Origin of the sequence: Chromohalobacter sp. 48-RD10 (assembly GCF_029889785.1) — a bacterium.
Classification (GTDB): Bacteria; Pseudomonadota; Gammaproteobacteria; order Pseudomonadales; family Halomonadaceae; genus Chromohalobacter.
The window spans coordinates 112,874-343,559 of record NZ_JARANX010000002.1; the positions used below are offsets into that span (position 1 = coordinate 112,874).

The window sequence follows — 230,686 nt, forward strand, 5'->3', positions numbered from 1 at the left end:
TGGGAAATGGCCGGTGCACTCATGACTTTTCTCCGCTGATCAAACAGCTTTGGAATACGTTGATGAACCTTATCAGTAACCTGGCCTGCGCCATATCTGCAATTGGGACTTAAAACATCGGCTTTTCCACCCTTTAGGGTTTTCTTGACTCCACATAATGGCCGTCATCACACATACGCTTCGTAACGGTATCGATCGCACCGTCATGAGGCGTCAAACGATGCGCCGAATTCTGGAGTTGGACACCCCCATGCTTGCCGCTGAACCTTTTCAGTGCCTACCCCGGCGTTGCCGGAGGATGACATGAGCACCGCAGCATCCTCTTCGACCGAGGCCAACCAAGGTACATCAGGACAACGTCAAGGCAACGCCGCCTCGGGCGGTGCTCAATCGTTTGTCGCCCGACTGCGTAGTAACCCGCGCGTACCGCTGATTATCGCCGCCGCCGCGAGCGTCGCAGTTATCGCCGCGCTTTTGATGTGGGCAAGCTCCCCCGATTACCGCGTGTTGTATTCGACGCTCACTCAGGAAGATGGCGGAAAGATCGTCTCGGAGCTCGACAGCATGGGCGTGCCCTACGAGTTCAGCGAGAACGGTCAGGCACTGCTGGTACCCGCCGACCGGGTTAACAAGCTACGCATGCAGCTCGCCGAACAAGGCTTGCCGGAAGCCTCCGGCGTGGGCTATGAACTGATGGACGAACAGTCGTTCGGCATCAGCCAGTTCACCGAGCATGTCAATTATCAACGCGCGCTCGAGGGCGAACTGTCGCGCACCATCGAAGACCTTGGGCCGGTCTCTCATGCCCGCGTTCACCTCGCCATGGCCAAGCCGTCAGTCTTCGTCCGCGAGAGCGAGCCCGCCAGCGCTTCCGTCATGCTCGACCTCCAGCGCGGGCGTGTTCTCGGCGAAGGCCAGGTGCAGGCGATCATGCATCTGGTGTCGAGTAGCGTTTCCGAGCTCGCGACCGATGATATTTCCATCGTCGACCAGACAGGCAGCCTGCTCTCTCCTGCCAGTGATGGCAACGACGCGCTCAGCGGCACGCAGCTGGATTACGTTGCCCGCGTCGAGCGCAGCTATGCCGAGCGTATCGAATCGATTCTGGCGCCCATCCTCGGCGCGCGTAACGTCAAGGCCGAAGTCTCCGCCCAGCTCGATTTTTCCAAGCGCGAAGGCACCAGCGAAACCTATTCCCCCAACCAGCCACCCAATGAAGCCGCCGTACGTAGCGAGCAATCGAGCATCACCTACAGCGGTGATTCTGACCTGGCCATGGGGATTCCTGGAGCGTTGAGCAATCAACCTCCCGGTACCGCAGCGTCGCCCATCAATGCACCACAGGAAAACAATGATGGCGAAGGCGACGACACACAAGACGATGACGCTCAGGCTGAGGATGGCGACAACGCTGCGACCCAGGAAAACGCCGCCCTGGGACGCACCAGCCGCGACAACACCATCAATTACGAGGTCGATCACCAGGTCGAGCACGTTCAGCACCAGACCGGTGCCATCGAACGCCTCAATGCCGCCATCGTAGTCAATTACCGCGACGGCGTCGATGAAGATGGCAACCCGGCGCGAGTGCCCCTGAGCGACGACGAGATCGCCAACATCCGCAGCCTCGTACAGCAGGCCATGGGCTTCTCGGCAGCACGTGGCGACCAGCTCAAGGTCGTCAACTCGCCCTTTGACGACACCAACGAAAAGGCCCCCGAACCACCCTGGTGGGAATCTACCTTGTTGTGGTCGCTGGCCGCCACGCTGGGCAAATACCTGCTGATCGGCCTAGTCGCCCTGTTCCTGTGGTTCAAGGTATTGCGCCCGCTGGTTCAACGCCAGACCGAACGCCCTGCCTTTACACCGGCCACGCCAAGTCCTGCCGGTGCGACTGCCGGTGCCGGTGGAGACGGTGGTGCCGAGGCCTATGCAACTACTCAAGCCGAGACAGCTGGCGCCGAGGAAGAACCGCCGGTGCCGCCACAGAAGCGGCGTGAACGGCGCTCAGCCAGCTATGAGCAAAACCTCCGTGACGTACGTGAGATCGCTCAGGAAGACCCGCGTCTCGTCGCCATGATCGTCAGAGGGTGGATGGGTTCCCATGAGTAAGATGAGTGGCGCTCGCCGAAGCGCAATTCTGCTGCTTTCGTTGGACGAGGACAGTGCCGCCGAGGTCTTCAAGTACCTCGGCAATAAGGAGGTCCAGGAAATCAGCCTGGAGATGGCCTCCTTGAATCAAATCTCGCACCAGGAAATGGAGGAGGCTCTCAAAGAGTTCCACGATGAAGTGGAGCAGTTCTCTGCCGTCAACCTGCACAGCAGCGAGCACATTCGAACCGTGCTCACCAAAGCGCTGGGAAGCGAGCGAGCCAACAGCGTGATCGAGGACATTCTCGAGACGACCGGCTCCGCCTCGGGCATCGACGCGCTGAACCTGATGGAGAGTACCACCGTGGCCGAGATGATCCGCGACGAGCATCCGCAGATCATCGCCACCATCGTCATCCACCTGGACCGCAACTTGGCCGCCGATGTGCTCGAACAACTCGATGAGAAGCTGCGCAACGATATCGTGCTGCGTATCGCGACGTTCAGCGGCGTGCAACCAGCGGCATTGCAGGAGCTAACCGAAGTACTCGGCAGCATGCTCGACGGCCAGAACGTCAAGCGCAGCAAGATGGGGGGCGTGAGAACCGCCGCCGAGATCCTCAATCTGATGAACTCGTCCCAAGAAGAAGTCGTCATCGATGCCGTACGGGCGCACAACGACGACCTCGCACAGCGGATCATCGACGAAATGTTCTTGTTCGAGAACATTCTCGACATCGACGATCGTGGTATTCAGCTCATTCTCAAGGAAGTCGATACCAACTCGCTGGTCGTGGCTCTCAAGGGGGCTCAAGAAGCCCTCATCGACAAGATCACTCAAAACATGTCGCAACGTGCGGCCACGCTGATGCGCGAAGACCTCGAAGCACGCGGCCCGGTGCGGGTTTCCCAGGTCGAGACCGAGCAGAAAGCGATCCTGCAGGTGGTGCGCCGCCTGGCCGACAACGGCGAAATCGTATTGAGCGGAGGTGACGACAGCTATGTCTGACAAGCCGCTATCCGACGACGTCATTCATACACCGGACGACCAACGCTGGCGCCCCTGGCGCATGGACGAGCTGCCGCGTGACAGTCACGACGGCAACGATCAACTCGACCGTGCACAACGCTTCGAACAACGCCGGCGCGAGCAGCGTCAGCGTCTCATCGAAGAACGCGAAGCACTGCACCACAAGACCCGCGAAAGCGCCTATCGCGAAGGTTATGACGCCGGCTTCGAAGAAAGCCGCCAGGCCGGTTACGAAAAAGGGCTCCAGGAGGGGCGCGAGGCAGGCGATCAAGAAGCCAAGCGCCAGCTCGACGACGCCCTCGCCCCTCTTGGCCAACTCGCTAGCGAGTTCCGCGCTGCGCTGGATACGATGGACACCCAACTCGCCGACCAGCTCGTCGAGTTGGCCATGCTCACCGGCAAGCACCTGGCCGACGAAGCGTTGATCGCCACACCCGAGCACGTCGTGACGCTGGTTCGCCAGCTACTCCACGAGGAGCCCGTGCTCGACGGCCCCACTCAGTTGTGGCTACACCCCGACGACCTGGCGCTGGTCAACGATCATGTCGGCAACGAGCTCGAAGTCGCTCACTGGACGCTGCACGAAGACGCCTCGCTGCAACGCGGCGGGTGTCGTGCCGAAAGCGCCACCGGCGGACTCGACGCCACGCTCGAGACACGCTGGCAAACCGCGTTGAATCAGCGTCGACAGCGCCATGTCGCACCTTCCCCGGCAACGGGGCCGGAGGCCGGTGATGACTGAGACGCACCTTGCCGACACGCACAACGAGACCTCTCACGGCGCCCATTGGCAGCGCGCCCTAGGTAAGGTCACACAGCGTATCGAGGAGCTGGATACACGTCGCCCCCACGGCAAGATCGTGCGTGCCACCGGCCTGGTGCTCGAAGCGACCGGCTTGCGTCTGCCTCTGGGCAGCGCGTGCCTGGTGGAACTCGCCCAGCATGGGCATACCGAGTATGCCGAAGCCGAAGTGGTTGGTTTTGCCGGAGATCGACTGTTTCTCATGCCGCTAGGCGATACCCAGGGCTTGGTGCCGGGTGCACGCGTGCTGATGCTGGGCAACAATCAGCGCGATGCCGCCAGCGCACGCCGTTTCCCCCTCGGCGACGCACTCCTCGGACGCGTGCTGGACGGCAACGGTCGTGCCCTCGACGGCAAGGGCTCACTGGAGAACGCCCCGCATGCCCCATTGAACACGCGGCCCATCAATCCGCTGGATCGCGCCCCCATCGAGTCCGTGATCGATGTCGGCATTCGTGCCATCAACGGCTTGTTGAGCGTCGGACGTGGGCAGCGCATGGGACTTTTCGCAGGCTCAGGGGTAGGAAAGAGTGTGTTGCTCGGCATGATGTCGCGTTACACCCAGGCCGATGTCATCGTCGTCGGCCTGATCGGCGAGCGTGGTCGCGAGGTCAAGGAGTTCATCGAGAACATCCTGGGCACCGAGGGGCGCGAGCGCGCCGTGGTCGTCGCTGCGCCTGCCGACGTTTCGCCGCTGCAACGCTTGCAAGGTGCCGCCTACGCCACGCGTATCGCCGAAGGCTTCCGTGACGAAGGACGTAACGTCCTGTTGATCATGGACTCCTTGACACGCTACGCCATGGCCATGCGCGAGATCGCCCTCGCAGTGGGCGAACCGCCCGCCACCAAAGGCTATCCGCCGTCCGTCTTCGCGCGCCTGCCCGGACTAGTCGAGCGTGCCGGCAACGGCAAACCCGGCGGGGGGTCAATCACTGCTTTCTATACCGTGCTGACCGAAGGCGACGACCAACAGGACCCCATCGCCGATGCCGCGCGCGCCATTCTCGATGGCCACGTCGTGCTCTCACGAGACCTGTCGGAGAGCGGGCACTACCCCGCCATCGATATCGAAGCCTCGATCAGCCGTGCGATGACCGAGATCACCGAAGGCGCCCACCAGCGTCGGGCGAAACGCTTCAAACAGCTTTTCTCGAGTTATCAACGCAATCGCGACCTGATCAGCGTCGGCGCTTACGCCGCGGGTCACGACCCGCAGCTCGACCGCGCCGTCTCTCTTTATCCGCGTCTCGAAGGTTTTCTCCAGCAGGGAATCTACGAACAAGCCGATGTCACCGCGACGCTGGACGCTCTAGCATCGCTATTTCCGGAGACGCGCTGATGTCATTCACTCTGCATCGCGGTAAGGAGCTCTCATGAACGCACGCTCACCGCTCTCCACACTCAAGGAACTGGCGCAGGAAACCTGCGATCAGGCGGCGCAGTCGGTGGGACACTCCCGTCGCAGTCTGCAGGAAACGCAGCAGCGCCTGGACCAGCTCTTGAACTATCGGCACGAATACCGTCAGCGTCTCGACAAGAGCATGGAGCAGGGCATCGAGCCTGCCAACTGGCACAATTACCAACAGTTTCTGGCCTCCCTCGATCAGGCCATCGCCAGCCAGCGCAAAGTGTTTCACGACCAGCAACGCCAACTCGACCGCCAGCAACAAGCGTGGCAAGGCGAGCGGCGCAAGCTCAACACGTACGATACGCTGGTGTCACGCCGCGAACAGGTCGAACAGAAACGCGCCACGCGGCGTGAGCAGCAGTTCTTCGATGAGATGTCGGCGCGCATGTCGCGCCAGCAGGAAAACGACCGCGGTCTCGACGTCACCTCGACGCATACCACGCATTCCAATAACCGCTTTTGACGAGGCATGCTCATGGATATTGCCCTGCTCACCAACCTTCAAGGCAGTAATCAAGCCTCCGCGTCCAACCTCGGCAACGCGGGCGAGACACGTGGCGGCAGAAATGTCGACGACAGCGCCTCACCGTTTGCAAGCCTCCTCGGCAAGGCCCGTAGCGGCTCGGATGCCAAGGGCGATGCCGGCACCGAATTGCTGTCAAAGGACACCGCAAGTCAGGACGGTAACGATCTCGTCACAGCGCTTAACGAGCTGATGCAAGACGGCGATGATGCCAAGCTGCTCAGCGACTGGCTCGAAAGCGGTGATGCCAGCCAGCTCGAAGCCCTCACTGATCGCCTGGGGGAAATACAGCAAGCGTTGGGCGACGATGCGCAACAGGACGGTTCGGAACTCTCTACCGATGCTCTGGCGGCGCTACTCGTCGCGCAACTGCCGACGAATGCCGCAGCCAATGCTAATGGCACCGCGCAAGCTCAGGGGGGAGCCGGCGGTGCAGTTGCCAGCCAAGGTGGCGAGCTTTCGCTCAACGACATTCAGCAACGCATGCTGCTCATTCAGCAATCCTCCAGCGGCATGCGGGACGGCGCGGGCGATGCCCTCTCGCGCCAGGACCTCATGGCACAGCTGACCAACGCCGCGTCGAACACAGGTAAAGGCCAAGACACTCAGTCTCTCGCCCAACTGATGCAGAACGCACAAAGCGCTTCGGGGCAGTCGTCACAAGGCAATGCCCAAATCTCCCCGGCGGCGGCCTTCGGTGCCACCCTGGTACAACAGGGGCAAGCCGTCGCCGATGCACAACGTGGCGACACACTGACCAGACAGCAGGGCCTGGAACGACAAGGCAACGACTCATCGCTATTCACCAACCTGGGCCACAATGCCACCTCAGGTAATGCCACCAACGCCACCGCTGGTGCCGCTGCCAATGCCAGTGCTGCAGCCGGCGCATCCGCCACCGCGACACTGACGCCCCAAGTCGGCATGGCCGAATGGGGACAATCGCTCGGCCAGCAGGTCGTGCGCATGGCACAGCGCGGTGACCAACAGGCCGAATTGCGGCTGCACCCTCCTGAACTAGGCCCATTGAGCGTTTCGCTCAAGATGGGCGATCAGCAGCAGGCCAACCTGCAGTTCTTCTCCGCTCACGGTACCGTACGTCACGCCCTGGAAGCAGCAATCCCACAATTGCGCGAAGCCCTCGCCGATAGCGGTATCTCCCTGGGCGAGACCTCCGTCGGTGAGCAGGATCAGTTCCAGCAGCAAACCGGTGAGCAACAGGGGCAACCCGGCTCTCGAGGTGACGCCCAAAGTGGGCTATTCGCTGCCGGTGACGCAAACGCTGACATGCAGAGCCTGACCGAAACGCCACTGCAATATATCGCGTCTTCGGGCATTAGCCTTTATGCGTGAGCCTAGCTGCCGATAACACGTGAGGGATGTCCACAGTAGCCGTCTCGACAAAGCCCGAAGTGGCGTGCGTGAAGCTTTCTATTCGAGCAATCGAATAGCCCTTCCTATCGCCATAATCGGCCCACTCATCTACGTCGAAGTGAATGACATAAACGATGGCCAAAACCAACAAGCGCGCCAAGTCCCTATGGCTAATAGGGCTCCTGATCGTCCTGTTCTCGGTCGGCAGCTCCATTGGTGTCTACCTGCTCATGGACTCGCGCCAGGAAGCATCGGCCAACGAAGAGCCGAGCGAGCCCAAAGAGGCACCGGCGCCGATTTTCGTCAAGATCGAACCGTTCACGGTCAACTTGCAGGACGATGAATACAGTGAGCGTCTTCTCTATGTCGGGCTCTCCTTGAAAGTGGGTGACGACAAGACGAAAGAGGTCCTCGAGCAATACATGCCGGAGGTACGCAGTCGCTTGCTGATGCTGCTTTCCAGTCAAAAAGCCGGGGCTCTCGTCAAGCCCGAGGGCAAGCAACGCCTTGCCAATCAGATTCTGACGCTGTTCGACGAACCATTGGCCGAGCCGCAGCCGCCCCTGGACGTCACCGGCGTGCTATTTTCCGAATTCATTGTGCAATAAGACGACATGTCCCAAGACGATCTGCTCTCGCAGGAAGAGATCGACGCGCTCCTAAAGGGCGTGAGCGGTGACGAGGATAGCGCGAAGGAAGACGATACTTCGCGCCAGGGGAAGGTGCGTCCGTTCGATCCCGCCAAGCAGCATCGCATCATACGCGAGCGGCTCCATGCGCTGGATATTATCAACGAACGCTTCGCCCGCCAGTTCCGCGTAGCGCTTTTCAACCTGATGCGGCGTAGCGCCGACATCACGGTTGAAAGCGTTCGCTATCAAAGCTATAGCGAGTTCTCGCGTAACCTCCCGGTGCCCACCAACCTCAATCTGATCACCATGAAACCATTGCGTGGCTCGGCACTGGTGGTATTTCCACCCAGCCTGGTCTTCATGGTGGTCGACAACTTGTTCGGCGGGGACGGACGCTTCCTCACCAAATCCGAGGGACGTGAGTTCACGCGCACCGAACAGCGCATCATCCACCGCATGCTAAAGCTGGCGCTGGAGGGCTACAGCGAATCGTGGAAATCGGTCTATCCCCTGGATATCGAATACATACGATCGGAACTGCAGGTGAAGTTCGCCAATATCACCAACTCGCCCAACGAGATCGTCGTCAACACCACCTTCCACGTCGAGGTCGGCAATCTCTCCAGCGAGTTCAACATCTGCATTCCCTACTCGATGATCGAGCCGATCCGCGACACGCTTGCCAGTCCTCTGCATGACACGCATCCCGACGAGGAGCAGCAGTGGGAAGCGCGCATGGCCCAAGAGATCCGCCACTCGGACGTGGAGCTGACCGCCGATTTCGTCGACATCCCCTTGCGTCTGCGGGATGTCACCCAGCTGTCGGTGGGCGACATCATCCCCATCGAATTACCCGAGGCGGTGAATGTCAGCGTCGACGGTATTCCAGTGATGACGTGCGATTACGGCAGCCAAAAATCCCAACGCGCATTGCGCGTTCGGCACCTCATCGAACACGGCTCGAGCCAAGTTGCAGCGAAGGATCCGAAAGATGACTGATTCCAAGAACCCCGATCAGAAAGGCACCGAGGACGAGTGGGCCGACGCCATGGCAGAGCAAGATGCGTCCAAGGATAGCGATGCATCCAAAGACAGCGATGCGTCCAAAGACAACGACGAAAGCGCTGCCGATGCGGAAGAAGACCTGTGGGCGGCAGCAATGGCCGAGCAACAGTCGACCGAAGAAGAAAGCGCCGACATCACGTCGAGCGAAAACGCATCACGGGCGCAAAATGCCGACCATGAAGTGTTCAAGCAGCTCGACGAGGGAGCAGCCGGCACGACGCCGCGCGACCTCGAGATGATCATGGATATCCCGGTCAAGCTCAGCGTGGAGCTGGGACGTACGCGTATCACCATCAAGCAATTGCTTGAGCTCGCCCAAGGCTCGGTGATCGAACTGGATGGCCTGGCCGGCGAACCCATGGATATTCTCATCAACGGCTATTTGATCGCGCAGGGCGAAGTCGTGGTCGTGGATGACAAGTACGGTATCCGCATCACCGAGATCATCACTCCTTCGGAACGCGTCAAAAAGCTGAACAAATGAGTGTCGCCGACAGTGCACGCGAGGCGGCCGTATCGCTCGACAGTGGCGGTGACGCTGCAATGGGAATGGCCTGGGTCGGCAAGACCGCCCTCTCTCTGGCGCTTATCGTCGCCATTATATTGCTATGTGCCTGGCTGCTGCGCCGCCTGACACCGGGACGTCTGCGCGCGTCCCAACACGTCAAGGTGGTATCCAACACTGCCATCGGCCAACGCGAGCGCGTCACTGTCGTCGAGATCGACGGACGCTGGCTGGTACTCGGCGTCGGTGGCAATCAGGTCACTCTGCTCAAGGATATGCCAGCCGCCGAGGCGAGCGACACACCCATGACGGAGTCTCCGGCTCCGCTTAGCGGCAGCTTCGCCCAACGCTTTCGCCAAGCACTGGCGCAGAATATGGGACGCAAATCGCCGGATTCACCTTCCTCGCAATCTCAGGATGGTGCGACTGCGGACAAGGAATTAGATCGATGAACGTCGCCGCCATCCCCGCTCGGATAGACGTCGCCACCATGCTGCGTCGTGGCCTGGCAATGCTATTGCTAGCCTGGCCCGCGCTGGGCTGGGGGCAGGAACTCCCGGGCATTGTCACCGAACCCACGGGGGACGGCGGTCAGCAATGGTCGTTGAGCCTGCAGACGCTGCTGTTTCTCAGCTCGCTGGCCTTCTTGCCCGCACTGCTCCTGGGCATGACCTGCTTTACCCGCATCATCATCGTGTTGAGCCTGCTGCGCACGGCTATCGGCACCCAGTCGACGCCGCCCAACCAGGTTTTGCTGGGCCTGGCGTTGTTCATGACGTTTTTCATCATGTCACCGGTCATCGACCGTGTGCATGAACAAGCATGGGTACCTTTCTCCGAGGATCAGATCAGCCTCGAACAAGCCATGCAACAAGGCAGTCAGCCTTTTCGTGAGTTCATGTTCGCCCAGACGCGCGAAACCGACCTGGCGCTCTTTGCGCGCATGGCCGACGCCGATGAAATGCAGGGCCCCGAGGATGTCCCGATGCGCCTGCTGATACCGGCCTTCATGACCAGCGAGCTGAAGACCGCGTTCCAGATCGGTTTCAGTATCTTCATTCCGTTTCTGATCATCGACCTGGTGGTCGCCAGTGTGCTGATGGCACTGGGGATGATGATGGTGCCACCGGCGACGATTTCACTGCCCTTCAAGCTCATGCTATTCGTGCTCGTCGACGGTTGGAATTTGCTCATCGGCTCGCTGGCCGACAGCTTCTATATGTAGGCAGAGATAGAGAGACGCTACCATGACACCTGAAATGGTCATGGGGCTGGCATATCAGGGCATGAAAGTTACGCTGATGCTCGCCGGCCCCCTGTTGATGACAGCCTTGCTGATCGGCCTGCTGGTCAGCTTGTTTCAAGCGGCGACGCAAATCAATGAGATGACGTTGACCTTCATCCCCAAGATACTGGGCGTCTTCGGCGCTTTGGTCGTGGCAGGCCCGTGGTTGATTCAAACCATGATCGACTTTACCCGCAATTTGTTTCAGAACCTGCCTACGATGGTCAGCTAGACGTCTATGGTTCAGGTAACGTTCGACCAATTGCATGAATGGCTGACGCTATTCTTTTGGCCGTTCGTGCGCATCCTGGCCTTCCTCACGGCCACGCCGATATGGAACCAGCATGGCGTACCGCGCCAGGTTTCGATCGTACTGGGCGCACTGTTGGCGGTGGTCATCGCACCGACGCTGCCCCCCATGCCCGACACGCCGATCTTCTCGGTCGCAGCACTTGGCATCTTCATGCAGGAAATGCTGATCGGGGTCGCCATGGGTATGGTACTCCGCGTGACCATCGCGGTGGTGCAAGCCGCCGGCGAATTCATCGGTCTGCAAATGGGGCTGGCGTTTGCCACCTTCTTCACGCCGGGCGTGGGTAACAGCATGGTGCTGTCGCGCATCTTTCAGATGATCACCCTGCTCATGTTCCTGGCGCTCAACGGCCATTTGATGACGCTGGAGATACTCGCCAACTCATTCCAGACTCTGCCCATCGGCGGCCCTAGAGTGGATGGCAGCGCCGGCGAGCTCATCGCCTACTGGGGAGATGAACTATTCAAGTCCGGCGTGCTGATGGCATTGCCCTTGATCGTCTCGCTACTGATCATCAACCTGACGCTTGGAGTCCTCAACCGCGCCTCGCCGCAGTTGTCGATCTTCTCGATAGGCTTTCCCATGACCCTGACCACTGGCGTCGTGTTGCTGATGGCACTGATGCCGGACCTGCTGCGCTTTCTGGAAATCATCTTCAGCGACAGCCTGAATACCATGCAGGAAGTGGTGCAGCGTCTAGCGGGCGGCTAGGCTGCCTATCCAACTGAACGCAAAACGCCACGTCCTTGCGGACGTGGCGTTTTGCGTTCGGGCACGATCTACGAGGTTCGACCGGTATCTAGTTGAGATACTGGAACAGGGACATCTGCTGGATATCGGCAAACGATTTCTGTGATGCCTGGAGCCCGACTTTACTCAGCATGTAATCCGAGATTGCCGAGTTGTAATCCAGATCGACCAGATCGGATCGCGTCTGCTCGTAAGCAATCTCGCGGTTACCGCCGACATCGTCCAGGGCGTCAAGCTCATTCATGCGTGCGCCGACAGAGGCCCGGGTGGTCAGCACGTTATCCAGCGAGGCATCCAACTTGCGGCTCGCGGTAGACAGGGTGTTGTCCAGCGCGGCCTGATCGGCATCGGTCTCGACGGGCTGACGCAGGGCATTGATGGTATCGCCGAGGGTCTTGAACAGGCTGGCCTGCTCTTGGCTCATATCAGCACCCGGCGTGACGCTCAACGAATCGCCGTCTGCCGGCTCACCTTCCATCGTAAGTGCCAGGCCACCGAATTCGATGGTCTCGCCATCAGTGTAATCAGCCGTTGTCACTTCATCAGTGTTGGCGTTGGTAACGGTATATTCGAGGTCACCGTCATTCTCAGCGAACGAGACCTCATAAGAATCACCGTAGCCTTCGGCATCGGCATCACGGACATCAGGCCCCGAGAACGTCATACTCCCCGTATTCCCCTCGCCGGCTTCGGCGATATACTCGCTACCCGACGAGAATTTCGTGAACACATCGGCGCCCGTGTCGCTGGTGGCCATCGACCGCTCGGCATCGATTTTCTGATGCTTGACGTTATCGTCACCCTTGTAACTAACGGTATCGACACTGCCGTCGTGACTGGTGCGCGAGAAAGCCTTGGCGTTGTCCTCGTAACCGCTGAACAGATAGGTACCGTTGCCATCAGTGGTATTGGCCTGCCCCACCAGGGTTTCGAACGTGCCCTCGAGGTCAGACGCCAGCGACTCACGGTCGGCATCGCTCAAGGTACCGTTACCGGCTTGCACGACCATGGACTTGGCCGAGCCGATGGCATCGCTGACGCTGTCGAGGACGCTTTCTTCCTGACTCAGAGAATTCCGCGCGGTCGTTCGGCTACTTTCCTGCTGCGCGTTGACAGCCAAAGACTGCGACACGCCTACCGCGCGCGAGGCGGCACGCGGATCATCGGAAGGATTCACCACACGCTTACCGGAAGCGATCTGCTGACCGACCTCCGTGAAATCGGCCTGCTGGCGGTTCATCGCCGAAACGCCCTGCTCGTACATCGTCACGGTGCTGATACGCATGTTTGCTTACCTCGTCACCACGCTGAGTTCACCCAGCGCCGTATTGTATTCGGGAACGAAACCCACAAAATCACTGCGTCGCTCGATCAGCGACATCAACGCAACTGCAGAACCGAATCGAGGACGCTCGACCCCACATCGATGACCCGTGCATTGGCCTGGTAATACTGCTGATAACGGACCAGATTGGCGTACTCTTCATCCAGGTTCACGCCCGACTCAGACTGCTGATACTCGCGCAGTTGCTCGGTGAGTCCCGATTGCGCGTCCAGGTTGACCTGCGTGATGTTGGTGGTATTACCCACGTCATTGACCAGGGAGGCGTAAGCGTCGCTGACCGACGATGTTCCGCCGACGATTTTCTCGCTCTGCAAGTCGAGCAGCGACAGAGCGTTTTCATTGTTACCGCTACCGCCTTCACTACTCGCAGCGGCAATCTCCGAGCCCTCGCTGATCGCCACTTCGAAGTCCTGCGACGCGGTGCGCGTGGGCTGCAGCATAAAGCTATCGCCTTCTTGGACGTCACCTGAGAACGTCAAGGAAACGCCATCCACCGTCATTTCACCAGTATCCGGATCCGGCAGCGTGGTCGTTTTGCCATCGGAAAGCCGCTCGGCCTCGTAAACGCCGTCATCTTCGGTGGCGGTAATACGATAATCGCTCGATGTCAGCTCGCTGACATCGCTGTATTCGGCAGTGACCTCACCGTTGCCGTCATTCTCGCTATTGCTCATCACGCGCGGCGAGCCAATATTGAAGAAGGCCTCGCCATCGTCACCGTTGAGATCCTTGCCATTTTCGTGGATGGCATTGAACTCCGAGCCGAGCACCGCTGTCATGCGACCGAGCTGGTTCTGTACGCTGTCCAGCGTTTCACTGCGGAACGACAGCAAGCCACCCAGCTCGCCGTTCTCGAAAGCGCTCTCATCGATCTGATTGACGTTGCCCCCCGCGTCTCGATAACCGATCACCGTACGCGATGGATCTTCGCTGGAGGACACCGCTTCGAGGTCATGGCTTTTCGTGCCCGAGACCAGCGGCTGGCCATTTTCCAGATTGATGTTGTAAGTATCGCCATCCTGGACGTTCAGGTCCGCGCCCACCAATTCATTGAGATCGGACACCAGCTTGTCGCGCTTGTCGAGCAGCGTATTAGGCTCTTCGCCGGACTTGGCACGCGCCTGGGTGATCTGGTCATTGAGCGAGGCAATCTGCGTGGCGGTGTTGTTGATGTCCGTCACTGCCCCTTCGAGCTGCCCATTGAGGCTGCTGCGCATGTCGCCCAGGTAGGAGTCGAACGACCGAAACTGCGCCGCCATGGACGACGCCGAACCCAGCACTCCTTCGCGAGCGGCGGGATCGGATGCTGCGCCGGAGAGATCGTCCAGGCTGGAGAAGAAGTCCTGCATCAGGGGCGCTAGCCCCGCTTCACTATCGGCCAGCAGGTTATCAATCTGCGAAACCTGACTCTGATAGCTTTCCAGAGCACTTGTCTGGCTATTGGCGTCGTTGTACTGCTCGGTGACGTAGCTGTTGAACTGGCGCTGCACCTCGTCGACCGAGACCCCTGTGCCCGTCGAGCCATTGCTGTAACTTTCCCCGAGAATCGGCAACTGGCGGTTATAGCCTTCGGTGTTGACATTGCTCAGGTTGTTACTGGTGGTCGACAACGCTGCCTGGGCCGCATTGAGGCCACTCTGGCCAATCGAGAAAATGCTCATGACACGTTTTCCTGGCTAGGGGCACCGGACGCTATAGGAAAGGTGGCCGGTACGACGAATAAGGGTTACTTGTTATATCGGCAAGTCCGCGCAGGGCTTGAGGAAAAATCCATGCGACCGCTCAGAAAATACCCGTGGGCATACGCGACATACCATAGGGGTCGGCATCGTCAGCCGCTTCACCCGTCCCGGAGCGCTCGCTGGCACTGGCCAGCGCCGGACCGCTTTCGAGGCCATCATCGATCTGATCCATGACCTCGATCACCTTATCGGCATAATTCGGGTCGGTAGCATAACCGCCGGATTGCAAGGCACGCGCCGCATTCTGCGCTGTCGATGCCGTGACCACATCGGCATAACGCGGATCATCACCGATCAAGTGTGCGTAGTCCTTGAAGGCGGCCTCAAAGGAGTCGTAAACACGGAAGTCATCGCTTTGCTGGCGGGCACGTCCATCGACATACTCCGTGGTCATGATGCTCGTGGCGTCACCGTCCCAGCCATCGCTGGCCTTGATACCGAAGAGGTTATGGCTATTGCCGCCATCGCGGGTGGGGATCTCGCGCTCGCCCCAACCGGTTTCCAATGCCGCTTGCGCCAGAATCAATGACGCGGGTACACCGCTATCCTGGGCAGCCGCCTCGGCAGGCTCACGCAAGCGCGACAAGAATTCTTCGACATGCGGCGCCGCACGTGTCTCACCCGTATCGGCCTCCGCCACCGATGGTCGTGTCGCGCGATTTTCCGCCGCATCCGGCGTCGCCGACCCTGCAGACGAGGCACCGGATGCCTGCATCGCAGCGTCATCCTTGGTGACTGTATCCTCGGGAACTGTATCTTTGGGAGCTGTATCTTTGGGAACTACAGGATCGCTCAACACACGTGGCGTACCACGCGGGATACCGGCAATCAGATCGCTGCGCGTCACGGCGTCATCGCGGCCGACAATGCCTCTACCCTGCAACTGCTCGACCAGCATGTCCGAGAGCCCGATATCACCCGAGAGCTTTTGTGCCCATTGCTTGTCGAGCATCGACGTATAGGTATCGGTCGCATTGCTGTTGAGCAGATCGGACTGTGGAATCGCATCTCGCATGCTCTTGAGCATCATCTGCAGGAACACGGCCTCAAACTGATCCGCCGCTTGGGAGAGCCCCTTCTCGGGCGATTGACTCGCCGTATGCTTGAGCCGCGACAAGGACTGAACATCGAGTGCGAACTGATTGCTGAGCCCATCGACACTCATCAAATGATCTCCAGTTCCGCATTGAGCGCGCCTGCGGACTTCAGCGCCTGCAGAATCGACATCAAGTCCTGGGGTGAAGCGCCCAGCGCATTGAGCGCGTTAACGACATCCATGAGATCGGCGCTGGTATTGACCATTTGCAGCGCCCCGCCTTCCTGTTGGATGGAAATATCTGCATCCGGCACCACCGCGGTATCGCCCTCGCTCAGAGGATTGGGCTGACTGACCTGAGGAGTGGAATCGATGGTCACCGAGAGATTGCCGTGCGCCACCGCCGCGCGATCCAGAGTCACCTCACGATTGAGGACCACCGAACCGGTACGCGAATTGACGATGACCTTGGCCGGGCCTTGGTTGGGCGTGACATCCAGGTTCTGGATACGTGCCATGAAATTGACCCGCGAGTTGCTGTCACTGGGCGATTTCAAGCGAATCAAGCGACCGTCCATCGCCGCTGCCACGGGCGTACCGAACTCCTGATTGATGGCCTCGACCACACGCTGCGCCGTGGTGAAGTCGGACTCATTGAGGTAAAGATCCAGCGTGCCGTCACCGTGCCCCAGGCGCAGGGCCACTTCCTGCTCGACCGTGGCCCCACCGGGGATCCGCCCGGCCGCCGTGTGATTGACCTGAACACTGTTGCCGGCCTGCTGGGCACCCACACCACCGACTAGCAAATTGCCCTGTGCCATCGCGTATACGTTGCCATCCACCCCGCGCAGCGGCGTCATCAGTAGCGTGCCGCCACGCAGGCTGTCGGCGTTCCCCATCGAGGAAACGGTGATATCCATGTCCTGGCCCTGACGCGCGAAGGGAGGCATCTGCGCCGTCACCATGACGGCGGCTACGTTGCGCAGCTGCATATTGGTACCTTCGGGAACGCTCACGCCCAACTGCGAGAGCATGTTGATCAACGTCTGACCCGTAAACGGCGTCTGCGTCGTCTGATCGCCCGTGCCATCCAAGCCCACGACCAAGCCGTAGCCCACTAGCTGGTTCTCGCGGACCCCGGCAAAGCTCGCCAGGTCACGAATGCGTTCGGCCTGCGCGGGAGCGGCGCAGACCCCGCACAACAGCAGCACGCCCATCCAGCGCAGCAAACTTCTCATGGCGTATCTCATCCTCATCAGAAAGGCGCACTCATCAGAAAGGCGCAATATTCAGCCAGAGACGCTGGAGCCAACCCATGTGCTGCGCCTCGTTGATATAACCATCACCCACGTATTCGATACGTGCATCGGCTACCTGCCCAGAAGGCACGGTGTTCTGCGTCGTCACCGAACGTGGATCGACGACTCCGGAGAAACGGATGTACTCGGTGCCCTGATTGATGGCGATACGCTTTTCCCCACGAATGCTTAGATTGCCGTTGGGCCGAATATCCACCACCGTCGCCGTCAAGGTGCCGGTGAACGTATTACTGGCACTCGCGCCACCGCTGCCTTCGAAATCGTTCTCGCCAGAGACATCCAGGCCGTTGTCCTCGAGAAAGCTCATCAGGTCAGGGATCGTCTCCAGATCCAGTCCCATGCTGCCCTCACGGTTGGCATTGGCCGAGGAATCCTTGCTGGCACTGACATCTTCGTTGATCGTGATCGTGATGATGTCGCCGAGCTGACGCGGACGCCGATCCTGAAAGAGCGGCTGATATCCGTAGCGCGCCTGATAAATCGCCCCATTGGGCTGCGACATTGGCGCCTCGGGATAGCTCACCGGCCCGGTATCCGGCACCACCGACTCATGCGGCAACTGTGCGCAGCCACTCATCATCAATAGCACGAGCAGACATAGCCCCCGCGCCAAGATGCCAAGCCCGTCGCGGCCAGCCATGAATCCGCCCATCACCGAGCGCGGCCTATCGTCGTCGGTTACGCTCATCCCTCTTTCCACGTCCACCCTTTTCACGACGCGACTCCTCACAGCTGCGTCAGGCGCGACAGCATCTGATCGGACGTTTCCACCGCCTTGCTGTTGATTTCATAGGCACGCTGGGTCTCGATCATGCTGACCATCTCCTCCACCACGTTGACGTTGGAGGTCTCGACGTAGCCTTGATACAACCGCCCAGCACCTTCCATGCCCGGAATCAACTCATTGCGGGGACCGGAGGCATCGGTTTCCTGATAGAGGTTCTCGCCCATGCTCTCCAAGCCGGCAGGGTTGATGAACTTGGACACCATGAGCTGGCCGACTTCCTGCGTGCCAGTGTCGCCGGGCTGCGTCACGGACACCACGCCATCCTGGGAAACCGACACCGACAGCGCGTTTTCCGGGATCACGATGGGCGGCTCCAGCGGATAGCCCCCCGCAGTGACCATCTGACCGTTCTCATCGATCTGGAAGCTGCCGTCACGGGTATACGCCGAGCTACCGTCAGGCATCTGCACCGCAAAGAAGCCATCGCCATTGATAGCCATATCCTTGGAGTTATCGGTGTTCTGCAAGCCGCCCTGAGTATGCAAACGCTCGGTGGCAACCGGGCGCACCCCGGTACCTACCTGCAAGCCGGAAGGCAGCGTATCCACCGCTGAGGCCTGCGCACCGGGCTGACGCACGTTCTGATAGAGCAGGTCCTCGAACACGGGCCGCGAGCGCTTGAAGCCATTGGTCGAAACGTTAGCCAGATTGTTGGAAATGACATCGAGCTTGACCTGTTGGGATTCAAGCCCCGTCTTGGCCGTCCACAGCGATCTAATCATGACTCTTACCTGTTAGAGGGCACCGCGGAGCGGTGCCGGAAATTCGTGGGCGCGATTAGGCTTGAATCGACAACAAGCTATTGGCGCGTTGCGCGTTCTGGTCGGCGCTTTCGATCACCTTCATCAGCATATCGTAGCGACGCGCGCCATCGATCATGGAAACCATGGCATCGGTGGCGCTGACGTTACTGCCTTCCAGTACGCCGGATTGCAGACGCGCATCCTCGTCCTGGGGTTGCGGTGCTGCTATCTCGGCATCCTCACCCGGCGGCAGGCGAAACCAGCCATCGTCGCCACGCGTCAATGCCTGCTGATCCGGCGTGACCAGCTTCAAACGCTCCACCTGCGCGATTTCATCGGGATTGGCCCCGGCCTCGATGACACTGATCGAACCATCCGAGCCAATCGAGAAATCCGCATCCGGCGGCACCACGACCGGGGCGTTGTTATCGCCCATGACGGGCTCGCCCTTGACGGTCAACATGCCATCCGCATTGACCTGCAGATCGCCACGCTTGGTATAGGCCTCGCCACCTTGCGGATCCTGAATCGCAAGGAAGGCATCGTCTTGCATCGCGACATCCAGGCGCCGCCCTGTCGCGTTCATGGTACCCGGCGAGAAGTCGGTACCCGGGGTCGTCGCCGCCACCGTGGAACGTGTTGCCAGGCGGCCGTCACCTTCCACCGGCACCGCGCGCATCGCATCGAGTTCAGCGCGAAACCCCGGTGTCGAGACGTTGGACAGATTGTGACTGACCACTGCCTGCTGATTCATCGATTGGCTGGCGCCGCTACCGGCGGTATAGATAATCCGATCCATGCTGATCGTCCTGCTCGACTCACAACGAATGAAGCCGACCAAAACGGCCGGCCGGCTTAGGCGTTAACGCAAGTTGGTAACCGCTTCCATGACGTCGGATTGCGTCTGAATGGCATTGTTGTTGGCCTGGAAGTTGCGCTGGGCGATGATCATGTCCACCAGCTCCTGCGTCAGGTCGACGTTGGAGGCTTCCACGGTGCCCGATTCCAGACTCCCGAGCTGACCGGTGCCCGCCTGCCCCGTCAATGCCGCGCCAGACGCATCGGTCGCCGTCCACAGGTTGTCGCCCTGTGGTGACAAACCCTCGGGATTGCGGAAGTCGGCCATCCCGATGGTGCCCACTTCGCCGCTATTGCCGTTGGAATAGTTGGCCATGATTTCACCGTTCTCGGTGATGTCCACGCCCACGAAAGTACCCGAGCTACGTCCGTCCTGAGCAAAGTTTCTCAGCTCAAAATCGGCGCCATACTGGGTGGTATTAGCGAGGTCGATATCGAACTCAGGATTATCGGCACCGACGTTGACCGTCCCACCTTGGGTTAAATCAAAGCCCATGTTTTCAAGCTGTGCGCCGCTCTCGATTGCCCCATTGGAATCGAAAGTGATCTGATTACCACCCGACGCAGAGAAGTCATTGTCGCTGAAAACAGCAGCACCATCCGGGTCATAAGGATTAGAAATTGACGCCCGAGTTTCCCATTGATTAGCCCCTGTCTTCGTATAATAGAGCGTCATGTCATGCCCGACACCTTGTGAGTCATAGACGCTCCCAGCGTTGGTTGCATAGGAATATGTGTCTGCGTTCTCGGGATCAAAATCGACGGGATCACCCGTATCACCCCCACGATCAATCGTTTCGGCCTCGGCATCCAAGTTGAACTCGGCTTGAACGCCAGTTTGAGTGCCCGTTGCCTGAGACCCCTGACTAAACTCGGTGATCTGGAGCTCTTCACCCTGCTGGTCGGTCAGACGTGCGCCCTGGGCGTTCTCGAAATAGCCGTCGGCGCTCATCGTCAACTGACCGTTGCGCGAATACGCCATTTGCTCGTTCTGTGAAAACTGGAAGAAGCCATCGCCGGCGATGGCCAGGTCGAGACTACGTCCGGTGGTTTCGAGACTGCCGGTACCGAAGTCCTGCACCGTGTCCGAGACGCGCGTGCCCAGCCCCTGGCCGTTAGCGAAGATATCCGCAAACTGCGTCGTGCCACTCTTGAACCCCACGGTCTGCGAGTTGGAGATATTGTTGCCGATGGTGTCCAACTGCGACGAGGCTGCGTTAACCCCGCTCAATGATTGTGAAAAGCCCATTTTCCCTTCCCCGCGTTATAGAAGTCGTAAAAACATCAAAGAGTAAGTCGTGATCAAAGAATCTGGCGCACGTCGTCGAGGGCGACGCTATCGGATGTTCCCAAGTCGAGGGTCGGCCCGCTCTCACCAGAGGTCACCCCCTGCACCATGGCGTAGTTGAGCGGCGTGGCGGAGACGTCTTCACCACCGACCTTGGCCGTCATCTCAACGTTATAGGCGCCTTCAGCCACGGGATTACCATCCATCCCCGTACCCGACCAATCGAAAGCCTGCACGCCCGCCGGCACGTTTTCCTCGACACTCTGGTGGACCACCTGGCCGGAGCCATTGGTGATGGTGATCTCGAGCTCGTCGGCACCCGTTTCCAGCTCGGCGCCCAGCGGTGTGGCCACGGTGCCGCCATCTTCACCTTCACCCACGCGCACGGTACTGCCCGGCACCATCACGCCCTGGCCGATCAACGACGAAGCCTGCATTGTCTTGCCGGCATCGATCTGATTGTTGATCTCGCCCAGCGAATCGTTGAGGTCCTGAATGCCGCTGACGGTGTTGATCTGTGCCAGCTGCGCCGTCATATCCGAGTTGTCCATCGGCTTCGTCGGATCTTGGTTCTGCATCTGGGTGATCAACAACGTCATGAAGCGGTCGTTGAGATCCTGCGAGGACTTCGTACCCGTGGTACGGGTCTCGTTCGCGTCATTGGCATTGGGCGTGCCGTTGATCGTGGCAAGCGTATTGCTGCCGATTACCGAGCTAGCCATCTCTCTCTCCGTTAACCTTGTCCGATGGTGAGCGTCTGACTCATCAGTGACTTACTGGTGTTCATGACCTCGACATTGGCCTGGTAGGAACGTGATGCCGCGATCATGTCGACCATTTCGTCGGCCGGATCGACATTGGGCATGGCCACGTAGCCATCTTCATTTACCAGGGGATGCTCGGGGCGGTACTCCATACGCGGTGGTGAATCGTCCTCGACCACCTCGGTCGCACGCACACCGCCCAGCTCACTGCCACCTTGGGACTGAGCCTGAAACATGACGTGCTTGGCGCGATACGGCTCGCCATCGGGGCCAGCCACGCTATCGGCATTGGCCATATTGCTGGCGGTGGTATTCATGCGCTGCGACTGCGCACTCATCGCCGAGGAGGAAATATCGAAAATGCTGAACATGGACATAGCGATTCCTTACCTTTCAGGCTGCATGGCACCTTTGATGCCCTGAATCTTGCTCGTCAAAATCGTCGTATTGGCCTGATAGCGCAGTGCGTTGTCGGCGAACGCGGTACGCTCGCGATCCATATCAACGGTATTGCCATCCAGGCTCGGCTGCTCAGGCACGCGGTACAGCAGATCATGGACACCGCCGTCACCCGCTGCCTGAGCAGGAATGTGGCGCGCGGACGTCGTGGTCAGCGACAAGCCGCCTTCACGGCCGCTCCCGCCAGACTCCATGGCGCGATCCAGCTCCGCCGAAAAGTCGAAATCGCGCGCCTTGTAATTCGGCGTATCGGCATTGGCAATATTGTTGGCCAATACCTTCTGGCGCTCGTGGCGAAGGCTAAGTGCCTCCTGATGGTGATCCAGGTAGCCTGAAAGCTTGTCGATCATGCCCTGTGTCCCTGTCATCGCGTTCGTGTCGCGGTTCGTTCCCCTTCATGAGATATGGGGAAATGTGCACGGTGCAGAATAGACGCGCCGCCGTCACAGCAAACGACTAAACAGGCCGACATTTGAGCGCCATTTCCACCTTTGCTTGTTGCAGTCTCGCACTAGAATCGTGCCATCGGCTTTCGATCTAGCACTCTTTCAGGTTCACTCAATGCAGCGCATCGTTGGCAAGGCAATTCGAGCACTTAACCACACGTGCCTGTTCAGCGGGTTCGTTGGCTTGTTGATGCTCGCGATAACGCCCGCAGCGCTAGCGACGCCGGATGACGACATCGCCCATGCCGCCCGACATTTCTTGATGAGTCAGGCCGCATCCCTGGGAGACGATGTTGGGGTCGAGCTTAAAAGCGATACCTCGCGGCTTCCCGAATGCCACTCGCCGCAGCCGTTTCTACCTCGCGAAGGTGTCCCACAGGGGCGGGTCATGGTCGGCATACGTTGCAGCAACGATGAGCAGGTACGCTATGTGCAGGCCACCGTCTCCGCCAGCGTGCGCTTTTTGGTAGCGTCCACAGCCATCAAGCGTGGTGATCGCCTTAGTGCCGACATGCTCGACTGGGAACGCGCCGATGTCTCGCGCCGCCCTCGCAATGCCCTTGATGACCCCAGCCAGGCCATCGGCAAGGTCGTCACTCAGCGCCTTGCCCAAGGCATGGCATTGCGCGGTGACAGGCTTCGCCAGCCTTATCTCGTCCATCGCGGCGAATCCGTGACGCTCATTGCTGGCGGCGAGGGCTTTTCGGTGACGCGCGAAGGCGAGGCATTGAACAATGGTGGCAAAGGCGACTCGATCCGCGCCCGCATGCCGGATGGAAACGTACTTCGAGGCCAGGTCGATGCACGAGGAAGACTCGCAGTCCGTTACTGATAGACACGTCGACAGACGCTACAATGCAGGCAGCGTGGCAGTGGCTCACCTCATGCAAAAAGGTGCGGTCAATGCCCTACAGTTTTTGTCACCGTGGCCGATACAGGGTACAAGCCCGCGCTGCAAGAGAGCTCAATTGTGAAAATTTCCAACCTGCATCCGCCCACTCAGGCCTCACAGAGCGAACAGAGTGACGCCACCCAGCGCACGCCGCCGCGTGGTGGTGACACCGCGCAAGCCGGTTCGCCGGCAAGCATCACCACGCTGAGTCAGAGCAATGAAGCCGACACCAGCCAGGACATCGATACCGCGCGTATCGACGAAATCCGCCAGGCTATCAGCGATGGCCAGTTGGAGCTTGATACCGGCAAAATCGCCGATGGCCTGATCGACAGTGTCCGCGACTTGCTCGGCGACACGTCCGAGAGCTGATACCTAGCCCGAAGACTCGCTAAAAAGGAACGAGGAACCATGTCGCTCGCCGAAACACTGGATCGCCAACTCGACACCATGCAGCGCTTCGTCACCTTGCTGCGCGAGGAGCGGCAATCCTTGTCCCAGGGCGAGGTCGATGGCCCCGAGCTGGAACGCCTCGCCGAGGCGAAGTCCCAGGTCGCCGCCGAACTGGAAACGCTCGACACCGAACGCCGCCGACTGCTGCAAGAACAAGGCCACGGCGAAAGCCGCCAAGGCGCCGAACGTGCCGCCACCGAGGTGCAGCGACAAGATAGCTGGCACCAACTGCGCACTACCGGCGAAGAAGCGCGTCAGCTCAACCGCATCAATGGCCTGCTGGCCATGAACCGCATGGAACAGAACCAGCGTATGCTCAACTTCCTGAAGGAAGCCGCCGGCAGCACGATGTATGAAGCCGACGGACGCTCACGTCACAAAGGACTCAATCGCATCAGCTCGCGGGTATAGCACGCGCATCAACTCCCGCCCCTTGCCAAGCACTGTGACAGCTTCTTCCCTCATCTTTACGCTGCCTGCACCGGAACAGCCTGCACAAACGCGAAGATTAACGTAGGTTAATACCCCCATTTCATCGCTAAGATCGCTAACTAAGCAGGGTACAATGTGTCTTGAGATGACGCTGCATCCCAAGTCGAGTCTCTACTCTGCGTACTAAGCTTCGCCCCCTCCTCCTGGACGGGGCTTTTTTCGTTTAAGTGGGCACGAGCCAAGCATCAGATAAGTTGCTTTTTGGGTTGTATAGCAACGCATAGGTTTCTTTATTGTTCTTAAAGAAACTGGCAAGAATGCCCTTTACCGTGGCGCCGCCATACCCCGCAGCTTTTCCAGCAACATCTCACGCCTTTCCTCAGCCATGAAGGCGGCCTGCAGGGCATTACGGGTCATATCGATGAAGTCGTCGCGGGTCCAGTCGAAGGCGGTGTGGCAGGCGGCATAGTTATCCAGCATGCCGCCGCCGAAATAGGCGGGATCGTCCGAATTGAGGGTCACGTTGAGCCCCGCCTCGCGCAGGGCGGGCAGTGGATGCTCAGCCAGCGTGTCGGTCACCTTGAGCTTGACGTTGGATAGCGGACACACCGTCAGCGGTACCTGCGCGTCGCGCAACCGCGCGACTAGATCGGGGTCTTCCAGGCAGCGCACACCGTGATCGATCCGGCACACCTTGAGTGCTTCCCAGGCTTCGCGGATATAAGCGGCGGGCCCTTCTTCCCCAGCATGCGCCACACCGGGAATGCCGGCCGCACGCGCCCGCGCGAACACCTCGGCGAAACGCCCCGGCGGATGATCGCGCTCGGCGCTATCCAACCCCACCGCGTCGATCATCGAGTGCCAAGGCGTCGCCTGCTCGAATACCTCCAGCGCCTCAGAAGAATCGCGATCACGCAGAAAGCTCATGATCAGCGCCGAGGAAATATCGTAACGCGAACGCGCTTCTCGACACGCGGCCAGAAGCCCCTCGAACGGCGCCTCGAGCGGCACGCCACGCACCACATGCGCCTGCGGATCGAAAGACAGCTCGACATGCGCCACTCCGTCTTCTCGGGCGCGGGCGAAATACGCCATCGCCAGATCAAAAAAATCGTCCTGCGTGTGCAGCACGCCCATGCCCTGGTAATACAACCCGAGAAACGACGGCAGATCTTCGAAATCGTACGCCGCGCGCACCGCGTCCACGGAATCGTACGGCAGCGTCACGCCATTACGCTCCGCCAGAGCAAACATCAGCTCTGGTTCCAGCGCCCCCTCGATATGCAGATGCAGCTCCGCCTTGGGAAGCGCCCGCAGCCAATCTTTCATCGCCGTCTCGCTCGTCGTCATCGCGTCTTGCACCTCATGCTGTCCAGTCGGTCAAGGATGCATCAAGGGATGGATTGATGCCAATGATGACAGTCGTTGCTACGGCCTCTTCTTCCCTGCATGAAAAACCGAGGCCATGCCTCGGTTTAACTAGGTACTGCTGATGATCGTTCGCTCATTCAGCACGGGTCCATCGGCAGGCATACGCTCTCACGCGTGCCACGCTGGGCCGCGCGCTGCGACTCCCTTGCCTCTTTTCCGGTGGCGGTGCGACGCAGTACCTGGCCGTCGCCTTCGACCTGGCCCTTGATGACGCGCGCATGCGCGATCTTGTCCGTGACACGGGTAATCTCGACATCCGCCGTCCAGTTCTCGCGCGGGCCCAGGCTTTCGCCGTGGTAGGGATCGGTGTAACGCTTGCCGATATCGTATACCCCGAAGCGTTGCCCCACCTTGACGATGGCGCCGCCCTGATTGAGCACAATCTCATCGCCCGTGCTTTCCACGACCCGCAGCGGGTAGATGACATTCAGCGCACGGAACGTCAGCTCGTTTCCCAGAGCATCGAACACCTGCTGCGTGAAATCCCCCGAACTCGACGCGATATCCAGATCATCCAGCGAGACATTGAGCGTCTCGCTCCACATGACTCGCCCCGTCGCCGGCACGACGACACGCGCTTCCAGCGTTGCGGCGCCGGTGGCTTCTTGGGAACGCTCCCCGGAGACGGGATTGGTCACAGACTCGAGCGCCATGTCCATGCCTGTCAGGCGGCTCGTGACCAGATAATCTGCCCCCAGATTGCGCCCCAGCATAGCCTTCTGCGCCAGCGGCACTTTTCCCGACGCCACGAAGCGCTGCTCGGCGTCGATGGCATTGCGCATGTCGCGATCGAGCACGGAAAAACGCCGCGAGCCGACGAATGCCCGCACCAGGGACTGCGTCAGTCGTCGCGAGGCGTCTCCCGGTGCCAGACGCTCGCCGGCCACTTGCAGCCGAGGCGCGTCCACTTCTACCGGATAGACCGCCAGGCGCTGGCGATTGGATTGCGCTGCCGAACCGGGCGCGCGATAAACCGGCACCTTCACACGCAGATGGGCCATTTGCCCGCCGCCCGTCGCCGGTGACACGCCCAGCACCTCATAGCCGCTGATCAGCCCCTGGCTTTCCACCCGGGTGCCACTGTCATAGCGCGACGACTGCTCAACGGTCGTGGAATGCCCCTGCTCGTCACGCACCGAAGTACGCTGCATGGAGCGCCGAATCTCGCGGCTGGCGTCGACTTTGGCACCATGTACCTGACGCACGGCCTCGCCCAGGGCATTGAAAATCGCCTCGTCACGCGTGGCGCCCGTCGCCTTGGCCTCGACCTGGCGCATCTCGACGCCGCCCCAGGCCGGCGCGGCGAGCATGGTCCACATCAGCGCACCGCCGATCAGCAGCAACAACAGTCGCCACATGACTCCCCGACCTTGCGCCATTACCATTCCCCGAACGAACCAGTGGAGCGCGAACTTTCCGGTGTCGCCTGACTATCGGACGCCCCCGGAGACGTGGACGCAGCACCGCCTTCATCCGGATTGGCGCGCGCGTCCATGCGAGCCTCAGCGTTGGCGGCCGTGCCCGGTGACCAATACTTGACGTACCCCAGATACGGGTGTCCGGTGACCGGATCGGTCGCGTTCCATTGGCCGATGGTCTGCACGCCCTTCAGGTTGGCCTGCGACTCGGAGCGCATCACGTTGCGCACCATGCGGCCGATGCCCTCTTGGGTCAGCACGCGCGAAGTGCCGTCGCCACGCGTCTCACGCACCTGCTCGCGCAGCTTGCGCTTGCTGCTTTCCTTCTGGCCCTGCACCGTCATCGTCGCGAACTGCGCCAGCCAGCCATCCGCCATCAGGTTGGCGCTCTGACGTGCCGCTTCCATCTCGGCACTGATCTCGTATTCCTCCATGCTGCCGCGCACCAGCGCCGGGGCACTCATACCGAACGACAGCAGCCCGAAACGCCCCTCTTTAACAACCGGCTGCACGCCGAACATCCCCAGCATCGGCGTTCCCTCATCCAAGTCGGGACGCAAGTCTTCCATCACCGCGGACACCGGCAACGCCCGCGCCGGCGCGCCGCTGCCATTACGCAACTGACGACCGAGCTCACTGAAACGCGGCGACTGCACCACGACGATGCTCACCGAGCCGTTATTCACCGGGCCGTCACCGCCGGTCTCTTCCACCAGCCCGAACACGCCGACGCCCGACAACTGGCCCATCGCCTGCCAGGTCGTGGAGGTCACGAATTCGTCATACAGCAGTTGCTTGCGCTCGGCGATATTGAGCTGAGGCAACTGGCTAGGGTCGCCGCCCAATTCTTCGATGACCTTGTTGAGCGCCTGAACCGAGCTCTCTGCCAGGCGGCTGGCCACGGCCTCGCCCAACGCCCCCAGGCCGGTGGTGTCCTTGACGTCCTCGGGCAAACCATCTTGCATGAAACGGTCCGCCATGGTCTTGCCGACGCTCACTGCATCCTGAGAGACCAGCTTGCCCATCGCCTTGAGGAAGGCCTCTTCCGTGGCGATCAAGCGCGCCTGACTGAAATCGATGGTCGATGGATCCGCTGCGATGCTTTCCGTTGCCACCACCAGATTGCCACCGTCGGGATTACCGGCATGCGGCCCCTGCTGCCAGCCCCGCTGCTCAAGAAAACGCTGGATCAATTGATCGCTTTTCGACACCTCATCGACCGCTATGAACGGCGGTGGCGCGTCTGACGGTTGCGTGGTCGCAGGCTCTGCCGACGCGGCGGTCTCTTGCGTTGGCGCCTCGGGCGCGCCTGTCGATGTGGCGGCAGAAGCGGCCGTGTCACCACTCGACCCGCCAGACTGCGCAAGTGCATTCAACGGGCTCAAGGCCATGCAGACCAAGCCCATGGCGGCGACAAGCGGTTTATATGACAGCTTATACGACGGTTTAGACAACGACGTATGCAACGATTTAAACAAAAATATGCTCATAAAGGGCTCCCGGTTACCATGCCACCGAGGCATCGGAGCCCCGCTTGATGACTTGCGTTTCGTTTTCCCACAGCGCCAGACCGCTGCTCAGGTCGGTCAAGGTCAGTTGCACGTAGTACTCCACCTGCTGCTCATCCGCCACGCGGCGATTGCGCTGGAGAATCTTGCCGGAAAGACTCAGATCCGGCGCCTGCAAGGTGCCCTTCTTTTCCACGCCGCGCTGATCGAATTCATCGGAGTCCCGCAATGTCCGCGTGAGCTGGTTCATCTCATCCTCGGGCCCGTCGATGCCCACCGCCGTGGTCGTCACCACACGTCCGGAGCGCAGCAGTTGCACGCGGATCTTCTTGACCAGTTGATCGGTATCCAGGCGCTGCATAGTGTCATTGACGATACGGCTCACCACCAGCACATAACGTCCGCCGGCGGGGTTATCGACCGCGCCGCTGGCCAGCATCGACGCCACCGCCTTGTCGGAGGCCTTGGCAAAATCCCGGTAATCGAGCTGCATCGAGACCGCACCCTGATCGTTATCGGGATCGACATAACGCGTCGGCGCCGCGCACCCCGCCAACACCAAGGCCAGCAAACTCACAAGACATAACAACGTTTTCATCACGCATTCCTTCAAAGGTTATATAACGCTAGAAAGCGCCCCACTGAGGGGCGCTTTCATCGGATCTCGGCCATTAAATATCGGTGGTATCGGCCACCAGCCGAGTCGTTTTCGTTCCATCCATACGGTACTGCGTGCCTGCGTGCTCGCCTTGCAGATCGATCACGGACACGTCGGCCGGGCCCTGGGCGCTGGGGCGTTTGATATACACCAGGGTGTAAGGCCAATCGGGCAGATCCAGATCGCCCAGCGACCCTGACGGTGTCTCGAGTGTCATGGCCCCCGAGGCGGGACGTGCGAAACGCGCCACTTCCCAGTGATCCGGGGTCGCCTGCCAGCTACGCAGATCGGCTTGCGTGGTCATCGCCGTAACGACCGCCGAGCCCAACTGGCCGGCCACGCCCAGGCGTTCCGTCGCCTCGTTCTGCATCAGCGCTTTCACCACCGCCGAGGCCACCGAGCGCCCCAGAATCGCGGGAAAGCGTGACTGCATTTCGGTATGCACGACCTTGCCCATCGAGGCGAACGTCTCGGGCTCGTAACGCTGGCCCTGGGTATCGACCAGCGATAGCGCATCGCCGACCGCGTGACGATCGGCATACGCGGGCAAGGCAATGCCCGTGTAGGCAGGTGCTTGGGTATTGCCATGGAAGAGAATCAAGGGCACATCGAGGCGCTTTTCCTCGGCGACCGGGCCCAGGCCATTTTCATAGACCACCCAGACTCGGTTCTTAAGGCGCTCGCGGCTTGCCTCGCCACTGGCAATGGCGTTCGCCAGTGCGGCGTCGGCGGCGAGGGGCTCACTGCCGGGGGCCATCGCCGCCACGCGCGAGAGCGAGGTCGCGGCACGCTCGATATCGCCACTCTCGTCACTGGCGAGAAAATACAGGCCATGCAGGTAGGTGGCCGACGGCACGATGAATTCGGGGTAAACGGACCACTGCGAGGGGGCGCCATATTGCTGGGCGACGCTCTCGTGCAACGCCTTGCTATCGAGGCTTTCTTGAATGGCCTGCTGCTCGCGGTTGGCGTCTTCCGCCGCTTGCTCATCGAGCGCCGCCTTCTGCTCGTCGATCTCCTCGGCGAACGCCGCTACCGCACGTCGGGTACGGTCATCGGCACGGTTGAACTCAACGCGCGCATTTGCACCGTTGCCCATCTGCAAAAACGCCAGGCCTTTATAGGTATTGACCAGCACCGCCTCGGAAAGCATCGGCTGGTAATCCCGCTGGGCGTCGTTGACCAGTACCGCCAGGGCGTTCTCCGCCCCCTTCTCGGCCAGGTTGTCGGTATCGTTGAGCTTCATACCCGCCTCGGCCTGATCGTAAAGATCGATGGCCGTTTGCGGCTCCCCCGCCAGGCGATAGGCCTCCGCCTGGTGCAGAAGCTCCAGCACCGTCTCGTCCTCGCCGGGTTTTCCGGGCATCAAGGAAGACGGCGCCATCGCTTTGGCCGCCGCCGCATAATCGCCCGCTACATACGATGTATTGAACGCTTCCATCTGGTTGCGATGCTTGTACGAGGCGCACCCCGTCACGCTCGCCGCCAGAAGCGCCAATACGACCCCTCGCGTTATATGGTTCATGGAGTTCCCTTGCCGACCGCCTGTTGGAACAGACCGTTCATTCGTCATTTATGTGCTGTGCCACACTATTGAATGTCGGCAAGAGCTAATAAAACTTTAACTTGGATTAAGAAGGGCACGGCCGGCACCGCTCGCGGCTCACTCCCCCTCCCAGCGCCGTACCGCGACCATCGACATGAACTTTCCTTCCTCGCTGAACGTCAGCCTGAACACGCCGTGTGCCCCATCCGGCGTCACGATGCGCCGTAACGCCGTGGCGGGAAAGCTCACCCGGCGCCCGTCGACGCTGGTGGCAATTACGGTTTGCATGGCGCCTTCATAGTGGTAATGGCAGGTCTCAAGGGACAGGTCGAGCATGATATCCAGCGACGGCATGGCGAGCGCAAGCTCCGGATGAATGACTGGGTGAGTGACTGGGCGAATGAAGAGGCGTCAAGTGTACCCAGCCACAGCGCCTGAAAAAATTTGTAATTCATCCCTAAAGCAAATTTCCCCTGCGCCGATAAATGAGGTAACGGCCAACGGCGCCGTTATGGCCAGCCCCCGGTTTTACCGACGGCGGGCCAATGGAGCCCAAACAGAGAGGAAGGAACATCACGGCCATGATCGGCCAGCAAAACCTGAGCCAGTCACAGAATGACCTGTCCACTTCCATGGAGCGTCTCTCCTCGGGGTTGAAGATCAACAGCGCCGCCGACGACGCCGCCGGCCAGGCCATCGCCAACCGCATGAGCAGCCAGATCAACGGTCTCAGCCAGGCGCAGAGCAACGCCAACGACGGTATTTCCGTCGCGCAGACCACTGAGGGCGCTCTCAACCAGGTCAACGACAACCTACAGCGCGTTCGTGAACTGACCGTTCAGGCCGAAAACGGCACCAACAGCCAAGAAGACCTGGATTCCATCCAAGACGAAATCAATCAGCGCCTGGGCGAAATCGACCGCATCTCCGAAGAAACCAGCTTCAACGGTGTCGACGTTCTCGCTAAAGATCAGGAAATGTCCATTCAGGTCGGTTCTGAAGATGGCCAGACCATCACCATGAACCTGCAAGAAGTCAATTCCGAATCGCTGCAACTCGGTGATTTCAATGTCAATGGCCCGAAACTTGCCGAAGCAGTTGAATCGGGCTCTACCATGACAGTTAGCGGCACGGAATACGACATCGAAGATAACGGCACAACAGGTGCTAATGGTACAGGTGCCTATGCAGTTTCAGAAGGGACTACCGCTAACACACCAATTGACTCAGGTAATAATACGCTTGTACAGGACAGTGAAGGCAACGCATTCGTCAAAAATGACGCTGGTGGCGACGTAAGCTACTATAAAGCTGATCTGGATGTAACAGAAAGCACAGGAAGTCAAGCCGGGGAAATCAGCTACACCGTGGCCGAAGACGCTGAGGCAGCAAACGTTAACCTCACAACAGACGAAGCTGAAGCCGCTACAGGCAATCCTCTTAGCTCTCTGGATGATGCCATCGGCCAGGTCGATAGCCAGCGTTCCGAACTGGGTGCCCTGCAGAACCGCTTCGACTCGGCGATTACCAATCTGAACACCACCGAAACGAACCTTACCTCCGCTCGTTCGCGCATCGAAGATGCCGACTATGCGGACGAAGTCTCCAACATGACCAAGAACCAGATCCTGCAACAGGCCGGTACCTCCGTTCTGTCCCAGGCTAACCAGCTGCCGCAGAACGCCCTGTCACTGCTGGGGTAACCACCAGCCTTCAGCAACAAGTTCCGCAGTAAAAACGAAGCGGGCCCATTCGGGCCCGCTTTTTCAATTCTCCTTTCAGCCTATCCACCGCAAAAGCCGTAAAAGTCTACTCCCTAGCGGGCTTTTCCGCCCTTTGACATCGTCACAGCCCTTTATAGTGGTGGTATCGATCACCATCATTATGCGGCTTCTATGTCCAAAAAACGCAATCGCCGTCACGCAAGCACAAACGACACGCTCACTCTGGCTCAGGCTCGCAAGCAGACGCAGCGTGCCCCCTCGGATCCTGATGCCTGGCTAGCACTAGGGCGCCTATTGGTCGAGCAGAAAGACTGGCAGAAGGCCAGAGAAGCCCTCGAACAGTCGCAAAGTTTACGACCAGACAACGTCGATCAAAAAGCATGGCTCGGGCATGTCGCCTATCACCAGAACCGGCCACAAGACGCATTTACCTATTTGCACAATGCGTTGTCACAAAACCCGACACTCACCCTCGGGCTTGTGACACTCGCCAGGCTGCATATTGATCGCAGCGAATTTCAGCAAGGCCTGGAATATGCACAAAAGGCCTATGCAGCATCGCCCCAGCACATTCCCGCCATTGACACACTCGCCAGTGCCCTTAGCGGACTATACCGCTACGAAGAAGCCTTTGACCTTTACCGTCATCTTACGAAGCTGGTACCAAAAGATTTCTCATCCTGGAATAATGCCGGCAATATGCTCCGGGACCTGGGGCGTCTCAATGAGTCTTACACCTATTATGAGCAGGCGAGCAAGGTAGGCCACCATCCTGCTCCCTACTCCAATCACCTGACGGCTCTTCACTATGACCCAAGAGTGTCTCGGGAAGAGCTCATGGCATTTGCCAAATCTTGGGAAGAACGCTTCGCGCCCGCCAGTCATCTTGTGCCACCACGGCCAGAGCACCCTAATGCAGCGGCCGAGCAAAAATTACGCCTAGGACTGCTATCGGATGGCTTTCGCAAGCACCCCGTAGGCAAGATGATCACCCGATGTCTGGAGCAACTTTCCAAGGGCCAATTCGAGCTTTATTGCTATACCACAAGTGATGCAGTGGATGCTGTCACAAAGCGGATTCAGCGTTGTGCGCAGCATTGGCAACCGATTCGCCACCTTGGCGATGAGGAATTTGCACAGCAGATTCGTGACGACGAAATCGATATTCTCATCGACCTTTCAGGCCATAACACGGGCTCGAGAATGCGCGCGGTTGCCATGCAGCCGGCGCCGTTGATCGTCAAATGGGTCGGCGGTTTGATCAACACCACGGGTGTGCAAGCCATCGACTACCTGATCAGCGATCACGTCGAGACGCCGGAAGGTGAAGACGAGTACTACACCGAGAAGCTCATTCGCATGCCGGATGACTATATCGTTTTCAACCCACCCGAAAAGCTGCCTGCATTGAGTGCGCCACCGGCGCAGCATAATGGTTACATCACCCTAGCGTGCTTCAACAATCCCACCAAACTCAATGATGTCGCGCTCAAGCAGTGGGCAAGCATTATGCATGAGTTGCCTAATTCTCGGTTGTTGCTCAAGGGGCGTCCCTACACGAGCGAGAGCTTCTGCGAACGCCTGTATGCCACACTTGAAGCTGAGGGCATCGACCGTGAGCGGTTAGTTATCGAAGGCCCCGGTAACAACCATGAGATGCTGGAGGCCTACAATCGCGCGGATATCGCACTTGATCCCTGGCCCTATTCGGGCGGCTTGACGACGTGCGAATCGTTCATCATGGGCGTTCCCGTGGTGACGCTCCCCGGCCCAACCTTCGCCGGGCGGCATAGCGCCACCCACCTCGTTCACGCCGGCATGCCGGAGCTGGTCGTCAACAGTTGGGAAGAATACCGCGCCCGCGTGATCGAACTCGCCAGTGACCTGGAAAGCCTCGGCACCATTCGCCAGCACCTGCGCGACATATTGCTGCAATCTCCGGTATGCGACGGCCCACGCTTCGCTCGGCATTTCACGAATGCCATGCGCGCCATCTGGAAGCGTTACTGCGACGACAAGACCCCTGCCGCCCTCACTTTCAATAAAGATGGCGAGGCTCGGTTCGAAGATGAAGACACCCCGGTGGAGATCCACTACGCAGAAGCGTCAGAAGAAGATGCCGAATTTCAATGGCAATTCGAAGGTAAGCTCATCGCCGTCGACAACGGCGGGCAACTGCTTACTAACGAGGTCATCCGCCAATTACTACAGCGTGACGCCCTCGAACTTATCGCCTTCGACCCCAGCAGCCAAGCGCTGGACACCTCGCTCAAGCAGCACAAGGGCGTGCATTACTACCCCAGCGCCACACTCGGTGACGGCCAGCCGGGTCAACTGCATGCATGCCTCGACCCCAAGCTGAGCGCCAGCCTGGCACCACTGGGTGACGAGTACCAGCCCGAGGCCATCCGCACCGGCAGCCAAGTACTCACCCGGCTACCGCTGAACACCATCAAACTCGACAGCATCGACGGCCTCCCAGCCATCGACTGGCTGGTATTGGACGACCTCAACGACGCCATCGCGATTCTCGACAACGGCACCCAAGCGCTGAAAGACACCCTTTTGCTCCAGGTAAAGGTCGCGTTTCAACCCACGCACGAACGCCAACCCAACCTCGCGGAACTGCAACACTGGGCCAGCCGCAACGGCTTTCGCTTCTACCGGCTACACGAACCGCAACACCGCAGCCACCTGCCTGAAGACGTACCGGAAGCCCAGCGCCAAGCTACCGAGCTGGCAAGTGCCGACGCTCTGTTACTGCCCAGCCATGAGCGGATGGAAGCGCTTTCTGATAACCAACGGACGCGGCTCGCGTTTCTGCTGCATACGGCTTTTGGGGTGAAGGATGTAGTTTACTCCTTGCTGACCGATATTGATGTGTCATTGTCCCAAAGTTATCTCAAGGAAGAGCGGCTTACTTCTTATATAGAAAGCAGTTCGTCCTCACTCCTACCTAGCGAAAAAGATACTAGCGTAAAGCGAAAAGTGTTTGTTGTTGGATTCCCAAAATCTGGCACTTCCACAATACAAAAAGCTCTCCAAAGCAGCGGCTATAATTCTGCTCACTGGCAAGTCAAAGAAGGCTTTGTAGGCGAACTCATGTATCGCGGCCTTGAGGAGCATGATGACCCATGGCATTATTTAGGACAATATGACGCCATCACGCAAGGGGATGTCTGCATCCCTTCAAAAGGGCTCAACTTCTGGCCTCAGCTAGACCCTACGATAATTGAAAAAATACAGGAAAAGCACCCCAACTGTTTATTTATATTAAATTATAGAAACCCTGAAAAAACAGTGTCAAGCATTAAGCGCTGGGGTGATATGTCTCAACGTTTCTTGCACAGCAATATCCCTGGGCTACCGGCTGGCAAGGGTAATGACCAACAACTATTAGATTGGATACACAACCACTTTACAACGATAAGAAAGAATCTATCACAGAACAAAAACTTTTTAGAAGTTGATATCGAGAACGACGAGACCCCTAACATGATAGCAAAAGAGTTAAACATCTCTATTGATTGGTGGGGAGTGGCTAACAAAAATACGGCGCAATATTCTCAAGCTATATCTGTAGACTTTATTTGCGGCTGTGGCCATAGCGGCACAACTCTCTTGCTCAATATTCTCAGGCAGCACAGGGACATATACACCCCAAACACAGAAACTTACATGATGTTCCCAGACAATAATACAAACTCAATCGCTTCAAATCTAATAAAAGAAGCAAAAAAAGAAGGATGCAGTAGAATAATAGAAAAAACCCCTAGGCACCTGTATTTCATGGATGATATAAGAAAGAAATTCCCCAATGCAAAATTTTTAATACCGGTTCGCGACGGGCGAGATGTGGCAACATCAATAAAAAGAAGAATAGGGTCTTTGAAGACTGGCGCCGAGCGTTGGATACGGGACAACTCCATAGTGCTTAAAGAGATTGAAAAAGCAGACTGCTACTGGTACCGACACGAAGATCTTGTTAAAAATCCTGAAGAAACCCTAAAAGGGATATGTTCTTTCCTTGGGATACAATTTTCAGAAGAACTTCTAAATTTCCATGAAAACAAATTCCATTGGAATAACATACTTCCCCAGACCGAAAGCTCAGGAAAAGAGGGTATTGAGCATAAAAAATTGAGAAGCTATCAGGTCAACCAGCCCATATTTGATAACACAGGAAATTGGAAAAAAGAGCTATCTCCTGAAGACAGGAAATATATAAAAGAAAAGCTAGAGTCTTATGAGGGGAATAGAATCATGACTTTTTTTGGATACAACGAATCCGATGATAAAAAAACAACACCGACCAATAGATAGCAAGCGAAGACATTGCATGACCAATACGACAAACGCAAAATGGCATAGCCATAAAATCAAGCGCTCGCACCGCGAACACCTCAACGGGCACCGGACGTGCCTATTGTGGTTCACGGGGCTCAGCGGTTCTGGAAAATCCACCATCGCCGGTCTGGTGGAGGAAAAGCTGCATGCCATGGGCAAGCGCACCTACCTGCTCGATGGTGACAATGTGCGCCATGGCTTGAATGTGGATCTGGGATTCTCCGACGTAGACAGAGTCGAGAACATCCGTCGCATTGGCGAACTATCACGGTTGTTTGTCGATGCGGGGATTATCACGCTGGCCGCGTTCATTTCTCCTTTTCGTGCCGACCGGAATAACGTGCGTGAGCTGATGGGAGAAGGCGACTTCATTGAAGTCTTCATCGACACGCCGCTCACCACCTGTGAACAGCGCGATCCCAAGGGACTGTATCATCGAGCGCGCAACGGTGAGATCAAGCACTTCACCGGCATCGACTCGCCCTACGAGCCGCCTGAAACGCCTGAGCTACGTATCGTGAATGACGGCCGCCAACCACACGAAGCAGCAGACCAGGTCATCCGCTATCTACAAGCTAACGGCTACCTTGACCAGTAAAACGCCCAGGCTTGCTATGAGACGAGCCCCACAAGCCGGCGCCAAGCCACCGTGTTTCACGGCTCGTTTCAATATCCAAAAATCTATCGCTACTCCCTAAAGTTCCTTTCGTTCATGCCGATCTCGCAGGAGATACAACCAATGCTTTCTCCATGCCCAGGGACTCGACATGGCCGTTATCAACTCTAACCTGCTCTCTCTCACTGCCCGCCAGCACCAGGGGCGCGCCAATAGCGAGTTGGGCACGACGCTTGAGCGACTGTCCTCGGGGTTGAAGGTCAATAGCGCAGCGGATGATGCGGCCGGCCAGGCCATCGGTAACCGCATGGCGGCGCAGGAAGCAGGCCAACACCAGGCGGCGCGCAACGCCAACGACGGCATTTCCATGATCCAGACGGCCGAGGGAGCGTTGGATGAAGTCAATGATCGGCTGCAGCGTATCCGTGAGCTATCCGTCCAGGGGCTGAATGGCACGATCACAGCCGATGACGCCGATGCCATCCAGGCGGAGATCAACCAGAACCTGAAAGAAATCGACCGCTTGAACGAGCAGACCGAATTCAATGGGATGTCACTACTCAATGGCGATGCCGGCGCGGTCGATCTACAGGTAGGTGCCGATGACGGCCAAGAGCTTTCGGTCGATTTGGGCTCGCCAGGATTTAGCGTTGATGAGCTGGGCTTGGAAGATTTTACTATCTATGGTCTTGAGGGTGAGATAACGCCCCGCAAGACACTCCAAGGTTCCGCTCACGATATAGTACTCAAACCAGATACAGACGCCGAAGTATCGACAGACTTGTCCATGTACGTCAATGGCGAGAAGCAAGATAACAACACTACGGACTATGTTTCTGGCTCTGGCGGCCTTTCAGGTAGCTATATAAAAACCGAGAAAGGCGGCAACTTTCAGTATTATAGTGACCCCGACGAGGCGGCAACACACTATACGAAAACCAATAACAACGAAGTAACCATTGAATCTAATACGCCTATTTTCTCCGAGATTGATACTGTCGAAGTGCCTAATACCTCGCAGCAGGCATTTGAATTAAGTGATGGCACCACCATTTCGAGTGGTAACGACCCAGTGCTTGTCTCATCTGACGAAAAGTATTACATACAGACCCAAGAAAATAATTTAAGAACCTACCGGGAGGCATCCGTCACCCTAGAGGATTCAGGCAGCACATCACAGCTTACAGCATCAGCAAAAGAAACTACCTCATACACCACGACTGAGTTCGAAGATATATCCGGAAGCGATAACATCACCGTCAATGAGGGTGGGACAAACAAAAACACAGCCTATGATGATTATTCAAGCGTTGAGTTCACAGACACTTCGGATACTGCGTTTCCTAATGGCTCGCAGTCGTTGGTCGAGCACGATGGAAGCTACTTTATAAAACAAGAAGATAGTGGTACAACGACTTATTACAAGGCCGAACTTAGCTCCTCTGATAGTACGACACTTTCCGTTCAAGCCACGGAAAGCACAGGCGTCAGAAAAGAGGGCTTTACTGCACCTACACAAGTCAATGACATATCTGTCGACAGCTCGAGCGTGGATTTTAGCTCTATGGGGCTGGCAAGTGGCGATGCTCGGCTTCTTAAGTATCAAGAGGGGAACGACGGTTATTATGTAGAAGATACTTCTGGCGCTGACCCCACCTACACTAAAGCCCAAGTATCGCTCACTGCGAGCGATACATCAGCATCAACCGCCAGTGCCGCCCTAGAAACCGGGGCAACGCCTGAAGCGTTCTCAACAATAGACAAAATAAACGGCAATTCGGTTATCACACTTGACGAATCGAACGTAGAAGTCAATTACACTGCTCGTGATGAGGATGGCAATCCACGTACATATAATGACGTACTACGTCAGGACGAAGATGGCCGCTATTATATGCGACTCTCGGACGACGTTGATTCCGATGAAAGCTTCGTCAAAGGCACGCTAGTAGATAACCTGAAGAGTGCGAATACACTCGTTCAAACCTCCGAGGGAAGTAGCGAGGTGCTGGTTTATTTCGACTTCGATTTTTCCGCCTCCACGGATGCTGACCTGATTCAAGCCGATACAGGCGATAAACGCACCGTCGTCAACATCAATGCGGATGATGATGAGATCCGTATCAAGCAACCCAACGACCCACTCGCAACGCTGGATGAAGCGATTGAACGTGTCGACGACAAGCGCGGCATGCTAGGCGCCATGCATAACCGGCTTGATAGCGTCATCGATGGACTCTCCACCGCTGAAATGAATACCGCCGCAGCACGCTCGCGCATTATGGATGCCGACTATGCCGACGAAAGCTCAAAACTGATGAAGCAGCAAGTCATCCAACAAGCATCTCAATCCATGCTAGCGCAGGCCAACCAAGTGCCGCAGACGGTCTTATCGCTATTGCCATCTTGATGCTGCGGGCATCGCGCAAAATTCTATCAGCAATACCGGTTAGATCCTCATTTACGCTTGGGTCAACGACGAATCCACCCAACGCGCCTATGACAGCAAGCACGACGCCTATGCTGTCTTCCGCAAGATGCTCAAGAACGGCAATCCACCGGATAGCCGGGATGACGTGTGGCAAGCGGCCAGTGGTGATGACGAACGCATCCAAGCACTGCTGGATGCGGACGCGACGCGGTGAAGGGTGGCAAGAACCATCGGGAACAAGTTCCCTCCCCCCTGGATTCATAGCATAACCGCATCACCTCAGGCCGCATGGCTGCGCAACAAAGGCCATGCGCCCTGCTTGGATGCGTCCAAAATCACAATTTCCACGATAGAGCCGTCTTCCGCATAGCTAACATGGGTATTCCAATCCTGCGAGACTTCCTTCGCAACGGCCTTCTCAGAAAGATGCACAACTAGGATATCGTCAGTTTCATCGTACGTGGTGCGCATGGTCATTCCTCCCACTGAAAATGATGCATGACGGTTTTGACGACCAGCCTATCTTCAAGTACCACGGCGGCACATACCAAATTATCGTTGCGCCCTTCCATAGCTTTGGCGATCCATAGCCGCGTATCGTCCTTATAACGCATCTGGCCGGTTTCCAGAAGCTCACCGAGCAGCACTTCTGTCATACCGCGCTGAGCCATACGCTCACGTGCATGCCGGGTAACATATACATCCAAACCGAATCGCCGACAGAACATCAAGGTTCACCTCATTGTATGGTGACCATAATTCTACTGACTCTGGTCGAGCATTACGAAGCCAGCAAGCGTCAATAACCTTCCAGAGAGAAGGGGTTCAAAAACTGACGGCCCCACAGGTATTGGCGGTCCACAAAGGGCAGTTGAGCGTCGTCGCAGACTGCGTCCCATTGGCTTTCGAGCGTCTGGATCATCCGGTCGATAAGCTCTCGAGCTTGTCCGGTCTCGAGATGAAAAGCCGGTGCGGCTGCCAGGCAGGTGCGTAGCTGGCTGCTGTTATCATCGCTAACGAGGCGCATGGCTTGTGATGCGATACCTCCAACCCGCGATTGTGGGCAAATGTCGTAGGCCGGGGTCAACGTAAAGGTTTTTCCATCCCAGAATGCAGCGTGGTTCCGAGCGTGGTCGTCGGTGTTACCGCACAGCACGTTGAACACCATGCGCTTGAACAGTTCATGCAGTGTCGCACGGGGTTCGGTGAAGCGAGCGCGTACCTGATGGGCGAGGTCCTCATAGCTGGCATAGCGAGCGGTCATTTCATCCAGCCCTAACAGCGTCAGGGCCGATACCATCGCATAGCGTAACCAACCTTGCCGAGATAGTCGGCGGTCGAACCGCTCGACAAGTAATACGTCGCGCCCCATGACGTAGCGCAACTCGACGTTGGCAACGTCCAGACCGGCTAGATGCGCTAGACGCATGGCGACAAATTCTGTCTTGACCACACTGTAGAGATCGTTTGACGCAGAAAACTTGGCCACCTGCTTGCGCGCGTTGTCGCCAATCAGGGCTTTGGGCCGAGCGCCGCCAATGCTGGTGCCGTGTTGCAGCGCCTGGGCAAGCGCCGTGGGCAATGGCTTGCCACGGTCGACGCTCTCGGCTGCTTCCATCAGGTCTTCCAGACTCGCGCCCAGCTCCCCACGAGACTCGTAATGTTCTGCGCTGGCCTGAAAATCAAGAGCGCCTATTCGGTCGGAGCCGGATTCCAGCATGAAGGTGAGGTCATCGAGCGTCACCAGATCAGCATCGGCGCCGCTCCTGCCGGTCAAGCGGTTGATGATTACTCGTCGGCCCCAGGCATCCGGGGCTGCATCGCGTAATACCGAGGGCAATGTACCGCCTGCCAGCCTTTGGGCACCACGGCGCAAGGGCAACTCATCGGGAAATAGGCTAATCGCATCGTCCCGTTCAAGGTAACGCCGGCCATAGAGGAACCGATAGCCACCTTGCTCGTGTTGCAGTAAACCGGCAGCGACCGGCTCGGTTTGTCCGGGGAGCCACACCCACACGTAGGCTCGATCGTTAGAAGTCGTCATCGGGTAGGTTCTCTTCATTGCGATGAACGGTCTTGCCAGGCAGCAATGTCATACGTTGCTGCTGCTGTTGAGCGAGGTCCGCGAGATTGCCCGAATCGGTGCCAAACAGGGGAACTCCCAGCAGCGTGGCGGCTTCGAAGTAACTGCCGATGGCGACCGATGGGTCGCCTTTCAGCAGGCTTTGCAGCGTTGCCCGGCTGATACCGATGCGTTCAGCCAGTTCACGCTGCGTCCAGCGCCTGTGGCGCCGGGCCTCTTCGATCAAATTGGCGAATAGCTGCAGCGCGTGATATGTGCGGGGCGAAAGTGTTTGGCGTTTCGTCTGCATTTTTGACCAATATTTTAGGCATAAAGTAGTTAAAGTATAAAATATTGGTCATTTTGGCAAGAAACATGGTTCTTCGCAGATTAGCGTGAAACAGACAGGATAGAGAGACGGCGGTAAATCCGGATAAGCTGATGTTCACCACAAACCTCAGCCCCTCACCTGGATACCGCCGCCGCCATGGATGCTAGCGCCTGGAACCTGTTCTGGAAAGGCTTCACCGTCGCCCACCATGAGTTTCTGGATGCCCAAACGCTGTGGCTCCAGTTGGAGCCCGATGACCGAATCCCGCCGGTCTGCAGCAGCTGCGATCACGCCTGCTTCCTCATCCATGATGTGCACCACCGGCGTGTCCAAGAGACCCCGCTACTGATTTGTCGTGCTGGAGATGCCGGTGAGACGCCTGCGCTGCCCTGTCTATGGACCAACACGCGAGCGGATCGACTGGCTGCCGGTTCTCCGTACTCCTTGCATTGCCATCGAGTGGAGGCCCGTCATGAACACGGCCATTGAGGATGATTCCACCCTCACGGATCGCTACCAGACGACCGTGCCGGCATCGGTTCGACGCGCACTGAATCTGAAGCGTCGCGACCGGCTTCACTATACGGTTCGATCCAATGGAGAAGTCGTGCTCTCGCGTGCCGATGATGAGCCCAGCCAAGACCCTGTGGTGGCTAGCTTTCTGGCGTTTCTGGAGCGCGATTTACAGGCGCATCCGGAAAACATTCGTCCCGCCACCACCAGCGCCTTTGCGCAGCAAGCACGACGCTTATGCTGTCTTCCGCAAGATGCACAACTAGGATATCGTCAGTTTCATCGTACGTGGTCCGCATAGTCATTCCGCCCACTGAAAATGATGCATGACGGTTTTGACGACCAGCCTATCTTCAAGTATCACGGCGGCACATACCATATTAGCGTTTCATCCATGGATACAGGCTGTAGCTGGAAACGCCCAACCGGGCGGCGACCTCGGCGACGGGATGGCCCCACTCCGCCACCTGCTTAACATCTTCGATCTTGAATGCTTCGGTGTATCGTTGACGACTCATGGAACCTCCTGGTCCCTTCAGTATAAGGCCAGGAGGTATCTACGAACGATGGCAGCGGCTATTCCCCCGAGACGGAGATTAACTCTGTTGATGTGTGAGGACTTGGTTCATGCGTGAGTCATCCTCTTCGGTATTACTCAATTTGAAAGAACTGATCAGAGCCATGAGGCGTTCCACCTGATGACTCATTTCGTCGGCGGCAGCGCTACTTTGCTCGACCATCGCCGCATTCTGCTGCGTCATGGTATCCAGTTCGGTCACGGCGGTATTGACTTGGCTGATACCGCTGCTCTGCTCCTGAGAGCCTGTGCTGATCTCGCCGATCATTTGCGTGACCCGCTCGATACTGCCGGCAATGTCTTCCATCGTTTGACCGGCTTTGCGCACTTTTTCCGAACCTGACTCGGCGTTGGAGACAGAGGTTTCCACCAATCCGCGGATCTCGCGTGAAGCATCGCTCGAGCGCCCGGCCAGCGTGCGGACTTCTTCGGCAACGACGGCGAAACCTTTGCCATGCTCACCGGCGCGCGCCGCCTCGACGGAGGCATTAAGTGCCAGGATATTGGTCTGAAAGGCAATCGAATCGATCATGCCGATGATCTCGTTAATGCGTGATGCCGACTCGCTGATATCGTTCATGGTCGTTTCGACATCCTGCATCGCCGTCTGACCGCCACGAGTGACATCGACACTACTGCGCGCCAGTTCATCGGCTTGTGTTGCAGTCTCGGCCGTATGGCGAACCGTGGAGGTAATCTCTTCCATGGATGACGATGTTTCCTGCAGGTTGGACGCCGTCTGCTCGGTACGCGACGCCAGGTCCTGGCTGCTCTTGGCTATTTCATTCGAGGCCGAATTGACGCTTTGGGTACTGGAACGCACCGCTTGCAACGTCCTGTCGATCCGGTCGATGAAATCATTGAAGCGTTCCCCCAACTCGCCGATTTCGTCGCTACGGCGTGAGTCGATGCGTTGGGTCAGGTCGCCATCCTCCTCGGTAATCTCACGGATTCGCTCACTGACAGCGCGAATCGATTTCGACATTCTGCGAGGGCCAATCAATGCGAGAGCGATGGCAGCCAGGAAGATGATCGACGAAATGGTAATGACCCAAAGCTGCTGAGTATCGATCCGGTCGAGCATCGATGTTTCCAGATCGGCCACTTTGGCATTCAAGGCCTGACCAACCAGGTCATAAACCTCACGCAACTCATGGAAGCGTGGCATACTCTCTTCATCGAATAAGGCTTGGGCTTTCTCTATTTCGCCATTTCGGTGCAACTCGACGATGTTATCGGACACATTAGCCCACGCCTCGTAGCGCGTTTCGAATTGCTCCAGCTCCGCCACCACACTCGGATAGTTCGACATGTGCTCTTCGAACGTATGCATGCGGTCATAGGCCTGCTCGGCATTTTCCTTGTAATCCGCAATGAATTGCTGGCCTCCGTCGCTATCCGGTTCTTCATCAAGGAGCTCCAGCAACGCCATTTGTCCTTGATACAGGTCCCGATCCGCATTCAGGACATTTGAAATCGCCACATTGAACTCACCACTAAAGTCGGTCATCCGCTCCTTGACGGCATTGACCAATCGCTCATCCACCACCATGATCGCCAACATCGAAAGCGCTACCGTAATAAAAGCGACAGCATACTTGACGCTAATTTTATTGAGATTGCTTTGATGTAAATTACTCAACATACCCCTCCTCTTAATGTTCACGCACCATCTTTTCTTAGGTAGAAAGGGTATCGGCTGGGCATGGATAAACTTGAATAAATCCCTTCTCTCCAACGATCAATGAAGTATGTTTTATTATGGATAAAGACTGTATAAGTAGATATACATACTTTGCATTGCTATTCGCTGACTGTCATACCAAGGTAGCGCACCGGCCGATGACGCAGTAGCAGCGGTACGCCTGAGCCGGCGTCAGTGCTGCGCTTATTAGTTGAATTCAGGGCCAGAAACCCCCGCCAACTTCCACCTATCTGGCCCATGACGCTCAAGTGAGTCGCCTCAAGGCCGATATTCGAAAAACCATGAGCAATCTTGTTGTTGCTCCTTCTCGTTTGAGCGCGTTTTCTCTTATAGGCGATACCATGTCTTCTCCCCGTACCCACATCACCGTTAATGAACTGAATGACGAGATCGTGCCGCGCCTCGATCTGGTCGAGAAGCTGATCAATACGACCCTGGCGTCGCTCATCGAGACGACCGAATCCGACGAGGAACGCACCCGTCGCGAGGATCAAAAACGCCGTTTCGAGCTGATGCTGCTGTCCATCCGCATGAATGTCGCCAGTGTATCGCGCCGCCATGCGGCGGTGATCCGTGCTACCCAGGACGATGATCGCACTGGCGGTTCTCTCCTGCAGCTGGATGAAAACGAAGCTATCGCCCTGGATAACGCAAGATTGCTGTACGATCAGGTCAAGGCGCATGCGCGTCAGTAGTGCGGCTGCGCGTATTAATCGTCTGATTTGTGGGCTCGTAGCGAAACGGGCATTCGTACTTTAGGCGGGGGATACTTGATTTTTTCTTGTAATGGGTTAAATCTGCTGAACTTCTTTGAATATGGCTAGTACACCATGCGGACTTTATTGCGCAGTCAGACCTTTTTAATCGTGCTATGGGGCGTGGTCATGACGACCCTACCCTACACGACGTACAAGATATTGCTCTTCCAACGCCAGGCACCGTCACTACTCGGCGCCCACTTGCCCGCGTTGCTCTTTGCCAATATTGCCATGATCGTACTCCTGGTCGGCACATTGCTGCTAGTCACCTCCGCTCATTCGCAGTTGCGTCAGGACCGTTCGCGCAGCCGGCATGAAGCATCGTCATCACCGCCGTCGCCTGCCCCTCAATCCGGAGCACGCTCGCCACGTCCCAAAAAAGCAGAAGCGCCCGCGGAATCCGCCGCCACCGGTCTTAAGCTCGTCGAAATCGGCGCGGAAAGTCCCTTGCAAAGCCGTTTACCGCTCGGCGCGGTGGTGGTATCGGTCAATGGCACCTCCGCAACATCGCTCGCAGCGGCGGAATCGGTCCTCAAACCGGGAGTCAATGAACTCGACTGGCTAGACGATAACGGTAAACGCAACATGGCCTATGTCATGGTCCGCGATAGCAAGCTGCACGCCGAGTTTCGCCCCGTTTGATGTTATGTCAGTGAAAAAAGCCTTCGGCGTTAAAAAAGCCATTAAAGTCTGATCTGTCATGGCCGATAACGGATAAGCAGGGACGTTACCGGTCTTTATTACGCTAGCCAAAGCAAAGAACTAAAAAAGCGAGGCACCCGATGACTCATATCGGTACATTCATCACCGAATCCGACACCAGTATTCACGAGAAGCTGAACCACGCCCTTGAAATACTTCTCGAGCGCGATGCCTCCTTGCTCAAGGCGTCGGCGACGGAACGTTCTCTCTCCTTCCGCTTGGCCATGTACCTGCAACAGGCGTTTCCCGACTGGGATATCGATTGCGAATACAATCGCTGGCCGGGCCCCTGCAAACGCACCCGCCACATGACGAGCGTGACCAATACCGCCGATACCGATGCGCGTACCGCCTACCCCGACATCATCATTCATCACCGCGGAACCCACGAGAACCTTGCCACTATCGAGGTGCAAAAAAGTACCAATAGCTTCGGTAAGCATCAGGACGTCAAGAAGATCCACGCTTACAAGCGCGATAGCAGCTTTCGGCATGCCTTCTTCGTCGACATCGGCGTCGGCGACGATGCCGGACGCACGCACATCGATATGATGACGTGATCCGGTTGCCACCGGGTGCTCTTAGGCTCTCTGAGAAGAGCCTGCTTCTTGAATGAGGCTGCACTCGATATACAAGATCGATAACAACGCAAGGGGACGTATATGTCGTCGAACATTCCTGAATTTCCCGTCAACAGCGGTCCTGCCACCGCCAACATCACACCCAACCCGCTGAGCGGCCGCCAGCGACTGGATATGGCCCTGGCCCACATCCAGCCTGACAGTGACGCGCAAGGAATATCGGCGCCATCGGCCTTGACCATGAGCGAGCTCGCTAAGCCCATCGACCGCGTCAACGATGTGATGCGCGCCTACAATGTCCAGTTCGAACTGTCGGAATACGAGGGCCGGATCGTGACACGCATCGTCGACCGCGACAGCCAGGAACTGATCCGCCAGATCCCCAGCGAAGAGACGCTGCGCATTGCCGAAACCCTAGAGCAACGCCAGGGCCGACTGGTCGATTGGGAAGCGTGATTCAGAAGGCCGCCTTGCGTCAGCTCCCGCCCCTCGCACTTGCACACACGGTCCTCACGCCGCACCATTAGTGCCTATTAGAAACACTTCTAGCGTTATACCTTTTCGCTCAGACACCTGACTTCCTTGCACATCAACGAGACCCGGATGCTCAAGCGTTACTTTCCCATCGTCGAGTGGCTGCCAGGCTACGATCGCTACACGCTATCCCAGGATCTCTTCGCCGCCGTCATCGTCACTTTGATGGTCATTCCGCAAGCGCTGGCCTATGCCCTGCTCGCTGGGCTTCCGGCGGTGACGGGCCTCTACGCCAGCATACTACCGCTGATCGCATATACCGTCTTCGGTACCAGCCGCACGCTGGCGGTGGGACCAATGGCGATCGTCGCCCTGATGACCGCCGCGGCGTTATCAAACATCGTAGCCACGGGGACCGTCGCCTACAGTGAAGCCGCCGCAACACTAGCGTTCCTCTCCGGCGTCATGCTGATGCTGATGGGGGTCTTCCGGCTGGGCTTCTTCGCCAACTTTCTGAGTCATCCGGTCGTTTCCGGGTTGCTCAGCGCCTCGGGCGTGTTGATCGCCACCAGCCAGCTGGGCAACTTATTGGGCATCTCGATGTCCGGGTTCACGCTGATCGAACAGCTCGCCGGGCTGGTCACACATTGGCAGGATTTCAACGGTCTGACGGCGTTGATCGGCCTCGTCTCGCTGGCGTTTCTGATGGGGATGCGCCGCGCCGGTCCTACGCTGCGCCGCATGGGCATGACCGCCACGCTGAGTGGCTTCATCACCAAGGCTGGGCCGATCATTGCCGTCATGATCTCGACCCTGCTGGTGTGGGCGTTCAACCTGGAGGCGCAGGGCGTGGCCGTGGTCGGCGAAATTCCGCGCCATCTACCACCGCTGGCGCTGCCCTCGCTCGACCCGAGCTTGATCAGTACGCTGCTCATGCCGGCGTTTCTGATCAGCCTGGTCGGCTTCATCGAGTCGGTATCGCTGGCGCAGATGCTGGCCGCCAAACGTCGTCAGCGCATTTCGCCCGACCAGGAGCTTTTCGCGCTGGGCGGCAGCAACATCGCCGCCGCCTTGAGCAGCAGCATGCCGGTAACGGGCAGCCTGTCGCGCACGGTGATCAATTTCGATGCCGGCGCGCGCACGCCGGCCGCAGGCAGCTTCGCCGCGCTGGGCGTGGCGCTGGTGACGCTCTATCTCACGCCGCTGATTCACTTTCTGCCCATCGCCACGCTCGCCGCCAGCATCATCGTCTCGACCTTCACGCTGCTTGATGCACGCGGCCTGAAGCGCACCTGGCGTTATTCGAAGCGCGATTTCGCCGCCATGCTCGCGACCATCGTGCTGACCTTCGTCAGCGGTGTCGAAGTCGGTGTCATCACCGGCGTAGGGCTATCACTGGCATTGTTCTTGTACCGTACCAGTCGCCCCCACAGCGCTCTGGTAGGTCGCGTCCCCGGTACCGAGCATTTCCGCAACGTCGAGCGCCACACCACCGAGCACGACCCCAACGTGGCCCTACTGCGCGTCGACGAAAGCCTCTACTTCGCCAACGCGCGTTACCTGGAAGACACCGTTTACGCCATGGTCGCCGAACGCCCGGCGCTCAAGCATGTGGTGTTGATCAATTCGGCCATCAACTTGATCGACGCCTCGGCACTGGAAAGCCTGGAAGCCATCAATGCCCGCCTCGACGATTCACAGGTCAAGCTGCATCTCGCCGAAGTCAAAGGCCCGGTGATGGACCAGCTCAAGCAAAGCGACTTCCTCGACCATCTTACCGGCGAGGTCTTCCTGAGCACCTATTACGCCTGGGAAGCGCTACACGACGAGAAAACCGCTGTGAAACCTCAGCCTAGCGACTCCCCTCGCTAAGCTGTGTCTCACGATGGCCAAACGATATGAGAATTGGAGAGACCTATATAGCATATTGCTATTTATCACAAACGGAATACGATCAGGGCAAGTGGAAACAGGAGTGACTATGCACACGCTCGTCGAACAAGCCACTCAGCATTGGAGCTATCTGGCACCACTGCTCACCATGCCCACCGACGACATCGAATATGACGCGCGTGTCGAGGCCTTGGATGAACTTCTCGACCTGATTGGCGAGGATGAGTCCCACCTCCTCGCCAGCTTGGCGAGTCGCTTGGGGGATGTCATCGAAGCCTACGATGAAGAACGCCGGCCCATGCCCGACGTTTCGGGTGTCGACGTACTGCGTTATTTGATGCAGGAGCATCAGATTTCACAAAGCGAGTTACCTGAAATAGGCGCTCAATCGGTGGTATCAGCCATTCTCGCCGGACGCCGTAAACTCAACTGGCGCCAAGTCTGCGAGCTATCGGAGCGCTTTGGCATCGCGACTGATACCTTCAAGGAGTCCAGCCCCACCCGCCGTGTTGCCGGTTAAATATCTCTCTTAAGGGAGACGCTTATTCTTCCACCAGCGCCTTCACCTTGTCGACGATATGCGCGCCGATGGGGATTGCCGAGGTAGCGGCGGGCGATGGCGCGTTGCACACGTTAACGCTGCGCCGCGTGTTGACGAACAGGAAGTCGTCGATCATCTTGCCATCCTTGGCCACCGCCTGGGCGCGCACGCCGGCGGGATAGGGGCGCAGGTCATCGCGGGTCAGGTGCGGACAGTACTTGCGCACTTCTTCCAGATAGCCGCCCTTGAAAAACGAGTTCTTCATCTCGTGAAGCCCTGGCTTGAGATTGGCCCGCAGTACCTTGCGAATCCCCGGATCGCCGGCCATGGAAGCCAGATCGCTAAACGACACATCGCGTTTGCGATACCCCTCGCGCTTGAATGCCAGCACGGCATTCGGCCCTACGGTGACGCTGCCATCGATCATGCGCGTCAGATGCACGCCGAGAAACGGCATCGCTGGATCGGGAATCGGATAGATCAGGTGATTGACGATGCGATTGTGCTCGGGCGGCAGTCGATAGTACTCGCCCCGGAACGGGCAGATCGTGAACTCGGGCGTTACGCCCAACATGCGGACTACGCGGTCCGCCATCAGTCCCGAGCATGACACCAGATGGCGCGTGGTAAAAATGCCCTGGTCGGTGGTCACCACGACCTCTTCGCTGCGCTCTTCGAGTGCCGTGACCGGCGCCGCGTAACGCACTTCGCCGCCGGCATTCTGGAACACCTCGGCCATCTTCGCGGTGACCTGCCGATAGTCGACGATGCCACTGGCGGGCACGAAGATACCGCCCTGCCCGGTAATGTTGGGCTCACGCTCACGCAGTTGGTCGGCGTCGAGCCATTCGCGCTCCAGGCCATTGGCGGCGGTGCGTTCCCACAATGCCTGCATACGCTGCATTTCCACCGCGTTGGTGGCGACGAGCAGCTTGCCGCAGCTTTCGTAATTGATGCCGTGAGTATCGCAAAACGCCTTGGTAGCGCGGTTGCCTTCCAGGCAAAAGCGCGCCTTGAGGCTGCCCGGCGTGTAGTAGACCCCGGCGTGGATCACACCACTGTTATGGCCGGTCTGATGATGCGCCGGGCCGCGTTCCTTCTCGACGAGCAGTATGCGCTTGTCGGGATAGGCCTCGATCAGTTGCATGGCGGTGGACATCCCCAGGATGCCGCCGCCGATGATGATGAAATCGTACACCGCGTTCTCGCTTGTCAGAATTGAACCGTTACAGCCTGCGCAACGCCGGGTTGGCGTTCAAGACATCTCTCACTCATCGCGCATCAACTGCCCACTCAAGCGTGCTTGGGATTGGCAAGCGTCTGCTTCTGGGTGAAGTAACCGCGCTGGCGCATCAACTCACGGCGCAAATCGGGATGCGGCGTGAAGCGATCACGCCCATGCAGCCAGAAGTGATTGTTGAGCAGCAGGAAGCTGCCGATGGGGATTGGCACGGACAGTCGCGCTTCGCTACTTTCCAGCGACTCGGAAAGATCGCACAACCAGTTGCCCTCCTCGAAATCGCGCGGCTGCACGAACTGATCGATGTAGGACATCACCGGACGCCCCTGCGCATCGACATCGAACACCGGATGATAGACGTCCTGGCCGACATTCTTGCTGGGCGGCGCCGCCCAGCGCATCTTGCGACGCGCCATGGGGTGCGCGTGGAAACGCTCGAGATCTGCCCAGTCATCGAGATGCAGCAACAGCGAATTACCACCCTGCATGTGCTGCTCGTCGATTTTCATCATCAGCACGTAGTCGGTGTCCTGCTCGACGAAGGTGCCGTCGTTGTGCAGCTCCATGACGCGATGCGGCTGACGCAGGTAGCTGTCGGATTCATCGACATTCTTGACCACGAAGCGCGCGTAGTACTGCCCACTCATGGCATCGAAGTTGGAGCGTCCGATGCAATGCGCCACCGCCGTGGCCACCTTCACCATATCGTCGGCCTGCGCCACTTCATCGAGCCCTTCCGGCGTTACCAACAGGCCACCGGTGGCACGATCCACCAGTGTATCCGCCAGCCACGGTTTGAGGGTATTGGCGCATAGGTCGTCGAGGATTCGAGCGACGCGAAAACGCAGCATCGATTTGTATTCCAGCGCCTGAATCGGCCATTCAGCGGTGGCGTCGAGAAAGGCGCGCACGGTCGCGGCGTCCAGGGTCAGTTGCAACAACCGCGATGATTGAGCGGACGGTGCGACGCTGAAACCTTGAGAGGCACGGTCGGCAGGGGTATCGAGGGCGGTCATGGCTAGCCTCCACGGTGTTCTAGATGTCGGCTTAAAAATATCTATATTTTTATAAAACGTCAAAATTATACTTGCACATCGACGCCAGACCGTTCCCCGCTTCCGGTGGCCTCCGGTATCATGGCGCTCACATATTTGGTGGAATCACCCCATGACCAGCGCCACTCCGCGCCCTAATCTCGCCATCGGTGCCTACCGCCAGCTCAAGCGCGACATCATTCGCGGTGCCTACACGCCGGGCGAAAAGTTGCGCATGAGCGATCTAAAGACACGTTACGATCTGGGCGTGGGGCCCATGCGTGAGGCCCTGTCGCAATTGGTCAGCGAACGCCTGGTGACGGCCGTGAGCCAACGCGGCTATCGCGTCGCAGAGATGTCGATCAAGGAGCTCGAGGACCTCTACGATGCACGCGCGCAACTGGAAGGCTTGGTACTGGAACTGGCCATCGCCCGGGGTGGCGACGACTGGGAAGCGGAGATTCTGGCCAAGGCGCATGCCCTCGCCAAGGTGGCAACGATAAACAGTGCCGACGACATGCTGGATGTCTGGGATGCCCGTCACCAGGCTTTTCATAGCGCGATCGCGGCGGGCTGCGATTCACCGCACCTACTGCAGACACGGACCTGGCTCTTCGACCAGGCCGAGCGCTACCGCCATCTATGGCTTTGCCAAACCGTGTTCTCGGCAGAGGCGCTTGACGCCAAGCGGCGCGAGCATGCAGCGCTGACCGACGCCATCCTCGCCCGTGACGCGGCGACAGCCTGCGCCATGATGCGCGAGCACCTGATGACGCCGGTACCGATCATCAAAGAGGTGTTACGTGAACAGGGGCTCGTATAAATCCTGGAGTCGACCACGATCGGTCAGCGTGCGGTCGTCGTTCGCATCTGGCCGCCATGTTCTGATCCGAATTTTGAATTTTCACATCGACTCGCTTTTTCACTGACGAACCCGCATCCACGCACTGCCCTTCTCCTCCACAAGACCGTCCCCATGGCCCATTCTTCTAACACCGACCATAAGCCGGAATAGCGTCTACTACTTTTTGCCTAATTGAAAATGTTCGATTTCGCGCCACAATGATCCAAACCGAACACCAGTGGGCGAATGCGAACATGCAAAACGAAACCTACGATCTGGTTGTCATCGGCGGCGGCATCAACGGTGCAGGCATCGCGCGTGATGCTGCAGGCCGTGGACTTTCGGTGCTCGTCGTCGAGGCGGACGATCTCGCCAGCCATACGTCATCGGCCTCGACCAAGCTGATCCACGGTGGCTTGCGCTATCTGGAGCAGTACGAATTCAAGCTCGTGGCCAAAGCTCTCTCCGAGCGCGAAATACTCCTCAAGACGGCGCCGCACATCATCTGGCCAATGCGTTTCATCCTGCCCCATCAGAAGCACCTGCGTCCGGCCTGGATGATCCGAGCCGGGCTCTTCATGTACGACCATCTGGGTGGAAAACAGTCGCTAGCGGGCTCGCACGGCATCAAGTTCGCCGGTCATTCGGCCGGAGCACCACTGAAGCCCGAGTTCACCAAGGGCTTCGTCTACTCGGACGCCTGGGTTCAGGATGCCCGGCTGGTGGTGCTCAACTGCATGGATGCAGCCAACCGTGGCGCCTGCATCATGACGCGCACGCGTGCCGAGACCGCCATACGCGATACCAACGGATGGACCGTCACCCTGCGTACCGCCGAAGGCGATACTTGCAAGGTCGCCGCTCGCGGACTGGTCAACGCGGCCGGGCCCTGGGCCGTGCGTTTTCTCGACGAGGTCGCGTCGCTGGATCACAAGTATTCGCTGCGCCTGATCAAGGGTAGCCATATCGTAGTGAACAAGCTGTTCGACCACGACTACTCCTATATCTTCCAGCAACCCGATGGCCGCATCGTATTCGCCATTCCCTACGAGCGCGATTTCACGCTCATCGGTACGACCGATATCGAGCACGAGGGCGCTCCCGGCGATATCGCCATCGAGGAAGACGAGATCGGCTATCTATGCGAGTCGGCCAATCGCTATTTCGAACGACCTATCGAACCCGACGATATCGTCTGGAGCTACTCGGGCGTGCGTCCTCTCCTCGATGACCGTGAGGACAACGCCAGCGAAATCACCCGCGATTACCGTATCCAACTCGATACTTCCGACGGCGCTCCACTGCTCAATGTCTTCGGCGGCAAGCTGACGACCTATCGACGGCTGGCGGAGGACGCTGTCGATCAACTGGCACCCGAACTCGGATGCCAGCAAAAAGCCTGGACCGGCAAAGGCCATCCACTGCCCGGCGGCGAAGAAGCGAAACCACAGCACCTTTTCGAATCGCTACAAGCAAGTCATCCCTTCATTCCACTGGGCATGGCCAATCGTATGGTCTTCAACTACGGCACACGGGTCACGAACATCGTCGGCGATGCAAAAAGTCTGGACGACCTCGGTGAGCATTTTGGCGCCGACCTGTACGCCGCCGAAGTCGATTACCTGCGCGATCACGAATGGGCGCGCACAGCCGAGGACATCCTCTGGCGGCGCTCCAAGCTCGGGCTACGTCTCAGTGATGATGAACGTTTCCGGCTTGCCGATTACCTCACCCGCTCCTTCGCTGAGCCGACCCAAGCCGATTCAGAGGCTTAAAACGAACCTGGAGAACCCAGCCGTCGTGAATAACGACACAAACCCAACTGCCATCGATGCAGGTGGCGCCACAAAGAGGAGGAAAACCATGACTCGCCGACTCATTGCTGACATGCCTGTCGACATTGCTGGACGTGCGCATCCCGGCTTATCCAACCATGACACTCATTACCACAAGGCATACTCATGGGCATTGTAGAAACGATACTGGTCCACGAAATCGCCGGCACGGCGTTCCTGACGCTGCTGGGTTGCGGCGTGGTGGCCAATGTCCTTTTGAACAAGACGAACGGTAACGGCAGCGATGGCATCGTGATCTTCTTCGGCTGGGGGCTTGCCGTGTTCTGCGGTGTTTACGTCGCCTACGATACCGGTGCGCATATCAATCCAGCAGTGACGCTGGCCCTATTGATCGGCCCGGCCAAAGAGTATGCGGAGGGTATCCCGATCAATTTCGTCACCACCCTCACCTATTTTGTGGCCGAACTCATCGGTGGTTTTCTAGGGGCCGTGGTTTGCTATCTGGCCTACAAGAAACAGTACGATGACACCGAAGACAACGCGCTCAGACTCGCCACGTTTTCCACCGCACCGACCATCCGATCCTATGGCTGGAACCTGATCAGCGAAATCATCGGCACCTTCGTGCTGATCTTCGTCATTCTCATGTTCGGCAATACGCCGTCCGGCCTCGGGCCCTTGGCGGTCGCGCTTTTGGTGGTCTCTATCGGGGCTTCGTTGGGTGGCCCTACCGGCTATGCCATCAATCCAGCACGCGATCTCGGCCCGCGCATTGCCCACGCCTTACTGCCTATCAAGAACAAGGGGTCGAATGACTGGCACTATGCCTGGGTGCCGGTCGTCGGCCCTGTCATCGGCAGCACGTTGGCGGCACTTGTTGCTTACATCTACTAACCCATTCAGATTGATCGATTTTTTGTAACGAACACGAGGAGCGACCTTCCATGAGCAATGCAAAGAAATACGTACTCGCGATCGACCAGGGTACGACCAGTTCCCGCGCCATGCTGTTCGACCACGACGGCCAGATCGCCGGCATCGCCCAGCGCGAGTTCGAGCAGATATTCCCGCAGCCGGGCTGGGTGGAACACAATCCACGCGACATCATGACCAGCGTGCTGACGACGCTTACCGAGGTGATCAACAACACGCAGGTCGATGTCTCGGAAATTGCCGGCATCGGCATCACCAATCAGCGCGAAACCACCGTCGTCTGGGACAAGAACACCGGTCAGCCGGTGTATAACGCCATCGTCTGGCAATCACGTCATTCGGCCGAGATCTGTGATGAGCTGCGTGACGCCGGGCATGCGGAGATGGTCCGCGACAAGACCGGGCTGGTCATCGATGCCTATTTCTCGGGCACCAAGCTCAAGTGGATCTTCGATAATGTCGAAGGTGTAAAGGAAAAAGCCGACAACGGCGAGCTCCTGTTTGGCACCATCGATTCCTGGCTGGTGTGGAATCTGACCGGCGGCGAGGTGCATGTCACCGACGTTACCAACGCTTCGCGGACGATGATGTTCAACATTCGCAATCGTCAATGGGACCCGGAACTGCTCGAGTTGTTCGGCGTGCCCGAATCGATGCTGCCCGAGGTCAAGTCCTGCAGTGAAGTCTATGGCAAGGTGCTGCCGAAATATTTCTTCGGCAATGAGCTGCCGATCGCCGGTATGGCCGGTGACCAGCAAGCCGCGCTGTTCGGTCAAGCCTGCTTCAACCCCGGCATGGCCAAGAACACCTATGGCACCGGTTGCTTCACGCTGATGAATACGGGTCCGGAAGCTACGGCTTCTGAAAACGGCCTGCTCACGACCGTCGCCTGGGAGATAGACGGCCAACTCGAATACGCCCTCGAGGGCAGCGTGTTCGTGGCCGGTTCGGTGATCCAGTGGCTGCGCGACGGCCTACGCATGCTGGGCAAGTCTTCCGATTCAGAAGCCTATGCCGAGCGCGCCGGCGATAACGACGGCGTCTACCTCGTACCGGCGTTCACTGGTCTGGGCGCACCTTATTGGGACTCCAACGTCCGCGGCGCGATGTTCGGCCTGTCGCGCGGCACGAGCAAAGAACATTTCATCCGTGCGGCGGTAGAATCCATGGCCTACCAAAGTGCGGACGTTCTCCACGCCATGCAGGCCGATGCCGGCCTCCAGCTCACCGAACTGCGTACCGACGGTGGCGCTATCGCCAACGACTTTCTCGCCCAGTTTCAGGCCGACATCCTGGGCGTGGATGTGCTGCGTTGCGCGGTCAATGAAACCACCGCTCTAGGCGCCGCCTACCTGGCCGGTCTCGCGCTGGGCTTCTGGGAATCGCGCGAGCAAATTGCCAAGCAATGGGCCATGGACCGCCACTTCACACCCCAGATGCGCGTGGAAAAGCGCGACGAGCTCTATGAAGGCTGGAAGTGCGCCGTCCAAGCGACCATGGGCTTTCATGTGGCTTCGTAAGCTTCACTTGCCACGTTTTTAATTATAGTACTAACGCCCTATCGCAGTGCGGTAGGGCGTCGCGGCGATGGGCGAACATCAGCGCGGTGCGCCCGTCGAACCAGGTGTCGAGACGCTCGGCGACCGTCGTTGCCGTGGCGGCGTCCAGCCCCGCCAGCGGTTCGTCGAGCAACACCAGCGGCGCATCGCGCAGGATCACCCGGGCCAGCGCCACGCGGCGTGCCTGCCCACCGGAAAGCTGGCGCCCGGCTTCGCCGACCCAGGTCTCGAGCCCGTGTGGGAGTTCGCGCGCCCAACCGTCCAGATCGACGATCCATAGCGCCTGCCACAGGGCACGTTCGACGGCCGCTTCATCCAGGTCGTGCTCGACCGGCAATCCCAGGCGCAGGTTGTCAGCCAACGGGGCATGAAAAAGCTCGGTGTGCTGGGTCAGGTAGGCGAGTCGTGTGCGCAACGCTTGCGGCGCCAAGCCGCGTAGATCCTGCCCCGCCAGTTGCACGCTGCCCGCCTCGGGATCGAACGCGCGAACGACGAGCTGAGCAAGGCTCGACTTGCCGCTGCCCGAGGGGCCCAGCACGGCGACACGTTCGCCGGCCGCCACGTGTAGATTGACGTCTTCGAGCGCAGGCGTGGTGCCCATGCCCGGATAACGCAGCGTCACTGCCTCGAAGATGAGCGACGGCGCCTCGGCGCTCGCCAGGCAAGCCTCGCCGTCGTCACTCGCAGGTGCCGCCGCCTCGGCATTGAGCCGCGCGGCAGCCGTACATGTCGCCCCAAATTGCACGAAGGCGCCCGGCAGCATGGCGAGGCCTTCATTCAGGGCGAGTACCGCCAGTGGCAACATGCTTGCCACTGGCGCCGACATCTTGCCTGCGGCGAACGCAAGCAGCGCCAGGCAGAGAATCGCCACAGCGGTGCCTTGCACGGTCAAGGTGACCAGCGCATTGCCCAGCGCGGCGCGGCGGGCCAAACGCCGCTGATCGTCGAGCAACATCCGCTGCTCATGCTCCACTCTTTCCCGGTGGGCGCCGAGTACGCCGAAGGTGCGCAACTCGGCCAGGCCCTGCAGATGTTCCAGAGCGCGAACGCGCAGGCGCTCCAGCGTTTCGACGCGTCGCGCGCTTGGGTCCCGTCCTGCCACGGCCATGCCCAGCGTAACGATCCCCCATAACGGCAGCATGATCGCCAGCAGCACACCGCCCAGCGCGGGCATGGCCAGCGCCTGGATGCCGGCGACGACGAGGATCGCCAGCAGCCCCACTAATGGCGGCGCCAGCAAGCGCAGATAGAGATTGTCGAGCGCGTCGATGTCGGCGGTCAGCCGATTGAGCCATTCGCCGGCGCGGTAACGCGCCAGTTCACGGCCCGATAGCCGTGACAAGCCGGCAAAGGTGCGCCCGCGAATATCCGCCAACAGACGCAGCACGGTGTCGTGGTTATAAAGGCGCTCGGCATAACGCGCAGCGGTACGCCCCACGGCGAAGAAGCGGATACCGCTACCTGGGGTGAAGACATCGATCGTCGCCGCGCCACCCGCCGCGAGTGTCATCCCGGTCAGCGCTGTCGCGGTGATGAACCACCCCGACAGCGTCAGAAGCCCAATAGCGAACAGCAGCGTCGCCAGCATCAGCAACGCCCCGATCAGCAAGCGTGTACGCTGCTCGCCCATCAGGCGCAGCCATGGGCCTAGCGCCTTTCTAGTGGGCCCCTGCATGACAGTGGACTCCTTCATGACCAGGCCTCCGACGATACCGGTACGTCCTGTGAAGACAACTGGCCCGCCTCGAGACGCAACACGCGGTCGGCCATGCCCATGACGGCGGGATGATGCGTGGCGATGACCAGAGTACGGCCTTGCGCGACCAGTTGCGTCAGTCCCTCGATCACGCGGCGTTCGCTGTCAGGGTCGAGGCTGGCCGTGGGTTCGTCGAGCAATACCAGGGGCGCGTCACTGAGGAATACCCGCGCCAGCGCCAAACGGCTGGCTTGCCCGCCGGAAAGCCCCAGACCACGCTCGCCGAGGGACGTGTCGAGCCCCTCGGGCAAGGCTTTCAGCAAGTCACCGAGCTGAGCCGCATTAAGTGCCTCGCGCAAGCGGTCGTCACTGGCATTTGGCGCGACCAGGCGTAAATTCTCGGCCAGCGTGCCCTGCATCAAGAACGGGCGCTGATCGAGCCAGGCCAAGCGTGTCTCCGCACGCAACGCGACCTCGCCCGCCTCGGCCTCGACGAAGCCGGCGAGCAGTTGTAGCAGCGTCGACTTGCCGGCGCCCGATGGTCCGACCAGCGCCACCACCTCGCCATCGTCGATATCGAGATCGAGTGGCCCCAACACGCGGCCGCGCCCGGCATGCGCCACACAGACCTCGATCAGGCGCGCCCGTAGCTTCGTCGCGTCGTCGCACTCATCGTCTAGAGCCTCCATGCGTGGACCCTTTGGTGGCGTCTGCGACAGCAATTCGCACAGGCCCTCGGCGGCACCCAGGGCACTGGCGCGGTCGTGATAATGCTGGGCAAGCAAGCGCAGCGGCTGGAAGAAATCCGGAGCCATGAACAACAGGAACAACCCGCTGAACAGCGTCAGTTGGTCGGCCGGACCCAACTGGATGTAGCCCAGCAACCCGAAGCCGATATAGATGGCAATCACCGCAATCGACACCGAGGCGAAGAATTCCAGCACCGCCGAGGAGAGAAACGCCACGCGCAGCGTTTTCATGTTGCGTCGCCGGTAGTCGTCGGCCACCGCCGTGACTTCCTCGGTGGCCTGACGGGTGCGACCGAACAGCTGCAAGGTGGTCAACCCGCGCACGCGATCGAGGAAATGCCCCGCGAGACGCGTCATGGCCTGAAACTGTTGCTCGTTCAAGCGCTGAGCACCCATGCCGATCAACGCCATGAACAGCGGAATCAACGGCGCCGCGATCAGGAAGAACAACGCCGCCAACCAGTCCAGCGAGAACGCCACGCCGAGAAAGATCAGCGGCAATACCACCGCCAGCGTGGCCTGGGGCACATAACGCGCGATATAGCCTTCCAGCGCTTCGACCTGATCGACCAGTTGTGCGGTACTGCCGGCGCTATGCCGCTGGGCGAGATGCACCGGCCCCAGCGCCGCGAGATGATCGAGCACCTGGGCGCGCACATGTGCCTTGACGCGCAGCCCAGCTTCCAGACCGCTGGTCTCCTGCAGCCACTGCGCCAGCCCGCGCACGATCACCGCGCCAGCCAACGCCGCCGCATAGGGCCATAGCGTGGCCAAGGCCGACTCGTGGACCACGACAGCGCTGATCAACCATGCCATCAGGCCCAGTTGCGCGAGTGTCGCGAGCCCGCCGACGACACCGGCGACAATGGCGAGGCTCAGCCAGCCGCGTACCTCACGGGATTGCGCGGCCAGCCATTGGCGCGACGCACGCGCCGGGGTTGGTGCTTGAGATCGGGACACGGCTCAGTGATACCCGTCGCCGACACGCACCTTGCCGCGGAATACCCAGTACGACCAGGCGGTGTAGGTCAGAATGATGGGCACCACGAACAGCACGCCGATCAGCAGGAAGAACTGTGACTCAGGTGCCGAGGCGGCATCCCACAGGGTGTAGTCCGGTGGAATGACATACGGCCAGCGGCTCACCAGCAGCCCCAGATAAGTGAAGACAAACATGCCCAAGGTAAAGAGGAACGCCATCAGCTCACGCCCCTTGCGGTTGGCGGCATAAATGCCAATCACACAGGCCAAGGCCAACGCCGGCAGTAGCCAGATCACCTGCATGTGGTCGAACCAGCGTTCCCAGACGCCCGGGTCGATCCACGGCGTCCACAGGCTGACGACAGCGAAGACAACCACGACCCCGACGAGCAACTTGGGTACCAGAGCACGCGCCCAGTCACGCACATGCCCCTCGGACTTGAGCACCAGCCAGGTCGCGCCGAGCAGTGCATAGCCGGCCACCAGCCCGAGGCCAGTGATCACCGAAAACGGTGTCAGCCAGTCGAGCGCCCCGCCGGTGAACACGCGATCGGCGGTCTCGAAACCTTCGATATAGGCCCCCACCACGGCGCCCTGGGCGAAGGCCGCCACGAAGGAGCCACCGGCAAAGGCCGCGTTCCACCAGTTGCGCGTACGTCCTGACTTGAAGCGGAACTCGAAGGCCACACCACGGAAAATCAGGCCCGCCAACATCAGGAAGATCCCGATGTACATCGCCGGCAACAGGATCGAATAGACCAGCGGGAAGGCCCCGATCAATCCGGCGCCTCCCAGTACCAGCCACGTCTCGTTACCGTCCCATACCGGGGCGACGGAATTCATCATCACGTCACGCGCATCTTCGTCCGGGGCGAAGGGAAACAGGATACCCAGCCCCAGGTCGAACCCATCCATGAGCACGTACATGATCACGCCGAAGGCGATGATGACGGCCCAGATCAACGAGAGATCGAACATTTCCATGGCTTAGCTCCTGTTCGGGGCGCGGTCGTCGCGCGCATCATCGAAGGGCACGTGGGCAGCGGACATGGGCCGCGCCGGACGGTCGTGGCTATCCAGATCCTCCGTATCGTCGTGTTCATCGAGGCCCTGATTGATCACCTTGCACAGGTAATAGACACCGGCGATGAAGATCACGGCATAGACGGCGATATAGCCCAGCAGCGTGAACAGCACCATGCCGCCACTCAGCGAGGGGGTGATGGCATCGGCGTAGTCGAGCACGCCGTAGATCAGCCACGGCGAACGCCCGGTTTCGGTCACGAACCAGCCTGCGACCACCGCCACGAAGGGCGCCAGACTCATGCCTTGTAGCCCGCGCAAGAACCAGCGGCTGCGATAAACACGCCCGCCCTTGCGTAGCACCAGTCCGGCAACGGCAAAGGCAATCATCAGAAGACCCAGTGCCACCATCACGCGGAAGCTATAGAAGGTGATCCACACTGGCGGCTGTTGCGCACGGTCGATTTGATCGAGCCCCGGCACCACACCGTCTGGGTCGTGACGCAGGATAAGACTGGCACCATTGGGAATGCCGATCTCGACGCGGTTGGCCTGCAGATCGCGGTCCGGCAATGCGAACAGCAATAGCGGCACGTTCGACTCGGTTTCCCAGTTACCTTCCATGGCGGCGATTTTCATCGGCTGGTGTTCCAGCGTATTCAGGCCATGCTCATCACCGACGAAGGCTTGCAGCGGCGCCAGAAACAGCAGCAGCCATAGCGTCATCGACAGCGCACGCTTGTGGGCATCGATATCGCGACCGCGCAGCAAGAACCAGGCACTGACCCCGGTCACCACGAAGCCACCGGTCAAGAATGCAGCCAAGGCCATGTGCGTGAAGCGGTACGGGAAGGACGCGTTGAAGATCGCATCGACCCAGGAAGTCACATGGATCACCCCTTCGCGGATCTCATAGCCATCGGGGGTCTGCATCCAACTGTTGGTGGCCAGAATCCAGAACGCCGAGATGAACGTCCCCACGGCGACCATCAGCGCAGCGAAGAAATGCACCGCCGGCGAGACACGATGCCGGCCGAATAGCAATACCCCCAGAAAACCAGCTTCGAGGAAGAACGCCGTGACCACCTCGTAACTCAGCATCGGGCCGATGAAGTTCGCCGCCATCTGCGAGAAGTTGCTCCAGTTGGTCCCGAACTGGAACGCCATCACGATGCCGGACACGACGCCCATGCCGAAGACCACGGCGAACACCTTGGTCCAGAACAGGCCGAGACGATCCCAGACGCGGTTGCCCGTGGACACATAAAGGCCCTGCAGCACGGCGATATAGGAGGCAAGCCCAATCGTGAAGACCGGGAAGATGGCATGAAAGGAAACCACGAATGCAAACTGCAACCGCGACAGGAGAATCGGATCTAGCGCCATGGCTGACTCCTTGAAGCTCGCATGATCAAAAGGTCATCGGAAAGAGGTGGTCATAGCCGAAAACGGCCCGCCGCCTGGGTCTTATTGTTTCGTTTCCAATACCCCTACATCGTAGAGGGTTTATATAGCCTTAAAAAGCGCTGTGGCGGGGTTTCATATGTGTCGCGTTGCCGCACGGCAAATTGCCGCATGCGCGCCGATGTCGCGGTTGGCTTCGTTCTGCGTCATTCGTCTAACGGAGAACACCATCTTCTTTTTGGTAGAGTAGTTATATCAAATTAGTATTTTTTTGGCGTCCGGCGCTACCGCTTTCGACAAGGATCACTCATGAACGCTATCTGGATCGCCATTTTCGGCGCTGTGTGTTTCGTGTTGGGCTATCGCTTCTATTCGAAGTTCATCGCCGAACGCATTTACCGACTCGACCCCGACTTCCAAACGCCCGCTCACGCCTATCAAGATGGCGTCGACTACGTGCCCACCAACAAGTGGATTCTGTGGGGACACCACTTCACCTCAGTGGCTGGCGCAGCGCCCATCGTGGGGCCGGCCATCGCCATCTACTGGGGTTGGCTGCCGGCCATTCTTTGGGTCGTGCTGGGCACCGTGTTTGCCGCCGGCGTGCATGACTTCGGTGCCGTGGTGCTGTCCAACCGCCACAAGGGCCATTCCATCGGCACGCTGGCCAACAAGCTGATCGGCCAGCGTGCCAAGCTGCTGTTCCTGTTCATCATTCTGATCCTAGTTTTGATGATCAACGCAGTCTTCGCGTGGGTCATCGCCAAGCTGTTCATCACCTTCCCCGCCAGCGTGCTCTCGGTGTTCATCCAGATTCCTTTGGCGGTGTGGATCGGCTATCGCGTCTATCGTCACTCGGGGTCGATGCTCCTGCCCTCGGTCATCGCCCTCGCCGTCATGTATAGCGCAGCGCTTTTGGCCAGCGAGGTACCCATTCTACAGATCGATCTGGTCAGTTGGTTCGGCGGCGCCGACGCGGCGGTAGCGGGCGGCTTCGATGCCACCTCGATGGCCTTTTTGGTATGGATCGTGGTGTTGATGGTCTACGTCTATATCGCGTCGACACTGCCGGTCTGGAAGCTGCTTCAGCCGCGTGACTACATCAACTCGCATCAGCTGGTGGTGGGGCTTGCCCTGCTGTATCTGGGGCTTCTATTCGGGGCGCCGGAGATGACTGCCCCCAGCGTCAATGGCGAAGCCGATATCAGCTGGTATCCGCTGCTGTTCATCACCATCGCCTGCGGGGCCATTTCCGGGTTTCATGGCCTGGTCGCCTCGGGCACGACGTCCAAGCAGCTCGACAAGGAAACCGACGCCCGCTTCATCGGCTATGGCGGCGCCTTGGGTGAAGGCATGCTGGCAATGATCGCGATCATCGCCGTAGGCACGCTGTTCGCCTCCAGCGCAGATTTCACCGCTACCTATTCCAGCTTCTCGGCGGCCGGTTCCAGCGGTCTCAGTTCCTTCGTGAAAGGTGCTGGCCAGCTCGCCGGTAACCTCGGTATTCCCGAGCACATGGGCTCGACCCTGGTCGCTGTGATCGTGGTCAGCTTCGCCGCCACCACGCTGGATACCGCCGTACGCCTGATGCGCTACATCATCGCCGAACTGGGAACCGAGTACGGCATGCCGGTCATCGCGCGCAAGCATGTCGCCACCAGCATCGCCGTCATCGCCAGTGCCGCGCTGGTGATTCTGCCGGAAGGACCCAACGGCTTCGGCTCCGGCGGTTACTTGCTGTGGCCACTGTTCGGCACCAGCAACCAGTTGCTGGCCGGCATCACCCTGATGCTGGTCTCGGTGTGGCTCAAGCGTCAGGGCCGCCCGGTCGTCTTCACGCTAGTACCGATGCTGTTCCTGCTGGTGATGACGCTGTGGGCCATGGGCCAACAAGTGATCTTCACCTGGTCGGGCTTCGGCGATGCCGACCGCAACTTGCTGCTGTTCACCTTTGGCAGCTTGATCATGGTATTCACACTGTGGATTCTGCTCGAGGCTTCACGTAGCTTCCGTCAGGGCGGCGTTCCTGCGCAGCAGCAACAGCCGAGTTCCGATGAGTCGCGCTGATGACGAACGGACCGCGTCCGCCGGCTGGCGGACGCGGATCAAACGGCTCATCGAGGGCTACGACGCGGTGCTGAGCCTTCAGCACCGGCGTGAAATCGTCCGCGAACTTCAGGATGAAGAAGATCTCTTCATGCTGCTGTGCTTCTGCGACATGATGGGGATCCCCAATCCCGTCGGCGACATGACCCTGGAGCTCTATCCCTATATGCTGGACCGCTTTCACGAGTGGCACCAGCGTCAGGGCATGCCCCGCTCGCCCCTGGATGGTTTTCGCTGCTGTTGAGCGGCGCCGATGACGCGTGGCACAACCGAGGAGAGACAGCCGATATGGCCAAAAGCCTTTTTTTCGGCGGCAAGGGCGGCGTCGGCAAGACCAGCTGTGCGACCGCTTATGCGCTGAGTTGCGTAGATGCCGGATGGAACACCCTGCTGGTGTCCACCGATCCGGCCCACAATCTGGCCGATCTCTTCGGTCGCCAACCCGGCCCGACACCGACGTGCATGCGCCCTGGCCTGGATGTCGTCGAACTCGATCCCGATCACGAGACGAAGCGTTATCTGGATGAGGTCAAGGCCAACATCAAGCCCATGGTGAGCGGTGAACGTAGTGCGGCGGTATTCCGCCAGCTCGATCTGGCCCGCCATGCCCCCGGCACCGAGGAAGCCGCCTTGTTCGATGCGCTGGTCAGCCTGTTGCTCGACACCGGGCAGCACTACGACCGTTTGATCTTCGATACCGCGCCGGGTGGCCATACCGTGCGTTTGCTCGCGCTGCCGGAGATCATGGGTGCGTGGGTGGACGGCTTGATGCAGCGTCGCCACAAGGTGCGCAGCGACTACAAGGCCTGGCTGGGAGACGGCGAGGTGGTCGATGACCCCATTCAGGAGGCGCTGATGCGCCGACGCGGACGCCTCGCCGCCGCTCGCGAACACTTGACCTGTCCTGCGCACTCGGCAGTGATTCTGGTCGCCAACCCGGAACGCCTGCCGGCGCTGGAAACAGCGCGTACGCGTGATCTGTTGGAAGCCAACGGCCTGCATGTCAGCGCCGTGGTCATCAATAAATGCCTGCCCACTACGGTCGATAGCCAATGGGTCGCCAACTGGCGCGAGGAACAACAGCCCTGGATCGATCAACTCGAAACATCCTTCGCAGATCGCCTATGCATACGCATCGAACATCAGCCCCATGCACCCGCTTCAATCGACGATCTACGGCCTCTCAACGATGCCCTTGACGTGCTCTCGCCGTGGCACACGCACGCCTGATTCGCTCGCTCATTAGCGACCACCGATAACTGATACGACGAGCCATGTCGTATAGGCGATAAACGTCGCCAACAGCCAGACTGCCTCCAGGCGATTGATGCGCCCCTGGCCCTTCCAGCCGATACCGAATACGGTCAGCGCCAGGGTCAAGCCCGCCATGCCCGGCCGATCCCGCATGAATACCTCGCTATTCTAGCGCAATCGGCCGGGCATGCTACTGACAAACATACGCACGTGAATGTACGCTATTCACGCTACTGATCTTCTCAGGCAAGAGTCTGTCGGAATATCCCCGCGCCGAATTGCTATAGTGCATCCATCATTCGGTACCATGAACCTATGAGCGAGAATGAGTTTGGCAGATAACGTTTCGTCACAAGCGCCTCATCACTCGCCATGCGACATGGCAACGTCGGTGGCGACGACGCGCCACTCACGGCGACGTCTGCGCGCCTGTCACGAATGCGATTTGCTCGTGGCGCTGCCGCCCTTGAAGCCGAGAGAAAAGGCCGAATGCCCGCGTTGCGAACATATACTGGCCACACGTCACGACAAACCTGCCGAGCGTAGCCTCGCACTGGCCGTCGCCGCCTTGATCATGCTGACGCTGTCGGTGTCTTTTCCCTTCATTAGTTTCGAGGCCCGTGGCGTCACCAACCGCATCGAGCTGACCGAGACCGCCTCGACACTGGTCGGCTTCCACGAACCACTGGTGGCAATTTGCGTGCTGCTGACCGTGATCATCCTGCCTACGGTCTATCTATGTAGCGTCATCTGGCTCTCGCTGGGGCTTCTCAGGCGCCGCATTCTGCCCTATTCACGTGGCATTGCCCGCGCCCTGAAACACTTGACGCCGTGGATGATGGCCGACGTCTTCGTCATCGCCGCGCTGGTCAGTCTCATCAAGATTGCGGGAATGGCAGATGTCAGCCTGGGGCTCTCGTTCTGGACGTTTTGCGCCTATGCCTTGTTATTGCTGCTCACCACCCAGTCCATCGACACCGACTGGATGTGGTTCGCACTGGCCAGCGAGCCCTTGGCACCGGAAGGCGCCCGCTCGGGTGAACCCGCGACGCCGCAAGGCTTGAGCGGATGCACAACCTGTGGGCTGGTCAATCGTCTCGATGCCCAGGGACACGGGCGCTGTCGACGCTGCGGGGAAACGCTGCACGCACGAACACCCGGCAGCCGCCAACGCACACTGGCCCTGCTGCTGGCTGCGATGGTGATGTACATTCCGGCGAACCTTTACCCGATCATGAGCACGACATCGCTCGGCAACACCTCGCCCTCGACCATCATTGGCGGCGTCATGCTGTTTCTGCAGCACGGTGACATCCCCATCGCGGTGATTATCTTCACCGCCAGCGTGGTGGTGCCCATCGGCAAGATTCTCGCGCTCGGATGGTTATGCTACGCCGTACGCCATCGTGGCGAGCCGCTAAACAATGTCACCCGCGTGCGCCTCTACCGCATCACCGAATTCATCGGACGCTGGTCGATGGTGGATGTGTTCGTGGTCGCCATCCTCGTCGCACTGATCCGCGCGGGCGAACTGATGTCGATCTCGCCGGGACCCGCCGCCCTCTCCTTCGCCAGCGTGGTGATCATCACCATGCTGGCGGCCCACAGTTTCGACCCGCGCATGATCTGGGACGATCTTCCCCAACGTCCTCGACGCACATGGCGGAACCGCCTGCCACGAGATATCGCTACCGTTTCACCACGCAAGGAATCCGACGATGCCTGAAGCTCCACAGCGCGCGACACGCCAATATCGCCGCCGCCTATCGCCGATCTGGATCGTGCCGTTGGTAGCGGTCCTCATCGGCTTATGGATGCTTTACGACAATTTTTCCGGCCTCGGCCCCACGATCACGCTGCAGATGGAAAACGCCGAAGGCATCGAAGCCGGCAAGACGTTGATCAAGACACGCAATGTCGAGGTCGGCCGCGTCGAGGATGTGACGCTCTCCGACGACATGTCGCATACCGTGGTCACCGCGCGCATGCAACCCGACACCGAGCGCATGCTCAATGACGATGCGCGTTTCTGGGTGGTCAAGCCACGCATCGATCGCGAAGGCATCAGCGGCCTGGGAACCGTGCTGTCGGGGGCCTACATTCAGTTGCTGCCCGGTCACGGCGATGAGCCCCAACGCGACTTCGATGTGCTCGATCAGCCCCCGGTCGCGCCCCCCGACGCCCCAGGAATTCGCATCAACCTGGTCAGCCAGGTGGGCAGCTCACTGAGCGCCGGCGACCCGATCACCTATCAAGGCTTTACGGTAGGCCGCGTGGAGAACACCGAATTCGACCCCGACGAGAAGGAAATGCGCCACCGCCTATACATTCAGTCGCCTTATGATGTACTGGTCACCGACACCACACGCTTCTGGGTCTCGTCGGGGGTCGATCTGCGCCTGAACTCGCAGGGCTTCCGCGTCAATGTCGAGTCGATGGAGTCGCTCATCGGCGGCGGCGTAACCTTCGGCGTCCCCGAGGATGTGGAGATGGGACAGCCCGCTGAACCGGAAGCGACCTATCAATTGTTTGGCGACGAAGAAAGCGCCCGTGAAGGGACTTTCGATCGTTATCTCGACTATGTGCTGCTGGTCGACGATACCGTGCGCGGGCTTAGTCACGGCGATCCCGTGGAATATCGCGGCGTACGCGTCGGTACCGTGGAAACCGTGCCGTGGCATTTCGCGGCGCCGCAGCCCAACGCTCTGGACCGCTTTGCGATTCCCGTGCTGATTCGCATCGAGCCGCAGCGCTTCGACGACACCATGCAAGATTTCGATGCCGATGAATGGCGAGATCGTCTCCAGGGCATGTTCGAGCACGGCCTGCGGGCGACGCTCAAACGAGGCAACCTGCTGACCGGGGCACTTTTCGTGGACCTGAACTTCCATGACGATCCTGAGCCTTACGAGCCGCTCACCTTCGAGGGCAAGAAGGTCTTCCCGACGACCACCGGCAGTCTCGCGCAGATCGAGGAGAAAGTCTCGAACCTGCTCGACAAGCTCAACGACGTGCAGATCGAGCCCGTCCTCGACTCACTGGACGAGACGCTGACGACCACGCAGAACACGATGCAGCAAGTCAACGAGATCGCCGACTCGGTGGACGCACTGCTCGACGATCCAGCCACGCGCGAGCTGCCCAGCAATCTCAACAAGACGCTGCGCCAGACCCGCGACACGCTGGATGGCTTCTCCCCAGACTCACAGGGTTACCGGGAACTCAACGATACGCTCTCGCGGCTCGAGTCATTGATGCGCGACCTGCAACCCGTAGCACGCACGCTAAGCGAGAAGCCCAACGCTCTGATCTTCGACAGCGAAGACGCTCCTGATCCGCAACCGAGGGCTCCACGCCAATGACCGAGATGACGATGGCATTCACTCATGCCGAACGCCTGACACGCCCGGTGCGGCTTCTCGCTGCCGCCGGGATGGGACTTTGCATGTCGATTCTGGTCGGCTGTGCCGGACAAGGCATCGACCAGTCCCGCTATACGCTCCCCAGTGAAACGCAAAATATCAATGTCGCCGGCAGCGACTTCAGGGGCAGTATCTCGCTCGCACCACCGCGCATGGCTAACTACCTGAAGGATGACGGCATCGTCATGCAACTCGATGACATCCGCATCCATCAGGCACGCCACCACCTATGGGCCGAACCCCTTGATCGCCAACTGCAGGAACGCATGCGCCAGCATCTCGGTCAGGCACTGCCCAACGCCGACGTGCTGCGTCGCGGCCAGTCCGCCGAAGCGCCCTCGCCGGCGCTGCATGTCCAGCTCGACGTCGACCGCTTCCAGGGTCGCAACGACGGTATGGCCGTGGTCGGCGGCCAGTGGCGTGTCCGTGACGATAACGACCGCACGCTGTCGCGCGAGTCCTTCGAGATCGAGCGTCCGCTGAAAGACGATGGCTATCCTGCGCTGGTGCGAGCACTGGGCTCGGCTTGGGGTACCCTTGGCGATCGTTTGGCCAATACCCTCGTGGAGGTAGCCATCACGGCAGAGAAAGAATGAACCTCGCGGGCCTCAGGCTGCGAGCCGCCCCCTGAGACGTGCCACGGCCTGGCTATGCAATTGGCATACCCGCGATTCGCTGACGCCTAACACGGCACCGATTTCCTTGAGGTTGAGCTCTTCCTGGTAATAAAGCCCCAGCAACAGCTTTTCACGTTCGGGAAGTTGCTCGATGGCCTCGACCAGATGGGTGCGCGCATCACCTTTCAACAAGGCCTCGTGCGGAGTCGCCGGGGCGGTTTCGCCTGCCGGCGGCTCGCCGAGCTCAGACACGACCTCGTCGAAGCCCAGCAGATAACCGTTATTGGCATCCAGCAACAACTGATGATATTCCTCGACGCGCATATCCAGAGCGCTGGCGATTTCGCGCTCGTCCGGGGCACGTCCGAACGATTGCTCGAGCTTGTGTACCGCCTGATCCAACGCCCGTACGCTGCGCCGTACACTGCGCGGCATCCAGTCGCGACTGCGCAGTTCATCGATCATCGCGCCGCGCACACGCTGATTGGCGAAAGTGGAAAAACTCGCCCCTTGGGCGGTATCGAAGCGTTCCAGCGCGTCGAGTAACCCCACCATGCCGGCTTGAATCAAATCATCGAGTTCGACACTGGCCGGTAAGCGTACTTGCAATGCCAGCGCATGACGCCGCACGAGCGGCGTGTATTGCTCCAGCAGTGCACGTTGATCGATTTTGCCCTGTGCCGTATACATCTCTATCGCCTCGGATGTTCGGGTCGACGCTCGACGCGACGCCCGCTGACATTATCGAGCTTCCGACCTGCCAGCCAAGGCCGGAATAACCCCCGCTTGATGGGTCTTTTCCCGAATTCGTCTTCACCGCATCCTCTCAGCGGTAATTCACGATCAGTTGCAAGTCCTCAATGCGCACGCCCGTGTGCGATGCTTTCCCGGAGGTGGCGCGCCGAAAGCACAGTACAAAAGGCCCTCTAGCGGAAAGCCCCTCCAGCGCCTGCGTCCCCCCGCGACGCGTGGCCATTTCGACACAACGACGCGGATGACACAGCCACGCCCGCACATCGCTCGGCTCCTGCGTGGTGTAACGCCAGGACACCCGCGTGATACGGCCATCGCCGACCGTGTGGGACTCGGGCGGGCGCAGAGGTGACGTTCGCTCGTCACGCCCCGGCGTCGTCAGCAGCGGTCCACGTGGCAGTGTCACCGCCCAGCTGCCGGCTTCGACAGCTTGCGCGAATGGCGTCATGCTCAGCGCGGCACCGATCGCGACCAGCAATGCCATGACGCAGCCCAGGGATTTCACGAGCGGCGCTCGCTTGAGGGCAGTGTATGCGCCAGCCAATCGGCGGGGTCGACGTAGAGCTCGACCGCCAGAAAGCGGCGCGCCGTATTCACCAGGTTGCCAAGCGGCATATCGCCAGCGCTGGCTGGATCGCGTATCACCAGCAGATGTGGCAGGCGCTCATACTGCGACCATTGCTTGAGTTCGCGATAGGCACGTTGCAGACCTTCCACGCCAGAGGCCACCCAGATGCCCCAATGCGGCGAGGAGCGCTGGGCGGCGGTCACCTCGCCGACAGCGAGTGGCAGTGTCTCCCAGGCAAAGCCACTGAGAGACGCCAGTCGTTCACAGATCGCTGTCACCGCCTGGGGCGACGGATGGCCGATCGTCACCAGCGCCGACTTGTCGCGCCGCTGACTCGCATAGGCGCGCAACCCCGCCGCTTGATCGCTCATCGTCGTCACCTCACGACGTCTGTGACAGCGCCGCATGCGCCGTCAGCAAGTGCATCAAACCCTGTAGCAGGGTATCGGGGCTGCGTCGTTTGCGTTCACCGGCGAGACGCTTCACCACGGGGCGCGCATCCACCGCCCAGCCGTCCTCGCTCAAGTCCATGCGTAGCGCCAGGGCCGCCAATTGCGCTGCCAGATAGACACGCAGTTCGCAATCCAGAGGAGCCGACCCTCCAAGCTGCTGCCATGCCGTGCGCATCAAACGCGACAGATCATCCTGTTCGAGCTGGCGGTAAACGAAAGCCCGCATATCGATATCCAGCGCGTCGCCCCCATGCCCCAGCCAGTGATAAACGCCCCGCCGACGCCCGCTCTCGGGATCGTGACTCGTCGCAATCCAGAGCTGTAGAGTGCACGCATCGGTCTCGGCCAAGGCCACCGGCAAGCGCGACAGTGTCACGCGTCGTGCGCGACCGCGCAGACGGCAGGTATGCTGACCACAGGGCTCGGCTAGATCGACTAACTCGCCTATCGCCAGACGTTCCCCGGCATGCCAGACGCGCTGCTGCACCCGCGTGCGTGCCAGCCAGGGGCTGTCCGCCTCGCGCAGCTGTTGCCTGACATCGGCATCAGGTACCCGCGCGAACACATGCCAATGACTCCCCAGATGGCGACGCGCCAGGGTCAGGCGTTGCGTATCGGACGGCGGCCAGCGGTGAAGAGGCCAGGCCAGCGGCAGCACATCGCCGTTGGCATCCAGCGGCAGCATCGGCGCCGCCCAGTCCATTCCTCGCGGCTTCCCTCCCGGCCAGAACAGCCCCGTCGCTTCGGCATCATGCCACGCCTTGATCATCGACGGCGGTGCCAGATGCTCTTCAAGCCAGCTTTGTTGTATGGCCCGCGGCGACTCGCGACGACGCCACGCGGCATCGAGCCAGGCCACGCCTGCTACGCCGCGTTGCAGCGTTTCCATCACCCGGGTCAATTGATCGCGCTGTGCCAAGAGATCCCGCGATAGCGCTTGCAGACCTTGTCCGGAGGCAGTGGGCCGCAGCATCTCGGTGAGTACGCCTTCATCGAAGGTAAAGGGCGAGCCCTGCCCCACGGCCAACGCGTCATCCAATAGCGCTGGCGCTTCGGCCAGGCGAATGTCTTCGGGCACGCGCTGGCCATGGGAAACGTAATAGAGGCGTAGTCGATGACGCATCACGACATCCAGCGCGGCGCCTAGACGCGGCGCTTCGTCGACCTTGGTCAACAGGCAACCGTAAAGCGGTGCACCGGCGTCCCGCGAAGCACGCTGATAGGTCTCGACAACTTCTTCAAGCGTATCGCCGTGGCTGGCCGCGTTCAGCAGCAAGAGACGCCGTACCGGACGCCCCGCACCGCCGAGGCGCGCGATCTGCCCGGTCACGCGCTGATCGCGCTGGCTCATACCCACTGTATCGACAATTACCATGCGCTTGCCTTCAAGACATGCCAGCAAGCCTTCGAGATCGTCTTCATGGTGCACGGCATGCACATCGACACCCAGCAATCTGGCATAGATTCGCAACTGTTCATGCGCGCCGATACGATAATCATCGGTGGTCACCAAGGCCACGTCGTCCCCGCCGAAGCGCATCACGTAACGTGCCGCAAACTTGGCGGTGGTCGTGGTCTTGCCTACGCCTGTCGGCCCCACCAGGGCGAACACACCGCCCTCCTCGAGCATCGTCGCCTCGTCATCGAGCACCTCGAGACGGGTCTCCAGTTGACGTCGGCTCCAGGCCAGTAAGCGTGGGTCATCGGCATCGACATCGGCGAGTTCGTCGGGCAACGTCTCGAGCATTTCGCGTACCAGACGGGCACTGAAGCCGGCGGTAATCAAGCGCTGGCGCAAGACGCCGCGCACGCCGGGGCGTGCACTGCGCGGGCGTGGTGTCTCTGCGATATGCGACATCAAAAGTTCGCGCATGGCCTGCATTTCGGCGTACAGGCGATCCTGCCCCGGCGCAGGCGATGCCTCGGCGGAAGGTGAACTGGCCTGCGCAGGCACGGCCACGTCCTCTGCCTGCCCAACCAGTGATGACTGTGCCTCTTCGGCCACGGCCACGACCTCGATGCCCTCATCCACGCGTCGGTTGGAGAGGATCAGGGCATCATCTCCTAGCGCGTCTCGTACCTGTCGCATCGCCTCGCGACTGGTGGCACCGTGAAAACGCATCACGCTCATGAACGGGCTCCGACGGTAGCGGTGACACGCAAGGTGCGGTCATCGGGGATTTCGGCATTGGACATCACCACCAGATGGGTAATGCGGCGGCGCAGGAAGCGGGCCAGCAACGCGCGCAAACCATGCTGGACGACCAGCACTGTCGGCTCGCCACGCGCTTCCTGACGTTCCACGGCGGCCGTCGCCTGCTCCATGAGGGTATCGGCCAGTCCCGGTTCCAGGCCACCGCCATTGCTCAGCGCCTGGGTCAGAACCTGTTCGAGATTGGCTTCCAGGCCGATGACATGCATCTCCTGATCACCGGGGAACCATTGCTGGGTGATCGAGCGTCCCAACGCCACACGCACCATCGCGGTCAGCTCGTGGGGATCGGCCTGCTGTGGCGCATGCTCGGCCAGCGTCTCGAGGATGGTGCGCATGTCGCGAATCGAGACTTCCTCGGCGAGCAGATTCTGCAGGATGCGCTGCATCGCGGTCAGGGTCAGCAGCTTGGGCACCACATCCTCGACCAGCGACTTGTTCTCGGCAGCGATCTTGTCAAGCAATTGCTGTACTTCTTGACGCCCCAGCATGTCATTGGCGTGGCGATGCAGCAGGTGATTGAGATGCGTGGCCACCACCGTACTCGCATCGACCACGGTGTAGCCGTAGACCTGGGCGCGCTCCCGCTGCGCGGCGTCGATCCATACGGCGGGTAGGCCGAAGGCCGGATCCTGAGTCGGCGTGCCTTCCACATTACCCGACACCTGCCCCGGATCGATGGCCAACCATTGTCCCGGATGCGCATCGGCGCGCCCCACTTCGACGCCCTTGAGGGTGATGATATAGGTCGAGGGCCCCAGCTCGAGATTGTCGCGGATGTGCACGACCGGTGGCAGGAAGCCGACATCCTGGGCGAATTTCTTGCGAACGCTCTTGATACGCCCCAGCAACTCGCCCTTCTGGCGATGGTCGACGAGTGGTATCAAACGGTGACCAACTTCGAGGCCCAGGGTATCGACTAGCTGTACATCGTCCCAGCTCGCCTCCGGCACTTCGGGCTGAGGAGGCGGTGTCTGGGGAGATGCCTCTTGGGTGACTTGTTGCTGATCACGACGCCACATCCACCACGCCAATCCCCCGAGCAACGCGGTGAACAGCAAGAAGACCAGGTTAGGCATCCCCGGCACGAGCCCCAGAAGTCCCATGACGCCTGCAGCCAGCATCAAGACCTGCGGATTGTTGAAGAGCTGACTGATCAGTTGCTGGCCGACATCCTGGTCGGTGTTGACGCGCGAGACGGTGACACCTGCCGCCGTCGAGATCACCAGCGCCGGAATCTGTGCCACCAGGCCGTCGCCGATGGTAAGCAAGGTATAGGTATGGCCGGCTTCGGAAAAGCTCAGGCTGTGTTGCGCCATGCCGATCGCCAGACCGCCGATCAAATTGATCATCATGATGATGATGCCGGCGATGGCATCACCGCGCACGAACTTGCTGGCCCCGTCCATGGAACCGTAGAAATCGGCTTCCTGCGAGGTCTCCTGACGCCGTTCCCGCGCGTCTTCCTCACCGATCAAGCCGGCGTTGAGGTCAGCGTCGATGGCCATCTGCTTGCCGGGCATGGCATCCAGCGTAAAGCGCGCGCCGACCTCGGCGATACGACCCGCGCCCTTGGTAATGACCATGAAGTTGATCACCACCAGGATCAGGAACACGACCAGACCGACGGCGAAGTTCCCTCCGATCAGAAAGGCGCCGAAGGCCTCGATCACCTTGCCGGCCGCATCGCCGCCTTCGTGACCCTCCATCAAGACCACACGCGTGGAGGCGACGTTCAACGACAACCGCAATAGGGTCGAAAACAACAAGACCGACGGGAAGGCCGCGAAATCGAGCGGCTTCTCCGTGAACATGCTCACCAGCAGCACCATCACGGCCAGAGTAATATTGAAGGTAAACAGAAGGTCCAGCACAAACGCCGGCAACGGCAGGATCATCATGCTCAAGATCATGATGATCAGCACGGGGCCGGCCAGCACCTTCAAGCGGGTGTCGTTCAGCCACTCACGACGGCCCCATAACTGACTCAACGCATTCATGGTGTGTCCTTGGCGTCGGCGACGTTTTGCCGAGACGGATCTAACTCGTCGGGCACGGGCAGGTCATATGGCGTTTGTGGCCAGCCACCCCCTTCCTCGCGCACACGTTTCAAGCGGTAGGCCCAAGCCAGCACTTCCGCCACGGCGGTATACAGATTCGCGGGGACTTCGTAATCGATGTCCACATGCTGATGCAGCGCACGCGCCAACGGCGGCGCTTCCAGCAAGGGCACGCCATGCGCCTCGCCCAGTTCGCGGATACGCGTGGCGACCATATCCGAGCCCTTGGCCACGACGCGCGGCGCCTCCATCTGACTCCCTTCATACATCAACGCCACGGCATAATGCGTAGGGTTAGTGACGATGACATCCGCATCCGGCACCTGGGCCATCATCCGCCGCCGTGCCATGGACTGCTGCTGAGCGCGCATACGGGCCTTCACCTGGGGATCGCCTTCGGTTTCCTTGTGCTCTTTCTTGACCTCGTCCTTGGTCATGCGCAGCTTCTTGGTAAAACTCCACAACTGGAAAGGCACATCGATCAACACCACGACAATGAGTGTCGCGACGCAAAAGGCCAGGCACAGCACCGCGAGGTTCATACCCCTTGCCAATGCTTCGCTCAACGGCAAGTTCATCAAGCCCAGGAGATCGCCACGATGCCACCACAGGAAGATCACGGCGACACCGCCCACCAGCGTCGATTTGGCGACGGCCTTGCCCAATTCCGCTATCGCTTGCGATGAAAACATGCGCTTCAATCCCTTCAGAGGATTGAGCTTGGACACTTGAGGCTGCAACGACTTTGCCGTCATCAGCCAGCCACCCAGCATGACCGGCGCTGCCAGCGCGACGACCGATACAATGAGGAACAACGGCATCAGGGACATCAGCGTGTTTTTGCCCAACGCCCAAATATGCGACATGAGTACGGAAGTATCGAACACTTCAGCGCGTGAAAATATGAATGACTGCTCCATGACGGCCCCTAAGCTTTCGTAGAGATGACCGCCTAGCGACCATAGCGTCATTACCCCTGCCGCCAACAGCATGAAAGTGGTCAGCTCGCGCGAGCGCGCAACCTCACCGTCTTCCCTCGCCTTGTCGAGTCGTCGAGGTGTCGGGTCTTCGGTCTTTTCCTCGTCGCTGTCACTACCCTCGGCCATGGGTCCTCTGACGTCGTGGCGCTAGAAGCCCTTCGCCAAGGCAAATGCCTAGGCGCCGAACAACCGCATTCATCGAATGCGGGCTATTTTCTCGGGAACGCGGGACAGCCGATCACTGGAATAGCGACTACTTAGCCATGCTATTCAGGAGACGCGAGACTGAAAAGCTGCCGGTAGGCACCGGCAGCGTTGGGAGGGATCAGAAACCCAGGCTATCGAGGAGGTCGTCGACCTGGTCCTGGTCATTGACGACATCGGTGCCTTCGGGCTTGACCTGCGGCCCGTTGAGCAGCTCTTCATCGACCTTCTGAGGCTTACGCGAACGCTCGTCGGCAAGTTGCTGCAGCTCTTCCTTGTCATGGCTCTCAGGAGCGGTGTCGATCAGCACCTGCACCAACTGCTGCTCGATCTCTCGGATGACATCCATCATTTTCTTGATGACCTGACCGGTCAGATCCTGGAAATCCTGGGCCATCATGATTTCGAGCAACTGCGCATTGGTCGCCTTGGTCTGGGACGGCACATCGCGCAGGAAGTCACGCGTATCCTTCACCAGTTCCTTGGCGTCGTCTAATTCGACAGGCGCGGCGAACCATTCTTCCCAGCGTTGGTCGAGCTTTTCGGCCCCCGATTCCATACGCTCTTGCAACGGCTGTGCCTGATCGATGGCGTTCAGCGACCGTTCCGCCGCTTGCTCGGTCATGGTCGCGACATAACTAAGACGATCCCGCGCATCGGGAATCGCTTCGGCTGCCTTTTCGATCTCCTTGTCCAGTCCCAACTCGCGCATGCTTTCATGCAGCATGCGCGTCATATTGCCGATCTTGTGGATTAGATCGTCAGTGGGGGTGCCATCCGCACTGTTCTCCGGCTGCGTTTCACCGCTCATGGCCTGCCCTCCTCGTGCGAACTTACTTGCCCAGTTTCTCGAAAATCTTGTCCAGCTTCTCTTCCAGCGTCGCAGCGGTGAACGGCTTCACGACATAACCATTCGCCCCGGCCTGTGCGGCGGCGATGATATTTTCCTTCTTGGCTTCCGCCGTCACCATCAACACTGGCAGCTCCGACAGCGCATCGTCCTGGCGGATCTCCTGGAGCATCGCGAGACCATCGAGATTGGGCATGTTCCAGTCGGAGACCACGAAGTCGAAACCACCGACACGCAGTTTGTTGAGCGCTTCCTGGCCATCTTCCGCTTCATCGACATTATTGAAGCCCAGTTCCTTGAGCAAACTACGCACGATGCGCCGCATGGTCGGGAAATCATCCACGACCAGAATGCTCATATTCTTGTCTGCCATACATCCTCCGATTCATTCAATCTGGCTGATCATTCGCTTAGCGCTAGCTGGTGCTCTAAAGGGGCATAGTGAATACGCCCCCGGCGGCATGGCTTAGGCTCTTTTCAGAAAGGGCCTAGAATTCTTCCCACTCGTTTTCGTCCTGCTTCGTCGCGGCTCGCTGCGTCGGCGCTTGACGCGTCTGCGATGAAGGCTTGGACGTCGAGGCAGGTGCAGACATCGCCGGCTTGGTCGTTGGCGCACGCGTCCCGGGCAGTGCCTGGTGTGACGTGCCGCCCGGCAGACGGAAGACCGCGACGACGTCTTCCAAGCGCTGTGCCTGCTCTTCGAGCGACGCGGATGCGCTGGAAGCTTCCTGGACGAGCGAAGCATTCTGTTGGGTCACCTGGTCCATCTGCGTGACGGCCTGACTGACCTGCTCGATACCATCGCTCTGTTCCTGCGAAGCCGCGGAGATCTCGTCCATGATGTCACTGACGCGTTTCACCGCCTGGACGACATCGCGCATGGTGGTCTCGGCATTCTCCACCAGCTCGGAACCCTGCTCGATCTGAGTCGTCGAGGTATGAATCAGGCCCTTGATTTCCTTGGCGGCCTCGGCACTGCGGCTGGCCAGGTTACGCACCTCACTGGCGACTACCGCGAAGCCGCGCCCTTGCTCACCGGCACGCGCCGCCTCGACCGAAGCGTTCAACGCCAGAATGTTGGTCTGGAAGGCGATGGAGTCGATCATGCCGATGATGTCGGAGATCTTCTTGGAACTGTCGGTGATACCCTGCATGGTCGTGGAAACTTCCTGCATGACATCGCCGCCACGTTCCGCAGTGGTCGAGGCATCGCCCGCCAGGGAACTCGCCTGGCGCGCATTGTCGGCATTCTGTTTTACGGTGGAGGTCAGCTCTTCCATGCTGGAAGCCGTTTCTTCGAGCGAGGCGGCCTGCTGCTCAGTACGCGACGACAAGTCGGCATTGCCCGAGGCAATCTCGCGCGCCCCGCCATGAATCGAACCGCTGGCGTCACGCACGGACGTGACCGTGCCGACCAAACCGGTTTGCATGTCGCGCATGGCGGAAAACAAACGCCCAATCTCGTTCTTGCCGCGTTCGGCGATGCGATGAGAGAGATCGCCTTTGGCGATGTGCTCGCAATGCTCGACGGCTTCATCCAACGGCTTGACCACGGCCTTGACCAGCACCATGCGCACCAGCACGGCCACGATCACGGCAAGCACCAACAATACGATGGACAAAACTTCCATCAGCTGGCTGTTATCGGCGTCGGTTACGATGGCAGTATCGACACGTGCTTCGGCATACTGAATAAACTCACTCACGCTATCGTTGAGATCGTTCATCAACGGGTTGATGCGCTGATCGTCCTCGGCGCGCACGGCGTCCTCACCAGCTTGCATCTGGCGCTGGACTTCATCGCGGAACGCTGCATAGGTCTCGCCGATACGTGCGGCATACGGCTCACCGGACTCGGTTTTAGGCACATTTTCGAACTGCTGCATGCGATCGTCCGCATTGCTCAATGCCGCTTCAACCGCTGATTCCAACTCTTGCGTACGCTGAGTATCCCCGGCTTCCACGGCGTTGCGGTAACTGGCCAGCAGACCGCGCGCGCGCACCAGGTTCAAGGTGGCCCGATTGACAGTATTGGTCTGCTTGAACCCGATGGTGCCGATGGTGTCCAGCGCCTCGGCGCTTTGTTGATTGGAGTAAAACCCCAATGCGCTGATGACCGTGATCATCACGACCATGACGGTCAGCGCGATCGTCAAACTGGCCCTGACCGAAAGGTCCTGTAGTTTTGTTCCCATGTCGTCTCCTGATGAGTTCCCTGGCAGTGGTTGAGTCGGTGATGAATAGGGGTAGCCCGGTTTGTTGTCTCGTTGGCGGTCACACCCGCTGCGCGCGTCCCGAGGCTTCGGCGCGTTTCATCAAGGCGGCGGGAATCTCAGTAAGCGCGATGGTATCGGAGGCACCGAGGATGGCCGCTTCGCGTGGCATGCCAAAGACCACGCAACTCTCTTCATCTTGGGCAATCGTATAGGCGCCTGCCTGATGCATTTCGAGCAGACCCGCCGCACCGTCCTTGCCCATGCCGGTAAGAATCACGCCGATGGCGTTGCGCCCCGCGCTTTGCGCGGCGGAATGAAACAACACGTCCACCGACGGACGGTGTCGGTTGACCGGCGGCGCATTATCCAGGCGGATGACGTAGTTGGCACCCGAGCGCGCTAGCTTCATGTGCCAGTCTCCCGGCGCGATATAGACATAGCCGGGTAGAATACGCTCACCATCCACCGCCTCCTTGACCGAGATGCGACATGATTTGTCGAGACGCTCAGCGAAGGACTTCGTAAATCCACCCGGCATGTGCTGGGTGACAAGAACTGCCGGGCTATTGACGGGCAGAGGCTCCAGTACATGACGGATGGCTTCTGTGCCTCCCGTCGAGGCACCAATGATAATGACTTTCTCACTCGAGAGGATCGGCGCCTTGAGCGGTTCCTGATCCTTCGCCGACGGCTGCTTGGCCACGGCTTTGGGACGCGAGCGTGCCGCCGCACGGATCATGTCGGCGATCATCTGAGTGTATTCGAGCATGCCTTCGCGGATGCCCATTTCCGGCTTGGCGACGAAATCGACGGCGCCCAGCTCCAGAGCCCGCAGGGTTATTTCGGAACCTTGCTGCGTCAGCGAAGACACCATCAGGACCGGCATGGGACGCAAACGCATCAAACGCTCGAGAAAATCAAGACCATCCATGCGCGGCATTTCGACATCCAGGGTCAACACGTCAGGGTTGGTGCGCTTGATTAGATCCCTGGCCACCAGGGGATCGGGTGCCGTGGCAACGACCTCCATATCAGGCTGACTGTCGATGATCTTGCTCATCAGGTCACGAATCAGCGCCGAATCATCGACACATAGCACCTTGATCTTGTTCGAGGACAACGCCACCACTCCTTACGTATGAGAACCGCCGATCTACTGCCGAGCACGGCCAACCGATATGCATGATTTATCGGCTAGTCGCATGAACACTGAAGGGTCAGCGCGATAATTCGTACACGGTCTGCCCGCGAAGCTTGAAACGCTGCGTTAGGTAGGAAAAATTTTCCGAGTGGCCGGTGAACAATAGACCATTGGATTTCATCAGCGGAGCGAAACGCTCCAAGATGCGTGCCTGTGTTTCCTTGTCGAAATAAATCATCACGTTACGACAGAAGATGGCATCGAATGGCCCCTTCGCTACCCAACTGCCCGAGGTCAGGTTGAGTGATTGAAAGTCGATCATCGAGGCCAGTTCGGGACGAATCTTCGCCATCCCAGCGCGTGCACCACTGCCCCGCAGGAAAAACTGCCGACGGCATGCTTCGGAGACCTTATCCAGCTGATCCAGCGCATAGATCCCCTTGCGTGCCTTATCCAGCGCGTCGGTATCGATGTCGGTAGCTAGAATCTGCGCCTGAGAGGCTCGGCTACCCAGCGCCTCGCTCAGGGTGATCGCCAACGAGTAGGGTTCTTCCCCTGTCGACGCCGCAGCACACCAGATACGCACGGGAGAAGTCGCTTGCTTGACGTGCTCCGCGAGCAACGAGAAGTGGTGCGTCTCACGGAAAAACGACGTCAAGTTCGTCGTCAGCGCGTTGGTGAATGCCTCCCACTCCGGCGAGTCAGGTTGTTGATCCAGACGCGCCAGATACTCGCTGAAGCGACGCATACCGTGCAGTCTCAACCGCTTTGCCAAGCGGCTGTAGGCCATTTCACGCTTGTGCGACGCCAGCACAAGGCCGGCGCGCTGATAAATGAGCGTACGTATCTTGTCGAAATCCGACTCCGTGAATTCCAGATCCCGGTCGGCTGTCCCGAACAAGCCAGGATGTTCTTCCTGCGGCGCAAGAGACTGACGAAATTCGCTCAAAAGGACTCCCACTCCTCTTCATGTGATGCCTGGTGAGAACCTTCTGTCGGCGACCCCTGGCGCTGAGACACCAAAGGGGTCTCTTGACGCTGCGCTGAATATGACGTCGCTTGCTTATCGCCACCGTGACTTGTAGATGCCTGCGACTTGGCAAGACTCGCCGAATGCTGGTTGCGACGCACCGTCTCGACACCACTGCCGGCCAGTCGAAAGACAGCCACGGAGCGCGACAGCTCGGTGACGCTGGACTCAAGGTCCGCGGCGACCGACGCCGTTTCCTGCACACGCCGGGAATTCTGCTGGGTGACATCGTCCATCTGAGTAATGGCTTGATTGATCTGCTCGATCCCGCTGCTCTGCTCGTCGGAGGCCGCAGTGATCTCGTTCATGATGTCGTTGACACGCGTGACCGAATTGACGACCTCCTCGATGCTGCCCTCGGCCTTGCGTACCAGATCGGTGCCGCCTTCGACCTCTTTGGTCGCATTATCGATCAGCCCGCGAATCTCCTTGGAAGCCTCGGCACTGCGACTGGCCAAATTCCGTACCTCGCCGGCGACGACAGCGAAACCACGCCCCTGCTCACCTGCGCGGGCGGCTTCGACGGAAGCGTTCAAGGCCAGAATATTGGTCTGAAAGGCAATCGAGTCGATCATGCCCACGATATCCGCCACCTGATGGGAACTATCACGGATGCGTCCCATGGTGCTGACTACCTGCCCCATGACCTCGCCACTCTGACGCACCGTCTCGCTCGCCGTGCTCGAGAGTTGGCTAGCCTGACGCGCGTTGTCGGCATTCTGCTTCACGGTGGCGGTCATTTCTTCCATGCTGGAAGCCGTCTGGGCAAGCGATGCGGCTTGCTGCTCGGTGCGCGAAGAAAGGTCTTCGTTGCCTTCGGCAATGTTACGGGTCGCCGGGGTTACAACACCCACGTTTTCATTGACCTCCTTGACGATGTTGCCAAGGCTGCGGCGCATGGTATCCAGCGCCCGGGTGAGGCGTCCGATTTCATCTTGCTTGCCGCCCTTGAGCGTGGCGCCTAGGTTGCCGGCCGCGATCTGTAATGAAAAGTCCAGGGCTTCGCGCACCGGACGCAGCGTCGAGCGCACCGTGATGGTCCCCAGTATCACCAGCACGACCAGCCCGAAGATAAAGACGCCAGCCTGCCACAGCAGCATTTCATGCTGCGTCTCGGCGGCCTCGGTGGCCATGTCCATAGCATCGTTACGCTTTTCATCGACCAGGGTGTTGAGCTGATCGCTTACCGTCTCACTCTCGCCTTCAAGCACGTCGTTGTAGGCGACATAGGCCTCGTAGAAATCGCCGGAATTCAGGGTATCCAGCACCACCTGCATGCCATCGTCCAGATAACGCTGTACGGAGGTATCGAAGCTTTCCGCAGCCTCCGTGTGATTGGCGGGACGGTTATCGTAGTACGCCCCCCAGCTCTCGGAGAGCTTGGTCATCAGCGTATTGGCCTCTGCGGTCACGGCTTCCATGTCACCCGACATCGGATTGCTGACGGGCTTGTCGACCAAGTCTCGACCTTTGGACATCAACTGATCGATTTGCTGCAGACGGGCAACGTCTTCCAGACCTTGCTCGGATAATGCCTGCAGCTTGTCGCCGGCACGCTGCAGGCTGACCATGGACAGAACGCTGCTGACCGCCAGCATCAGCACCGCCGCGACGATCATGGTCACTAGACGGCCCTTGAAGGTATTGAACTTGAGACCCTTGAGACGGGCCAAGACACCGGTATGCTGAATCTGGCCACGGTCGAGCTTGACCCCACGACGCTTGCCAGCCGACATGGCGGCATAAGTCCGCTCTGCCTCGGCACGTGCCTTGGCGGAGGGCTTCACGCGTACCGAGGTATAGCCAACGATCTCGCCGCCTTCGAAAATCGGCGTTATGGTGGCATGCACCCAGTAGAAGTCACCGTTCTTGCAACGGTTCTTGACCAGCCCGCCCCAGATTTCGCCCTTCTTCAGGGTCGCCCACAGATTTTCGTAGGCCAATGGCGGCATATCGGGGTGACGCACGATATTGTGCGGAGATCCCACCAACTCATCGTAGGTAAAGCCGCTAACCTCGACGAAAGCCGGATTTGCGTAGGTGACGACGCCTTTCAAATCCGTGCGGGACAACAGGTAATCTTCATCCGCGAGCTCATGCTCACGCTGAGTAACGGGCTGATTATTGCGCATGATACGGTTCCCTGGTGTTCATTTTTATTGCTTTGTGTCGGCGAGCTCTGGTGACGCCTCGCGACAGCGTTATTGTGCTTGTTGCTCGACCAATGCCATTTCCTCGCTGGTCAGCAGTTTCTCGATATCGACGATGACCAGCATGCGATCCTCGAGACTGCCCAGACCACTGAGGTAATCGGCAGACAGCGTCTCACCGAACTCGGGGGCAGGCTTGATCTGGTCAGAGGAGAGCGTCATGACGTCAGACACTCCATCGACTACGATGCCCACGACCCGGTCGGCGACGTTGACCACGATCACCACGGTCTGTCCTTCGTATTCGATCTTGTCGAGATTGAACTTGATGCGCAGGTCGACGATCGGCACGATCACACCGCGCAGATTGGTCACGCCCTTGATGAACTCAGGAGCATTGGCGATGCGGGTCACGTTTTCATAGCCACGGATTTCCTGCACTTTCAGGATATCGACGGCGTATTCCTCGCTACCCAGCGAGAACACCAGGTATTCCTGGCTTTGCGTATCGATAGCCGCCTCGGCGGCCTGGGTCATGTCACTCATGAAACTACGTCCTCCTGGCGTGATGCGGTTAGTTCGGCGTGCTTGTGGGGCGTGGCACGCTGACGGTGCAAGCGGTTGACATCGGCGACGTCGAGAATCAGCGCCACGCTGCCGTCTCCTAGAATCGTCGCGGCGGATATGGCCGGCACCTTGCGGTAGTTGGTTTCGAGGTTCTTGACCACCACTTGTTGCTGCCCGACGAGATCGTCGACCAACAAGGCATAGCGCCGGCCCTCGGCCTGCAGGATGACCGCGATACATTGGGTCGGGTCCTGCTCGGCGCCGTCGATGTGCAGAATGTCGTGCAAGGCGATCAGCGGTAGGTACTCGTCGCGCACCTTGAGCAACTTGTCGTTGCCCGCCATCGAGTAGATATCATTGTTGCTGGGCTGTAGCGACTCGAACACTGCCGAGAGCGGCAGGATGAAAATTTCTGACCCACTCTTGACCGACATGCCATCGAGGATGGCCAGGGTCAACGGCAATACCACGCGGGTCGTGGTGCCCTTCCCAGGCCAGGACTGAATCTCGACGTGGCCGCCCATGGCCTGAATATTGCGCTTGACGACGTCCATACCCACGCCGCGTCCAGAGACGTCACTGACCTGATCGGCGGTCGAGAAACCCGCCGCGAAGATAAGCTGCCAGACCTCGCTGTCGCTCATGCTGTCGGAAACGGTCAACCCGTTATGAGCCGCCTTGGCGAGGATCTTGTCGCGGCTGAGACCGCCCCCATCGTCCTTCACTTCAATGAGGATGTTACCGCCCTGGTGCTGGGCAGAAAGCGTCAGTTGGCCTGTACGTGGCTTTCCTGCAGCCTCGCGAACATCAGGCATCTCGATACCATGATCGAGACTATTGCGCACGAGGTGCGTCAAAGGATCGATGATGCGCTCGGTCAGACTCTTGTCGAGCTCGGTGGACTGGCCCTCGGTGACCAGCTCGATGTCCTTGCCCAGCTTGCCGGTAAGATCGCGCACCAAGCGTGGAAAGCGACTGAACACATAGTCCATCGGCACCATGCGGATCGACATCACCGACTCCTGCAAGTCACGCGCGTTGCGCTGCAGCAGGTTCATGCCATTGACCAGTGGCCCATGCGCATCCACGTCGAGTTCGCTGGCGGTTTGATCGAGCATGGACTGGGTAATGATCAGTTCACCGACAAGATTGATGATCTGATCGACCTTTTCCACCGGCACACGAATCGTCGCCGACTCCCCACCGGCCTTTTTCTTGGCACCACCACCCTTTTTGCCTGGCGCCGCATTCGCAGGTTTTTCATCGGTCGCTGCCTGGGCCGGTGCTTTTTCTGCGGGAGCCTTCGCCTGCTCGGCAGGGGCCGGTGCCTCGGGTGTCGGTGCATCGTCCTGCGCCACGGTGGATGCCGCAGCAGCCTCGGCCTGTGTCGTCTCGGTCGGTGCGGCGATCGCAGAGATGTCTAGCTGTTCAGGCTCGACGATGAAACACATCACAGCTTCGATATCGCTGCGGCTGGAGGCACTTTCCAGCACCACCTCATAACGCGCAGCATCTCCATGCTGCTCTTGCACGGCACCCAAATTTCCGAGTTCCTCGACGAGGAGTTCACGGTCCTTGTCGGAGACGTTCAAGAGCACGACGTGAAGCCAGCCGGTATCGGCGTCGGCGTCGGCGTCGGCGTCGGCGTCGGCGGCTTGAGTATCATGCGCCTGCCCCTCCAACGCGTCCTCACCAACCGTATTCCCGCTAGCCGGACTTTCGGCTTCATCCGACGTCTGCTCGGGTGGCGCGATATCGGCCTCGGGCTCGCTGCCCACGCCATGTCCCAACTCATCCAGCGCTAGCTGCTTCAGCGTCTGACAAATTCGGGTATAGACTTCCGGATCCGGTTCGGCGCCATTGCGGTAGGCATTAAGTTGGTCGTGAAGCATATCCTTGGTTTCCAGAAAGAGGTCGACGATATCCGTACGCAAGATGAGCTCGCCCTGCCTGGCATAATCCAACAGGTTTTCGAGCATGTGCGTGGTTTCTTGCAGCACGCTGAACCCGAAGGTGCCCGCGCCCCCCTTGATCGAATGTGCGGCACGAAAAATGGCGTTGAGTTGCTCCGGATCCGGCTCGTCGAGATCTAGCTCGAGCAGGTGGCGCTCCATGTCGCCCAGTAGCTCTTCGGCCTCTTCGAAAAAGGTCTCGTAGAATTCTGTTATATCCATGCTCGTTCCACGTGATCGTAATCGTGATCGTTAGGGCGATGGCTGATCTTGCCCTTCACCGCCACCAGTGGTGCGTTCATACACTTGCGGGAGTGCGTTACGCATTAGTGAGTCAGCGCCTTGCGTCGGCGACAACCCTTCTCGCTGCCTATCATCCGTACGGTTGAGTATCGTCTCGGGACTCGCCGCACCGGCTTCGCCCTGATCGCGGATCTGCTCGGCGGCGTGCTCCGACAGTACGACGATGCTGATACGCCGATTGATCGCATCACTGGGCTTTGTACCCTCCAGGTTGACGCGTGATCCCATGCCCGCGACGCGTAGCAACTTGCCGGCATCGAGCCCGGCCGCGACCAGGGTACGACGCGACGCATTGGCTCGGTCGGCGGAAAGCTCCCAGTTGCTATACCCCGCTTCTCCGCCGGCGTAACGCAGATCATCCGTATGCCCAGTGAGGCTAATCGCATTGGGCACCGCGTTGAGCTCTGGCGCCAGAGCTTGCAAGAGATCCCGCATGTACGGTGCGAGTCGGGCACTGCCCAACTCGAACATGGGCCGCTTGTCGGTATCGACAAGCTGAATGCGCAGGCCCTCCGGAATGAAGTCGGTACGTAACTGCGGGCTCATCTGCCGCAGGTTAGGATCTTCGCGAACCTGGCGTTCCAGGCGGTCCCGCAGCACCCTCAAACGTCGCATCTCTTCGCTGGGGCGCGATTGCTGGCGTTTGTCAATGCGCCGCTCTTCACCTTCGGAGAAGGTGGGGTCCGCCCCGCCGCCAGGGATCGCACTGGTACTCGCCGTCGACTTGTCACCGCCGGTCATCGCCACCGCCAAGGGTGTACGGAAATATTCGGCGATATTATCGAGCTCTTTTTCAGGTACCATCGACAGAATCCAGAGCACCAGGAAGAGCGCCATCAACGCCGTCATGAAATCGGCATAGGCGATCTTCCAGTTGCCCCCATGATGCCCTTTACTGACGACTTTCTTGCGTTTGACGATGATGGGACGACGTTCGCTGCTCATGCTTAACCCGTCCCAGTGTCACGTGTACCGCTTCCCTCTGCACGGACATGTTCTTCGAGCTCAGTGAACGAGGGCCGCTCGGCGGTGAACAGGGCCTTGCGCCCGAATTCCACCGACAACTGAGGCGCCAGACCGTTAAGGCTCGCCATCAAAGTCACGCGAATGCATTGCAACATCTTGGTGGCTTCGGTGATCTGGAGTTGAAGGCGCTGGGCGACAGGTAGCACGAACCCGTAGGCGAGCAGAATCCCCAGGAAAGTTCCCACCAGTGCTTGAGCGATCATCTGTCCCATGGCTGCCGCGCCCTGATCGGCTGCCCCCAAGGCATGAACGACGCCCATGACGGCCGCCACGATGCCGAATGCAGGCAGGCCATCACCGACACTATGTAGAGAATGGGAGGGGATTTCCGCCTCGTGCTGGAAGGTGTCGATCTCGTGCTCCATGAGCGTATCGATCTCGAAAGGGTCCATGTTGCCACTGACCATCAAACGCAAGTAGTCGGTGATGAACGCCATGATCAAGGGGTCACTAGAGATCTTGGGATAGTCGGAGAAGATCGCACTATCCTCGGGAGAGTCGATATCACGTTCGAGGGCCAGCATGCCGTCCCGCCGCGCTTTGGTCAGCAGGCGGTACTGCAATGCCATCAACTCCATGTACATCGCCTTGTTGTACTTATTGGTGCGCTTGAGCTTCGAAAATGAACGCAGGGTAGCCTTGATCGCCTTGCCATTGTTGGCTGCGATGAAGGCACCCACGGCAGCACCGACGATCATGAGAATTTCGGATGGCTGGAATAGCGCACCGAAGTGGCCCCCGATGAAGGTATAACCACCCCCGATCGATGCGATAACAACCAAATAGCCGATTAGAATCAACACAGCAGAACGCTCCTAGCGGCATGCATAACTGGCCCGTTGATATCTCTATCGGCAGGAAGCGACACGCCTTGAATGAAAAAACGCAGAAATGCGTCGTGTCGCTTTCCGGTATCGGTCGTCCCCCCTGCGATCGCGACGACACTAGATACGCGAACGCCTATCTAGCGACGAGGCGTCGCGCCGTCATCCCATCCGACTCAGAAGCCGGCGCAGACTGATGACGCGGTGTTGTCACCCGCTCTTCGGCCTGACGCTTCTTGCGTGTCTTGTCGGCACGCGAAGGTGGCTGACAAATACCACACACGAAGTCGTGATCGGGACTGTACGCGTGGGCGACGAAATGACCACCGCAACGGGTGCAAGGCGAGAGTTGCATCATGCCGCTTTCAAAGAAGCGAATGAGCGTCCAGGCGCGCGTCAATCCCAGCACTGGCTCCCCTGCTTCGAGGCTGACCTGCTCTAGATACAGCCTGAAGGCCTTGACGAAAGCCGACATTCGCTCGCAACCGCCGTCCTCGAGCAGACTCCTGTAAATATTATAAAACAACGAAGAATGGATGTTCGGCATCCAGGTAATGAACCAGTCGGTCGAAAACGGCAGCATGCCCTTGGGGGGCGACATGCCGCGCACTTCCTTGTAAAGCTTGATCAAGCGCCCACGACTCAAATCTGTCTCGGTCTCGAGTACCTGCAGACGCGCCCCCAGATCGATCAACTCGATGGCGAGCTGCACCTGCAGCATCTCGCCCACTAGACTTTTCTCACTCACGACGCTACTCCTCAGTTCGAAGAGACGGACGAGCACTCGTTACGTGCGCTCGCCATCAACAGGGCAGCATGCGTCTGCCCCAACCCCTGCTCCCGCTGATTGTGGGTCAGCTTTCGCAGTTGCTCCGGCTCGTCATAGCAGAGTCGGCAGAGCAGTTGATTCGTTCGCGCGAGTTGTGTCAGTTGCTTGATCGACAAGGAAGCGATGAGATCCGCCATTTCGTCATCCATCTTGAGACGAAAGAGCGCAGTGGTGCGATCTTCGCTGATCATGCGCTGCGTAAGCAGCAGGTAGGACAGGTTGATATCTTGAATATCATCCAGAAGGCTATCGGTTTCCATATAATTCCCTGCGTACGACGTTATTGTGGCGAAGGAGGTTTCTACGACCTCTCTCCGATGAGCCAGTTTTTTTGCTTTTTCGGCTGACTCGATTCTTACCGTCGCATCATTTTGAGACGTTTTTATGAAAAGATTCAACATCTCCTACATTGAAACCAACAATTCCTTACAAAAGAGGAGCGATTTGGCTCACTCGTAAGTACGAAATCGGCCATGGTGCACAAGGCGGTAACACGCTAGCAGCAAGCGTTGCCGACGGCTCGAGGGCCGCCACATCAGGTCAATTATAAGCAAGCTATAAGAACGGGGGTGCGTCAATAAACCGCACCCCTTCGTCGCAATTCAGCGACGTGCGGACGTTCCCGAGTCGATATTCGAGGTCGCCTCTTCATGCTCCAGGTCATAGACCCAGGCCAAAAGCTCGGCAATGACTTGATACAGGGTGGGAGGGATTTGAGAATCCAGATCGACCTGCATCAAAAGTGCCACCAGCTCGGGGGCATCATGCACGAAGATGCCTTCGTTCTGGGCTGTCGAGACGATGCGTTCCGCCAGGTCACCGTATCCCTTGGCGACCACTACAGGCGCCGCTGAGGGATCTTGATAAGCCAACGCAACGGCACGTCGCCTTTCGTCAGGCGTGTCACTCATGGCGTTCCTCACTTGCGTCGTTGTCAGGCATACGGTGCACGTCGATCACGGCTTGCACTCCCAAGGCATCAAGGCGCTCATGCAAAGCCGACACCTGTTCCGAAAGGCGCTCCAGGCCCTCCCCCTCAGGCGCCGAGATCGACAACGAAGCCCGCTCGGCACGTAACGTCATGGCGATATGTACGTCACCGAGATTCGGTAAGGAGATATTCATCTCACTATGCCAGGGTGATTTATCATGCCCCTGCGATTGCGCCTGACCGTCAGCATCCTGGCCATCGCCCTCCGACCATTGCTGCAGTGTCATGGCTAGCATGACGCCCGGCCACAGCATGCCTTCCCAACGCAACGACGGCGTCACCAACATCTCCAATTGGTGGCGGACGACAGACTGCAAGGTATCGTTTTGATCCGTGCCGATTTGCTGCAAGGCTGAACTCGCCAGCGTATGATGCTGTCCGCTCGTTGACATATCTCCCCGCACCGCGAGCAACTCCGGAGAATCACCTTGCTGAGCGAGCAAAGGCGCCTCGGCGAAACGATTGGCCGTGGTCGCGGGGCGTAAGGAAGTCAACGTGGCCGGTGATGCCATCTCGGCCATGGTCGCGCGTGAAGTGGGCGGCCCCGTGTCTGTCATACGCGCCGCATGAGGCGTTTCGGTCGTAGCAAGTCCGGTTGCCACCGGCATTCGCGGTGCCAACGCCATCTGCGGTTCGCGCGCCAACGCGGCCGTCGACCATTCTCCCTTCAGCCAACGCGCCAGGTGCGACTCGTAGAACACGCCACTGTGTTGAATATTTTGCTGCAATTGAGATGCTAGAAGCCTCGGCGACGCCTCTCCCTCCTGGAGCAACGGCTGCGGAGAGGTAATCGACGAAGGCGGCGCGGGAAAACGCGCCAGCACAACGGCAATGGTGCGCGCGGCGGTACTGAAATGCGTCGTGGATGAACTGGGCGTCGCCGCCGAGTGCTCCTCCGACTTGCCTGAAGGCACGCCCGCTTCGAGAAGCGCCGAGGCACGTGCCGGGGTGAACTCGGCTTGTGAGGAGCCGCGCTGCTGAAGCCCGCCGCCTTCACGGGTCAATGATTCGATGGCATTCCCGGAGAGCACTGGCTTGACCGGCGCAGGCAGGTCAGTCGTTCGAGGCGCATCGATACGTTGCCCCAGCACCTGATGGAGCAATGTGTCGATAATGGGCGTTATGCCACTCACGTGCGCCCTTCAGTGCCCCGAGAGGAGCGTGTGCGTTGCGACAGCGTGCCCTGCCCTTGATTATAGGCACGCACCAGCGCTTGCTGGCGCCGAGAGTTGCCGATCAATTGCGTGAGCTCCTCACAGCGGGCATCGAGCTGATCTCGAATGACGCGATCATGCTCGAGAATTTCCTCGATCATGCGCGCGCAGTACTGGCGCTCTTGCGCATTGAGTCGTTCACCTTGAGGTGCGCGCCGCAATGTCTCGACATCGGCCACATGGCGGGCACGCTGTTGAATCAACGCGTCCCACTCCTGGTGACGTGCACTTTCGAGCATCGCCCGGGAACGCTCGAGCATATTCTCATAGATGTCCAGACGCTCCGACGCATTGCTCATGTCATGATCCATCCACTTGCGGGGCGATTTCGCGCCAGGCCGAACCGATATCTTCCAGCAGATGCGCGGCCTCGTCGAGCGCGGCTTGATCGTTGCGCAAGTTGGCTCTCAGCAACAACCGCGCGATATAGTCATACAAACTTCCCAAGCGCTCCGACAGTTCACCGCCGCGCTCATGATCGAGCGCCGCCGCCAACCCATTATTGACAATATTCAAGGCCTTGGAAATTGCCTGCCCCTTGGCGGAGATATTGCCATCCTCCATGTGCATTTTGGCAGCCCGGATGGAGGCTTGCGCGCCGTCGAAAAGCATCACGATCAACTGATGGGGGCTGGCCGACATCACCCCGGATTCAACGCCGACACGGGCATAGGCCTGGGCACCTCGCATCATATTCATGATAGTTCCCCTACTGATTCATTTGTGCGTTCAAGCTGTCGAATTGCTGGGTCAGATAAGAACTCGTCGAGTTCATTTGCGACACCAGCGAATCCAGTTCGGCGAATTGCGTGCGGTAGCGCGCCACCGTCGCATCGATGGAGTCCTGCATGCTGGTATAACGTTCACCCAGGCGCTCGATAGAGGTATCGATACCGCTGGTGGCCGTACCCAGTGTTCCGCCATCATCGAGCAGGTTGCCCAACACCGTGTCCAGGCTGGCGGCGAACCCGTCACGTTCTTCATCGTCGACATCACCGACGAAAAACGCGCTGACACTGTCGAGATTGCCGTCGATCGCTTCGTCCAGGGCCTCATCGTCAACCTCGAGCGTGCCATCGAGTGCCAGGGAAATCCCCATGTTGGACAACAACGCAAATTCACCGTCCCCAACATGCCCCATGGCATTGCGCAGTTGCGACTCAACGCCTCGCAGCGTGGAATTGCCAAGCAGCTCTCCCGCCGCTCCGGACTCGGCATCGAACGACGTCAGGCTCGACATGCGCTCTTGCAGCGAATTGTAGGCTTTGACGAAATCATCGAGAGAATCCTTGACCGCGCCATCGTCGCGGCTGAGCGTCAGCGCATCCGACTCTCCCTCATTGGTCGCCTGCAAGTCGAACGTCCCCCCTTGTAACGCCCCTTCGACATGATTGGACGCACTGGTGATGGCGATACCATTCACGCTCAACCGTGCATCCTGCGCGGCCACCGTTTGACGCATGTCGCTGGCATCGGGATCCGCCGCATCAAAGCCGAAAGCCGCCTGTAACGCCGCATCCTCGGAAGAAATCGCGATTTGGTTCACTTCACCCGTCTCGGTGGCGGTCAGTACCAGGCGCTGGGGTTTATCGCTGCCATCATTGATGATCGAGGCACTGATGCCGGCATCCTTCGCATTGATCGCGTCCCGCAAGCCTTCCAAGGTGTTGTTGCCATCGTCGAGGGTAATGGCAAACGCCTCGTCGCCAACGTTGAAAGAAAGCTCGCCGGTGTCGAGCTCGGCTTCTTTTTCGAAACCCTCGGAAGCAAGCGTCTGCGACCGGGCCAAGGCGCTAACCTCGATCTGATAACGCCCCGGGACGGCCGTGTTGTCGGTCGATACGCTGACGGCATCGCCCTGCATCTTGCTGCTCAGCGCCTGGAAGGTCTCGGGATCACTGAGCGCCGTTGCCGACTCGCGCAGCGAGTCCAGCGCACTTTCCAGGCGCCCAAAGGCTGACAGCTTGGCTTCGTAGTTTTTCTTCTGTTCGGTAATCGGTTCTAGCTTCGCGCTCTCGGCTTTTTTCAAATCGTCCAGCAAGCCACTCAAATCCAGACCCGAACCGACACCCAGGGAAGTAATCGTAGGCATGACATGCCCTCAGCGAGTAGGTTGATCTTTTTACCATGAGGCTCGCCGACGCTAGCGCCGAAAAGACTAACTTTACGAGCTCTATTCATACATCGGCCCCAGGTGCGTAAACTTTAGCCCTTGCGCGTGATCATTTCTGACGGCTCGAGGCAGAGCAACGCGTCCCGCCCCGAGCGTCGACGCTGGCAATATCACGCCTCGATGCGCGATGATAGGTAACTCGAATCGACCTCAGGAGCCACAGCCACGATGGACTCGACATCGCTTTTCGCCGACTACGCACGCTGGCAACGCTTTCAACGTCAAGACCAGCTCCATCGCGAACATGACGCTGCCGTGCGTAAACTGGCCGAGTCAGGCGCCATGGCGTCGCGTGTCGCCGAAGGCTACCGCAGCATGGCGGAAAAAGGTGCCGCCGAGGGCGCTTGTTACCGTACGCTATTTTTGCGTCAGCGCGCTCATGAAGACTCGCTGGCATGCGAAGGCTGGCTCTTTGTACGCCGCGTTCTTGCCGAAGGCGGTATTACGCGTGTACGCGGCACGCTGCTTGAAAGCTTCACACTCGAAGACGGCAGCCTCACGCCTGGCGACAAGCCAGCGCTCAAGGTCACACTGGATATTTACGACGAAATTCTCGTCAAACGCACCATGCAAATGGGGTGTCGCATCGACCGTCAGGATGACGATCGCGACATCCATTTCATTACTTTTCTCGACAGTGTCCGTGGCGATCTTCGCCAGCACATGTAAATCCTGCCCGCCAAGCCCCGTCCAACGGTTTAGACGCGGCTTGGCGGCTCAGCTAATGGGGCAAATCCATCATGACGACATCTCCTTCACCGAGCCTCTATTCCACGCTGACCCTATCGGAGCTGGACGGCGTCACCGGCATCGCTCAACCACGCGCCACACGTCACAAGCTGACGCTGGAAAGCCCAGCGGCGCGACTCTTGACCGATTTCAGCACGCAGCGTGCCCAGACCATCCTCACCTCCAACACCATCTCGCAGGCCCTCAACACCATGAAACAGGCAGGCGTTCGCTTGCTCATGGTCATGGGGCCAGACGGGCGATTCACCGGTGTCATCAACGCTCGCGAGCTAGTCGGAGGACGCAAGATCACCATCGCCATGCAGAAACATGATGTGCCGCGCGAGGAAGTCACCGTGGATATGATCCAGACGCCACGCGCGCAGTTGCACTCACTGCCGCTAGCTCAGTTGGAAGCCGCTCGAGTCGGCGAGCTCGTGGAAACGCTCAAGGCATCCGGCGACCAACACTTGTTGATTACTGCACCCGGGGAGCAGGCCCCGATCATTCGCGGTTTGGTTTCGGCCTCCGATATAAGCCGGTCGTTGGGAATCGACCTCGATCACCCACCGGAAGCGCGCAGCTTCGCCGCCATCTGCCAAGTCATTCTCGGGCACGACCTGTAATACACGCCTCACCGGGGTCGGGGCCACCCCCGAGCCCGGCGGCGCTTATCGACGGCCGAAGGAGTTTTGCATGCTCGAGTGGTTGCAAGACCGCCTATCCCGCCAACACGGTATTGCCATCTGGGTCATCAAACAATTCGACGACACGACCTTGCACCTTTGCGGCAAGGGGATGGCAGGGGGCACGGAGCGGATGTCGCGTCGCCGATGCACATTGGCCCGCGGCACATTCGTGGGACCGGTGCGCATCGGTGAGCACCATGAGGTCTTGCACTCCGATCTCTTCGCACGGCTACCGCTACGCGACGAATTACGTCTGATCAATGAGCGCGAAGCCGAGTACGACGGTCGACGTTATTACGTCTCTTGGGTCCCTGAGCGTTGCTGGCGCTTTCAGGGGCCTTTGATTTCTCAGCCCCAGCGCAACGACGGCAAGTTGCGCTTCGTCAGCCACGAGGACGTCGCTGCGATACGCGAAAAGACCGCCGCTCTGAACGCCTCGACAACGCCATCACGCACCTCCGATGGGTGGTCGCTGGCCGAACGAGACAACGACTAGCTATCATCGCGCCATCCCGATATCTTCCCGGACATCCGTGACACCATGACTTCCAACACCGTTCTCGTTCTTTATGCAGGCGGCACCCTGGGCATGCTCGACGGGCCTAGAGGGCTCCGCCCCGGTAGCGACTTCGAGGCGCGTCTGCGCCAGGCCTTCACGCATCTCGCCGCGTACCGGCGCGATGCCATACCGCCTTTCGAAATGCTCGAATACACGACGCCCATCGACTCGAGCAGCGCCACGCCCGCCGACTGGCAACGCCTGGCGCGTGACATTGCCGAACGCTATGCGGACTATGCCGGCTTCGTGGTCCTGCATGGTACCGATACGTTGGCGTGGTCCACCTCGAGCCTAGCCTTCCAGTTGCAAGGCCTGGGCAAACCCGTCGTCGTAACAGGGGCACAGAAACCGCTGGAAATACCCAACAGCGATGCGCTCGATAACGTCGAAACGGCGCTGCGCTTCGCTGCTCAGACGAATCTCACCGAAGTGGCCATCGCCTTCGACGGCAAACTCATGCGCGGCTGCCGCACCCGCAAATGGGATACTCAAGCGTTCAATGCTTTTCACGCCCCCAACTGGCCGCTGCTGGGCGAGATCATCGATGACGAGCCGGTCCTCTATGCCGCGCGATGTCTTTCGCCTAGCGGTGCGCCACGATTCGAGCTACCCGATTTGGTGCCCACGTCGGCGGTCATACGCCTACCACTGTGGCCCGGCATTCAAGCACGCCAGATCGCGCGACTGCTCGACGACGACACGGTACACGGTGCCGTTCTCGAAAGCTGGGGGAGCGGCAATATTCCCGAAGACACTGCCCTGGCGAGCGAGCTGGCCGCCGCCAGCAGCCGTGGCACCATGCTCGCCGTCATCAGCCAGTGTCCGCACGGCCCCGTGACACTCGGCACATATGCCAGCGGCAATGTACTCAAGGATATCAACGCGCTGGCCGGCGATGACATGACCCCGGAAGCGGCATTTACCAAACTCGTCCATCTACTCTCACAGCCACTGCCCGAGGCTCAGCGCCGTCGCCAATTCCTGACCTCGCTATGCGGCGAGCGCAGCGCGCTGACGTGACGCCACGCTAGCCGGCGAATGGTTCGCCGGTTACACTATGCGCGCTTCGTCCGGACCGGATCCCGGGCGTGTTTCCCGCCAGTGTCGCGACACTGGCGAGAGGCTACAAATTCTCCGCTCAGGACAAATCTCATGACCGACACACCGCACCATGCACCTCAGCCCGCCAGCGCTGGGGCAAGCTCTCTGACCGCGCTCACTACACCCGACGATACCGCCAAGGCCGTGGTCATATACTCCGGCGGGATGGACTCCTATACCGTTCTGCATCGCGCCTTGAGCGCCGGGTTCGACGTCCACGCCTTGTCGTTCCACTACGGCCAGCGCCACTCGCGTGAACTCGAGACGGCAAGCCAGGCCTGCCAGCAGTTGGGCGTCGCCCACCAAGTGGTCGACATTCGCGCGATCCACGGCCTGATCGGCAATTCCGCCCTTACCGATGCCGATCGCGACATGCCCGGGGGCGACTACGATGCCGACAACATGGCCGCTACGGTAGTACCCAATCGCAACATGATCCTGCTCTCGCTGGCCATCGGTCACGCCATCAACATCGGTGCTAATGTCTGCTTTTATGGTGCCCACGGCGGCGATCACGTGCTGTATCCCGACTGTCGTCCCGAATTCGTCGAGCGGGTTAATGACGTCGCCGCCATCGCCGACTTCAATCCGGTGCGCATCGCGGCGCCCTATTTGCACGCCAGCAAGCACACCATCTTGGCCGACGGCCTGGCGATGGGGCTCGATTACGCCCAGACCTGGACCTGCTACCTGGGAGGCGAGTACGCCTGCGGACAATGCGGTAGCTGCCGGGAGCGTCTGGCGGCCTTCGCCGCGCAGGGCGTCGATGATCCCCTGACCTATGCTGCGCCGGAGAAGATGTCGTAATGTACAGCGTCAAGGAAGCTTTCTATACGCTCCAGGGTGAAGGCGCCCGCGCTGGGCGTGCCAGCGTGTTCTGCCGCTTCACGGGCTGCAATCTCTGGTCGGGGCGTGAACGCGACCGCGCCACCAGCCACTGTCGCTTTTGCGACACTGACTTCATCGGTACCGACGGTCAGCACGGCGGTCGCTTCGAGGACGCCCAAGCCTTGGCGACCCATCTCATGAGCCTCTGGCCTCATGCGCAGGAGACCGCCGTGCCCTACGTGGTCTTCACCGGCGGCGAGCCGTTGCTCCAGCTCGACACACCACTCATCGAGGCCATGCATGCCCAAGGGTTCGAAATCGCCGTCGAGACCAACGGCACGCTCGCACCGCCCGACGGCATCGATTGGCTATGTGTCAGCCCCAAAGGCGATGCGACGTTGCGCATCACGCAAGGCGATGAGCTGAAACTGGTGTTTCCGCAGTCCGATGCCATGCCCGAACACTTCACGCATCTCGCCTTCAGGCATTTTTTCCTGCAGCCGATGGATCTCGCGCCACGCGGCGGACAAGGCACGACCATGCGGGACACCGTGTCTTACTGCCTCGCTCATCCACAGTGGCGCCTGGCGCTGCAAACCCACAAGATCGCGGGAATCGACTGATGACGCTTTTCGTCAACCACCTTACCCATATCGACGCCTCGCTGTGGTCTCCCGAACTTGGCTTGACCGGCGTTAGCTGGCATGTCGATGCCGAGCTCGACGGCGCACTCGGCCCCGACGGCATGCTGTTCGACTTCGGAGAGGTCAAACCCTGGATCAAATCGCGGCTCGACGAGGGCCTCGACCACACCCTGCTGGTACCGACCCAAGCGCCCGGGATCCAAGTGCTCGATTGCGCCGAGGGGCTCTGCCTGCGCACGCAATTCCCTTACCCCATGGAGCTCCGGGGCCCGCGTCAAAGCTTCACTCTGCTGCCCTGGTCGGAGATCACCACGCAGCAATTGGCCACGCATCTCTCCAGCGAACTCAGCCGTCGTCCTCCTGCCAAGGTGGAGACAATTCGCCTGCGTTTGCGCGATGAAGACATCGAGACGGCCGCCTATACTTACAGCCATGGACTCAAGCACCATGCGGGCAATTGCCAGCGTATCGCCCACGGCCACCGCTCGCGCCTGCATATCTGGCGGGACGGTCAACGCGCTCCCGAACTGGAGCACCAGTGGGCGCAGGCACTGGATACTTGCTACTTGATCCACGACGAGGATCTCGCGCCACAGGCCGATGAGTCTCTGGATACATTAAGCATCGCCTATCACGCCGATCAGGGGCGGTTTCATCTGACGCTTCCCCGTGAGCGCTGCCATCTACTCTCCACGCCCACGACCATCGAGCATATCGCTGCCTGGCTGGCAGAAAAGATAGCCCAAGAGACATACGGTCGGATTCGTGTGCAGGCTTTCGAGGGAATCGACAAGGGCGCCATCGCCGAATCAGCGTGACCGAGACGTCCAGTACATCACCCATTATTCGCTATACGGAACACCTCCATGTCTTGCCGCGTCGGTTGCGGCGCGTGTTGCATCGCGCCGACCATCAGTTCCCCCATTCCCGGCATGCCCACAGGCAAGCCGGCGGGCGTGCGCTGCGCGCAACTCGATGACGACAATCGCTGCCGCCTGTTCGGCGATCCCCGGCGTCCCACCGTTTGCCATGACTTCGATTACGATCGCACGATTTGCGGCGACAGTCGCGAAGAAGCACTGACCATACTCGAGGACCTGGAGCGGCATACCGACACGTATTCCTGAGCCTCGCTCCTTGGCCCTCCATTGATAAGCACGTTCCTGCACCAATAAAAAAAGCGCGGCTCCAGAAGCCGCGCTTTTTTACCTTTACCCGTGGGCCTCGATCAATGACGCTCGATCTCGGCTTCTTCGCGCAATGTCTCGGTCAAGCCTTGGATAGCGGCCTGCGCACGCAACCGTTGGGTCATTTGCGTGCTTTCACTCGCGTCACCGGTACCCCCGTCGCGTACGTCGGTCAATTCGATGACGACGACCCCTTCATCGGTAGAAGCTTGCCCGAAGCTGCTGCCCTGCTCGGGATGTGGCAGGCGGAACGCCTTCTGCAACACGCTGTCGGGCGCGTTGTCGCCATCGCGCGTGGCCTCCTCGATATCCTGCCAGTCGAGTGCTACAGATTCCCCATTCTTGAGCGCCTCGACCAATGTTTGGGCGCGGGCTTGCAGCGCTTCGCGTGTCTTGACCTTCTGGGTCGCTTCACGCACCTGGTCCTTCACGTCATCGAGCGGTAGGGTCGTGGCATCACGATGGTCGGTGACACGCACCACGGCACGGCGTTGATCGTCGAGTTCAAGCACATCGCTGTTATAGCCATTTTCCAGCACATCTTCGCTGAAGGCGGCATCCATCACGCCAGGCTCAGCGAGCACGCCATCGGCACTGTCCCTTGAGACCCAGTCGCTCGTCCGCATCTCAAGGCCGAGCTCGTCAGCAACGCTCTGTAAGTCCTCTGCCGCATAGCTTTGGTCTTCCAGCGCCTGAACCTGCTCGTTGAATGCATCACTTGAGTTGTCGAGACGCACTTGCTCGGCGAGCTGGTCGCGCCTTTCATCGAAACTGGGAAAATCGATGTCGGTGACCTTGATCAGATGCAGGCCATCGCCGCTATCGACGACCGACGAAACGTCGCCTTCGCTCAACGAGAACGCAGCATCATCGAACGCTTCGCCCAAGAAGCCGCGATTGATCACACCGAGGTCACCGCCTTGGTCGGCGGATGCCGTATCGTCGGAGTATTCGGCCGCCACCGCTGCAAAGTCTTCACCGTTGTCGAGCTTGTCCTGCGCTTTCTCGATACGCGTCATGGCCTCGTCGCGAGAACGCTCATCGCCATAATCGACCATGATGTGTGCGACTTCGCGAGGAGCGTCCTGACGCTCTTGCGCGTAAGCGTCTCGCACTTGCTGCTCATCGACGTCGACATCCCGGGCCACCTCTTGCTGATCCAGCACGACGTACGCGATCTTGACCTGCTCGGGGCGCTTATACTGATCTTGATGCGCGTCGTAATAGGCCTGCATGTCATCTTGGCTCACCTCGACCGAGGTATCGAGATCGTCTGCCGTCAACTCAGCATAGCGGAAATCACGCGTCTGATTTTCCAGGGCCTGCAAGCGTTTGGCTTCCCCTGGCAACACCAAAGTCGACAGTCCGATACCCTGCTGAAGCTGCTGACGCTTCATGTCACTGCGCAGTTCTTTACGAAACGACAACGGCGTGTAGCCCGCTTGAGAAAGACGGTTGGAGAAGACGTCCTGAGAAAAACTGCCCTCTGAATCCTGGAACTCAGGACGGCTCACGATGAGCTGATCGATCTGAGCGTCGGAAAGGTGCATCCCCCCTTCTTCAGCGTATTGATCCAGCAACTCCGTAGAGATCAATTGATCGGTGACTTGTTTACGCAGCTCGCGTTCTTGATCGGGCGGTACTTGCCCGGAGCGAATCGCACGCTGGACCTGCATCTCGACCGCTCGCTTGCCGATCGGCTCGCCATTCACGGTCGCGGCGTCATCACTGCCGGAGGTGAAGACCCCGACCAGGGACTCGGCCCCGAAAAGCGCGAACGTCACTATGATCGCACCCACGATCACTCTGGCGGTCCACCCTTGGGAGCCTTCTCGAATTCGTTGCAGCATGCTTGCCTCGACGTGATGGAGATTCTTGAAACCAGAAGGAATTATACCGGCATCGAGTGTACCCCGGTCAAAATGGGGTCACACTTCCAGCACAGCCACCGGCATGAAAAAGGCGCACCGCTTACGCGATACGCCTCTTTGGCTGGACCGAACCGACACGACATTTCGCTTCAAACACGGCTTTCGTCATGCGTCGCGCTCATGACGACCACTTCGGCCCCGCTCGACCGGTCTTAGTTGACCGAGTCCTTGAGCGCCTTGCCTGCCTTGAACGTCGGCACCTTGGCAGCGCTGATTTCAATCGTCTCACCGGTCTGAGGGTTACGACCGGTGCGCGCGGCACGCTCCTTGACGGAGAATGTGCCGAATCCAACCAGTGCGACGGAATCGCCCTTTTTCAGACTATCGGAGACGGTCTCGACCATGGCGTCGAGCGCACGGCCTGCAGCCGCCTTGGGAATGTCGGCAGATGCAGCAATGGCTTCGATCAGCTCGGACTTGTTCACACTTCACCCCTTGACTGTTTCGGTAATGACTGGAAATCGGCGCGAAACTTCCACTTCCTGAAGCGTCACAACAAAGGCTGGAATTTATAGCAATGCTACGAAACTCTTGTCAAGAAAGCTTCACGCCGAGCCGCGCCATGCGCGGTTTTATACCACGACATGGCCGCTAAATTCTGTCAATGCGTGCTGATGTTGGAACGCGGAGGTTGACTAGTTTCCGCTAGGGAATCACCGGTTTCAACCTCTGCCTTTCCGACCAGCGCCGCGTCGAGAACTTCATCAATCCATTTAACGGACCGGATATCCAACGCATCCTTGATATTGTCCGGCACCTCCTTGAGATCCCGGCGGTTTTCCTCCGGTATTAGCACCGTCTTTATACCACCGCGTCGCGCCGCCAGCAATTTCTCCTTGAGACCGCCGATCGGCATCACTTCTCCACGCAGATTGACTTCACCGGTCATCGCCACGTCACAACGGACCGGACGCGCGGTATACGCCGACACCATCGCGGTGACCATAGCGACGCCGGCACTGGGACCATCCTTGGGCGTTGCCCCTTCCGGCACGTGAATGTGCAGGTCTTCCTTCTCGAAACGGTCGGGGTCGATGTCCAGCGCCTTGGCACGCGCCCGCACCACGGTATGCGCGGCATCCACGGACTCCTTCATGACATCGCCAAGCGACCCCGTCTTGTTGAGACGCCCCTTGCCCGGCGATACCACCGACTCGATATTGAGCAACTCACCACCCACCGATGTCCAGGCAAGCCCGGTGACACGCCCTACCTGATCCTGCTGATCGGCCAGGCCATAGCTATGACGACGCACACCGGCGTAGGCTTCGATATCCGATGCGGCAAGCAATTGAGGACCTTGCGCACCTTGCTGCTTCTCGGCCTCGACACGCTCGCGCAGTACCTTGCGGCTGACCTTGGCGATTTGGCGCTCCAGTTCGCGTACGCCCGCTTCACGCGTGTAATAGCGCACAAGCTCAAGTAGCGACTCGTCGGAGAAGTTGAGTTCTTCATCCTTGAGACCATTGGACTTGAGCTGCTTGGGCACCAGATACCGTTTGGCGATTGCCAGCTTCTCGTCCTCGGTGTAACCGGGCAACCGAATGATTTCCATGCGGTCGAGCAACGGCTCGGGAATGTTCATCGAGTTCGCAGTACAGATGAACATGACATCGGACAGGTCGTAGTCCAGTTCCAGGTAATGATCGCTGAAGCTATTGTTCTGCTCGGGATCGAGTACTTCGAGAAGTGCCGATGACGGGTCACCCCGGTGATCCATGCCGACCTTGTCGACCTCGTCGAGCAGGAAGAGCGGATTGCGCACTTCGGCCTTGCTCATGCGCTGAATCATCTTGCCCGGCAACGAACCGATATAGGTACGCCGGTGACCACGGATCTCCGACTCGTCGCGAATCCCGCCCAGTGCCAGGCGCACATAGCGCCGGTTGGTGGCCCGCGCGATAGATTGCCCCAACGAGGTCTTGCCAACCCCCGGGGGGCCCACTAGGCAGAGCACAGGCCCCTTGGGCTTCTTGACACGTTTCTGGACGGCAAGATACTCAAGAATCCGCTCCTTGACCTCTTCCAGGCCATGGTGGTCTTCATCGAGCACTTTCTGCGCGTTCACCAAGTCGTGCTTGACGCGCGAGCGCTTCTTCCAGGGGACCGCCACCAACCAATCGAGGTACGAACGCACAACAGTCGCCTCGGCCGAGGTCGGCGCCATCATCTTGAGCTTGCCCAACTCCTGACGCGCCTTCTCGGCCGCTTCCTTGGGCATGCCCGTAGATTCGATCAGTTGCTCATACTTGTCGGCCTCATTGGGCGCATTCTCGAGCTCACCCATTTCCTTCTGGATGGCTTTCATCTGCTCGTTGAGATAATACTCGCGCTGCGACTTCTCCATCTGGTCCTTGACGCGCGAGCGGATGCGCTTTTCCACCTGCAGCAAATCGATCTCGGATTCGATCAGCGCCATCAGGTGCTCGATACGATCACGCACCCGGTCCATCTCGAGCAATTCCTGCTTGTCGCCGATCTTGAGCGACAGATGAGCACAGATGGTATCCACCAAGCGGCTGGGGTCCTCGATGCCGGACAACGAATCGAGGACTTCGTTGGGCACCTTCTTGGACAGCTTGACGTACTGCTCGAACTGATTGAGCAGCACCCGGACCAGCGACTCCTGCTCGCGTTCGGTCAATGTCTCGCTTTCACGGCGCAAAGCCTCGGCAGAGACGTAACCCGCATCGTCCTCATGGATATCGCGGACGTCGGCACGGTAATCGCCTTCGATCAATACCTTGACGGTGCCATCGGGCAGCTTAAGCAGCTGCATGATTTCAGCTACCGTACCGACATCGAAGAGATCGCCGAATTCCGGTTCGTCCTGACCGGCTTCGCGCTGGGCAACGAGCAATATCCGCTTGTCGTTTTCCATGGCCGTCTCGAGCGCGCGAATCGACTTCTCGCGCCCCACGAACAGCGGAATCACCATCTGCGGGTAGACAACCACGTCCCGCAGCGGCAAAAGGGGAAGACTCAAGGTCTGTTCAGCGTTCTGCTCCATCGCAGACGTTCCTCAACTAATTCGGTGCATGGGCCGCGAGACGGCACTAATGCCAGAGAAATGGGGGCGCATCCAGCATGATGCAACCGTGCAGCCCGTAGGTTTCATGGCTCCAGACGGGGACACATACGAAAAGGGGGCCCTTAGGCCCCCAGGGTGACTCAGGCTAGGGCTCAACCGTCCTTGCCAGCCACCTTGCTTTCTTCCTGCTGGGAATATATCAGCAGCGGGTCGCTGTCACCGGTGATGACCGAAGCGTCAATGACCACTTTGGTGACATCCTCCAGCGATGGAACCTCGTACATGGTATCAAGCAGCACGGACTCGAGGATCGAGCGCAAACCACGCGCGCCAGTATTGCGCTCTATGGCCTTGTGGGCCACGGCGCGCAAGGCATCCTCGCGAAATTCCAGTTCGACACCCTCCATGTAGAATAGGTGCGTGTACTGCTTGATCAGCGAGTTCTTGGGCTCGGTAAGGATCTGGACCAAGGCCTCTTCGCTGAGCTCGGTCAGCGTCGCGATGACCGGAACACGGCCCACGAATTCCGGAATCAAACCGAACTTGACCAGGTCTTCAGGCTCGACGCCAGCGAGGACATCCCCCATCGATTTTTCGGAGTCCTTACTCTTCACCTCCGCGTTAAAACCGATGCCACCTTTCTCGATGCGATCACGGATCACCTTCTCGAGCCCGGCAAACGCCCCGCCGACAATGAACAGCATATTGCTGGTATCGACCTGCAGAAATTCCTGCTGGGGATGTTTGCGACCGCCTTGAGGTGGTATCGAGGCCGTAGTGCCCTCGATCAACTTGAGCAGGGCCTGCTGGACGCCTTCACCGGAGACATCGCGCGTAATCGAGGGGTTGTCCGACTTGCGCGAAATCTTGTCGATTTCGTCGATGTAGACGATCCCGCGCTGCGCCTTGTCGACATCGTACTCGCACTTCTGCAGCAGCTTCTGGATGATGTTCTCGACATCTTCACCCACATAACCAGCTTCGGTCAGGGTCGTCGCGTCGGCGATCGTAAAAGGAACGTTAAGCAATCGGGCCATGGTCTCGGCCAGCAAGGTCTTACCACTACCGGTCGGGCCGATCAGAAGAATATTCGACTTGCCAAGTTCGACATCGTCGGTCTTCACATCGGCACGAAGACGCTTGTAATGGTTGTAGACCGCTACCGACAGCACCCGCTTGGCACGGTCCTGCCCGATGACAAAATCGTCCAGTGTATAACGGATCTCGCGCGGTGCCGGCAGGCGCTCGTCGTCACCCTCGGCATCGGCTTCCAGCACTTCTTCGCGAATGATGTCGTTGCATAGATCGACACATTCGTCACAGATGTAGACGGAAGGACCCGCGATCAGCTTGCGCACTTCGTTCTGATTCTTGCCACAGAACGAGCAGTACAGCAATTTGCCGCTCTCGTCTTTGCCTTTGCCGTCAGCCATTCGTGTACCTCGTGATAGCAGCGGCCCTGAGGAACCGCCGGTAATAAATGCATGTCTCGCTAATCGCTACCATGTTTGGTTAAACGCTATCAGGATACAGGGCGCTTATCCAGCATGGCATCGATGAGGCCGTACTCGGCCGCCTGGGCGCCGCCCATGAAATTATCGCGATCCGTGTCTCGTGCCACCGTTTCCACATCTTGGCCGGTATGCTTGGCGAGAATCTCGTTGAGCTGCTGACGGATGTTGAGAATTTCCTTGGTGTGGATCTCGATATCCGCGGCCTGACCCTGGTAGCCGCCCAGCGGCTGATGAATCATCATCCGCGAGTGCGGCAGGCAGTAGCGCTTGCCCTCGGCACCGCCGGCAAGCAGCAACGCCCCCATGCTGGCAGCCTGGCCGACGCACACGGTGGATACGTCAGGCTTGACGAACTGCATGGTATCGTAGATCGACATCCCCGACGTCACAGAACCGCCCGGCGAATTGATGTAAAGGTGGATATCCTTGTCGGGATTCTCGGATTCGAGAAACAACAACTGAGCTACCACCAGATTGGCCATGTAGTCTTCGACTGGGCCAATCAAAAAGATGACGCGCTCCTTGAGCAGGCGAGAATAAATGTCGTAGGACCGCTCGCCACGCGCGCTCTGCTCCACGACCATGGGGACTAAACCGCCGGCATTGCTGATATCGAACTCGTTGCCCATTGCGTGGCTTCCTTAAATCCGGTGACTAATTGCTCCAGTGACTAGAGACCCGGCCGTAGCCGGGTGCAGACACTTTCGACGGCACGCGAGAGAACGCTCAAGCGTTTGTCTCTTCCTGCGCTTCGCCCTCATTATCTGCTTCTTGCTGCTGTTGCGCCGCTTGCAAAGCCTGCTCGTAGGGCATCTCGACATCCTTAACCTGAGCTTGCGCTAGCAGCTTGTCAACCGCCTTGTCTTCAAGAACCGAGGACTTGACCTGGTTTTTCATGTCCTCATTATTGAGATAATGCTCAACCACTTGTTCGGGTTGCTGATACTGCTGTGCCAACTCTTCGACGTGCGCCTTGATTTCGTCGTCGCTGGCGTCGAGTTCATTGACCTTGACGACTTCAGCCAACAGCAAGCCAACCTGAACGCGCTTCTTCGCCTGGTCGGCGAACAGCTCGTCGGGCAGTTGGGAAACATCGAAGTCTTCCCCTAGACCGAACTGCTGCGCGGCTTGGCGTTTGAGTCCTTCGGTCTCCTGCTGAATCAATGACTGCGGGACCGGAATATCATTGGCCTGCTGCAACGCTTCAAGAGCCTGCTGCTTGACGCGACTGGTCACGGCCTGAGATAGCTCGTGCTCCATGTTCTTCTGCACATCGGCGCGAAAGGCAGTGACGCCACCCTCTTCGATCCCGAAGCGCTTGATGAACTCTTCGTCGACTTCAGGCAGCTGCTTGCCGGCCACTTTGTGCACTGTCACTTTGAAGGTGGCTTCCTGGCCCGCCAGATGCTCCGCCTGATAATCTTCGGGGAAGGTCACCTTGATCTCGAGATCGTCACCGGCCTGGGCACCCACCAACTGCTCTTCGAAGCCGGGAATGAAGCTATTGGACCCCAGCTCCAGCTCATGACCTTCGGCGGCGCCACCTTCGAACGGCTCATCGCCCAGAAACCCTTGGAAATCGACGGTCACCTGATCGCCATCGGCCGCAGCACGCTCGACTTCTTCCCACTCGGAGTTTTGTGAACGCAGCGTGTCGATCATCTGATCGACATCGGCCTCGGCCACATCCGCATAGGGGCGCTCGATCTCGGCATTTTCGATCGTATTGAGCTCGAACTCGGGATACACCTCAAGGATCGCGACGAACTCCAGATCCTTCCCGTCTTCATCGACGGTCGGCTCTACCTGCGGAGAACCCGCCGGATTGAGGCTTTCCTGAGTGATCGCCTGCACATAATGCTGACGCATCATTTCGCCCACTACTTCGTTGCGGACTTCTGGGCCAAAACGCTGGCGTACGACCGTCATCGGAATCTTGCCACGCCGAAAGCCGTTCAGCCGTACGTTTTTGGCGGTTTCCTGCAGGCGGGTAGCCACGGCTTGATCGACTTCGGTAGCCGGCACTTGGACGGTGACACGACGTTCGATCTGGGAAGTCGACTCAACGGAAACTTGCATGAATGATCCTCTACCGACTGGGGCGTTCTGAAAATACGTATAAGACGAGGATTCTATGAATCCCCATTCGCGCTGGCAAGCGCACTACGAAGTTTATGGGGGTATATGCCTCATCTTACAAGGGAAAAGACACGAAAAAAGGGCTAGTAGTCATCCTGATGACACAAAAAACCGAACGAGGTACCTCGATTCAGGCGTGCGGAGTACGACTCATGGAAATGAGGACTACGCTAAAGGAAGCAAACAAAGGGGGGAACAAGAAGAGGAAAATCATCGCTGGGGTGGACGATGGGGATCGAACCCACGACCACCGGAGCCACAATCCGGGGCTCTACCACTGAGCTACATCCACCACGACGATTTGTTGCTGCACGTTCAAGTATGGGGTGGACGATGGGGATCGAACCCACGACCACCGGAGCCACAATCCGGGGCTCTACCACTGAGCTACATCCACCATGACTTGATACGCACGGGAATTCTCCCGACATCGACACTCTTTTTGGCTTCAAACCTGGCTTTTGGCTTTGAGCCTGGTGCGCCCAGCAGGACTTGAACCTGCAACCTACGGCTTAGAAGGCCGTTGCTCTATCCGGTTGAGCTATGAGCGCTTGATAACGCCGGCACAGACCCAACCTGGAACCGACCCTCGAGAGGATCCGGATGCTGGTCGGGGTAGAGGGATTTGAACCCCCGACATCCTGCTCCCAAAGCAGGCGCGCTACCAGACTGCGCTATACCCCGTTGCCCCGAGACCGCTTGGGCATGGCCAATCGAGCCCGTCGATGCGCAGCGTATTTTACGCATCTTCCTTGCCAGGTCAAGCCCTTACGTTCTACCTTCCGCCTTCTTCACGCGATGGATACATTGACTGCGCCTCCCAGCGTGCGAAAATTGCGCCTCTCTTTAACGTCGGCCCAGTATCGGGCCACGCATGTCTAAAGGAACGAGTCGATGACCGCTCAGTTGATCGACGGCAAGGCGATTGCCGCTAACGTCCGCGAACAGGTATCTCGCCAGGTCCAGGCACGCCGCCATGACGGTAAGCGTGCCCCGGGACTCGCGGTCGTCCTCGTTGGCGAAGATCCCGCTTCCGACGTCTACGTCCGCAACAAGCACCGCGCCTGCGATCAGGCCGGCCTGCATTCGGTGCAGCACCAACTGCCCGCCTCGACCACGCAGGCAGAACTCGAGGCATTGATCGACTCGCTGAATGCCGACACCGGCATCGACGGTATTCTGGTTCAGCTCCCCCTACCCGAGCATCTCGACGAACGCCCGATTCTCGAGCGTATCCGGCCCGATAAAGATGTCGATGGTTTTCATCCTTACAATCTCGGCCGCCTCGCTCAACGACTTCCCGTGCTGCGCCCTTGCACCCCCAAAGGCATCATGACGCTTTTACAGGAAAGCGGCATTCAGGCACGCGGTCTGGATGCCGTCGTCGTCGGCGCCTCTAATATCGTTGGGCGCCCCATGGCCATGGAGCTGATGCTGGCGGGTAGTACGACCACTGTTTGCCACCGCTTCACCCGAGATCTCGAATCGCACGTACGCCGTGCCGACTTGCTCATCGTCGCTGTTGGCACGCCGGGGCTCGTCAAGGGCGAATGGGTCAAGGAAGATGCCATCGTCATCGACGTGGGCATCAATCGCCAGGCCGATGGCAAGCTCGCAGGCGATGTCGAGTTCGCGCCTGCCGCCGAACGCGCCAGTTTCATTACCCCCGTACCGGGCGGCGTCGGCCCCATGACGGTCGCCTCGCTCCTAGAGAATACCCTGCTTGCCGCCGAACTCCACGACGGCATGCATGCCTAACATACAGGAGTTACAATGAATGGCGATACCGAGATCGAGAAAAGGAGTGGATAGATGAGCGATAAAGAAATGAATGTCGAAAGCTTTAACCTCGACCACACCAAGGTCAAGGCACCTTATGTGCGTCTGGCCGGCATCAAGACCGGTGAACAGGGCGACGCGATTCACAAGTACGATCTGCGCATCTGCCAGCCCAACAAGGCGCACATGGAAATGCCCGACTTGCATTCCCTGGAACACCTGATGGCCGAGCTGTCGCGTAACCATACCGACAAGGTGCTCGACATCAGCCCCATGGGCTGCCAGACCGGCTTTTATATCTCGATGATCAATCACGACGACTATGACGACGCCCTCGATCTGATCGACAAGACCCTCAACGACGTTCTCGTCGCCGAGGAAGTGCCGGCCTGCAGTGAAATGCAGTGCGGCTGGGCCGCTAGCCACAGCCTCGAAGGCGCCCAAGCACTGGCTCGTGATCTGCTGGCCAAACGCAACGAATGGAATCAGGTATTCGCCTGATCGAGAGAGGGATCACGCCCTACATGCACAAGATCGCCATCATCGGTGCCATGGCCGAGGAGGTCGAACTCCTCGCCTCGCACCTGGAAAACGGCCAGACCCGCCAACACGCCGGCTCGACTTTTCACACCGGCCACTTGCACGGTGTCGAGGTCGTCATCCTGCAATCAGGTATCGGCAAGGTGAATGCCGCCGTTGGCACCACCCAGATACTCGAACTCTATAAACCCGACGTTGTCATCAACACGGGCTCGGCGGGCGGCTTCGGGGCCGACCTCGAAGTGGGGAACGTGGTCATCTCCAGCGAGGTGCGTCACCACGACGTCGACGCCGTGGTATTCGGCTATGAGTACGGCCAGGTGCCTCAGATGCCTCCCGCCTACCTCCCCGACCCTCGCCTGGTCGAGGTCGCCCGGGAGTGCATAGAGGGACTCGGCGAGCTACGTGTCACGGAAGGCCTGATCTGCACGGGCGATGTCTTCATGGCCGATGAGGCCATGGTGGCGCAGGCACGCGAACGCTTTCCGAGCATGCTGGCCGCCGAAATGGAAGCGGCGGCCATCGCTCAGACCTGCCACCTCTACGACTGTCCGTTCGTCGTCATTCGTGCGCTTTCCGATATCGCCGGCAAGGAGTCCGATCTTTCCTTCAAGGCCTTCATCGAGCAAGCCGCCACGCATTCGGCGCTAATGGTCGAAGCCATGGTCAAGCGCCTGGGAACACCGGCCTGAGTCGACCGCGACACGCATCAGGCCGAATGCATGACAAAGCCCGCGATCGGGTCGCGGGTTTTGTCGTTTATGGACCTTCCGCGCTCGCCGACGTTTCAGGCAGAGCTTAGCGGCCTTCGATCACCCAGGTCGTGCCTTCGCGGCTATCCTTCAGCACAATCCCCAGCGCCGCCAATTCATCGCGTATGCCATCGGCGGTAGCGAAGTCCTTGGCCTTCTTGGCCTGCGCCCTCGCCTCGATGTGTGCCTCGATTTCTTCCTCGGTCATCGGCAGTCGTCCCGCCCCTGCCTGCAGGAAATCGGCGGGCGCTTGCCCGAAGAACCCCAGCACACCGCCCAGCGATATGAGCTCGTAAGCCAACGCTGGTGCACATTCCGGGACATCCTGCTTGGTGCGGTTCAACTCGCGCGCTAGGTCGAACAGCACTGCCAAGGCCTCAGCGGTATTGAAATCGTCATCCATCGCGGCCACGAAACGTTCGCGATACCCCGCCTCCAACTCGCCGGCCACCGGGGTGACGCCCTGCAACGCGTTGTAAAAGCGCTCCAGGGAACGGCGCGCCTCGCCCAGCGCGTCAGGAGCATAATTGAGGGGGCTGCGGTAATGGCTGGCCAGAAGCAGATAGCGCACCACCTCGGGGGCATGCACCTCCAGGACTTCGCGGATCGTGAAGAAGTTGCCCAGCGACTTGGACATCTTTTCATGATCGACCCGGACCGCGCCCGCATGCATCCAGGTATTGACGTAGGCTTGCCCGGTCGCCGCCTCGCTTTGCGCGATCTCGTTTTCATGGTGGGGAAAAACCAGGTCCGGTCCACCGCCATGAATATCGAAGGTATCGCCCAGGCAGCACGTCGACATCGCCGAGCACTCTATATGCCAACCCGGTCGTCCTGCGCCCCACGGCGACGGCCAGCTCTCCTCGCCCGGCTTGGCGGCTTTCCACAGCACGAAGTCCAGCGGGTCTTCCTTGGCGGCCTCGACTTCGATACGCGCGCCCGAACGCATGTCATCGAGATCGCGATTGCTGAGCTTGCCGTACCCCTCGAAACGCCGCACGCGATAATAGACATCACCGTTGGCGGCCAGATACGCATACCCCTTGTCGATCAAGCGCTGAACCATCGCGACGATATCATCGACATGTGCCGTGGCACGTGGTTCGCGATCCGGACGCAATACGCCAATTCGCCCTTCGTCTTCGTGCATGGCATCGATCATGCGCTCGGTCAGCGCTGCGATCGGCTCGCCATTCTCCTCGGCCCGCTTGAGGATCTTGTCATCGATATCGGTGATATTACGCACGTAGTCGACATCGAACCCGCGCCAGCGAAGATAGCGGGTAATCATGTCGAAGGCGACCATGACGCGAGCATGACCGATATGACAGTAGTCGTAGACGGTAATCCCGCAGACGTACATGCGCACTCGTCCCGCCTCGAGTGGCGTTAACGTTTCCTTGCGACGCGTCAGTGTATTGTAGATCTGCACGATGAACCCCTCTCAGCCTTTCTTCTGCGCCTTGGCCCAACCATCCTTGAGCCCCACCGTACGGTTGAAAACCCGCTTGCCATCGCGACATTCATGGCGGTCGGTGCAGAAATAGCCCACGCGCTCGAACTGATAGCGGCTTTCGGGCTCGGCATCGGCCAGGCTCGGCTCGGCGTAACCTTCAACGATACGCAGCGACTCGGGATTCAAGTGCTCGAGAAAATCAACGTCACGGTCACGATCCGGCGCCTCGACCTGGAACAGGTTATCGTACAGGCGCACCTCCACCGGCACGGCATGCGAGGTACTCACCCAGTGAATGACGCCCTTCACCTTGCGCCCTTCGGGGTTCTTGCCCAGCGTGTCGAGATCGACACTGCAGCGTAGTTCCTGGACCTCGCCGTCGGCGTCCTTGATGACCTCGTCGCAACGGATCACATAGGCATTGCGCAGACGTACTTCCTTGCCCGGCGCAAGGCGGAAGAACTTCTTGGGCGGCTCTTCCATAAAATCGTCACGGTCGATCCACACCTCGCGCGTCAACGGCAAGTGACGCACGCCCATATCATCACGCGCCGGATGGCCAGACACTTCGAAGGTTTCCTGATGATCCTCGGGGAGATTGGTCAACACCACCTTGAGGGGCTTGAGCACGCACATCGCACGCGGCGCGTTGTCTTCCAGGTCGGAGCGAATCGCATGGTACAGCATGGCGATATCTACCATGCCGCCGTCGGCCCGCGTCACGCCGATCATCTCGCAGAACTTACGCACCGACCCCGGTGTATAACCGCGTCGACGCATGCCCGAGATCGTCGGCATGCGCGGGTCGTCCCAGCCATCCACGATCCCCTGGTCGACCAGCAGTTTGAGCTTACGCTTGGAGGTCACCGTGTACGCAAGGTTGAGACGTGCGAATTCCATCTGACGCGGCTTGACCGGCACCGGGAGGTTCTCCAGAAACCACTCGTAAAGCGGACGATGATCCTCGAACTCCAGTGTACAGAGGGAGTGGGTGACGCCCTCGAGCGCATCCGACTGGCCATGCGTAAAATCGTAGGACGGGTAGATCCTCCACTTGTCACCCGTCTGATGATGGTGGGCATGTCGCACACGATAAAGGATCGGGTCACGCAGGTTGATGTTGGATGCCGCCATGTCGATCTTGGCTCGCAACACCTTCTCGCCTTCGGCGAACTCGCCCTTGCGCATACGCTCGAGCAGATCGAGGTTTTCCTCAGGCGTGCGATCGCGATACGGGCTCGGCTTGCCCGCTTCGGTCAAGGTGCCGCGGTATTCACGAATCTCGTCGGGGGACAGGTCATCGACATACGCCTTGCCCTCGCGCACCAAATGCTGCGCCCAGGCATACAACTGATCGAAGTAATCCGAGGCGTAGCGCACTGCCCCATTCCACTCGAACCCTAACCAGGTGATATCGGCCTTGATCGCGTCGATATAGGCTTGCTCTTCCTTGGCGGGATTGGTGTCGTCGAAACGCAGGTGGCATTGACCGCCAAACTGCTCGGCAAGCCCGAAATTCAGACAGATCGACTTGGCATGGCCGATGTGCAGGAAACCGTTGGGTTCCGGCGGAAACCGAGTGACGATGGTATCCTGGCGACCAGCCTCGATTTCCTCGCGAACCTGATTGCGGATGAAATTCGGGGCGGAGTGGCTATCTACGCTCATGGGCTGTCTAAAGAACCTCTGTTCGTTCGCGAAGTGACCGGAGGGCACGTCAAAGCACTGGCTGGCGCCTCGACACGGTTTCGCCCGCGGGTGCAAAGCCGCTATTATAGCGCGACGCCAGCGCGTGACGCCAAGTCGCGCTCAGTTCTCTTCGCCAGGATACGCCCATGATCGTTCTGCAAACCAATTACGGCAGCATTCGTATGCGCCTCGACCATGAAAACGCGCCCAAGACCGCGGCCAACTTCGAGCAATACGTACGCGACGGCCATTACGACGATACCCTGTTCCACCGGGTCATCGATGGTTTCATGATTCAGGGCGGCGGTTTCGACACTCAGTTCGAACAAAAGCCCACCCGCGCACCGATCGACAACGAAGCGGACAACGGTCTGAAGAATGTCAAAGGCAGCGTGGCCATGGCGCGCACTCAGGATCCGCATTCCGCTAGCGCGCAATTCTTCATCAGCGTCGCCGACAATGACTTCCTCAACCATCGCGATAAGTCCACACAAGGCTGGGGCTATTGCGTCTTCGCCGAGGTCGCCGACGGTATGGACGTCGTCGAGAAGATCAAGAACGTTCCCACCACGCGCCGCGGCATGCACGCCGATGTGCCCGCCGAAGACGTTATCCTCGAACACGCCTACGTCGAAGACTGACAAGGCGCGATGCCGTGCCGATATCCGGCGCGGCGTTCAGGCAGTTGACTACCGTTACACGCACGCCCATGAGGACGCCAGCACGATGACCACCCTGCTGATTTCCGATGTACACCTCCACGCAGGCCAGCCGGACATCGTCCACGGCTTTCTGAACTATCTGGAGACTGAGGCACGCCACGCCGACACGCTCTACCTGCTTGGCGATATTTTCGAAGCCTGGATCGGCGATGACTACCTCGGTGACCTGGAGCGTCAGGTCATCGAGGCGCTAAAGCGCCTCAGCGACGCCGGCACCCAGATTTATTTCATGCATGGCAATCGAGACTTTCTGGTCGGTCACGCCTTCGCCGATGCCGCCGGCGCCACCCTGCTCGATGACCCGAGCCTTGTGACCCTGGGCAACCAGCGCGTACTGCTGATGCACGGCGATAGCCTGTGCACCGGCGATGAGGAGTACATGAAGTTTCGTGCCATGTCGCGAGATCCCGAGTGGCAAGCTCAGATTCTCGCCTTGCCCATCGAGCAGCGCCTGGAGCTGGCCAAGAGCCTGCGCCTGCAATCCGCGGACGCCAACACGCAAAAAGCCGATGCGATCATGGACGTGACGCCGGCGGAAGTTGAAGAAGCCATGCGCGCGCATGGCGTCACCACGCTGCTCCATGGCCATACGCACCGCCCAGCGGTACACGACTTCCATCTCGACGGTCAGCCTGCCCAGCGTATCGTACTCGGCGACTGGCGGCCCGGCAGTGGCTGGGAAGTGCGTGTCGTGGACGATGCCACACCCCAACTACGCGAATTCGCGATCTAACGACGCTGAGCTGGCAATCATGTCCGCTCGCGCTGCGGCTCGAAGGCTCGATCCAGTTGCAAGCGCCAGCGCACCAGCATCGGGGCATCAGTCAACGAGACCTGGCCCAGCCATTGGCGGAACCGTTGCCGCATATCGTCGTCATCGGGATCGACCAGCGTTAGCCAGACTTCGCAAGCATTGATCTGGTGATGCCGATTCTCCTGCTCGCTCGCCACGCGATAGGCCTGTTCGGCCAAGCGACGCACGTCCTGAGGCGCGCCCCCCAGCGCGTGGCGAACGCGCACCATTTGCAAGGTCAGCTCGGGCAAATATAACGAATCGCGTTCACGCGCGACCATCAAGCATTGGTCCAGATAGTCCTCGGCCCGAGCATATTCTCCCAGCGCCAGGCATGCATCGCCGTACCACAGCAAAGGGCGCTGATAACGATCTTGCCCCGTGGCCTCGGTCGCCCGCTCCATGCTCTCTTCGAGCAGCTCCAGGCCCTGGGGGTCGCCACTCATCGCATTGTACCAGCCGAGAATGCCTTGCGCCGCGTAATGCCAGAGATGCAGATCCGGCGTCGACGTCACTTCGTGCGCGCGTTCGGCGCGTGTCGCCGCCATGTGCACATGCCCTAACTGGCGATACAATGCTGCGGCGAAAATCAACGACAGTGCCAACGAGCCAGGATGCTTGATCGACTCGGCCAGGCGTATTGCCGCCTCGATCTGTTGTTCGGCACGCAGATAGTCGCCGCGCAGGCACAAGGCCCAAGCATGGTAGCAAGCCGCGGCGATCTGCGGATGATCGGAAAATGGCAGCCAATCGAGCACCATCGGCTGATGCAACGGATCGATTTCCTCAAGATGCTCGACAGCATGGCGGACGCGTCCCACCCAATATTCGCAATGCGCACGCGCGTAATCCGCCAGGCGCTGGTAGCGTGGATCGACGAGGCCTTCGGCGCATGTCGACAAGCGCGACGCCAATGCAAACGCATCTGCATGTGCATGGCGCTGGCTGCAGCCGACCCATAACCCCCAAGTCACCAGGAACGGTTGCTCGTCATCCGGATCGTCGTCTTCGACGCGTCGCGCCTCCAGCGTCCCCAACATATCCTTGGCGCGCACGAAGCTCTCATGTGCCGTGGGCGAACCGTGCCCTTCGAGCGCAAAGGCAGCCTGGCCGCGCACCGTCAACAGGCTGATATGGCGCTCTTCCTGCGAGGCAAGATCTTGCAGGCACTCCAGGCCCGAGTCGGCCATCTGTAGTGCCGTGCGGTTGGCACTCAACTTGAGGGCGGCCCGCGCGGCAAGCTCGAAGTAGCGCGCCGCTCGCGCATGGTCGCCGCTATGCCGCAGGTGAGACGCGAAATATCCTGGATGCTGACCAATCGAGGCCGGGAAGCGTTCCTCGATGAGCGTGACGACCTGGTGGTGTAGCCGCTCTCTGACATCGCGCGGACAGGAAAGGTACGCGGCTTCCTGCAACAGCTGATGAACGAACTGGTAGTCGAACGGGTTATCGCCATGGCAGGGCTCGATGATCTCCAGGCGCTGCATGTGATCGAGTACTTGCTTGAGGCGTGTCTCGCCGAGCCCAGTACATTCGCGCAAGAAGGTGCCCCGGAATTGGCGCCCGAGCACTGCCGCGACATGCGCCACATCACGGTCGGCATCGAGCTGCTCGATGCGGCTGGAAAGAAGTCCCAGCAAGCCGCGTGGCAGCTCATCCACCTGGACGCGACGCCCCTCGCGCCGATCCATATCGAGACGCCGACAAATTTCCTGCAAGTAAAGCGGCACTCCGTCGCAACGCTCGATGAGCTGCTCACGCAGACGCGGGCTGATGTGCAGCCGATAATGCTTGGCCAGTTGCACTAGCAAGCGTGATGACTGCGTGCTGTCCAGGCGTCCCAGCACGATTTGCTGGTCCCAGTCGAGCCGCACCGGCAACGCCTCGCGCCCATGATGGCTGGCAATCAGCATGAAGGGGACATTGATCGGCAGGCGTGCCTGCAATGCCAGCAACATCTTGAGCGAGAGCTCATCCAGCCATTGCAGGTCGTCGATGACCAAGGCCAGCGGACGGCTCGCTGTGATGCGCTCTATCAGCGAATGGAAGAGTTGCGTGACCGGCTCGAGACTCTCACCGATGTCACCGCTCCCGCCATCGCTCAGCGCGTGGTAGAGCACCTCGCGCCGCGATTCGTCCAGCGTCGATTCATTGGCCAACCAGGCGGCCAGCGTAGAGCTATCGACATCTCGGTCGAGATACCAACGCAACAGCGAACGCACCACCCCATAAGGCGTCTGGGTCGACAACCGGGTCGTTGGCTGCCAACACAGGGCAATCTCCTGGCTTTGCTCCAGTTGCCGGAAGCTTACCAGCAACGCCGACTTGCCCTTGCCCAGTGCACCTTGCACCAGCACGCTCTGGCGCAATCCGATGACCACCCGGGCCAGCGCATCTCGCAACTGTCGCAGTGCCGCTTCGCGTCCGATCAAGCTCGGCGGTGTGGCATCGCGTCCACCTTCGTCGACCCCCAGTACCAACGCCCGCAGGCGCACTCGCCCATCGGCAGCCAGCAAGCGCGTCGTCAAGCGCGGCTGCAGATCCAGCGCGGGGGGCATGTGCTGGCTCGCCTCTTGCGAAATCACCAGCTCGCTGCCTTGAGCGGCACTCATGAGTTCGAGTGCCGGTTGCGTCACCTGTCCCAAAGGATCGGCCAAGCGACGTTCGGGCAAATATAACCCTCGCCCGCTGTTGAGCCCTGCAGCCAGTTCGAAACGCGGCGCCGGATCGCCGCCCGACCAGTGTCGCTGAACCTCTTCGGGTAGCTGGCGACGGCAATGTTCGTACAATGCCACCAGCTCGGCCAATTGGTGTGTCGGCCCGTGGGTGCCGAAACAGGCTAGCCCCAGTCCTCCGGTAGCGCCAGGCAGCCAGAATCCACCCAGTAGATGGCATTGGCGCTCCAGCCAACGCATCAACTCTACCTGCAAGAGCAGACAAGCATGCCCCTGAGCACGCTCCTGCCAGTCGCCCTGCAAGTGCAGGCGAATCGCCATTACCGATAGCTGTCGATAGTCGATCTCGTCTTCGCGCACAGGAGCACTGTCCAGCGCCACCGTCCGCGAGAAAGCGCCCTGGGGCGAGGTGGGCGCCGTCGGCTGCGCACCATCCGACCAGTAGCGCGCCAGCTGTAGAAACTCGGCATCAGGCTGCTGGCCGGAAAGCGCCAGCAACTCTAGATAGGCATTGAACTGCTCATGCGCGGCGGCAATTTGTCCCTTCTCGGCCAGCTGGCGCACCAGGCGTTCATGGAAGGGACCATACCCCGAGAAACGGCTCACCAGCTGGCGCAATATCGCCTCGGATACATCATCGACGCCGTCCAGCGCATGCTCGATATAGGCGATCATGCGTTGGCGCCATTCGCCGCGCACCTTGACCAGCCAACGCTGAAAATCACTGCACTGCGGCAAGTGCAGTTCTTCGACCAGGTCGCCGCGATACAGCGTCAGCAACTCATCGATGGCACCGATCTCGGGCGGCGCTTGCAGCAGCGTCTCGAGGCGACGCACATCCATCACCCAATGCGATTCCAGGCGCAATTCGATGCTTTGACGCGAAACCGTCAAGACTGACTCAGCCTCATCGCCGAGACATTGCCGCAGGCAATGCAGCGCATGACGCAAATTGGTTCGACCCGACGACAGGCCTTGAGCGGGCCACAGCATTTCCGCTAGTCCGGCACGATTGGCCGCTTGCTCGTTGAGCAACAGGTAGACCAACAACGCCTTGACCTTGTCATAGCTGAACTGGGTGAGCGTGGTGCGCCCCAGCGTCATCGAAAAATGCCCGAAAAGCATCAATCGAGGCGGTACCGGAGTGTCCTGAGTCATCGTCGTCATACCCTGATTGGGCCAGTACCGACGGCGAGCGCGATCACGCTGCCGACGGCACACCACTGTGGAAACGAAAGCAGGTATCCGGGGATTCGATCAGTTCGCGCTCACGCTCGGCGAAAAACGCGATACGCGGCGCGATATCCTGCGTGGCATACTGCTGTGCCAGTGCCAGGTAATCTTCGTAATGGCGTCCTTCCGACTTGACCAGAGCGCGATAGAACTTGGCAAGCTCATCATCCAGAAAAGGGATCAGAGACGCGAAACGTTCACAGGAGCGCGCCTCAATGAAGGCGCCGACGATAAGGGTATCGACCAGCCGTTGCGGATCGTCCTTGCCGACATGTTGTCGCAACCCCGCTGCATAACGCGAGGCGCTGAGTTGGCGGTAGCGCACGCCACGCGCGCGCATCAAGGTCACCACCTGTTCGAAATGCAAGAGCTCCTCGCGGGCTAACTGCGACATCTTGGTCAGCAACTCGGTATGCTCGACATAGCGATACATCAGGTTCATCGCCGTGGATGCCGCCTTTTTTTCGCATTGAGCGTGATCGATGAGCAATAGCGACGGATGCGCCAGCGCTGCTTGCACCCAAGCATCCGGCGTCGGACACGGCAAGAAGTTCAACAATTCTTGGGGTAGCAGGGTGTTTACGTCCGTGGACATGGCTTTCTTCTATCCATTGAGAGGGTCATGAAAGTTAAACGCAAGGCTCGGTCGGCGCTGTCGTCAGGCGGTGGAGCGCCTCCTGCATCAACGCTTTCTGCAACGCGGCGTACAAGGCATCGGGTGCGAGTCGAGCACAATCCCACGCATGGCACTGGAGACGCTTTGCCTTGCTCTCGTTGGCGACCATCTCACCTCCCCCTTTACCCGAGCAAGTATGATATCGCGAGCGCGCCACGACAGCGACCGTCGTGCACCAGAATGCCTTTTACCATTCTCTCAGCGCCCGGCACAGACCGTCTTATTAACATTGTCGACAGTTTCGAGTAGAATCTCGCTGCCTATTTAGACCGGTGACAACCTGTCCCAGGTCGTGTCCGTCGTGCGCGAGCGTGGAAGCGATTATCGCCACGCGCACCGCCCCGCCCTGGTTTCGATGACTGACGAGGGTCCCAACGTGCTTGAAGCCTACCGCCAACATGCCGAGGAGCGCGCGCGCAAAGGCGTGCCATCCCAGCCGCTCAACGCCGAGCAGACCGCCGAACTGGTCGAGCTGCTCAAGGCGCCGCCCGCCGGCGAGGAAGAAACGCTTCTCGAGCTGCTCACCAACCGCGTTCCCCCCGGCGTGGACGAAGCCGCTTACGTCAAGGCCGGCTTCCTCACCGCCATCGCCAAAGATGAGGCCACGTCACCGCTGATCGACAAGATCCACGCGGTCAAGCTGCTCGGTACCATGCAAGGCGGCTACAATATTGCCACCCTGGTCGAACTCCTCGACGATGACGCCCTCGCCCAAGAAGCCGGTGAGCAGCTCAAGCACACCCTCTTGATGTTCGATGCCTTCCACGATGTTGCCGAACGCGCCAAGAACGGCAACGCCATCGCGCAAGCCGTGCTCGAATCCTGGGCCGAAGCCGAGTGGTTCCTCGCCAAGCCGGCCCTGGCCGAGAAGATCAGTATCGCGGTATTCAAGGTACCGGGCGAAACCAACACCGACGATCTTTCCCCCGCGCCGGACGCCTGGTCACGCCCCGATATTCCGCTGCATGCCAACGCCATGCTCAAGAACCCGCGCGAGGGCATTACGCCGGAAGCGCCAGGCAACAAGGGCCCCATCGCACAGATCGACGAGGTCAAGGCGAAAGGCTTCCCGGTCGCTTATGTCGGCGATGTCGTGGGCACCGGCTCGTCGCGAAAGTCGGCCACTAACTCCGTGTTGTGGTTCTTCGGCGACGACATCCCCAACGTGCCCAATAAGCGCGCCGGCGGCTTCGTGTTCGGCGGCAAGATCGCACCGATCTTCTTCAACACCATGGAAGATGCCGGCGCCCTGCCGATCGAGATGGATGTCTCCAGGCTCGAGATGGGCGATGTCATCGATGTCTATCCTTATGAAGGCAGGGTGACACGCCACGACAGCGACGAGGTCGTCTCCACCTTCGAACTCAAGACCCAGGTCATCCTCGACGAGGTGCGTGCTGGCGGCCGCATTCCGTTGATCGTGGGCCGTGGCCTGACCGAGAAAGCGCGCAACGAACTCGGTTTAGCCGGCTCCGAGGTCTTCCGCAAGCCCGAACAACCGATCGGTACAGGCAAGGGCTTCACCCTGGCGCAGAAGATGGTCGGCAAGGCCTGTGGCATGGAAGGCGTGCGCCCGGGTATGTACTGCGAGCCGAAGATGACCACCGTCGGCTCCCAGGACACCACGGGACCCATGACCCGCGATGAGCTCAAGGACCTGGCCTGCCTGGGCTTTCAGTCAGACCTGGTCATGCAGTCGTTCTGCCACACCAGCGCCTACCCGAAGCCGGTCGACGTGGAAACTCATCACACCCTGCCCGACTTCATCATGAATCGTGGTGGCGTCTCGCTGCGCCCGGGTGACGGCATCATCCACAGCTGGCTGAACCGTATGCTGCTGCCTGACACCGTGGGTACCGGCGGCGATTCACACACTCGCTTTCCGATGGGTATTTCCTTCCCGGCGGGTTCCGGCCTGGTGGCCTTTGCTGCCGCCACTGGCGTGATGCCGCTGGACATGCCGGAATCGGTACTGGTGCGTTTCAAGGGCGAACGCCAGCCCGGCATAACGCTGCGCGACCTGGTGCATGCGATCCCCTATTACGCTATCAAGGACGGCCTCCTGACCGTCGAGAAGTCGAACAAGCAGAACTTTTTCTCAGGCCGTATTCTGGAAATCGAAGGCCTCGAGGATCTCACCGCCGAGCAGGCATTCGAGCTTTCCGACGCCTCTGCCGAACGTAGTGCCGCTGGCTGCACGATCACCCTGGGCGAGGAGCGGGTCGCCGAGTATCTAAACTCCAACGTCACCCTCCTCAAATGGATGATCGACAATGGCTATGGCGATGCCCGCACGCTGGAGCGCCGCATCCAAGCCATGCAGGAATGGCTGGCCGACCCCAGCCTGATGCGTGCCGATGGCGACGCCGAGTATGCCGCAGTGATCGAGATCGACATGAGCGAACTCGACCAGCCCGTGCTGTGCGCGCCCAATGATCCCGATGACGCGCGCCTGCTCTCCGACGTCGCCAGCGAGCAGATCGACGAGGTATTCATCGGCTCGTGCATGACCAACATCGGCCACTTCCGCGCCGCCGGCAAACTGCTCGAGAAACAACCCGCCGGTAGCCTGAAGACCCGTTTGTGGCTTGCACCGCCCACCAAGATGGACCAACATCAGTTGACGGAAGAGGGATATTACGGCATTTATGGGCGCGCTGGTGCACGCATGGAAATGCCGGGCTGCTCGCTGTGCATGGGCAACCAGGCACGCGTAGCGCCCAAGTCAACCGTGGTCTCGACCTCCACGCGCAACTTCCCCAACCGTCTGGGCGACGGCGCGAATGTCTATCTTGCCTCCGCCGAGCTGGCCGCCATCGCGGCCGTCGAGGGACGCTTGCCGACCGTCGAGGAATACAAGGGCTACATGAGCGAGTTCAATGCCATGGCGGATGAAATCTACCGCTACATGGACTTCCATGAGATAGAAGAGTTCCAGCACGCGGCCGCGAATGTGATTCCGGTCGCCGAGGAAGCCTGACCACTCGTCTCCAATGCTCGCCTATTGAGAAAGAGTGCAGGTCACCGAAACGCCCCGCCAATGCGGGGCGTTTTTTGATTGGCGTCGCCATATACCAACGCCTGCGTACGTTTTTTAACACTGTTCACCTTGTCAGCGGGCTGGACAGACGCTTAGATATGAAACGCTCGTTCGCGCCCCATTCCATACGAGTATGGGACGAGACGGCAGGATGCCATGACATTCCGACCGCCCAGTGCCGTGCCTCGAAGCCGGCACACGAGGATACGTCGTGATGAGAAAATCAAGGAGAACACCATGAAACTCAAGGCTTTGATCACCGCTTCTGTGGCCACATCGAGTCTTCTCGTCCTCACCCCCAACGCCATGGCCGCTCCCAGCCCCGAAGGCTTGTACTTCGGTGTCGGGACCGGCTTCAGCTCGTTGAAAAACGATGACGGTGACGTTGACGAGTTTATCGAGTCAGGCAGCGAGGACTACGATACTGATGATGACGACAACGTCTTCAAAGGCTTCGTCGGCTACAACTTCAACCGCTACTTCGCCACCGAGGCGTTCTATGCGGACCTCGGAAGTGTCGAGCTCAAGGGCAACGACACGGCCAATACCAACCTCGACTCAGAAGCCTACGGCGTCAGCCTGGTCGGCAAGCTGCCCATCACAAATTGGTTCGAACTTTTCGCCAAGGCGGGCATGGCGAAGTGGGAAACCGACGTCGACGGTAATCTCGGCGGCACCAGCACCGACCTCAAGGATAACGATGGCGTGGACCCGGTCTACGGTGCCGGCGCGCAATTCAACTTCAATCCCTTCCTGGTGCGCGCCGAATATGAGCGCTACGACTTCGACAGCGACTATCAAGTGGATTCCTTCACCGCGTCCGTGGGCTGGCAGTTCTAAAGAACGCCTCGACGTGCATCGCTGTACAAGACGCCGGGCCTCGCCCGGCGTCTTTTTATATCAACGGATACGGCACCTTCGTGATTGCGCATGAGCCGTTAACGCTAGATGACTGATAGCGCAGCCATTTGCCTGCAGCGAGCGACGATGCGAGGCTTGCAAGAGCCTGATAGAAAACGAAGGAGTTGTCATGCTCGCCACCCGCACGTTGCTGGGTGACATTGCAACCCAATTACGCGCTCAGGGACGAGCGTTACTGGTTTTTCATCTATTCTTCACCGTCCTCGCCACGGCCGTTTTGGTGCCGTTGACGACCTGGACTCTGACCAGTCTGCTGCATGCCTTCCATCGTCAGGCACTCAGCAATGCCCAAATTGCCGACATGGCGCTTTCCCCCTTGGGCCTTGCCTGGGGTCTCGTGGCGCTGGGCCTGAGTTTTCTGCTGATCTTCCTGCAGCAAAGCGGTATGATGCGGTTGGTCGCCGTACCCGGGCCGGGGCGCTACCGGGCGACGATGAATACACTGTGGCAAATCGGTCGCTACTTTCCGAGCATCGCCGGACTCACATTCCTTCAGGTCGGCGCCCACTTGCTGCTCGCCACCCCATTCGTGCTGCTGATCGCCTATTGCTACGACGCCTTTCTCGGCGATGCCGAACTCTACGTCGTGATGCGCATGAAGCCCCCAGCCTTATGGTATTTCGCCATGCTCGGCGGAGGCCTCGCACTCATCGCACTCTGGCTGCAAGTACTGCTTTATGCGCGCTGGTTCCTGGCACTCCCCGCCCTGGTACTCGACCGCCTTTCGCCACTCCAGGCGCTGACATGCAGCCGTGCGCTAACACGGGGACGACACGCGCGCATCACGGCTCTGGCACTGACATTCGCCTTGGGTATCGCCGCGCTGCCGGTCCTGTTCAGCCTCCTGTTCAATAGCCTGGCATCGCCGCTGATCACCTACCTACCGGATCGCATCTCGCTGCTGGTGCCCGTCATGCTGGTCTACGTGGCGGCCTACACGCTTTCGATCATCGCCGTGACGTTTCTGGGGGTCGCGGCCAATAGCCTGCTGGTGGCCAATCTCTATCGACGTTTGGGGGGCGGCATGCTTGGTGTCGCGGACTCGCCGGCTCCCCAGCAGTCGGGCTGGTGGGCCTGGACCGCCGAGGCCGTCTTGCTGATCTTCGCGCTGCTCCAAGCGGGATGGGTGCTGAGTGACTTCCAGCTACGCGATGAGGTCACAGTTACCGCCCACCGCGGGAGCTCGATGGCGGCACCGGAAAATACCCTGGCATCGATGCGCCAAGCCATCCAGGAAGGCGCCGACTATCTGGAGCTGGACGTCAGACTGTTGCGCGATGGCAATGTCGTCCTCTCTCACGACCGCACGCTGGAACGCCTTACCGGCCAGGCACTTAATATCAACGACCTGACGCTGGAGGAAACGCGCGATATCGATATCGGTAGCTGGTTCGATGCTGACTTTTCCGATGAACGCTTGGCAACGCTCGATCAGGTGATTGGCCTGGCACATGGCAAGTCACGCCTGTACGTCGAGCTCAAGCCCGCCCCCGGCAACGAGCAGGCGCTCATCGAAGCGGTCGTCGAACGTTTGCGGCGTTACGGCATCGCCGACAGCGCGGTCATCGCATCTTTATCGCCGACGGTGATTCGCGACGTCGAAGAATACGCCCCCGATATCGCTACCACACTGTTCGTTCAATTCCTGCTGCCTGGCGCTCTGACCTCGACCCCGGCCGACATCATCGGCCTGCGCCACACCCGCGCTGATGCCGGTACCGTCAGCATGGTGCATGACAGCGGCCGCGAATTGCACGTCTGGACAGTCAACAGTGCGCGTGACATGTCGCGCTACATCGACATGGGCGTCGACAATATCATCACCGACCGCCCCGCAACGCTGATCGACCTGCTCATCGAACGCGCCACCCTCCGCGATGGCGAGCTGCTGCTGCTCAAACTGCGCAATTGGCTGCATCAGTGAATAGGGCTAATAGAGCTACTCGCGACATATAAACCGCTCTACGAAAAAGGGCGCGCTATAGCGGCGCGCCCTTGCCTATCCCTATATGAACCGGTTTCAGCCGCCGACCTTTTCACCCGCCAGCATGAACCAGGTTTCGAGTACCGCGTCGGGGTTCAATGACACGGAATCGATGCCCTGCTCCATCAGCCATTTTGCAAGCTCGGGGTGATCCGACGGCCCCTGACCGCAGATACCGACATACTTGCCCTGTGCCCGGCACGCCTGGATGGCCATGGACAGCAGCTTCTTGACCGCCGGGTTACGCTCGTCGAAGAGATGCGCCACGATGCCCGAATCGCGATCCAGCCCCAGTGTCAACTGCGTCAGGTCATTGGAGCCGATGGAGAAGCCATCGAAATGCTCCAGGAACTCATCCGCCAAGAGGGCATTGGCCGGCAGTTCGCACATCATGATGATCTTGAGTCCCTGACCCTGAGGAGATGAAGAGGCACCCCGCTCGAGCCCATTGGCTTCCATCAGGGAGACGACTTCACGCCCTTCTTCCGGCGTTCTCACGAAAGGCACCATGATCTCGACATTATCGAGGCCCATGACATCGCGCACCCGCTTCAGGGCGCGGCACTCCAGCTCGAAGCACGGACGGAACGTCTCGGAGATGTAGCGCGAGGCACCACGGAACCCGAGCATCGGATTCTCTTCACCAAGCTCATAGAGTTTGCCGCCGATGAGATTCTCGTATTCGTTGGACTTGAAATCCGAGAGCCGCACGATGACGCGCTTGGGATAGAACGCCGCCGCCAGAGTGGAAATGCCCTCTGTCAAGCGGTCGATGTAAAAGCTGACCGGATCGTCATACCCGGCGGTACGCAAATCGATGGTCTGCTGCAAGTCGGCCGGAAGTGTGTCGTAATCGATCAGAGCCTTGGGATGCACGCCGATCATGCGATTGATGATGAACTCCAGACGCGCCAGTCCGACCCCCGCATTGGGTAAGCTGGAAAAGCCAAAGGCACGGTCGGGATTGCCGACGTTCATCATGATATGGAAAGGCAGCGTCGGCATATTATCGACCGTCGTCGTCTGACAGTCGTAATCGAGCAAGCCATCGTAGACATGGCCGGTGTCACCCTCGGCACAGGACACGGTCACTTCGCGGCCATCGGCAAGCGCCTGGGTCGCATCGCCACAGCCCACGACAGCGGGAATACCCAATTCGCGCGCGATGATCGCCGCATGGCAGGTGCGTCCGCCCCGATTGGTGACGATCGCGGAGGCGCGTTTCATGATCGGCTCCCAGTCGGGGTCGGTCATGTCGGTCACCAGCACATCGCCGTCGTGTACCTTGTCCATCTGCTCAGGACTGCCCACGATCTTGACCGCGCCCTGGCCGATGCGCTGGCCGATGGCGCGGCCATCCACCAGTACACGGCTTTTTTCCTTGAGCTGAAAACGCTCGAGCTTGCCGCCTTCCACGTTGGAGACCACAGTTTCAGGACGTGCCTGAACGATGTACAGCTTGCCATCGTCGCCATCGCGCGCCCATTCGATATCCATCGGGCATCCATAGTGCGCCTCGATGGTCACCGCTTGCCGGGCCAACGCCATGACCTCGTCATCGCCGAGACAAAAACGTTGACGATCGGCGTGCGACACATCCACGGTCTTCACTGAACGGCCAGTGGCGCTTTCTTCGCTGTAGACCATCTTGATCAGCTTGGAGCCTAGTGTCCGCCGCAGCACCGCCGGGCGTCCTGCCGCCAGCGTCGGCTTGTGCACATAGAATTCATCAGGATTGACCGCCCCCTGAACGACCGTCTCGCCCAGCCCCCAGGACCCCGTCACGAACACGGCATCGCGATAGCCAGATTCGGTGTCGAGCGTGAACATCACGCCGCTGGCCGCCGTTTCGGAGCGCACCATCTTCTGCACGCCGGCGGAAAGCGCCACGTTCTCGTGCGGATAACCTCGATGCACGCGGTAGGCAATGGCACGGTCATTGAATAGTGACGCGAAGACTTCGTGAACGGCGCGTTTGACGTTGTCGAAGCCCTCGATATTGAGGAAGGTTTCCTGCTGCCCCGCAAACGACGCATCGGGTAAGTCCTCAGCCGTCGCAGAGGAGCGTACCGCCGCCTTGAGGTGCGGATGCTTGTCTTGAAGCTGGCCATACGCCTCGGCCAAGACCCGCTCGAAAGCCGGTGGCAGTGGCGTATCGATGACCCACTGACGAATGCGTGCTCCCGTCTCGGCAAGTGCCGTGACATCGTCGACATCCAGACGCGCCAACGCGTCGTTGATGCGCTCGTTGAGTCCCTCGTGCGCGAGGAATTCGCGATACGCGACGGCGGTGGTGGCAAACCCGCCGGGCACGGTGACACCGGCACCCGCCAGGTTGGAGATCATTTCCCCGAGCGACGCGTTCTTGCCCCCCACCCGCTCGACATCATCCATGCCAAGCTGATCGAACCAAACGATATACTCTTCCAAGAGAACCCCCTCGAGTCAGGACGGTCGCGATGACGACGCCGTCACAGCCAGTACCGCGCGGCGCGGCGGATGCTCGTACCCTATCAAGGGGCCTTGCTATTCGCCATTGGTCTAATAGCGAAGGGGTTGGAGTATTTTTACAACAACGTGGCATTTTCGAGATTTCTTGTAGTCGCCGTACCAAGGGCGATGAACACCTATTTGCGCTTGTCAGAAAGGAGCTAGAGAATAGACGTATCATTTTCGCCACGCTCGGACATCGCCATGCCTCGCACCGCTTACTTCATCTCCGATGGTACCGGCATCACCGCAGAAACACTGGGTCGCAGCCTGCTCGCCCAATTCGAGGGCATCGAGCTCAACCTGATGGTCAAGCCCTATATCGATACGCTGGAAAAAGCCCACACCCTGGCGGCCACCATCGCCCAGACCGCCGAACGTGACGGTGCCCGCCCCATCGTGATCGACACCATCGTCGATCAGGCGATTCGCACCATCATTGCCGAGTCACCAGGCTTCAAGGTAGACATCTTTTCGACCTTCCTGGCCCCGCTCGAAGAAGAGCTGGCGACCCATTCCACGTATACGGTAGGACGCACCCATGCCATCAGCCGCGATGACATTTACATGCATCGCATCGATGCAGTGCACTTCGCGCTCGACAACGACGATGGGGCCCGCACGCACCAATACGATCAGGCCGATGTCATCCTGGTCGGCGTCTCGCGTTGCGGCAAGACGCCGACTTCGCTCTATCTGGCCCTGCAATTCGGCATTCAAGCCGCCAACTACCCCCTGACCGAGGATGATCTGGATGAAGACGGCACGCTGAGCATGCCCAAGGCGTTGGCGCCTTATCGTCACAAGCTATTCGCCTTGACCATCGACCCACGGCGACTCGCGGCGATTCGCAGCGAGCGTCGCCCCAATAGTCGCTACTGCTCGATGGATCAATGCATGCAGGAACTGCAGCAGGCCGAGGCACTGTTTCGCCGCTACCATATCCCCTATATCGACACCACACGCTTCTCCATCGAGGAGATTTCCACGCGCATGATCGCCGAGACCAGCCTGACACGTCGTTTCAGCCCGCGTTGAACGGGCTCATAGATCTGCCAATGGATGCGTCTCGGCATCCCAAAGCGGCATGAAAAAGCCATCGATGTAGTGCGCCGGCACGTTGGCGACATCCGTATACGCCCATTGCGGCGTCCGATCCTTGTCGATCAACAACGCACGAATACCCTCGGCCAATTCCGTATGCCGGCAACATTGCACCGAGAGCATCAACTCATCGCGGAACGTCTCCGCCAAGCTGCCATGTCGGTGCCGACACAGCATGCGCCACACCAAGTGCGCCGTGGCAGGGCAACCCGCCGCCAGACGTGCACGATTGGCGGCCAGCCAGGCGTCTTCACGAGGATCATCGAGGATGCGACGTACTACCTGGGTGATATCCGCCGCATCGCTCAAGGTCTGCAGATGATCCAGACGCGGCATGACCTCGGCCCTCGGCGCCAGCGCGCGGTTTTCGAAGTCACGCAAGACTTCCCTGACCGCCTGCTGTGGATGGCGATAATCGGCATTCTCCAGGGCCTTGAGCACATCTTGGCGCGCCTCACTGGCGATGACGCGATCTGCCAATCCCAGCTCAAGGGCATCGCGCGCATTGAGCTGCGCGCCGGTCACTCCCAGATAAACCCCAACACCGCGAGGCATACGCTGGAAAAACCAGCTGGCGCCGACATCGGGGTATAGGCCGATGCTGATTTCCGGCATAGCCAGGCGGCTGGTCTCGGTGACGATACGGTGATCGGCGGCGACCAATAGCCCCAGACCGCCCCCCATGACAACGCCGTCGCCCCAGACGACAAGAGGCTTAGGGTAATGATGCAGGAGATGATCGAGTCGATATTCGGCCCCGAAGTAAGCCTGAGCGGCCTCTCCCTCGTCTCCTGGCGACTTCGTCATGGCACAATACAAGGCAACCACGTCGCCGCCCGCACAAAACGCCTTGCCGCCTGCGCCTTGCAGCCATACCGCATGCACCGACATATCATCCGCCCAGGCATCGAGCTTGGTATGCAGCGAGGTAATCATCGCCAGTGACAAGGCATTGAGACTGTCGGGCGCATTCAGCGTGGCGATGCCGATGCGTCCACCGTCACGCGTGGGCCGTTCTTCGAAGATCACCTCGGATTCCGTCATCACCCCCCTCACCTTCTGCTGCGAAAAGACGATGCAAGCCAGCTGTTCATGCGTACGACCTCATTGTGGCAGAGCGCACGCTCACATGCCGCGCGGCGCGAAGATCCCCGGCGCATTGCGCCAGTAGCCCTTGTAGTCCATACCGAAACCGAACACATAGCGGTCGACGACCTCAAGGCTGCAATAATCCGCCTGGAGCCCTGGCACAGCCTTGCGGTCGTGACGCTTGTCGACCAGGACCGCTGTCGAAATACTCGCCGCGCCCGCCTGACGACAATAGTCCAGAATCGCCGCCAGCGTCGTGCCTTCATCGAGAATGTCATCAACGATCACCACATGGCGATCGGCCATCGGAATCTCGGGCGAGACGCGCCAGAACAGCTCGCCCCCGCGCACACCGCCGCGATAACGTGTCGCATGTAGATAATCCACTTCCAACGGGAAGCCGAGTCGTGTCAGTAGATGCCCCGTGGTGATCAGTCCGCCGTTCATCACGCAGTAGAATACCGGCAGTGTGTCGCCCAGATCATGAGTGATCTCGTCGGCCATACGGTCGAGCGCACGCTCGACTTCCTGCTGCGAAATGAGGCACTCGGCATGCGTCATGACATCGCGCATGGTCGCCAGTGATTCCTGGCACACGGAAGTAGATTGGTTAGGCATCGGATTCCTGATCGTGATCCTGGGAAGCATCATTCACTTCGCCTCGCCCGGCATTGCGCGAACGCTGGCGAGACGACGTGTAGGGAGCCTCGCGGTCGGGCGCCGCCCGCGAGTGGGTAGCGTCGGGTGTCTCGTTCTGATCGTCATCGGCGCTTTTGTAGTTCTTGTCGTTGTCGGCGTCATCCTGAGCGTTATCACCGCCCGTCTCGTCGGTGATCGCCACCGGGCCGGCAATATGCAGTTCGGAAGCCGGCAACGCCAGGCACGCGTCATGTTCACGTACGATATCGTAGACACGCAGCAGGATGTCCTGCTTCATCGTCTGGAATTCGGCCCAATCAGTGGTCCTGGCAAAAGCGTATACGATCAGCTCCAGCGCATGTTCACCATAGCTCTGGAAGTACACTAGAGTTTGCTCATCGGTATCTACGTCGTCATGCGCATCGAGCATCGAGCGGATCGACTTGGCAATGTTCGATACACGCTCGATATCGGTATAACGCAACCGGATGGTCTCGAAAAGGCGGCGGTTCCACATGCGCGAAGGGTTCTCGAGCACCAAGCTGCTGAAGGCGGAATTAGGCATATAGATCGGACGCGACGCGAAGGTGCGGATGCGCGTCAAACGCCAGCCGATATCTTCCACGACCCCTTCGATATCGCGATCAGGGGATTTGATCCAATCGCCGACGCGAAACGGCTTGTCCAGGTGAATCATTAATCCACCCAAGAAATTGGCCAGCATGTCTTTGGCAGCGAAGCCGATTATCAGCCCGCCGGCCCCACCGAAGGCGGCCACTCCCGAGGGCGAGACACCCAGACTCGAAAGAATCAACAATCCGATGACGACGATCACCACCGCGCCCAGTAACTTGGAAACGGCCGATGCCGTATCGGCATCCATAGGCTTGGCGCGATGCCCCCCTGGCGGAAATACCAGGCGTTTTTCGAGAAGTTTTACGGCCCTGAGCCCCGCCCAGGCCAGCAAGAGCAGCGAAATGACGGCACGCGCCTGGAATAGAGGTTCCTCCATCCCATCGATTTCCCAGTGATAACGAATGACGGTCAAACAAAGGAATATCCCCATCACCCAGATCCAGATACGCAACGGGCGTCGCAGCGCCTGAATCAGAATGTCATCCCAGCGGTTGTTGGTTTTCTCCAATAACGGCCCGAGACGCCAGAAGACGACCCAGCTCACCAGATCGACGATCAGCGTCAGGGCGATGACCAAGCCAATCGCCGCCACCCACAGCGGTATGCCCAGAGTGGTTTGAACCCAATCCATCACGGGAGAGAAAAAATCGAACACGAGGATCCTTCCTTCTAGTACAGGTAACCACACCGATACCCAGTGGCGAGATCAGTGCGTGGGCGTTTCCGAGAGTGCCTCGAGGCGCGCATGCGCACGACGCCAACGCGCCAGTGCCGGTAGCGTTTCAAGCTCGGGGCGGGCCCGACCATAACGCAACTTTCCCAGACGCTTGGAAGAATGCCCCGCCGCTGTGTCAAGAATTTCGAGCGCCGCCGGGCGGTCGTTACACACCAGTATCATGTCACATCCTGCCGCCCAGGCAGCCTCGGCACGCGCCGAGGGCGATCCGGCCACGTGCGCGCCAGCCATGCTCAGGTCATCGGAAAACACCACACCCTTGAAGATGAGTTCCTCGCGCAACATGCCAAGCCAGGAAGGCGAAAAACCCGCCGGACGCGAATCGAACGCGGTATACACCACATGCGCCGGCATCACCGCATCCAGCTTGCCGGCGAGCGTCTTGAAAGGGACCAGGTCGCGCTCGCGCAACGCCGATAGTGAGCGCGTGTCTTCGGGTAAAGCATGATGCGAATCAAGACTGACGCCGCCATGCCCTGGAAAGTGCTTGCCCACGGCGATCATCCCGGCCTCGTGAAGCCCATCGACGAAGGCCCCGCCGAGTATGGTGACGATATCGGGGTCGGCGGAAAAGCTGCGGTCACCGATGGCCGGCGCACACTGATCGTCGACGTCGAGCACCGGAGCGAAGGTAATATCGAAACCGCAGGCCGCCATCTCCATACCCAGCAGCCAACCAGCTTCGTGTACCAGGGTGCGAGTCGCCTCAGGGGTTGCGGCATAATCGGCCGCCAACGTCGCCATGGCCGGCAGCCGCGTCACACCGTTGCGCAAGCGCTGGACACGACCGCCTTCCTGATCGATCGCCAGCAGCACATCAGGACGCATATCGCGAATCGCGCGGGTCAAGGCTCGCACTTGCTCGGCATCCTGCGTATTGCGCTTGAAGAGGATCACCCCGCCGACCTCGGGGCGTGCCAGAAGACGACGCTCATCGTCGCTGAGTTGGGTACCTTCAATGTCCAGCATGACCGGACCGAGCGGTTGGGTCATCATCGCGCTCCTGGCAAATGGAGGAAGGATTCTAGGCGGTGAGCGGCACGACGTCGAGCGTAGCCCTGTTGTAAACACCTCTCAGTCATGCAGCCAGACCGGCGTGCCGGCCGGTGCTGCGTCGAAAATGGCCAGCAACGCCTCGTCGCGCAGTCGGATACAGCCATGCGAGGCCGGTGTGCCCATCGGCTGATCGGGTGGCGTGCCATGCAGGTATATATAGCGGCGCTGACTATCCACATCACCCCCGCGATTGACGCCCCGCTCCAGACCACACAACCACAAGATACGCGTCAATATCCAATCCCGCCCGGGGTGGGCGCGAGCCAACTCGGGCGAAAACACTTCGCCGGTAGGACGACGCCCACGAAAGACACTGCCAGGTGGCAATCCATTACCGATAATCGCGCGCACGTAATGCCATCCTGCAGGCGTCTGCCCGCTGCCCTCATGCTGCCCGGTACCATGAGCGCCCGAGGAAATCGCGAATGTCTCGCGACACGCGTCCCCTTCGCGGATCGTCAGCGACTGCGCGCCGAGATCGATTTCCAGCCAGACGCCCCGTTCGGGGGGTAGATCGGCGAGTCGAGGCGTTCGCATCACCCCACCACCTTGAGCGCATCATCGGGCAATGGCGCCTGCATGCCGGACACGACCACCGGACGCAGACGCCGAATCAGATCGCGTACGCTGACATGCTCGTGATAATCCTTGTCGGCGATATCGCGCAAGGCATCGAGACCCGACAGCGTAAAGATCACTGTGCCCAGCATGAAGTGTAACCGCCAGAAGCGTTCCGCCTCGGGTAATTCCGGCGTGGCACGACGTACCAAGTCGCTGAAGCGAGAGAACACATTGCCATAGTGCTCCTGAATGTAACGGCGCAAATGACCCTGTGCCTGAGTATAGGCCAACCCCAGCAAGCGCATGAAGACCTTGAGACTATTGCGCTCGGCCGGCACTTCGAGAACCGTGCGCGCCAGCGTCTCCAACAATACCTCAAGAGGAATGGGCTCATCCCGGTATTGCGCCTCGAGTTCATCCAGCGCTTGATGGAAGCGTTCTGAAAAGGGATCCAGATAACGCGCGAAAACCGCCTGAATGAGCGCCTTCTTGGAACCGAAATGGTAGTTGACCGCCGCCAGATTGACCTTGGCCTTGCTGGTGATGGTACGCAGCGAGGTCTCGGCGAACCCCCGCTCGGCAAACAGGACCTCGGCGGTATCGAGAATGCGCGTCACTGTATCTGTCTGAGCCATGGGGCGCCCCGCGTAGAGTAAACGGATGTTTAAAACAATTCGATTCTAAGCCTTGACGTCGATCACGACAAATCTCCACGTTTGAAACGCCATGCTGCTGGGCGCATGACGGCGCGCATGGTTGCACCGCGCCAAAGACTGGATACAATCACATACTGTATGCTTGAACACGTCAGTGCCTGCCGGAGGCCCCATGTCTCGCTCGTTAACTTCACGCCAGCAACACGTCTTCGATTTTATCGTCAAGACCATGAATGAGCTTGGCTACCCGCCGACGCGCGCCGAAATCGCCCAAGCCTTGGGCTTTCGCTCGCCGAACGCCGCCGAGGAGCATCTTCGTGCGCTCGACCGCAAGGGGGTCATTCGCATGATCCCCGGCACGTCGCGCGGCATCCGCCTCACCGCGGAAGACGACACGGCCTTGACCAACGGCGATGGCCTGCCGGTCGTCGGTGAAGTCGCTGCCGGTAGCCCGATCCTTGCTGCAGCGCACATCGACCGGCACTGCCCTCTAGCACCGGACTACTTCACACCGCGCGCCGATTATCTGCTACGTGTTCGCGGGCTCTCGATGAAAAATGCCGGCATTCTCGATGGCGACCTGCTCGCCGTGCATCGCACCCAGCAGATCCGCGACGGCCAGATCGTCGTCGCTCGTCTGGAAGACGATGTGACCGTCAAGCGATTCAAGCGTCAAGGTCATCATGTCTGGCTACTCGCCGAAAACGAGGAGTTTTCACCCATCGAGGTCGACCTACGCCACCAGGATCTCGAAATTGAAGGCCTCGGCGTCGGCGTGATTCGTGGCGGTGGCGGTAACGGCCTGCACTGAGCCGATACGCCGTTCATCATGCGCAAGATCCTTCACGCCGATTGCGACTGCTTTTATGCCGCCGTGGAAATGCGCGACGATCCGGCGTTACGCGACATTCCCCTGGCGATCGGAGGTAGCCCCGAGACGCGCGGCGTTGTCGCCACCTGCAATTATCCCGCGCGCGCCTTCGGCATCCATTCGGCAATGCCCATGGCACGTGCCATGCGTCTGTGTCCGCACCTGACGCGACTCTCTCCGAACTTCGAAAAATACCGTGCCGTCTCGGCGCGCATCCAGGCACTGTTCCATGAATTGACGTCACGGGTGGAGCCCTTGTCCCTCGACGAGGCGTATCTGGATGTCAGCGAGGTCACACGCTTTCAGGGCAGCGCGACCTGGATGGCCAAATGGCTCAAACAGGAGGCACTGGCGCGGACGGATATCGTCATCTCGGTGGGCGCGGCACCCAGCAAGTTCCTCGCCAAGCTGGCCAGCGACTGGGATAAGCCGGATGGGCTACGCGTGATCGCACCGCATGAAGTCGAGCCTTTTCTCCTCGCTCTGCCCGTCAAACAACTGCATGGTGTCGGCCCGGCGACAGCGTCCAAGCTCGAGGCACTGGAGATCGTCACCTGCCGCGACCTGCGCGAATGGCCGCTCGAAGCTCTGGTCGAGCGCTTCGGCAAGTTCGGACGTCGGCTATTCGAACTGGCGCGTGGCATCGATGAACGCCCGGTACAGATCGAGCGTGAACGCAAGTCCGTCAGCGTGGAGACGACGTATCACCGCGATCTGCCCGACCTGGCCAGCTGTCACGACGCACTCACGCCACTGATCGACCGCTTGATGAAACGCCTTACGCGGCACGGCACGCCAGCCATTCAAAAACTGTTCGTCAAGGTTCGCTTCAACGACTTCAGCAGCACGACGCTTGAAACCGCAGGACGCGAAGCCTTGGGTACACGCTTTCAAGCCCTTCTGGATGGCGCCTGGGCCCGCGGCGAGCGCCCCGTGCGCCTGCTGGGGGTCGGCGTACGCCTAACCCCCGAAGCGCAGCAACGGCAGATGACACTCTTCGACTGATCTCTCCTCAGGCAAAGACGACCGTCTTGTTGCCATGGATCAAGACCCGGTCCTGCAAATGCCAACGTAGCCCCCGCGCCAGCACCGCTTTTTCGACATCACGCCCCAGACGCACCAGGTCCTCGGCGGTATGGCAGTGCGTCACGCGCTGGATATCCTGCTCGATGATGGGCCCCGCGTCGAGCTCTTCGGTCACATAGTGACACGTCGCACCGATCAGCTTGACGCCCCGCGCGTAGGCCTGATGGTAAGGCTTGGCGCCAGCGAAGGAGGGCAGGAAACTATGGTGAATATTGATGATCCGCCCGGCATATCGCTGGCACAGGTTGGGCGGCAGGATCTGCATGTAACGCGCCAGCACTACCGTATCCGCCTGCGCCTCTTCGACCAGCGCCTCGACCCGAGCAAATGCCGCCGCCTTGTCGTGGGCATCGACCGGCACATGATGAAACGCAATGCCATGCCATTCGACCAGCGCACGCAGCGCTTCATGATTGGAGATCACGCAGGGGATCTCGCAATCGAGCTCACCCGCGTTCCAGCGGTACAGCAGATCGACCAGACAATGCGAAGCACGCGAGGCCATCAGGACGACGCGTTTGGGCTTTGCGGTATCGCTCAGTGCCCAGTCCATCGAGAACTCACCGGCAATGGCGGCAAAATCGTCGCGCATCGCATCGATACTCAGCGGCAAAGACTCAGCCTTGATTTCGTAGCGCATGAAAAAGCGCCCGGTGGCCAAGTCCGAGTGTTGATTGGCCTCGGTGATCCAGCCTCCGTGACCAGCGATGTAACTGGATACGCGAGAAACGATGCCCACACGGTCAGGGCACGAGACGATAAGACGATACGAATGGGACATGCGCGCTATCACCAATCCTGAAATGTGGCGGTGATCGGCGCTCTCTTGAGGGAGTCGCTTTTCACCAAAAGGCGCCTATTGTAGCGAATTCGAGGATCACAAGAAGCCTCGATTGTGGCCGCGCCGCGGCATCCCGTATAGTAATGGACATCTTCACGTTAAGGGGTAACGATGTCCCAATCACACATCCAGGTACGCGCACGCCGCAAACCACCCCTTCAGATACTCCCCCTCGGCGGCTGCGGTGAAATCGGCATGAATTTCACCCTTTACGGGCATCTTGGTCACTGGATCGTGGTCGACTGCGGCATGATGATTCGCCAGGACCTTCCTCAAGCGCCCCTGCAAGTCCCCAATATCGACCTCTTGCCTTCTCAGGGTATCGTTCCTCAGGCGATTCTCGTCACGCACGGACATGAAGATCACATCGGCGCGATTGCCTGGCTGTGGCCCCGTTGGCAATGCCCCATCCATGCGACGCCACTGGCCGCCGGCTTGCTGCGTCTGCGCTTCGCCGAGCAGCAACTGCCCACCGATACGATTAACGTCATCACGCCCGACGAAGCCGTGCAAAGCGGTCCTTTCGATGTACGCTTTTTACCGCTGCCGCACTCGATCCCCGAAAGCTGTGCCCTGCTATTGGCGACATCCGACCATCGTGTCCTGCACACCGGCGACTGGAAGCTCGACCCCGAGCCCTTGATCGGTGACCCTGTATGCCCGAAGCGTTTCCAGACACTGGCGCCTATCGACCTCGTTGTCGGCGATTCCACCAATGCTCCCGTCTGCGGACATTCACGCAGCGAAGGCGACGTCGCGCGCGCGCTCGAGACAACGATCGGCGCTTGCCCCGGCCGTGTGATCGTCAGCTGCTTTGCCAGCAACCTGGCGCGCATCCTGGCACTGGGTCGTGCCGCCAAGGCATGCGGACGACGCGTCAGCCTCATGGGGCGTTCGATGGAGCGCATGGTGAACATCGCCCGAGGGCTTGGCTATCTCGAGGACTTTCCTTCCCTGGTCCCCGTTCACGACCTTGGCTATTTGCCCCCCGAAGAGGTGCTGGTCATTGCCACCGGCAGCCAAGGGGAACCACGCTCCGCACTAGCTCGTCTGGCCCAGGGACAGCACGCCGATTTCGAACTCCAGCCCGGCGACAGCGTGATTTTCTCGGCCAAGGCGATCCCGGGTAACGAATTGCTGATCGAGCGGTTAAAGGCAGGGCTCAAGCGCGCCCACGTAACCCTCTACGATGAACTCAACCATCCCGAGCTGCATGCCTCGGGGCATCCCGCACAGGATGAATTGCAGCGTCTTTATGGCTGGCTTGCCCCCCACCGCTTGCTGCCCATACATGGTGAGTTCGCACATCAACAAGCGCATAGTGACTTAGCGGAATCGCTGGGTATCGAGGTGCCCTGGATACCTCGCAATGGCGATATGCTGCGCTTCGATAACGAGGGCCTGAGTTGCCTTGCGCGCCACTCGCTGACGCCGCATATCGTCACTCAGAATCGCATTCATCCCCTGGAAGGCTTGCGCGCTCCCGCCATGTCGAGCATGCATCGCCGCAGCGGCATCTTGAGTTTGACGCTCCCGGTCGTGCGACAGACCGTGGGATGGGCACGCGTGGGGCGTTTGTTGTGGGAGACGAGCCACGACCTTGCACTGGACGATACCGCCCTCGCCGATTGGCTCGACGATCAGTTGGCCATGCATGAAGCGGACACCATCGCCAAGTTACGTCAACAATTGCACGCCCCCTTGATGCATTGGCTCGACGAGCACCTGCGTCATCTTCCCGATGTCCATCTGCATATCATGGCCGCAGAAGAGACCTCGCCTCTCGACTCATGACGCATCTCCTTATGAGGCAGCATGACAAAACGGACCCTACGGTCCGTTTTTAGCGTCCCACGCGCGACACTTACTGCTTGCGTTCCTTATCTTTCTTCGGCGGCCGTCCCCGACGCTTGCGCGGCTTTTCGGACATCAAGTCGTCCAGAGAAAGGCCGGCATCGCTCATCGCTTCACGAATTTCCGCCAACTTCTGCTCTTTTGCGGCTTCTTCAGCTTGGCGCTTGTGATCTTCCTGCTGCTTCTGCTCGATCACTTCACCGATGACTTCCGACAGCTTGTGGAGCTGCTCCATACTGAGCTGTCGCGCGGCAGCGCGAGCCACGTTTTTATTTCGCGCAATGCGCTCCAGAGTATCAGTGGACATTCGCCTCCTCCATTTGAGATAACCAACCTGCAGCATAACGCCTTGGCGTTTCTGAAAAGTATATGACTCGAACTTGGTTTAGCAAGAAAATAATGCCCTCATGCCAAGTTGAACCTTATATCTTTATGGTCAGGAGACACATCACGCTACCGCGAATAAAGAACACACGAAATATTATCCGCCCGTCATATTCATGAAACGCACGATATCCACATCACCATCCGTGCGGAAATGATGGCGCTCGGGTTTCAATGGCATGGCCTCGACGATGCGCTGCTTGAGGCGCTCCATATCACCAGGATAACGCCGTAAAACCTCACGCAGATCGACCGAATGTTCGTTGCCGAGACACAGTAACAAGCGCCCTTCTACAGTGACCCTCACCCGGTTGCAGGTGTCGCAGAAATTATGGCTGTGCGGTGAAATGAAACCGATGCGCGAATCGCTATCCGGCATCCGAAAATAACGTGATGGCCCCAGGGTATCTTCGGTGGTCGGCAACAGCGCATAGTGCGATGCGATAGCCGCGTGGACATCATCGCTGGAATAAAAGGTTTCTGCGCGCGAATGATCGGATACGTCGCCCAGCGGCATTTCTTCGATAAAGCTGATATCCACGCCTTCTCGACGCGCGAAGTCAACCAGATCGATAACTTCATCGTCGTTACGCCCTTTAAGCACGACGGCATTGAGCTTGATACGCTCGAACCCGGCATCGCGCGCGGCACGAATACCGGCAATGACATTTTCGAGATTACCAGTACGCGTCACGTTGCGGAAGCGCTCGGGATCGAGTGAATCAATGCTGATATTGAGGCGCTGCATACCGCCTTCTCGTAGTGCCTTGGCATGCTTGACCAACCCCGCACCATTGGTGGTCATGGCAAAGTCCTTGAGGCCCGGAAGCGCACCGACACGCGACACCAGATCGTCGATGCCACGCCGCACCAGCGGCTCACCGCCGGTCAAGCGAATCTTTTCCACGCCCAGTTCGACGAACGCACGCGCCACCTGTTCGATCTCTTCAAGCGTCAATATCTGTGCACGCGGCAGAAACGTCATGTCCTCGCTCATGCAATAGACACAGCGAAAGTCACAGCGATCCGTCACCGAGATACGCACATAGCGGATCTGGCGCTGAAAATTGTCGATCAGCTCGGTCATGCTTCCTCCCAACGGTTTGCGTCCCGCGCGTCACTGTCACGCGCCGAGACCCAATACGTCCCGCTTGCAGTATGTTCTTTTTTCCAGAATGGCGCACGTGTCTTGAGGTAGTCCATAAGAAAATCGCACGCATCGAATGCCGCACGGCGATGAGCACTCGCCACCATGACCAGAACGATGGGGTCACTTGGCGACAAGCGGCCGACACGATGTACGATACGTATCCCGTCGAGCGTCCAGCGCGTCATCGCCTGCCCGGCAATGTCACGCAGCGCCGCCTCGGTCATGCCGGGATAATGCTCCAGCGACAGGGCCTCCACGTCCGGGCGCTCATTGAAATCGCGCACCAGGCCGGTGAAAGTCACCACAGCACCTATATCATGACGCCCTGTCAGCAATTGACGTTGCTCCTCGCTCACATCGAATACCGGAGACTGCACACGCACATCGATCATGATTGCCCCCTCATCCACCGGTGACCGGTGGAAAAAACGCCACTTCATCCCCACCGGAGAGCGATGTTTCCTCATGCGCCATGGCATGGTTGACGGCACATAAAATGCGCGCAGCAGACAAGGCCGCGAAGCGGGGATCCTGTGCCTCAAGCGCGGTCTTGAGACTCGCGACATCGGGGCTTGTCAGCGATGCGACCGGCACTGTCACCTCTTCAATATCCAGGCGCTCGCGCAATTCGGCGAGAAACTTGACGCGTATTGCGGCGCTGTCGACGGACGGGTTTTCAGACGCGTCGCGCGTCGCGGATACGTCCTCGGAGGCGCGATGCCACTCACCGGACTTGCCGCCTGTCTTGTGTTCCAGGCGCACGCCTTCGACCACCATGTCCTTGTCGACCGCCTTGCACATATCGTAGAGCGTCAGGCACGCAACCGAGACCGCGGTCAGCGCCTCCATTTCCACACCGGTGCGACCCGCCAGACGGCAGCGGGACTCCACATGCACGCAGGAAGCAGCTTCGTCGAGGCGAAAGTCGACACTCACCTTGGACAGCAACAACGCATGACACAAAGGGATCAATTCATGCGTGCGCTTAGCGGCTTGAACGCCAGCGATGCGTGCCGTGGCCAGCACATCGCCCTTGGGCAAACCACCTTCGGCCAGCAATGCCAGTGTTTCCGGGCGCATGACGACGCGTCCGCTTGCCACGGCCTCGCGCTGCGTTTCGGCTTTGTCGCCGACATCCACCATGTGGGCTTCGCCACGCGCATTGAGATGGGTCAAACTCATGTCAGGTCACCGAAGGGTTGTATCGTCACCAGCGCTCCCGCCTCGACGGCGGCACATCCGTCACCGATTTCGATAAGGCAATTGGCCGCCACCATCGAGCTGAGAATCCCCGATCCTTGACGGCCCGTAGTACGCACCCAAAGCTGGCCGGCCTCATCACTGGTATAGACACCGCGATGATAATCGACGCGTCCCTCGCGGCTTTTCAAGGGCTCGGCGGCCAGCGCCGTGAAACGGGACGGTTGCCAGTCATGTTCGCCCTGCATGCGCCGCAACATCGGCTGCACGAATTGCAGGAAGGTCACCATGACTGCCACGGGATTGCCGGGCAGTCCGAAGAAAGGCACCGTCACGCCCCCCGTTTGATGGATACGCCCGAACGCCAAGGGTCTTCCCGGGCGCATGGCGATCTGCCATAACCCCAGCTCGCCGATGGCTGTAAGCGCGGGCTTGACCCAGTCGGCTTGGCCAACCGAGACGCCCCCGCTGGTCATTACCATATCCGCCTCATGGGCCGCCGCCACGAGGGAAGTACGCATGCTGTCGAGATCGTCCTGCAGAATGCCCAGGTCGATGACCTCGCAGCCCAAGCGGCTCAGCAGGCCCTGCAACGAAAACCGGTTGGTATCGTAGATGCCGGCGGGCGGCAGCGACTCGCCCGGCGCCGAGACTTCGTCACCAGTGGAAAACACGGCCACACGTAGCGGGCGAAACACCTCGACCTCCGCGTACCCCAGCGAGGCCAGCAGCCCCAAGTGCTGCGGCCGCAAGCGTGTCCCTGCACCCAGCGCGCGTTGGCCGCGCGCGATATCTTCGCCGGCCTGGCGCACGTTCTGTCCACGCCGCACCCGATCGGGTCGTTCGACGCGCACGCGACCGTGAATCCCCACATCGGCGAGCTGCTCGCTCATGACGACGGTATCCGCGCCGGCCGGCAGTAGCGCGCCGGTAGTAATCCTCACCGCCTGGCCCGGCGCCAGCGATGTCGTCAACCGCGTACCTGCCAGGACATCACCCACCACGTCCACGTACATGTCGCCTGCTGGCGCGTCGTCGGGCCACGCCAGCGTAATGCCGTCCATGGCAGCATTGGTGTTCTGCGGCACGTTGATCGGCGATACCGCATCCACCGCCAATATCCGATTGCCAGCCGCCGCCAGGCTGACCAGGTGCGTAACGACTGGCGGTGGCATCATCGTCGCCAGGGCCTCGAGCGTCTCTTCGACGCTGAGCATCCCCTCGCCCAACTCAAAACAGGATAAGGTCATGACGTCTCCCGAGGGCCGCGACGCATGTCAGGCCAACGTTGCGGCCAGGCCTGTAGCCAGTCGATCAAGGCGTCATGATCGTCCAACAACAAGCGCTCGACACCATCCGGCAGCGCGATATCGTCGGGAGTCGCCACCGCTCGTATCCAGGGATCATCGGCCGCCATCAGCGGCTTTTCCAGGGCCTCGCGATGCAGCTCCAGCTTGGGCAGAGGCCAGGTTTTGAAACCTTCGACCAGAATCAAATCCGGCGCCAAGGGCAGCACATGGGGGATCAACTCCGCGAGATCGGCCTCCTCGCGTTCGGGTGTTTCCATCATCAAGGCAAAACGCTTGCCCGACGCCACCAGCATCGGCGTCGCGCCTGCCCGACGCAGCCGATAACTATCCTTGCCGGGGCGGTCGATGTCGAAGGCGTGATGGGCATGCTTGATCACTGCCACCTGCATTCCCGCATCGGCTAGTCTGGGCAAAAGTGCCTCGAGCAGCGTCGTCTTGCCGGCCCCACTCCAAGCGGCGATCCCCAGCAGTGGCGTGTCTAGCGCATCGAACGATAAGGTCATCGCGTCTCGTCGTCCTCATTCCAAGTCGTCGGGGGGAGAACCCTCAATGGGTAACAGGGGGCAACAAACATGCCGCGCGACCACCATTGATGTGATAGCAAATCGCCTTGGCTCTCCAAAAATCGCACAGGCAGGCAGTCACCGGGTCAAAATGACTCGCTAGAGCGCCAGCGCCGCTCCATAACGTCACGATCATCGGAGGAGTTGAGGTTGGCGAACGCCTCGGGCTGATCGGAAAAATCGACATGACACCACGGGTGGCGCGCATACCAGCGATCTATCTTGCGCTCGCCATCGCGCAGGGCCGCGCCGAGATCGTCGCGCAACGCGGTATCGATCAAGGCCACTACCGGGTACGCCCGTTGGCCGTCATGTGCGACCGCGATACGGCGGTCGCCAAGCCCTTGCTGCAAACGCAGCGCCAGATCCGCCGGCAGCGCCGGGGAATCGCAAGGCACGAACAGCGCCCACGGGGTGTCCACGGCACATAACGCGCTCCACATGCCCATGAGCGGCCCATGATAGCCGCTCTCACGGTCGTTGATGAGCGGATATCCCAGCGCACGATAACGCTCGAGGCTGCGATTGGCATTGATCGCGATGCAACCAGCCTGGAACGCCAAACGGTTTACCACGTGCGTGATCAAGGGCTCACCCGCAAACGACTCCCAGCCTTTATCGCGGCCGCCCATGCGACGCCCTTCTCCTCCCGCCAATACCACGGCAGTCACTTCATTCTCGTGCATGCCTATCGCTCCCGGACTGGCTGTCACTCCCACCATCATACTCGGCTTCACTGCACACGCCGAGCCACTTACCAGGTGCGCACGGCAATGACCGCGTCACACCGCCCCCTGCTTGAAGACACTTACCTGTAGGCATCGTTGTTCGAGGCACCAGTACTCATCGCAGCGCTCGGTCAACACGCTAGGTTGATGGGCACTGAGCACGACGGCATAGCCCGCTTCATGCAGCGACGAAATCAATGTACTGACATCTGCAATCGCCTGACGATCGAGGCTGGCGGTGGGCTCGTCAAGCAGCAGCACGCGCCATGTTTCCACGCCAGCCATGCCAGCGGGTGTGCTAGAAGCCCACGGTCACAATAAATCCAGTGCCGACCGCGCGCTGGGCACACGCGTCTCCGAGCCCATCAGAACGCCTTGCAACGTGCAGCCCAAACCCTCGAGCGACGCGTCGAAACACGTCCCTGCACGCCTCCCGGCGTGCCGAGTGCCACCGCGGTCAATTGCAACAGGTGCTGATCAACGTGCTGCTCAATACCAGCCAGGCCAGTACCTCGCCGATGAGCATTCCCCAGCGGTGCCGAGGAAGCCACTACACGCAAGCTGATCGCATCACTCAGCGACATGGCCTCACCTTCCTCACGCGGCGGTTAAGATCGCCGCGCCGAGGCGCTATCATGGCTCGATAACGTCTCATCACAAAGGATCATCCATGAGCGGATTCGACGTCGGCGCACGTCTCAAGCAATTGCGCACGTTGCGTGATTTATCGCAACGCGAGCTAGCAAAACGTGCCAGCGTGACCAACAGCACGATTTCACTCATCGAGCAGAATAGCGTGAGTCCCTCGGTGAGCTCTCTGAAGAAGATCCTCGATGCCATACCGGTCTCGATCAGCGAGTTCTTCGCCGGCGAGAAAACCAGCCCCCAGGAAAAGGTCTTCTACCGGGCCGAAGAGTTGACGGAAATCGGCGACGGCCACCTCTCTTGGCGCCTGGTCGCCGCACGCCACCCCAGCCGTGGCATGTCGATCATCCACGAGCATTATCCGTCGGGCGCCGATACCGGCGAAGACATGCTCGAACACGAAGGTGAGGAAGGCGGTGTCGTGATTACCGGCATGATCGAGCTTACCGTCAACGGTGACACGCAATGCCTGCATACGGGCGATGCCTACTATTTCGATTCGCGACTGCCGCACCGCTTTCGCAACACCGGCGACGCGGACTGCGTCATCGTCAGTGCCAACACCCCGCCAGGTTTCTCAGAGGGCGGGGCGAGCACACATCATCGGCGTTAGGCGTCATTCATGCTCGGCGGCCGGCGGCAAGACCCAGTTGAGAACGATGCCAACCAAGGCGGCCAAACTCACGCCCTGCAAGGCGTATTCACCACTGCCAAGCTGCATGCCGCCGATCCCGAAGACCAGAATCAACGACACCACCACGAGATTGCGCGATGCGGTCAAGGACTGACCGCCACGCACCAGAGAGTTCATCCCTACCACCGCGATGGAACCGAACAGCAGCGTCATGATGCCGCCCATCACCGGTGTGGGAATGGTCTGCAACAATATACCGAGCTTGGAGACGAACGCCAGCACGATAGCGGTACAGGCCGCGACGATCATGATCGCCGGGTTGAAATTGCGCGTAAGCGTCACCGCCCCGGTGACTTCCGAGTAGGTCGTATTGGGTGGTCCACCGAAAAGGGCTGCCACGGAAGTTGCCAGCCCGTCGCCAAGCAGGGTACGTTTGAGACCCGGTTTTTCCAGATAGTTGCGACGCGTTACCGAACCGATTGCCACCATGTCGCCGATGTGCTCGATCACCGGTGCAATGGCCACCGGAATCATGAACAGGATCGCCGCAAGATTGAAGGTCGGGGTCACGAAATCGGGCCACGCCAGCCAGGCGGCATCATGCACCGGCGTCAGGTCGACCACGCCCATTGCCAGGCCCAGCGCATACCCCACGACGATCCCGCCCATGATCGGGATCAGGCGAATCAGGCCACGCCCGAAGACGGCCAGCACCAGTGTTACCAGCAAGCTGACCATCGACAGCGTGATGGCCTGGGCATATCCCATGTCGCTGTTATCGCCCGTCGCCATGTCCACCGCGACGGGCGCCAATGCCAGACCGATCACCATGATCACCGGCCCCACCACCACCGACGGCAGCAAGCGATGTAGCCAGGCGGTACCCTTCAAGCGCACGATCTGCGAGATCGCCACATAGATCAGCCCCGCGACGAACAGTCCACCCAATGTGGCGGGGATGCCATAGCTGGCCACCGAGCCTTGAATGGGCGCGATAAAGGCAAACGAGGACGCCAGGAACACCGGGATGCTGCGTTGCGTGACGCACTGAAAGATCAAGGTACCAATGCCCGCCGTGAATAGCGCCACACTCGGATCCAGTCCCGTCAAAAGCGGCACCAGCACCAAGGCTCCGAATGCCACGAACAGCATTTGAGTTCCGGTGATCAGCGTGCGCGGCCAGGACGACGTTGGCGTGGAGTTGGCAAGCGGGGGCTCGGTATCCGACATGACGAGAAGTCTCCAAAGCAATTAAAGCAGTACGCTCAAGCACCGCCCACGACGTGCCACATGCCAGGGCGAGGTCCCAAAAAAGCCCCTGAGTGCAAAACGTCAGGGGCCTCGTGGCAGATATCGTCTCAGCGCGTGCCGAATATCTTGTCGCCGGCATCACCAAGACCCGGAATGATGTAGCCATTCTCGTCGAGGCGCTCATCGACGGAAGCGGTATAGATTTCCACTTCGGGATAAGCCTCCTGAACTCGGGCGATACCCTCAGGCGCCGCGACCAGAACGATGACTTTCACGAGCGGACAGCCACGCGCCTTGAGCATATCCAGCGTCGCCACCATGGAGCCCCCCGTAGCCAGCATGGGATCGATGACGATCGCCAGACGCTCGTCGAGATCACCGACGAACTTCTCGAAATACGGCACCGGCTCCAGCGTCTCTTCGTTGCGATAAAGCCCCACCACACTGACACGCGCACTGGGAATGAGATCGGTAACGGCATCGAGCATGCCCAGACCGGCACGCAGAATGGGAACCACGGTCACCTTCTTGCCCTTGAGCAGTTCGACTTCGAGCAAGCCGCCACTCCATCCCGGAATCTCGGTCTTCTGAGTCTCGAGATCCTGCGTCGCTTCATAGGTCAATAACTTGGCGACTTCGCTGGCCAGCTCACGGAAGCTCTTGGTGCTGATACCGGCTTCACGCATCAGGCCCAGCTTATGCTTGACCAGGGGATGTTGGATGGCATGAACGCTCATGTCGGGGGATATCCTTTCGGCGATGACGAGCCGAACCGCACTTCACATCGGCCACGCGGGTACGTCACGGATGCGACCGGAGAGCGGCCCGGATTTGCACGTATTCTAGCGTGCCAGGGAGCGCGGGTTAAGGGGACTAGATGAACTCAGGCTGTGCCGGCAGTTGCCAGTCGATGCCCTCTCGGCCCCGTGCGGCCAGAAAGGCATTGGCTTGAGAGAAGTGACGCTGACCGAAGAAGCCACGGTGCGCCGACAAGGGCGAAGGATGCGGGGCATGCAACACCAGGTGTTTCTGACGGTCGACGAACGATGCCTTCTTCTGGGCATAACTACCCCAAAGCAAGAAAACCACCCCATCGCATTGCTCATTGACCACCTGAATTGCACGGTCGGTGAAGGCCTCCCAGCCCTGCCCCCGATGCGCGCCGGCGTTACCCTGCTCGACGGTCAATACACTATTGAGGAGCAACACGCCCTGACGCGCCCAGGACTCGAGAAAGCCGTGCGAAACCGGGGTCGTGCCCACGTCCTGCGCCAGTTCCTTGTAAATGTTCTGCAATGAAGGCGGTGCGGGGATACCGGGGCGCACCGAGAAGCACAACCCATGCGCCTGGTGTGGCCCGTGATACGGGTCCTGCCCCAAGACCACGACGCGGACCTGATCCAACGGCGTCAACTCGAAGGCACGAAACCAGTGATCCGAATGCGGATAGATCACCTTGCGCGCGGCTTTTTCACGCGCCAAAAACGCGCGCAGCGTCTGCATGTAGGGCGCCTCGAATTCCGGGCCCAGATGACGTTGCCAGCTATCCGGCAAGACTTGAGACATCACACACCTTCCTTACGCTTGCGTTGGGCAACGAGACTCATGAATCGCGCGAACGCACCTGGTCGACCAACGGCTCGACATAGGCAATGCCCATGTCCCACGGGAACTGAATCCAGCAGTCCTGCGCGACTTCGGTCAAGCACTGATCGACCAGCGGACGACCTTCCGGCTTGGCATAGATGGTCACGAAATGCGCCTTGGGCAGCATCTCGCGCACCGCCTGCGCCGTCTTTCCTGTATCGACCAGGTCATCGACCAGCAACCAACCATCGCCATCGTGATCGACGCCCTTCATGACGTTCAGGCCGCCCTGCTCCTTGTGTTCGTAACTCTTGATGCACACGGTATCGATCAGACGCACATTGAGTTCACGCGCGATCAATGCAGCGGGAATCAATCCGCCGCGGGTGATCGCGACGATACCTTTAAAGTCTCGCTCGACGAGTTGGTGACACAGGACACGCACATCGCGATGCAACTGGTCCCAGGAAACGGTGAACTGCTGGTGGTAGCGATCGGTACTCATTAGTAGACCCTACTAACGGAAGATAAGGGGCGGCAGAGTGCGCGGCGGCCACGCACCCACGTGCATCATTCGTCTTCGGTAAAGGTGCAAGCAGCGAAGACGCTATGGCCAGCATCGCGGAGCTTCTGCGCGCCGCCAAGTTCGGGAAGATCGATGATTGTGGCGGTCTCGACCACGTGTCCGCCGCTACGCTGGATCAGCGAGGCCGCCGCCAGCATGGTGCCACCAGTGGCGATCAGATCATCCATCACCAGGATACGGTCGCCTTCGCGGAAGGCGTCAGAATGCAACTCGACGGTCGATTCACCGTATTCCAGCGTATAGGTTTCGCTGATGGTCTTGAACGGCAGCTTGCCTTTCTTGCGCACCGGCACGAAGCTACAGTTCAGCTCATAGGCAACCGGCGCGCCGATAATGAAACCGCGCGCATCGATGGCGGCGATTGCATCCAGATTGAGCTCCTGATAACGGTGGACGAAGCTATCGATGAGCTTGCGGAAAGCGGCACTGTTCTGCAGCACCGGCGTGATATCACGGAAATTGACCCCCGGGTGGGGCCAATCGGGGACGGTGCGAATGACCGACTTTATATAATCGCCATAAATGCTCATCTGAGGCTCCATCAGCTAGGCACGCGGTTTAGCCGCGACGGGCAGCGGACAAAGCCGTAAATGGTACCCAATGCAACGCCAGGAATCGAGGGTGTACAACAGCGCGTTCGTTCATTCGGCGCTACGCGATGCCAACACCCGCTCCACCGTCTCGACAATCGCCTGAGTCTGCGGATCGATCTCGATGTTCACCCACTCGCCCAGCACGCGCTCGCCCAATGTCGTGCGCGACAAGGTCTCGGGAATCAAGTCGACGCAGAAGCGCGCGCCATCGACGGCACCGATCGTCAAACTGATGCCATCGACGCCAATGTAGCCTTTCTCGAACAGAAAACGCGCATGCACCTCTGGCATCGCGAACCACAAGCGACGGTTGTTAGGGGCCTCGTCAAGTTCTTCCAAGGCCGCCTGACAGATGACATGACCGGACATCGAATGGCCACCGATTTCGTCACCGATGCGCGCAGCACGCTCGAGATTGACCTGGTCACCAACGCTCAGCGCTCCCAAGTTAGTGAGGCGCAATGTTTCACGCATCAGATCGAAGGACACTTGGTCGCCCTCGATGCGAGTCACTGACAGGCAGCATCCATTATGCGACACCGAGGCACCGGTTTCGAGCCCGTCCACCATGCCCTCGGGAAACGACACGATATGGCGCCGGAACTGCGTTTCCTCTTCCACGGCCACCACCGTTCCCATGCCCTGCACGATACCGGTAAACATCTCGACTCCTTGACCAATGCTTTCACGCTTCAAAAGCCATCATCCTACCATGACCCATCGGCCCCCATCGCCAGACACCTATACCTTTAAATGCTCCCCCAAATAGGTGATAACACTGAATAAAGTCCTTGAATGCCAGAACGTGGCCTAGAGATATTGACAGATCTCGAGGCGTTCCCTAAAATCCACCGCTTCTTGAGCGCCGATTTGTCCCCAGATTGCGGGCGCGCCCGGGCATGTTCCGGGGAAATACCGCTAAAAGGGTGTGTCCAGCGTTGATGGCCACCCGCCTGGGTGGCCTTTTTTTATGGCCACAGCCTACAAATCCCGCCACAAAGGCAGTCCAGTCTCGTTATAATGCTGGATTTTGCCACATGCGACGCCACTCCAGGCATGACAATGCTTCGGTCGCCGACGGTCGCCGGCGTGCCACTGGCCATGACGTCCCAACGCATCGACCCAAACGAAGACGATGATCAAACTCGACGGTGTCTCCAAAACCTATGGGGCCGGTCCCACGGCGATCCATGCCCTAAAAAATATCGACCTGGAAGTCCCGAAGGGCGCCATCCATGGCGTGATCGGTCTCTCCGGCGCGGGCAAGTCAACGCTGATTCGCTGCGTCAACCTCCTCGAACGCCCGACCGAGGGCCATGTCATCGTCGACGGCCAGGACTTGACCCAGCAGGACAGCGAAGCCCTGCGGCAATCGCGCCATCAGCTCGGCATGATTTTCCAGCATTTCAACCTGCTCGCCTCGCGCACGGTCTTCGACAACGTAGCGCTGCCGCTGGAGTTGATGGGCGTATCGAAAGGCGAGATTCGCGAGCGCGTCGGGCCGCTGCTCGACCTCACGGGCCTGACCGACAAGGCCACGCAATATCCGGCGCAACTCTCGGGGGGACAGAAACAGCGTGTGGCCATCGCGCGCGCCCTCGCCAGTCGCCCCAAGGTACTGCTCTGCGACGAGGCGACGTCCGCCCTCGACCCACAGACGACGGCGTCGATCCTCGAACTGCTACAGGACATCAACCGTAAGCTGGGACTGACCATTCTGCTCATTACCCATGAGATGGAAGTGGTCAAGAGCATCTGCCACCGTGTTGGCCTGATCTCGGATGGCGAGCTGGTGGAGGAAGCCGACGTCGGCGATTTCTTCACCGCACCGGCGACACGACTGGGACGCGATTTTCTCAACGCCTTTCTCGAGCTCGAGCCACCGCAAGTGCTGGTCGAGCGTCTCGAGGAAGCACCCGGCGAGCATACACATCCCGTGGTCCGTCTGGCGTTTTCCGGCGCCAATGTTGCAACGCCGCTCATTTCGCGCCTGGCACGCGATAGCGGCGTCGATGTCAGCATCCTGCAAGCCAAGGTGGAGTCGATCCAGGGCCGCACGCTAGGCCTGATGATCGCCGAGCTCATCGGCACGCCCGAGAAAACGTCACAAGCGCTCTCGCAACTCGAATCCCACGACATCAATGTAGAGGTACTCGGCCATGTCCAGCGCGATGCTTGAACTGATCCTCGAGGCAACGCTCGATACACTCTATATGGTCGCCCTGTCGGGCGCGGTCTCGGCCGTGATCGGCATTCCTCTCGGGGTTCTGCTGTATGTCACGCGTCCGGGGCAGATCCTCGCGCAGCCAGTCGCCCAACGCGTTCTGGGAATCGTCACCAATATAGGCCGTTCGATACCCTTCATCATTCTCATGGTGGCGATCATTCCCTTCACGCGCCTCGTGGTCGGCAGTTCCATCGGCACCAACGCCGCCGTCGTGCCGCTCATCATCGCCGCGATTCCCTTCGTCGCGCGCCTTGTCGAAGGCGCGCTCAACGAGATTCCCCCAGGCCTGATCGAAGCCGCCCAGGCCATGGGCGCCACTCCGCTGCAGATCATCACCAAGGTGCTCTTGCCGGAAGCCAAGGGCGGTATCATCAACGGTCTGACCATTACCGTGGTCACGCTGGTCAGCTATTCGGCCATGGCCGGCGCCGTCGGGGGTGGCGGTCTGGGCGATCTCGGCATCCGTTATGGCTATAATCGCTTCGACCCGATGATCATGCTCATTACGGTGGCGATACTGGTGGTCATGGTGCAGGGCTTTCAAAGCCTTGGCGACCGCTTGGTACGCAAGGCCGACCATAAATGAGTGCGTGGCCAGTGGAACAAACATAAAGCTATACTAGGAAAAACTTTTATATCCAAAAAGCATAAATACTTTTCGGGAACCATCGTGCATCCGGCGGCAACGCCTCATTCAAGGAGCTCACAACATGAACGACACTCTCGCCCAGGTCCTACACCCCGTGCGTCTCTTCGGTGCTGCGGCACTGCTCGGCGCCGGCTTGATCGCCGGCTGCGGCAGCGATGACGCCGAAACGCAATCGATCAAGGTCGGCACCGTGGCAGGTCCGGAAACGGACGTCATGGAAGTCGCCAAGCAAGTCGCCAAAGACGACTATGACCTCGATATCGAAATCGTCGAGTTCACCGACTACGTCTCGCCCAATGCCGCCCTCGCCGACGGCAGCCTGGATGCCAATGCCTTCCAGCATGAGCCGTACCTGAATAGCATGATCGAGGACCGCGATTACGATTTCGCCATCGCCGGAAAGACCTTCGTCTACCCGATCGGCGCATATTCCGAACGCTACGACGACATCTCCAGCGTACCCGACGGAGCAACCATCGCATTGCCCAACGACCCTTCCAATGAAGGGCGCTCGCTCATTCTGATGCATAATGAAGGGCTGCTAGAGCTCGACGATCCGGAAAACCTCGAAGCGACACCGGTGGATATCAGTGATAATCCGCATGACTACGAGTTCCGCGAAATCGAAGCCGCCCAACTGCCGCGCGTGCTGCCCGATGTGGACCTGGCCTTCATCAACAATACTTTCGCCCAGCCGGCAGGTCTCAGTCTGGATGACGCATTGATCAAGGAAGGACCGGAGTCGCCCTACGTCAACTTGATCGTGACGCGTAAGGACATGCAGGACGACGAAGCGATCCAGAATCTGGTCAAGGCGTATCAATCGCAGGCTGTCATCGATAAGGCTAACGAACTTTTCAAGGGCGCAGCAGTTCCCGGCTGGAAGTAACCACCGTCAGCTGCTTCGTTCGACAGGCCGGCCCCACAGGGTCGGCCTGTTTCGTTATCACCCGCATCCGCCTGGAGACATCATGAGTGACTACGCCCTGCTTGCCCGTCAACTGGAAACCCTGCTGGACACCCGTGATTGGCTGACTAACGCGGCACAGACCTGTGCCTTTCTGAAGCACGAGATCACCGACCTGAACTGGGCTGGCTTTTACCTTCAGCGGCAGCCTAGCACGCTCATCCTCGGACCATTCCAGGGCTTGCCGGCCTGCAATCCCATCCCTTTCGACACAGGTGTGTGCGGCGCCACCGCCACGACACGTCGCACACAACGTGTCGCGGATGTCCATGCCTTCCCTGGACACATCGCCTGCGATGCCGCGTCACGCTCGGAGTTGGTGGTACCCATCGTGCACGACGGCGAACTCTGGGGGGTGCTGGATCTCGACAGCCCACGCCTCGAGCGCTTCAGCGAAGACGACCAACGCGGGATCGAGCGCTTGGTTGACATCTTCATCGCCGCCAGCGATCTCTCAACATCCAGCGTAACCGGATAAACTCGACGGCACGAAGATCGAACGCAAACGCCCCCGCTGCAATAAACAGCGGGGGCGTTCAATATTCTGGTAGGACCGAGCGGACTTGAACCGCTGACCTCCACGATGTCAACGTGGCGCTCTAACCAACTGAGCTACGGTCCTGCAAATCGATTGTTGGCAGCATTTAGACGCTAAGCACCAAAAACATTACGCACTTCCACATTAAGCACTTGGTAGGACCGAGCGGATTTGAACCGCTGACCTCCACGATGTCAACGTGGCGCTCTAACCAACTGAGCTACGGTCCTATTTTTACTCGTTTTGACAATGCCATTACTGCTTTTGACGACTCTCGCCTTGGCAACGGATGCGCATTTTACGCAGGCCGTAGAAAATTGCAAGCCCCGACCTAAAAATTCGCCAAGGTTCAGACGCTTGACGCAAGCACTCGGCACGCCCCACTCCTGCTTGTAAAAGTTCGCTTTAGCGGGCAAAACCTACGTCTACTTTCGTTTTACAACAATTTATAATGCCTTTTTCCGCACTAGTGCATGGTTTAGCATAGCCTTGCAGCCTGCACTGCGCCGCCTGTTCAATGTTCGCGTATACCCACACGACATGGCTCATTCATCGGCCGTTTTACTCGCCAGGTAACGGAACCTCCCATGACACAACAAGACCGCCACGACGCCATCGTCACCCTAGTGAAGCATCAGGGCTACGCCTCTATAGAGCAGCTCACACAGCATTTTTCCGTCACGCCACAGACGATTCGCCGCGACCTCAACCAATTGGCCGACGAAGGCGCAATCAAGCGCGTGCACGGTGGGGCCGGCCTTGAATCGAGCACCGTCAACACCGCCTATCATACGCGCAAGACACTCAATGCCGATGCCAAACAGCACATCGCTGAATGCGTTGCCGCACAGATTCCCGACTCCGCCTCCTTGTTCATCAACATTGGCACCAGCAATGAAATGGTCGCCGAGGCACTACGCGACCATCAGGGCCTAGAGGTCATTACCAACAACCTCAACGTGGCGGCAATCCTTCAGCACAAGGAGGATTTCAACGTCATCATCGCTGGCGGTCAGGTGCGCTCGCGCGACGGCGGCATCATCGGCGAAGCCACGATCGACTTCATCAATCAGTTCAAGGTCGACTACGGTATCATCGGCATCAGTGGCATCGACGATGACGGCTCGTTGCTCGAATTCGACTATCAGGAAGTCCGTGTCGCCCAGGCCATCATCCATAATTCGCGCCAGGTCTTCCTGACCGCCGATCACTCCAAATTCCATCGCAATGCCGTGGTGCGCCAAGGCAACATCTCGCAGATCGACGCATTGTTCACGGACCGCCAACCGCCCGACGGCATCCTGCGCCTGCTACGCAAACATGATGTAACACTGCATATCGCCGGCGCCTGATCGGCTTGTCCCGCTTATGGCGTCACTCGGTGACGCCATGTTCGTTGCGTCAACTTGATGTTCGTTTACGATTACGCTACTTTCATATTCGAACATACGATCTGCGAACCCAACCTTGCGGAGCTTGCCATGAACGCCTCCCCCCGACAGGACATACTCGACCTTTTCGTCATCGGTGGTGGCATCAACGGCACCGGTATCGCCAATGATGCTGCTGGCCGTGGCTTGCGCGTCGCCCTGAGCGAGCAGCACGATCTCGCCAGCGCGACCTCCTCGGCGAGCAGCAAACTGATCCATGGCGGTCTGCGCTACCTTGAGCATCGAGAATTTCGCCTGGTACGCGAAGCGCTGCACGAGCGTGAAGTGCTGTTACGCAAGGCACCGCATATCGTCTGGCCGCTGCGCTTCATCCTTCCACACCAGCCGCATTTACGTCCGGCCTGGATGATCCGAACGGGTCTATTCCTTTACGATCATCTCAGCCAGCGTGCCAGCCTACCCGCATCGAAGGGATTGCGCTTTGACGCACAAAGCCCCCTCAAACCAGTTATCAAGCGCGGTTTTGAATATTCCGACTGCTGGGTAGATGATGCCCGGCTAGTCGTTCTCAATGCCATGCAAGCGCGCGAACATGGCGCCGATATCCAGGTGGGAAGCCGCTGCGTCGGAGCGCAGGAAGAAGACGGCCTCTGGCACATCACGCTGGAAGATGTCACCACTGGCAAACGTCATATACGACACGCGCGCGCCCTGGTCAACGCTGCCGGGCCTTGGGTGGAGCAGGTAGTGCGCGAAAACGCCCAGCGCGATTCGCGCTACGGCGTTCGCATGATCCAGGGCAGCCATATCGTCGTGCCGCGCCTCAACACTGACGAGCGCGCCTATATCCTGCAGAACAAAGATCGTCGCATCGTCTTCGTGCTGCCCTATCAGCAGGACTACAGCCTGATCGGAACGACCGACGTCCGATACCAAGGTGATCCAGGCCAGGTCAACGCCAGCCGTCAGGAAATCGACTACCTGCTCGACGTGGTCAATCAACATTTCACCCAGACGCTCTCCCACGAGGACATCGTCACTACCTTCTCGGGTGTGCGGCCGTTATGCGATGACGAATCCGCCGACCCCTCGGCGATGACACGCGACTACACGCTCGACCTTGACGCACGCGGTGCACCGCTGCTGTCAGTCTTCGGGGGCAAGATCACTACTTACCGCAAGCTGGCCGAAGCCGCCCTGGAGCAACTGAAGCCCTACTTCACCGAGGCCGGATCACCGTGGACCGCCGAGACATCGCTCCCTGGCGGTGACATCGACTCGCGCGAGGCATTTGCCATGCAGCTCGTCCGCGATTATCCCTTCTTGGGGGAAGCCCGGGCGCGGCGTCTAGCCTCGAGTTATGGCACGCTATGCCTGCGCTTCCTGCACGGCGTCAACCGCGAAGACCAGCTTGGCGAAACGTTCGGCGCAGGCCTCACGCAGGCCGAAGTCGACTACCTGCTACGTGAAGAATGGGCGCGTTCACCGGACGACATACTCTGGCGACGCACCAAGCTGGGGCTGCGTTTCACGCCCGAACAACATCACCGCCTGACTGCCTACCTCAATCGTCATTGCCAAGGCCGTGCGGCCTGACTAGCCTATGCGGTGACGCCATTGCTTGGCCCCATCACCACGTAGCCTGCTATCCTCGATCTCCACGCTGACCATGGACGGTAACGCCCCGGCATGGAGCCAGGGCCAGCGCCGCCGGACGAGGCCATGATGATTGAGTATATCGCTGAGATAGCGCTTGCCCTGCTCGCGCTTGCGGCATTTATCGCCACTGCCATCCCGTGGCTGGATTTACGCTACTGGTGGGTGCGCGGTTTCGACTTTCCCCGCATGCAACTGGCGGTACTCGCCATCGTGATTTTCATGGCTTTACTGTGTGTGCTGCCTTGGTCGCCACTGGGCTGGATTGGCGCCATCGCGAGTTTGATAGTGCTCGGCGTGCAAGGCGCGCGCATTTTCCCTTGGACACCGCTGGCAGCACGCCAGGTGGTAAATGCCGAAGGCGAGGATGCTTCACGTCAATTTTCGTTGCTGGTCGCCAACGTTCTCACGCCCAATCGCCAGGCTATCTCACTGATGCACCAGATCCACGCGATCGATCCCGATATCGTGCTGACATTAGAATCCGACGCCTGGTGGGAAGAGCGCCTCGACGAAGCGCTGAGCGAAAGCCATCCTCATACCGTCAAGATTCCCCTCGACAACCTCTACGGCATGCACCTGTATTCACGTCTCGCGCTGCATGAGCCGCATGTCGAATGGTTGATCCAAGACGACATCCCGTCGATACACGGTTGGTTCGAGCTGCCTAGTGGCGAACGCGTACGCTTTCATGCCGTACATCCACGACCACCTGCGCCCGGCGAAAGCGATGAATCGCTATGGCGCGATGCCGAGCTGTTGCTGGTCGGCCAGACGGTCCGGGACTCGGATCAACCCACGCTGGTCGCCGGTGACCTCAACGACGTGGCATGGTCGAAGACGACGCGCCTTTTCTGCCGCATCAGCGGCATGCTGGACCCTCGCCGCGGACGCGGGCTTTACAGCACCTTCCACGCCGAGCATCGTTGGCTACGCTGGCCGCTGGATCACGTCTTCGTCAGCGAGCATTTCACCTTGATCGCACTACGCCGCCTCTCGGCGTTCGGCTCCGATCACTTCCCGATTCTCGCGACCTTCCGTTATCGGCCGGCACGTGCCGATGAAAACGACAGCCCGGACGCGGATCGCGAAGAGCGCCAAGACGCCCAGGAAACCATCGAGGAAGCCCATGACCGGCGTGGCGAGGAGCCTGTCAAGGACGACGACTGAGCCCGTCTTTGTCACCCAGCGAGACAGCCAAGTGCGATGAGCTCAATACATTGGGCGCCCCTGAGAGCGCCCAAAACTCCTGCCGTTTTATCACGTCATTCGGGGATGCCGCCTTGTGTCAACTGCGTGGGATCGAGCAGACGTTCGAGTTCCTCGCGGGATAATTCGGTTTCTTCCTCGGCTACGTCGATGATCGGACGTCCTGCCTGATAGGCTTTCTTGGCGACCTGCGCCGCCGCGTTATAGCCGATGACCGAGTTGAGCGCAGTCACCAAGATGGGATTGCGCGACAGCGGCGCCTCGATATTGTCACGCCGCACGTTGAAGGTCGCGATGGCACGATCGGCGAGCAGCGTACTGGCGCTGGACATCAAGCGAAGCGATGTCAGCAGGTTCGAGGCAATCAACGGCAGCATGACATTGAGCTGGAAGTTGCCGCTCTGCCCCGCCACCGTGACCGCGCTATCCAGCCCGATCACCTGTGCCGCGGTCTGCGCCGCTGCCTCGGGAATCACCGGATTGACCTTGCCCGGCATGATCGAGCTGCCTGGCTGCAAGGCCTCGAGCTCTATCTCTCCCAGTCCCGCCAAGGGGCCTGAGTTCATCCAGCGTAGATCATTGCTGATCTTCATCACCGCACCGGCATAGGTACGTAGCTGGCCGGACAACTCGACGGCAGCATCCTGCGATCCCAGGCTGGCGAAGAAGCTATCGTTGGGGCGCAGGTTGAGCCCCGTCTGCTCGCCGAGCGCCTTGGCGACCCGCTCGGCGAATTCAGGATGGGCGTTGATCCCCGTGCCCACCGCCGTGCCGCCGAGCGCCAAGCGTGTCAGCCGCTGCTGGGTGCCTTCCAGGCGCTCGATGGCCTGAGCGACCTGGTTGGACCAGCCACCAAGCTCCTGACTCATGCGAACTGGCATGGCATCCATCAAGTGGGTACGCCCCGTCTTGACGACATCGTCTACCTCGTGCGCCTTGGCATCGATAGCCGACTGCAGGTGGCGCAAGGCGGGAAGTAACGTTTTTTCGACCTCCAGCGCCGCCGACAGATGCAACGCGGTGGGAATGACGTCATTGCTCGACTGCCCCATGTTGACATGGTCGTTGGGGCCAACCTCGGTGCCACTCTCGCTGGCGAGATGCGCGATCACCTCGTTGACGTTCATGTTGGTCGATGTGCCCGACCCCGTCTGGAAGACATCGATCGGAAACTGATCGCCATGCTCACCATCGACAAGACGCTGAGCCGCATTGATGATCGCCTCCGCGCGCGGGGCGTCGAGCAGGCCAAGGTCACGATTGACGTTCGCCGCCGCCAGCTTGACACGTGCCACCGCCTGAATGAACGCAGAGGGCATGGGCTGCCCACTGATGGGAAAATTGTTGATGGCACGCTGTGTCTGGGCGCCATACAGTGAATCGGCGGGAACCTCTAGCTCTCCCATACTATCGCGTTCAATGCGTGTCTCGCTCATCACACCCTCCTGATCGGTTGAGACCACCGTGCACGCGCCCCATCATGGCGATATCCGTCATTATCGACATTCATGACGGTCGCCCCTCCGGGGCGCACGCGCCCGGCGACTATCAATGTGAAATTGTGCTGCCGATGACGCCTTTCAAGGCATCGTCATTACCTCTCGGGAGAATCCATCATGTGGCATCGCACCACACTCACCCTGAGCCCACACCACAAGGGCTTTCATCTCATCACTGACGAGATCATCGACCAGCTTCCAGCACTCGCCTCCGTACGTCTCGGGCTCTTGCATCTACAATTATTGCATACGTCCGCGTCGCTCACTCTCAATGAGAACGCCGATTCTGACGTGCGCCACGACATGGCCCTGTATGCCGAACGACTTGCGCCTCAAGGCATCGACGGCATGCACCACACGTTGGAAGGGCCCGACGACATGCCGGCACACGTCCTGGCCAGCCTCTTCGGCACGCAGCTGACGCTGGCCGTCGACTCGGGGCGACTCGCCACCGGCACCTGGCAAGGCATATGGCTAGGCGAGCATCGCCAGCACGGCGGACCGCGGCGGATTCTCGCCACCCTCAACGGCGACGACGCATGACTTGGCTTATTACCACCCCAGCGCTTGCTTGACGAAAGGAATGGTCAGCTTGCGCTGAGCGGAAAGCGAGGCATGATCGAGACGAGCGAGGGCATCGAATAGCGCGTAAAGCTGCCTCGGGCCTCGGTGCAGAATGTAGCGCGCGACTTCATCGGGGAGCTGCATGCCGCGCACCCGTGCGCGCAACTGCAAGGCCTCGAAGCGGCCGCTGTCATCCAGCGACTGAACATGGAAGGTCACGCCCCAGCTCAAGCGCGAGGCGAGATCGGGCAGCACGGTGGGCAACTGGCGCGGTGCTGCCTCGGCGGCGATTACCAAACGCTTGTTGGCATCGCGCATGCGATTGAAGAAATGAAATAGCTCTTCTTCCCAGCGCTTGCGCCCAAGTACCGCAGAAAGATCGTCGATCGCCACCAGCTCCAGGCGTTCGAGATCCTCGAGCATATGCGGCGGAAAATGGCCCAGGTCGCGCAAGGGGAGATACAAGGTACGTCCTCCCCGGTCGCCGGCTTCGTGACAGGCAGCTTGCAACAGGTGGCTACGACCGCTGCCCGGGGCACCCCACAGAAACAGAAACGGCTCGCCGTCCGTGTCGAGCTGGCCGCGCAAGCGCTCGAGCAACGGGGCATTGCTCGACGCATGGAAGTTGGCAAACGTTGCATCGTCACTCAGCCCCACTCCCAGTGGCAACTGCGCGGACCCGATCATGACCTTTCCTCATCGCCTTCGTGCGAGGCGTCAGCGTGACAGGATGTATCGTATAAGCGACTGTTTTTATAGCGCTCATGAAGGTAACGTAATACTACCATGATGACCGCTGCGACCGGCAATGCGAGCAAAATGCCGATGAAACCGAACAATTGCCCCCCCGCCAAGACCGCAAAAATGACCGCAATGGGATGCAAGCCAATCTTGTCACCAAGCAATACCGGTTGCAGCACGGTGCTTTCGACAAGCTGCCCGATACCAAAGATCACAGCCACACCGAGTAACGGCAGCCATTCGCCGAACTGGAAGAATGCCACTAACGCCGCCACGCTAATGCCGACGATCACGCCTAAGTAGGGCACGATACTGGCCAGCCCCGCCACCAAGCCGATCAAAAGGCCAAAACGCAAGCCCAGCAGACTCAGCCCCGTCGCATAGATCACCGCCAGGCTGAGCATCACCAGCAGTTGCCCGCGCAGAAAGGCCGACAACACCTCGTCGCATTCATGGCTCAGGCGCGTGATCGTTGGCTCGACGTGTCGCGGCAGCAAATCGCGCAGGCGTGCCTTGAGCCGATCCCAGTCGAGTAGAAAATAAAAGGTCGTCACGGGAAGCAGCGCCAGATTGCCCATCCACACGGCGAACGCCATGCCTGACTTCGACGCCTGGGCCAGAACTGCGGCCGCCACCGTGCCGGTCTCGCGCCAGTTCTCCATCAAGGTGCTGCGCAGCTGATCGAAATCAGCGCTGAGATCCACGCCCGTCACGGCCTGGACCTCCGGTAGCACCACCGACTGCACCCAGTTGAAGATGGCCGGGAAGGATTCGACCAACTGCGCCAGCTGTCGACCCAGCAAGGGAATCAGAATCAAGCACGCCAAGACTATCGACAGCGCCAGCACGAGGAATACTACGCTCACCGAGAGCCGGCGTGATAAACCGCGTGCCTCCAACCAGTCGGTCACCGGATCACCTAGATAAGCCAATATCATGCCGACGAAAAACGGCATCAAGATGGGCTCCAGCAAGACGAGCAACCAGATCAATCCCGCCGCGCCCAGAAGGCACCACACTTGTATGCGTGTCATTGCGATACGTGTCTCCCAGCTCTTTGGGTTTCGATTCTACACGCCTGCGCGGGCGATGCGCCTCCCGTGGGGCAATGCTACAATGTAGCTTCCCTAATACCGCCCTGGCCTCGGGCGCCAGGCGGCGCCATCGGCTTCGCTCGATCGCCCCGCGATCGGCACACTGTTGACAGGAATGCCCATGACTCGCAGTTCGGACACGCCCACCTCCTCCCGCGCATCCCTCAGCTACAAGGATGCCGGCGTGGACATCGACGCCGGCAACGCGCTCGTCGAACGCATCAAGGGAGTCGCCAAAAACACCTCCCGACCCGAAGTAATGGACGGCTTGGGCGGCTTCGGCGCGTTATGCCAATTACCCAGCGGTTATCGCGAGCCGGTACTAGTGTCTGGCACCGACGGAGTGGGCACCAAGCTACGCTTGGCCATGGACCTGGACCGGCATGACACCATCGGCATCGACCTGGTCGCCATGTGCGTCAACGACCTGGTCGTCGCCGGCGCCGAACCGTTGTTCTTCCTCGACTACTATGCCACTGGCAAGCTGGATGTCGAGATTGCCGCTGACGTCGTTACCGGCATCGGCGAAGGTTGTGCCCAGGCGGGCTGCTCACTGATCGGCGGCGAGACCGCCGAAATGCCCGGCATGTACGCGGGCAACGACTACGACCTGGCCGGCTTCTGCGTCGGTGTCGTCGAGAAATCCGAGATCCTCGATGGTAGCCGTGTCGCCGAGGGAGATGTGCTGCTCGGGCTCGCCGCCTCCGGCCCGCACTCCAATGGCTACTCGTTGATCCGTAAGATCCTCGATGTTAATCAGGCCGATCTCGACACCGAGGTCGACGGTGTGACCTTGCGTGACGCCTTGCTGGCGCCGACACGCATTTACGTCAAACCGCTACTATCGTTGATCAAGGACAGCGACGTGGCCGTACACGCGCTCTCCCATATCACCGGCGGCGGCCTGCTCGAAAACGTGCCTCGCGTGCTGCCCGATACGCTCACTGCACGCATCGATGCCACGAGCTGGACACGCCCCGCAGTCTTCGACTGGCTGCAACGTGAAGGCAACGTCGATGAGCACGAGATGCATCGCGTGCTCAATTGCGGCATTGGCATGGTCGCAGTCGTACCTGCAGCGCAGGCCGAGCACGCCCAGGCCACACTCGAAGCCGCTGGCGAAACGGTACATCGTCTAGGCGACATCGTCGCGCGCCAGGGTGAGGAAGAACAAGTTCGTCTGGAGAACGTCCGCTAATGAATGCTACGACTCAACCCGACACCCCCGACGGCAACGACTTCGAAGCGGAGCCGGCCGAGAAGCGTCGCGTCGTGGTGTTGATCTCCGGCAACGGCAGCAACTTGCAGGCGCTACTCGACGCGCAGCAACATGACGAGCTGGGTGGCGAGATCGTTGCCGTGATTTCCAATCAGGGCGATGCCTACGGCCTAGTACGCGCCAAGGAAGCCGGTGTCGACTCCGTCGTGCTACCGCATCGCGAGTACGACGATCGCGAAGCTTACGACCGCGCATTGATCAAGGTCATCGACCGCCACAAGCCAGATTTGATCGTGCTCGCGGGATTCATGCGTATTCTGACCCCGGTATTCGTGCATCGCTATGCCGGCCGCATGCTCAATATCCATCCTTCGCTGTTGCCGGACTATCCAGGCCTGGACACGCATACCCGCGCGCTGGCCGATGGCGTGTCAGAGCATGGCGCCAGCGTGCACTTCGTCACCGAGGAACTCGATGGCGGACCGGTGGCCTTGCAGGCCGCGCTCAGCGTCGATCCCGACTCCACCGCCGAGCAGGTGATCGAAAAAGTCCACGCCCGCGAGCATCTGATCTACCCCATCGCCGTGCGCTGGTTTCTCGAGGGCCGCTTGAGTCTAGGCGCGGAAGGGGCTCAGTTCGACGACATGCCGCTACCGCCCACCGGACTGCGGATGTCGCATGAAGACGCCGCAGAAGAGCTCGACGAGGAAGGATAGACCCCAGCTTCGAACGCCAGGTCCGGGGCACTATGAAGAGTGGCTTCGAGCGCCAGGTTCGGGGCGCTATAAAGAGTGGCTTCGGGCTTCGGCAGCATTTTGGCTCGCTGCTCACAGCCCGTAGCTCGCAGTTTACGTCCTCGGTAGCGTCACGCCCCGCTGCCCCATGTATTTGCCGCCCCGGTCGTTGTAGGAAACGTCACAGACCTCGTCGGATTCCAAGAACAGCATCTGCGCCACTCCTTCATTGGCGTAGATCCGCGCGGGCAGGTTGGTGGTGTTGGAAAATTCGAGCGTGACGTGGCCTTCCCATTCGGGCTCCAACGGCGTGACATTGACGATGATGCCGCAACGCGCGTAAGTCGACTTACCTAGACAGATGGTCAAAACGCTGCGCGGAATCCGGAAATACTCCACGGTGCGCGCCAAGGCGAAAGAGTTGGGCGGGATCACGCAGACATCGCCCTTCACGTCGACGAAGCTCTTCTCATCGAACCCCTTGGGATCGACCACGGCCGAGTGAATATTGGTGAATACCTTGAATTCATCGGCACAGCGCACGTCATAGCCGTAGCTTGAGGTGCCATAAGAAATCACCCGTTGCTCGTTCACGTAACGAACCTGGTCCGCCTCGAACGGCTCGATCATGCCCTGGCCCTCGGCCATGCGCCGAATCCATTTGTCGGATTTGATGCTCATTGAAGTTTCCTGCTCAGTGCGCTGTCGCGATGAAGTCGGGTCGTCTCCACGAACACTCGGTCCGTGAAAACAAAGGGGCCGTTATGATAACGGCCCCATCGCGTCACGCAAACGTTACGTGGCGAACGTCACTCGCCGAAGCTGATGGTCGGCGATTCGTCGGATTGCGCGTCGACCCCCTCGGCCACGGCACGCGCTACCTGGCGGAATGTCTGCGCGACGTTGCCTTCAGGGTCGGCGATCACACTAGGCTTGCCGCCATCGACCTGCTCGCGAATCGTGCCATCGAGCGGCAGTTGGCCCAATAGTCGAGTCTGATACTGCTCCGCAACGCGCTCACCGCCACCGCTACCGAAGATGGGCTCCTGATGGCCACACTGCGAGCAGACATGCTGGCTCATGTTCTCGACGACGCCCAGCACCGGCACGTTGACCTTGCGGAACATCTCGATGCCCTTCTTGGCATCGAGCAACGCAATGTCCTGAGGCGTGGTCACGATCACCGCGCCACTAACCGGCACTTTCTGCGCCAGAGTCAGCTGCACGTCGCCGGTACCCGGTGGCATGTCGACGAAGAGGTAATCGAGATCCTCCCAGGCGGTCTGGTTGAGCAATTGCTGGAAAGCCCCGGCCACCATCGGGCCGCGCCAGACCATGGGCTCATTGGCATCTACCATGAGCGCCATCGACATTGCCTGCAGACCATGAGCCTCCAGCGGCTTGAAGGCATTTTCGCCCGCCGGCTGCGGCCGCACACCCGGAGCGATTCCCAGCATCTGCGCCTGACTGGGGCCGTAGATATCGGCATCGAGCAGTCCCACTCGGTACCCCTCGGCGGCCATCGCCAGAGCCAGATTGACGGTCACGGTGGACTTGCCCACGCCCCCCTTGCCTGACGCCACGGCGACGATATGCTTCACGCCTTCGATCACAGCAACTCTCCTTTCCACGATATGCTCATCTGCAGTGCGCCAGCCAGGCTGACAACTCGATACACTCAGTATAACGTCCCGCGATGGCACTTACCCAAGCGTTTCAGTCAACTTTTCGCCAGGCGCTTCCAGAAAATCGACACATGCAGGCTGGCCGTACCGTCTCACCCCTCCGGCATGACCTCGAGCTTGGTACGAATGAAATCGCTGTGACTGACATAAAGGAGATCGGCGATACGCCGGACGCGGTGCTCTTCCAAGGCATCGAGTTCGCCGTCGGCAAAGGCCAGTTGCCACAGCTGTGCTACCAGCGCCACGCGGTCTTCGTAGCCGTACTGCTCGCGAATCAGGCTGACGAATTCATAGTGATCGACGGCCTGTTCGACTTCGGTTTCGGCCAGCGCCATCAGCTCATCGACGTCGTCCGGGGCAATCGTAAGGTGCGTGGTTAAAAGCTCTCGCAGCATGGCCCTTTCACGTGGGTCATATTCGTAATCGGCACGCATGATCTCGCATAACAGGGCTGCCACCGCCAATTCCAGCGTCACCTGCCGACGCTCCGATTGCGGGGACTCCAACATGCGCTGAAAGAATTGCTGAATGCCTTCGATACTCAAGGGATGCTCCTATGACAAAAGATGACTTGGCCTGTGACACCTTCTGAGTGCAAGGGTTGCATCTGGATACTCACTCGGCCGTGGCGTAATGCGCCTTGAGGTTCATGAACTTCTCGACAAAAGCGTCCATCACCGGAGGATCGTACTCACGCAAGCCGCTGACAACCAACTTCTTGGAGCCATGGCCAATGGCCGTTTCGCCGTCGGTCATCTTGAATTGCAGCAAGGCATCGCCCCGCTTGCCGCTGACATCCAGCGTCGCGCCAGCGAAAGCAACACCGGCCTCGGCGACATCCAGCCGCGATAACGAGAAACCCATGCTGTCGTAGATCACCAACGGTCGCTGAGGATTGAACATGACACCCTGCTCTTCCATCAGCGGTTTGAGATAATGCGGGAAATTGCGACCTGAAAAAGCGACGTAACGGCGCGTGAAGGCCTCGATGACGTCGGCATCGTGGGTGATATCCCCGCCACGCTCGACCTCGAGATACACCTTGCCATTGGCGTCGGTCACTTGGACGGTGTCGCCGTGCTGAGCGAAGCACAACGGGACGCTATCACCGACCATGCCCTTGAAATGGAAGGTCATGCGTTGTGCCAAGCCAAAACGTGCCATCACCAGGGCAAACAGCAGATCGCCCGGCACGCAGAAACGCCGTGCATCCGCATCGTGAATGGGATTGTAATCGCCAGCGATACACTTGGCGAAACGGCTTGCCTGCTCGGCCGTAATACATAGCCGATCATCGGTCACGGTGTGAAAGTCGTCGAGAAACATGCGCTTATCCCTGCCCATCAAGAAACGCCCACCACGGCGCGGATCACGAACGCCAAGATGGTATCAAATTCATTGGCGCTCGGGCGCGGCCCCCGCACACATTTCTCAACATAACGCCACCGGACGATAACATCGAGCGCTCAATCGGCATCCAGCTCAAGATAATGGCGAAAAATGCCATCTTCGTTAAACGCTTGGCGCCGAGCGGACCCCAGATAGGTGGCAATACGCGGCAATGCCGACACACGCTCGCTCAAGGCCATAACGTCGGGAATCGATGGCGCTTGAGCCGCCATTGCACGAGGCATGGCATAGCGCAGGCCGCTAACGGTTTGAAAAAGCGAGAGATCAACATAACTCAAGGCATCGCCGACGAGATACGTCTTTCCAGCCGGATTGCGCGCCAGAACATCCTCGAAATAGCCGAGGAACTTGCCCAGTCGCGCCTGCCGGAATACCTGGGCACGACGGCGCGCCTCGTCTTGCTGCTCTTCGTAATATAGCGAACTTCCGATGGGATGATGTACGTCATGAATCTCGGCGATGAAATCGGCCATCGTCAATTGCAATCCGTGCGCCCAGTCACGGCTGGGCTCGTCGTCCGGCACCAGGCCAAGCCGTGGCCCCAGGAAACGCAGAATATTGGCGACATGCGACACGAGCCGCTCCTGCGCTTTGAGAATCGGCGGCGCGAAGGGCGGATACGCCTCGAATGGTGCAACTTCGCCTTCGAGCAGATCGCCGATTGCGCTCATGCCATCCTGGCGTTCACGCGCCACATCAACGTAGTCGGCGCCCGCCGCCTCGAGCGCCAAGCGCACATATTCACCGCGCCCGGGAATGCCCGGCCAATAATACAGTTCGTATTGCATGAGAAATCTCCTCACGATACACGTATTCAGCGTAGCAGCCTCAGTGGAGTGACTGGCGAGGCAGGTGACGGGTTGCTACCATGCGCGCCTTCACTAGGCACTCGACACGAGACATATGCGGTATCGCGTCAAGCTTTTCCCCGAGATCACCATCAAGTCCCGCCCCGTGCGCAAGCAGATGGTGCGTTGTCTGCGCACCAACCTGCGCAACATCCTGACGCCACTGGTCCCTGATGTGCGAGTCGCCGACTGCTGGGATGCGCTGGAGGTACGGGTTCGCCACGCCATCGACGACGCTACTCGTGAGCGCCTGGAAGCAACGCTATCGCGCGTGCCCGGCATCCACGAGGTGCTGGTGATCGACGTGCATACCTTCGTCTCCTTCGCCGATACCGCCGAACGCCTGGTGGCGCTTTGGCGTGCCCCGCTGGCTGGCCGCCGGTTTCGCGTCAGCGTCAAGCGCCGCGGACAACACGACTTCACTTCAGCGGACCTCGAACGTCATCTGGGCGGCGCGCTGCTCGACGCCAGCCCGGACGCCAAGGTGGACCTTTCCCACCCCGAAGTGAATGTCACGCTCGAGTTGCAGGACCAGCACCTGCGCCTGGTGACACGCCGTTTGCCCGGCCTGGGCGGTTATCCGCTGGGCACCCAGGGCCAGGCACTGGCACTCATCTCGGGCGGCTACGATTCGCCGGTGGCGGCCTGGCGCTTGATCCGGCGCGGGCTCAAGACGCATTACCTGTTCTTCAATCTCGGCGGGCCGGAACACGAGCAGGCCGTGCGCGAGGTCGTGCATCGAGTGTGGCAGGGTTACAGCGCCTCGCACCATGCCCACTTCATCAGTGTGCCCTTCGACGGCGTGCTCGATGAGATCCAGCGCCGTGTGCCCGCGGGCCTGGCAGGCGTCGTGCTCAAGCGGATGATGCTGCGAGCCGCCAACCGCATCGCGGCACGCGCGCGCATTTCAGCACTCGTCACCGGCGATGCCTTGGCGCAGGTATCCAGCCAGAGCCTGGTCAATCTAAGGCTGATCGACACGGTCAGCGAGCGGCCCGTTCTGCGTCCGCTCATCGCCGACGATAAGCAAGCCATCATCGAGGATGCGCGTCACATCGGCACCGCCGCCCATGCCGAGCGCTTGCCGGAATACTGCGGTACGATCTCGCAACGCCCCAATACACGCCCCAGGCCCGACCAGATCGACGACGCCGAGGCCGACTTCGACATGGGCGTGCTTGAGGCAGCACTCGAGGCCACCCGCCAGACGCGAGTGGACCGCCTGCTCGACACGCCCGCGCCACGCACGCTCGATGTGCCCGTGATCGAGAGTGCCGAGGCGCTACGCGAAGCCGATGACGTCACGGTCATCGACATTCGCCACCCCGATGAGCGCGACGCCGCCCCATTGAGGCTGCCGCAAGACGAGCCGCTGGCGATTCCGTTCTTCGAGCTCGGCGAACGCGCCGCGCAGTTGCCGTCGCATCGGCGCTACGCGCTCTATTGCGATCAGGGCATCATGAGCAAGATGCAGGCGCTTCGGCTCGCCGATCAGGGGCTCAAGAACTTCGTCATATATCGCGGCAACCGCCACGCTGAGCATTGAATCGTCACTCATCGTCAACGCAGAGTCGCCATGTATTCCCCCGTTATCGCCATCCGTCGTACGCCACTGGTCGCCGTGTACGGCACGCTCAAGCGGGGCCTGCGCAACCACCATTGGCTCGCAGGTACCGAATTCATCGGCGCGGATACGCTCGTTGATGTCACCCTCTACGATTTGGGGCATTGCCCCGGCGCCAAGGCGGAACCCTCTCACGGCATCGACGTGGAACTCTACCGGGTCGATGCGCGGGGCCTACGCGATCTCGATCGGCTCGAAGATTATCGCGTACGCGCACCGCTGACTGGCACCTATGACCGTGTCATTTATGACACTGCGTTCGGCCCCGCCTGGCTGTACCTCTACAATCTCGATATCGCGGGGTGTCCGGCCATTCGTGCCGGCGGCTGGCCAAGCCCGCCCTGAGCGTTACCCTTACTGATGCGTCATGAGCGCGTCGACGGCGTCTTCCGCATCACGGATGCAGCCAAGCGCCAAGCGGGCTACAATCGCCTTTTCGTCGATGTCGTTCGCGACGCCTTCTTTCGTTCCGACTTTCGTCACTAGAGCCGCCATGCCGACTACCGCCAACGCCAAGCGCAAGATCCTGGTTACCAGTGCCCTGCCCTATGCCAACGGCTCGATTCATCTGGGCCATTTGCTCGAGTACATCCAGACCGATATCTGGGTGCGCTTCCAGAAAAGCCGTGGTCACGAGTGCCATTATGTATGTGCCGACGACGCCCATGGCACCGCTATCATGTTGCGCGCGGAGCAGGAAGGCATTACCTCGGAGCAGCTGATCAGCAACGTCAGCGCCGAGCACCAGGCCGATTTCGCCCGCTTCGGGGTAGCGTTCGACAATTACTACTCCACGCACTCGGAAGAAAACCGCCAGCACAGCGAGCGCATCTATACAGCGCTACGCGATGCCGGGCATATCTCGACGCGCGACATCGAACAGATGTTTGATCCGGTCAAGGGGCTGTTCCTCGCCGACCGCTTCATCAAGGGCACCTGCCCCAAGTGCCACAGCGACGACCAATACGGCGACAACTGCGAAGCGTGCGGTGCGACCTACACGCCAGCAGAGCTGATCGATCCAGTCTCGGCGATCAGCGGCGCCACACCGGAAGTCCGCACGTCGACTCACTATTTTTTCAAGCTGCCCGACTTCGCCGACTTCATGCAGGGCTGGATCGATGGCGGTCATGTGCAGCCTCAGATTCGCAACAAGCTGCTGGAATGGTTCGAGTCAGGCTTCAACGAGTGGGATATCTCTCGCGACGCACCTTATTTCGGCTTCGAGATTCCCGATGCGCCGGGCAAGTATTTCTATGTCTGGCTCGACGCGCCGATCGGTTACCTGGCCAGCTTCCAGAACCTCTGCGAGCGCGAAGGCATCGACTTCGACAGCTACTGGAAGAAGGACTCAGAGGCCGAGGTCTATCATTTCATCGGCAAGGACATCGTCTACTTCCACGCCCTGTTCTGGCCGGCGATGCTGGAAGGTGCAGGGCTGCGCACGCCGACCGGCGTCAATTGCCACGGCTTCGTCACCGTCAACGGCGCCAAGATGTCCAAGTCGCGCGGCACCTTCATCAAGGCGCAGACCTATGCCGAATACCTCAATCCCGAATACCTGCGCTACTACTTCGCCGCCAAGCTGACGGCCGGCGTCGACGATCTCGATCTCAACCTCGAGGACTTCGCCTCGCGCGTGAACTCGGACCTGGTCGGCAAGGTGGTCAACATCGCCAGCCGCTGTGCAGGCTTCGTGAAGAAGCTCAATGGTAACCAGCTCGCCGCGCACTGCGCCGAGCCCGCGCTAGTGGCACGCTTCGCAGACGCCGGCGAGGCGATCGCCGCCGACTACGAGGCACGTGAATTCGGCCACGCCATGCGCAAGATCATGGAGCTCGCCGACGAGGCCAATGCTTACATTGCCGACAAGGCGCCCTGGGTGCTGGCCAAGGAAGAAGGCCGCGAGCAGGAAGTGCTCGATATTTGCTCAGTGGGGATCAACCTGTTCCACGTGTTGATGGTCTACCTGCAGCCCGTGGTGCCGGCTATGGCCGAGCAGGCACGCAACTTCCTGCAGGTCGACTCCCTCGACTGGGAACGCCGTCACCACGTGCTCGAAGACCACGCCATCGCCAAGTTCAAGCCGCTGATGACCCGCGTCGACACCGACAGAATCGCGCAGATGACCGAGGCCTCCAAGGAAGTCCTCGCCGAGGAACAAAAGCTCAAGGAACGCGCCACGGGCCCGCTGGCCGATGATCCCATTGCCGACGAAATAAGCTTCGACGATTTCGCCAAGCTCGATATGCGCATCGTGCGTATTGCCAAGGCCGAGTACGTCGAGGGCGCCAAGAAACTGCTCAAATTGACGCTCGACCTGGGTGGCGAGACACGTACCGTTTTCTCGGGTATCCGTGCCGTCTACGCCCCCGAAGCGCTGGAGGGTCGCCTGACCGTCATGGTCGCCAACCTGGCGCCGCGCAAGATGCGTTTCGGCGTCTCGGAAGGCATGGTGCTGGCCGCCGGCGACAAGGAAGGCGGCATCTATCTGCTGTCGCCGGACAGCGGCGCGGAACCCGGCCAGCGCGTAACCTGAGGAGGCAAGGTGTCTACTAATCTCGCGCTCATCGAGACCATTGACGCCGAATTGCCGCAAACGCAATGCGGCAAGTGCGGGCACCCCGGTTGTCGCCCCTATGCCGAAGGCATCGCGGCGGGTGAAGCGATCAACAAATGCCCGCCCGGCGGCGAGGCCACCATGGCGCGGCTGGCCGAGTTGACAGGCCAAGCGCACCAGCCCCTCGCGGAACCGGCGCAGCCGCCGAAAGTGGCGTACATTCGTGAGGATGAGTGCATCGGCTGCACCAAGTGTATCCAGGCCTGCCCGGTAGACGCCATCCTCGGTGCCGCCAAGCAGATGCATACGGTGATCGAATCCGAATGCACCGGCTGTGAGCTGTGTGTTGCGCCCTGCCCGGTCGACTGCATCGATATCCTACCGCATCCCGAATGGCTCGCGGCACGCACCCAGGCTCAGCAAGACGCATACCTGGACAAACGTGCCGCGCTAGGGCGACAACGCTACGAGGCGCGTCAACAGCGTCTCGCCCAACAGGCCGAGGAAAAACGCCGCAAGCGCGAACGTCGTCAAGCCGCCGTGGCGGCAAAAGCCAAGCGTGAGACGGCCCCTGCGCAATCGACGCAACAGGACGACACCGCCAGCGTGGATACCACTGCTCTCAAGGCGACGCGGGCAACCTTGGTCGCCGGCCTCAAGCGTGTGGAACGTCAACGCCAGCGTGACAACCTGGATGCCGAGACACGTCAGGGGCTCGATGAACGCGCCGAGACGTTGACCGCGCGCCTGGCGGATATCGACCGGCAACTCGGCAACGCACAAGCACCACGTGCCGACACCTCTACCACGCACCATCGGCGAATGGCCGTCAAAGCCGCCGAGCAGTCACTGCGCAAGGCCCGTCAGCAAGTCACGCATGCCCAGCGCCATGGCGATGCTGCCAGCCTCGAGGCTGCGCATGGGCAGGTCGACGAGGCCCAGCAAATGCTCGATGCCGCACGTGCCGCGTACGATTCTCCCTCATCGACTTGATTCGCCCATGAACGCTCAAAAACGCTACGAGATTTTTTCGCGCCTGCGCGATAACAATCCCACGCCGACAACAGAGCTGCACTGGCAGACGTCTTTCGAGCTGCTGACGGCGGTACTGCTCTCGGCCCAAGCCACGGATGTCGGCGTCAACAAAGCCACCGCGCGCCTGTTTCCCGTCGCCAACACCCCGCAGGGCATCCTTAGCCTGGGCATCGACGGGCTCAAGGACAAGATCAAGACCATCGGCTTGTACAACAGCAAGGCCGACAACCTGATGAAAACCTGCCACCTGCTGCTCGAACGGCACGCTGGCGAGGTGCCGGATACGCGAGAAGCGCTGGAAGCGCTGCCCGGCGTCGGCCGCAAGACCGCCAACGTGATCCTCAATACCGCGTTTGGCCAGCCGACCATGGCAGTGGACACGCATATCTTCCGCGTCGCCAATCGCACACGAATCGCGCCGGGCAAGAACGTTCTGGAGGTGGAAAAAAAACTGATGCGCCACGTGCCCCAGGACTTTCTGCACGACGCGCATCATTGGCTGATTCTACACGGACGCTACACCTGCTTGGCCCGCAAGCCGCGCTGCGGAAGCTGCGTGATCGAGGACCTATGCGAGTACAAAGAAAAGACCGAGATCGAATGAACCCAGCATGACACGTGCATCATCACGCCCCCATGAGTACCTCGCGATAAGCCTCGCGCCACGCCGGCCATTGCCAGGCACGCGCGTCAGGTAGCGCCGGACGCGACGCTGGGTCAGTCAGCCATTGTGCCAGTGTCGCCTCGAGCGTCGCCTGATCGCCCGCGTAGCGATACGCTGGCGCGTAATACTCGGGAAAACACAGGCGATCCGGCACCAGTGGCACACACCCCTGCATCACCGCCTCCATGACGGCCAACCCCTGGAACTCGTGATGCGTCGTCGACACCACGATATCCGCCGTATCGAGCATCTCCCGATAGACATCGCCGGGCTGCTCGCCCCAGCACACGACACGTTCGCCCAACCACGCACGCGATGCCTCGAAGACCGGTGGCTGATCGCGGAACTGCTGGCCTAACACGGCCACCTCGAAATCGATGCCACGCGTGGTCAACGTTTCCAGTGCCGTGAAAAACGCATCGGGATTCTTGTCGTATTCCCAACGATGATTCCACAGAATTCGCCGCCCCGAGCGCGCGGGCTTTGGCGTCACCTCGGGCAAGGGTACGGGGAGCACCACGGCCTTATCGGCTACGCGTGACAGCAAAGTGTCGAGCGGCAGACGCTCAGGCATGCGCTTGAGGAAGTCGCGCGCTCCACGCAATAGACTGTCGCGGTTGTAGGCACTATTGAAGACCACGACATCCGCTGCCAAGGCCGTGTAGAGATTGACCATCAATGGTTCGGCGCGGATACGCTGGCCCTTGGGAAGCGGATAGGCAAACTGGTTTTCATGGAAATACACGACCTTGCGTGCACGCGCCAGCGACGGGAAAAGACCTACCAACGTCGCCAGGTCGACCATCGAGGTGGCGACGACCAGGTCATAGTCTTCATGGAGACAGTCACTCTCTTGTCCCATCCAGGTCAGCGGATTGCCACGAATACGCCAGGGAAAATGCCGCGGTGGCAGTTCCAACCGCCGCCAGTCGATCTCGGGGAACTGCTGCTGCAGCCCATCCGCCCAGTGCCGATGACTCACGGCCGCGTAGGCGGATAGCAATAAGGCCTTCAAGCACGACTCCTGAGAAAAGGGCGCCATGGTAACCAAGCTCTGAGATCGACGGAAGCGGGCCACCGAAAGGCGGAAGTAGCGTCCGCCTAGGCACTGTCTAAAAAGTCGACGAGCGAAGGTCAGACAAGGCAAAAATCAGCGAAAAAGCGGAGTCTACGGGGTGTAAATGAGAATTTTGAGCTGATTTTTAACGCAGTATGGCCGAGCGCAGGCAGTTTTCAGACAATGCCTAGTGACCGCCCTCCTCGTTTTCGGCGCCTTCGCCCAGCGCCTCATCGGTCGTGTCGCTACCTGGCTTAGCACGCTCATTAGACGATGACAGCGAGGCATCCGAGGACGACATGGCCCCGCTTCCCTGGGCGCCGCGCCGGTAGATCACCTTGCGCGTACCGCCATCGCAACTACCCACGACTTCGCCCCCGGCGAGAGCATCGTTCTCGCGGACTCCGCCTTCTCCAACGCGTTCGCTGGCGACGATATCGAGCTGGAAGTCCTCGACGCCATTGGCACGAATCTTGGCTTCGATCTCATCCTGCAAGACATCGCAGGCCATCACGCCGGCGTCATTACCGCCTCCGCCAGCGCGCGGTTCCTCCTGAGCGCTGGCGATGATCGGCAACGCCATCACTCCCAGCGCCAGTCCTTTTATCCACCTGTGACTTATCATGATCGCTCCTCTAACGTGTTGCACTCAGATTCAAATCACCGGTCTGCGCCACAGCACGCTGGTAGTCCGGCCGCGCGCGCACCCGCGCCAACCAGTCGCCAATGGCGGGGAAATCCTTGACGCCACGTCGTGATTCGACCGCCAACACGGGGAAACTCATCTGAATATCTGCCGCCGTGAAGTCCGAACCAGCGAACCATGCATGCTCGGCGAGCGTGGACTCCCAGAACGCCAGATGCCGCTCGATCTCGGGGTCGAGGAACTTGGCCTGCACACCTTGACCTATCTTGCCCGACAGCGGGCGTATCAACGCCGGCATCGGCGGCTTGCCCAAACGCGAAAAGACCAGATGCATCACAAGCGGCGGCATCGCGGAACCTTCGGCGTAATGCAGCCAATAACGGTAGTCGCGATGCTCAAGCGTCCCTACAGGCGGCGCCAGACGGCCCTCGTCGTAACGTTCGACCAGGTAATCGATGATCGCCCCGGACTCGGCCACGGTTAGCCCCTCATCTACGATCAGCGGTGCCTTGCCGAGCGGATGGAGACGTTTGAGACTCTCCGGCGCCAGCAATGTCTGCGGATCGCGATGGTGGGTCACGAGCTCATACTCTTGCTGCAAAGCTTCAAGCAGCCAGACGATGCGTAGCGAGCGGGAGTTGTCGAGGTGATGCACGGTAATCATGCGCGGCTCCATCGGAATGATAAAAGGTTGGGCCTGCTCTAAGCGGCGAGAGTTCCGCTCCTCATTGCCCTAGGCGAGGCGTCGTGACAATAAAAAAACGCCACTACTCCAGAGGTTATGGCTCCAAAGATAGTGGCGTTGGCATGCGCGATAGCGATGGAAGGGAGCGCCTAGCCGGGGGCGCCCAGTTAGGGACGTTCAGCGATCCTCGAACATCTCGTCACCGACATCGTCGATATAGCGCTGTACCTTGCGCAGCGTCAACTCGATACAGTCATCTCGGCTGGAGACGATATCCGAACGCTCGAAACGGTGCTCACGCGTCTCACCGCCTTCGACGGGCTTGCGAATCCAACCGCTGACTCGGTACTGACCGCCGACATCCTGCGGATCCGGCGTGATCAGATAGCCTTCGTAGTCTGTCGCGGGAATTTCCTCGTCATTGACACCGCCGCTGCGAAACAAGCCCTCGATGAGTCGTTTCAGCATAAAGCCTCCTGCGCGTGCTATGCGTTGAACGCCACCACCCGGGAGACGTTCGACGCGAATGAATGCGGATCAATTCGCATTGCGGCCTTTTGCTGCCGCGATGCGCAAACGCAAGGCATTGAGCTTGATGAAGCCTTCGGCGTCTTTTTGATCGTAGGCGCCAGCATCGTCCTCGAAGGTCGCGATGGACGCATCGAACAGCGACTCTTCGGACTTGCGCCCGACCACGGTGGCACTGCCCTTGTAAAGCTTCATGCGTACCACGCCGTTGACGTTGCCCTGCGTCTCATCGATGGCCGCCTGCAGCATCTTGCGCTCCGGGCTCCACCAGTAGCCGTTGTAAATGACCTCGGCGTACTTGGGCATCATCTCGTCCTTCAGATGCGCGGCTTCGCGGTCGAGTGTCAGTGACTCGATGGCACGATGAGCGCGCAGCATGATGTTGCCACCCGGGGTTTCGTAGCAGCCACGCGACTTCATACCCACATAACGGTTTTCGACGATATCCAGACGCCCGATGCCGTTGTCGCCGCCGAGCTGGTTGAGCTTGGAAAGCACCTCGTGGGGCTTGAGGGGCTCGCCGTCGATGGCGACGATATCGCCTTTTTCGAAGGTCAGCTCGATATAGGTCGGCGTCTCCGGCGCGGCCTCCGGCGACACGCTCCAGCGCCACATATCCTCTTCGGCTTCCGCCCAGGGATCCTCGAGAATGCCGCCTTCATAGGAAATATGCAGCAGGTTGGCGTCCATGGAGTACGGCGATTTCTTCTTGCTCTGGGAGAAGTCGACCGGAATGTCGTGCTTCTCGCAATAATCCATCAACTTCTCGCGGGAGTTGAGGTCCCACTCACGCCACGGGGCAATCACCTGGACGCCGGGCTTCAACGCGTAGGCGCCGAGTTCGAAGCGTACCTGATCGTTGCCCTTGCCGGTGGCGCCGTGGGAAATGGCATCGGCGCCGGTCTCGTTGGCGATCTCGATCAAACGCTTGGCGATCAACGGCCGTGCGATGGAGGTCCCCAGCAGATATTCGCCTTCGTAGATCGTGTTGGCACGGAACATCGGATAGACATAGTCGCGCACGAACTCTTCGCGCAGATCCTCGATGTAGATTTCCTTGACGCCCAGCGCCTGTGCCTTGGTGCGCGCCGGTTCGACCTCTTCGCCCTGACCGATGTCGGCGGTGAAAGTCACCACCTCGCAATCGTAGGTTTCCTGCAACCACTTGACGATGACGGACGTATCCAGGCCGCCAGAATAGGCGAGGACGACCTTGTTCACATCGGACATGCGGGACTCCTGAAAAGATGAATATTGATCGAATGGTTCGGCTGCGCGAACACAGCGAGAAAATGTCACCCGATTATAGCGCCGAGCGAAGCTGACGAACACCGAGTAGCGGGACGTCGAGGGGCGAAAATGCTACACTCGCTGCCACTTTGTCGCTCCGCCTCGGGTGTGGCGACGCTATCGAGACCGCATCGGGATGGGAGCAAAAGCATGAGCGACGGCCAGGCACGCGATTTGATGGCTCAACGTTTTCGAGGCTTTCTCCCTGTCGTCGTCGATCTGGAAACCGGTGGTTTCAATGCCCAGAGTGACGCCCTGCTCGAGATCGCCGCCGTGACCCTGACCATGGACGAGCAAGGTAACCTGATACCTAATGACACGCACGCCTTCCACGTCAAACCCTTCGACGGCGCCAACATCGAGCAGGCCGCATTGGACTTCACCGGCATCGACCTGGATAGCCCACTGCGCCAGCAAGTGGCATTGAACGAGCACGACGCACTGGGCGAAATCTTCAAGCCGGTGCGCAAGGCGATCAAGGCCAATCAATGCACTCGCGCCATTCTGGTCGGCCATAATGCCGCTTTCGATCAGGGCTTCTTGAATGCCGCCATCGAGCGCAACGGCATCAAGCGCAGTCCTTTCCACCCATTCTCGTGTTTCGATACCGCCACGCTCGGCGGCTTGATATACGGCCAGACCGTACTGGCACGCGCCTGCCGCGCGGCGGGCATCCAGTTCGATAACGACTCGGCGCACTCAGCCCGTTACGACACCGAACGTACCGCAGAGCTGTTCTGTTCCATGGTCAACCGCTACAAGGATCTCGGCGGCTGGGAGTTGGCCCAGAAGGAACAAAGCATGGACGAGGACTGACGCGGCACGTCATTACGCGTTTATCACCCATACGAAAGCCCTGCCAATGTTCATCGGCAGGGCTTTTCGATGCGCCGGCGCCTTCCCTTGGAAGGACGCCCAGCTCAATGCCTCACTCCTGTTCAGTTTCGGCGTTGGCCGCCGCTTCCTTGATCAGCTTCTCCAACTCACCGCTTTCGTGCATCTCCACGATAATGTCGCAGCCGCCGACCAGTTCGCCGTTGACCCACAACTGCGGGAAGGTCGGCCAGTTGGCGTATTTGGGCAATTCGGTACGGATGTCCGGATTGTCGAGAATGTTGACGAAAGCGAAACGCTCACCGCATGCCATGACCGCCTGTACCGCCTGAGCGGAGAAGCCGCACTGCGGCAGCTGGGGCGTGCCTTTCATGTAGAGCAGAATCGTGTTTTCGCCGATTTGCTGCTGGATGTTCTCGAGAGTCGTGCTCATCTCAGTTTCCTCACGCGGGGCGGCTTGCCATTAGCCGGCACCGCCGCAATACGTCGGGTGAATGTAGATCCATTCTACTGATGGCGAGCGCCGAAAACAGCCCTCGTAACGCCGACACTTTTGATATCGACAATTGCGCCTTCTCGACAGCCTGGCTAGGATGGTCGACTTTCCGCACGGCCCGCATGTCGCCCTGGTAAAGCCGAGTGTCGCAGAAAGTCGGGCCTCGGGGCGCGTCTTGGATGTTACGCTCACGCGCTTTCGTCAGTGGGCGTCGTCACCCTGATATGCCGTGGATCACATATGCAAGTGGATCACATATGAAAGTGGACCACATATGAAAGGAGCGTCGCCATGGCCACACGCCACTTCTTGACCTTGCTCGACCTGTCACCCGCGGAACTTAGCCATCTCATTCAGCGCGCGATCACGATCAAGAACCGTCTCAAGGCGCAAGGACCGACCTATACGCCCTTCACCAACCGCACCCTGGCGATGTTCTTCGAGAAGTCTTCGACGCGTACAAGGGTTTCCTTCGAAACCGCCATGGCGCATTTCGGCGGTCATGCGCTCTTCCTCTCGCCGCGCGATACGCAACTTGGGCGCGGCGAGCCGATCGGCGATACCGCCCGCGTAATCGCCGAAATGGTGGACATCGCCATGATCCGCACCTTCTCGCATGCCGGGCTCAAAGAATATGCCACCGCCAGCCAGGTGCCAGTCATCAATGCGCTGACCGACGACTATCATCCTTGCCAGTTGCTGGCCGACATCATGACCTGGACTGAATGTCGCGGGTCAGTGAAAGGCAAGACCGCGGTCTGGATCGGTGACGGCAACAACATGTGTCATTCTTGGGTCAATGCCGCACGACAGTTCGATTTCCAACTGCGCGTCTGCTGCCCGCCAGGCTACGAACCGGACGCCGATCTCGTAACGGCCGCTGGTGATCGCGTGGAGATATTGCATGACCCTCAGCAGGCAGTCCAAGGCGCGGAGCTGATCACCACGGACGTCTGGGCCTCGATGGGCCAGGAAGAGGAGCAGGCCAACCGTGAGCAAGATTTCACCGGTTTTCAGGTCACCGAGGCATTGCTCGACCGCGCCGCCGATAGTGCACTGTTTCTACATTGCCTGCCCGCGCATCGCGGCGAAGAAATCAGCACCACCCTGCTCGACGACCCGCGTGCCGTAGTATGGCAGGAAGCCGGCAATCGCTTGCACGCGCAGAAGGCCTTGATCGAATTCCTCCTGCTCGGCAAGGTCGAGGAATAACATCTCGATATGCCACGTCTATCGCAAGAAACGATGCCGCCTGGACGGCATCGTCTCCTTGATTTCCGCGACATCTCGACTTGTCTCGCACACCACACCCGCTGGTCTGCCCTTCCTGTAACTTAACTACCACGGCACCATCTTACCCGACACCCCGCCAGCCCCTGAGGGAAAACATTGCCGGTGATCGTTCAACGCTGCGCAAGATACGAAAAAAGCCGCCGACGCGATGCGTCGGCGGCTTGATATCAAACGAATCTGGTGGAGCCTAGCGGGTTCGAACCGCTGACCTCAACACTGCCAGTGTTGCGCTCTCCCAACTGAGCTAAGGCCCCATATCGATAACACATTAGGCGATGCGTTTATTTACCAAGGGATTTTTCCGCGATAGCGACCTTGGAATGCTGATATACTACGTCTGCCATTAACCCATGTCAATGCGTACGTACCAGGCGCAGGGCCGTTCAACGCGGGTGCCGCACAGCGCGCGAAAGTGCAAAACCCACGGCAGCATAAAGCCAGCATTACTGTTAAGTTAATTGAGAATACCGCATAGCACACTGAGCTGAAGCGTTACATAACGGCCGAAACATAAGATCGCTATGGCCACTATTTCGTTAACCGGCGATTGATTGCAGGAGTTCCCTTGATCAAGGTTCTTGTCGCTGATGATCACCATCTAGTTCGTACCAGCATTGCCCGAATGCTGGATTCCGAAGACGATTTGCACGTTATTGCCGAAGCCGTCGATGGCGAAGAAGCCGTCAACATGGCACGTGAAATGCGCCCCGACATCGTATTGATGGATATACGCATGCCCGGTATCGGCGGGCTCGAAGCCACGCGCAAGATCATGCGTGGCATGTCGGATATCAAGGTTGTGATCGTGACAGCATTCCTCGAAGAAGCGTTTGCCCAGCGTTTTATGGACGCCGGTGCCGCCGGATTCATCAGCAAAGGCACGGAGCTCAATGAAATGGTTCGCGCGATCCGCGCTATCTTCGGGGGGCAGCGCTACATCAGCCCGGATATTGCTCAGAAGGTCGTGCTGTCCAAGATCGGCTCGCAGGACAACCCCTTCGACCAGCTTTCACATCGCGAGCTGCAGGTGGCGATGATGATCGTCAATTGCCATAAGGTCAGCGATATCTCCGACCGACTTTTCCTGAGTCCCAAGACCGTCAACACGTATCGTTACCGCATTTTCGAAAAGCTTAATGTGCAATCCGATGTCGAACTCACCCACCTGGGACTGCGTTACGGTTTGATAGACGGCTACGAAGCTTCCTGAGGCCGGGTGTCGCCGGTGTCTCGACGCGGGTCTCCGGCGACCCTTTCCCTTTGATATACTAGCGGACATGATCGACTCCACGAATGTCCCGCGCCCATGAGCTTCGACGCCAAGCATTTCCTCAAGACGGTTTCCGAGTCACCCGGCGTGTACCGCATGCTGGATACCGACGGAGAGATCTTGTATGTAGGCAAGGCCAAGCGGCTCAAGGCACGTCTCGCCAGCTATTTTCGCGGTGCGCTCAATACCAAGACACAAGCCCTGGTCGGCCGCATCGCGGATATTCAGGTCACCATCACGCGTACCGAGACCGAGGCGCTGTTGCTCGAGCAGACGCTCATCAAGGAGCAACGACCGCCGTACAATATCCTCTTGCGCGACGATAAATCCTACCCGTTCATCTTCGTCTCGGATCGCCATCCTTATCCTGCACTCGAGCTCAAACGCGCGCGCGGGAAACGCGGCGACGGTCGCTACCTGGGCCCCTTCCCCAGTTCGACCGCCGTTCGCGAGAGTCTAGCGTTGGTGCAGAAGATATTTCGCATCCGCAATTGTGAGGACAGCGTTTTCGCCCACCGCACCCGGCCTTGTCTTCAATACCAAATACAGCGCTGCAGCGCGCCCTGTGTCGACTATATCGGCCGCGAGGAATACCAGCGCGACATCGACCACGCCATCATGGCCCTGGACGGACGCAGCGAACAGGTGACCGCGCAACTCACCCAAGACATGGAAGCGGCCAGTCAGGCGCTGGACTTCGAGGAAGCGGGACGTCTTCGCGATCAGATTCAGCAACTGCGCCGCCTGCAGGAGCGTCAGATCGTCGATACCGGCGACGGCGATGCCGATATCTTTGCTCTCGCCGAACGCCCGGGCGGCGTCTGCATCAGCACGCTGAGCGTACGAGGCGGACGCATGCTCGGGGCGCATCACCATATGCCGCAAAATGGTCTGGACCTGACGGCGGAAGAACTCCTGGGCGCGTTCATCAGCCATTATTACCTGGGCCATGATCGCGACATTCCCAGCGAGATCATCACGGCCCTGCCGCTCGTGGATGCCGATGTCATCCAGGCCGCACTCTCCGAACGTGCCGGCAAACGCATCCGTGTGGCACATCAGGTACGCGGCCATCGCGCCCAATGGCTGCGTCTGGCCGGCACCAACGCCGAACAGCACCTTACCAGCCAGTTGGCCAATCGCTCGCAGCTAGCCAAACGCTTCGACGCCTTGCGCGAGGCGCTCGACCTGCAGGAGCCCCCGACGCGCCTGGAGTGTTTCGACATCAGCCATAGCCACGGCGAAGCGACGGTTGCCTCCTGTGTAGTTTTCGATCAGGACGGGCCGGTCAAGTCCGATTATCGGCGTTTCAATATTGAAGGCGTAGCGGCGGGCGACGATTACGCGGCCATGCGCCAAGCGCTGACACGCCGTTACAAACGCCTGATGCAGGACGAAAGCAAGCTCCCCGACGTGCTTATCGTCGATGGTGGCAAGGGGCAGCTCAACATGGCGCGCGAGGTGCTCGAAGATGTCGGCATCATGAACACGCATCTGCTCGGCGTCGCCAAGGGGACGACACGTAAGCCTGGGCTCGAGACGTTGTTCCTGGAAACCGTCGACAATGCCTTATCGCTCGACAGCGCCTCCCCCGGATTGCATCTGATCCAGCATATCCGCGACGAGGCGCACCGCTTTGCGGTGACCGGGCATCGCCAGCAGCGCGACAAGCAGCGTCGCACCTCGACTCTGCAAGACATTCCCGGCGTCGGCCCCAAACGCCGCCGGGAGTTGTTACGCTTCTTCGGCGGGCTTCAGGGTGTCCGTCAGGCCAGCCGCGATGAACTGGCACGCGTGCCCGGCGTCAGCGCCCAAATGGCCACGACCATTCATCAGGCATTGCATGGATGAGCCATGAGCTGAAAGATACAATAGCACGACGATCTCATTCACCAGTCAGGACTTACATCGCTCGATGAACATCCCCAATTTATTGACGCTTGCTCGAATCGTGTTCATTCCTTTGCTGGTGATCGCCTTCTACCTCCCTTATGCCTGGAGCATGCTCCTGTGCGCGGGGTTGTTCGGGCTCGCTGCTGTGACCGACTGGCTCGACGGTTACCTGGCTCGTCGCTGGAATCAGAGCACTCCCTTCGGCGCCTTTCTCGACCCAGTAGCGGACAAGCTCATGGTTGCTGTCGCCCTCGCGCTCCTGATCGAACGTTTCGACGCCGTGTGGCTGACACTACCGGGCCTGGTCATCATCGGTCGGGAGATCGTCATCTCGGCGTTACGGGAATGGATGGCGGAGCTCGGTAAGCGCGGTAGCGTCTCTGTTTCGTGGGTAGGAAAACTAAAAACCACCCTACAGATGGTTTCGCTGTTGCTGTTGCTCGGCTTCGCACCTGGCTCGATGATCGCCGACCTGGGCGTCGTTCTGCTTTATGTCGCCGCCGCGTTGACGCTGTGGTCGATGTTCCAGTACCTGCGCGCAGCATGGCCGGAATTGACGCGCTCCATGTGAGCATTATTCTTACTTCGAAGAGGCACATAAACGTTTGACATTCACAGACTTATCTCTATAATACGTCCTCGAGTTCGGCGGGAATAGCTCAGCGGTAGAGCATCGCCTTGCCAAGGCGAGGGTCGCGAGTTCGAATCTCGTTTCCCGCTCCAGAACTCAGAAGTATTGGAACGGCTAATGAGGGTCGCAAGCTGGAACGCCAGCCCGGTCGAATCTCGTTTCCCGCTCCAAACTCAAGCGTTGACCGTTCTTGAACGAGTGCAACAAGGCTGGATGGCAGAGTGGTGATGCAGCGGACTGCAACTCCGTCAACGCCGGTTCGATTCCGACTCCAGCCTCCATTTCTTCTGCGGTGTTCCCCTTCCGTATCCGTTAGCCCGGATGGCGAAATTGGTAGACGCAAGAGACTTAAAATCTCTCGGTGGTAACACCGTGCCGGTTCAAGTCCGGCTCCGGGCACCAATAATATCAAGCACTTGGCGCCCTCTCCTGCTAGCATTTTTACCGACGACCTCTAAAGTGTCGATAAAGTGTCCACCAGGCACTCGACCTCAGTGCGTCTGCATGCCAGCGAGGTGGCCGGGACTCGGCGATGAGACCGTGGCATGCCAGATGGACTGACGCCCATGCCCATCCGCCAATGCCATTAAGCCCTCCAAGTCGTCGATCCTGATTTCTCGCCCCTTTGCCGTGAGCAATTCCAAGTTCTGGAAACGTCCTAATAGACGGCTCACTGTCTCAACCGCCAGCCCCAGATAATTGCCGATATCACTACGTGACATGGACAGACGGAAGCTGAACGGCGAGTAACCTTGTTGCCGAAAGCGCGTCGACAAGGCAAGCAGAAAGCTGGCCAAACGAATATCGGACGTTCTATTCAGAAATAGACGTACCATCATGCGCTCCTGATGCAGTGCGCGACTCATCACTCGTAGAAAACAACCGTTCATGCCCAGCTCATTCGGTCTTTTTTGGGCAAGCTCTTCGAGCGCTTCAGGCAATATTTCGCAGACGGATGTCGTTTCCAACGCCTGCGTCACCCCCGGATGAAAACCACTACTGATGGCATCAAGCCCCACCACTTCGCCCGGCAAATAAAACTGGGTAATGTGCTCTTCATTGGTGATATCTCGATAGACTTGCTTCAAGCTTCCGCAGCGAACGATATACAGGCTCTTGAACTCTTCGCCTTGTGCGAATAGCGTTTGGCGCTTTCTCAAAGGCGACACCTGACGGCTGATCGTACTAAACGTTTCCAACTCGCCCACTGACAAGGGCGCTGGCAAGCACATGCTGCTCAAACGGTAGGTTTGCCTCGGGTGCTCGGACGGTGCCGCAAATCGAGAAGCTTTATATTGTGATGTCATCGTAGGCTCCCTGCATCTGAATCGGGTTTTCAGTATGCGTTAGAGTCTTTTTGATAACAGTTTGATATTCGCGTTTACATGTCTGGTTTTTCTCATGCCAATCACGAATTGCCTCGTATCATGACCCTCATCAAAGTCATGTGAGGCCGCTCACACTAGAATGCTTCATACTCCAATAAAGTCCTTACATCGAGGCAAGGCGTTCTTTATCGTAAGTGCCGGACATGCGCACCAGTGCCAGCGCCTCATCTCGAGAAGAAACCCGTTCGACGCGCACGAGCTCATCGTCTAGACGCACTGCCCCGTCCGTACGTTCTGCCAGCACCGACTCGAGCGTTTGCGTATCCAACTCGTCCTCGAAATGCAGCGTATCCACCTGCGCAGTATCGCGACTCGGCAGATAGACCGTGCCATTGGAAAAGTCGATGGCGTAGGCAATGACGCCAGGGATGATATAAAACAGTAGGCCCACACCATCGGCGATCGCCACTGCGGGATCGACGCGCCCACTAGGCTGCCCTTTACGCTCGGGATAGAACACAGTCCCGCACCCTGCCAGCGTCGTGGTAATGGCCACGATGGTCAGTGCTACCATCCAGCGGCGGACCTGGAAGACTTTCCGGTCGTTCATGGCACTCATCACTTTATCCTCTTACCCTGTTCACATACATTATTCAAGGCCAAGACTACGGCACCCATAAGCTGAGTATTACACGCATAAGGGTATCGCAAAGCTCGATGACGTGTGAGCGGTAATTGCGCCCATGCCCTCCACGCATGTCGATGCAACCGCACGCACAGCAGAGATGCCTTTCAACCAGGAGACGTCATGACAGCGGTCACGCTGAAGGTCTGTCAAGGTCGAGACATCACACCACACCTCGGGGCACTCGCCACACTGCGCATTGATGTGTTTCGTGACTACCCGTACCTTTACGATGGCGATGCAGAATACGAGGCACGCTATCTGGCCCGTTACGCCGACAATCCCGCCAGCCTTTTTGTACTGGCCTTCGCAGACGACACCGTGATCGGCGCGGCCACTGGCCAACCACTGGCCGACGAATGCGAGGAATTTCGCGCGCCCTTCGAACGCCAGCGGCCTGATCCCGAGCGCATATTTTATTATGGTGAGTCGGTACTGATCCCAGAATATCGCGGCCAGGGCATCGGCAAGGCCTTCATACACGAACGCGAGTCACATGCTCGCGCCCGCGGCTTCGAGGTGGCGGCGTTTTGCGCCGTGGAACGCGATCCATCTCACCCACGTCGCCCGGTGGATTACCAGCCCTTGGCCCCTTTCTGGGAACGTCACGGCTATCAGCGCCAACCCGACCTTTATACGCACTTTGCCTGGAAGGACGTGGACAGCGAACAGGCTACCGACAAACGCATGGTCTTCTGGCTCAAGGATTTGGCTTGATGCCCGACGCCCGCCAACCGGTCACGGTCGCCAGCGCTCAATATCTCATTTTTCGAGACGAGACCTGGCGGACATCGCCACCCTGCGACATCAAAGCCAAGAATCGCGCCAACTGGCCAGGCCAAGAGGCGGCGGCCTCCCAGGCGATCACCGTCCATGACCTGCGTTGAGTCGTATCGCTTTTGCCGCGTTTACGCCTTGACCGTACAATAGTCCCATTTACCGCGCCGCTTCAGGGCGACGCGATGTTAGGCCTCGAATCCAAGGAACCGCTTGTCCATGCGCGCCAGTCAATTGTTGCTCTCCACCCTCAAGGAAACTCCCGCCGACGCCGACATCGTCAGCCATCAATTGATGCTGCGTGCAGGCATGATTCGCCGCCTGAGCTCAGGTCTCTATACTTGGCTACCCTTGGGGCTGCGCACGCTTCGCAAGATCGAGAACATCGTGCGCGAGGAAATGAATCGCGCTGGCGCTCAGGAAGTCCTGATGCCAGCAATACAGCCGGCGGAATTGTGGCAGGAATCCGGCCGCTGGGACCAGTACGGCAACCTGCTGCTGCGCATTCGTGACCGCCATGATCGCGATTTCTGCTATGGCCCGACGCACGAGGAAGTGATCACCGATCTGGTGCGCAACGAAATACGCTCCTACAAGCAGCTGCCTTCCAACTTCTATCAGATCCAGACCAAGTTCCGTGACGAAACGCGTCCACGTTTCGGCGTCATGCGCGCGCGCGAGTTCATCATGAAGGATGCCTACTCGTTCGATATCGACCAGGCCGGTCTACAGCGTTCCTACGACGCGATGTATGACGCCTACATGCGCATCTTCACACGCCTAGGGCTAGATTTCCGCGCCGTGGAGGCCGACAACGGCGACATCGGCGGCACCGGCTCCCACGAGTTTCAGGTGCTGGCCGAGTCCGGCGAGGACGCAGTAGTCTTTTCCACATCGTCCGACTACGCAGCCAACATGGAGAAAGCCGAGGCGCTCCCCGCCCCGCTGGGGGATACCCCCGAGCGCGCCGCGCCCCAGGAAGAACTGCGTCTGGTCGATACGCCCAATGCGCGCACTATCGCCACCTTGGTGGAGCAGCATGGCCTGCCCATCGAGAAGACTATCAAGACACTGATGGTACACGCCGCCGAAGGAGGGCTGGTCGCCCTGCTGGTACGTGGCGATCACGAACTCAACGAGGTCAAGGCTGAGAACCTGCCCGAGGTTGCCGCGCCTCTGACCATGGCCAATGAAGCGGAAATTCGCCAGTCGGTGGGCGCCGGCCCCGGGTCACTGGGACCAGTCAATCTGGACATGCCGCTGATCATCGACCGTAGCGTAGCGCTAATGAGCGACTTCGGTGCCGGCGCCAACACCGACAGCCAGCACTATTTCGGCATCAACTGGGAACGCGACGTCGCCCTGCCCAAGGTGGCCGACCTGCGCAACGTGGTCGAGGGTGATCCCTCGCCGGATGGCAAGGGCACACTGGCCATCGCACGCGGCATCGAAGTCGGCCACGTCTTTCAGCTAGGTACAAAATATTCCACGGCGATGAATGCCACCGTGCTCGACGACAGTGGCCAGGCAGTTCCACTGCTGATGGGCTGCTATGGCATTGGCATCACCCGCGTCGTCGCCGCCGCTATCGAGCAGAGCCACGATGCCGGAGGCATCATCTGGCCGAATGCCATCGCCCCGTTCGAAGTCACGCTCGTGCCCATGAACGCGCATAAATCCGAGCGCGTTCGCGAGTATGCCGAAACCCTTTATCAGCAACTAAGCGATGCTGGCGTCGACGTACTGATCGATGATCGCGACCTGCGTCCTGGCGTCAAATTCGCCGACCAGGAGCTCACTGGGATTCCGCACCGCATCGTGATCGGTGAGCGCGGCCTCGATAACGACGAACTGGAATACAAGGGGCGCCGGGATAGTGAGGTCACCATGGTGCCCGCCGACACGATGCTCGATTTCCTGCGTCAACGCCTGACCTCCTGAGCGATACCGGGGCCTGCCCTGCGCGGCATGCCCCTCGTTAATGCACTCAAACGCACCTCGATGCGCCGCTATTGCTTGCGATCCTCGACCTCGGATGCCGTCACGTCGTTCTCCAATGGGTGGCCCTTGGCAAGTTCAGCGCGCCTCGCCGGGCGGACATCGAGAATTTCGACACGAAACACGAGGTCCTGCCCCGCCAGCGGATGATTGGCATCTACCGTCACCTGCGTATCATCCGCCTCGATCAAGGTCACCGTACGTGGTCCATCGGGACCCTGCGCCTGAAACCGCATGCCCGGTGACAACTCTTCGACGCCGGGAAAGGCCGTGCGCGCCACCGTCTGCACGAGATCAGGCTCATGCGCCCCATAGGCCTCTTCGGGCGTCAGGTTGATCTCGCGGGTATCGCCGCCGGAAAGCTCCTCCAACGCCGCCTCCAGACCTGGCAGGATATTGGCGTGGCCATGCAAGTATTCGAGCGACTCCTCGCGTCGACGCGAGTCGTCGAGCACACGGCCGGCCGAGTCGTACAGCACATAATGCAGACGAACGACATGTTGCGGCGAGATAGTCATGAAAACTCCTGGTCTTTAAAGCATTGAGCGGCGTGTCATGTCGTGCGGCGTAGATCGCCCACCGGTAACTCGAGGCGCTGTTGATGATGCAGCATGCTGAGCAGGACAATGGCGCGCTCTTCGCCCTTCTGGGCCTCGAAAACGGCCTTGAGCGCCTGAAAGGGGCCTTCGGTGATCTCGACGATTTCACCGGGACGAAAGTAGACGTTGCCCGCCTCACGCTCCGTCTCATCGCGCTGGGAACGGGCGATCAGCATCTCGACCAGCGTGTCCGGCACGGGCAGTGGTTCGTCGCCGAACGCTACCAGCCTCAACACGCCGCGCGTGGATCGTATGGGGCGCCAATTGCTGGCCACCCGATCGAGACGAATGAACAAATAGTGAGGAAACAAGGGTTCGGCGATCCAGACCAGCTTGTTGCGGCGCTTCTTCTGTACCTCGAGCACCGGATGAAAGACACGATAGCCTTGATTGGTCAAATGTTCACTGGCACGAAAGGACTCCCCGCCCTTGCACTGCACCACATACCAGCGTGGGCAGGCGGCCGCGTCGTCGAACGCGCTTGGATCGAGCTGATCGGTCATGTCCTCTGGCCTTCATCGTCGGGGTATGCCACGGTACGCAACCTGCATTCTAGCCACGCGCCTGGGGCGCGGGGGCCGTTGCCGTGCAAACGTTGCATTCTAGCATTGTGCCGGATTCATGTCCGAGCCGCATCGGGCGGCTCGCTCACGGGAGGAACCGATGACTCACGATGTCGCACACCGCCGCTGGCGCGACGCCTTGGCGGTTTATCTGCAGGCACCGGTCATCACCATGCTATTTCTCGGCTTCGCCGCCGGCCTACCGTTCCTGCTGGTGTTCTCGACGCTCACGGCGTGGTTACGCGACGCCGGAGTGGATGTCGCCGCCATCGGATTCTTTTCATGGATCGGCATTCTCTATTCGATCAAGATCGTCTGGGCACCGGTCGTCGACCGTGTCGCCCTGCCCGGCGTGGGCCGCTGGTTCGGCCAACGCCGCAGTTGGATGCTCGGCGCTCAGTTGACGATCAGCGCAGGACTGCTGGGCCTGGCCGCTCTCTCGCCGCCCGCGCATCTCATCCCCATCGCTGGCCTATCTCTGCTGGTCGCGTTCGGCGCAGCGACACAGGATATCGTCATCGATGCCTATCGCATCGAGTCCGCCGAGGAAAGCGTGCAGGCCGCCATGGCCTCGACCTATATCATCGGCTATCGCGGCGGGCTGCTCGCCGCTGGCGCCGGGGCGCTTTACATCGCCGACGCGGTCTCCTGGCATGCCGCCTACGCGTGCATGGCAGCACTCGTCGGGGTCGGCATAATCACCACCCTGGTGAGACCGGAGCCGCAACGCTCGACGCTTGGCATCCAGCTCGCCAGCGAACCACGCGTTCGCGCATTCTTGTACCAGCATCGGCACGCGCCTCGACGGCGGCGACGCTTGGGCGCCTGGGTCATCGGGGCCATCGTCTGCCCTTTCACCGATTTCTTCGCCCGCCACGGACGCACGGCTTTGTGGTTCTTGCTGTTCATCGGTCTCTACCGTATCAGCGATTTGGCGATGGCCGCGATGGCCAACCCGCTCTACATCGACCTGGGCTTTAGCCTCTCCGAGATTGCCAATGTGACCAAGGTATTCGGCATCGCCATGAGCATTCTCGGCGGTGTGGCCGGCGGGCTATTGGTAGTGCGCTTTGGACTGGGACGAATGCTGGTGGCAGGCGCCCTGGCGACCGCCCTCACCAACCTGATGTTCGTGGCCTTGGCCAACGCGGGGCACAGCTTTCCCATGCTGGTCATGACCATCATGGGCGACAACCTCGCCAATGGTCTGGCGAGCACGGTCTTTATCGCCTTTCTCTCGAGTCTGACGTCACGTGCCTACACGGCAACGCAGTATGCCTTGTTCTCCTCGCTGATGACGCTACCCGGCAAGTTTCTCGGCGGCTTCTCGGGGCTGGTAGTGGATGGCGTCGGGTATACGGGCTTCTTTACCGTCAGCGCAGCCCTAGGCGTGCCCGCCGTGCTACTCGCGCTCTGGCTCGCTCGTACGCAGCGCTGAACATGCCCCCGACGCTGGCACGTTGACGCATGACGAATCTCAACGATGGGGATCCAACCATGCCATGGCCCCCGGTGTGGCCATCCACTGATCGCGCATCAACTGGCGATACTGCCACGCCTCGGCACGCGTTCCCGGCGCCGGCGCATCGACGGCCAGCGCCACCGGCTTCGGCTTCTCGTCGCACAGCATCGGCACCAGATAGGGATTGGCCCGCTGGGCGAAGGCTAGCGCCTCGTCAGCCTCGTCAGGGCGCGCCAAACGATACAAGGCGAGCACACGCGCCATGGTCACGCCGATCATCTCTTCCTCATCGTGCGCGCCGCTGAGTTCGGCGGCCTCGTCGTCACGTCCCTCACGCAGCAACTGATCGAGCACCAACTCGCGCAACCCCAGGTCATCTTCTTCGTCGAGCTTGAGCACCCGTTCGGCGAGATGCCGCGAACGCGTCCGCGCGCCGCGTTCCATTCCCACGATCAGCGCCAAGGCGCAGCGCAGCAAAGTAGCATTGTCGGCGTCATCCCAGGCGAAAGGGCCTTGCTGCGTCTCGAGTTGTGATAGCCACGCCTCGAACCTCGCCGCCAGTGGCGCAAAGAAGCGCTCCGCCATCCAAGGCAGGCTTCCAAAACGATTGGTCAACGCAAGGCTCAGCGATTGCATTACCGCTGGCGAGCTCAGCCATTCGGGATGAGCACACAAGGCGGGCAGCCATTCTCCCGCGTTTTCCCAGGGGTCGGACTCGAAACTCAGTGCAGCATCTTCGTCGATGGTTACCTTGAAATACTCGAACCACGCCGCGAAGGCGGTATCCTCTCGGGCCGTGGCATGATATTCCACGTAACCCTCCGGCGTGCGCGACAATTGCAACTGAGGCGGCGCCTCCAGGGTATCGAGCAAGGCGGCAAGCGCCGCCAACGGCTCAGCCAGATCCTCCTCGGAGTTGATCATCTGTTCGGCCAGGGTCGCCTCGGGATTGGCGGCCAGGTCGGCCAAGAACTGTAGCTGATCGGATTCGAGGTCGGAACGCTTGGAGAGACGACGCCACCAGAAATGCGCCCGGGCTCGGGCTTCTTCGGGATGACCTTCATGCAGCAACAGCATAGACTCGATATAGGCCAGCGTCGGCGAATCGGGCAGCGTCTGCTGGGCCCGCACGAAGGCTTCCCGGGCACTGGCCAGATCGTCGCTGTCGAGATGCATCAAGCACAGGCGCTCGAGCGCCACACCGCGCAGGAAGGTCGGGCCACGTTCCAGGACCTCGTCGAGTAACGCCGCTCGCTTGCGATGAAAACCGCGCGACTGATAGAGATCGACGAGAATTTCAAACGCCGGCTCGGCCTGCTCAGGCAAGCGCGACCAGTCACGCTCGCTGGAGAAGAGGCTTTCGAGGATCTGCTGGGCACGACCGCGCTGACCGCTTTCGGCGGCAATCAAACCGGCTTCCAGCAGTGCCTGATCCGGCGCTTTGCCGCTCCCCAGAGCCGCCTTGAGTGTCTCGCCCGTCCATTCCTTGAGCGATAGCATCCACATCAGGTGCGAGGGAACCGCCCCCGGCAGTGTCACCGCACCACAGCATTGCTTGGTCTTGCGCCCTGAATCGCACCAGCAGAGCTCGTTACGCCCCGGCCACGCCAAAGGTTCGGGATCGAAACCCAGCCGCACCAGCGGCGTCTCGTTCCACAACAAGGGCGCCAAGGCCTGTGCCATGCTCAGGTCACCGCCGACACGTACCACTCCTTCGTCACGCGCCCAGATCATCAGCGCCGGATAGTGCTCGTTGTCGCGTATCGCCTTCAACGCGCCGCTGGCGTATCCCAGCAATTGTTCCACCCATGCGGCCAGCATCGCGACCCTCCAGAAAAAATCGCTTTATTCTAGCATGTCCGACGAGCAAGCCTCATCCGTCTACCGCTTGGTGCACCCATGCGGCTTTTCGGGTATTGTCGCCGCTTGTCCGAACCCTGCCATGTAAGGGATGTCATCGTGCTCCTGCCGTTGCCGTTTCAGCGTAAAGCATCGCCCGCTCAAGAAACCTCACAGGTTCGCCTCGAACGCGAAGGACGCCACGAAATCCGGCGCATCACCGCCGCCGTCGAGAAGGTGCCCTGGTCAGTCAATCTGATGCAGATCCTATGGACAGCCGGTCCGGTGACACTGCTCGGCGCCTGGGGCGGCTATCTGCTGGGATACGGCAAGGCACCGACCACGGAAAACTATGTCTTCTTCATTTCGTACACGGTCATTACCGGCGCTGCGGGGATTCTGGCCAATCTCGGCTACCAGCTCACTCAGGGACGCAAGGTCGAGAAGACATCCGCGCAGATCGAGCAGGTCATCAAGACCTTGCCCGAGCTACTACTGGTCACGCGCGATTTGATCGTCGAAAGCCACGAGGGCGATGCCCGGCGCCGCGAAGCCGCCGCCATGTTGCTACGCAAGCATGACCTCTCGCCAGAGGGCGTCGAGTTGGCGGCCATCGAACTCCTCGACGACCGCGAAAGCGCACGTCTCATCGGCCAGATCGACGTCTACCGCCGGGTCGGCTTGCACGCCCGCATCCGAGATCTCGTCACTCAATACCGCGACACGGTAGAACCTCAACTCAACGCCCTCTACGACACCGCACCTATCGCCACACACCTGCTGCGTGAGCGCTTCGAAGGCCGTGCCCCCGATCTCCATCAGGGCGTACCGCGCGACGAAAACTTCGTCGAGCGCGTCATGGCAGCCATCGAGCAGGACAACGACCTGCTGATGACGCTTCAGGACGTCGAGGAAATGTTGATCCTTGCTTTCGAGTTGATCAGCGGGCGCAAGATTCCGGTGCTCTCGTTCGAGTATCGCGGACGCTGGCGCCTCGCCCAGGCGTTCGACAACCTGGAAGAGGCACGTGCACGCCAGCGCATCGCGCAAGCGACCGGCCTCTCGCGCCTCAAGGCGCTCAACGTCTATCTAGCCGAACAATCCGGTACCCTGGTCGAGGACAGTGCCTCGGGGCTGCGTGCCGAACTGTTACTCGAGCGTTCGGTAAAGGCGATGGACGCGCTGGCCGAACAGATCGTGCATCTCGCCCAGGCCGTGGAAGCCGGCCAAGAAGAACGCAAGCGCGCGCTCCGCACCAAGGCGGACATCCTTGCCAATGCCATCCAACTCTACAAGAGCGTTTCCAGCGCCTATGAGCAAGTGGGCCGTAGTCATGCCCAATTGATCAAGTCGGTGGAACGTTGGGAGCGCATCACCGCCAGCCTGTCCGACGACACGATGCGTCTACGCCTGGGGCCGGGGCGACAGGGGCTACGTATCCGTGAACGCTCCATCGCCCTGGATGACGAAGCCAAGGCACGAGTCTGCAAGCATCTCGCACGCTACTTGAGCCAGACAGGCATCACATCACGTCATCACGAGGTATGGCGTGGCGCGCACCGTGAGACCCAGCTCAGTGTCGGCGTGGATGCCGCCAAGCGCTTGGCCATTGAGATATTCATCGCCCTCGAACCTCACGTGGGACTCTCGCAACCCGCCACGCAGCGTGCCATCAACAGCTCCAATGCCGCCGATTTTGGCCAGATCGAGCCCAACCTGTCGGCGGCTGCCAAGGCTGCGCTCGGCGCGTCGATGGTTCGCGAAGTGGATACCGAGCTGTCACGCGCGGCAGAGTCGTTAGCATTGGCATTGGTGCGTCACTATCGCGTGGAACTCGAACCGGCGGCCATCGAGTTTCTCAAACGCCAGTATGGCGCCCGTGACAGCACGTTGCAGATGCTTTCCAACATTAACCTGACGGGACGCGACGCCCGCAATATCAGCTTTCTCAGTCATCGCCCGCCCGCCGTGGGAACGCCACATCGCGACTGGTATCGCGCCCTGGTGCGTGCGCGGCGTCTCTTCGGACGCCGCTAGACTCTGCCCGAAAACTGGCTGCGCGCTGCGTCGATTCGGCCCACGCATCGGATCGAACGTGGCAGAATAAGCGTCATGTTCATGCTGGATAGCCTAACGTCATGCGCCTGATCGTCGCCGAAAAGCCCAGTCTGGCACGCGCCATCGCCGAGGCCTTGCCTACCAAGGCGCAACGCCGGGACGGATACCTCGAATGCGGGGAGACCTGCATCAGTTGGTGCGTCGGGCATCTCCTCGAACAGGCACCCCCCGACGCCTATGACGCACGCTACCAGCAATGGCGCCTCGACGATTTGCCCATCGTGCCAACGCAATGGCAACTCATGCCGCGCGCCAAGGCTCGTGCGCAGTTGGCCGTGATTCGCAAACTTCTCAAGCGCGCCGATAGCGTGGTGCATGCCGGCGATCCGGACCGCGAGGGCCAATTGCTGGTACAGCAGGTCATCGAACGCCTCGGCTGGCGTGACCCGATGTCGCGATTGTTGATCAGCGACCTCAACCGCCCCGCCGTAAAGCAGGCACTGCAACGCCTCGAGGACAACGCACGCTATCAGTCACTTTTCGCGGCTGCCGAAGCACGCTCACGCGCCGACTGGCTGTATGGCATCAACCTGTCGCGCGCCTGGACCTTGACCGGTCGCCAAGCCGGTTACTCGGGCGTACTCTCGGTGGGGCGCGTACAGACGCCGGTCTTGGGACTCATCGTGCGCCGCGATCTGGAGATCGAGCGCTTCGTCTCGCGCCCCTTTTATACGCTGTGGGCGGATCTGGTCGTCGAGCACGGCGCGCTACGTGCCTGGTGGCAACCGCAGCCGCCGCATCCGCTCGACGATCAAGGGCGACTGTTGGCGCGCTCGCCCGCCGAGGCGTTGGCGGCACGCCTGCCCAGCGCCGAAGGGCACCTCAGCGCCCTGCAAAGCAAGAAGAAATCCCAGACAGCACCGCTGCCGTATTCGCTGTCGTCGTTACAGGTCGATGCCGCACGCCGTTACAAGCTACCGGCCAAGCGTGTACTGGATATCTGCCAGACGCTCTACGAGCGTCATCAGCTCATCACCTATCCACGTTCCGACTGTCGCTACCTGCCCGAAGGCCATTTCGCCACGGCGAAACAGACACTCTCCAAGGCCTGCGCCTCTGACGAAATCCTCACCGGCTGGCTGCGCGGCGCGGACTTCAAACGCCGCTCACGCGCCTGGAACGACAAGCAGGTCGGCGCCCACCACGCGCTGGCGCCCACCGGCCGCCCTTTCGACGCGGCCCGCTTATCCAATGATGAGGCCAACGTTTTCCGGCTGATCGCCCGCAACGTGCTGGCGCAATTCTACCCGCCGCTGGAAACGCGCGACGTCAAGGCCGAGTTCTCGATCCTCGAGGAGTGCTTTCGCGCCCAAGGCCGCGAGATACTCGTGCCCGGGTGGAAACCGCTATTCACCACGCGCGATGAAGCACCGGTGCTGCCCACGTTGCGCGAAGGCGAAACCGCTCGGATCCAGGCGTGCGCGGTGGAGGATCGTCAGACACGCCCGCCGGAGCCGTTCTCCGACGCCAGCCTGATCAAGGCGATGATGAACATCGCCCGCTACGTCGATGATGACGCGGTGCGTCGTACCCTGCGCGACACCGACGGTCTAGGCACCGAGGCGACACGCGCCAGTATTCTGGAGACGCTCATCACGCGCGGCTACGTGATCCGTCAGCAAGGCACACTGCGTGCCACACGCACCGGACGCGCATTGATTCAGGCCTTGCCGGATACCGCCACGCGCCCCGAGCGCACCGCTCTCTGGGAACAGCGCCTGGCCGAGATCGCCGAGGGCAATGCCGACGCCACCGCGTTCCTCGACACTCTGGTGGGCGATGTTCGCCAACTACTGAGCCAGGCGGATACCGAGCGCATGCGCCAGGCCCTGGCCACGCCGGGTGGCGCCGAGCCCACCGCACCATCACGGGGTAAGCGCCGCAACGCCAGGCGCAGCGCAAGCGACAAACCGTCGACCACGCAGCGGCGCACCCGAAAACGCACCACGCCTCGAAAAGCCACCACGAAAAAAGGCGATACCTGATGCGCACATCGCCTACGTGGTGGATTCTCGGTGCCGGCGCGCTGGGGCGACTCTTCGGCGCCCGCTTGACGACCACACTATCGCTACACTTGATCGGCCGTCGCCCTGACGACGGCCCGCTCCGCTATCACGCCCCTTGCGGCGAGATCCATGACGTAGATGTGGCGCGCACCACTCTCGCCACCCTGGCATTGCACACACATGCTCGCCCTGCGCTGGTCGTGCTCGCCACCAAAAGCTATGCCACCCTGACGGCCGTCGAAGAACTCGCAGGCCATGTCGATCCCCAAACGCCTCTGCTGTCATTGCAGAACGGCTTCAGCATACAGCCTCGGTTAGCGAAGATCTGGGCCGGCCCGGTGCTCTGCGCGAGCACCACCGAAGGCGCCTATGTCGAGGGCGAAACGGGTGTCGTACATGCCGGTACGGGCACCACCTGGATCGGCGATATCGACAACACCTGGCCTATCCTGGCGCGTGACAGCGTGTATTGGCTCAATCAGGCAGGATTCAGTGCCTATCACGATGTCGCGATCGTCCAGCGCCTGTGGCACAAGCTCGCCATCAATGCCGCGATCAACCCACTCGTAGCCCGCTATCGGATTCGTAACGGCCAGTTGCGCGATCAGCCTTTTCGCCGCATGGTCGACAGCATCATCAACGAGATCGGCCCCTTGCTCGAGGGTGAAGGCGTCGTTCCGCCACCAGCAGGCTGGCATACGCTCGTCTGGGAGGTCATCGGGGCCACGGCCAATAACCGCGCCTCGATGCTGCAAGATGTCCTCGCCGGCAGACCGACCGAGCGCGAGGCCATACTGGGGCCGTTGCTGGCCATCGCCAAGCGCCAACGATGCACCGCGCCGACACTCGAGACGCTGTATCATGACACCCCATCATGAAGGCCCGGACCACGACGAGCGGAGACTCCATGCGCCACCGCCTCTTCATCACGCTGTTATTGGCTTTCTTGCTCCCCGGGTTCGGCCACGTGTTCCTGCGACGCTGGGGCTGGGCCGCGCTATGGCTGGGCGGATTCATCGCTCTGATGGCGCTGATGATGATCCCCCTTCGCTGGCTAGGTCTCATCTGGTTGCTTCTGTTACTCGTGCTGTGGGCAGCAAGCATGGTGCATGCAGCCACATTGGCGCGCGCTAAAGCTAAAGCATCCACCGGACACCAACACGGAGCGTCATGACAATGATGTCGCCCACGCGTCTGCGCGATCCATACTTCATCTACCACTACCGCCATCGATTGCATGTCCTGCGTACCTCGCTGGCGTTGGCGATCACCTTCATCGTCATCCTGACCTTGCAGATCCCTCATGGCAGCTGGGCGCTGGTCAGCACGATGATGGTGATGGGCAATCTGCCGCATATTGGCGGCGTCATCGACAAGGGTGGGCAACGCCTTCTGGGCACAGTGCTCGGAGCGATCTGGGGCATCCTGCTGGTACTGATTCCCGCGCCGGCTCAGTGGGTAGTGCCGGCCTGGACTCTGATCGGCATCGCGGTCGCTACGCACACCACCTTCGCCACGCGCTATGGCTATAGCGCGCTGATGTTTGGCGTGACATTGCTGATGGTGGTGGGTGACGGCCATCAGGATTTGGGAATCGCCCTGTGGCGCGCCTTCGACGTGCTGATCGGGACGAGCATCGGCATCCTCGCGACCTTGTTCATTCTGCCCCAGAAAGCCACCGACCTCTTGCGTTTCCTGCTCGCCGACAACCTCGACAAGCTGGCACGCCTGTATCATGCGCATACCAATGCGACGCAGCATGACGACGTCGATACGCACCAATTGCTGAAGAGCACGACGGATCAACTGGTCAAGCAACGCGGCCTGGTAGATGCCATTCACAGCGAACGCCGTCTGCATCGCGATGACCTGGAACGCATTCTGTCGCTGGAACGACGCATGCTGTCGACGATCGAGCTGCTTCTGGAAACTCACTGGGCCACGCGGGCCGGTCACGACATCATCGCCGAACTCGATGGCTTGCGGGACGAACAGCACCGACTGGCGCGCGCGCTAGGCAGCCTGGCTTTCCAGGTACGCACGGGGCAGGCCATCGACATCACGGTGGTCGCCTTCGACTTGCAGCGCCATGCACAAGCCACCCTGGAGGCGCGTGGCGAAAATGAACGCGCCTTGTTCAGCCCAAGCGGCTACCTGTGGCTCAACCGTGAGTTGGCACGCCTCACGCAGGCACTCATCGACACCTTGCAGACACTCGAGCGACTGCCCAGCGCCCGCTTGCGTCGCCGCGCCTCGCGTCACACCCTGATTCGCGATCACCTGGCGATGCCATTGGATACCTCGCGTAGTGACCTGGAACGCAGCGAGGATGACGCACGCTGATGCTCAGCATCGGTGGGCGCCAGTCTTCATAAGCGTCACCGTCCCAACGGCATCGCCTCCAGTAGCCGTATACGCAACAGGCGACGCGAGGTGGGCGCCGCGCTATCCGGCCACAGCCAAATAACGCGACGCCCGATGCGCAAACCGATCAACCACGCGCCGATACGCAGTGGTCTTGGTGCAGCGTTCTGCCACTGCCCCGAGACCTCACGCCATTGCCATGTGGCGTGCTCCCCATCGAGGCACTCCCGCAATTCCCAACGCCGCTGACCACGCCACCAGTAGCCCACCAGTGCGGCACCGCTAAGCGATACCACAGACGTCAGCCACCATGTACTCAGCATGAACATCAGGACACTCACCACTCCCCAGACGAGGGCCTGAAGTGCCAAGTCGAGCCTAGAGGGTACGATACTGATTGTTGGAAGTGGTTTCGGCATAATCGATGATCATTTGGACAATGCGCCGCAGTCCGGCGTCGGCAGGCCACTCTCGACGCATCAGCCAGATGAAGAGGTCCTGGTCTTCCTGATCGATCAGCGTTTGATAACGGGCCTTGTCCGCATCATCGAGCTGCGGATAGCAATGTTCGAGAAACGGGATCAGCAGTAGATCCAGCTCCCACATGCCACGCCGCGAGTGCCAGTAAAGCCGTTTGATGGTTACATCGTCCTGCATGGAGACTCCCAAGCGATGTCATGACATGAATAAGCGACGAGTATACCCGAGGACTTGGCGAAACACATCGTACCCATTCCTTGCTCAAAACCGGTTAAGATGGACTTGCAATGTGCTAGTGCGTTGTTTTATCAAGATTTGAGCAGTATGCTGAATTCACAACAATACCGTGGTTGTTTTACTACCACGTTCAGTGGAACGGCAAAGTCGCTTGGAGACATTCGATGACCAAGTCCGAGTTGATTGAACAGATTGCCATTCGGCAGCCCGAGCTATCGGCCAAAGAGGTCGAGGCAGCGGTCAAGATCATCATCGAAGACATTACCCATTCGCTTTCCAGCGGTGGGCGTGTCGAAATTCGCGGGTTCGGTAGCTTCTCCCTACATTTTCGGGAGCCCCGGATCGGACGCAACCCCAAAACCGGCGACCCCGTCGATCTGCAGGGCAAATTCGTGCCGCATTTCAAGCCCGGTAAGGAATTGCGCGAACAGGTCAACGCTAGCCGTGCACTCGGCTACTGAAGCCCCAAGGGCGCCATATCTCCATGCAAAAGGAACCTGCCCATGCGTTGGTTTAAAGGTGTCGTGCTGGCCATCATCTTGCTGGTCGTCCTGTTGCTCGGCATCCTGTTTGCCGTCAATAACCAACAAGCCATGCCGCTCGACTTGATATGGGTCGAACTGCCGCCCGCCTCGCTGTCTCTTTGGTTGCTGATATCGCTGGCCTGCGGCGTGATTCTCGGCATGCTGGCCATGACCGGCATCTATCTGCGGCTGCGCACGCTTCTGACCCGTGCCCAGCGCCACAATCAACAGCAGCGCAAGGAACTGGATCGGCTACGCACCCAGGAGTTCAAGGAAGCGCCCTGAATGCTTGATCCGCTGCTGCTTGGCCTATTGGTCGCGGCGATTGCCATCGGTTGGTGGCTCGGACGTCGCGAGCGCTGGCGCGCTCGCGAACGCCTATCTCCCGAAGTGTCGTTGCCCAGGGACTACTTCATTGGTCTCAACCATCTGCTCAACGAGCAGCCGGATCAGGCCATAGAGACTTTTGTGCAAGCGCTCGAGGTCAACAGCGACACCATCGAGACACACATTGCGCTGGGTAACCTGTTCCGATCGCGCGGCGAAGCCGACCGCGCGGTCAAGATCCATCAGAATCTGTTGGCACGCCCGACGCTGACCCCTTATCAAAGCGGGCTCGTGCAACTGGAACTGTCACGAGACTTCCTGAACCTGGGATTGCTCGATCGCGCCGAACGCCTTCTGCAAACACTAGTGAAGGACACTCTCGACGAGGGACTGCGTGACGCTGCCAAACGCCTACTGGTCGATCTGCTACAGCGAGAGAAGGAATGGCAACAAGCGCTGGATGTGGCTACGCCGCAGCTCATCCGCCAGGATGCCGATATCAAGCGCGCTGCCGCTCACTGGCTTTGCGAACTCGCCCAACAGGATCGGCATAATGCGAGCCCCAGCGTAGCCCGCAAGCGTCTGCGCCAGGCACTATCGACCGATGAACGCTGTGTCCGAGCCACTTGGCTGCTTGCTGAGCTGGAGCGGGATACCGGCCACTACAAGGCCGTAATCCGCCATCTCAAGCGCATCCCCGAGCAAGACCCGGGCTTCCTTCCGGTCATCCTCGAGCCTTTGCACGAGGCGTATCGCCGTCTGGAGGACGAACCGGGCTGGCGCGCATTTCTCGAGACCAAGCTGCAGGAAACGCACTTCACCAGCGTCGTGGTCATGCTCGCGGCCTCCCGACTCAATGCCGAAGGCCAGGACGCCGCCATCGAGTTGATCAGTGAACAGTTGCAAGCGCATCCCAGCCTGCGTGGCGTCGATTATCTCATGGACCTTTATCTGATCGGCGAGGACCATGGCGACCGCGAGCGCCTGCTGCTGCTCAAACAGCACACCCATAAACTACTCGCGGCACGTCCCCGCCACCGTTGCCATCGCTGCGGTTTCGGCAGCGCCCAACTGCATTGGCAATGCCCGCGCTGCCACAGCTGGGGCACCACCAAGCCCATCACAGGGCTGGAAGGCGAATAGCCGCTAGCGGCTGATCTCCTGCTCGATTGCGGCCAACGCCACCATCGGATCCGAGGCTTGCGTCACCGGCCGACCGATCACTAGATGCGTGCTCCCGGCCGCCAACGCCCGTGCCGGCGTCAACGTACGGCGTTGATCATCGCCTGTCGAAGCGTTGGGGCGTATACCCGGCGTGACCTTCAAGAAAGTATCGCCACATAGTGCGCGCAACGCCGTCGCTTCTTGCGCTGAACACACCACCCCCTCCATGCCGCTACGTTGCGAGAGCGTCGCCAAACGTTTGACCTGAGACAATGTGTCGCTATCGACGCCAATTTCGACGAGGTCTTCACGCGCCATACTGGTGAGCACTGTCACTGCTATCAGATGCGTGGCGAGCCGCCGCTTCTCGAGTCGTTCTCTGGCCGCTTCCATCATCCGCTGCCCGCCACCCGCATGGACGTTAACCATCCATACGCCATGGTCCGCCGCCGCTTCGACGGCCCCCGCCACCGTATTGGGAATATCGTGAAACTTGAGATCCAGAAACACCTCGAAGCCACGTGAATGCAGTGCTTCGAGTATCCGCGGGCCACTGCGCGTGAATAGCTCCTTGCCAACCTTGACCCGGCAGCGCGCGGGGTCCAGCCGATCGGCCATGGCAAGCGCCTGGTCAAGGTCAGAGTGGTCGAGAGCGATGATCAACGGCGTATCGGGGCGCGGCATGATGTCTCCTGCGAACAATATTATGGCAGCGGCAGTATACCGCTGCCCCACTCCGCCACCTAGCACCTGGCAGGTCTTCCGCCTCGCCCTTTTTATAAGAAAAACTTCATATTGTAGTCAATATCCTACAAAAATTGTCAGTAAACGATTACATCCCGACCATGAAAATCTGAGTATGGTTAAGTTTCTAAATAAGAGATACCTAAAGGACTGATCGCATGAACAAACTGCTTAGCGGTGCTCTACTGACACTGGCGCTGAGTGTCACTACCCTCGCAATCGCCCAGGAAGACGCCCCGGGTCCTATCGACATCAATCAAGCTTCTGTTGAAACCCTGACCCAACTACCGGGCATCGGCGCCGTCAAGGCACAGGCGATCATCGAGGATCGCAACGCCAATGGATCTTTCGCCTCGGTCGATGATTTGACCCGCGTCAAAGGCATCGGCGAAGGAACGGTGGAAGACCTGGATGATCGCATCACGTTCTGATGCCGCCCTATCGACGCTCGCACGGATAGCATCCAGCGAGCGTCTTTTCGGCCAATATCAGGTTTCATCTGAAGAGTATACGAGACATCAGATCCTCAGCCCGCCCGCGTACTTCAGCCCGCTACCGCACTACAACACTCGCCCCGTTAAGTCATCGTTTGGCACGATATAACGCGTACTCGACGTGATACCATCCGGTCTCTCAGCACGCTTGCATCCAGCGCATCGTTTCCCTTGCAATTCACACTCATGCCACCATCTACTGGGAAGTCGAAATCAAACGGAGCTGCCATGCCACTGTTACTTTTCATTACGCTTTTCGGGCTACTCGATTTCGTAGTGCTGTTCGCGATCGGGGGACAGATAGGTCTGCTTCCGACGTTGGCATTGGTCCTGCTATCCGGCGCCCTAGGCCTCCATTTGATTCGACGCGAAGGAGTGCAGACCCTGCAACGCGCCCAGGCCCGCTTCACTCAGGGAGAAATTCCCTCGGACGAGTTGATTACAGGGGCCGCCCTGATCTTCGGTGGAGCATTACTGGTTACCCCCGGTTTTCTATCGGACGGTTTGGGGCTGCTTTGCCTTATCCCGAGTAGCCGCCGCTTGCTGGGCCGCAGCCTGCAACGTGGTGGATGGCGCGGCCGAATGTTTACCATGGGTGCCGATGGCGCAACTCAGGAAAAAACCCGGGACGATGACTGGCACGAGCACACGCGGCGCACGAACAAGGCCTCACAAAATAGCCAGACGAATGACGAGCAACCGATCGAAGGTGACTACATAGGGAAAGATGATTCCCGGCATTGAAAAAATTCATGAAGAGCCCTTGAAAGTGGATACGTCGACCCAATCAAGGCCTTAACAGATGATTCGGCCGTAATGCTCTGATGCATCGGCCTTATAAACAGAAGGCACAGCCTTCACCCTTGAGCTTGGCTCAACGGGATTATCCTATGATCCATAGAACCATCAGGAGAACGTGAGCAATGAAAATCCGTCCTTTGCACGACCGCGTCGTCGTCCGTCGCATGGAAGAAGAGCAAAAAACCTCTGGCGGCATCGTGCTTCCGGGTAACGCTCAAGAGAAACCGACCCGCGGTGAAGTCCTTGCTATCGGCAACGGTCGTATTCTCGAGAATGGCGAAGTGCGCCCGCTGGACGTCAAGGTGGGTGATACCGTGATTTTCAAGGATGGCTTTGGCGTCGAGAAAGAGAAAATCGACGGCGAAGAAGTCCTGATCATGAGCGAAAGCGATATTCTGGCCGTTGCCGAGTAATTCACAACGCTCACCAATCACATTTTCGTTTCACGTTTGCGCGACTTGATCGCGCCATTAATGGGAAGAGCTAGAAATGGCAGCTAAACAGATCAAATTCTCCGATGATGCCCGCAAGCGCATGGCGCGCGGTGTTAACACCCTGTCCGACGCCGTCAAGGTCACCCTCGGGCCTAAAGGGCGTAACGTCGTACTGGAAAAATCCTTCGGTTCTCCGACCGTAACCAAGGATGGGGTCTCCGTCGCCAAGGAACTTGAGCTCAAGGACAAGTTCGAAAACATGGGCGCGCAGATGGTCAAGGAAGTTGCTTCCAAGACCTCTGACGTGGCCGGTGATGGTACCACTACCGCCACCGTTCTTGCCCAGTCCATTGTCACTGAAGGCATGAAAGGCGTGACGGCGGGCATGAATCCGATGGATCTCAAGCGTGGCATCGACCATGCCGTCGACGCCGCCGTAAAGGAAATCCATAAGCTTTCCGTGCCGTGCACCGATGCCAAGGCCATCGCCCAGGTGGGAACCATTTCCGCGAATGGCGACAAGCGTATCGGTGAAATTATCGCCGATGCCATGCAGAAAGTCGGCAAGGAAGGCGTCATCACCGTTGACGAAGGCCGTGGCTTCGAAGACGAGCTGGAAGTCGTCGAAGGTATGCAGTTCGATCGTGGCTACCTGTCGCCTTACTTCGTGACCAACCAGGACACCATGATGGTGGAACTGGAAGATCCGCATCTGCTGATGGTCGACAAGAAGATCTCCAACATCCGCGAATTGCTGCCGGTGCTGGAAGCAGTTGCCAAGTCCGGTAAGCCATTGGGCATTATCGCCGAAGACATCGAAGGCGAAGCGCTGGCAACACTGGTGGTCAACACCATGCGCGGCATCGTCAAGGTTGCAGCGACCAAGGCACCCGGTTTCGGCGATCGCCGCAAAGCCATGCTTCAGGACATCGCCATCCTTACCGGTGGCACCGTGATTTCCGAAGAAGTCGGCCTGACGCTCGAGCAAGCTAACCTGGATCACCTGGGTAGCGCCAAGCGTGTCACCATGTCCAAGGAAAGCACCACCATCATCGATGGTTCCGGCGTCGAGTCCGACATCGAAACACGTGTTGGCCAGATCCGCGCTCAGATCGAAGACACCAGCTCCGACTACGACCGCGAAAAACTTCAGGAACGTGTCGCCAAGCTGGCCGGCGGTGTCGCCGTCATCCGCGTGGGTGCCGCGACCGAGTTCGAGATGAAAGAGAAAAAGGCTCGCGTCGAAGATGCGCTGCACTCCACACGTGCCGCCGTCGAAGAAGGCGTCGTGCCTGGCGGTGGTACCGCACTGGTACGCATCCTTGGCAATCTCGCCAACCTCAAAGGTGAGAACGAAGACCAGACCCACGGCATTGCCATCGCCTTGCGTGCCATGGAATCGCCGCTGCGTCAGATCGTGACTAACGCAGGTCAGGAAGCGTCTATCATCGTCAATCAGATCAAGGCCGGTGAAGGTAACTACGGTTACAACGCACAAACCGGTGAGTATGGCGACCTGTTCGACATGGGCGTTCTCGATCCCGCCAAGGTTACACGTAGCGCGATGCAATCCGCAGGCTCCGTGGCTGGCTTGATGATCACCACCGAAGCCATGATCGCCGACGACCCGGATGAGCAAGAATCCGGCGGTGGCGGTGGCGCACCGGACATGGGCGGCATGGGAGGTATGGGCGGCATGATGTAATCGCCGCCTACTGACTCCCGGGCGCTGTCCCGTGACTCGAACCCCTGCCGGGCAACCGGTGGGGGTTTTTCATGTCAGAGGAATGGATCAGTCGTAGCTCGTAGCTCGTAGCTCGTAGCTCGTAGCTCGTAGCTCGTAGCTCGTAGCTCGTAGCCCAAGTACACTATCTCCCTGCCTTCGACTGTATCGCGATTTTTATGCTTTCCAATATACGTATCGTACTCGTCCAGACATTCCACCCCGGCAACATTGGCCAGGCCGCACGTGCCATGAAAACCATGGGCCTAGGGGACCTAGTACTGGTCAATCCACGCCGCTTTCCCGACGCAGAGGCCACTCGGCTAGCCGCTGGTGCGACCGATGTGCTCGACAACGCACGCGTCGTCGAACACATTTCACAAGCCGTCGGAGATTGCGTCCAGGTCATCGGCGCCAGCGCCCGCCTGCGTAGCCTCCCTCTACCCCATTTCGATGATCCCGAGCCCATGGCCGTGCAAATGGTCGAGTATGCACATGAAGCCCCGGTGGCACTGGTGTTCGGCCGTGAGCGCTTCGGCCTGACCAACGATGAAATTCGGCATTGCACGCACCAGGTCAGCATCCCCGCCAACCCCGATTACAGTGTCCTCAATCTGGCACAAGCCGTGCAGATACTCGCCTACGAAGTACGCCGTGCATGGCGTCACCAAACCCCCAGCGCCACTCAGCCCAAGTCCAAGCAGCCCGCCTTACCGACGCGCGAACAGATGGCTCACTTCGAGACTCACCTGCACCAAGCGCTGTCGTCCTCGGGATTTCTGACTCAGCCTCATGCACGCACTGAAGATCATCTACACGCACTTTTCTCCCGTGCTCAACCGACTCGCAAGGAGCTCTCCATCCTGCGCGGTGTCTTGACGACATTGGAAAATGCCGGCACAAAACGCGATGACTGAGGTAAAAGCCAGTCATCCCGAAGAATCAGCCATCTGCCCGACATAAAAAAACCGCGCCTCTTGGAGGCGCGGTTTTTCGTACGGCTCGATAAAGCACTCGCCGCCGCGCCAAGACGCGGCGGCAATGTGGCTTATTCGCCGCCCATCTGCTGCTTGATCAAATCACCGATAGTAGTCGGGCCTGACTCCGGCTCGGCTTCCTGATCGCGCAATTTGCCCATCGCACGGCGTGTATCGACCTGCTCTTTCGCCTTGACAGACAGGTTGATCGCACGATTCTTGCGATCGACACCGACGATCTTGGCTTCGACGCTATCACCTTCGTTGAGCACATTGCGTGCATCTTCGACGCGATCGGGGCTGATTTCGGAGGCCTTGAGTACCGCCACGACATCAGTCGCCAATTCGACATGCGCTTCCTTGGCATCGACTTCGACAACGCGACCGGTGACGATGGCACCCTTGTCGTTGACGGCCAAGTACTCGGAGACCGGATCGGTTTCGAGCTGCTTGATGCCGAGCGAGATACGCTCACGTTCCGGATCGATCGAGAGGATGACCGCTTCGGCTTCGTCGCCTTTCTTGAACTGGCGCACGGCTTCTTCGCCGGTTTCACTCCAAGAAATATCGGACAAGTGAACCAGACCGTCGATACCACCTTCCAAGCCGATGAAGATACCGAAGTCGGTGATCGACTTGATGGTGCCCGAAACGCGATCGCCCTTGTTATAGCGCGCGCTGAAGTCTTCCCACGGGTTGGTGGTGCACTGCTTGATACCCAAGGAGATACGACGACGTTCTTCGTCGATATCCAGCACCATGACTTCCACATCATCGCCGACCTGGACGACTTTCGAGGGATGAATGTTCTTGTTGGTCCAGTCCATTTCCGAAACGTGAACCAAGCCTTCGACACCTTCCTCGAGTTCGGCAAAGCAGCCGTAGTCGGTCAGATTGGTGACGCGGGCATTGACGCGGGTGTTTTCCGGATAACGATCCTTGATGTTGACCCATGGATCTTCACCCAGCTGCTTCAAGCCGAGAGACACACGGTTGCGCTCGCGATCGAACTTGAGCACCTTGACGTTGACCTCATCGCCAACCGCAACGATCTCGCTGGGATGCTTGATGCGCTTCCACGCCATGTCGGTGATGTGCAGCAGGCCATCGACGCCGCCCAAATCGACGAACGCACCGTAGTCGGTAAGGTTCTTGACGATACCGTCGATCTGTTGACCTTCCTGAAGCGTCGACAGAAGCGCTTCACGCTCAGCGCTGTTCTCGGCTTCGAGCACGGCACGGCGCGAGACCACAACGTTATTACGCTTGGGATCGAGTTTGATGACCTTGAAGTCCAGCTCTTTATGCTCGAGGTGAGCAGTATCGCGTACAGGACGGACGTCAACCAGAGAACCGGGCAGGAAAGCGCGGATGGAAGAGACATCGACCGTGAAGCCGCCCTTGACCTTGCCGTTGATCACGCCCTTGACGATTTCGTCCTTCTCGAAGGCCGCTTCCAGCTCTTTCCAGGCCTCGGCACGCTTGGCCTTTTCGCGAGACAGACGCGTCTCGCCGAAGCCGTCTTCAACGGCTTCAAGGGCAACCTTGACTTCATCGCCCACGGAGATAGTCAATTCGCCGTTGTCATCACGGAACTGTGCCACGGGGATTTGCCCCTCGGACTTCAGACCCGCGTTGACGGTAATCCAGTCACCTTCGATGTCGACCACGGTTGCCATGACGATGGCACCGGGTTCCATATTGATGTCCTGGAGAGACTGTTCGAACAGTTCAGCAAAGCTTTCGCTCATGTTGTTCCTACGTGATCAACGTTAATAGCGGCCAGGCCGCTCATTCTCCGCACCACCAGCAAGCGCGGGCCTTTCCTACATATCCCTGGGGACGTTGGCGCTGGTTCGACCTGCGAAGGCTCTCGGTTATCGCCCGCGCACGTCATGACGTCTGACCAGGGTCTCCGGATGGGTGCCCGTTTCACCCCAGCTACTCAGTTCGGGAGGCCAAGCCCACGTGCACTGAGCAGCCTTTCGATACACTCCACCACGTCCGGTATCGCAAGACTCGTACTATCCAACAACACGGCATCGTCTGCCGGCTTGAGTGGCGCTACTGCACGTTGTATGTCGCGCGCGTCACGAGCCTCAATTTCCTCTAGAAGACTCGTTAGATTAGCATCCCAACCGGCATTCAGCAACTGCTCATGGCGTCGCCGCGCCCGCTCTTCGGCCGAGGCCGTCAGGTAAACTTTCAGGGGTGCCTGGGGGAATACCACCGTTCCCATATCCCGTCCATCCGCTACCAGCCCCGGCATGTCGCGAAAGTCACGCTGGCGTTTCAAAAGCGCATCACGCACTCGAGGCAACGATGCCACCTGCGAGGCAACGTCGCCGACCTCTTCGGTACGGATTTCGCCGCTCACGTCGCGGCCTTCCAATTCGATACGCGTTTCGCCGTCGCATGCCACGAAGCGGACATCCAGGGTTTCGGCGCAGGTCTCAAGGGCAGCCTCATCGCCCAATGTCAGGCCATGCTTGAGCGCCGCCAGTGCCGTGAGGCGGTATAGCGCTCCGGAGTCCAGCAGGTGCCAGCCCAGACGTTCGGCGATCAAGCGACTGACCGTCCCCTTGCCTGCGCCACCCGGCCCATCAACGGTCAGTACGGGCACTTCGTCGTGCGACACGCTCATGACGCCTCCTGTTCTTCGAGCGACAGCCCCACACGACGCGCAAGATCGATGAATCCCGGGAATGACGTGGCTACGTTGGCGCAGTCATCGATCATGATCTCGCTCTCGGCACGCAGCGCGGCAATGGCGAAGGCCATGGCGATGCGATGGTCGCCCAGGCTATCGACATGTCCACCGCGATAATGCGCAACATGCGTATCACTGGCGTCGGCACGACCGACGATGTCGATGCCATCGGAATGAACGGTATTCTCAACGCCAAGGACCGCCAGACCATCGGCCATCGCCTGGATGCGATCGGATTCCTTGACGCGCAATTCTTCCGCGCCCCGCAAGCGGGTCACGCCTTCAGCATTGACCGCAGCGATTAACAGCACGGGAAACTCGTCGATGGCCAGCGGCACCTGTTCCACGGGGATATCGATGCCCTTGAGCGGCGCATGGCGAACGCGAATATCGGCAACCGGCTCACCGCCGACTTCCCTAGGGTTGAGCAATTCAAGATCGGCGCCCATGGCCTGGAGGATATTGATGGCTCCGATGCGTGTCGGATTAGTCCCAACATGCTCCAGAAGCAGGTCCGAACCCGGCGTAATGGCCGCTGCCACCAGATAGAAGACCGCCGACGAGATATCCGATGGCACATCGATAGGCGACGCCGTCAAGCGACCGCCGCCCTGTAGCCAGGCTTCGTCAGCCGCACGCTGCACCGCGTAACCGAAACCGTTGAGCATACGCTCGGTATGATCGCGCGTCGGTGCCGGCTCGCGCACCCGCGTCTCACCCTCGGCATAGAGCCCTGCCAGCAAGAGACAGGACTTCACCTGGGCACTGGCCATGGGCATGTCATAACGAATGCCGCGCAGCGCCTGGCCACCGCGAATCGTCAGCGGTGGCCGACCGCCTTCAGCGGTTTCGATCACTGCGCCCATCTCGCGCAGCGGATCGGCTACCCGTCCCATCGGCCGCTTGTTGAGCGACACATCGCCGGTCAACTCGGTATCGAAGGCCTGCCCGGCCAGCAAGCCTGCGAACAGGCGCATGGCGGTGCCCGAATTGCCTACATAAAGAGGGCCGGCAGGCGCCGTCAGGCCATGCAGGCCGACGCCATGGATGGTCACGCGCCCCTGGTGTGGACCTTCGATGGCGACGCCCATTTCACGAAATGCCTGCAACGTCGCCAGACTATCCTCACCCTCGAGGAAGCCATGCACGTCGGTCACGCCTTCAGCAAGTGCACCGAGCATGATCGAGCGGTGCGAGATCGATTTGTCTCCCGGCACGCGGATCCGACCGCGCACATCGCCACCGGGAGTCACGCGGTAACGGATATTGCGTTGTTCCATCGCTTGATAACTCGTCTGGTTCAAAAGCGTATCGAAATACTGCCGCGCATGATTGGCACGATCGAAGATCGCCAGCATGGCATCGCCATCGTTATCGGTCACGGCACGGCGCAAACGGGCAACGCCCGTCTCGAATTCATCCAGTGCACCAAGCACTGCTTCGCGGTTGGCACTGAAAATATCGCGCCACATGACCGGGTCGCTACCGGCGATGCGTGTAAAGTCGCGAAAGCCCCCCGCCGCATAGCGAAAGATTTCCAGGCGCTCGTCCTGACGCGCCAAGGTGTCGACCAACGAAAACGCCAACAAATGCGGGAGATGGCTAGTGCGCGCCAGGACCTGATCGTGGCGTGCCACGTCCATTTCGAGAAGCTCCGCCCCACAAGCCGCCCATAGCGCTCGTACACGGGCCAAGGCGTCGGGATCGGTATCGGCACGCGGCGTCAGTATCACCTTGTGGCGGCGATAAAGTGCAGAGTTGGACGCCGCTAAACCGCTTCTTTCGGATCCCGCGATCGGATGCCCCGGCACGAAGCGCGGCGGCATGCCATCGAAGGCCCGCTGGACCGCTGCCTCGATGGCACCTTTGGTACTGCCGACGTCGGTGATCACCTGTTCGCCTAGATGCGGCGTCAACTCGCGTAGCACAGCTTCCATCGCCAATACCGGCACCGCCAGCACGATCAAGCTGCTTTCGGCTACCCAAGGCGCCAGCTCCGTGCTGCCGGCATCGATCAGCCCCATGTCGATGCCGCGCGCTACTTCGTCAGCGTCACGATCACAGGCCAGAATACGCCCCGCAAAACCCGCTTCCTTCAAGGCTGCCGCCAACGAACCGCCGATCAGGCCCAACCCAATGATGAGGATACCGCGCTCGGTCGGCGCACAGGACTGCTCCGACATTTACAACACACCCACGGGATAAGATCCCAACACCTTGAGCTCGGCAGCACGCAACGTAATCTCCTCCAGCACCGCCGCGACCTGAGGATCGTCGCGATGGCCCTTGAAGTCGATGAAGAACACGTAATTCCAGACCCCAGTACGTGACGGCCGCGTCTCGACGCGCGTCAGATCGATCTTGTGACGGTGGAACGGCTCGAGCAGATCGTGCAGCGCCCCGGGCTGGTTGCGCATGGCCACGACGATGGACGTCTTGTCATCCTCGGAGAGCGGCGTGTCCTGGTGCCCGATGATCAGAAAGCGTGTCGAGTTATCGGGACGGTCCTCGATCTTCTCGGCGACCTTCTCGAGCTCGTAACGCTTGGCGGCCATGTCGCCGGCAATCGCGGCGCTGTGCCATTCGCTCTTGATCAGGCGCGCCGCCTCGGCATTGGACGACACCGGCACCCGTTCGGCATTGGGATAATGCGCGTCCAGCCACTTGCGGCACTGCGCCAGGGACTGGGGATGCGAATAAATGCGCGAGACCTTGTCGCGGCGCGTATTGCTGGACACCAAGAGATGGTGGTGAATACGCAGCACCACCTCGCCACAGATGCGCAGGCTGGCATCCATGAAGGTATCCAAGGTGCTGTTGACGATTCCCTCGGTGGAGTTTTCCACCGGGACCACGCCAAAATGCGCAGCCCCCGCTTCCACCTCGCGAAAGACTTCATCGATGGCTGCCATCGGCAAGCTTACCGCACTGTCGCCGAAATGCTTGAGCGCCGCCTGCTGAGTGAACGTGCCCTCGGGGCCGAGATAGGCGACCTTGACCGGCCGCTCCAGCGCCAGACACGCTGACATGATCTCGCGGAACAAGCGCGCCATTTCCTCGTCGTCGAGGGGACCTTTGTTCAGCGCCATGATGCGACGCAATACCTGAGCCTCGCGCTCGGGGCGATAGAACGTCGCTTGCGGATCGCTGTCGTTTTTCACCTGCGCTACTTGCTGTGCGCAGTGCGCGCGTTCGCTGACAAGCTTGAGAATCTCGCTATCCAGCGTATCGATTCGCTCGCGCAATGCCGGCAGGTCAGCCGACGTGATAGGGGCATCGTTATCGGACATGTCATGATCAGCCATGGCGTCGTTCGAACTCCCGCATGAAATCGACCAGCGCATCCACTGCCGCTTCCGGCACGGCGTTGTACAGGCTGGCACGCATGCCGCCTACGCTGCGGTGGCCCTTGAGATTCAAAAGCCCCGCCGCCTCGGCATCATTCAAGAACGCATCGTTGAGCGACTCATCGGCCAGCACAAACGGCACGTTCATGCGCGAACGATTGGACATGGCAATGGGGCTGGAATAGAAGTCGCTGGCATCGATGGTCGCATATAGCTTTTCGGATTTGCGCGCGTTGAGCCGGTCCATCGCCTCGACTCCCCCCATGTCGTGGCGCAACCAGTCGAAGACCAGCCCCGCCAGATACCAGGCATACGTCGGCGGCGTATTGAACATCGAGCCGTTCTCGGCCATGACACGATAGTTGAACATGGTCGGTGTGTTCGGCAAGGCGCGCTCGAGCAGATCGTCACGCACGATGACCAACGTCAGCCCCGCCGGGCCGATATTCTTCTGCGCTCCGGCATAGATGACGCCGAAGCGGGACACATCCAGCGGCTCGGAGAGAATCGACGACGACATATCGCATACCAGCGGCACGTCACCGACCTCGGGAATGTAATCGAATGCCAGGCCACCGATGGTTTCGTTGGCCGTATAATGCAGATAGGCAGCATCCGACGACAAGGCGATGTCCTCAGGCCGCGGCACCGCGGTCAGTCCATTGGCCTCGCTGGAGGCCGCCACGTGCGCACCCGCCAGATGGCGTGCCTCGGCAATCGCTTTCTTGCCCCAGATACCAGTGTATAGATAGTTCGGTGTACCGCCCGTGCCCAGCAGATTATAAGGCACCATCGCGAACTGGCTGGATGCGCCGCCCTGCATGAACAGAACGCGATAATTGTCGGGCACGGCCAGCAGCGCACGCAGGTCGCGCTCGGCACGCGCAGCGATTTCCGCGAAAGCATCGCTGCGGTGGCTCATTTCCATGACCGACAGGCCGCGCCCTTGATAGTCGAGCAATTCGTCGCGGGCGCGCTCAAGCACGGGGCCGGGCAGCGCCGCTGGACCGGCACAGAAGTTGAACTTGCGTGTCATCAGCGTGATTCCAAACGTAAAACGACCACTCACGAAGGAGCGGCCGCATTGAGACTCAATCGCCTTGTGGCGCCTCGTCATCATCCAGCGCGGGCGTCGCCTCTTCGATCACCGCCCCTTCTTCATCGGAGGCTAGCGCCTCGCCTGGCTCATCGACCCGCACCGTAGCGACCAGACGCTCGCCTTCGCCAGTGCGAATCAGGGTAACCCCTTGCGTATTACGTGAACTGACCGAAATTTCTTCGACCCGCGTGCGCACCAATGTGCCCTTGTCGGTGATTAGCATCATCTCATCGCTGTCGCGGACCTGAATCGCCGCCACCATGGCACCATTGCGCCGCGAGGTTTGCATGGCGATGACTCCTTGCCCACCGCGTCCACGCAGCGGAAACTCATCGAGACGCGTGCGTTTGCCATAGCCATTCTCGGAGGCGGTCAGGATATAGGCCTGATCTTCACTGACCGCCTGGACCGGAGTTTCCTCGGCAACGTCACCGGTGTCGTCGGCCTCGGTATCGATGGTCAACGATTGCGGAATGATCAAGCTGATCACCTCGGCGTCGCCCTGCAGGCGCATGCCACGTACACCACGAGCGGTGCGGCCCATGGCGCGTGCGTTGCCTTCCTCGAAGCGAATGGCCTTGCCGTTGGACGAGAACAGCATCGCATGATCGTTGCCGGAGGTGATCGCGGCGCCGACCAGGCGGTCGTTTTCTTCGAGGTCGATGGCGATCAAGCCCACGCTGCGCGGCCGCGAGAATTGCTCCAGCGAGGTCCGCTTGACGGTCCCCTTGGCGGTAGCGAAGAAGATGTAGCAGTCGTCGCGGTATTCGCGTACCGGCAGGATGGCGTTGATCGACTCGCCATCATCGAATGGCAGCATGTTGACCAGCGGCTTGCCGCGCGAACCACGGCTGGCGTTGGGCATCTCGTAGACTTTGAGCCAGTAGACCTTGCCACGGTTGGAGAACAGCAGCATGGTGTCATGCGTCGAGGCCACCAACAGGTGCTCGATGATGTCCTCGTCTTTCATGGTGGTCGCCGACTTGCCACGTCCGCCACGCCGCTGAGCCTGGTAGTCGGAAAGCGGCTGCGTCTTGGCATAGCCGCTGCGCGAGATGGTGACCACCATGTCTTCTTCGTTGATCAGATCCTCGATGGTCAGGTCCAGATGGCTGGCCTGGATCTCGGTCTTGCGGTCATCGCCGTACTGATCGCGAATCGCGCCAAGTTCCTCGCGAATGACCTCAAGCAGCCGCTCCGGAGAAGCGAGAATCTCGTTGAGCTCGGCGATACGCTGGAGGATCGACAGGTATTCGTCGAGCAATTTTTCGGTTTCGAGCCCCGTCAGACGGTGCAGGCGCAATTCCAGAATGGCCTGCGCCTGGGCCGGTGACAGGCGGTATTCACGCTCGTTGTCGGCGAGTCCGTAGCCTTCGTCGAGATCTTCCGGCTTGCAGGACGTCGCTCCGGCGCGCTCGAGCATGCCGGTGACTTGCCCCGGTTGCCAGGCACGTGCGACCAGCTTTTCCTTGGCTTCGGTGGCCGAGGGCGACGCCTTGATGAGTTCGATCACATCATCGATGTTGGAGATCGCCACGGCCAGACCCTCGAGAATATGGCCACGGTCGCGCGCCTTCTTGAGCTCGAACAACGTGCGCCGCGTCACCACCTCACGACGGTGGCGAATGAACGACTCGAGAATCTCCTTGAGATTCAGGATCTTCGGCTGGCCGTTATCCAGCGCCACCATGTTGATGCCGAATACGGTCTGCAGCTGAGTATGTGCGAACAGGTTGTTGACGACCACTTCGCCGGACTCGCCGCGCTTGACCTCGATCACCACGCGCAGACCTTCCTTGTCGGACTCGTCGCGCAACTCGGCGATGCCGTCGATACGCTTATCCTTGACCAGCTCGGCGATCTTCTCGATCAAGCGCGCCTTGTTCACCTGATAAGGCAGTTCGGTGACGATGATGTGATCGCGTCCGGTCTTGTCGTCATGCTCGATGGTATGATGAGCCCGCACATAAATGCGCCCGCGCCCGGTACGGTACGCATCGAGAATTCCCGCACGGCCATTGATGATCCCGCCGGTGGGAAAATCGGGGGCCGGGATATACGCCATGAGATCGTCGATGCTGAGCGTGTAATCGTCGATCAGTGCCAGGCAGCCATCGATTACCTCGCGCATGTTGTGCGGCGGGATGTTGGTCGCCATGCCCACAGCGATGCCCGAGGCCCCGTTGACCAGCAGGTTGGGGACCTTGGTCGGCAACACCTCGGGGATGCGTTCGGTGCCATCGTAGTTGTCGACCCAGTCGACAGTATCTTTTTCCAGATCGGTGAGGAGGTCATGGGCGAGGCGTGCCATGCGCACCTCGGTGTAACGCATCGCCGCCGCACTGTCACCGTCGATGGAACCGAAGTTACCCTGACCATCGACCAGCACATAGCGCATCGAGAATGTCTGCGCCATACGCACGATGGTGTCGTAGACCGCGCTATCCCCGTGCGGGTGATATTTACCGATCACATCACCCACGACACGGGCCGATTTCTTGTAGGCTTTGTTCCAGTCATTGCTGAGTTCATGCATGGCGAACAATACGCGCCGGTGTACGGGCTTGAGGCCATCCCGTACATCCGGCAACGCACGGCCGATGATCACGCTCATGGCGTAATCGAGATACGACTGTTTAAGCTCGTCCTCGATATTGACTGGCAGAATTTCTCTGGCGATCTCACCCATGGGTCGTTCAATCCTTTGCACCGCGCCATACCATCGGTCATGGCACTGAATGAAACGAACAGCGACCTCACGGAGCACGAAGCCCCGCAGGTCACTCTTCAGCGCTCGACGCCAATGGCTGTCACAGCAATCATTGAGCTTCGATGGCGGGCCCACACCTCAAAGGGCCCGAATCACGCCATCATACCATTTCACATGGCAATGCGGCAGGCTTGGTCAATGCAATCGCTCGCTCCGCACGAGCGCGAGCAAAACACGCCTTTTCATATACCGCTGATACGTGCATCCGACTGGGGAGTGGCACCCGCCTTGGCGTTTCGCCATAATGAGCCCCTTTGTGACGGAATAGGCTCATGTGGTTCAAGCACTTGCATCTCTACCGCCTGCACGACACGACACCCATCGCGCTCGAGACACTCGAATCGGCTCTGGAGGCCTTCGCCTTTCGTCCAGTGTCGCCGAGTGAAGGCAAGCGCCTCGGCTGGCAACGCCCTGCGGGGCGGCACGGTCAACAGCTCGCCCATGAGATCCAGGGCCATCGCCTGCTTTCACTGCTGCGCCAAGAACGCCTGCTACCAGCCTCGGTAGTCCGCGAGGAAGTAGAAGAACGCGCCGCCGAGCGCGAGGCTGCCGAAGGTCGCCCATTGCCACGCCGCGAGCGCCAGGCACTCAAGGAACAGGTCGTGGAGGAATTTCTGCCACGCGCCTTCACGCGTAGCCAGCGCATTGATATATGGTGGGATACTCGTCGTGGCCTCATCGCCGTCAATTGCGCCAGCCGCGCCCGCGCCGAGGATGCTCTCGACCTGCTGCGTCAGTCGCTGGGCTCGTTGAAGGTCACGCCGCTGGCCGTGCGCCAACTGCCCTCGCGCAGCATGACCGCCTGGCTCGCGGATATCGCTTCGCGTCCCGAAGGGCTGCAGCTGGGCGATCAGGTCGAACTCAAGGACGCCAATGGCGACGATGGCGTGTGGCGTGCACGAGGCATCGACCTCGACGGCGAAGAAGTGCAAAGTGTGCTCGCCAGTGGGCGTCAGGCTAGCCGCTTGGCGCTGGATGTCGAAGATCAGCTATCGCTGGTCTTGCACGACGACCTGACACTCAAATCGCTGCGCTTCGCCGACGCCGTGCTCGACGAAGCCGCTCAACAAGAAGGCGATGACGACCCCACGCTACGCCTGGAAACGGACTTCGCTCTCATGGCCCAAGTGCTCTCTGGATTCATCGAACAACTCATCGAATGGCTGGGCGGCGAAGCCGACCCGGCAGCGCCTACATCATGACGCACGCACCGACTCCCCAATCCGCTCCCCAAGATTTCGACGCCATTCGTCCTTATCAAGACGATGAGGTGGCGACGGTACTCGACCGTCTGGCCCATTGCGACGAACTGCTCGATGCGATCACGCACTTTCGCCTCCCCCGGCTGGCGCGTTACGCGCCTCCCGTGGCGCGTTTCATCGCGCGTCTAGGGCTACAACACGAAATGCGCAACATCGAGAGCGTCGCCGCCTTTCAGCAACGCATCGCCCGCTATATGGCGCGAATGATCGCCACCACCACGGATGCCTTCGAGATCGAAGGGCTCGAGCACCTCGACGCCGACAAGGCCTATCTATTCATCGGCAATCATCGCGATATCGCCATGGACCCGGCGTTCGTCAATTACGCGCTCTACCAGAAAGGACGCAATACCGTACGCATCGCGATTGGCGACAATCTACTACAAAAGCCATTCGTCAATGATCTGATGCGTCTCAACAAGAGTTTCATCGTGCCGCGTTCGGCCAAGGGCAAGCGAGCGATGCTGCAGGCGTATCAGACGTTATCGCGCTATATCCGCCATTCGATCACCACGGATAATCACTCGATCTGGATCGCCGAGCGCGAAGGGCGCGCCAAGGACGGTATCGACTGCGCCGATACCGCTATCGTCAAGATGCTGGGCATGGCCCAGCGCATGGACGGCGGCGAGGCCGATATCGGTGCCGCAGTATCCGAGCTACGCCTCGTGCCGGTATCCATCAGCTACGAATACGACCCCTGCGATCTGCAGAAGGCACGCGAGTTGTACGCCCGTCATACGGAGGGCCGTTACGACAAAGTCGAATTCGAGGATATTCAATCCATCGTCGCCGGCATCACAGGCCACAAGGGCCGTATCCGCCTGACCTTCGGCACGCCCCTGGGAAGTGATTTCGCGAGCCCGGAAGCTGTCACCGAGGAAATCGATCACCAGGTACTGGCTCACTACCATATGTTCCCCAGCCACCAACTCGCGCTAGAGGCCACGGGGCTGGCACCGGAACTGGTCGACTTGAGCGAGGTCACCGATGCCGACCGTGCACGCTTTGAAGCACGCCTGGCCACGGTACCCGATCACCTGCGTCATTGGTGGCTACGCCAATACGCCAACCCCATTCTCAACCGCGCCGGATATATCGAGGAAGACGCCTGACGCGTCACTTCCGCCAGAACGTGGGCGTCAACAGCACCAGCACGGTGAGGATTTCAAGGCGCCCCATCAACATGCCCAGACTCAAGAGCCACTTGGCGGCGTCGGGCAGCGACGCGAAATTACCCGCCGGTCCGATGACCGGCCCCAGGCCAGGGCCGACGTTGGAGACGGCGGTGGCCGCCCCCGAAAGCGCCGTCACCAGGTCAAGCCCCAGCAGCGCTAGTCCCAGCGCCAGACCTGCAATCGTCAGAAAGAAAAAGAAGGAAAACGCGATGACCCCGCGCACGACTTCGTCGCTCAGCGGGTTGCCATTATAGCGTTGCGCGAAGATCCCCTGAGCATGCACGAGATGGCGCAATTGAGTGAACAGCATGATGGCGCCGATCTGAAAGCGGAATATTTTCATGCCGCCACTCGTGGACCCGCTACAGCCGCCAACGAAGGTCAGATAAAAGAACGCAGCGACGACCAGCGGCCCCCATTGAGTGTAGTCGTCGGAGGCATAGCCGGTGGTGGTGACCACCGAGATGACGTTGAAGGCGACTTGGGTCAGCGCTTCGAAGAACGGCACACCCCCGGCGACGCGATACGCGGTCAATCCCAGTATCACCACCGCCAACAGCCCCATCAGCCCTCGCACCTGCTGGTCCCGCCACAGGACATTCGGCGTATCGCGCAACGCGCGAATGAACAGCACGAACGGCAGCGCGCCGCACAGCATGAAGAACGAGGCCAACCACAGAATCAGCGGACGCTCATGATAGACCCCGAAGGACGCATCCGAGTTGGCAAAGCCTCCGGTGGCCATGGAACTCATGGCATGCACGACGGCATCCAGCGGCGTCATGCCCGCCAGGTAGTACGTCAGCATTGCCAGCAAGGTTCCGCCCAGGTAGATGGCGCCACTCGCCTTGGCGATACCGCCAGCGCGTGGCAGCACCTTGTCGGACCAGTCCGACGACTCGGTTTGAAACAAACGCATGCCGCCGACCTTGAGAAACGGCAGGATAGCGATCGCCATGACGATGATGCCGATACCACCCAGCCACTGCATCAAGCCGCGCCACAATTTAAGGCCGTCGGAGAGACCGTCGATGCCCACCAGCACCGTCGACCCGGTGGTGGTGATCGCCGAGACGGACTCGAAGACGGCATCAGCGAAGGACAGTTGCGGCGCCCCCAGAATCAACGGCAGGCTAGCCCCGGCACTCACCAGCACCCAGCTCAAGGTCGTAAGAATGAACATCTGACGCGGACGCAGCAGAATCTCGATGCCATGCGTGACCAACCACATAAGGCATGCAGCACCCGCCACGATGGCGATCGACAGCGCGAAGGCAATGCGGTCGGGGTCATTCTCCAGGGTCAGCACGCCGAGCGGCACGATCATCAAGATCGCCAGCACGCCCAGCAATACCGCCAGAATCCTGACCACCGGCGCGGACACTACCAGGCTGCGCTTGATGCGTGGGTGTATCACCGCCACCAGCCTTCCTCCTCGCCCCTGCGTCGCCGACGTCCCATGATCCACGCTGGCACGATAAAGCGGCGCATCGTTATAAACGGGCGCTACTATAAAGGGTGCACGGTCGTTTCTCTACTCGCGCGTCTCCACTCGCGCGCCTTGCGGCCTTCCATTCACCATGACAGGTCTACTGCCGTCCACCGCGACGATGTGCTATCGTCCGCGACATCATCCTGCGAGTCGATTCGCGACGCCGTAACCGCACGGCACGCGATACCGCATGCGCCACACGGCCACACGGCCATACGGAGAGAGCCCATGAGTTCCGCGTCCGAAATGCAGAAAGTCCGGATCATCAACGAGCTGCGTGAATTCATCAAGAAACTGCTGCAGGATCCGGCGATTCTCGAGCAATCGCTCAGCATCGCCCGCGCCCATTACACCGACGGCGAAAGTCAACAAATGTGGGCTACCATTGCCAACGAAATCTCGGACAATACCAGCGTGCATATTCCCGAAGACCCTAGCGAGCACTCGGAAGCCGACCGACTGTTTCTGGAAGTGTTGAAGGAAGTCGTCGACGAAGGGAAGGCGTTGTACTGAAGGTTTAAGCTGGAAGCTGGAAGTTTTAAGAAGGAAGAGGGAAGGAAGAAGAACGAAAGGGATACGAGAGAATCTAAAAGGCCGGCGACTGCCGGCCTTTTGCTTGTTAGAAAGTCGCTTGGTCACACCTTAGCTATTGGCAACACAGCTATCAGGCACGACATCGTCGCTAATACCTTTCGATGCAGTACATTCCCACCCTCCATCGTCTTGGCGCTCAAGCGTCAAAGTTTCGTTGGAGAAATTTCCTTCATCATCAAACTTAAAGGTCAGTTTCGGTTGCTTTTTGTCGTCACCGAACTGATCAACCGTAATTTTACCATTCTGAACTGCACTATCCGAAAGACCAAGATCGGAGGCTGCCGAGGGCGTGTAGCCCTCCTGAACCGCCAGTTCCGCCGGCGTTTGCAGTGACTTGAGGGTCGCGAGTGCAGAGCTGACTTCCGAACGCGCGACGTAGTTCTGATACTGCGGGATGGCGATGGCGGCGAGGATGCCGATGATCGCGACGACGATCATGAGTTCGATGAGTGTAAAACCGCGTTGTTGATGTTCCATTGAGTTCTCCTGTACCCCCTTGTTGAATGCCCTGTTGTTCGCCTTTTTGGCGAGCCCGACGGGGCGGATGATGACGCGTTGCGGACGCTCCAGCGATGTGCCGCCCCTGCCGGCTCTCCGCGAGGCAGCCGCCCACGATGTTACATTAAATTACACTTATCATGCTGGCAAGATAATCGAGATTAAAGTTTTCCCGATTTCGGTCGATTACATGAAAAAACTAATTGACTAGATATCTCATGCCCAAGGTCACTAAAGCGGTCATGCATGGGGTAGAATGCGAGAAATTACGGGGTATCGGCCGCCCCATCTGGTCGCTCCTTTTGGTGTCGAAACGCTTATGCACTCGTCTTCATCATCGTATCCTCCCGCCTCCGGCAGGCCGCTTTTGAAAGGGCTCGCCGCACGCCTGGTCACGGAAGGCCGGATCGAGGAATCCAAGGCACAGCATGCCATGGAGGCCGTGCACGATACGCATCAGTCAGTGCTCGAGTATGTCATCGAGCAACGCTGGGTTGCCGCGCGCGAGGCCACCCAGAGTGCCGCATGGGAATATGGCCTGCCGTTCGTCGATCTGGAAGCCATCAGTACCGAGCGCCTGCCCATCGGCGAGGGGCTGTCCGACACACTAATTCGCCGTCTCGGGATCTTGCCGCTAGCGCGTGGCGAGCGCCATATCAGTGTGGCGATCCCCTACCCCTCGACGCTGTCCAAACTCGATGAACTGCAATTCACTACCGGCCTCACCGCCGAGGGCGTGCTGGTGGCCGCCGATCAGTTGCAGCCGGCCATCGAGCGGTATCTCGTCCAGCGCGAGACGCACGGTATGCTCGAGGCCCTCGATGATGCCAGCGAAGCGCTCGAGACGCTCGACCTCGACGATGTAGAGCCTCTCAATGAAGGGCTCGACACCGATGACGACGATGCCCCGGTGGTGCGCTTCGTGCACAAGATGATGCTCGATGCCGCGCGGCGTGGTGCCTCGGACATTCACTTCGAGCCTTATGAGTCGACTTTCCGCATCCGCTTTCGTATCGATGGCATCCTGGTCGAGGTGGCGCGGCCGCCGTTCAATTTGCGCGCCCGTCTTTCGGCACGTCTCAAGGTCATGTCGCGTCTGGATATCTCCGAGCGTCGTTTGCCGCAGGATGGCGCCATCAAACTGCGTGTCTCGGCCTCTCGCACCATCGACTTCCGCGTCAGCACGCTACCCACGGTCCACGGCGAGAAAATCGTGCTGCGCTTGCTGGATGCCGGCGCTACACGCCTGGGAATCGATGCACTAGGCTTCAGCGAATCGCAAAAGGCGTTGTTCGAACACGCGCTCGCCCAGCCGCAGGGGATGATACTCGCCACCGGTCCTACCGGCAGCGGCAAGACCGTGACTCTGTATACCGGGCTCAACATTCTCAATACCGACGCGCGCAACATCGCCACCGCCGAGGACCCCGTCGAGCTCAAGCTGGATGGCATCAACCAAGTCAATGTGCTGCCCAAGATCGGGCTGGATTTCGCCAGCGCACTGCGCGCCTTCCTGCGCCAGGACCCCGATGTCGTGATGGTCGGTGAGGTCCGCGACCTGGAAACCGCAGAGATCTCCGTCAAGGCCGCGCAGACCGGCCACCTGGTACTGTCGACGCTACACACCAACTCAGCGGCCGAAACCCTGACGCGACTGCGCAACATGGGCGTGGCGGCCTACAACATTGCAAGCTCGGTAACGCTGATCGTCGCCCAGCGCCTGTTGCGTCAGTTGTGCCCCCACTGCAAGTCACCTGTCGAGCTTCCTCGGCAACTCTTCCTTGAGGCGGGCTTCACGACAGACGAAATCGAGACCGCGACCTGCTATCGCGCCACGGGCTGTACGCAATGCACCCACGGCTACAAAGGGCGCGTCGGTCTCTATGAAGTACTCCCCGTCAGCGAGGCCATGAGCAAACTGATCATGGCCGACGGCAATTCATTGGAACTCGGTGAACTGGCCCGTCAAGAAGGCCATCCCGATCTGCGGCGCAGCGGTCTGAGCAAAGTACTCGCAGGCATTACTAGTCTCGAGGAGATCAATCGCGTGGTGCTGGAATGAGCGATCCGGTCAAGTGACATGAGGACAACGACATGGCGATAGCATCACGCAGCAAGGCACCTCGGCGCGTCGTCCTGCACCGCTGGCGGTGGAAGGGCAAGAACTCACGCGGTGAAACCATTCAAGGTGAACTGGTCGCTGCGGACGAAATGGGCGTACGTCAGGAACTCGGGCGTCAGAACATCCTCGTCAAGCGGATTCAGCGCGTGCGCAGCCCTTTCGGGCTGGGTCGCATACGCCCGCAGGACATCACCTTGTTCGCGCGCCAGATGGCGACCATGATCCGTGCCGGTATTCCCTTGCTACAGGCGTTCAGCGTGGTCTCGGAAAGCCTCAAGCGCCCCGCCATGCACCATCTCATCGAGATACTGATGAATGAAGTCTCGGCCGGCGCCAGCTTCTCCGAAGCACTCGCGCAGCATCCACAGCATTTCGATCGCATGTTCGTCAACATGGTCGAAGCCGGCGAGCAATCCGGCTCGCTGGATCGCATGCTGGAGCGCGTCGCCAGCTATAAGGAAAAGATCGACTCGCTGCGGTCCCGCGTGCGCAAGGCGCTTTATTATCCCGCCGCCGTCGTACTCGTGGGCATGGGGGTGACCGCCCTGCTGCTAGTCAAGGTCGTACCGCAATTCGAGAGTTTGTTTCGCGGCTTCGGCGCCGATTTACCCGCCTTCACGCAATTGACCATCCATCTCTCGACGTGGGTCCAGGCCTATTGGCCACACGTGCTTGGCGCCTTCATCGCTGCCGGCTTGCTGATACGTCTCGGCATACGGCGCTCGCCGCGCTTCGCCTATCACATCGATGGGCTGATACTGCGCCTGCCGGTGATCGGCGATATCCTCGACAAGTCGTCGGTAGCGCGTTTCTCGCGAACCTTGGCGACGACCTTCAGCGCCGGAGTGCCCCTGGCCGAATCGCTGCATACCGCAGCAGGCTCGACCGGCAACCGTATCTACCAGCGTGCCATCAACGAGGTGCGTGAACACGTCGCCAGCGGCCAGCAACTCAACTTCGCCATGCGCGCCACCGGGCGCTTTCCCAACCTGGCCGTGCAGATGATCGGGGTCGGCGAAGAATCCGGCGCACTGGACGCGATGCTCAACAAGGTGGCGGATTTCTACGAGGAAGACGTCGACACCAAGGTCGACGCCCTGACATCGCTGCTCGAACCCTTCATCATCGTGGTGCTGGGCGTGCTGGTCGGCGGTCTCGTGGTGTCGATGTACCTGCCGATCTTCGAGATGGGGTCGGCAATCTAGACAGACCTCAGACATTGGTACGTTTCTCATTCATCCGCCCCGGCATTTTGCCGGGCGCGTTCGTTGCAGGAGTGGCACGTTGCTCGCCGATATTCCTTTACCGTGGCTGGCCATCATGGCGTTCGTCCTCGGTACCTTGCTGGGCAGTTTTCTCAATGTCGTGATCGTACGTCTGCCGGTAATGCTGATGCAGCAATGGCGTCAGGAATCCCGCGATGCGCTGGCGCTACCCGCGGAAGAGGTAGCGCGCTACAACCTGTGCACGCCACGCTCGCAATGTCCGAGCTGCCGCCAGCCCATCGCCTGGCACGACAACCTGCCTCTCATTGGCTGGTTCAAGCGCCGTGGCCGCTGCGCGCACTGCCAGGCACGTATCAGCGTGCAATATCCGTTGATCGAACTGATGGCGGGCTTGTTGATGGCGAGCGTCATCATCGTGCATGGCGCCACCTGGGCAGCGCTGGCCTGGAGCGGACTGTGCCTGGCGTTGCTGGTTCTGGCCGTCATCGATCTGCGCACCCAGTTGCTCCCCGATATCATCACACTGCCTTTGCTCTGGGCCGGCCTGCTTTATCAGCTCTTCTTTCAGCCTTATATGCTCGAGAATGCCGTTGTCGGCGCAATGGCCGGTTATGTGCTGCTGTGGAGCTTCTACTGGCTGTTCAAGTGGCTGACCAAAAAGGAAGGCATGGGCTACGGTGATTTCAAGCTGCTGGCGGCGCTGGGTGCCTGGCTCGGCTGGACGATGCTGCCGATGCTACTGATGCTCTCCGCCGGGCTGGGTGCGATCATCGGGGGGATGTTGCAGCTCTCGCTGTCACGCTTGCGCGGCATGCCACTCCCCTTCGGTCCCTTTCTCGCCCTCGCCGGTTGGATCGCGGTACTCTTCGGCGCCCCACTACGCGCCTGGACCGGCTTATGAGGAATTTGCCATGATATCCGCCGCTCCCATCATCGGCGTAACCGGTGGCATCGCCTCGGGCAAGTCCACCGTCGCCGCCATGTTCGCCGAACTGGGGATTCCCTGGGTCGATGCCGACCTCGTGGCACGCGATATCGTCGCGCCCGGCGAACCCGCGCTGGACGACATCGTGGCACGTTATGGAAACTCGCTTCTCGACGCGCACGGCGAGTTGCAACGCCGTGCCTTGCGCGACATTGTCTTCGCCGATGATGGCGAGCGTCAGTGGCTGGAAAGCGTCACGCATCCACGCATCCGCCAGCGATTACGCGAGCGTCTCACGGCGATACGCCAGGACGACGCCCCCTATGGGCTACTCGTGTCGCCGCTGCTGTTCGAGACGGATCAAGTCTCGCTGGTCGACCGCCGCCTGGTCATCGATGTACCCGAAACGCTTCAGGTAGCGCGCACTCAAGCACGCGATGAAGTGAGCGAAAGCCAGGCACATGCTATCCTCGCGGCACAGATGCCCCGCCAAGAGCGGCTGGCGCTTGCCGACGATGTGATCGAGAATCATGGTGACATGACGGCGCTGAAAGCGCAGGTCGCCAAGCTCGACGCGCGTTACCGGCAACTATTCGATGGCACCCATCAGGAGCACTCGCTTTAGCATGACGGAGACATCCCAAGACCGCCCCCTTGAAGTCGCTTGCCCCCAGTGCCGCACCAAGGTCGCCTGGACAGCCGACAACCC

At 59.7% G+C, this 230,686-nt stretch carries 221 protein-coding genes, 10 tRNA genes and 2 pseudogenes (2 of these 233 cut by a window edge); 108 read left to right on the top strand and 125 right to left on the bottom strand.

Annotated features, from left to right (window positions below):
* Positions 1–23 carry the 5' portion of a flagellar hook-basal body complex protein FliE gene (fliE, locus tag OP496_RS03340; RefSeq protein WP_280562050.1) on the bottom strand. Its footprint begins 301 nt before the window's first position, so the window shows 23 of its 324 coding nt (coding positions 1–23); it begins with the start codon at positions 21–23; its stop codon lies off the left edge, out of view.
* 280 nt (positions 24–303) lie between these two features.
* Between fliE and fliF the strand changes: the two genes are divergently transcribed.
* The 13 genes from fliF to fliR all read left to right on the top strand — a co-directional run bounded on the left by fliF (position 304) and on the right by fliR (position 11,739).
* Positions 304–2,112 (top strand): flagellar basal-body MS-ring/collar protein FliF, encoded by a 1,809-nt coding sequence (gene fliF / locus OP496_RS03345; protein WP_280562051.1) that lies wholly within the window; start codon positions 304–306, stop codon positions 2,110–2,112.
* The gene (gene fliG, locus OP496_RS03350) at positions 2,105–3,100 is read left to right on the top strand and encodes a flagellar motor switch protein FliG (protein WP_280562052.1); all 996 of its coding nucleotides are present in this window, start codon (positions 2,105–2,107) and stop codon (positions 3,098–3,100) included. The genes fliF and fliG overlap by 8 nt, the downstream gene beginning before the upstream one ends.
* A complete protein-coding gene (locus tag OP496_RS03355; protein WP_280562053.1) occupies positions 3,093–3,863 on the top strand; it encodes a flagellar assembly protein FliH in 771 nt (256 codons plus the stop codon). Before fliG ends, OP496_RS03355 begins: the two co-directional genes overlap by 8 nt.
* Positions 3,856–5,262 carry a flagellar protein export ATPase FliI gene (fliI, locus tag OP496_RS03360; RefSeq protein WP_280562054.1) on the top strand — a complete coding sequence of 469 codons (1,407 nt, stop codon included), beginning with the start codon at positions 3,856–3,858 and terminating at the stop codon, positions 5,260–5,262. The genes OP496_RS03355 and fliI overlap by 8 nt, the downstream gene beginning before the upstream one ends.
* A 34-nt stretch (positions 5,263–5,296) precedes the next feature.
* On the top strand, positions 5,297–5,794 hold the full coding sequence (gene fliJ / locus OP496_RS03365) for a flagellar export protein FliJ (RefSeq protein ID WP_280562055.1): 498 nt from the start codon (positions 5,297–5,299) through the stop codon (positions 5,792–5,794).
* 12 nt (positions 5,795–5,806) lie between these two features.
* Entirely contained in the window at positions 5,807–7,207 is a 1,401-nt protein-coding gene (locus OP496_RS03370; RefSeq protein WP_280562056.1) for a flagellar hook-length control protein FliK, read from the top strand.
* Positions 7,208–7,362: 155 nt separating this feature from the next.
* Complete coding sequence (gene fliL, locus OP496_RS03375) at positions 7,363–7,836, top strand: flagellar basal body-associated protein FliL (RefSeq protein WP_280562057.1); 474 nt, start codon at positions 7,363–7,365, stop codon at positions 7,834–7,836.
* Positions 7,837–7,842: 6 nt separating this feature from the next.
* Entirely contained in the window at positions 7,843–8,859 is a 1,017-nt protein-coding gene (gene fliM, locus OP496_RS03380; protein WP_280562058.1) for a flagellar motor switch protein FliM, read from the top strand.
* The gene (gene fliN, locus OP496_RS03385; RefSeq protein ID WP_280562059.1) at positions 8,852–9,409 is read left to right on the top strand and encodes a flagellar motor switch protein FliN; all 558 of its coding nucleotides are present in this window, start codon (positions 8,852–8,854) and stop codon (positions 9,407–9,409) included. Before fliM ends, fliN begins: the two co-directional genes overlap by 8 nt.
* Positions 9,406–9,882, top strand: coding sequence for a flagellar biosynthetic protein FliO (gene fliO / locus OP496_RS03390; protein WP_280562060.1), 477 nt, complete (start codon positions 9,406–9,408; stop codon positions 9,880–9,882). Before fliN ends, fliO begins: the two co-directional genes overlap by 4 nt.
* Positions 9,883–9,920: 38 nt before the next feature.
* The gene (fliP, locus tag OP496_RS03395; protein WP_280562376.1) at positions 9,921–10,655 is read left to right on the top strand and encodes a flagellar type III secretion system pore protein FliP; all 735 of its coding nucleotides are present in this window, start codon (positions 9,921–9,923) and stop codon (positions 10,653–10,655) included.
* Positions 10,656–10,677: 22 nt separating this feature from the next.
* Positions 10,678–10,947 (top strand): flagellar biosynthesis protein FliQ, encoded by a 270-nt coding sequence (gene fliQ, locus OP496_RS03400; RefSeq protein ID WP_280562061.1) that lies wholly within the window; start codon positions 10,678–10,680, stop codon positions 10,945–10,947.
* A 6-nt stretch (positions 10,948–10,953) separates the two neighbouring features.
* Entirely contained in the window at positions 10,954–11,739 is a 786-nt protein-coding gene (fliR, locus tag OP496_RS03405; protein WP_280562062.1) for a flagellar biosynthetic protein FliR, read from the top strand.
* 88 nt (positions 11,740–11,827) lie between these two features.
* Here fliR and flgL read toward each other — a convergent pair whose 3' ends face one another.
* The 11 genes from flgL to flgB form a co-directional block, all read right to left on the bottom strand.
* The gene (flgL, locus tag OP496_RS03410; RefSeq protein WP_280562064.1) at positions 11,828–13,063 is read right to left on the bottom strand and encodes a flagellar hook-associated protein FlgL; all 1,236 of its coding nucleotides are present in this window, start codon (positions 13,061–13,063) and stop codon (positions 11,828–11,830) included.
* A gap of 95 nt (positions 13,064–13,158) precedes the next feature.
* Positions 13,159–14,784 (bottom strand): flagellar hook-associated protein FlgK, encoded by a 1,626-nt coding sequence (gene flgK / locus OP496_RS03415; RefSeq protein WP_280562065.1) that lies wholly within the window; start codon positions 14,782–14,784, stop codon positions 13,159–13,161.
* Between the two features lie 121 nt (positions 14,785–14,905).
* Entirely contained in the window at positions 14,906–16,030 is a 1,125-nt protein-coding gene (gene flgJ / locus OP496_RS03420) for a flagellar assembly peptidoglycan hydrolase FlgJ (RefSeq protein WP_280562066.1), read from the bottom strand.
* A complete protein-coding gene (locus OP496_RS03425; RefSeq protein WP_280562067.1) occupies positions 16,030–17,139 on the bottom strand; it encodes a flagellar basal body P-ring protein FlgI in 1,110 nt (369 codons plus the stop codon). The genes flgJ and OP496_RS03425 overlap by 1 nt, the downstream gene beginning before the upstream one ends.
* 34 nt (positions 17,140–17,173) lie before the next feature.
* Positions 17,174–17,860 (bottom strand): flagellar basal body L-ring protein FlgH, encoded by a 687-nt coding sequence (locus tag OP496_RS03430; RefSeq protein WP_280562377.1) that lies wholly within the window; start codon positions 17,858–17,860, stop codon positions 17,174–17,176.
* A gap of 86 nt (positions 17,861–17,946) precedes the next feature.
* Positions 17,947–18,729 carry a flagellar basal-body rod protein FlgG gene (flgG, locus tag OP496_RS03435; protein ID WP_280562069.1) on the bottom strand — a complete coding sequence of 261 codons (783 nt, stop codon included), beginning with the start codon at positions 18,727–18,729 and terminating at the stop codon, positions 17,947–17,949.
* Between the two features lie 55 nt (positions 18,730–18,784).
* Positions 18,785–19,549, bottom strand: coding sequence for a flagellar basal body rod protein FlgF (locus OP496_RS03440; RefSeq protein WP_280562070.1), 765 nt, complete (start codon positions 19,547–19,549; stop codon positions 18,785–18,787).
* A gap of 63 nt (positions 19,550–19,612) precedes the next feature.
* Complete coding sequence (locus OP496_RS03445; RefSeq protein ID WP_280562071.1) at positions 19,613–20,857, bottom strand: flagellar hook protein FlgE; 1,245 nt, start codon at positions 20,855–20,857, stop codon at positions 19,613–19,615.
* A gap of 53 nt (positions 20,858–20,910) precedes the next feature.
* Positions 20,911–21,618, bottom strand: a complete 708-nt coding sequence (locus tag OP496_RS03450; protein WP_280562072.1) for a flagellar hook assembly protein FlgD — start codon at positions 21,616–21,618, stop codon at positions 20,911–20,913.
* Between the two features lie 11 nt (positions 21,619–21,629).
* Positions 21,630–22,037 carry a flagellar basal body rod protein FlgC gene (flgC, locus tag OP496_RS03455; RefSeq protein WP_280562074.1) on the bottom strand — a complete coding sequence of 136 codons (408 nt, stop codon included), beginning with the start codon at positions 22,035–22,037 and terminating at the stop codon, positions 21,630–21,632.
* A 9-nt stretch (positions 22,038–22,046) separates the two neighbouring features.
* Positions 22,047–22,469 (bottom strand): flagellar basal body rod protein FlgB, encoded by a 423-nt coding sequence (gene flgB, locus OP496_RS03460; RefSeq protein ID WP_280562076.1) that lies wholly within the window; start codon positions 22,467–22,469, stop codon positions 22,047–22,049.
* A 211-nt stretch (positions 22,470–22,680) separates the two neighbouring features.
* Between flgB and flgA the strand changes: the two genes are divergently transcribed.
* From flgA to OP496_RS03475, 3 genes are all read left to right on the top strand, one after another.
* The gene (gene flgA, locus OP496_RS03465) at positions 22,681–23,397 is read left to right on the top strand and encodes a flagellar basal body P-ring formation chaperone FlgA (RefSeq protein ID WP_280562077.1); all 717 of its coding nucleotides are present in this window, start codon (positions 22,681–22,683) and stop codon (positions 23,395–23,397) included.
* Between the two features lie 138 nt (positions 23,398–23,535).
* Positions 23,536–23,829 carry a flagellar biosynthesis anti-sigma factor FlgM gene (flgM, locus tag OP496_RS03470; protein ID WP_280562078.1) on the top strand — a complete coding sequence of 98 codons (294 nt, stop codon included), beginning with the start codon at positions 23,536–23,538 and terminating at the stop codon, positions 23,827–23,829.
* A gap of 39 nt (positions 23,830–23,868) precedes the next feature.
* Positions 23,869–24,321, top strand: coding sequence for a flagellar protein FlgN (locus tag OP496_RS03475; protein WP_280562079.1), 453 nt, complete (start codon positions 23,869–23,871; stop codon positions 24,319–24,321).
* 345 nt (positions 24,322–24,666) lie between these two features.
* Here OP496_RS03475 and OP496_RS03480 read toward each other — a convergent pair whose 3' ends face one another.
* The 6 genes from OP496_RS03480 to OP496_RS03505 all read right to left on the bottom strand — a co-directional run bounded on the left by OP496_RS03480 (position 24,667) and on the right by OP496_RS03505 (position 31,257).
* Positions 24,667–25,671, bottom strand: a complete 1,005-nt coding sequence (locus OP496_RS03480; protein ID WP_280562080.1) for an adenosine deaminase — start codon at positions 25,669–25,671, stop codon at positions 24,667–24,669.
* Positions 25,672–25,850: 179 nt separating this feature from the next.
* Complete coding sequence (locus tag OP496_RS03485) at positions 25,851–27,152, bottom strand: CsgG/HfaB family protein (protein WP_280562081.1); 1,302 nt, start codon at positions 27,150–27,152, stop codon at positions 25,851–25,853.
* Positions 27,152–28,582: a DUF6844 domain-containing protein gene (locus tag OP496_RS03490; protein WP_280562082.1), complete on the bottom strand. Its 1,431-nt coding sequence runs from the start codon at positions 28,580–28,582 to the stop codon at positions 27,152–27,154. Before OP496_RS03490 ends, OP496_RS03485 begins: the two co-directional genes overlap by 1 nt.
* A 112-nt stretch (positions 28,583–28,694) precedes the next feature.
* On the bottom strand, positions 28,695–29,297 hold the full coding sequence (gene lpoB, locus OP496_RS03495; protein ID WP_280562083.1) for a penicillin-binding protein activator LpoB: 603 nt from the start codon (positions 29,295–29,297) through the stop codon (positions 28,695–28,697).
* A 73-nt stretch (positions 29,298–29,370) separates the two neighbouring features.
* A complete protein-coding gene (locus OP496_RS03500) occupies positions 29,371–30,882 on the bottom strand; it encodes a hypothetical protein (RefSeq protein WP_280562084.1) in 1,512 nt (503 codons plus the stop codon).
* 138 nt (positions 30,883–31,020) lie between these two features.
* A complete protein-coding gene (locus OP496_RS03505; RefSeq protein ID WP_280562085.1) occupies positions 31,021–31,257 on the bottom strand; it encodes a DUF2835 family protein in 237 nt (78 codons plus the stop codon).
* Between the two features lie 227 nt (positions 31,258–31,484).
* On the opposite strand from OP496_RS03505, the gene OP496_RS03510 reads away from it, so the two are divergent.
* The 5 genes and pseudogenes from OP496_RS03510 to OP496_RS03530 all read left to right on the top strand — a co-directional run.
* Positions 31,485–32,606, top strand: coding sequence for a FliC/FljB family flagellin (locus OP496_RS03510; protein ID WP_280562086.1), 1,122 nt, complete (start codon positions 31,485–31,487; stop codon positions 32,604–32,606).
* A 192-nt stretch (positions 32,607–32,798) separates the two neighbouring features.
* Positions 32,799–36,950: a sulfotransferase gene (locus OP496_RS03515; RefSeq protein WP_280562087.1), complete on the top strand. Its 4,152-nt coding sequence runs from the start codon at positions 32,799–32,801 to the stop codon at positions 36,948–36,950.
* Between the two features lie 16 nt (positions 36,951–36,966).
* Positions 36,967–37,572 carry an adenylyl-sulfate kinase gene (gene cysC, locus OP496_RS03520; protein WP_280562089.1) on the top strand — a complete coding sequence of 202 codons (606 nt, stop codon included), beginning with the start codon at positions 36,967–36,969 and terminating at the stop codon, positions 37,570–37,572.
* A gap of 169 nt (positions 37,573–37,741) precedes the next feature.
* Positions 37,742–40,000 (top strand): flagellin, encoded by a 2,259-nt coding sequence (locus OP496_RS03525; protein ID WP_280562090.1) that lies wholly within the window; start codon positions 37,742–37,744, stop codon positions 39,998–40,000.
* Between the two features lie 43 nt (positions 40,001–40,043).
* Positions 40,044–40,235: pseudogene (locus OP496_RS03530) on the top strand (type II toxin-antitoxin system YhaV family toxin); the annotation flags it as partial.
* A gap of 65 nt (positions 40,236–40,300) precedes the next feature.
* Here the strand turns inward: OP496_RS03530 and OP496_RS03535 are convergent.
* From OP496_RS03535 to OP496_RS03550, 4 genes are all read right to left on the bottom strand, one after another.
* Complete coding sequence (locus tag OP496_RS03535; protein WP_246975113.1) at positions 40,301–40,492, bottom strand: DUF2283 domain-containing protein; 192 nt, start codon at positions 40,490–40,492, stop codon at positions 40,301–40,303.
* Between the two features lie 2 nt (positions 40,493–40,494).
* On the bottom strand, positions 40,495–40,749 hold the full coding sequence (locus tag OP496_RS03540; protein ID WP_280562378.1) for a DUF4258 domain-containing protein: 255 nt from the start codon (positions 40,747–40,749) through the stop codon (positions 40,495–40,497).
* A 71-nt stretch (positions 40,750–40,820) separates the two neighbouring features.
* Positions 40,821–42,065: a type II toxin-antitoxin system HipA family toxin gene (locus OP496_RS03545; RefSeq protein ID WP_280562091.1), complete on the bottom strand. Its 1,245-nt coding sequence runs from the start codon at positions 42,063–42,065 to the stop codon at positions 40,821–40,823.
* Positions 42,052–42,393: a helix-turn-helix transcriptional regulator gene (locus OP496_RS03550; RefSeq protein ID WP_280562092.1), complete on the bottom strand. Its 342-nt coding sequence runs from the start codon at positions 42,391–42,393 to the stop codon at positions 42,052–42,054. Before OP496_RS03550 ends, OP496_RS03545 begins: the two co-directional genes overlap by 14 nt.
* Before the next feature lie 177 nt (positions 42,394–42,570).
* Between OP496_RS03550 and OP496_RS03555 the strand changes: the two genes are divergently transcribed.
* Together OP496_RS03555 and OP496_RS03560 are read left to right on the top strand one after the other, a co-directional pair.
* On the top strand, positions 42,571–42,903 hold the full coding sequence (locus OP496_RS03555; RefSeq protein ID WP_280562093.1) for a hypothetical protein: 333 nt from the start codon (positions 42,571–42,573) through the stop codon (positions 42,901–42,903).
* Positions 42,887–43,228, top strand: a complete 342-nt coding sequence (locus OP496_RS03560; RefSeq protein ID WP_280562094.1) for a type II toxin-antitoxin system PrlF family antitoxin — start codon at positions 42,887–42,889, stop codon at positions 43,226–43,228. The genes OP496_RS03555 and OP496_RS03560 overlap by 17 nt, the downstream gene beginning before the upstream one ends.
* 82 nt (positions 43,229–43,310) lie before the next feature.
* Here the strand turns inward: OP496_RS03560 and OP496_RS03565 are convergent.
* A pseudogene (locus OP496_RS03565) lies at positions 43,311–43,445 on the bottom strand (transposase); the annotation flags it as partial.
* A gap of 78 nt (positions 43,446–43,523) precedes the next feature.
* Positions 43,524–45,242 carry a methyl-accepting chemotaxis protein gene (locus OP496_RS03570; protein WP_348521997.1) on the bottom strand — a complete coding sequence of 573 codons (1,719 nt, stop codon included), beginning with the start codon at positions 45,240–45,242 and terminating at the stop codon, positions 43,524–43,526.
* Positions 45,243–45,457: 215 nt separating this feature from the next.
* Between OP496_RS03570 and OP496_RS03575 the strand changes: the two genes are divergently transcribed.
* The 6 genes from OP496_RS03575 to OP496_RS03600 all read left to right on the top strand — a co-directional run bounded on the left by OP496_RS03575 (position 45,458) and on the right by OP496_RS03600 (position 50,137).
* Complete coding sequence (locus tag OP496_RS03575; protein ID WP_280562095.1) at positions 45,458–45,904, top strand: hypothetical protein; 447 nt, start codon at positions 45,458–45,460, stop codon at positions 45,902–45,904.
* Between the two features lie 189 nt (positions 45,905–46,093).
* The gene (locus OP496_RS03580; protein ID WP_280562096.1) at positions 46,094–46,609 is read left to right on the top strand and encodes a hypothetical protein; all 516 of its coding nucleotides are present in this window, start codon (positions 46,094–46,096) and stop codon (positions 46,607–46,609) included.
* Between the two features lie 140 nt (positions 46,610–46,749).
* Positions 46,750–47,229: a hypothetical protein gene (locus OP496_RS03585; protein WP_280562097.1), complete on the top strand. Its 480-nt coding sequence runs from the start codon at positions 46,750–46,752 to the stop codon at positions 47,227–47,229.
* Positions 47,230–47,331: 102 nt separating this feature from the next.
* On the top strand, positions 47,332–47,706 hold the full coding sequence (locus tag OP496_RS03590; RefSeq protein ID WP_280562098.1) for a flagellar protein FlaG: 375 nt from the start codon (positions 47,332–47,334) through the stop codon (positions 47,704–47,706).
* 147 nt (positions 47,707–47,853) lie between these two features.
* Entirely contained in the window at positions 47,854–49,596 is a 1,743-nt protein-coding gene (gene sulP / locus OP496_RS03595; protein ID WP_280562100.1) for a sulfate permease, read from the top strand.
* Between the two features lie 109 nt (positions 49,597–49,705).
* On the top strand, positions 49,706–50,137 hold the full coding sequence (locus OP496_RS03600; RefSeq protein WP_280562101.1) for a transcriptional regulator: 432 nt from the start codon (positions 49,706–49,708) through the stop codon (positions 50,135–50,137).
* A 22-nt stretch (positions 50,138–50,159) separates the two neighbouring features.
* Here the strand turns inward: OP496_RS03600 and lhgO are convergent, their stop codons facing one another.
* The gene (gene lhgO, locus OP496_RS03605) at positions 50,160–51,356 is read right to left on the bottom strand and encodes an L-2-hydroxyglutarate oxidase (protein ID WP_280562102.1); all 1,197 of its coding nucleotides are present in this window, start codon (positions 51,354–51,356) and stop codon (positions 50,160–50,162) included.
* A 95-nt stretch (positions 51,357–51,451) separates the two neighbouring features.
* Positions 51,452–52,414, bottom strand: coding sequence for a glutarate dioxygenase GlaH (glaH, locus tag OP496_RS03610; RefSeq protein WP_280562103.1), 963 nt, complete (start codon positions 52,412–52,414; stop codon positions 51,452–51,454).
* Between the two features lie 151 nt (positions 52,415–52,565).
* Here glaH and csiR point away from each other — a divergent pair, with 151 nt between their 5' ends.
* The 4 genes from csiR (at position 52,566) to glpK (ending at position 57,525) form a co-directional block, all read left to right on the top strand.
* The gene (gene csiR, locus OP496_RS03615) at positions 52,566–53,255 is read left to right on the top strand and encodes a DNA-binding transcriptional regulator CsiR (RefSeq protein WP_280562104.1); all 690 of its coding nucleotides are present in this window, start codon (positions 52,566–52,568) and stop codon (positions 53,253–53,255) included.
* A gap of 275 nt (positions 53,256–53,530) precedes the next feature.
* Positions 53,531–55,051, top strand: coding sequence for a glycerol-3-phosphate dehydrogenase (gene glpD, locus OP496_RS03620; protein ID WP_280562106.1), 1,521 nt, complete (start codon positions 53,531–53,533; stop codon positions 55,049–55,051).
* A 186-nt stretch (positions 55,052–55,237) separates the two neighbouring features.
* The gene (locus OP496_RS03625) at positions 55,238–55,966 is read left to right on the top strand and encodes an MIP/aquaporin family protein (protein WP_280562107.1); all 729 of its coding nucleotides are present in this window, start codon (positions 55,238–55,240) and stop codon (positions 55,964–55,966) included.
* A 50-nt stretch (positions 55,967–56,016) separates the two neighbouring features.
* Positions 56,017–57,525 carry a glycerol kinase GlpK gene (glpK, locus tag OP496_RS03630; RefSeq protein ID WP_280562108.1) on the top strand — a complete coding sequence of 503 codons (1,509 nt, stop codon included), beginning with the start codon at positions 56,017–56,019 and terminating at the stop codon, positions 57,523–57,525.
* Between the two features lie 22 nt (positions 57,526–57,547).
* Here glpK and cydC read toward each other — a convergent pair whose 3' ends face one another.
* Genes cydC through OP496_RS03650 form a run of 4 tightly spaced genes read right to left on the bottom strand, consistent with a single transcriptional unit; the run spans position 57,548 to position 63,399 of the window.
* Entirely contained in the window at positions 57,548–59,257 is a 1,710-nt protein-coding gene (gene cydC, locus OP496_RS03635; protein WP_280562109.1) for a thiol reductant ABC exporter subunit CydC, read from the bottom strand.
* A complete protein-coding gene (cydD, locus tag OP496_RS03640; protein ID WP_280562110.1) occupies positions 59,254–60,969 on the bottom strand; it encodes a thiol reductant ABC exporter subunit CydD in 1,716 nt (571 codons plus the stop codon). The genes cydC and cydD overlap by 4 nt, the downstream gene beginning before the upstream one ends.
* A 3-nt stretch (positions 60,970–60,972) precedes the next feature.
* Complete coding sequence (cydB, locus tag OP496_RS03645; protein ID WP_280562111.1) at positions 60,973–61,974, bottom strand: cytochrome d ubiquinol oxidase subunit II; 1,002 nt, start codon at positions 61,972–61,974, stop codon at positions 60,973–60,975.
* Positions 61,975–61,977: 3 nt separating this feature from the next.
* The gene (locus OP496_RS03650; protein ID WP_280562113.1) at positions 61,978–63,399 is read right to left on the bottom strand and encodes a cytochrome ubiquinol oxidase subunit I; all 1,422 of its coding nucleotides are present in this window, start codon (positions 63,397–63,399) and stop codon (positions 61,978–61,980) included.
* A 327-nt stretch (positions 63,400–63,726) separates the two neighbouring features.
* Here OP496_RS03650 and OP496_RS03655 point away from each other — a divergent pair, with 327 nt between their 5' ends.
* From OP496_RS03655 to OP496_RS03665, 3 genes are read left to right on the top strand one after another with little or no spacing between them, the layout of a single operon-like run.
* Complete coding sequence (locus tag OP496_RS03655) at positions 63,727–65,484, top strand: carbon starvation protein A (protein WP_280562114.1); 1,758 nt, start codon at positions 63,727–63,729, stop codon at positions 65,482–65,484.
* Entirely contained in the window at positions 65,471–65,767 is a 297-nt protein-coding gene (locus tag OP496_RS03660) for a cory-CC-star protein (protein WP_280562115.1), read from the top strand. Before OP496_RS03655 ends, OP496_RS03660 begins: the two co-directional genes overlap by 14 nt.
* A 44-nt stretch (positions 65,768–65,811) precedes the next feature.
* Positions 65,812–66,753 carry an ArsA family ATPase gene (locus OP496_RS03665; protein ID WP_280562116.1) on the top strand — a complete coding sequence of 314 codons (942 nt, stop codon included), beginning with the start codon at positions 65,812–65,814 and terminating at the stop codon, positions 66,751–66,753.
* Between the two features lie 12 nt (positions 66,754–66,765).
* On the opposite strand, the gene OP496_RS03670 is transcribed toward OP496_RS03665, so the two are convergent.
* Positions 66,766–66,930, bottom strand: coding sequence for a hypothetical protein (locus OP496_RS03670; protein ID WP_280562117.1), 165 nt, complete (start codon positions 66,928–66,930; stop codon positions 66,766–66,768).
* A 226-nt stretch (positions 66,931–67,156) separates the two neighbouring features.
* Between OP496_RS03670 and OP496_RS03675 the strand changes: the two genes are divergently transcribed.
* The 3 genes from OP496_RS03675 to OP496_RS03685 are packed head-to-tail and all read left to right on the top strand — an operon-like array spanning position 67,157 to position 70,795.
* Positions 67,157–68,503 (top strand): paraquat-inducible protein A, encoded by a 1,347-nt coding sequence (locus OP496_RS03675; protein WP_280562380.1) that lies wholly within the window; start codon positions 67,157–67,159, stop codon positions 68,501–68,503.
* Entirely contained in the window at positions 68,496–70,139 is a 1,644-nt protein-coding gene (pqiB, locus tag OP496_RS03680) for an intermembrane transport protein PqiB (protein WP_280562119.1), read from the top strand. Before OP496_RS03675 ends, pqiB begins: the two co-directional genes overlap by 8 nt.
* 11 nt (positions 70,140–70,150) lie before the next feature.
* A complete protein-coding gene (locus OP496_RS03685; protein WP_280562120.1) occupies positions 70,151–70,795 on the top strand; it encodes an ABC-type transport auxiliary lipoprotein family protein in 645 nt (214 codons plus the stop codon).
* 12 nt (positions 70,796–70,807) lie between these two features.
* Here the strand turns inward: OP496_RS03685 and OP496_RS03690 are convergent, their stop codons facing one another.
* From OP496_RS03690 to fliD, 23 genes are all read right to left on the bottom strand, one after another.
* Positions 70,808–71,506 carry an RNA polymerase sigma factor FliA gene (locus OP496_RS03690; RefSeq protein WP_280562121.1) on the bottom strand — a complete coding sequence of 233 codons (699 nt, stop codon included), beginning with the start codon at positions 71,504–71,506 and terminating at the stop codon, positions 70,808–70,810.
* Between the two features lie 136 nt (positions 71,507–71,642).
* Positions 71,643–72,074 carry a flagellar protein FlhE gene (locus OP496_RS03695; RefSeq protein ID WP_280562123.1) on the bottom strand — a complete coding sequence of 144 codons (432 nt, stop codon included), beginning with the start codon at positions 72,072–72,074 and terminating at the stop codon, positions 71,643–71,645.
* Positions 72,071–72,508 carry a hypothetical protein gene (locus OP496_RS03700; protein WP_280562124.1) on the bottom strand — a complete coding sequence of 146 codons (438 nt, stop codon included), beginning with the start codon at positions 72,506–72,508 and terminating at the stop codon, positions 72,071–72,073. Before OP496_RS03700 ends, OP496_RS03695 begins: the two co-directional genes overlap by 4 nt.
* A 10-nt stretch (positions 72,509–72,518) precedes the next feature.
* Entirely contained in the window at positions 72,519–74,720 is a 2,202-nt protein-coding gene (gene flhF, locus OP496_RS03705) for a flagellar biosynthesis protein FlhF (RefSeq protein WP_280562126.1), read from the bottom strand.
* Positions 74,717–76,801, bottom strand: coding sequence for a flagellar biosynthesis protein FlhA (gene flhA / locus OP496_RS03710; protein ID WP_280562127.1), 2,085 nt, complete (start codon positions 76,799–76,801; stop codon positions 74,717–74,719). The genes flhF and flhA overlap by 4 nt, the downstream gene beginning before the upstream one ends.
* Positions 76,798–77,967: a flagellar biosynthesis protein FlhB gene (flhB, locus tag OP496_RS03715; RefSeq protein ID WP_280562128.1), complete on the bottom strand. Its 1,170-nt coding sequence runs from the start codon at positions 77,965–77,967 to the stop codon at positions 76,798–76,800. The genes flhA and flhB overlap by 4 nt, the downstream gene beginning before the upstream one ends.
* A 199-nt stretch (positions 77,968–78,166) precedes the next feature.
* Positions 78,167–78,856 carry a protein phosphatase CheZ gene (gene cheZ, locus OP496_RS03720; RefSeq protein WP_280562129.1) on the bottom strand — a complete coding sequence of 230 codons (690 nt, stop codon included), beginning with the start codon at positions 78,854–78,856 and terminating at the stop codon, positions 78,167–78,169.
* A 22-nt stretch (positions 78,857–78,878) separates the two neighbouring features.
* Positions 78,879–79,268, bottom strand: a complete 390-nt coding sequence (cheY, locus tag OP496_RS03725; protein ID WP_280562130.1) for a chemotaxis response regulator CheY — start codon at positions 79,266–79,268, stop codon at positions 78,879–78,881.
* A gap of 115 nt (positions 79,269–79,383) precedes the next feature.
* Positions 79,384–81,090 carry a methyl-accepting chemotaxis protein gene (locus OP496_RS03730; RefSeq protein WP_280562131.1) on the bottom strand — a complete coding sequence of 569 codons (1,707 nt, stop codon included), beginning with the start codon at positions 81,088–81,090 and terminating at the stop codon, positions 79,384–79,386.
* Between the two features lie 79 nt (positions 81,091–81,169).
* Positions 81,170–82,231: a chemotaxis response regulator protein-glutamate methylesterase gene (locus OP496_RS03735; protein WP_280562132.1), complete on the bottom strand. Its 1,062-nt coding sequence runs from the start codon at positions 82,229–82,231 to the stop codon at positions 81,170–81,172.
* A 97-nt stretch (positions 82,232–82,328) separates the two neighbouring features.
* Positions 82,329–83,201 carry a CheR family methyltransferase gene (locus OP496_RS03740; RefSeq protein ID WP_280562134.1) on the bottom strand — a complete coding sequence of 291 codons (873 nt, stop codon included), beginning with the start codon at positions 83,199–83,201 and terminating at the stop codon, positions 82,329–82,331.
* Complete coding sequence (locus OP496_RS03745) at positions 83,198–85,414, bottom strand: PAS domain-containing methyl-accepting chemotaxis protein (protein ID WP_280562136.1); 2,217 nt, start codon at positions 85,412–85,414, stop codon at positions 83,198–83,200. Before OP496_RS03745 ends, OP496_RS03740 begins: the two co-directional genes overlap by 4 nt.
* A 69-nt stretch (positions 85,415–85,483) precedes the next feature.
* The gene (locus OP496_RS03750; RefSeq protein ID WP_280562138.1) at positions 85,484–85,978 is read right to left on the bottom strand and encodes a chemotaxis protein CheW; all 495 of its coding nucleotides are present in this window, start codon (positions 85,976–85,978) and stop codon (positions 85,484–85,486) included.
* On the bottom strand, positions 85,975–88,173 hold the full coding sequence (cheA, locus tag OP496_RS03755) for a chemotaxis protein CheA (protein ID WP_280562139.1): 2,199 nt from the start codon (positions 88,171–88,173) through the stop codon (positions 85,975–85,977). Before cheA ends, OP496_RS03750 begins: the two co-directional genes overlap by 4 nt.
* Before the next feature lie 30 nt (positions 88,174–88,203).
* Positions 88,204–89,199 (bottom strand): flagellar motor protein MotB, encoded by a 996-nt coding sequence (gene motB / locus OP496_RS03760; protein WP_280562141.1) that lies wholly within the window; start codon positions 89,197–89,199, stop codon positions 88,204–88,206.
* A gap of 2 nt (positions 89,200–89,201) precedes the next feature.
* Positions 89,202–90,083, bottom strand: coding sequence for a flagellar motor stator protein MotA (gene motA, locus OP496_RS03765; RefSeq protein ID WP_280562142.1), 882 nt, complete (start codon positions 90,081–90,083; stop codon positions 89,202–89,204).
* 157 nt (positions 90,084–90,240) lie between these two features.
* Entirely contained in the window at positions 90,241–90,852 is a 612-nt protein-coding gene (flhC, locus tag OP496_RS03770) for a flagellar transcriptional regulator FlhC (protein ID WP_280562143.1), read from the bottom strand.
* A gap of 11 nt (positions 90,853–90,863) precedes the next feature.
* Positions 90,864–91,193, bottom strand: a complete 330-nt coding sequence (gene flhD / locus OP496_RS03775) for a flagellar transcriptional regulator FlhD (protein WP_040241465.1) — start codon at positions 91,191–91,193, stop codon at positions 90,864–90,866.
* A 342-nt stretch (positions 91,194–91,535) separates the two neighbouring features.
* Positions 91,536–91,844, bottom strand: a complete 309-nt coding sequence (locus tag OP496_RS03780) for an EscU/YscU/HrcU family type III secretion system export apparatus switch protein (protein WP_280562145.1) — start codon at positions 91,842–91,844, stop codon at positions 91,536–91,538.
* The gene (locus OP496_RS03785) at positions 91,837–93,057 is read right to left on the bottom strand and encodes a flagellar hook-length control protein FliK (protein WP_280562146.1); all 1,221 of its coding nucleotides are present in this window, start codon (positions 93,055–93,057) and stop codon (positions 91,837–91,839) included. Before OP496_RS03785 ends, OP496_RS03780 begins: the two co-directional genes overlap by 8 nt.
* Positions 93,054–93,437: a flagellar protein FliT gene (gene fliT, locus OP496_RS03790; protein WP_280562148.1), complete on the bottom strand. Its 384-nt coding sequence runs from the start codon at positions 93,435–93,437 to the stop codon at positions 93,054–93,056. The genes OP496_RS03785 and fliT overlap by 4 nt, the downstream gene beginning before the upstream one ends.
* Before the next feature lies 1 nt (position 93,438).
* Entirely contained in the window at positions 93,439–93,837 is a 399-nt protein-coding gene (fliS, locus tag OP496_RS03795; RefSeq protein ID WP_246894496.1) for a flagellar export chaperone FliS, read from the bottom strand.
* Between the two features lie 10 nt (positions 93,838–93,847).
* Positions 93,848–95,230 carry a flagellar filament capping protein FliD gene (gene fliD / locus OP496_RS03800; protein ID WP_280562150.1) on the bottom strand — a complete coding sequence of 461 codons (1,383 nt, stop codon included), beginning with the start codon at positions 95,228–95,230 and terminating at the stop codon, positions 93,848–93,850.
* Between the two features lie 249 nt (positions 95,231–95,479).
* Here fliD and OP496_RS03805 point away from each other — a divergent pair, with 249 nt between their 5' ends.
* From OP496_RS03805 to OP496_RS03840, 8 genes are all read left to right on the top strand, one after another.
* The gene (locus tag OP496_RS03805) at positions 95,480–95,980 is read left to right on the top strand and encodes a hypothetical protein (RefSeq protein ID WP_280562152.1); all 501 of its coding nucleotides are present in this window, start codon (positions 95,480–95,482) and stop codon (positions 95,978–95,980) included.
* 71 nt (positions 95,981–96,051) lie between these two features.
* On the top strand, positions 96,052–96,666 hold the full coding sequence (locus OP496_RS03810) for a CBS domain-containing protein (RefSeq protein ID WP_280562153.1): 615 nt from the start codon (positions 96,052–96,054) through the stop codon (positions 96,664–96,666).
* A 70-nt stretch (positions 96,667–96,736) separates the two neighbouring features.
* Complete coding sequence (locus OP496_RS03815; protein WP_280562154.1) at positions 96,737–97,225, top strand: hypothetical protein; 489 nt, start codon at positions 96,737–96,739, stop codon at positions 97,223–97,225.
* A 45-nt stretch (positions 97,226–97,270) separates the two neighbouring features.
* On the top strand, positions 97,271–98,308 hold the full coding sequence (locus OP496_RS03820) for an asparaginase (RefSeq protein WP_280562155.1): 1,038 nt from the start codon (positions 97,271–97,273) through the stop codon (positions 98,306–98,308).
* Between the two features lie 132 nt (positions 98,309–98,440).
* Positions 98,441–99,196 (top strand): 7-cyano-7-deazaguanine synthase QueC, encoded by a 756-nt coding sequence (gene queC, locus OP496_RS03825; RefSeq protein ID WP_280562156.1) that lies wholly within the window; start codon positions 98,441–98,443, stop codon positions 99,194–99,196.
* A complete protein-coding gene (gene queE / locus OP496_RS03830; RefSeq protein WP_280562157.1) occupies positions 99,196–99,840 on the top strand; it encodes a 7-carboxy-7-deazaguanine synthase in 645 nt (214 codons plus the stop codon). The genes queC and queE overlap by 1 nt, the downstream gene beginning before the upstream one ends.
* Entirely contained in the window at positions 99,840–100,679 is an 840-nt protein-coding gene (locus OP496_RS03835; RefSeq protein WP_280562158.1) for a 6-carboxytetrahydropterin synthase, read from the top strand. The genes queE and OP496_RS03835 overlap by 1 nt, the downstream gene beginning before the upstream one ends.
* 48 nt (positions 100,680–100,727) lie before the next feature.
* Positions 100,728–100,988, top strand: coding sequence for a YkgJ family cysteine cluster protein (locus OP496_RS03840; protein ID WP_280562159.1), 261 nt, complete (start codon positions 100,728–100,730; stop codon positions 100,986–100,988).
* 101 nt (positions 100,989–101,089) lie between these two features.
* On the opposite strand, the gene OP496_RS03845 is transcribed toward OP496_RS03840, so the two are convergent.
* The 10 genes from OP496_RS03845 to OP496_RS03890 form a co-directional block, all read right to left on the bottom strand.
* Positions 101,090–102,898 (bottom strand): SurA N-terminal domain-containing protein, encoded by a 1,809-nt coding sequence (locus tag OP496_RS03845; protein ID WP_280562160.1) that lies wholly within the window; start codon positions 102,896–102,898, stop codon positions 101,090–101,092.
* A 233-nt stretch (positions 102,899–103,131) separates the two neighbouring features.
* Complete coding sequence (locus tag OP496_RS03850; RefSeq protein ID WP_280562161.1) at positions 103,132–103,404, bottom strand: HU family DNA-binding protein; 273 nt, start codon at positions 103,402–103,404, stop codon at positions 103,132–103,134.
* A gap of 176 nt (positions 103,405–103,580) precedes the next feature.
* Complete coding sequence (gene lon / locus OP496_RS03855; RefSeq protein WP_280562162.1) at positions 103,581–105,989, bottom strand: endopeptidase La; 2,409 nt, start codon at positions 105,987–105,989, stop codon at positions 103,581–103,583.
* 173 nt (positions 105,990–106,162) lie between these two features.
* A complete protein-coding gene (gene clpX / locus OP496_RS03860) occupies positions 106,163–107,443 on the bottom strand; it encodes an ATP-dependent Clp protease ATP-binding subunit ClpX (protein ID WP_280562163.1) in 1,281 nt (426 codons plus the stop codon).
* Between the two features lie 89 nt (positions 107,444–107,532).
* On the bottom strand, positions 107,533–108,153 hold the full coding sequence (gene clpP, locus OP496_RS03865; protein ID WP_280562164.1) for an ATP-dependent Clp endopeptidase proteolytic subunit ClpP: 621 nt from the start codon (positions 108,151–108,153) through the stop codon (positions 107,533–107,535).
* 97 nt (positions 108,154–108,250) lie between these two features.
* Complete coding sequence (tig, locus tag OP496_RS03870) at positions 108,251–109,603, bottom strand: trigger factor (RefSeq protein WP_280562165.1); 1,353 nt, start codon at positions 109,601–109,603, stop codon at positions 108,251–108,253.
* A 277-nt stretch (positions 109,604–109,880) separates the two neighbouring features.
* A tRNA-His gene (locus OP496_RS03875) sits at positions 109,881–109,955 on the bottom strand.
* A 30-nt stretch (positions 109,956–109,985) separates the two neighbouring features.
* Positions 109,986–110,060 (bottom strand) — tRNA-His (locus OP496_RS03880).
* Between the two features lie 77 nt (positions 110,061–110,137).
* A tRNA-Arg gene (locus OP496_RS03885) sits at positions 110,138–110,214 on the bottom strand.
* A gap of 56 nt (positions 110,215–110,270) precedes the next feature.
* Positions 110,271–110,347 (bottom strand) — tRNA-Pro (locus tag OP496_RS03890).
* A gap of 210 nt (positions 110,348–110,557) precedes the next feature.
* On the opposite strand from OP496_RS03890, the gene folD reads away from it, so the two are divergent.
* The 3 genes from folD to mtnN are packed head-to-tail and all read left to right on the top strand — an operon-like array spanning position 110,558 to position 112,674.
* On the top strand, positions 110,558–111,421 hold the full coding sequence (folD, locus tag OP496_RS03895; protein ID WP_280562166.1) for a bifunctional methylenetetrahydrofolate dehydrogenase/methenyltetrahydrofolate cyclohydrolase FolD: 864 nt from the start codon (positions 110,558–110,560) through the stop codon (positions 111,419–111,421).
* A gap of 54 nt (positions 111,422–111,475) precedes the next feature.
* A complete protein-coding gene (locus OP496_RS03900) occupies positions 111,476–111,943 on the top strand; it encodes an S-ribosylhomocysteine lyase (RefSeq protein ID WP_280562167.1) in 468 nt (155 codons plus the stop codon).
* A 23-nt stretch (positions 111,944–111,966) separates the two neighbouring features.
* On the top strand, positions 111,967–112,674 hold the full coding sequence (gene mtnN, locus OP496_RS03905) for a 5'-methylthioadenosine/S-adenosylhomocysteine nucleosidase (RefSeq protein ID WP_280562381.1): 708 nt from the start codon (positions 111,967–111,969) through the stop codon (positions 112,672–112,674).
* Between the two features lie 106 nt (positions 112,675–112,780).
* On the opposite strand, the gene cysS is transcribed toward mtnN, so the two are convergent.
* Positions 112,781–114,166, bottom strand: coding sequence for a cysteine--tRNA ligase (cysS, locus tag OP496_RS03910; protein WP_280562168.1), 1,386 nt, complete (start codon positions 114,164–114,166; stop codon positions 112,781–112,783).
* A gap of 12 nt (positions 114,167–114,178) precedes the next feature.
* Entirely contained in the window at positions 114,179–115,858 is a 1,680-nt protein-coding gene (locus OP496_RS03915) for a glutamine--tRNA ligase/YqeY domain fusion protein (protein ID WP_280562170.1), read from the bottom strand.
* A 167-nt stretch (positions 115,859–116,025) separates the two neighbouring features.
* Between OP496_RS03915 and OP496_RS03920 the strand changes: the two genes are divergently transcribed.
* Together OP496_RS03920 and OP496_RS03925 are read left to right on the top strand one after the other, a co-directional pair.
* Complete coding sequence (locus tag OP496_RS03920; RefSeq protein ID WP_280562172.1) at positions 116,026–116,520, top strand: peptidylprolyl isomerase; 495 nt, start codon at positions 116,026–116,028, stop codon at positions 116,518–116,520.
* Between the two features lie 85 nt (positions 116,521–116,605).
* Entirely contained in the window at positions 116,606–117,334 is a 729-nt protein-coding gene (locus OP496_RS03925) for a UDP-2,3-diacylglucosamine diphosphatase (protein WP_280562173.1), read from the top strand.
* Between the two features lie 17 nt (positions 117,335–117,351).
* Here the strand turns inward: OP496_RS03925 and OP496_RS03930 are convergent, their stop codons facing one another.
* A complete protein-coding gene (locus tag OP496_RS03930; RefSeq protein ID WP_280562174.1) occupies positions 117,352–121,227 on the bottom strand; it encodes an AAA family ATPase in 3,876 nt (1,291 codons plus the stop codon).
* Positions 121,228–121,270: 43 nt separating this feature from the next.
* A complete protein-coding gene (locus OP496_RS03935; protein ID WP_280562175.1) occupies positions 121,271–121,897 on the bottom strand; it encodes a tRNA-(ms[2]io[6]A)-hydroxylase in 627 nt (208 codons plus the stop codon).
* A 457-nt stretch (positions 121,898–122,354) separates the two neighbouring features.
* On the opposite strand from OP496_RS03935, the gene acnB reads away from it, so the two are divergent.
* From acnB to OP496_RS03950, 3 genes are all read left to right on the top strand, one after another.
* The gene (gene acnB, locus OP496_RS03940) at positions 122,355–124,958 is read left to right on the top strand and encodes a bifunctional aconitate hydratase 2/2-methylisocitrate dehydratase (RefSeq protein WP_280562382.1); all 2,604 of its coding nucleotides are present in this window, start codon (positions 122,355–122,357) and stop codon (positions 124,956–124,958) included.
* A 297-nt stretch (positions 124,959–125,255) separates the two neighbouring features.
* Positions 125,256–125,858, top strand: a complete 603-nt coding sequence (locus OP496_RS03945) for a porin family protein (RefSeq protein ID WP_280562177.1) — start codon at positions 125,256–125,258, stop codon at positions 125,856–125,858.
* 190 nt (positions 125,859–126,048) lie between these two features.
* Entirely contained in the window at positions 126,049–127,863 is a 1,815-nt protein-coding gene (locus OP496_RS03950; RefSeq protein ID WP_280562179.1) for a glycerophosphodiester phosphodiesterase, read from the top strand.
* A gap of 96 nt (positions 127,864–127,959) precedes the next feature.
* Here the strand turns inward: OP496_RS03950 and ppsA are convergent, their stop codons facing one another.
* Entirely contained in the window at positions 127,960–130,353 is a 2,394-nt protein-coding gene (ppsA, locus tag OP496_RS03955) for a phosphoenolpyruvate synthase (protein ID WP_280562181.1), read from the bottom strand.
* 264 nt (positions 130,354–130,617) lie between these two features.
* Between ppsA and OP496_RS03960 the strand changes: the two genes are divergently transcribed.
* Positions 130,618–131,451 carry a pyruvate, water dikinase regulatory protein gene (locus tag OP496_RS03960; RefSeq protein WP_280562182.1) on the top strand — a complete coding sequence of 278 codons (834 nt, stop codon included), beginning with the start codon at positions 130,618–130,620 and terminating at the stop codon, positions 131,449–131,451.
* Between the two features lie 6 nt (positions 131,452–131,457).
* Here the strand turns inward: OP496_RS03960 and OP496_RS03965 are convergent, their stop codons facing one another.
* From OP496_RS03965 to OP496_RS03990, 6 genes are all read right to left on the bottom strand, one after another.
* The gene (locus tag OP496_RS03965; protein WP_280562183.1) at positions 131,458–132,561 is read right to left on the bottom strand and encodes an enoyl-CoA hydratase/isomerase family protein; all 1,104 of its coding nucleotides are present in this window, start codon (positions 132,559–132,561) and stop codon (positions 131,458–131,460) included.
* Positions 132,562–132,642: 81 nt separating this feature from the next.
* Positions 132,643–133,224 (bottom strand): hypoxanthine-guanine phosphoribosyltransferase, encoded by a 582-nt coding sequence (locus OP496_RS03970; protein WP_280562185.1) that lies wholly within the window; start codon positions 133,222–133,224, stop codon positions 132,643–132,645.
* Positions 133,217–134,536 carry a mechanosensitive ion channel family protein gene (locus tag OP496_RS03975; protein ID WP_280562186.1) on the bottom strand — a complete coding sequence of 440 codons (1,320 nt, stop codon included), beginning with the start codon at positions 134,534–134,536 and terminating at the stop codon, positions 133,217–133,219. Before OP496_RS03975 ends, OP496_RS03970 begins: the two co-directional genes overlap by 8 nt.
* Positions 134,537–134,587: 51 nt before the next feature.
* Positions 134,588–135,610: a beta-N-acetylhexosaminidase gene (gene nagZ, locus OP496_RS03980; RefSeq protein ID WP_280562187.1), complete on the bottom strand. Its 1,023-nt coding sequence runs from the start codon at positions 135,608–135,610 to the stop codon at positions 134,588–134,590.
* An 81-nt stretch (positions 135,611–135,691) separates the two neighbouring features.
* Positions 135,692–136,210: a L,D-transpeptidase gene (locus OP496_RS03985; protein ID WP_280562188.1), complete on the bottom strand. Its 519-nt coding sequence runs from the start codon at positions 136,208–136,210 to the stop codon at positions 135,692–135,694.
* Positions 136,210–136,869, bottom strand: a complete 660-nt coding sequence (locus OP496_RS03990; protein ID WP_280562190.1) for a TetR/AcrR family transcriptional regulator — start codon at positions 136,867–136,869, stop codon at positions 136,210–136,212. The genes OP496_RS03985 and OP496_RS03990 overlap by 1 nt, the downstream gene beginning before the upstream one ends.
* Before the next feature lie 193 nt (positions 136,870–137,062).
* Between OP496_RS03990 and lexA the strand changes: the two genes are divergently transcribed.
* Together lexA and dinB are read left to right on the top strand one after the other, a co-directional pair.
* On the top strand, positions 137,063–137,701 hold the full coding sequence (gene lexA, locus OP496_RS03995; RefSeq protein ID WP_280562192.1) for a transcriptional repressor LexA: 639 nt from the start codon (positions 137,063–137,065) through the stop codon (positions 137,699–137,701).
* An 18-nt stretch (positions 137,702–137,719) separates the two neighbouring features.
* A complete protein-coding gene (gene dinB, locus OP496_RS04000; protein ID WP_280562193.1) occupies positions 137,720–138,766 on the top strand; it encodes a DNA polymerase IV in 1,047 nt (348 codons plus the stop codon).
* Between the two features lie 7 nt (positions 138,767–138,773).
* On the opposite strand, the gene purU is transcribed toward dinB, so the two are convergent.
* Complete coding sequence (purU, locus tag OP496_RS04005; protein ID WP_280562194.1) at positions 138,774–139,628, bottom strand: formyltetrahydrofolate deformylase; 855 nt, start codon at positions 139,626–139,628, stop codon at positions 138,774–138,776.
* A 171-nt stretch (positions 139,629–139,799) separates the two neighbouring features.
* Between purU and OP496_RS04010 the strand changes: the two genes are divergently transcribed.
* Positions 139,800–141,482: a ribonuclease J gene (locus tag OP496_RS04010; protein ID WP_280562195.1), complete on the top strand. Its 1,683-nt coding sequence runs from the start codon at positions 139,800–139,802 to the stop codon at positions 141,480–141,482.
* A 70-nt stretch (positions 141,483–141,552) separates the two neighbouring features.
* Here the strand turns inward: OP496_RS04010 and OP496_RS04015 are convergent, their stop codons facing one another.
* From OP496_RS04015 to OP496_RS04055, 9 genes are all read right to left on the bottom strand, one after another.
* Positions 141,553–141,849: a hypothetical protein gene (locus tag OP496_RS04015; RefSeq protein ID WP_280562196.1), complete on the bottom strand. Its 297-nt coding sequence runs from the start codon at positions 141,847–141,849 to the stop codon at positions 141,553–141,555.
* A 174-nt stretch (positions 141,850–142,023) separates the two neighbouring features.
* Positions 142,024–143,013: a GTP 3',8-cyclase MoaA gene (gene moaA / locus OP496_RS04020; RefSeq protein ID WP_280562197.1), complete on the bottom strand. Its 990-nt coding sequence runs from the start codon at positions 143,011–143,013 to the stop codon at positions 142,024–142,026.
* Positions 143,010–143,468 carry a molybdopterin synthase catalytic subunit MoaE gene (moaE, locus tag OP496_RS04025; RefSeq protein ID WP_280562198.1) on the bottom strand — a complete coding sequence of 153 codons (459 nt, stop codon included), beginning with the start codon at positions 143,466–143,468 and terminating at the stop codon, positions 143,010–143,012. The genes moaA and moaE overlap by 4 nt, the downstream gene beginning before the upstream one ends.
* A 10-nt stretch (positions 143,469–143,478) precedes the next feature.
* Complete coding sequence (gene moaC / locus OP496_RS04030; protein ID WP_280562199.1) at positions 143,479–144,258, bottom strand: cyclic pyranopterin monophosphate synthase MoaC; 780 nt, start codon at positions 144,256–144,258, stop codon at positions 143,479–143,481.
* Positions 144,255–145,526: a gephyrin-like molybdotransferase Glp gene (glp, locus tag OP496_RS04035; RefSeq protein ID WP_280562200.1), complete on the bottom strand. Its 1,272-nt coding sequence runs from the start codon at positions 145,524–145,526 to the stop codon at positions 144,255–144,257. The genes moaC and glp overlap by 4 nt, the downstream gene beginning before the upstream one ends.
* Positions 145,523–146,089, bottom strand: coding sequence for a molybdopterin-guanine dinucleotide biosynthesis protein B (gene mobB / locus OP496_RS04040; protein ID WP_280562201.1), 567 nt, complete (start codon positions 146,087–146,089; stop codon positions 145,523–145,525). Before mobB ends, glp begins: the two co-directional genes overlap by 4 nt.
* A gap of 146 nt (positions 146,090–146,235) precedes the next feature.
* On the bottom strand, positions 146,236–146,835 hold the full coding sequence (mobA, locus tag OP496_RS04045; protein WP_280562202.1) for a molybdenum cofactor guanylyltransferase MobA: 600 nt from the start codon (positions 146,833–146,835) through the stop codon (positions 146,236–146,238).
* Positions 146,836–146,931: 96 nt separating this feature from the next.
* Positions 146,932–147,138, bottom strand: a complete 207-nt coding sequence (locus OP496_RS04050; protein ID WP_280562203.1) for a hypothetical protein — start codon at positions 147,136–147,138, stop codon at positions 146,932–146,934.
* 104 nt (positions 147,139–147,242) lie between these two features.
* Complete coding sequence (locus tag OP496_RS04055; protein ID WP_280562204.1) at positions 147,243–147,461, bottom strand: hypothetical protein; 219 nt, start codon at positions 147,459–147,461, stop codon at positions 147,243–147,245.
* Positions 147,462–147,547: 86 nt separating this feature from the next.
* Here OP496_RS04055 and OP496_RS04060 point away from each other — a divergent pair, with 86 nt between their 5' ends.
* Positions 147,548–148,135 carry a cupin domain-containing protein gene (locus OP496_RS04060; protein ID WP_280562205.1) on the top strand — a complete coding sequence of 196 codons (588 nt, stop codon included), beginning with the start codon at positions 147,548–147,550 and terminating at the stop codon, positions 148,133–148,135.
* A 3-nt stretch (positions 148,136–148,138) separates the two neighbouring features.
* Here OP496_RS04060 and OP496_RS04065 read toward each other — a convergent pair whose 3' ends face one another.
* From OP496_RS04065 to OP496_RS04090, 6 genes are all read right to left on the bottom strand, one after another.
* Positions 148,139–149,386, bottom strand: a complete 1,248-nt coding sequence (locus tag OP496_RS04065; protein ID WP_280562206.1) for a uracil-xanthine permease family protein — start codon at positions 149,384–149,386, stop codon at positions 148,139–148,141.
* Between the two features lie 128 nt (positions 149,387–149,514).
* Entirely contained in the window at positions 149,515–150,144 is a 630-nt protein-coding gene (gene upp / locus OP496_RS04070; protein ID WP_280562207.1) for a uracil phosphoribosyltransferase, read from the bottom strand.
* Between the two features lie 136 nt (positions 150,145–150,280).
* Positions 150,281–150,973, bottom strand: coding sequence for a uracil-DNA glycosylase (ung, locus tag OP496_RS04075; RefSeq protein WP_280562208.1), 693 nt, complete (start codon positions 150,971–150,973; stop codon positions 150,281–150,283).
* A gap of 37 nt (positions 150,974–151,010) precedes the next feature.
* Positions 151,011–151,499, bottom strand: a complete 489-nt coding sequence (gene gpt, locus OP496_RS04080) for a xanthine phosphoribosyltransferase (RefSeq protein WP_075370279.1) — start codon at positions 151,497–151,499, stop codon at positions 151,011–151,013.
* Positions 151,500–151,564: 65 nt separating this feature from the next.
* Complete coding sequence (locus OP496_RS04085) at positions 151,565–152,110, bottom strand: adenine phosphoribosyltransferase (RefSeq protein WP_280562209.1); 546 nt, start codon at positions 152,108–152,110, stop codon at positions 151,565–151,567.
* Positions 152,111–152,221: 111 nt separating this feature from the next.
* The gene (locus OP496_RS04090) at positions 152,222–152,836 is read right to left on the bottom strand and encodes a riboflavin synthase subunit alpha (protein WP_280562210.1); all 615 of its coding nucleotides are present in this window, start codon (positions 152,834–152,836) and stop codon (positions 152,222–152,224) included.
* A 472-nt stretch (positions 152,837–153,308) separates the two neighbouring features.
* On the opposite strand from OP496_RS04090, the gene OP496_RS04095 reads away from it, so the two are divergent.
* The 4 genes from OP496_RS04095 to OP496_RS04110 all read left to right on the top strand — a co-directional run bounded on the left by OP496_RS04095 (position 153,309) and on the right by OP496_RS04110 (position 156,494).
* Positions 153,309–154,352, top strand: a complete 1,044-nt coding sequence (locus OP496_RS04095) for a methionine ABC transporter ATP-binding protein (protein WP_280562212.1) — start codon at positions 153,309–153,311, stop codon at positions 154,350–154,352.
* On the top strand, positions 154,333–154,986 hold the full coding sequence (locus OP496_RS04100; protein WP_280562213.1) for a methionine ABC transporter permease: 654 nt from the start codon (positions 154,333–154,335) through the stop codon (positions 154,984–154,986). Before OP496_RS04095 ends, OP496_RS04100 begins: the two co-directional genes overlap by 20 nt.
* A 124-nt stretch (positions 154,987–155,110) precedes the next feature.
* On the top strand, positions 155,111–155,938 hold the full coding sequence (locus OP496_RS04105) for a MetQ/NlpA family ABC transporter substrate-binding protein (protein WP_280562214.1): 828 nt from the start codon (positions 155,111–155,113) through the stop codon (positions 155,936–155,938).
* Between the two features lie 82 nt (positions 155,939–156,020).
* Positions 156,021–156,494, top strand: a complete 474-nt coding sequence (locus OP496_RS04110; RefSeq protein ID WP_280562215.1) for a GAF domain-containing protein — start codon at positions 156,021–156,023, stop codon at positions 156,492–156,494.
* Between the two features lie 67 nt (positions 156,495–156,561).
* Here the strand turns inward: OP496_RS04110 and OP496_RS04115 are convergent.
* Both OP496_RS04115 and OP496_RS04120 read right to left on the bottom strand, forming a co-directional pair.
* Positions 156,562–156,638, bottom strand: a tRNA-Val gene (locus tag OP496_RS04115).
* Between the two features lie 69 nt (positions 156,639–156,707).
* Positions 156,708–156,784: transfer RNA gene (locus tag OP496_RS04120), tRNA-Val, on the bottom strand.
* A gap of 357 nt (positions 156,785–157,141) precedes the next feature.
* Here OP496_RS04120 and OP496_RS04125 point away from each other — a divergent pair.
* The 3 genes from OP496_RS04125 to OP496_RS04135 all read left to right on the top strand — a co-directional run bounded on the left by OP496_RS04125 (position 157,142) and on the right by OP496_RS04135 (position 160,771).
* On the top strand, positions 157,142–157,906 hold the full coding sequence (locus OP496_RS04125) for a DeoR/GlpR family transcriptional regulator (protein WP_280562216.1): 765 nt from the start codon (positions 157,142–157,144) through the stop codon (positions 157,904–157,906).
* A gap of 129 nt (positions 157,907–158,035) precedes the next feature.
* Positions 158,036–159,541 (top strand): glycerol-3-phosphate dehydrogenase, encoded by a 1,506-nt coding sequence (glpD, locus tag OP496_RS04130; RefSeq protein ID WP_280562217.1) that lies wholly within the window; start codon positions 158,036–158,038, stop codon positions 159,539–159,541.
* A 126-nt stretch (positions 159,542–159,667) separates the two neighbouring features.
* Positions 159,668–160,771, top strand: coding sequence for an endonuclease/exonuclease/phosphatase family protein (locus OP496_RS04135; protein ID WP_280562218.1), 1,104 nt, complete (start codon positions 159,668–159,670; stop codon positions 160,769–160,771).
* A gap of 95 nt (positions 160,772–160,866) precedes the next feature.
* Here OP496_RS04135 and OP496_RS04140 read toward each other — a convergent pair whose 3' ends face one another.
* Positions 160,867–162,246: a class II fumarate hydratase gene (locus OP496_RS04140; protein ID WP_280562219.1), complete on the bottom strand. Its 1,380-nt coding sequence runs from the start codon at positions 162,244–162,246 to the stop codon at positions 160,867–160,869.
* Positions 162,247–162,426: 180 nt separating this feature from the next.
* Between OP496_RS04140 and OP496_RS04145 the strand changes: the two genes are divergently transcribed.
* Positions 162,427–162,852 carry a secondary thiamine-phosphate synthase enzyme YjbQ gene (locus tag OP496_RS04145; protein ID WP_280562220.1) on the top strand — a complete coding sequence of 142 codons (426 nt, stop codon included), beginning with the start codon at positions 162,427–162,429 and terminating at the stop codon, positions 162,850–162,852.
* A 9-nt stretch (positions 162,853–162,861) separates the two neighbouring features.
* On the opposite strand, the gene hda is transcribed toward OP496_RS04145, so the two are convergent.
* Together hda and OP496_RS04155 are read right to left on the bottom strand one after the other, a co-directional pair.
* Positions 162,862–163,560 carry a DnaA regulatory inactivator Hda gene (gene hda, locus OP496_RS04150; RefSeq protein WP_280562221.1) on the bottom strand — a complete coding sequence of 233 codons (699 nt, stop codon included), beginning with the start codon at positions 163,558–163,560 and terminating at the stop codon, positions 162,862–162,864.
* Positions 163,557–164,648, bottom strand: a complete 1,092-nt coding sequence (locus tag OP496_RS04155) for an AI-2E family transporter (protein ID WP_280562222.1) — start codon at positions 164,646–164,648, stop codon at positions 163,557–163,559. Before OP496_RS04155 ends, hda begins: the two co-directional genes overlap by 4 nt.
* Before the next feature lie 181 nt (positions 164,649–164,829).
* Between OP496_RS04155 and purM the strand changes: the two genes are divergently transcribed.
* Both purM and purN read left to right on the top strand, forming a co-directional pair.
* A complete protein-coding gene (gene purM, locus OP496_RS04160) occupies positions 164,830–165,906 on the top strand; it encodes a phosphoribosylformylglycinamidine cyclo-ligase (protein ID WP_280562223.1) in 1,077 nt (358 codons plus the stop codon).
* Positions 165,906–166,643, top strand: a complete 738-nt coding sequence (gene purN, locus OP496_RS04165) for a phosphoribosylglycinamide formyltransferase (protein WP_280562224.1) — start codon at positions 165,906–165,908, stop codon at positions 166,641–166,643. Before purM ends, purN begins: the two co-directional genes overlap by 1 nt.
* A 132-nt stretch (positions 166,644–166,775) precedes the next feature.
* On the opposite strand, the gene dcd is transcribed toward purN, so the two are convergent.
* The 5 genes from dcd to OP496_RS04190 form a co-directional block, all read right to left on the bottom strand.
* Positions 166,776–167,342, bottom strand: coding sequence for a dCTP deaminase (gene dcd, locus OP496_RS04170; protein WP_280562225.1), 567 nt, complete (start codon positions 167,340–167,342; stop codon positions 166,776–166,778).
* Between the two features lie 128 nt (positions 167,343–167,470).
* Positions 167,471–168,271: an iron-sulfur cluster carrier protein ApbC gene (gene apbC, locus OP496_RS04175; protein ID WP_280562383.1), complete on the bottom strand. Its 801-nt coding sequence runs from the start codon at positions 168,269–168,271 to the stop codon at positions 167,471–167,473.
* Positions 168,272–168,438: 167 nt separating this feature from the next.
* Positions 168,439–168,855, bottom strand: coding sequence for a TerB family tellurite resistance protein (locus OP496_RS04180; RefSeq protein WP_280562384.1), 417 nt, complete (start codon positions 168,853–168,855; stop codon positions 168,439–168,441).
* Positions 168,856–168,961: 106 nt separating this feature from the next.
* Positions 168,962–169,672: a DUF3581 family protein gene (locus tag OP496_RS04185; protein WP_280562226.1), complete on the bottom strand. Its 711-nt coding sequence runs from the start codon at positions 169,670–169,672 to the stop codon at positions 168,962–168,964.
* Positions 169,673–169,812: 140 nt separating this feature from the next.
* Positions 169,813–170,544: a glutathione S-transferase gene (locus OP496_RS04190; RefSeq protein WP_280562227.1), complete on the bottom strand. Its 732-nt coding sequence runs from the start codon at positions 170,542–170,544 to the stop codon at positions 169,813–169,815.
* 115 nt (positions 170,545–170,659) lie between these two features.
* Between OP496_RS04190 and thiI the strand changes: the two genes are divergently transcribed.
* Positions 170,660–172,150 carry a tRNA uracil 4-sulfurtransferase ThiI gene (thiI, locus tag OP496_RS04195; RefSeq protein WP_280562228.1) on the top strand — a complete coding sequence of 497 codons (1,491 nt, stop codon included), beginning with the start codon at positions 170,660–170,662 and terminating at the stop codon, positions 172,148–172,150.
* 30 nt (positions 172,151–172,180) lie between these two features.
* On the top strand, positions 172,181–172,573 hold the full coding sequence (locus OP496_RS04200; protein WP_280562229.1) for a gamma-glutamylcyclotransferase: 393 nt from the start codon (positions 172,181–172,183) through the stop codon (positions 172,571–172,573).
* Between the two features lie 9 nt (positions 172,574–172,582).
* Here the strand turns inward: OP496_RS04200 and OP496_RS04205 are convergent, their stop codons facing one another.
* Positions 172,583–172,723: a hypothetical protein gene (locus tag OP496_RS04205; RefSeq protein WP_280562230.1), complete on the bottom strand. Its 141-nt coding sequence runs from the start codon at positions 172,721–172,723 to the stop codon at positions 172,583–172,585.
* On the opposite strand from OP496_RS04205, the gene metG reads away from it, so the two are divergent.
* Genes metG through nth form a run of 3 tightly spaced genes read left to right on the top strand, consistent with a single transcriptional unit; the run spans position 172,722 to position 176,427 of the window.
* The gene (gene metG, locus OP496_RS04210) at positions 172,722–174,767 is read left to right on the top strand and encodes a methionine--tRNA ligase (RefSeq protein WP_280562231.1); all 2,046 of its coding nucleotides are present in this window, start codon (positions 172,722–172,724) and stop codon (positions 174,765–174,767) included. The two genes, OP496_RS04205 and metG, sit on opposite strands and share 2 nt — an antisense overlap.
* A 9-nt stretch (positions 174,768–174,776) precedes the next feature.
* Positions 174,777–175,781, top strand: coding sequence for an electron transport complex subunit RsxB (gene rsxB, locus OP496_RS04215; RefSeq protein ID WP_280562232.1), 1,005 nt, complete (start codon positions 174,777–174,779; stop codon positions 175,779–175,781).
* 7 nt (positions 175,782–175,788) lie between these two features.
* Positions 175,789–176,427 (top strand): endonuclease III, encoded by a 639-nt coding sequence (nth, locus tag OP496_RS04220; RefSeq protein WP_280562233.1) that lies wholly within the window; start codon positions 175,789–175,791, stop codon positions 176,425–176,427.
* Positions 176,428–176,449: 22 nt separating this feature from the next.
* Here the strand turns inward: nth and OP496_RS04225 are convergent, their stop codons facing one another.
* The 5 genes from OP496_RS04225 to OP496_RS04245 form a co-directional block, all read right to left on the bottom strand.
* On the bottom strand, positions 176,450–177,502 hold the full coding sequence (locus OP496_RS04225; protein ID WP_280562234.1) for a DUF3524 domain-containing protein: 1,053 nt from the start codon (positions 177,500–177,502) through the stop codon (positions 176,450–176,452).
* Positions 177,503–177,731: 229 nt separating this feature from the next.
* Entirely contained in the window at positions 177,732–178,169 is a 438-nt protein-coding gene (locus tag OP496_RS04230) for a DUF1161 domain-containing protein (protein ID WP_280562235.1), read from the bottom strand.
* A gap of 10 nt (positions 178,170–178,179) precedes the next feature.
* Entirely contained in the window at positions 178,180–178,854 is a 675-nt protein-coding gene (locus OP496_RS04235; RefSeq protein ID WP_280562236.1) for a glutathione S-transferase, read from the bottom strand.
* A gap of 198 nt (positions 178,855–179,052) precedes the next feature.
* Positions 179,053–179,343: an HlyU family transcriptional regulator gene (locus tag OP496_RS04240; protein WP_280562237.1), complete on the bottom strand. Its 291-nt coding sequence runs from the start codon at positions 179,341–179,343 to the stop codon at positions 179,053–179,055.
* A gap of 69 nt (positions 179,344–179,412) precedes the next feature.
* Positions 179,413–180,633, bottom strand: a complete 1,221-nt coding sequence (locus OP496_RS04245; protein WP_280562238.1) for an argininosuccinate synthase — start codon at positions 180,631–180,633, stop codon at positions 179,413–179,415.
* Between the two features lie 210 nt (positions 180,634–180,843).
* On the opposite strand from OP496_RS04245, the gene rnt reads away from it, so the two are divergent.
* Positions 180,844–181,509 (top strand): ribonuclease T, encoded by a 666-nt coding sequence (gene rnt, locus OP496_RS04250; RefSeq protein WP_280562239.1) that lies wholly within the window; start codon positions 180,844–180,846, stop codon positions 181,507–181,509.
* Positions 181,510–181,621: 112 nt separating this feature from the next.
* Here the strand turns inward: rnt and grxD are convergent, their stop codons facing one another.
* Positions 181,622–181,960: a Grx4 family monothiol glutaredoxin gene (gene grxD / locus OP496_RS04255; RefSeq protein ID WP_280562242.1), complete on the bottom strand. Its 339-nt coding sequence runs from the start codon at positions 181,958–181,960 to the stop codon at positions 181,622–181,624.
* Positions 181,961–182,314: 354 nt separating this feature from the next.
* Between grxD and argF the strand changes: the two genes are divergently transcribed.
* A complete protein-coding gene (gene argF / locus OP496_RS04260; protein WP_280562244.1) occupies positions 182,315–183,235 on the top strand; it encodes an ornithine carbamoyltransferase in 921 nt (306 codons plus the stop codon).
* Positions 183,236–183,494: 259 nt separating this feature from the next.
* On the opposite strand, the gene OP496_RS04265 is transcribed toward argF, so the two are convergent.
* Positions 183,495–183,570, bottom strand: a tRNA-Ala gene (locus OP496_RS04265).
* 311 nt (positions 183,571–183,881) lie between these two features.
* On the opposite strand from OP496_RS04265, the gene uvrY reads away from it, so the two are divergent.
* From uvrY to OP496_RS04295, 6 genes are all read left to right on the top strand, one after another.
* The gene (uvrY, locus tag OP496_RS04270; protein ID WP_280562245.1) at positions 183,882–184,526 is read left to right on the top strand and encodes a UvrY/SirA/GacA family response regulator transcription factor; all 645 of its coding nucleotides are present in this window, start codon (positions 183,882–183,884) and stop codon (positions 184,524–184,526) included.
* Between the two features lie 96 nt (positions 184,527–184,622).
* Positions 184,623–186,437 (top strand): excinuclease ABC subunit UvrC, encoded by a 1,815-nt coding sequence (gene uvrC / locus OP496_RS04275; RefSeq protein WP_280562246.1) that lies wholly within the window; start codon positions 184,623–184,625, stop codon positions 186,435–186,437.
* A gap of 64 nt (positions 186,438–186,501) precedes the next feature.
* Entirely contained in the window at positions 186,502–187,050 is a 549-nt protein-coding gene (gene pgsA / locus OP496_RS04280; RefSeq protein ID WP_280562247.1) for a CDP-diacylglycerol--glycerol-3-phosphate 3-phosphatidyltransferase, read from the top strand.
* A 77-nt stretch (positions 187,051–187,127) separates the two neighbouring features.
* A tRNA-Gly gene (locus tag OP496_RS04285) sits at positions 187,128–187,202 on the top strand.
* A gap of 115 nt (positions 187,203–187,317) precedes the next feature.
* A tRNA-Cys gene (locus OP496_RS04290) sits at positions 187,318–187,391 on the top strand.
* Positions 187,392–187,425: 34 nt separating this feature from the next.
* Positions 187,426–187,512, top strand: a tRNA-Leu gene (locus OP496_RS04295).
* Positions 187,513–187,601: 89 nt separating this feature from the next.
* Here OP496_RS04295 and OP496_RS04300 read toward each other — a convergent pair.
* Both OP496_RS04300 and OP496_RS04305 read right to left on the bottom strand, forming a co-directional pair.
* Complete coding sequence (locus OP496_RS04300) at positions 187,602–188,318, bottom strand: helix-turn-helix domain-containing protein (protein WP_280562248.1); 717 nt, start codon at positions 188,316–188,318, stop codon at positions 187,602–187,604.
* A gap of 283 nt (positions 188,319–188,601) precedes the next feature.
* Positions 188,602–189,012, bottom strand: a complete 411-nt coding sequence (locus OP496_RS04305) for a hypothetical protein (RefSeq protein WP_280562385.1) — start codon at positions 189,010–189,012, stop codon at positions 188,602–188,604.
* Positions 189,013–189,246: 234 nt separating this feature from the next.
* On the opposite strand from OP496_RS04305, the gene OP496_RS04310 reads away from it, so the two are divergent.
* The 3 genes from OP496_RS04310 (at position 189,247) to OP496_RS04320 (ending at position 191,841) form a co-directional block, all read left to right on the top strand.
* Positions 189,247–189,840, top strand: a complete 594-nt coding sequence (locus OP496_RS04310) for a GNAT family N-acetyltransferase (RefSeq protein WP_280562249.1) — start codon at positions 189,247–189,249, stop codon at positions 189,838–189,840.
* On the top strand, positions 189,840–190,010 hold the full coding sequence (locus tag OP496_RS04315) for a hypothetical protein (RefSeq protein ID WP_280562250.1): 171 nt from the start codon (positions 189,840–189,842) through the stop codon (positions 190,008–190,010). The genes OP496_RS04310 and OP496_RS04315 overlap by 1 nt, the downstream gene beginning before the upstream one ends.
* 109 nt (positions 190,011–190,119) lie before the next feature.
* Complete coding sequence (locus OP496_RS04320) at positions 190,120–191,841, top strand: proline--tRNA ligase (protein WP_280562251.1); 1,722 nt, start codon at positions 190,120–190,122, stop codon at positions 191,839–191,841.
* 68 nt (positions 191,842–191,909) lie between these two features.
* On the opposite strand, the gene OP496_RS04325 is transcribed toward OP496_RS04320, so the two are convergent.
* A complete protein-coding gene (locus tag OP496_RS04325; protein WP_280562252.1) occupies positions 191,910–192,416 on the bottom strand; it encodes a peptidylprolyl isomerase in 507 nt (168 codons plus the stop codon).
* A 35-nt stretch (positions 192,417–192,451) separates the two neighbouring features.
* Positions 192,452–193,000 (bottom strand): transcription/translation regulatory transformer protein RfaH, encoded by a 549-nt coding sequence (gene rfaH / locus OP496_RS04330; protein ID WP_280562253.1) that lies wholly within the window; start codon positions 192,998–193,000, stop codon positions 192,452–192,454.
* Positions 193,001–193,160: 160 nt separating this feature from the next.
* On the opposite strand from rfaH, the gene OP496_RS04335 reads away from it, so the two are divergent.
* Positions 193,161–194,498 carry an AmpG family muropeptide MFS transporter gene (locus OP496_RS04335; protein WP_280562254.1) on the top strand — a complete coding sequence of 446 codons (1,338 nt, stop codon included), beginning with the start codon at positions 193,161–193,163 and terminating at the stop codon, positions 194,496–194,498.
* A 39-nt stretch (positions 194,499–194,537) separates the two neighbouring features.
* Here OP496_RS04335 and OP496_RS04340 read toward each other — a convergent pair whose 3' ends face one another.
* Complete coding sequence (locus tag OP496_RS04340; protein WP_280562255.1) at positions 194,538–196,343, bottom strand: SEC-C domain-containing protein; 1,806 nt, start codon at positions 196,341–196,343, stop codon at positions 194,538–194,540.
* Between the two features lie 138 nt (positions 196,344–196,481).
* On the opposite strand from OP496_RS04340, the gene OP496_RS04345 reads away from it, so the two are divergent.
* The 5 genes from OP496_RS04345 to OP496_RS04365 all read left to right on the top strand — a co-directional run bounded on the left by OP496_RS04345 (position 196,482) and on the right by OP496_RS04365 (position 202,828).
* Positions 196,482–198,398, top strand: coding sequence for a hypothetical protein (locus OP496_RS04345; protein ID WP_280562256.1), 1,917 nt, complete (start codon positions 196,482–196,484; stop codon positions 198,396–198,398).
* A 101-nt stretch (positions 198,399–198,499) separates the two neighbouring features.
* Positions 198,500–200,464 (top strand): DNA topoisomerase III, encoded by a 1,965-nt coding sequence (locus tag OP496_RS04350; protein ID WP_280562257.1) that lies wholly within the window; start codon positions 198,500–198,502, stop codon positions 200,462–200,464.
* A complete protein-coding gene (locus OP496_RS04355) occupies positions 200,464–201,363 on the top strand; it encodes a ketopantoate reductase family protein (protein ID WP_280562258.1) in 900 nt (299 codons plus the stop codon). The genes OP496_RS04350 and OP496_RS04355 overlap by 1 nt, the downstream gene beginning before the upstream one ends.
* A gap of 29 nt (positions 201,364–201,392) precedes the next feature.
* Entirely contained in the window at positions 201,393–201,659 is a 267-nt protein-coding gene (locus tag OP496_RS04360; RefSeq protein WP_280562259.1) for a hypothetical protein, read from the top strand.
* The gene (locus OP496_RS04365) at positions 201,656–202,828 is read left to right on the top strand and encodes an FUSC family protein (RefSeq protein WP_280562260.1); all 1,173 of its coding nucleotides are present in this window, start codon (positions 201,656–201,658) and stop codon (positions 202,826–202,828) included. Before OP496_RS04360 ends, OP496_RS04365 begins: the two co-directional genes overlap by 4 nt.
* Before the next feature lie 35 nt (positions 202,829–202,863).
* Here the strand turns inward: OP496_RS04365 and OP496_RS04370 are convergent, their stop codons facing one another.
* Positions 202,864–203,220: a hypothetical protein gene (locus OP496_RS04370; protein ID WP_280562261.1), complete on the bottom strand. Its 357-nt coding sequence runs from the start codon at positions 203,218–203,220 to the stop codon at positions 202,864–202,866.
* A 7-nt stretch (positions 203,221–203,227) separates the two neighbouring features.
* On the bottom strand, positions 203,228–203,506 hold the full coding sequence (locus tag OP496_RS04375; protein ID WP_280562262.1) for a succinate dehydrogenase assembly factor 2: 279 nt from the start codon (positions 203,504–203,506) through the stop codon (positions 203,228–203,230).
* A gap of 224 nt (positions 203,507–203,730) precedes the next feature.
* On the opposite strand from OP496_RS04375, the gene OP496_RS04380 reads away from it, so the two are divergent.
* The 3 genes from OP496_RS04380 to lapB are packed head-to-tail and all read left to right on the top strand — an operon-like array spanning position 203,731 to position 205,560.
* Positions 203,731–204,027 (top strand): integration host factor subunit beta, encoded by a 297-nt coding sequence (locus OP496_RS04380; RefSeq protein ID WP_280562263.1) that lies wholly within the window; start codon positions 203,731–203,733, stop codon positions 204,025–204,027.
* 42 nt (positions 204,028–204,069) lie between these two features.
* Positions 204,070–204,375, top strand: coding sequence for a lipopolysaccharide assembly protein LapA domain-containing protein (locus tag OP496_RS04385; protein ID WP_040241700.1), 306 nt, complete (start codon positions 204,070–204,072; stop codon positions 204,373–204,375).
* On the top strand, positions 204,376–205,560 hold the full coding sequence (gene lapB, locus OP496_RS04390) for a lipopolysaccharide assembly protein LapB (RefSeq protein WP_280562264.1): 1,185 nt from the start codon (positions 204,376–204,378) through the stop codon (positions 205,558–205,560). It begins immediately after the preceding gene.
* Positions 205,561–205,563: 3 nt separating this feature from the next.
* Here the strand turns inward: lapB and pyrF are convergent, their stop codons facing one another.
* Positions 205,564–206,265, bottom strand: coding sequence for an orotidine-5'-phosphate decarboxylase (gene pyrF / locus OP496_RS04395; RefSeq protein WP_280562265.1), 702 nt, complete (start codon positions 206,263–206,265; stop codon positions 205,564–205,566).
* A gap of 218 nt (positions 206,266–206,483) precedes the next feature.
* Between pyrF and OP496_RS04400 the strand changes: the two genes are divergently transcribed.
* The 5 genes from OP496_RS04400 (at position 206,484) to OP496_RS04420 (ending at position 210,694) form a co-directional block, all read left to right on the top strand.
* Entirely contained in the window at positions 206,484–206,756 is a 273-nt protein-coding gene (locus tag OP496_RS04400) for a ComEA family DNA-binding protein (RefSeq protein ID WP_280562266.1), read from the top strand.
* A gap of 291 nt (positions 206,757–207,047) precedes the next feature.
* Positions 207,048–207,563: an FxsA family protein gene (locus OP496_RS04405; RefSeq protein WP_280562267.1), complete on the top strand. Its 516-nt coding sequence runs from the start codon at positions 207,048–207,050 to the stop codon at positions 207,561–207,563.
* A 179-nt stretch (positions 207,564–207,742) separates the two neighbouring features.
* On the top strand, positions 207,743–208,033 hold the full coding sequence (locus tag OP496_RS04410) for a co-chaperone GroES (RefSeq protein WP_280562268.1): 291 nt from the start codon (positions 207,743–207,745) through the stop codon (positions 208,031–208,033).
* 76 nt (positions 208,034–208,109) lie between these two features.
* Positions 208,110–209,759: a chaperonin GroEL gene (gene groL / locus OP496_RS04415; RefSeq protein WP_280562269.1), complete on the top strand. Its 1,650-nt coding sequence runs from the start codon at positions 208,110–208,112 to the stop codon at positions 209,757–209,759.
* 197 nt (positions 209,760–209,956) lie between these two features.
* On the top strand, positions 209,957–210,694 hold the full coding sequence (locus OP496_RS04420) for a TrmJ/YjtD family RNA methyltransferase (protein ID WP_280562270.1): 738 nt from the start codon (positions 209,957–209,959) through the stop codon (positions 210,692–210,694).
* A 131-nt stretch (positions 210,695–210,825) separates the two neighbouring features.
* Here OP496_RS04420 and rpsA read toward each other — a convergent pair whose 3' ends face one another.
* The 6 genes from rpsA to gyrA form a co-directional block, all read right to left on the bottom strand.
* Positions 210,826–212,505: a 30S ribosomal protein S1 gene (gene rpsA / locus OP496_RS04425; protein WP_280562271.1), complete on the bottom strand. Its 1,680-nt coding sequence runs from the start codon at positions 212,503–212,505 to the stop codon at positions 210,826–210,828.
* Positions 212,506–212,699: 194 nt separating this feature from the next.
* Positions 212,700–213,398 (bottom strand): (d)CMP kinase, encoded by a 699-nt coding sequence (gene cmk, locus OP496_RS04430; protein ID WP_280562272.1) that lies wholly within the window; start codon positions 213,396–213,398, stop codon positions 212,700–212,702.
* A complete protein-coding gene (locus OP496_RS04435; RefSeq protein ID WP_280562273.1) occupies positions 213,395–215,647 on the bottom strand; it encodes a bifunctional prephenate dehydrogenase/3-phosphoshikimate 1-carboxyvinyltransferase in 2,253 nt (750 codons plus the stop codon). Before OP496_RS04435 ends, cmk begins: the two co-directional genes overlap by 4 nt.
* Positions 215,648–216,754 (bottom strand): prephenate dehydratase, encoded by a 1,107-nt coding sequence (gene pheA / locus OP496_RS04440; RefSeq protein ID WP_280562386.1) that lies wholly within the window; start codon positions 216,752–216,754, stop codon positions 215,648–215,650.
* A gap of 7 nt (positions 216,755–216,761) precedes the next feature.
* Positions 216,762–217,847 (bottom strand): 3-phosphoserine/phosphohydroxythreonine transaminase, encoded by a 1,086-nt coding sequence (serC, locus tag OP496_RS04445; protein ID WP_280562274.1) that lies wholly within the window; start codon positions 217,845–217,847, stop codon positions 216,762–216,764.
* 55 nt (positions 217,848–217,902) lie between these two features.
* A complete protein-coding gene (gene gyrA / locus OP496_RS04450; protein ID WP_280562275.1) occupies positions 217,903–220,599 on the bottom strand; it encodes a DNA gyrase subunit A in 2,697 nt (898 codons plus the stop codon).
* Positions 220,600–220,952: 353 nt separating this feature from the next.
* On the opposite strand from gyrA, the gene OP496_RS04455 reads away from it, so the two are divergent.
* Together OP496_RS04455 and OP496_RS04460 are read left to right on the top strand one after the other, a co-directional pair.
* A complete protein-coding gene (locus OP496_RS04455) occupies positions 220,953–221,882 on the top strand; it encodes a recombination-associated protein RdgC (protein WP_280562276.1) in 930 nt (309 codons plus the stop codon).
* Positions 221,879–223,057 carry a 1-acyl-sn-glycerol-3-phosphate acyltransferase gene (locus OP496_RS04460; RefSeq protein WP_280562277.1) on the top strand — a complete coding sequence of 393 codons (1,179 nt, stop codon included), beginning with the start codon at positions 221,879–221,881 and terminating at the stop codon, positions 223,055–223,057. The genes OP496_RS04455 and OP496_RS04460 overlap by 4 nt, the downstream gene beginning before the upstream one ends.
* A 4-nt stretch (positions 223,058–223,061) precedes the next feature.
* Here the strand turns inward: OP496_RS04460 and OP496_RS04465 are convergent, their stop codons facing one another.
* Complete coding sequence (locus OP496_RS04465) at positions 223,062–224,537, bottom strand: TrkH family potassium uptake protein (protein WP_280562387.1); 1,476 nt, start codon at positions 224,535–224,537, stop codon at positions 223,062–223,064.
* Between the two features lie 303 nt (positions 224,538–224,840).
* Here OP496_RS04465 and OP496_RS04470 point away from each other — a divergent pair, with 303 nt between their 5' ends.
* On the top strand, positions 224,841–225,125 hold the full coding sequence (locus OP496_RS04470; protein ID WP_280562278.1) for a hypothetical protein: 285 nt from the start codon (positions 224,841–224,843) through the stop codon (positions 225,123–225,125).
* A gap of 129 nt (positions 225,126–225,254) precedes the next feature.
* On the opposite strand, the gene OP496_RS04475 is transcribed toward OP496_RS04470, so the two are convergent.
* The gene (locus OP496_RS04475; RefSeq protein WP_280562279.1) at positions 225,255–225,683 is read right to left on the bottom strand and encodes a pilin; all 429 of its coding nucleotides are present in this window, start codon (positions 225,681–225,683) and stop codon (positions 225,255–225,257) included.
* Positions 225,684–226,023: 340 nt separating this feature from the next.
* Here OP496_RS04475 and pilB point away from each other — a divergent pair, with 340 nt between their 5' ends.
* The 5 genes from pilB to yacG form a co-directional block, all read left to right on the top strand.
* Entirely contained in the window at positions 226,024–227,766 is a 1,743-nt protein-coding gene (gene pilB / locus OP496_RS04480; RefSeq protein WP_280562280.1) for a type IV-A pilus assembly ATPase PilB, read from the top strand.
* A gap of 32 nt (positions 227,767–227,798) precedes the next feature.
* Entirely contained in the window at positions 227,799–229,031 is a 1,233-nt protein-coding gene (locus OP496_RS04485) for a type II secretion system F family protein (protein ID WP_280562281.1), read from the top strand.
* Positions 229,032–229,110: 79 nt separating this feature from the next.
* Positions 229,111–229,953 carry an A24 family peptidase gene (locus tag OP496_RS04490; protein WP_280562282.1) on the top strand — a complete coding sequence of 281 codons (843 nt, stop codon included), beginning with the start codon at positions 229,111–229,113 and terminating at the stop codon, positions 229,951–229,953.
* 10 nt (positions 229,954–229,963) lie between these two features.
* A complete protein-coding gene (coaE, locus tag OP496_RS04495; protein ID WP_280562283.1) occupies positions 229,964–230,602 on the top strand; it encodes a dephospho-CoA kinase in 639 nt (212 codons plus the stop codon).
* 1 nt (position 230,603) lies between these two features.
* On the top strand, positions 230,604–230,686 hold the beginning of the coding sequence (yacG, locus tag OP496_RS04500) for a DNA gyrase inhibitor YacG (RefSeq protein ID WP_040241746.1). The gene runs 151 nt beyond the window's last position; the window shows 83 of its 234 coding nt (coding positions 1–83); its start codon is at positions 230,604–230,606; its stop codon lies beyond the right edge, outside the window.

What these genes read in the sequence shown, in the direction of transcription:
- OP496_RS04200 (WP_280562229.1), top strand. Translation starts at nt 172,181, where the DNA reads ATGTATTCCCCCGTTATCGCCATCCGTCGTACGCCACTGGTCGCCGTG.
- grxD (WP_280562242.1), bottom strand. Translation starts at nt 181,960, where the DNA reads ATGAGCACGACTCTCGAGAACATCCAGCAGCAAATCGGCGAAAACACG.
- metG (WP_280562231.1), top strand. Translation starts at nt 172,722, where the DNA reads ATGCCGACTACCGCCAACGCCAAGCGCAAGATCCTGGTTACCAGTGCC.
- OP496_RS03685 (WP_280562120.1), top strand. Translation starts at nt 70,151, where the DNA reads ATGGCATTCACTCATGCCGAACGCCTGACACGCCCGGTGCGGCTTCTC.
- OP496_RS04460 (WP_280562277.1), top strand. Translation starts at nt 221,879, where the DNA reads ATGACGCACGCACCGACTCCCCAATCCGCTCCCCAAGATTTCGACGCC.
- pilB (WP_280562280.1), top strand. Translation starts at nt 226,024, where the DNA reads ATGCACTCGTCTTCATCATCGTATCCTCCCGCCTCCGGCAGGCCGCTT.
- cmk (WP_280562272.1), bottom strand. Translation starts at nt 213,398, where the DNA reads ATGAGCGTGTCGCACGACGAAGTGCCCGTACTGACCGTTGATGGGCCG.
- OP496_RS03820 (WP_280562155.1), top strand. Translation starts at nt 97,271, where the DNA reads ATGACTTCCAACACCGTTCTCGTTCTTTATGCAGGCGGCACCCTGGGC.
- OP496_RS04100 (WP_280562213.1), top strand. Translation starts at nt 154,333, where the DNA reads ATGTCCAGCGCGATGCTTGAACTGATCCTCGAGGCAACGCTCGATACA.
- OP496_RS03845 (WP_280562160.1), bottom strand. Translation starts at nt 102,898, where the DNA reads ATGCTGCAACGAATTCGAGAAGGCTCCCAAGGGTGGACCGCCAGAGTG.
- rfaH (WP_280562253.1), bottom strand. Translation starts at nt 193,000, where the DNA reads ATGACCGATCAGCTCGATCCAAGCGCGTTCGACGACGCGGCCGCCTGC.
- OP496_RS04240 (WP_280562237.1), bottom strand. Translation starts at nt 179,343, where the DNA reads ATGCTGAAACGACTCATCGAGGGCTTGTTTCGCAGCGGCGGTGTCAAT.
- OP496_RS03370 (WP_280562056.1), top strand. Translation starts at nt 5,807, where the DNA reads ATGGATATTGCCCTGCTCACCAACCTTCAAGGCAGTAATCAAGCCTCC.
- OP496_RS04355 (WP_280562258.1), top strand. Translation starts at nt 200,464, where the DNA reads ATGCGCACATCGCCTACGTGGTGGATTCTCGGTGCCGGCGCGCTGGGG.
- OP496_RS03590 (WP_280562098.1), top strand. Translation starts at nt 47,332, where the DNA reads ATGTCGTCGAACATTCCTGAATTTCCCGTCAACAGCGGTCCTGCCACC.
- OP496_RS04315 (WP_280562250.1), top strand. Translation starts at nt 189,840, where the DNA reads ATGCCCGACGCCCGCCAACCGGTCACGGTCGCCAGCGCTCAATATCTC.
- OP496_RS04010 (WP_280562195.1), top strand. Translation starts at nt 139,800, where the DNA reads ATGTCCCAATCACACATCCAGGTACGCGCACGCCGCAAACCACCCCTT.
- OP496_RS03490 (WP_280562082.1), bottom strand. Translation starts at nt 28,582, where the DNA reads ATGGCCTTGAGCCCGTTGAATGCACTTGCGCAGTCTGGCGGGTCGAGT.
- fliP (WP_280562376.1), top strand. Translation starts at nt 9,921, where the DNA reads ATGCTGCGTCGTGGCCTGGCAATGCTATTGCTAGCCTGGCCCGCGCTG.
- fliG (WP_280562052.1), top strand. Translation starts at nt 2,105, where the DNA reads ATGAGTAAGATGAGTGGCGCTCGCCGAAGCGCAATTCTGCTGCTTTCG.
- purM (WP_280562223.1), top strand. Translation starts at nt 164,830, where the DNA reads ATGACTCGCAGTTCGGACACGCCCACCTCCTCCCGCGCATCCCTCAGC.
- OP496_RS03815 (WP_280562154.1), top strand. Translation starts at nt 96,737, where the DNA reads ATGCTCGAGTGGTTGCAAGACCGCCTATCCCGCCAACACGGTATTGCC.
- OP496_RS03840 (WP_280562159.1), top strand. Translation starts at nt 100,728, where the DNA reads ATGTCTTGCCGCGTCGGTTGCGGCGCGTGTTGCATCGCGCCGACCATC.
- gpt (WP_075370279.1), bottom strand. Translation starts at nt 151,499, where the DNA reads ATGAGTACCGATCGCTACCACCAGCAGTTCACCGTTTCCTGGGACCAG.
- glp (WP_280562200.1), bottom strand. Translation starts at nt 145,526, where the DNA reads ATGACCTTATCCTGTTTTGAGTTGGGCGAGGGGATGCTCAGCGTCGAA.
- OP496_RS03355 (WP_280562053.1), top strand. Translation starts at nt 3,093, where the DNA reads ATGTCTGACAAGCCGCTATCCGACGACGTCATTCATACACCGGACGAC.
- OP496_RS04205 (WP_280562230.1), bottom strand. Translation starts at nt 172,723, where the DNA reads ATGGCGGCTCTAGTGACGAAAGTCGGAACGAAAGAAGGCGTCGCGAAC.
- OP496_RS03675 (WP_280562380.1), top strand. Translation starts at nt 67,157, where the DNA reads ATGGCAACGTCGGTGGCGACGACGCGCCACTCACGGCGACGTCTGCGC.
- moaE (WP_280562198.1), bottom strand. Translation starts at nt 143,468, where the DNA reads ATGATCGATGTGCGTGTGCAGTCTCCGGTATTCGATGTGAGCGAGGAG.
- OP496_RS04340 (WP_280562255.1), bottom strand. Translation starts at nt 196,343, where the DNA reads ATGCTGGCCGCATGGGTGGAACAATTGCTGGGATACGCCAGCGGCGCG.
- OP496_RS03670 (WP_280562117.1), bottom strand. Translation starts at nt 66,930, where the DNA reads ATGCGGGATCGGCCGGGCATGGCGGGCTTGACCCTGGCGCTGACCGTA.
- OP496_RS03440 (WP_280562070.1), bottom strand. Translation starts at nt 19,549, where the DNA reads ATGGATCGGATTATCTATACCGCCGGTAGCGGCGCCAGCCAATCGATG.
- flgL (WP_280562064.1), bottom strand. Translation starts at nt 13,063, where the DNA reads ATGCGTATCAGCACCGTGACGATGTACGAGCAGGGCGTTTCGGCGATG.
- OP496_RS04230 (WP_280562235.1), bottom strand. Translation starts at nt 178,169, where the DNA reads ATGATAAGTCACAGGTGGATAAAAGGACTGGCGCTGGGAGTGATGGCG.
- OP496_RS04470 (WP_280562278.1), top strand. Translation starts at nt 224,841, where the DNA reads ATGAGTTCCGCGTCCGAAATGCAGAAAGTCCGGATCATCAACGAGCTG.
- flhB (WP_280562128.1), bottom strand. Translation starts at nt 77,967, where the DNA reads ATGGCCGAGGGTAGTGACAGCGACGAGGAAAAGACCGAAGACCCGACA.
- cysC (WP_280562089.1), top strand. Translation starts at nt 36,967, where the DNA reads ATGACCAATACGACAAACGCAAAATGGCATAGCCATAAAATCAAGCGC.
- flgJ (WP_280562066.1), bottom strand. Translation starts at nt 16,030, where the DNA reads ATGAGTGTCGATGGGCTCAGCAATCAGTTCGCACTCGATGTTCAGTCC.
- OP496_RS03450 (WP_280562072.1), bottom strand. Translation starts at nt 21,618, where the DNA reads ATGGCTAGCTCGGTAATCGGCAGCAATACGCTTGCCACGATCAACGGC.
- moaA (WP_280562197.1), bottom strand. Translation starts at nt 143,013, where the DNA reads ATGACCGAGCTGATCGACAATTTTCAGCGCCAGATCCGCTATGTGCGT.
- OP496_RS03425 (WP_280562067.1), bottom strand. Translation starts at nt 17,139, where the DNA reads ATGAGAAGTTTGCTGCGCTGGATGGGCGTGCTGCTGTTGTGCGGGGTC.
- coaE (WP_280562283.1), top strand. Translation starts at nt 229,964, where the DNA reads ATGATATCCGCCGCTCCCATCATCGGCGTAACCGGTGGCATCGCCTCG.
- pqiB (WP_280562119.1), top strand. Translation starts at nt 68,496, where the DNA reads ATGCCTGAAGCTCCACAGCGCGCGACACGCCAATATCGCCGCCGCCTA.
- OP496_RS03650 (WP_280562113.1), bottom strand. Translation starts at nt 63,399, where the DNA reads ATGGCGCTAGATCCGATTCTCCTGTCGCGGTTGCAGTTTGCATTCGTG.
- dinB (WP_280562193.1), top strand. Translation starts at nt 137,720, where the DNA reads ATGCGCAAGATCCTTCACGCCGATTGCGACTGCTTTTATGCCGCCGTG.
- fliF (WP_280562051.1), top strand. Translation starts at nt 304, where the DNA reads ATGAGCACCGCAGCATCCTCTTCGACCGAGGCCAACCAAGGTACATCA.
- fliI (WP_280562054.1), top strand. Translation starts at nt 3,856, where the DNA reads ATGACTGAGACGCACCTTGCCGACACGCACAACGAGACCTCTCACGGC.
- uvrC (WP_280562246.1), top strand. Translation starts at nt 184,623, where the DNA reads ATGAGCTTCGACGCCAAGCATTTCCTCAAGACGGTTTCCGAGTCACCC.
- cydB (WP_280562111.1), bottom strand. Translation starts at nt 61,974, where the DNA reads ATGGAAATGTTCGATCTCTCGTTGATCTGGGCCGTCATCATCGCCTTC.
- flgK (WP_280562065.1), bottom strand. Translation starts at nt 14,784, where the DNA reads ATGAGCATTTTCTCGATTGGCCAGAGTGGCCTCAATGCGGCCCAGGCA.
- fliR (WP_280562062.1), top strand. Translation starts at nt 10,954, where the DNA reads ATGGTTCAGGTAACGTTCGACCAATTGCATGAATGGCTGACGCTATTC.
- OP496_RS03510 (WP_280562086.1), top strand. Translation starts at nt 31,485, where the DNA reads ATGATCGGCCAGCAAAACCTGAGCCAGTCACAGAATGACCTGTCCACT.
- OP496_RS04305 (WP_280562385.1), bottom strand. Translation starts at nt 189,012, where the DNA reads ATGGTAGCACTGACCATCGTGGCCATTACCACGACGCTGGCAGGGTGC.
- upp (WP_280562207.1), bottom strand. Translation starts at nt 150,144, where the DNA reads ATGAGCGTTCATGCCATCCAACATCCCCTGGTCAAGCATAAGCTGGGC.
- fliO (WP_280562060.1), top strand. Translation starts at nt 9,406, where the DNA reads ATGAGTGTCGCCGACAGTGCACGCGAGGCGGCCGTATCGCTCGACAGT.
- glpD (WP_280562106.1), top strand. Translation starts at nt 53,531, where the DNA reads ATGCAAAACGAAACCTACGATCTGGTTGTCATCGGCGGCGGCATCAAC.
- OP496_RS03960 (WP_280562182.1), top strand. Translation starts at nt 130,618, where the DNA reads ATGCCTCGCACCGCTTACTTCATCTCCGATGGTACCGGCATCACCGCA.
- rpsA (WP_280562271.1), bottom strand. Translation starts at nt 212,505, where the DNA reads ATGAGCGAAAGCTTTGCTGAACTGTTCGAACAGTCTCTCCAGGACATC.
- OP496_RS03780 (WP_280562145.1), bottom strand. Translation starts at nt 91,844, where the DNA reads ATGAGTGACACGCCTGACGAAAGGCGACGTGCCGTTGCGTTGGCTTAT.
- fliD (WP_280562150.1), bottom strand. Translation starts at nt 95,230, where the DNA reads ATGCCTACGATTACTTCCCTGGGTGTCGGTTCGGGTCTGGATTTGAGT.
- OP496_RS03970 (WP_280562185.1), bottom strand. Translation starts at nt 133,224, where the DNA reads ATGCCTAACCAATCTACTTCCGTGTGCCAGGAATCACTGGCGACCATG.
- OP496_RS04375 (WP_280562262.1), bottom strand. Translation starts at nt 203,506, where the DNA reads ATGCAGGACGATGTAACCATCAAACGGCTTTACTGGCACTCGCGGCGT.
- OP496_RS04185 (WP_280562226.1), bottom strand. Translation starts at nt 169,672, where the DNA reads ATGTTTCTCGACGACTTTCACACCGTGACCGATGATCGGCTATGTATT.
- OP496_RS04135 (WP_280562218.1), top strand. Translation starts at nt 159,668, where the DNA reads ATGATGATTGAGTATATCGCTGAGATAGCGCTTGCCCTGCTCGCGCTT.
- OP496_RS04335 (WP_280562254.1), top strand. Translation starts at nt 193,161, where the DNA reads ATGACTCACGATGTCGCACACCGCCGCTGGCGCGACGCCTTGGCGGTT.
- flhD (WP_040241465.1), bottom strand. Translation starts at nt 91,193, where the DNA reads ATGGAAACCGATAGCCTTCTGGATGATATTCAAGATATCAACCTGTCC.
- groL (WP_280562269.1), top strand. Translation starts at nt 208,110, where the DNA reads ATGGCAGCTAAACAGATCAAATTCTCCGATGATGCCCGCAAGCGCATG.
- OP496_RS03805 (WP_280562152.1), top strand. Translation starts at nt 95,480, where the DNA reads ATGGACTCGACATCGCTTTTCGCCGACTACGCACGCTGGCAACGCTTT.
- OP496_RS04090 (WP_280562210.1), bottom strand. Translation starts at nt 152,836, where the DNA reads ATGTTTACCGGTATCGTGCAGGGCATGGGAACGGTGGTGGCCGTGGAA.
- gyrA (WP_280562275.1), bottom strand. Translation starts at nt 220,599, where the DNA reads ATGGGTGAGATCGCCAGAGAAATTCTGCCAGTCAATATCGAGGACGAG.
- OP496_RS03990 (WP_280562190.1), bottom strand. Translation starts at nt 136,869, where the DNA reads ATGGCTCAGACAGATACAGTGACGCGCATTCTCGATACCGCCGAGGTC.
- queC (WP_280562156.1), top strand. Translation starts at nt 98,441, where the DNA reads ATGACCGACACACCGCACCATGCACCTCAGCCCGCCAGCGCTGGGGCA.
- OP496_RS04190 (WP_280562227.1), bottom strand. Translation starts at nt 170,544, where the DNA reads ATGCAATACGAACTGTATTATTGGCCGGGCATTCCCGGGCGCGGTGAA.
- mtnN (WP_280562381.1), top strand. Translation starts at nt 111,967, where the DNA reads ATGCACAAGATCGCCATCATCGGTGCCATGGCCGAGGAGGTCGAACTC.
- nth (WP_280562233.1), top strand. Translation starts at nt 175,789, where the DNA reads ATGAACGCTCAAAAACGCTACGAGATTTTTTCGCGCCTGCGCGATAAC.
- pyrF (WP_280562265.1), bottom strand. Translation starts at nt 206,265, where the DNA reads ATGCCGCGCCCCGATACGCCGTTGATCATCGCTCTCGACCACTCTGAC.
- OP496_RS03660 (WP_280562115.1), top strand. Translation starts at nt 65,471, where the DNA reads ATGAGTCGCGCTGATGACGAACGGACCGCGTCCGCCGGCTGGCGGACG.
- glaH (WP_280562103.1), bottom strand. Translation starts at nt 52,414, where the DNA reads ATGACCGCCCTCGATACCCCTGCCGACCGTGCCTCTCAAGGTTTCAGC.
- OP496_RS03655 (WP_280562114.1), top strand. Translation starts at nt 63,727, where the DNA reads ATGAACGCTATCTGGATCGCCATTTTCGGCGCTGTGTGTTTCGTGTTG.
- OP496_RS04125 (WP_280562216.1), top strand. Translation starts at nt 157,142, where the DNA reads ATGACACAACAAGACCGCCACGACGCCATCGTCACCCTAGTGAAGCAT.
- OP496_RS04245 (WP_280562238.1), bottom strand. Translation starts at nt 180,633, where the DNA reads ATGTCCGATGTGAACAAGGTCGTCCTCGCCTATTCTGGCGGCCTGGAT.
- OP496_RS04435 (WP_280562273.1), bottom strand. Translation starts at nt 215,647, where the DNA reads ATGTCGGAGCAGTCCTGTGCGCCGACCGAGCGCGGTATCCTCATCATT.
- fliQ (WP_280562061.1), top strand. Translation starts at nt 10,678, where the DNA reads ATGACACCTGAAATGGTCATGGGGCTGGCATATCAGGGCATGAAAGTT.
- cheA (WP_280562139.1), bottom strand. Translation starts at nt 88,173, where the DNA reads ATGGATATAACAGAATTCTACGAGACCTTTTTCGAAGAGGCCGAAGAG.
- OP496_RS03500 (WP_280562084.1), bottom strand. Translation starts at nt 30,882, where the DNA reads ATGAACCATATAACGCGAGGGGTCGTATTGGCGCTTCTGGCGGCGAGC.
- dcd (WP_280562225.1), bottom strand. Translation starts at nt 167,342, where the DNA reads ATGAGCATCAAATCCGACAAATGGATTCGGCGCATGGCCGAGGGCCAG.
- lexA (WP_280562192.1), top strand. Translation starts at nt 137,063, where the DNA reads ATGTCTCGCTCGTTAACTTCACGCCAGCAACACGTCTTCGATTTTATC.
- OP496_RS04015 (WP_280562196.1), bottom strand. Translation starts at nt 141,849, where the DNA reads ATGTCCACTGATACTCTGGAGCGCATTGCGCGAAATAAAAACGTGGCT.
- argF (WP_280562244.1), top strand. Translation starts at nt 182,315, where the DNA reads ATGGCCACACGCCACTTCTTGACCTTGCTCGACCTGTCACCCGCGGAA.
- OP496_RS04360 (WP_280562259.1), top strand. Translation starts at nt 201,393, where the DNA reads ATGCGCCACCGCCTCTTCATCACGCTGTTATTGGCTTTCTTGCTCCCC.
- moaC (WP_280562199.1), bottom strand. Translation starts at nt 144,258, where the DNA reads ATGAGTTTGACCCATCTCAATGCGCGTGGCGAAGCCCACATGGTGGAT.
- cydC (WP_280562109.1), bottom strand. Translation starts at nt 59,257, where the DNA reads ATGAAGGAGTCCACTGTCATGCAGGGGCCCACTAGAAAGGCGCTAGGC.
- fliJ (WP_280562055.1), top strand. Translation starts at nt 5,297, where the DNA reads ATGAACGCACGCTCACCGCTCTCCACACTCAAGGAACTGGCGCAGGAA.
- OP496_RS03665 (WP_280562116.1), top strand. Translation starts at nt 65,812, where the DNA reads ATGGCCAAAAGCCTTTTTTTCGGCGGCAAGGGCGGCGTCGGCAAGACC.
- flgB (WP_280562076.1), bottom strand. Translation starts at nt 22,469, where the DNA reads ATGATCGACAAGCTTTCAGGCTACCTGGATCACCATCAGGAGGCACTT.
- OP496_RS03985 (WP_280562188.1), bottom strand. Translation starts at nt 136,210, where the DNA reads ATGCGAACGCCTCGACTCGCCGATCTACCCCCCGAACGGGGCGTCTGG.
- OP496_RS03750 (WP_280562138.1), bottom strand. Translation starts at nt 85,978, where the DNA reads ATGAGTGACATGACCCAGGCCGCCGAGGCGGCTATCGATACGCAAAGC.
- fliT (WP_280562148.1), bottom strand. Translation starts at nt 93,437, where the DNA reads ATGAGCAATGCGTCGGAGCGTCTGGACATCTATGAGAATATGCTCGAG.
- OP496_RS03730 (WP_280562131.1), bottom strand. Translation starts at nt 81,090, where the DNA reads ATGGGAACAAAACTACAGGACCTTTCGGTCAGGGCCAGTTTGACGATC.
- OP496_RS03475 (WP_280562079.1), top strand. Translation starts at nt 23,869, where the DNA reads ATGTCGCTCGCCGAAACACTGGATCGCCAACTCGACACCATGCAGCGC.
- OP496_RS03430 (WP_280562377.1), bottom strand. Translation starts at nt 17,860, where the DNA reads ATGGCTGGCCGCGACGGGCTTGGCATCTTGGCGCGGGGGCTATGTCTG.
- OP496_RS03550 (WP_280562092.1), bottom strand. Translation starts at nt 42,393, where the DNA reads ATGCAGACGAAACGCCAAACACTTTCGCCCCGCACATATCACGCGCTG.
- flgA (WP_280562077.1), top strand. Translation starts at nt 22,681, where the DNA reads ATGCAGCGCATCGTTGGCAAGGCAATTCGAGCACTTAACCACACGTGC.
- OP496_RS04085 (WP_280562209.1), bottom strand. Translation starts at nt 152,110, where the DNA reads ATGAGCATTTATGGCGATTATATAAAGTCGGTCATTCGCACCGTCCCC.
- OP496_RS03555 (WP_280562093.1), top strand. Translation starts at nt 42,571, where the DNA reads ATGGATGCTAGCGCCTGGAACCTGTTCTGGAAAGGCTTCACCGTCGCC.
- thiI (WP_280562228.1), top strand. Translation starts at nt 170,660, where the DNA reads ATGCGGTATCGCGTCAAGCTTTTCCCCGAGATCACCATCAAGTCCCGC.
- OP496_RS03700 (WP_280562124.1), bottom strand. Translation starts at nt 72,508, where the DNA reads ATGAGCGATCAAGCGGCGGGGTTGCGCGCCTATGCGAGTCAGCGGCGC.
- flhF (WP_280562126.1), bottom strand. Translation starts at nt 74,720, where the DNA reads ATGAGCGTGATGCGTTTTCACGGTGCCACCAGTCGCGAGGCGATGCGA.
- flgG (WP_280562069.1), bottom strand. Translation starts at nt 18,729, where the DNA reads ATGATTAGATCGCTGTGGACGGCCAAGACGGGGCTTGAATCCCAACAG.
- cheZ (WP_280562129.1), bottom strand. Translation starts at nt 78,856, where the DNA reads ATGAGCGGTGAAACGCAGCCGGAGAACAGTGCGGATGGCACCCCCACT.
- OP496_RS03835 (WP_280562158.1), top strand. Translation starts at nt 99,840, where the DNA reads ATGACGCTTTTCGTCAACCACCTTACCCATATCGACGCCTCGCTGTGG.
- OP496_RS04235 (WP_280562236.1), bottom strand. Translation starts at nt 178,854, where the DNA reads ATGATTACCGTGCATCACCTCGACAACTCCCGCTCGCTACGCATCGTC.
- OP496_RS04060 (WP_280562205.1), top strand. Translation starts at nt 147,548, where the DNA reads ATGAGCGGATTCGACGTCGGCGCACGTCTCAAGCAATTGCGCACGTTG.
- OP496_RS03525 (WP_280562090.1), top strand. Translation starts at nt 37,742, where the DNA reads ATGGCCGTTATCAACTCTAACCTGCTCTCTCTCACTGCCCGCCAGCAC.
- OP496_RS04155 (WP_280562222.1), bottom strand. Translation starts at nt 164,648, where the DNA reads ATGACACGCATACAAGTGTGGTGCCTTCTGGGCGCGGCGGGATTGATC.
- mobA (WP_280562202.1), bottom strand. Translation starts at nt 146,835, where the DNA reads ATGCACGAGAATGAAGTGACTGCCGTGGTATTGGCGGGAGGAGAAGGG.
- OP496_RS03545 (WP_280562091.1), bottom strand. Translation starts at nt 42,065, where the DNA reads ATGACGACTTCTAACGATCGAGCCTACGTGTGGGTGTGGCTCCCCGGA.
- OP496_RS04455 (WP_280562276.1), top strand. Translation starts at nt 220,953, where the DNA reads ATGTGGTTCAAGCACTTGCATCTCTACCGCCTGCACGACACGACACCC.
- OP496_RS04095 (WP_280562212.1), top strand. Translation starts at nt 153,309, where the DNA reads ATGATCAAACTCGACGGTGTCTCCAAAACCTATGGGGCCGGTCCCACG.
- OP496_RS03965 (WP_280562183.1), bottom strand. Translation starts at nt 132,561, where the DNA reads ATGACGGAATCCGAGGTGATCTTCGAAGAACGGCCCACGCGTGACGGT.
- OP496_RS03480 (WP_280562080.1), bottom strand. Translation starts at nt 25,671, where the DNA reads ATGAAAGATTGGCTGCGGGCGCTTCCCAAGGCGGAGCTGCATCTGCAT.
- OP496_RS04485 (WP_280562281.1), top strand. Translation starts at nt 227,799, where the DNA reads ATGGCGATAGCATCACGCAGCAAGGCACCTCGGCGCGTCGTCCTGCAC.
- OP496_RS04325 (WP_280562252.1), bottom strand. Translation starts at nt 192,416, where the DNA reads ATGACTATCTCGCCGCAACATGTCGTTCGTCTGCATTATGTGCTGTAC.
- OP496_RS04405 (WP_280562267.1), top strand. Translation starts at nt 207,048, where the DNA reads ATGCCACTGTTACTTTTCATTACGCTTTTCGGGCTACTCGATTTCGTA.
- lapB (WP_280562264.1), top strand. Translation starts at nt 204,376, where the DNA reads ATGCTTGATCCGCTGCTGCTTGGCCTATTGGTCGCGGCGATTGCCATC.
- OP496_RS03485 (WP_280562081.1), bottom strand. Translation starts at nt 27,152, where the DNA reads ATGGCGCAAGGTCGGGGAGTCATGTGGCGACTGTTGTTGCTGCTGATC.
- OP496_RS03535 (WP_246975113.1), bottom strand. Translation starts at nt 40,492, where the DNA reads ATGCGCACCACGTACGATGAAACTGACGATATCCTAGTTGTGCATCTT.
- clpX (WP_280562163.1), bottom strand. Translation starts at nt 107,443, where the DNA reads ATGGCTGACGGCAAAGGCAAAGACGAGAGCGGCAAATTGCTGTACTGC.
- OP496_RS04365 (WP_280562260.1), top strand. Translation starts at nt 201,656, where the DNA reads ATGACAATGATGTCGCCCACGCGTCTGCGCGATCCATACTTCATCTAC.
- mobB (WP_280562201.1), bottom strand. Translation starts at nt 146,089, where the DNA reads ATGACCTTATCGTTCGATGCGCTAGACACGCCACTGCTGGGGATCGCC.
- tig (WP_280562165.1), bottom strand. Translation starts at nt 109,603, where the DNA reads ATGCAAGTTTCCGTTGAGTCGACTTCCCAGATCGAACGTCGTGTCACC.
- glpK (WP_280562108.1), top strand. Translation starts at nt 56,017, where the DNA reads ATGAGCAATGCAAAGAAATACGTACTCGCGATCGACCAGGGTACGACC.
- OP496_RS03445 (WP_280562071.1), bottom strand. Translation starts at nt 20,857, where the DNA reads ATGGGCTTTTCACAATCATTGAGCGGGGTTAACGCAGCCTCGTCGCAG.
- clpP (WP_280562164.1), bottom strand. Translation starts at nt 108,153, where the DNA reads ATGGGCAACGAGTTCGATATCAGCAATGCCGGCGGTTTAGTCCCCATG.
- OP496_RS03580 (WP_280562096.1), top strand. Translation starts at nt 46,094, where the DNA reads ATGACGACCCTACCCTACACGACGTACAAGATATTGCTCTTCCAACGC.
- OP496_RS04400 (WP_280562266.1), top strand. Translation starts at nt 206,484, where the DNA reads ATGAACAAACTGCTTAGCGGTGCTCTACTGACACTGGCGCTGAGTGTC.
- OP496_RS03950 (WP_280562179.1), top strand. Translation starts at nt 126,049, where the DNA reads ATGCTCGCCACCCGCACGTTGCTGGGTGACATTGCAACCCAATTACGC.
- OP496_RS04140 (WP_280562219.1), bottom strand. Translation starts at nt 162,246, where the DNA reads ATGAGCGAGACACGCATTGAACGCGATAGTATGGGAGAGCTAGAGGTT.
- OP496_RS04350 (WP_280562257.1), top strand. Translation starts at nt 198,500, where the DNA reads ATGCGCCTGATCGTCGCCGAAAAGCCCAGTCTGGCACGCGCCATCGCC.
- glpD (WP_280562217.1), top strand. Translation starts at nt 158,036, where the DNA reads ATGAACGCCTCCCCCCGACAGGACATACTCGACCTTTTCGTCATCGGT.
- sulP (WP_280562100.1), top strand. Translation starts at nt 47,854, where the DNA reads ATGCTCAAGCGTTACTTTCCCATCGTCGAGTGGCTGCCAGGCTACGAT.
- folD (WP_280562166.1), top strand. Translation starts at nt 110,558, where the DNA reads ATGACCGCTCAGTTGATCGACGGCAAGGCGATTGCCGCTAACGTCCGC.
- OP496_RS03945 (WP_280562177.1), top strand. Translation starts at nt 125,256, where the DNA reads ATGAAACTCAAGGCTTTGATCACCGCTTCTGTGGCCACATCGAGTCTT.
- OP496_RS04110 (WP_280562215.1), top strand. Translation starts at nt 156,021, where the DNA reads ATGAGTGACTACGCCCTGCTTGCCCGTCAACTGGAAACCCTGCTGGAC.
- OP496_RS04105 (WP_280562214.1), top strand. Translation starts at nt 155,111, where the DNA reads ATGAACGACACTCTCGCCCAGGTCCTACACCCCGTGCGTCTCTTCGGT.
- rnt (WP_280562239.1), top strand. Translation starts at nt 180,844, where the DNA reads ATGAGCGACGGCCAGGCACGCGATTTGATGGCTCAACGTTTTCGAGGC.
- nagZ (WP_280562187.1), bottom strand. Translation starts at nt 135,610, where the DNA reads ATGACCCAACCGCTCGGTCCGGTCATGCTGGACATTGAAGGTACCCAA.
- OP496_RS04145 (WP_280562220.1), top strand. Translation starts at nt 162,427, where the DNA reads ATGTGGCATCGCACCACACTCACCCTGAGCCCACACCACAAGGGCTTT.
- OP496_RS03745 (WP_280562136.1), bottom strand. Translation starts at nt 85,414, where the DNA reads ATGCGCAATAATCAGCCCGTTACTCAGCGTGAGCATGAGCTCGCGGAT.
- hda (WP_280562221.1), bottom strand. Translation starts at nt 163,560, where the DNA reads ATGATCGGGTCCGCGCAGTTGCCACTGGGAGTGGGGCTGAGTGACGAT.
- fliS (WP_246894496.1), bottom strand. Translation starts at nt 93,837, where the DNA reads ATGAATATGATGCGAGGTGCCCAGGCCTATGCCCGTGTCGGCGTTGAA.
- OP496_RS03600 (WP_280562101.1), top strand. Translation starts at nt 49,706, where the DNA reads ATGCACACGCTCGTCGAACAAGCCACTCAGCATTGGAGCTATCTGGCA.
- OP496_RS03935 (WP_280562175.1), bottom strand. Translation starts at nt 121,897, where the DNA reads ATGTCCACGGACGTAAACACCCTGCTACCCCAAGAATTGTTGAACTTC.
- pgsA (WP_280562247.1), top strand. Translation starts at nt 186,502, where the DNA reads ATGAACATCCCCAATTTATTGACGCTTGCTCGAATCGTGTTCATTCCT.
- OP496_RS03625 (WP_280562107.1), top strand. Translation starts at nt 55,238, where the DNA reads ATGGGCATTGTAGAAACGATACTGGTCCACGAAATCGCCGGCACGGCG.
- serC (WP_280562274.1), bottom strand. Translation starts at nt 217,847, where the DNA reads ATGACACGCAAGTTCAACTTCTGTGCCGGTCCAGCGGCGCTGCCCGGC.
- OP496_RS03925 (WP_280562173.1), top strand. Translation starts at nt 116,606, where the DNA reads ATGACCACCCTGCTGATTTCCGATGTACACCTCCACGCAGGCCAGCCG.
- OP496_RS04380 (WP_280562263.1), top strand. Translation starts at nt 203,731, where the DNA reads ATGACCAAGTCCGAGTTGATTGAACAGATTGCCATTCGGCAGCCCGAG.
- OP496_RS04310 (WP_280562249.1), top strand. Translation starts at nt 189,247, where the DNA reads ATGACAGCGGTCACGCTGAAGGTCTGTCAAGGTCGAGACATCACACCA.
- OP496_RS03515 (WP_280562087.1), top strand. Translation starts at nt 32,799, where the DNA reads ATGTCCAAAAAACGCAATCGCCGTCACGCAAGCACAAACGACACGCTC.
- purN (WP_280562224.1), top strand. Translation starts at nt 165,906, where the DNA reads ATGAATGCTACGACTCAACCCGACACCCCCGACGGCAACGACTTCGAA.
- queE (WP_280562157.1), top strand. Translation starts at nt 99,196, where the DNA reads ATGTACAGCGTCAAGGAAGCTTTCTATACGCTCCAGGGTGAAGGCGCC.
- OP496_RS03540 (WP_280562378.1), bottom strand. Translation starts at nt 40,749, where the DNA reads ATGTTCTGTCGGCGATTCGGTTTGGATGTATATGTTACCCGGCATGCA.
- ung (WP_280562208.1), bottom strand. Translation starts at nt 150,973, where the DNA reads ATGTCTCAAGTCTTGCCGGATAGCTGGCAACGTCATCTGGGCCCGGAA.
- OP496_RS04180 (WP_280562384.1), bottom strand. Translation starts at nt 168,855, where the DNA reads ATGTTGGAGTCCCCGCAATCGGAGCGTCGGCAGGTGACGCTGGAATTG.
- fliL (WP_280562057.1), top strand. Translation starts at nt 7,363, where the DNA reads ATGGCCAAAACCAACAAGCGCGCCAAGTCCCTATGGCTAATAGGGCTC.
- flhA (WP_280562127.1), bottom strand. Translation starts at nt 76,801, where the DNA reads ATGAATGCGTTGAGTCAGTTATGGGGCCGTCGTGAGTGGCTGAACGAC.
- csiR (WP_280562104.1), top strand. Translation starts at nt 52,566, where the DNA reads ATGACCAGCGCCACTCCGCGCCCTAATCTCGCCATCGGTGCCTACCGC.
- purU (WP_280562194.1), bottom strand. Translation starts at nt 139,628, where the DNA reads ATGTCCCATTCGTATCGTCTTATCGTCTCGTGCCCTGACCGTGTGGGC.
- fliM (WP_280562058.1), top strand. Translation starts at nt 7,843, where the DNA reads ATGTCCCAAGACGATCTGCTCTCGCAGGAAGAGATCGACGCGCTCCTA.
- OP496_RS04320 (WP_280562251.1), top strand. Translation starts at nt 190,120, where the DNA reads ATGCGCGCCAGTCAATTGTTGCTCTCCACCCTCAAGGAAACTCCCGCC.
- OP496_RS04055 (WP_280562204.1), bottom strand. Translation starts at nt 147,461, where the DNA reads ATGTCGCTGAGTGATGCGATCAGCTTGCGTGTAGTGGCTTCCTCGGCA.
- OP496_RS03585 (WP_280562097.1), top strand. Translation starts at nt 46,750, where the DNA reads ATGACTCATATCGGTACATTCATCACCGAATCCGACACCAGTATTCAC.
- OP496_RS03690 (WP_280562121.1), bottom strand. Translation starts at nt 71,506, where the DNA reads ATGTATACGGCACAGGGCAAAATCGATCAACGTGCACTGCTGGAGCAA.
- OP496_RS03930 (WP_280562174.1), bottom strand. Translation starts at nt 121,227, where the DNA reads ATGACTCAGGACACTCCGGTACCGCCTCGATTGATGCTTTTCGGGCAT.
- OP496_RS03915 (WP_280562170.1), bottom strand. Translation starts at nt 115,858, where the DNA reads ATGAGCGTAGATAGCCACTCCGCCCCGAATTTCATCCGCAATCAGGTT.
- cheY (WP_280562130.1), bottom strand. Translation starts at nt 79,268, where the DNA reads ATGGCAGACAAGAATATGAGCATTCTGGTCGTGGATGATTTCCCGACC.
- OP496_RS03900 (WP_280562167.1), top strand. Translation starts at nt 111,476, where the DNA reads ATGAGCGATAAAGAAATGAATGTCGAAAGCTTTAACCTCGACCACACC.
- OP496_RS04475 (WP_280562279.1), bottom strand. Translation starts at nt 225,683, where the DNA reads ATGGAACATCAACAACGCGGTTTTACACTCATCGAACTCATGATCGTC.
- OP496_RS04065 (WP_280562206.1), bottom strand. Translation starts at nt 149,386, where the DNA reads ATGTCGGATACCGAGCCCCCGCTTGCCAACTCCACGCCAACGTCGTCC.
- lon (WP_280562162.1), bottom strand. Translation starts at nt 105,989, where the DNA reads ATGGAGCAGAACGCTGAACAGACCTTGAGTCTTCCCCTTTTGCCGCTG.
- OP496_RS04410 (WP_280562268.1), top strand. Translation starts at nt 207,743, where the DNA reads ATGAAAATCCGTCCTTTGCACGACCGCGTCGTCGTCCGTCGCATGGAA.
- fliN (WP_280562059.1), top strand. Translation starts at nt 8,852, where the DNA reads ATGACTGATTCCAAGAACCCCGATCAGAAAGGCACCGAGGACGAGTGG.
- lpoB (WP_280562083.1), bottom strand. Translation starts at nt 29,297, where the DNA reads ATGAAAACGTTGTTATGTCTTGTGAGTTTGCTGGCCTTGGTGTTGGCG.
- motB (WP_280562141.1), bottom strand. Translation starts at nt 89,199, where the DNA reads ATGAGCAGCGAACGTCGTCCCATCATCGTCAAACGCAAGAAAGTCGTC.
- pheA (WP_280562386.1), bottom strand. Translation starts at nt 216,754, where the DNA reads ATGTCCGATAACGATGCCCCTATCACGTCGGCTGACCTGCCGGCATTG.
- OP496_RS04385 (WP_040241700.1), top strand. Translation starts at nt 204,070, where the DNA reads ATGCGTTGGTTTAAAGGTGTCGTGCTGGCCATCATCTTGCTGGTCGTC.
- OP496_RS03560 (WP_280562094.1), top strand. Translation starts at nt 42,887, where the DNA reads ATGAACACGGCCATTGAGGATGATTCCACCCTCACGGATCGCTACCAG.
- OP496_RS03920 (WP_280562172.1), top strand. Translation starts at nt 116,026, where the DNA reads ATGATCGTTCTGCAAACCAATTACGGCAGCATTCGTATGCGCCTCGAC.
- OP496_RS03505 (WP_280562085.1), bottom strand. Translation starts at nt 31,257, where the DNA reads ATGCCGTCGCTGGATATCATGCTCGACCTGTCCCTTGAGACCTGCCAT.
- OP496_RS04420 (WP_280562270.1), top strand. Translation starts at nt 209,957, where the DNA reads ATGCTTTCCAATATACGTATCGTACTCGTCCAGACATTCCACCCCGGC.
- OP496_RS03810 (WP_280562153.1), top strand. Translation starts at nt 96,052, where the DNA reads ATGACGACATCTCCTTCACCGAGCCTCTATTCCACGCTGACCCTATCG.
- flgC (WP_280562074.1), bottom strand. Translation starts at nt 22,037, where the DNA reads ATGTCCATGTTCAGCATTTTCGATATTTCCTCCTCGGCGATGAGTGCG.